General features: G+C 68.4%; 192 protein-coding genes, 2 tRNA genes and 1 pseudogene (2 of these 195 running past the window's edge). 121 read left to right on the top strand and 74 right to left on the bottom strand.

The window, feature by feature from the left end:
* The 7 genes from ACOGI5_RS04170 to tatA all read left to right on the top strand — a co-directional run.
* A protein-coding gene (locus ACOGI5_RS04170; protein ID WP_419863212.1) for a CpaF family protein crosses the window boundary here: on the top strand, positions 1-894 show its 3' portion. It extends 216 nt beyond the left edge of the window; only the last 894 of its 1,110 coding nucleotides appear in the window; its start codon lies beyond the left edge, outside the window; the stop codon is at positions 892-894.
* 94 nt (positions 895-988) lie between these two features.
* A complete protein-coding gene (locus ACOGI5_RS04165; RefSeq protein WP_419863211.1) occupies positions 989-1,627 on the top strand; it encodes a type II secretion system F family protein in 639 nt (212 codons plus the stop codon).
* Positions 1,591-2,310 carry a type II secretion system F family protein gene (locus ACOGI5_RS04160; RefSeq protein ID WP_419863210.1) on the top strand — a complete coding sequence of 240 codons (720 nt, stop codon included), beginning with the start codon at positions 1,591-1,593 and terminating at the stop codon, positions 2,308-2,310. Before ACOGI5_RS04165 ends, ACOGI5_RS04160 begins: the two co-directional genes overlap by 37 nt.
* 30 nt (positions 2,311-2,340) lie before the next feature.
* Positions 2,341-2,556 carry a Flp family type IVb pilin gene (locus ACOGI5_RS04155; protein ID WP_419863209.1) on the top strand — a complete coding sequence of 72 codons (216 nt, stop codon included), beginning with the start codon at positions 2,341-2,343 and terminating at the stop codon, positions 2,554-2,556.
* 80 nt (positions 2,557-2,636) lie between these two features.
* On the top strand, positions 2,637-2,978 hold the full coding sequence (locus tag ACOGI5_RS04150) for a TadE family type IV pilus minor pilin (RefSeq protein WP_419863208.1): 342 nt from the start codon (positions 2,637-2,639) through the stop codon (positions 2,976-2,978).
* A gap of 144 nt (positions 2,979-3,122) precedes the next feature.
* Complete coding sequence (locus ACOGI5_RS04145; RefSeq protein WP_323672114.1) at positions 3,123-3,401, top strand: WhiB family transcriptional regulator; 279 nt, start codon at positions 3,123-3,125, stop codon at positions 3,399-3,401.
* Between the two features lie 72 nt (positions 3,402-3,473).
* The gene (tatA, locus tag ACOGI5_RS04140) at positions 3,474-3,668 is read left to right on the top strand and encodes a twin-arginine translocase TatA/TatE family subunit (protein WP_419865427.1); all 195 of its coding nucleotides are present in this window, start codon (positions 3,474-3,476) and stop codon (positions 3,666-3,668) included.
* 15 nt (positions 3,669-3,683) lie between these two features.
* Here the strand turns inward: tatA and ACOGI5_RS04135 are convergent, their stop codons facing one another.
* The gene (locus tag ACOGI5_RS04135; protein ID WP_419863207.1) at positions 3,684-3,989 is read right to left on the bottom strand and encodes a WhiB family transcriptional regulator; all 306 of its coding nucleotides are present in this window, start codon (positions 3,987-3,989) and stop codon (positions 3,684-3,686) included.
* 106 nt (positions 3,990-4,095) lie between these two features.
* Here ACOGI5_RS04135 and ACOGI5_RS04130 point away from each other — a divergent pair, with 106 nt between their 5' ends.
* The 9 genes from ACOGI5_RS04130 (at position 4,096) to ACOGI5_RS04090 (ending at position 12,864) form a co-directional block, all read left to right on the top strand.
* Complete coding sequence (locus ACOGI5_RS04130; RefSeq protein ID WP_419863206.1) at positions 4,096-4,377, top strand: hypothetical protein; 282 nt, start codon at positions 4,096-4,098, stop codon at positions 4,375-4,377.
* A gap of 123 nt (positions 4,378-4,500) precedes the next feature.
* Positions 4,501-5,544 (top strand): PstS family phosphate ABC transporter substrate-binding protein, encoded by a 1,044-nt coding sequence (locus ACOGI5_RS04125; RefSeq protein ID WP_419863205.1) that lies wholly within the window; start codon positions 4,501-4,503, stop codon positions 5,542-5,544.
* A gap of 50 nt (positions 5,545-5,594) precedes the next feature.
* Positions 5,595-6,521 carry a phosphate ABC transporter permease subunit PstC gene (gene pstC / locus ACOGI5_RS04120; protein WP_419863204.1) on the top strand — a complete coding sequence of 309 codons (927 nt, stop codon included), beginning with the start codon at positions 5,595-5,597 and terminating at the stop codon, positions 6,519-6,521.
* Positions 6,521-7,450 (top strand): phosphate ABC transporter permease PstA, encoded by a 930-nt coding sequence (gene pstA, locus ACOGI5_RS04115; protein WP_419863203.1) that lies wholly within the window; start codon positions 6,521-6,523, stop codon positions 7,448-7,450. Before pstC ends, pstA begins: the two co-directional genes overlap by 1 nt.
* A gap of 25 nt (positions 7,451-7,475) precedes the next feature.
* A complete protein-coding gene (pstB, locus tag ACOGI5_RS04110) occupies positions 7,476-8,357 on the top strand; it encodes a phosphate ABC transporter ATP-binding protein PstB (RefSeq protein ID WP_419863202.1) in 882 nt (293 codons plus the stop codon).
* Positions 8,358-8,376: 19 nt separating this feature from the next.
* Entirely contained in the window at positions 8,377-9,084 is a 708-nt protein-coding gene (gene phoU, locus ACOGI5_RS04105) for a phosphate signaling complex protein PhoU (protein WP_419863201.1), read from the top strand.
* Complete coding sequence (locus tag ACOGI5_RS04100; protein WP_419863200.1) at positions 9,078-10,445, top strand: sensor histidine kinase; 1,368 nt, start codon at positions 9,078-9,080, stop codon at positions 10,443-10,445. The genes phoU and ACOGI5_RS04100 overlap by 7 nt, the downstream gene beginning before the upstream one ends.
* A complete protein-coding gene (locus ACOGI5_RS04095) occupies positions 10,442-11,161 on the top strand; it encodes a response regulator (protein ID WP_419865426.1) in 720 nt (239 codons plus the stop codon). Before ACOGI5_RS04100 ends, ACOGI5_RS04095 begins: the two co-directional genes overlap by 4 nt.
* Positions 11,162-11,259: 98 nt before the next feature.
* Complete coding sequence (locus tag ACOGI5_RS04090; protein WP_419863199.1) at positions 11,260-12,864, top strand: hypothetical protein; 1,605 nt, start codon at positions 11,260-11,262, stop codon at positions 12,862-12,864.
* Between the two features lie 17 nt (positions 12,865-12,881).
* On the opposite strand, the gene ACOGI5_RS04085 is transcribed toward ACOGI5_RS04090, so the two are convergent.
* Positions 12,882-14,009 carry a zinc-dependent metalloprotease gene (locus tag ACOGI5_RS04085; protein ID WP_419863198.1) on the bottom strand — a complete coding sequence of 376 codons (1,128 nt, stop codon included), beginning with the start codon at positions 14,007-14,009 and terminating at the stop codon, positions 12,882-12,884.
* A gap of 64 nt (positions 14,010-14,073) precedes the next feature.
* On the opposite strand from ACOGI5_RS04085, the gene ACOGI5_RS04080 reads away from it, so the two are divergent.
* The 5 genes from ACOGI5_RS04080 to ACOGI5_RS04060 all read left to right on the top strand — a co-directional run bounded on the left by ACOGI5_RS04080 (position 14,074) and on the right by ACOGI5_RS04060 (position 19,025).
* Positions 14,074-15,021, top strand: a complete 948-nt coding sequence (locus tag ACOGI5_RS04080) for an NAD-dependent epimerase/dehydratase family protein (RefSeq protein ID WP_419863197.1) — start codon at positions 14,074-14,076, stop codon at positions 15,019-15,021.
* Positions 15,018-15,491 carry a molybdenum cofactor biosynthesis protein MoaE gene (locus ACOGI5_RS04075; RefSeq protein ID WP_419863196.1) on the top strand — a complete coding sequence of 158 codons (474 nt, stop codon included), beginning with the start codon at positions 15,018-15,020 and terminating at the stop codon, positions 15,489-15,491. Before ACOGI5_RS04080 ends, ACOGI5_RS04075 begins: the two co-directional genes overlap by 4 nt.
* Before the next feature lie 46 nt (positions 15,492-15,537).
* The gene (locus tag ACOGI5_RS04070; protein ID WP_419863195.1) at positions 15,538-16,251 is read left to right on the top strand and encodes a hypothetical protein; all 714 of its coding nucleotides are present in this window, start codon (positions 15,538-15,540) and stop codon (positions 16,249-16,251) included.
* A 34-nt stretch (positions 16,252-16,285) separates the two neighbouring features.
* The gene (locus ACOGI5_RS04065) at positions 16,286-17,245 is read left to right on the top strand and encodes a rod shape-determining protein (protein ID WP_419863194.1); all 960 of its coding nucleotides are present in this window, start codon (positions 16,286-16,288) and stop codon (positions 17,243-17,245) included.
* 124 nt (positions 17,246-17,369) lie between these two features.
* Positions 17,370-19,025 carry a hypothetical protein gene (locus ACOGI5_RS04060; RefSeq protein ID WP_419863193.1) on the top strand — a complete coding sequence of 552 codons (1,656 nt, stop codon included), beginning with the start codon at positions 17,370-17,372 and terminating at the stop codon, positions 19,023-19,025.
* Here the strand turns inward: ACOGI5_RS04060 and ACOGI5_RS04055 are convergent.
* The 3 genes from ACOGI5_RS04055 to ACOGI5_RS04045 all read right to left on the bottom strand — a co-directional run bounded on the left by ACOGI5_RS04055 (position 19,022) and on the right by ACOGI5_RS04045 (position 22,059).
* Positions 19,022-20,650: a hypothetical protein gene (locus ACOGI5_RS04055; protein ID WP_419863192.1), complete on the bottom strand. Its 1,629-nt coding sequence runs from the start codon at positions 20,648-20,650 to the stop codon at positions 19,022-19,024. The genes ACOGI5_RS04060 and ACOGI5_RS04055 overlap by 4 nt on opposite strands.
* A gap of 275 nt (positions 20,651-20,925) precedes the next feature.
* The gene (locus ACOGI5_RS04050) at positions 20,926-21,768 is read right to left on the bottom strand and encodes a hypothetical protein (RefSeq protein ID WP_419863191.1); all 843 of its coding nucleotides are present in this window, start codon (positions 21,766-21,768) and stop codon (positions 20,926-20,928) included.
* Positions 21,769-21,849: 81 nt separating this feature from the next.
* Positions 21,850-22,059, bottom strand: a complete 210-nt coding sequence (locus tag ACOGI5_RS04045; protein ID WP_419863190.1) for a hypothetical protein — start codon at positions 22,057-22,059, stop codon at positions 21,850-21,852.
* A gap of 71 nt (positions 22,060-22,130) precedes the next feature.
* On the opposite strand from ACOGI5_RS04045, the gene ACOGI5_RS04040 reads away from it, so the two are divergent.
* Positions 22,131-23,429: a PDZ domain-containing protein gene (locus tag ACOGI5_RS04040; protein ID WP_419863189.1), complete on the top strand. Its 1,299-nt coding sequence runs from the start codon at positions 22,131-22,133 to the stop codon at positions 23,427-23,429.
* Positions 23,430-23,443: 14 nt separating this feature from the next.
* Here ACOGI5_RS04040 and ACOGI5_RS04035 read toward each other — a convergent pair whose 3' ends face one another.
* Positions 23,444-24,559, bottom strand: a complete 1,116-nt coding sequence (locus tag ACOGI5_RS04035) for a hypothetical protein (protein ID WP_419863188.1) — start codon at positions 24,557-24,559, stop codon at positions 23,444-23,446.
* A gap of 101 nt (positions 24,560-24,660) precedes the next feature.
* Entirely contained in the window at positions 24,661-25,629 is a 969-nt protein-coding gene (locus ACOGI5_RS04030; protein WP_419863187.1) for a hypothetical protein, read from the bottom strand.
* Positions 25,630-25,788: 159 nt separating this feature from the next.
* Between ACOGI5_RS04030 and ACOGI5_RS04025 the strand changes: the two genes are divergently transcribed.
* Entirely contained in the window at positions 25,789-30,483 is a 4,695-nt protein-coding gene (locus ACOGI5_RS04025; RefSeq protein ID WP_419863186.1) for a S8 family serine peptidase, read from the top strand.
* A 5-nt stretch (positions 30,484-30,488) separates the two neighbouring features.
* On the opposite strand, the gene ACOGI5_RS04020 is transcribed toward ACOGI5_RS04025, so the two are convergent.
* Together ACOGI5_RS04020 and ACOGI5_RS04015 are read right to left on the bottom strand one after the other, a co-directional pair.
* The gene (locus ACOGI5_RS04020; RefSeq protein WP_419863185.1) at positions 30,489-31,124 is read right to left on the bottom strand and encodes a TetR/AcrR family transcriptional regulator; all 636 of its coding nucleotides are present in this window, start codon (positions 31,122-31,124) and stop codon (positions 30,489-30,491) included.
* Positions 31,125-31,251: 127 nt separating this feature from the next.
* Complete coding sequence (locus tag ACOGI5_RS04015) at positions 31,252-31,914, bottom strand: TetR/AcrR family transcriptional regulator (protein ID WP_419863184.1); 663 nt, start codon at positions 31,912-31,914, stop codon at positions 31,252-31,254.
* Positions 31,915-32,014: 100 nt separating this feature from the next.
* Between ACOGI5_RS04015 and ACOGI5_RS04010 the strand changes: the two genes are divergently transcribed.
* On the top strand, positions 32,015-35,143 hold the full coding sequence (locus tag ACOGI5_RS04010) for a pre-peptidase C-terminal domain-containing protein (RefSeq protein ID WP_419863183.1): 3,129 nt from the start codon (positions 32,015-32,017) through the stop codon (positions 35,141-35,143).
* A gap of 14 nt (positions 35,144-35,157) precedes the next feature.
* On the opposite strand, the gene ACOGI5_RS04005 is transcribed toward ACOGI5_RS04010, so the two are convergent.
* Entirely contained in the window at positions 35,158-36,459 is a 1,302-nt protein-coding gene (locus tag ACOGI5_RS04005) for a HipA domain-containing protein (protein WP_419863182.1), read from the bottom strand.
* A complete protein-coding gene (locus ACOGI5_RS04000) occupies positions 36,456-36,728 on the bottom strand; it encodes a helix-turn-helix domain-containing protein (RefSeq protein ID WP_419863181.1) in 273 nt (90 codons plus the stop codon). The genes ACOGI5_RS04005 and ACOGI5_RS04000 overlap by 4 nt, the downstream gene beginning before the upstream one ends.
* Before the next feature lie 293 nt (positions 36,729-37,021).
* Here ACOGI5_RS04000 and ACOGI5_RS03995 point away from each other — a divergent pair, with 293 nt between their 5' ends.
* On the top strand, positions 37,022-38,932 hold the full coding sequence (locus ACOGI5_RS03995) for a fibronectin type III domain-containing protein (RefSeq protein ID WP_419863180.1): 1,911 nt from the start codon (positions 37,022-37,024) through the stop codon (positions 38,930-38,932).
* A gap of 54 nt (positions 38,933-38,986) precedes the next feature.
* Here the strand turns inward: ACOGI5_RS03995 and ACOGI5_RS03990 are convergent, their stop codons facing one another.
* A complete protein-coding gene (locus ACOGI5_RS03990; RefSeq protein WP_419863179.1) occupies positions 38,987-39,490 on the bottom strand; it encodes a hypothetical protein in 504 nt (167 codons plus the stop codon).
* Between the two features lie 182 nt (positions 39,491-39,672).
* On the opposite strand from ACOGI5_RS03990, the gene ACOGI5_RS03985 reads away from it, so the two are divergent.
* Positions 39,673-40,836 carry a heparan-alpha-glucosaminide N-acetyltransferase domain-containing protein gene (locus ACOGI5_RS03985; protein WP_419863178.1) on the top strand — a complete coding sequence of 388 codons (1,164 nt, stop codon included), beginning with the start codon at positions 39,673-39,675 and terminating at the stop codon, positions 40,834-40,836.
* Between the two features lie 70 nt (positions 40,837-40,906).
* Here ACOGI5_RS03985 and ACOGI5_RS03980 read toward each other — a convergent pair whose 3' ends face one another.
* The gene (locus ACOGI5_RS03980; protein WP_419863177.1) at positions 40,907-41,767 is read right to left on the bottom strand and encodes a hypothetical protein; all 861 of its coding nucleotides are present in this window, start codon (positions 41,765-41,767) and stop codon (positions 40,907-40,909) included.
* 180 nt (positions 41,768-41,947) lie between these two features.
* Between ACOGI5_RS03980 and ACOGI5_RS03975 the strand changes: the two genes are divergently transcribed.
* The gene (locus ACOGI5_RS03975; RefSeq protein ID WP_419863176.1) at positions 41,948-42,316 is read left to right on the top strand and encodes a hypothetical protein; all 369 of its coding nucleotides are present in this window, start codon (positions 41,948-41,950) and stop codon (positions 42,314-42,316) included.
* A 131-nt stretch (positions 42,317-42,447) separates the two neighbouring features.
* Complete coding sequence (locus ACOGI5_RS03970) at positions 42,448-45,645, top strand: cell wall-binding repeat-containing protein (RefSeq protein ID WP_419863175.1); 3,198 nt, start codon at positions 42,448-42,450, stop codon at positions 45,643-45,645.
* 90 nt (positions 45,646-45,735) lie between these two features.
* Here ACOGI5_RS03970 and ACOGI5_RS03965 read toward each other — a convergent pair whose 3' ends face one another.
* The 5 genes from ACOGI5_RS03965 to ACOGI5_RS03945 all read right to left on the bottom strand — a co-directional run bounded on the left by ACOGI5_RS03965 (position 45,736) and on the right by ACOGI5_RS03945 (position 47,246).
* Positions 45,736-45,984, bottom strand: a complete 249-nt coding sequence (locus tag ACOGI5_RS03965) for a hypothetical protein (RefSeq protein WP_419863174.1) — start codon at positions 45,982-45,984, stop codon at positions 45,736-45,738.
* A gap of 46 nt (positions 45,985-46,030) precedes the next feature.
* Positions 46,031-46,294, bottom strand: coding sequence for a type II toxin-antitoxin system RelE family toxin (locus tag ACOGI5_RS03960; protein ID WP_419863173.1), 264 nt, complete (start codon positions 46,292-46,294; stop codon positions 46,031-46,033).
* Complete coding sequence (locus ACOGI5_RS03955; protein WP_419863172.1) at positions 46,272-46,493, bottom strand: YlcI/YnfO family protein; 222 nt, start codon at positions 46,491-46,493, stop codon at positions 46,272-46,274. The genes ACOGI5_RS03960 and ACOGI5_RS03955 overlap by 23 nt, the downstream gene beginning before the upstream one ends.
* Positions 46,494-46,623: 130 nt before the next feature.
* Complete coding sequence (locus ACOGI5_RS03950) at positions 46,624-47,010, bottom strand: type II toxin-antitoxin system VapC family toxin (protein ID WP_419863171.1); 387 nt, start codon at positions 47,008-47,010, stop codon at positions 46,624-46,626.
* Positions 47,007-47,246, bottom strand: a complete 240-nt coding sequence (locus ACOGI5_RS03945; protein ID WP_419863170.1) for a hypothetical protein — start codon at positions 47,244-47,246, stop codon at positions 47,007-47,009. Before ACOGI5_RS03945 ends, ACOGI5_RS03950 begins: the two co-directional genes overlap by 4 nt.
* Positions 47,247-47,639: 393 nt before the next feature.
* Between ACOGI5_RS03945 and ACOGI5_RS03940 the strand changes: the two genes are divergently transcribed.
* The 3 genes from ACOGI5_RS03940 (at position 47,640) to ACOGI5_RS03930 (ending at position 48,721) form a co-directional block, all read left to right on the top strand.
* The gene (locus ACOGI5_RS03940; protein ID WP_419863169.1) at positions 47,640-47,912 is read left to right on the top strand and encodes a hypothetical protein; all 273 of its coding nucleotides are present in this window, start codon (positions 47,640-47,642) and stop codon (positions 47,910-47,912) included.
* A 328-nt stretch (positions 47,913-48,240) separates the two neighbouring features.
* Positions 48,241-48,531 carry a nucleotidyltransferase family protein gene (locus ACOGI5_RS03935; protein ID WP_419863168.1) on the top strand — a complete coding sequence of 97 codons (291 nt, stop codon included), beginning with the start codon at positions 48,241-48,243 and terminating at the stop codon, positions 48,529-48,531.
* A 40-nt stretch (positions 48,532-48,571) separates the two neighbouring features.
* Positions 48,572-48,721 carry a HepT-like ribonuclease domain-containing protein gene (locus tag ACOGI5_RS03930; protein ID WP_419863167.1) on the top strand — a complete coding sequence of 50 codons (150 nt, stop codon included), beginning with the start codon at positions 48,572-48,574 and terminating at the stop codon, positions 48,719-48,721.
* A 29-nt stretch (positions 48,722-48,750) separates the two neighbouring features.
* On the opposite strand, the gene ACOGI5_RS03925 is transcribed toward ACOGI5_RS03930, so the two are convergent.
* The 5 genes and pseudogenes from ACOGI5_RS03925 to ACOGI5_RS03905 all read right to left on the bottom strand — a co-directional run bounded on the left by ACOGI5_RS03925 (position 48,751) and on the right by ACOGI5_RS03905 (position 52,669).
* On the bottom strand, positions 48,751-49,071 hold the full coding sequence (locus ACOGI5_RS03925) for a hypothetical protein (protein ID WP_419865505.1): 321 nt from the start codon (positions 49,069-49,071) through the stop codon (positions 48,751-48,753).
* Positions 49,072-49,272: 201 nt separating this feature from the next.
* A pseudogene (locus ACOGI5_RS03920) lies at positions 49,273-49,416 on the bottom strand (helix-turn-helix domain-containing protein); the annotation flags it as partial.
* A gap of 975 nt (positions 49,417-50,391) precedes the next feature.
* Positions 50,392-50,862, bottom strand: coding sequence for an alpha-ketoglutarate-dependent dioxygenase AlkB (locus ACOGI5_RS03915; protein WP_419863166.1), 471 nt, complete (start codon positions 50,860-50,862; stop codon positions 50,392-50,394).
* Entirely contained in the window at positions 50,837-51,538 is a 702-nt protein-coding gene (locus ACOGI5_RS03910) for a DUF3226 domain-containing protein (protein WP_419863165.1), read from the bottom strand. The genes ACOGI5_RS03915 and ACOGI5_RS03910 overlap by 26 nt, the downstream gene beginning before the upstream one ends.
* Before the next feature lie 27 nt (positions 51,539-51,565).
* A complete protein-coding gene (locus ACOGI5_RS03905) occupies positions 51,566-52,669 on the bottom strand; it encodes an AAA family ATPase (protein WP_419863164.1) in 1,104 nt (367 codons plus the stop codon).
* 445 nt (positions 52,670-53,114) lie between these two features.
* On the opposite strand from ACOGI5_RS03905, the gene ACOGI5_RS03900 reads away from it, so the two are divergent.
* From ACOGI5_RS03900 to ACOGI5_RS03885, 4 genes are all read left to right on the top strand, one after another.
* Positions 53,115-55,910, top strand: coding sequence for a cell wall-binding repeat-containing protein (locus ACOGI5_RS03900; protein WP_419863163.1), 2,796 nt, complete (start codon positions 53,115-53,117; stop codon positions 55,908-55,910).
* Between the two features lie 278 nt (positions 55,911-56,188).
* The gene (locus ACOGI5_RS03895; RefSeq protein ID WP_419863162.1) at positions 56,189-58,948 is read left to right on the top strand and encodes a cell wall-binding repeat-containing protein; all 2,760 of its coding nucleotides are present in this window, start codon (positions 56,189-56,191) and stop codon (positions 58,946-58,948) included.
* Between the two features lie 317 nt (positions 58,949-59,265).
* Complete coding sequence (locus ACOGI5_RS03890) at positions 59,266-62,031, top strand: cell wall-binding repeat-containing protein (RefSeq protein WP_419863161.1); 2,766 nt, start codon at positions 59,266-59,268, stop codon at positions 62,029-62,031.
* Positions 62,032-62,253: 222 nt separating this feature from the next.
* Positions 62,254-62,451 carry a hypothetical protein gene (locus ACOGI5_RS03885; protein ID WP_419863160.1) on the top strand — a complete coding sequence of 66 codons (198 nt, stop codon included), beginning with the start codon at positions 62,254-62,256 and terminating at the stop codon, positions 62,449-62,451.
* On the opposite strand, the gene ACOGI5_RS03880 is transcribed toward ACOGI5_RS03885, so the two are convergent.
* The gene (locus ACOGI5_RS03880; RefSeq protein ID WP_419863159.1) at positions 62,441-62,620 is read right to left on the bottom strand and encodes a hypothetical protein; all 180 of its coding nucleotides are present in this window, start codon (positions 62,618-62,620) and stop codon (positions 62,441-62,443) included. The genes ACOGI5_RS03885 and ACOGI5_RS03880 overlap by 11 nt on opposite strands.
* Positions 62,621-62,838: 218 nt before the next feature.
* Here ACOGI5_RS03880 and ACOGI5_RS03875 point away from each other — a divergent pair, with 218 nt between their 5' ends.
* Entirely contained in the window at positions 62,839-63,246 is a 408-nt protein-coding gene (locus ACOGI5_RS03875) for a hypothetical protein (RefSeq protein WP_419863158.1), read from the top strand.
* Positions 63,247-63,561: 315 nt separating this feature from the next.
* On the opposite strand, the gene ACOGI5_RS03870 is transcribed toward ACOGI5_RS03875, so the two are convergent.
* Positions 63,562-64,311 (bottom strand): hypothetical protein, encoded by a 750-nt coding sequence (locus ACOGI5_RS03870; RefSeq protein ID WP_419863157.1) that lies wholly within the window; start codon positions 64,309-64,311, stop codon positions 63,562-63,564.
* A gap of 62 nt (positions 64,312-64,373) precedes the next feature.
* The gene (locus ACOGI5_RS03865; RefSeq protein WP_419863156.1) at positions 64,374-65,189 is read right to left on the bottom strand and encodes a hypothetical protein; all 816 of its coding nucleotides are present in this window, start codon (positions 65,187-65,189) and stop codon (positions 64,374-64,376) included.
* 251 nt (positions 65,190-65,440) lie between these two features.
* On the opposite strand from ACOGI5_RS03865, the gene ACOGI5_RS03860 reads away from it, so the two are divergent.
* The 7 genes from ACOGI5_RS03860 to ACOGI5_RS03830 all read left to right on the top strand — a co-directional run bounded on the left by ACOGI5_RS03860 (position 65,441) and on the right by ACOGI5_RS03830 (position 73,671).
* A complete protein-coding gene (locus ACOGI5_RS03860) occupies positions 65,441-65,920 on the top strand; it encodes a hypothetical protein (protein WP_419863155.1) in 480 nt (159 codons plus the stop codon).
* A gap of 144 nt (positions 65,921-66,064) precedes the next feature.
* Positions 66,065-66,544: a hypothetical protein gene (locus tag ACOGI5_RS03855; RefSeq protein WP_419863154.1), complete on the top strand. Its 480-nt coding sequence runs from the start codon at positions 66,065-66,067 to the stop codon at positions 66,542-66,544.
* Positions 66,519-67,844 (top strand): NADH:flavin oxidoreductase, encoded by a 1,326-nt coding sequence (locus ACOGI5_RS03850; protein ID WP_419863153.1) that lies wholly within the window; start codon positions 66,519-66,521, stop codon positions 67,842-67,844. Before ACOGI5_RS03855 ends, ACOGI5_RS03850 begins: the two co-directional genes overlap by 26 nt.
* Positions 67,845-67,881: 37 nt before the next feature.
* Positions 67,882-69,351, top strand: coding sequence for a cytochrome c (locus ACOGI5_RS03845; RefSeq protein WP_419863152.1), 1,470 nt, complete (start codon positions 67,882-67,884; stop codon positions 69,349-69,351).
* Positions 69,348-70,826: a cytochrome P450 gene (locus ACOGI5_RS03840; RefSeq protein ID WP_419863151.1), complete on the top strand. Its 1,479-nt coding sequence runs from the start codon at positions 69,348-69,350 to the stop codon at positions 70,824-70,826. Before ACOGI5_RS03845 ends, ACOGI5_RS03840 begins: the two co-directional genes overlap by 4 nt.
* Before the next feature lie 125 nt (positions 70,827-70,951).
* Positions 70,952-73,345, top strand: a complete 2,394-nt coding sequence (locus ACOGI5_RS03835; protein WP_419863150.1) for a peroxidase family protein — start codon at positions 70,952-70,954, stop codon at positions 73,343-73,345.
* A complete protein-coding gene (locus tag ACOGI5_RS03830; protein WP_419863149.1) occupies positions 73,321-73,671 on the top strand; it encodes a hypothetical protein in 351 nt (116 codons plus the stop codon). The genes ACOGI5_RS03835 and ACOGI5_RS03830 overlap by 25 nt, the downstream gene beginning before the upstream one ends.
* A gap of 686 nt (positions 73,672-74,357) precedes the next feature.
* On the opposite strand, the gene ACOGI5_RS03825 is transcribed toward ACOGI5_RS03830, so the two are convergent.
* Positions 74,358-75,104 (bottom strand): nucleotidyl transferase AbiEii/AbiGii toxin family protein, encoded by a 747-nt coding sequence (locus tag ACOGI5_RS03825; RefSeq protein WP_419863148.1) that lies wholly within the window; start codon positions 75,102-75,104, stop codon positions 74,358-74,360.
* On the bottom strand, positions 75,101-75,631 hold the full coding sequence (locus tag ACOGI5_RS03820; protein WP_419863147.1) for a helix-turn-helix domain-containing protein: 531 nt from the start codon (positions 75,629-75,631) through the stop codon (positions 75,101-75,103). The genes ACOGI5_RS03825 and ACOGI5_RS03820 overlap by 4 nt, the downstream gene beginning before the upstream one ends.
* Positions 75,632-76,264: 633 nt before the next feature.
* Between ACOGI5_RS03820 and ACOGI5_RS03815 the strand changes: the two genes are divergently transcribed.
* The 4 genes from ACOGI5_RS03815 (at position 76,265) to ACOGI5_RS03800 (ending at position 87,415) form a co-directional block, all read left to right on the top strand.
* Positions 76,265-77,992 (top strand): cell wall-binding repeat-containing protein, encoded by a 1,728-nt coding sequence (locus tag ACOGI5_RS03815; RefSeq protein WP_419863146.1) that lies wholly within the window; start codon positions 76,265-76,267, stop codon positions 77,990-77,992.
* 98 nt (positions 77,993-78,090) lie between these two features.
* The gene (locus ACOGI5_RS03810) at positions 78,091-82,203 is read left to right on the top strand and encodes a cell wall-binding repeat-containing protein (protein ID WP_419863145.1); all 4,113 of its coding nucleotides are present in this window, start codon (positions 78,091-78,093) and stop codon (positions 82,201-82,203) included.
* 75 nt (positions 82,204-82,278) lie between these two features.
* Entirely contained in the window at positions 82,279-85,497 is a 3,219-nt protein-coding gene (locus ACOGI5_RS03805) for a cell wall-binding repeat-containing protein (protein WP_419863144.1), read from the top strand.
* Positions 85,498-85,657: 160 nt separating this feature from the next.
* Positions 85,658-87,415 carry a sigma-70 family RNA polymerase sigma factor gene (locus ACOGI5_RS03800; RefSeq protein WP_419863143.1) on the top strand — a complete coding sequence of 586 codons (1,758 nt, stop codon included), beginning with the start codon at positions 85,658-85,660 and terminating at the stop codon, positions 87,413-87,415.
* 21 nt (positions 87,416-87,436) lie between these two features.
* Here ACOGI5_RS03800 and ACOGI5_RS03795 read toward each other — a convergent pair whose 3' ends face one another.
* Entirely contained in the window at positions 87,437-87,703 is a 267-nt protein-coding gene (locus ACOGI5_RS03795; protein WP_419863142.1) for a hypothetical protein, read from the bottom strand.
* An 82-nt stretch (positions 87,704-87,785) separates the two neighbouring features.
* Between ACOGI5_RS03795 and ACOGI5_RS03790 the strand changes: the two genes are divergently transcribed.
* The 3 genes from ACOGI5_RS03790 to pyrE all read left to right on the top strand — a co-directional run bounded on the left by ACOGI5_RS03790 (position 87,786) and on the right by pyrE (position 90,859).
* Entirely contained in the window at positions 87,786-88,235 is a 450-nt protein-coding gene (locus ACOGI5_RS03790; protein WP_419863141.1) for a TlpA family protein disulfide reductase, read from the top strand.
* Positions 88,236-88,313: 78 nt separating this feature from the next.
* A complete protein-coding gene (locus ACOGI5_RS03785) occupies positions 88,314-90,200 on the top strand; it encodes a DUF3179 domain-containing (seleno)protein (RefSeq protein ID WP_419863140.1) in 1,887 nt (628 codons plus the stop codon).
* A gap of 80 nt (positions 90,201-90,280) precedes the next feature.
* Positions 90,281-90,859 carry an orotate phosphoribosyltransferase gene (pyrE, locus tag ACOGI5_RS03780; protein WP_419863139.1) on the top strand — a complete coding sequence of 193 codons (579 nt, stop codon included), beginning with the start codon at positions 90,281-90,283 and terminating at the stop codon, positions 90,857-90,859.
* Positions 90,860-90,920: 61 nt separating this feature from the next.
* Here pyrE and ACOGI5_RS03775 read toward each other — a convergent pair whose 3' ends face one another.
* Positions 90,921-91,319: a TA system VapC family ribonuclease toxin gene (locus ACOGI5_RS03775; protein ID WP_419863138.1), complete on the bottom strand. Its 399-nt coding sequence runs from the start codon at positions 91,317-91,319 to the stop codon at positions 90,921-90,923.
* Positions 91,316-91,537, bottom strand: coding sequence for an antitoxin (locus tag ACOGI5_RS03770; protein ID WP_419863137.1), 222 nt, complete (start codon positions 91,535-91,537; stop codon positions 91,316-91,318). The genes ACOGI5_RS03775 and ACOGI5_RS03770 overlap by 4 nt, the downstream gene beginning before the upstream one ends.
* A 106-nt stretch (positions 91,538-91,643) precedes the next feature.
* Here ACOGI5_RS03770 and ACOGI5_RS03765 point away from each other — a divergent pair, with 106 nt between their 5' ends.
* Complete coding sequence (locus ACOGI5_RS03765; RefSeq protein WP_419863136.1) at positions 91,644-94,496, top strand: cell wall-binding repeat-containing protein; 2,853 nt, start codon at positions 91,644-91,646, stop codon at positions 94,494-94,496.
* A gap of 35 nt (positions 94,497-94,531) precedes the next feature.
* Here the strand turns inward: ACOGI5_RS03765 and ACOGI5_RS03760 are convergent, their stop codons facing one another.
* The 3 genes from ACOGI5_RS03760 to ACOGI5_RS03750 form a co-directional block, all read right to left on the bottom strand.
* The gene (locus tag ACOGI5_RS03760) at positions 94,532-95,320 is read right to left on the bottom strand and encodes an SDR family NAD(P)-dependent oxidoreductase (protein ID WP_419863135.1); all 789 of its coding nucleotides are present in this window, start codon (positions 95,318-95,320) and stop codon (positions 94,532-94,534) included.
* A 92-nt stretch (positions 95,321-95,412) separates the two neighbouring features.
* Positions 95,413-96,195: an SDR family NAD(P)-dependent oxidoreductase gene (locus ACOGI5_RS03755; protein ID WP_419863134.1), complete on the bottom strand. Its 783-nt coding sequence runs from the start codon at positions 96,193-96,195 to the stop codon at positions 95,413-95,415.
* Position 96,196: 1 nt separating this feature from the next.
* Complete coding sequence (locus ACOGI5_RS03750; protein ID WP_419863133.1) at positions 96,197-96,865, bottom strand: nitroreductase family protein; 669 nt, start codon at positions 96,863-96,865, stop codon at positions 96,197-96,199.
* A 718-nt stretch (positions 96,866-97,583) separates the two neighbouring features.
* Between ACOGI5_RS03750 and ACOGI5_RS03745 the strand changes: the two genes are divergently transcribed.
* Positions 97,584-97,895, top strand: coding sequence for a hypothetical protein (locus ACOGI5_RS03745; protein WP_419863132.1), 312 nt, complete (start codon positions 97,584-97,586; stop codon positions 97,893-97,895).
* A gap of 233 nt (positions 97,896-98,128) precedes the next feature.
* Here the strand turns inward: ACOGI5_RS03745 and ACOGI5_RS03740 are convergent, their stop codons facing one another.
* Positions 98,129-99,001, bottom strand: coding sequence for a DNA-formamidopyrimidine glycosylase family protein (locus ACOGI5_RS03740; protein ID WP_419863131.1), 873 nt, complete (start codon positions 98,999-99,001; stop codon positions 98,129-98,131).
* Between the two features lie 6 nt (positions 99,002-99,007).
* Positions 99,008-99,433: a hypothetical protein gene (locus ACOGI5_RS03735; protein WP_419863130.1), complete on the bottom strand. Its 426-nt coding sequence runs from the start codon at positions 99,431-99,433 to the stop codon at positions 99,008-99,010.
* Positions 99,434-99,590: 157 nt separating this feature from the next.
* Here ACOGI5_RS03735 and ACOGI5_RS03730 point away from each other — a divergent pair, with 157 nt between their 5' ends.
* Together ACOGI5_RS03730 and hemB are read left to right on the top strand one after the other, a co-directional pair.
* Positions 99,591-100,049: a VOC family protein gene (locus tag ACOGI5_RS03730; RefSeq protein ID WP_419863129.1), complete on the top strand. Its 459-nt coding sequence runs from the start codon at positions 99,591-99,593 to the stop codon at positions 100,047-100,049.
* A 35-nt stretch (positions 100,050-100,084) separates the two neighbouring features.
* Complete coding sequence (gene hemB, locus ACOGI5_RS03725) at positions 100,085-101,065, top strand: porphobilinogen synthase (RefSeq protein WP_419863128.1); 981 nt, start codon at positions 100,085-100,087, stop codon at positions 101,063-101,065.
* 119 nt (positions 101,066-101,184) lie between these two features.
* On the opposite strand, the gene ACOGI5_RS03720 is transcribed toward hemB, so the two are convergent.
* The 3 genes from ACOGI5_RS03720 to ACOGI5_RS03710 all read right to left on the bottom strand — a co-directional run bounded on the left by ACOGI5_RS03720 (position 101,185) and on the right by ACOGI5_RS03710 (position 102,581).
* Positions 101,185-101,859, bottom strand: coding sequence for an aquaporin (locus tag ACOGI5_RS03720; RefSeq protein WP_419863127.1), 675 nt, complete (start codon positions 101,857-101,859; stop codon positions 101,185-101,187).
* A gap of 90 nt (positions 101,860-101,949) precedes the next feature.
* Positions 101,950-102,351: a PIN domain-containing protein gene (locus ACOGI5_RS03715; protein ID WP_419863126.1), complete on the bottom strand. Its 402-nt coding sequence runs from the start codon at positions 102,349-102,351 to the stop codon at positions 101,950-101,952.
* Positions 102,348-102,581: an AbrB/MazE/SpoVT family DNA-binding domain-containing protein gene (locus ACOGI5_RS03710; RefSeq protein WP_419863125.1), complete on the bottom strand. Its 234-nt coding sequence runs from the start codon at positions 102,579-102,581 to the stop codon at positions 102,348-102,350. Before ACOGI5_RS03710 ends, ACOGI5_RS03715 begins: the two co-directional genes overlap by 4 nt.
* A 126-nt stretch (positions 102,582-102,707) precedes the next feature.
* Here ACOGI5_RS03710 and ACOGI5_RS03705 point away from each other — a divergent pair, with 126 nt between their 5' ends.
* Positions 102,708-103,895 carry an HNH endonuclease gene (locus tag ACOGI5_RS03705; protein WP_419863124.1) on the top strand — a complete coding sequence of 396 codons (1,188 nt, stop codon included), beginning with the start codon at positions 102,708-102,710 and terminating at the stop codon, positions 103,893-103,895.
* 154 nt (positions 103,896-104,049) lie between these two features.
* Here ACOGI5_RS03705 and ACOGI5_RS03700 read toward each other — a convergent pair whose 3' ends face one another.
* The 4 genes from ACOGI5_RS03700 to dnaE all read right to left on the bottom strand — a co-directional run bounded on the left by ACOGI5_RS03700 (position 104,050) and on the right by dnaE (position 111,313).
* A complete protein-coding gene (locus tag ACOGI5_RS03700) occupies positions 104,050-105,225 on the bottom strand; it encodes a zinc-dependent alcohol dehydrogenase (protein ID WP_419863123.1) in 1,176 nt (391 codons plus the stop codon).
* A gap of 13 nt (positions 105,226-105,238) precedes the next feature.
* Complete coding sequence (thrS, locus tag ACOGI5_RS03695; protein ID WP_419863122.1) at positions 105,239-107,338, bottom strand: threonine--tRNA ligase; 2,100 nt, start codon at positions 107,336-107,338, stop codon at positions 105,239-105,241.
* A gap of 107 nt (positions 107,339-107,445) precedes the next feature.
* Positions 107,446-107,625 carry a hypothetical protein gene (locus ACOGI5_RS03690; RefSeq protein WP_419863121.1) on the bottom strand — a complete coding sequence of 60 codons (180 nt, stop codon included), beginning with the start codon at positions 107,623-107,625 and terminating at the stop codon, positions 107,446-107,448.
* 121 nt (positions 107,626-107,746) lie between these two features.
* Positions 107,747-111,313 carry a DNA polymerase III subunit alpha gene (gene dnaE / locus ACOGI5_RS03685; RefSeq protein WP_419863120.1) on the bottom strand — a complete coding sequence of 1,189 codons (3,567 nt, stop codon included), beginning with the start codon at positions 111,311-111,313 and terminating at the stop codon, positions 107,747-107,749.
* Positions 111,314-111,548: 235 nt separating this feature from the next.
* On the opposite strand from dnaE, the gene ACOGI5_RS03680 reads away from it, so the two are divergent.
* Together ACOGI5_RS03680 and ACOGI5_RS03675 are read left to right on the top strand one after the other, a co-directional pair.
* Positions 111,549-112,394, top strand: coding sequence for an HDIG domain-containing metalloprotein (locus ACOGI5_RS03680; RefSeq protein ID WP_419863119.1), 846 nt, complete (start codon positions 111,549-111,551; stop codon positions 112,392-112,394).
* Between the two features lie 67 nt (positions 112,395-112,461).
* Positions 112,462-113,316: a TerC family protein gene (locus tag ACOGI5_RS03675; RefSeq protein WP_419863118.1), complete on the top strand. Its 855-nt coding sequence runs from the start codon at positions 112,462-112,464 to the stop codon at positions 113,314-113,316.
* Here ACOGI5_RS03675 and ACOGI5_RS03670 read toward each other — a convergent pair.
* The 3 genes from ACOGI5_RS03670 to ACOGI5_RS03660 form a co-directional block, all read right to left on the bottom strand.
* A complete protein-coding gene (locus tag ACOGI5_RS03670; RefSeq protein ID WP_419863117.1) occupies positions 113,313-114,779 on the bottom strand; it encodes a flotillin family protein in 1,467 nt (488 codons plus the stop codon). The two genes, ACOGI5_RS03675 and ACOGI5_RS03670, sit on opposite strands and share 4 nt — an antisense overlap.
* Before the next feature lie 73 nt (positions 114,780-114,852).
* Positions 114,853-115,401, bottom strand: a complete 549-nt coding sequence (locus tag ACOGI5_RS03665) for a hypothetical protein (RefSeq protein ID WP_323671606.1) — start codon at positions 115,399-115,401, stop codon at positions 114,853-114,855.
* A 98-nt stretch (positions 115,402-115,499) separates the two neighbouring features.
* Positions 115,500-115,991 (bottom strand): pyridoxamine 5'-phosphate oxidase family protein, encoded by a 492-nt coding sequence (locus ACOGI5_RS03660; RefSeq protein ID WP_419863116.1) that lies wholly within the window; start codon positions 115,989-115,991, stop codon positions 115,500-115,502.
* A 64-nt stretch (positions 115,992-116,055) separates the two neighbouring features.
* Here ACOGI5_RS03660 and ACOGI5_RS03655 point away from each other — a divergent pair, with 64 nt between their 5' ends.
* Positions 116,056-117,477 (top strand): PQQ-dependent sugar dehydrogenase, encoded by a 1,422-nt coding sequence (locus ACOGI5_RS03655; RefSeq protein ID WP_419863115.1) that lies wholly within the window; start codon positions 116,056-116,058, stop codon positions 117,475-117,477.
* Positions 117,478-117,603: 126 nt separating this feature from the next.
* Here ACOGI5_RS03655 and ACOGI5_RS03650 read toward each other — a convergent pair whose 3' ends face one another.
* The 6 genes from ACOGI5_RS03650 to ACOGI5_RS03625 form a co-directional block, all read right to left on the bottom strand.
* A complete protein-coding gene (locus ACOGI5_RS03650; protein ID WP_419863114.1) occupies positions 117,604-119,931 on the bottom strand; it encodes a hypothetical protein in 2,328 nt (775 codons plus the stop codon).
* A 133-nt stretch (positions 119,932-120,064) separates the two neighbouring features.
* Positions 120,065-122,410 (bottom strand): hypothetical protein, encoded by a 2,346-nt coding sequence (locus ACOGI5_RS03645; protein WP_419863113.1) that lies wholly within the window; start codon positions 122,408-122,410, stop codon positions 120,065-120,067.
* Between the two features lie 61 nt (positions 122,411-122,471).
* Positions 122,472-123,233: a succinate dehydrogenase/fumarate reductase iron-sulfur subunit gene (locus ACOGI5_RS03640; protein WP_419865425.1), complete on the bottom strand. Its 762-nt coding sequence runs from the start codon at positions 123,231-123,233 to the stop codon at positions 122,472-122,474.
* A gap of 59 nt (positions 123,234-123,292) precedes the next feature.
* Positions 123,293-125,248, bottom strand: coding sequence for a fumarate reductase/succinate dehydrogenase flavoprotein subunit (locus ACOGI5_RS03635; protein WP_419863112.1), 1,956 nt, complete (start codon positions 125,246-125,248; stop codon positions 123,293-123,295).
* A 1-nt stretch (position 125,249) separates the two neighbouring features.
* Positions 125,250-126,089 (bottom strand): succinate dehydrogenase cytochrome b subunit, encoded by an 840-nt coding sequence (locus ACOGI5_RS03630; protein WP_419863111.1) that lies wholly within the window; start codon positions 126,087-126,089, stop codon positions 125,250-125,252.
* Between the two features lie 165 nt (positions 126,090-126,254).
* The gene (locus ACOGI5_RS03625; protein ID WP_419863110.1) at positions 126,255-127,502 is read right to left on the bottom strand and encodes a hypothetical protein; all 1,248 of its coding nucleotides are present in this window, start codon (positions 127,500-127,502) and stop codon (positions 126,255-126,257) included.
* A gap of 278 nt (positions 127,503-127,780) precedes the next feature.
* Here ACOGI5_RS03625 and ACOGI5_RS03620 point away from each other — a divergent pair, with 278 nt between their 5' ends.
* Positions 127,781-129,244, top strand: coding sequence for a sigma 54-interacting transcriptional regulator (locus ACOGI5_RS03620; protein ID WP_419863109.1), 1,464 nt, complete (start codon positions 127,781-127,783; stop codon positions 129,242-129,244).
* A 99-nt stretch (positions 129,245-129,343) separates the two neighbouring features.
* Positions 129,344-131,377, top strand: coding sequence for a hypothetical protein (locus ACOGI5_RS03615; RefSeq protein WP_419863108.1), 2,034 nt, complete (start codon positions 129,344-129,346; stop codon positions 131,375-131,377).
* A gap of 22 nt (positions 131,378-131,399) precedes the next feature.
* On the opposite strand, the gene ACOGI5_RS03610 is transcribed toward ACOGI5_RS03615, so the two are convergent.
* Positions 131,400-132,110, bottom strand: a complete 711-nt coding sequence (locus ACOGI5_RS03610; RefSeq protein ID WP_419863107.1) for a TetR/AcrR family transcriptional regulator — start codon at positions 132,108-132,110, stop codon at positions 131,400-131,402.
* Positions 132,111-132,263: 153 nt separating this feature from the next.
* On the opposite strand from ACOGI5_RS03610, the gene ACOGI5_RS03605 reads away from it, so the two are divergent.
* From ACOGI5_RS03605 to ACOGI5_RS03590, 4 genes are all read left to right on the top strand, one after another.
* Complete coding sequence (locus tag ACOGI5_RS03605) at positions 132,264-133,388, top strand: LLM class flavin-dependent oxidoreductase (RefSeq protein WP_419863106.1); 1,125 nt, start codon at positions 132,264-132,266, stop codon at positions 133,386-133,388.
* Positions 133,389-133,448: 60 nt separating this feature from the next.
* On the top strand, positions 133,449-133,814 hold the full coding sequence (locus ACOGI5_RS03600; RefSeq protein WP_419863105.1) for an STAS domain-containing protein: 366 nt from the start codon (positions 133,449-133,451) through the stop codon (positions 133,812-133,814).
* Positions 133,815-133,891: 77 nt separating this feature from the next.
* The gene (gene nhaA, locus ACOGI5_RS03595; RefSeq protein ID WP_419863104.1) at positions 133,892-135,265 is read left to right on the top strand and encodes a Na+/H+ antiporter NhaA; all 1,374 of its coding nucleotides are present in this window, start codon (positions 133,892-133,894) and stop codon (positions 135,263-135,265) included.
* Between the two features lie 194 nt (positions 135,266-135,459).
* Positions 135,460-137,577: a sodium-translocating pyrophosphatase gene (locus ACOGI5_RS03590; protein WP_419863103.1), complete on the top strand. Its 2,118-nt coding sequence runs from the start codon at positions 135,460-135,462 to the stop codon at positions 137,575-137,577.
* 51 nt (positions 137,578-137,628) lie between these two features.
* Here the strand turns inward: ACOGI5_RS03590 and ACOGI5_RS03585 are convergent, their stop codons facing one another.
* On the bottom strand, positions 137,629-139,695 hold the full coding sequence (locus tag ACOGI5_RS03585) for an ABC transporter permease (protein WP_419863102.1): 2,067 nt from the start codon (positions 139,693-139,695) through the stop codon (positions 137,629-137,631).
* 58 nt (positions 139,696-139,753) lie between these two features.
* Positions 139,754-140,782 (bottom strand): quaternary amine ABC transporter ATP-binding protein, encoded by a 1,029-nt coding sequence (locus ACOGI5_RS03580; RefSeq protein WP_419863101.1) that lies wholly within the window; start codon positions 140,780-140,782, stop codon positions 139,754-139,756.
* A 71-nt stretch (positions 140,783-140,853) separates the two neighbouring features.
* On the opposite strand from ACOGI5_RS03580, the gene ACOGI5_RS03575 reads away from it, so the two are divergent.
* Complete coding sequence (locus ACOGI5_RS03575) at positions 140,854-141,564, top strand: TetR/AcrR family transcriptional regulator (RefSeq protein WP_419863100.1); 711 nt, start codon at positions 140,854-140,856, stop codon at positions 141,562-141,564.
* On the opposite strand, the gene betA is transcribed toward ACOGI5_RS03575, so the two are convergent.
* Together betA and ACOGI5_RS03565 are read right to left on the bottom strand one after the other, a co-directional pair.
* Positions 141,459-143,198 (bottom strand): choline dehydrogenase, encoded by a 1,740-nt coding sequence (gene betA / locus ACOGI5_RS03570; protein ID WP_419863099.1) that lies wholly within the window; start codon positions 143,196-143,198, stop codon positions 141,459-141,461. The genes ACOGI5_RS03575 and betA overlap by 106 nt on opposite strands.
* Before the next feature lie 114 nt (positions 143,199-143,312).
* Positions 143,313-144,254 (bottom strand): glycine betaine ABC transporter substrate-binding protein, encoded by a 942-nt coding sequence (locus tag ACOGI5_RS03565; RefSeq protein ID WP_419863098.1) that lies wholly within the window; start codon positions 144,252-144,254, stop codon positions 143,313-143,315.
* Between the two features lie 209 nt (positions 144,255-144,463).
* On the opposite strand from ACOGI5_RS03565, the gene betC reads away from it, so the two are divergent.
* From betC to ACOGI5_RS03530, 7 genes are all read left to right on the top strand, one after another.
* Entirely contained in the window at positions 144,464-145,972 is a 1,509-nt protein-coding gene (gene betC, locus ACOGI5_RS03560; protein ID WP_419863097.1) for a choline-sulfatase, read from the top strand.
* A gap of 205 nt (positions 145,973-146,177) precedes the next feature.
* Positions 146,178-147,551 (top strand): ammonium transporter, encoded by a 1,374-nt coding sequence (locus ACOGI5_RS03555; protein ID WP_419863096.1) that lies wholly within the window; start codon positions 146,178-146,180, stop codon positions 147,549-147,551.
* 100 nt (positions 147,552-147,651) lie between these two features.
* Positions 147,652-148,548, top strand: coding sequence for a DUF368 domain-containing protein (locus ACOGI5_RS03550; RefSeq protein WP_419863095.1), 897 nt, complete (start codon positions 147,652-147,654; stop codon positions 148,546-148,548).
* Positions 148,549-148,658: 110 nt separating this feature from the next.
* Positions 148,659-151,460, top strand: a complete 2,802-nt coding sequence (gene topA / locus ACOGI5_RS03545; protein WP_419863094.1) for a type I DNA topoisomerase — start codon at positions 148,659-148,661, stop codon at positions 151,458-151,460.
* A gap of 34 nt (positions 151,461-151,494) precedes the next feature.
* Positions 151,495-152,997, top strand: a complete 1,503-nt coding sequence (locus ACOGI5_RS03540) for an MFS transporter (protein WP_419863093.1) — start codon at positions 151,495-151,497, stop codon at positions 152,995-152,997.
* Positions 152,994-153,740, top strand: coding sequence for a dTMP kinase (tmk, locus tag ACOGI5_RS03535; RefSeq protein ID WP_419863092.1), 747 nt, complete (start codon positions 152,994-152,996; stop codon positions 153,738-153,740). Before ACOGI5_RS03540 ends, tmk begins: the two co-directional genes overlap by 4 nt.
* A 9-nt stretch (positions 153,741-153,749) precedes the next feature.
* The gene (locus tag ACOGI5_RS03530; protein WP_419863091.1) at positions 153,750-155,075 is read left to right on the top strand and encodes a hypothetical protein; all 1,326 of its coding nucleotides are present in this window, start codon (positions 153,750-153,752) and stop codon (positions 155,073-155,075) included.
* Positions 155,076-155,120: 45 nt separating this feature from the next.
* On the opposite strand, the gene ACOGI5_RS03525 is transcribed toward ACOGI5_RS03530, so the two are convergent.
* Positions 155,121-155,192: transfer RNA gene (locus tag ACOGI5_RS03525), tRNA-Thr, on the bottom strand.
* 79 nt (positions 155,193-155,271) lie between these two features.
* On the opposite strand from ACOGI5_RS03525, the gene ACOGI5_RS03520 reads away from it, so the two are divergent.
* The 7 genes from ACOGI5_RS03520 (at position 155,272) to folK (ending at position 159,845) form a co-directional block, all read left to right on the top strand.
* Positions 155,272-155,406, top strand: coding sequence for a hypothetical protein (locus tag ACOGI5_RS03520; RefSeq protein ID WP_419863090.1), 135 nt, complete (start codon positions 155,272-155,274; stop codon positions 155,404-155,406).
* Positions 155,407-155,413: 7 nt separating this feature from the next.
* Positions 155,414-156,556, top strand: coding sequence for a zinc-dependent metalloprotease (locus ACOGI5_RS03515; RefSeq protein ID WP_419863089.1), 1,143 nt, complete (start codon positions 155,414-155,416; stop codon positions 156,554-156,556).
* On the top strand, positions 156,540-157,586 hold the full coding sequence (gene tilS, locus ACOGI5_RS03510; RefSeq protein ID WP_419863088.1) for a tRNA lysidine(34) synthetase TilS: 1,047 nt from the start codon (positions 156,540-156,542) through the stop codon (positions 157,584-157,586). Before ACOGI5_RS03515 ends, tilS begins: the two co-directional genes overlap by 17 nt.
* Positions 157,587-157,643: 57 nt before the next feature.
* Entirely contained in the window at positions 157,644-158,258 is a 615-nt protein-coding gene (gene hpt / locus ACOGI5_RS03505; protein ID WP_419863087.1) for a hypoxanthine phosphoribosyltransferase, read from the top strand.
* A 164-nt stretch (positions 158,259-158,422) separates the two neighbouring features.
* Positions 158,423-158,941 carry a hypothetical protein gene (locus tag ACOGI5_RS03500; RefSeq protein ID WP_419863086.1) on the top strand — a complete coding sequence of 173 codons (519 nt, stop codon included), beginning with the start codon at positions 158,423-158,425 and terminating at the stop codon, positions 158,939-158,941.
* Positions 158,942-158,949: 8 nt separating this feature from the next.
* A complete protein-coding gene (gene folB / locus ACOGI5_RS03495) occupies positions 158,950-159,318 on the top strand; it encodes a dihydroneopterin aldolase (RefSeq protein ID WP_419863085.1) in 369 nt (122 codons plus the stop codon).
* On the top strand, positions 159,315-159,845 hold the full coding sequence (gene folK, locus ACOGI5_RS03490; protein WP_419863084.1) for a 2-amino-4-hydroxy-6-hydroxymethyldihydropteridine diphosphokinase: 531 nt from the start codon (positions 159,315-159,317) through the stop codon (positions 159,843-159,845). The genes folB and folK overlap by 4 nt, the downstream gene beginning before the upstream one ends.
* On the opposite strand, the gene ACOGI5_RS03485 is transcribed toward folK, so the two are convergent.
* Entirely contained in the window at positions 159,836-160,543 is a 708-nt protein-coding gene (locus tag ACOGI5_RS03485; RefSeq protein WP_419863083.1) for a PaaI family thioesterase, read from the bottom strand. The two genes, folK and ACOGI5_RS03485, sit on opposite strands and share 10 nt — an antisense overlap.
* 40 nt (positions 160,544-160,583) lie before the next feature.
* Between ACOGI5_RS03485 and ACOGI5_RS03480 the strand changes: the two genes are divergently transcribed.
* Both ACOGI5_RS03480 and ACOGI5_RS03475 read left to right on the top strand, forming a co-directional pair.
* On the top strand, positions 160,584-161,738 hold the full coding sequence (locus ACOGI5_RS03480) for an acyl-CoA dehydrogenase family protein (protein WP_419863082.1): 1,155 nt from the start codon (positions 160,584-160,586) through the stop codon (positions 161,736-161,738).
* Positions 161,739-161,747: 9 nt separating this feature from the next.
* A complete protein-coding gene (locus ACOGI5_RS03475; protein WP_419863081.1) occupies positions 161,748-163,067 on the top strand; it encodes a 3-hydroxyacyl-CoA dehydrogenase family protein in 1,320 nt (439 codons plus the stop codon).
* 11 nt (positions 163,068-163,078) lie between these two features.
* Here the strand turns inward: ACOGI5_RS03475 and folP are convergent, their stop codons facing one another.
* Together folP and ACOGI5_RS03465 are read right to left on the bottom strand one after the other, a co-directional pair.
* Positions 163,079-163,969 carry a dihydropteroate synthase gene (gene folP, locus ACOGI5_RS03470; protein ID WP_419863080.1) on the bottom strand — a complete coding sequence of 297 codons (891 nt, stop codon included), beginning with the start codon at positions 163,967-163,969 and terminating at the stop codon, positions 163,079-163,081.
* A gap of 2 nt (positions 163,970-163,971) precedes the next feature.
* The gene (locus ACOGI5_RS03465; RefSeq protein WP_419863079.1) at positions 163,972-165,003 is read right to left on the bottom strand and encodes a polyprenyl synthetase family protein; all 1,032 of its coding nucleotides are present in this window, start codon (positions 165,001-165,003) and stop codon (positions 163,972-163,974) included.
* Between the two features lie 177 nt (positions 165,004-165,180).
* Here ACOGI5_RS03465 and ACOGI5_RS03460 point away from each other — a divergent pair, with 177 nt between their 5' ends.
* Both ACOGI5_RS03460 and ACOGI5_RS03455 read left to right on the top strand, forming a co-directional pair.
* Positions 165,181-167,682 carry an ATP-dependent Clp protease ATP-binding subunit gene (locus ACOGI5_RS03460; protein WP_419863078.1) on the top strand — a complete coding sequence of 834 codons (2,502 nt, stop codon included), beginning with the start codon at positions 165,181-165,183 and terminating at the stop codon, positions 167,680-167,682.
* A 68-nt stretch (positions 167,683-167,750) separates the two neighbouring features.
* Entirely contained in the window at positions 167,751-168,563 is an 813-nt protein-coding gene (locus ACOGI5_RS03455; protein ID WP_419863077.1) for a hypothetical protein, read from the top strand.
* A gap of 42 nt (positions 168,564-168,605) precedes the next feature.
* Here ACOGI5_RS03455 and ACOGI5_RS03450 read toward each other — a convergent pair whose 3' ends face one another.
* Complete coding sequence (locus ACOGI5_RS03450) at positions 168,606-177,563, bottom strand: cadherin domain-containing protein (RefSeq protein WP_419863076.1); 8,958 nt, start codon at positions 177,561-177,563, stop codon at positions 168,606-168,608.
* A gap of 378 nt (positions 177,564-177,941) precedes the next feature.
* On the opposite strand from ACOGI5_RS03450, the gene ACOGI5_RS03445 reads away from it, so the two are divergent.
* The 4 genes from ACOGI5_RS03445 (at position 177,942) to ACOGI5_RS03430 (ending at position 180,231) form a co-directional block, all read left to right on the top strand.
* Positions 177,942-178,628 carry an IspD/TarI family cytidylyltransferase gene (locus ACOGI5_RS03445; RefSeq protein WP_419863075.1) on the top strand — a complete coding sequence of 229 codons (687 nt, stop codon included), beginning with the start codon at positions 177,942-177,944 and terminating at the stop codon, positions 178,626-178,628.
* Between the two features lie 11 nt (positions 178,629-178,639).
* The gene (ispF, locus tag ACOGI5_RS03440; protein ID WP_419863074.1) at positions 178,640-179,188 is read left to right on the top strand and encodes a 2-C-methyl-D-erythritol 2,4-cyclodiphosphate synthase; all 549 of its coding nucleotides are present in this window, start codon (positions 178,640-178,642) and stop codon (positions 179,186-179,188) included.
* The gene (rlmB, locus tag ACOGI5_RS03435) at positions 179,185-180,168 is read left to right on the top strand and encodes a 23S rRNA (guanosine(2251)-2'-O)-methyltransferase RlmB (RefSeq protein WP_419863073.1); all 984 of its coding nucleotides are present in this window, start codon (positions 179,185-179,187) and stop codon (positions 180,166-180,168) included. The genes ispF and rlmB overlap by 4 nt, the downstream gene beginning before the upstream one ends.
* Positions 180,159-180,231, top strand: a tRNA-Thr gene (locus ACOGI5_RS03430). Before rlmB ends, ACOGI5_RS03430 begins: the two co-directional genes overlap by 10 nt.
* Before the next feature lie 31 nt (positions 180,232-180,262).
* Here ACOGI5_RS03430 and ACOGI5_RS03425 read toward each other — a convergent pair.
* Positions 180,263-181,357: an alcohol dehydrogenase family protein gene (locus tag ACOGI5_RS03425; RefSeq protein ID WP_419863072.1), complete on the bottom strand. Its 1,095-nt coding sequence runs from the start codon at positions 181,355-181,357 to the stop codon at positions 180,263-180,265.
* Positions 181,354-183,807 (bottom strand): FAD-dependent oxidoreductase, encoded by a 2,454-nt coding sequence (locus tag ACOGI5_RS03420; RefSeq protein ID WP_419863071.1) that lies wholly within the window; start codon positions 183,805-183,807, stop codon positions 181,354-181,356. The genes ACOGI5_RS03425 and ACOGI5_RS03420 overlap by 4 nt, the downstream gene beginning before the upstream one ends.
* A gap of 53 nt (positions 183,808-183,860) precedes the next feature.
* Here ACOGI5_RS03420 and ACOGI5_RS03415 point away from each other — a divergent pair, with 53 nt between their 5' ends.
* From ACOGI5_RS03415 to ACOGI5_RS03400, 4 genes are read left to right on the top strand one after another with little or no spacing between them, the layout of a single operon-like run.
* Complete coding sequence (locus ACOGI5_RS03415; protein ID WP_419863070.1) at positions 183,861-185,000, top strand: pyridoxal phosphate-dependent aminotransferase; 1,140 nt, start codon at positions 183,861-183,863, stop codon at positions 184,998-185,000.
* Positions 184,997-186,073 (top strand): aromatic ring-hydroxylating oxygenase subunit alpha, encoded by a 1,077-nt coding sequence (locus ACOGI5_RS03410; RefSeq protein WP_419863069.1) that lies wholly within the window; start codon positions 184,997-184,999, stop codon positions 186,071-186,073. Before ACOGI5_RS03415 ends, ACOGI5_RS03410 begins: the two co-directional genes overlap by 4 nt.
* A gap of 36 nt (positions 186,074-186,109) precedes the next feature.
* On the top strand, positions 186,110-187,474 hold the full coding sequence (locus ACOGI5_RS03405) for an MmgE/PrpD family protein (RefSeq protein WP_419863068.1): 1,365 nt from the start codon (positions 186,110-186,112) through the stop codon (positions 187,472-187,474).
* On the top strand, positions 187,471-188,376 hold the full coding sequence (locus tag ACOGI5_RS03400; RefSeq protein ID WP_419863067.1) for a PfkB family carbohydrate kinase: 906 nt from the start codon (positions 187,471-187,473) through the stop codon (positions 188,374-188,376). The genes ACOGI5_RS03405 and ACOGI5_RS03400 overlap by 4 nt, the downstream gene beginning before the upstream one ends.
* Positions 188,377-188,455: 79 nt before the next feature.
* On the opposite strand, the gene upp is transcribed toward ACOGI5_RS03400, so the two are convergent.
* Positions 188,456-189,085 carry a uracil phosphoribosyltransferase gene (gene upp, locus ACOGI5_RS03395; RefSeq protein WP_419863066.1) on the bottom strand — a complete coding sequence of 210 codons (630 nt, stop codon included), beginning with the start codon at positions 189,083-189,085 and terminating at the stop codon, positions 188,456-188,458.
* A 137-nt stretch (positions 189,086-189,222) separates the two neighbouring features.
* On the opposite strand from upp, the gene ACOGI5_RS03390 reads away from it, so the two are divergent.
* From ACOGI5_RS03390 to ACOGI5_RS03350, 9 genes are all read left to right on the top strand, one after another.
* Positions 189,223-189,846, top strand: a complete 624-nt coding sequence (locus tag ACOGI5_RS03390; protein WP_419863065.1) for a LytR C-terminal domain-containing protein — start codon at positions 189,223-189,225, stop codon at positions 189,844-189,846.
* Positions 189,847-189,858: 12 nt separating this feature from the next.
* Complete coding sequence (locus ACOGI5_RS03385; RefSeq protein ID WP_419863064.1) at positions 189,859-190,893, top strand: glycerate kinase; 1,035 nt, start codon at positions 189,859-189,861, stop codon at positions 190,891-190,893.
* A 115-nt stretch (positions 190,894-191,008) separates the two neighbouring features.
* Entirely contained in the window at positions 191,009-192,628 is a 1,620-nt protein-coding gene (gene groL / locus ACOGI5_RS03380; protein WP_419863063.1) for a chaperonin GroEL, read from the top strand.
* 129 nt (positions 192,629-192,757) lie between these two features.
* A complete protein-coding gene (gene fdhD / locus ACOGI5_RS03375) occupies positions 192,758-193,606 on the top strand; it encodes a formate dehydrogenase accessory sulfurtransferase FdhD (protein ID WP_419863062.1) in 849 nt (282 codons plus the stop codon).
* A gap of 18 nt (positions 193,607-193,624) precedes the next feature.
* Positions 193,625-194,314, top strand: a complete 690-nt coding sequence (locus ACOGI5_RS03370) for a chlorite dismutase family protein (RefSeq protein WP_419865424.1) — start codon at positions 193,625-193,627, stop codon at positions 194,312-194,314.
* A gap of 195 nt (positions 194,315-194,509) precedes the next feature.
* Entirely contained in the window at positions 194,510-196,354 is a 1,845-nt protein-coding gene (locus ACOGI5_RS03365) for an acyl-CoA dehydrogenase (protein ID WP_419863061.1), read from the top strand.
* Between the two features lie 49 nt (positions 196,355-196,403).
* A complete protein-coding gene (larE, locus tag ACOGI5_RS03360) occupies positions 196,404-197,258 on the top strand; it encodes an ATP-dependent sacrificial sulfur transferase LarE (RefSeq protein WP_419863060.1) in 855 nt (284 codons plus the stop codon).
* Positions 197,255-197,851, top strand: coding sequence for a hypothetical protein (locus tag ACOGI5_RS03355; protein WP_419863059.1), 597 nt, complete (start codon positions 197,255-197,257; stop codon positions 197,849-197,851). The genes larE and ACOGI5_RS03355 overlap by 4 nt, the downstream gene beginning before the upstream one ends.
* Positions 197,848-200,193: a [protein-PII] uridylyltransferase gene (locus ACOGI5_RS03350; protein WP_419863058.1), complete on the top strand. Its 2,346-nt coding sequence runs from the start codon at positions 197,848-197,850 to the stop codon at positions 200,191-200,193. The genes ACOGI5_RS03355 and ACOGI5_RS03350 overlap by 4 nt, the downstream gene beginning before the upstream one ends.
* A 117-nt stretch (positions 200,194-200,310) precedes the next feature.
* On the opposite strand, the gene ACOGI5_RS03345 is transcribed toward ACOGI5_RS03350, so the two are convergent.
* On the bottom strand, positions 200,311-201,174 hold the full coding sequence (locus tag ACOGI5_RS03345; protein WP_419863057.1) for a PAC2 family protein: 864 nt from the start codon (positions 201,172-201,174) through the stop codon (positions 200,311-200,313).
* Here ACOGI5_RS03345 and ACOGI5_RS03340 point away from each other — a divergent pair.
* The 4 genes from ACOGI5_RS03340 to ACOGI5_RS03325 all read left to right on the top strand — a co-directional run bounded on the left by ACOGI5_RS03340 (position 201,119) and on the right by ACOGI5_RS03325 (position 203,450).
* The gene (locus ACOGI5_RS03340; protein WP_419863056.1) at positions 201,119-201,715 is read left to right on the top strand and encodes a GNAT family N-acetyltransferase; all 597 of its coding nucleotides are present in this window, start codon (positions 201,119-201,121) and stop codon (positions 201,713-201,715) included. The two genes, ACOGI5_RS03345 and ACOGI5_RS03340, sit on opposite strands and share 56 nt — an antisense overlap.
* A gap of 54 nt (positions 201,716-201,769) precedes the next feature.
* A complete protein-coding gene (locus tag ACOGI5_RS03335; RefSeq protein WP_419863055.1) occupies positions 201,770-202,273 on the top strand; it encodes a DoxX family protein in 504 nt (167 codons plus the stop codon).
* A 101-nt stretch (positions 202,274-202,374) separates the two neighbouring features.
* Positions 202,375-202,836 carry a GtrA family protein gene (locus tag ACOGI5_RS03330; protein ID WP_419863054.1) on the top strand — a complete coding sequence of 154 codons (462 nt, stop codon included), beginning with the start codon at positions 202,375-202,377 and terminating at the stop codon, positions 202,834-202,836.
* Positions 202,833-203,450 carry a class I SAM-dependent methyltransferase gene (locus ACOGI5_RS03325; RefSeq protein WP_419863053.1) on the top strand — a complete coding sequence of 206 codons (618 nt, stop codon included), beginning with the start codon at positions 202,833-202,835 and terminating at the stop codon, positions 203,448-203,450. The genes ACOGI5_RS03330 and ACOGI5_RS03325 overlap by 4 nt, the downstream gene beginning before the upstream one ends.
* A 79-nt stretch (positions 203,451-203,529) precedes the next feature.
* Here ACOGI5_RS03325 and ACOGI5_RS03320 read toward each other — a convergent pair whose 3' ends face one another.
* From ACOGI5_RS03320 to ACOGI5_RS03310, 3 genes are read right to left on the bottom strand one after another with little or no spacing between them, the layout of a single operon-like run.
* Entirely contained in the window at positions 203,530-204,612 is a 1,083-nt protein-coding gene (locus ACOGI5_RS03320; protein ID WP_419863052.1) for a prenyltransferase, read from the bottom strand.
* The gene (locus ACOGI5_RS03315) at positions 204,602-205,384 is read right to left on the bottom strand and encodes a class I SAM-dependent methyltransferase (protein WP_419863051.1); all 783 of its coding nucleotides are present in this window, start codon (positions 205,382-205,384) and stop codon (positions 204,602-204,604) included. The genes ACOGI5_RS03320 and ACOGI5_RS03315 overlap by 11 nt, the downstream gene beginning before the upstream one ends.
* Positions 205,384-206,706, bottom strand: a complete 1,323-nt coding sequence (locus ACOGI5_RS03310; protein ID WP_419863050.1) for a glycosyltransferase family 4 protein — start codon at positions 206,704-206,706, stop codon at positions 205,384-205,386. Before ACOGI5_RS03310 ends, ACOGI5_RS03315 begins: the two co-directional genes overlap by 1 nt.
* 217 nt (positions 206,707-206,923) lie before the next feature.
* Between ACOGI5_RS03310 and ACOGI5_RS03305 the strand changes: the two genes are divergently transcribed.
* Entirely contained in the window at positions 206,924-207,235 is a 312-nt protein-coding gene (locus ACOGI5_RS03305) for a hypothetical protein (protein WP_419863049.1), read from the top strand.
* Positions 207,236-207,277: 42 nt separating this feature from the next.
* Here the strand turns inward: ACOGI5_RS03305 and ACOGI5_RS03300 are convergent, their stop codons facing one another.
* On the bottom strand, positions 207,278-207,424 hold the full coding sequence (locus tag ACOGI5_RS03300; RefSeq protein ID WP_419863048.1) for a hypothetical protein: 147 nt from the start codon (positions 207,422-207,424) through the stop codon (positions 207,278-207,280).
* Positions 207,425-207,459: 35 nt separating this feature from the next.
* Positions 207,460-207,885, bottom strand: a complete 426-nt coding sequence (locus ACOGI5_RS03295) for a hypothetical protein (protein WP_419863047.1) — start codon at positions 207,883-207,885, stop codon at positions 207,460-207,462.
* Between the two features lie 732 nt (positions 207,886-208,617).
* Here ACOGI5_RS03295 and ACOGI5_RS03290 point away from each other — a divergent pair.
* The 6 genes from ACOGI5_RS03290 (at position 208,618) to ACOGI5_RS03265 (ending at position 216,036) form a co-directional block, all read left to right on the top strand.
* Positions 208,618-208,965 (top strand): hypothetical protein, encoded by a 348-nt coding sequence (locus ACOGI5_RS03290; RefSeq protein WP_419863046.1) that lies wholly within the window; start codon positions 208,618-208,620, stop codon positions 208,963-208,965.
* A 291-nt stretch (positions 208,966-209,256) separates the two neighbouring features.
* Positions 209,257-210,381: a uroporphyrinogen decarboxylase gene (gene hemE / locus ACOGI5_RS03285; protein ID WP_419863045.1), complete on the top strand. Its 1,125-nt coding sequence runs from the start codon at positions 209,257-209,259 to the stop codon at positions 210,379-210,381.
* 9 nt (positions 210,382-210,390) lie between these two features.
* Entirely contained in the window at positions 210,391-212,022 is a 1,632-nt protein-coding gene (gene hemG, locus ACOGI5_RS03280) for a protoporphyrinogen oxidase (RefSeq protein ID WP_419863044.1), read from the top strand.
* Positions 212,023-212,071: 49 nt separating this feature from the next.
* The gene (gene lnt, locus ACOGI5_RS03275; RefSeq protein WP_419863043.1) at positions 212,072-213,532 is read left to right on the top strand and encodes an apolipoprotein N-acyltransferase; all 1,461 of its coding nucleotides are present in this window, start codon (positions 212,072-212,074) and stop codon (positions 213,530-213,532) included.
* A 49-nt stretch (positions 213,533-213,581) separates the two neighbouring features.
* Positions 213,582-215,840 (top strand): HelD family protein, encoded by a 2,259-nt coding sequence (locus ACOGI5_RS03270; protein ID WP_419863042.1) that lies wholly within the window; start codon positions 213,582-213,584, stop codon positions 215,838-215,840.
* On the top strand, positions 215,833-216,036 hold the full coding sequence (locus ACOGI5_RS03265) for a CDGSH iron-sulfur domain-containing protein (protein WP_419863041.1): 204 nt from the start codon (positions 215,833-215,835) through the stop codon (positions 216,034-216,036). The genes ACOGI5_RS03270 and ACOGI5_RS03265 overlap by 8 nt, the downstream gene beginning before the upstream one ends.
* A gap of 332 nt (positions 216,037-216,368) precedes the next feature.
* Here the strand turns inward: ACOGI5_RS03265 and ACOGI5_RS03260 are convergent, their stop codons facing one another.
* The gene (locus ACOGI5_RS03260) at positions 216,369-216,560 is read right to left on the bottom strand and encodes a hypothetical protein (protein ID WP_419863040.1); all 192 of its coding nucleotides are present in this window, start codon (positions 216,558-216,560) and stop codon (positions 216,369-216,371) included.
* A gap of 128 nt (positions 216,561-216,688) precedes the next feature.
* Between ACOGI5_RS03260 and ACOGI5_RS03255 the strand changes: the two genes are divergently transcribed.
* Positions 216,689-216,952 (top strand): hypothetical protein, encoded by a 264-nt coding sequence (locus ACOGI5_RS03255; RefSeq protein ID WP_419863039.1) that lies wholly within the window; start codon positions 216,689-216,691, stop codon positions 216,950-216,952.
* A 116-nt stretch (positions 216,953-217,068) separates the two neighbouring features.
* Here ACOGI5_RS03255 and ACOGI5_RS03250 read toward each other — a convergent pair whose 3' ends face one another.
* Entirely contained in the window at positions 217,069-217,206 is a 138-nt protein-coding gene (locus ACOGI5_RS03250; RefSeq protein WP_419863038.1) for a hypothetical protein, read from the bottom strand.
* Positions 217,207-217,364: 158 nt separating this feature from the next.
* Between ACOGI5_RS03250 and ACOGI5_RS03245 the strand changes: the two genes are divergently transcribed.
* The 5 genes from ACOGI5_RS03245 to ACOGI5_RS03225 all read left to right on the top strand — a co-directional run bounded on the left by ACOGI5_RS03245 (position 217,365) and on the right by ACOGI5_RS03225 (position 219,187).
* Positions 217,365-217,619: a DUF4190 domain-containing protein gene (locus tag ACOGI5_RS03245; protein WP_419863037.1), complete on the top strand. Its 255-nt coding sequence runs from the start codon at positions 217,365-217,367 to the stop codon at positions 217,617-217,619.
* 94 nt (positions 217,620-217,713) lie between these two features.
* On the top strand, positions 217,714-218,259 hold the full coding sequence (locus ACOGI5_RS03240) for a hypothetical protein (RefSeq protein ID WP_419863036.1): 546 nt from the start codon (positions 217,714-217,716) through the stop codon (positions 218,257-218,259).
* 153 nt (positions 218,260-218,412) lie between these two features.
* Positions 218,413-218,607, top strand: coding sequence for a hypothetical protein (locus ACOGI5_RS03235; RefSeq protein ID WP_419863035.1), 195 nt, complete (start codon positions 218,413-218,415; stop codon positions 218,605-218,607).
* An 8-nt stretch (positions 218,608-218,615) separates the two neighbouring features.
* A complete protein-coding gene (locus tag ACOGI5_RS03230) occupies positions 218,616-218,882 on the top strand; it encodes a hypothetical protein (protein WP_419863034.1) in 267 nt (88 codons plus the stop codon).
* A complete protein-coding gene (locus tag ACOGI5_RS03225) occupies positions 218,879-219,187 on the top strand; it encodes a hypothetical protein (protein ID WP_419863033.1) in 309 nt (102 codons plus the stop codon). Before ACOGI5_RS03230 ends, ACOGI5_RS03225 begins: the two co-directional genes overlap by 4 nt.
* 9 nt (positions 219,188-219,196) lie before the next feature.
* Here ACOGI5_RS03225 and ACOGI5_RS03220 read toward each other — a convergent pair whose 3' ends face one another.
* On the bottom strand, positions 219,197-220,201 hold the full coding sequence (locus ACOGI5_RS03220) for an IS1595 family transposase (protein ID WP_419863032.1): 1,005 nt from the start codon (positions 220,199-220,201) through the stop codon (positions 219,197-219,199).
* Positions 220,202-220,773: 572 nt separating this feature from the next.
* Between ACOGI5_RS03220 and ACOGI5_RS03215 the strand changes: the two genes are divergently transcribed.
* From ACOGI5_RS03215 to ACOGI5_RS03200, 4 genes are all read left to right on the top strand, one after another.
* Positions 220,774-225,855: a DEAD/DEAH box helicase gene (locus ACOGI5_RS03215; protein WP_419865423.1), complete on the top strand. Its 5,082-nt coding sequence runs from the start codon at positions 220,774-220,776 to the stop codon at positions 225,853-225,855.
* A gap of 73 nt (positions 225,856-225,928) precedes the next feature.
* Positions 225,929-226,687 carry an ABC transporter ATP-binding protein gene (locus ACOGI5_RS03210; RefSeq protein ID WP_419863031.1) on the top strand — a complete coding sequence of 253 codons (759 nt, stop codon included), beginning with the start codon at positions 225,929-225,931 and terminating at the stop codon, positions 226,685-226,687.
* A gap of 49 nt (positions 226,688-226,736) precedes the next feature.
* Positions 226,737-229,316, top strand: a complete 2,580-nt coding sequence (locus tag ACOGI5_RS03205) for an ABC transporter permease (RefSeq protein WP_419863030.1) — start codon at positions 226,737-226,739, stop codon at positions 229,314-229,316.
* Between the two features lie 20 nt (positions 229,317-229,336).
* Positions 229,337-230,686: the 5' portion of an ABC transporter permease gene (locus ACOGI5_RS03200; RefSeq protein WP_419863029.1), read on the top strand. It continues 1,200 nt past the right edge of the window; the window shows 1,350 of its 2,550 coding nt (coding positions 1-1,350); its start codon is at positions 229,337-229,339; its stop codon lies beyond the right edge, outside the window.

Below are 230,686 nucleotides of genomic sequence, written 5' to 3'. Positions count from 1 at the left end.
CCGCTGGCGGAGATCTGGGCCGATGACGAGGTGACCGAGGTGATGATCAATGGCCCCGGCCCGATCGTCATCGAGCGGCGCGGCATGTTGACCGCAGCAGGCCGGATCAGCACCGCTGAGGTGCACCGCCTGGTCGAGTACTTGCTGGGGCCGACGGGGCGACGTGTCGACCGTCGCCTTCCCATGGTGGACGTGCGGCTCGACGACCGCACCCGCTGCCACATCGCCGTGCCGCCGGTGGCGGTGGACGGCCCCTACATCACGCTGCGCCGCTTCCCCGCCGGTGCCCGCCGCCTCGACGAGCTGGCCGGCCCCGGATTCGCTGCCTGCCTCGACCGTCTCATCGCGCAGCGGGCCAACCTGATCGTCTTCGGCCCCACCAGCACCGGCAAGACGTCGCTGCTGGCCAGCTTGCTGGCCACGGTGGCCGAGCGGGAGCGGCTCGTGGTGGTGGAGGAAGCCGCGGAGCTGCCCCGGCTCGGTGCCGGCACCGTGCGCCTGGAAGGTCAGCCGCCCAACGTCGACGGCGTCGGCGCGGTGACGATGGCGGAGCTGGTGGCTGCGGCGCTGCGGATGCGGCCCGATCGCCTGGTGATCGGCGAGGTGCGCGGCCCCGAAGCGGCAGCGCTGCTGCAGGCGCTCACCACCGGTCATCGGGGCTCGCTGTCCACGCTGCATGCCGACGACCCGGCGCATGCGCTGTGGCGGTTCGAGCAGCTCGCCCGCGCCGGCGGCGCGGTCGGCGATGTGGCCGCACACATCGCGTCGGTGCTCGACGGCTTGGTGCACATGAGCCGCGGCACGGTTGGGCGCAGGACGGTCGGCGCCATCTACGAAGTGCGCCGTGACGGCTCGCTCGCAATAACGGCGACGCCTGCGGCGGCGGTCGCCTGATGTACACGCCGCCGGCTCCACGCGAGGGCTCCACGCTGTCATTCGGCGTGCGGCATTTCGCGCGGCTCGGTGCGGAATTCGGTGCTGCGCCTCCGTGGTGAAGCTGATCGTGCTGCTGGCCTGCGTGGGGGGCGTCACGTCGCCGGCGGCACGCGAGTGGTTTCGTCGGCGTCGAGACCGGCGGCGCAGCGCGATGGCGCTCGCAGCTCGCTCGGCAGGCATCGGCGACTTCTGCGCCGCGGTGTCACGCGGGCTGGGCGGCGGTGACACGATGCTGCAGGCGCTGCGGTCCGCCGCCGCCGGGCCCATGCGCGCACCGGTGGAGCAGATCGCGGCCGAGCACGAGCGCGGGGCAACGCTGAGCCGTGCTGTGCAGCGCTGGGCGGCGCGCGAGCAGACCTCGGAGGCAGCGCTGCTCTCCACGGCAGTCACGCTGGCCTCGGATCGGGTGGGCGCGCAACCGCAGCTGTTTGATCATGTCGCTGCGACGGTCCGGGCCCACGCCGACATGGCCGCCGAGGCTCAGGTTCACGCGGCACAGGCCCGTGCGTCGGTTTGGGTGGTGGCGGCACTGCCGTGGGCGGTCGCGCTGGCGCTGCTCGCCGAGGGCGGCGCTGCTGCCCGGGTGCTCACCGCTACCCCGCTGGGCTGGTTCTGCGTCGGCGGAGCGCTCTTGCTCGAGCTGGCGGGCGTGTCGTGGATGCGCGCCACGGTCGCGAGGGCGCTGCGATGATCGCCGGCCTGGCTGCGGTGCTGCCGCCTGCCGGCCTGGCTGCCGGCCTGGACCCTGCCGGGATGACGGGTTCCCCGGCTGGCGCGCTGGTCGTCAACAGCGTGGTGCTGTCGAATCCGGTGGTCATCGGCGGCCTGGCAGCAGCCGCGGTGTGCTGGGGCGGTTACGTGACCCGGCCTGATCCCGGCCGTCGTCGCGTGCTGCAGCTCGCGGCGCCTGACAGGGCTGCCGGCTGGCTGCGCCGCGTTCACCCCGATCACATGGCCGCCGAGCTCCGGGCGGTCGTCGACGTGATGAACGTGGCCCTGACGTCGGGGCTGTCGATCATCGCCTCGCTGCAGCTCGCACTCGGCCATCTCGACGGGGCGAGCGCCATCAGGCGCCGGCTGGCCGGACAGGCCGCCAGACAGCTCGACGAGACGCTGGAGGAGTTCGGGCAGACCTGCGGCCCGCGCGCCCGCGCCTTCGCTGCTGCGGTCACGGGTTCTATGCGCACCGGCATCCCGCTGGCGCCCGAGATGGAACGCCTCGGTCGGGAGCTGCGCGACGACCGCCGCCGCCGGCTCGAAGGCAAGGTGCGCCGCCTGCCGGTGCTGCTGCTGTTCCCGCTCGTGCTGTGCGTGCTCCCGGCGCTCGGGCTGGTCGCCATCGTGCCGGTCCTCGTCGCGGCCCTCGGCGGCTGACCTACCTCATCAACAACAGAAGGAGTTCCCATGCCCGAACGCTCAACCATCCGCTCTGAACATCAGGTGCGCCGCACCCACCGGCTCGCACCCGACCAGGCCGGGCAGACCACGGCCGAGTACGCGCTGCTCACCGGCGCCATCGCACTGCTCGTCGCGGCGGTCACTGCCTGGGCAACCAGCACCGGCAAGATCGGCCGCCTGCTCGACGCGGTCTTCAACTACCTGACCAAGGCCATCTCCTGAGATCGAGCCCGGCGAGGCGAACAGCGCCGCCGGCTCCGCCACTGGGCACACGCACGACGCCCGAATGCGGACAGGCCACCGTGGAGCTGGCCCTGCTGCTGCCCTTCCTGGTGCTGCTGCTCATGTGCATCGTGCAGACGGCGTTGGTCGCGCGTGACGCGGTGCTGGTGTCGCATGCGGCCCGGGTGGGCGCACGCATCGCCGCAGTGGAGCCGTCGATGGACGCCGTCCGCGAGGCCGTGGTGCAGGCTGCGCCGCTCGATCCGGACCGGCTGGAACTGGAGCGACACGTCACCGCAGAACTGGTGCGCGTCACCGTGCGTTACCGCTCTGCAACCGAGGTTCCGCTGGCCGGTGCGCTGGTCGGCGACGTCCATCTGAGCGAGTCCGCAGCGATGCCCGACGAGCGCCCGCGCCGCTGACCAGCGACGGCCGAAATTGCCGCTTGCGCATGTCACACCCATGGGGTTCAATGGCAAGTCACACACCTGTAATTACAGGTGAGCAATCTCGGCCGCCAATGAGCGCAGCGGACACGGCCGCCGAGCGGAACGCGGGGAGGGCCGATGGCATTCGCAACTGACGTAGCAGTCGAGCTACCAGCAGGGAACTGGTGGGACGAGGCCAACTGCCTCGGGGTCGATCCCGACCTGTTCTTTCCCGAGCGCGGGGCGAGCACCCGTGAGGCCAAGGCGGTGTGCCGCGGCTGCGTCGTCAGCGACGAATGTCTCGAATACGCACTCCAGAACAGCGAGAAGTTCGGCATCTGGGGCGGCATGAGCGAGCGGGAACGCCGCCGCGTGCGCCGCCAGCGAGCCCTCACGAGGCGCGCCGCTGCCGGCTGACGCCGCAGGCCGCCGCCGGCTGACCCGACTCGGCTACCGGTCTGAGCGGGCACTGGTACGCTCGCGAGCGTGATGGCAATCGCGCTCGGACCGCCCGAACTGCTCATCCTGCTCATCATCGTGCTCGTGCTGTTCGGAGGCGCCAAGCTGCCCAAGCTGGCGCGCTCGCTGGGCCAGGCTCAGCGCGAGTTCCGTGAGGGCGTGAACGACGAGGACAAGGCGGCCGGCGACAAGGCATCCGGCGACAGCTCGTCGAGCGACTCCTGATTCACCGCTGCTGAGTCAGGCAGCGCGGGCGGCCTTGCTTGCCCGGCGGCGATCCCGCAGGATCCGGCGGCGCTGCCGCTCCGATGTCCCGCCCCACACGCCGTGGGTGATGTTGTTGGCCAGCGCGTATTCACGGCAGGCGTCGGCCACCGGGCACTCGGCGCACACCTTCTGAGCCACGATCACGCCGGCACCGTCATTGGGAAAGAACACGTTGGGATCGATGTCGGTACACCTGCGGAACGTGACCCACTCCGCGGCCAGGCTCTCGGAGCCCTGGGACATCTGCGGCTCATAGACCGGATTGATCTGCAACATCATGAGAACCAACGCCGCAGGGGTGCCTCCGGTTCCCTGATTCGCCGACTCTCATCGAATTCTCAGGTAGCGCGTCGGTACCCTTGCGCCACCGTAGACAAGGACCGCCGTGACCGACATCGCCACCGAAGCCGAGCAGCTCCCGCCTGAGGTCGGCATCCGCATCATCTACCTGGGCCCCGTCGCACCGCACTGGGAGATCGAGGGCATCTACGGCGAAGAAGCGGCCGTCGACGAGTTCCGCCGCAGGACCAACGCGCGCCTGCAGCTCCTGCCGCCTCACGACCCGCAATTCCGCCGCAACCGCGAGCGGGTCGTGCGTGACGCCGAGCGCGAGAACTACGAGCTGCACTGGGACCTCGGCATGCCCGAAGAGGACGACGCCGAATAGTCCGATGCAGCGCAGCCTCGGTCGAGGCGGCCAGGCGCGTTCACGGATTGTTCACGGCATCCGTTCCCGCCGTTCACCCCGAACCCGCGGCGATGTCACAGGCCGCTCGTAGCGTGCGCGTCCATGCGAATGAACTGGCTCAAGCTGGTGGCGACGCTCTTCGCATTCGCCTTGGTCGCCGCAGCGTGCGGGGGCGAGTCAGCTGAAGCGGGCACCGCCACCGGGTCTGGGGCCGATGACCAACTCAGCGGTTCGATCAGCGTCACCGGCTCGTCCACCGTGGAGCCCATCACGAACCTGCTGGCCGAGGCCTTCGCCGAGGCGCACCCCGGTGTGGCGTTCTCGGTTGCCGGTCCTGGATCGGGCGACGGTCACAAGGCCGCCGCGGCCGGCGAGGTGCCGGTCTGGAACAGCTCACGCCAGATCCAAGACTCCGAGGCCGCCGACATCAACGCCGCCGGCATCGAGTTCATCGAGCTGCGCGTCGCCATCGACGGCATCTCGGTGGTCACCGCGGCCGGCAACGACGCGATCGACTGCCTCAGCTTCGAGGACCTGTACAGCCTGGTCGGCGACGAGGCCACCGGCTTCGGTGATTGGGCTGATGCGAACACCCTGAACGCCGAGCTGGGCGGTACTGGTCCGTTCAGCAGCGGTGCGCTCGAGATCTTCGCTCCGGGCGAGGAGTCGGGCACGTTCGACAGCTTCATCGAGATCGCCCTCGAGCACGTCTGGGAGCACCGTGTCGAGGAGGGTCATGCCGACGAGAACTTCGCCGTGCGGCCCGACTACAACGCCTCCGCCAACGACAACGTGATCATCGACGGGGTCTCCGGCAACCAGACGAGCCTGGGCTGGGTGGGCTTCGCGTTCGCCGACGAGAACCGCGACAAGGTGAAGCTGCTGGAGGTCGACGGCGGCGACGGCTGCGTGGCGCCCACGCCCGAGACCATCGCCTCAGCCGAGTTCCCGATCGCCCGCTTCCTCTACACCTACATCGACGCCGCGTATGCCTCCGACCCGGCCGTGAAGGCGTTCGTCGACTTCATGCTGAGCGATGAGGGCCAGACCTATGTGGTCGACGCCGGGTATGTCAACCTCAGCCCCGCTGATCTGGAACAGTCTCGGAGCAACTGGAACAACCTGACGACAGGCCCGACGTTCTGATGGGCAAGACGTTTTGACGGGCAGGACGTTCTGATGAGCAACACGCTCTGATGACACAAGACCAGCTGACCGCTGCCGACCTGCAGACCTCGCGTATGCGTCGGGTGCGCTCGCACACCGTCCGCTGGCTGTTCATGACCGCAGCGACGGTCACCGTGCTGGTCAGCGCGCTGATCATCTGGACGGTGGCCTCGGGGGCGTGGACGTTCATCAGCCAGGTCGAGCTCACCAGGCTGACCGACATCGGCTGGTTCCCCCGCCGGGGCCTGTTCGACCTCACCACCCTGCTGGTGAACTCGGTGCAGATCTCGGTGATCGCCATGGCGGTGGCGGTGCCGTCGGGCTTCGGAGCGGCGATCTACCTGTCCGAGTACGCGCACCCGAGGGTGCGCAGGGTGATGAAGCCCACGCTCGAGCTGCTGGCCAGCGTGCCCAGCGTCGTGCTCGGCGTATTCGCCATCAGCTTCATCACCCCGTCGATCCTCACCAACTTCTTCAGCGAGATCAACTTCTTCAACAAGCTGGCGGCGGGCATCGCGGTGGGCCTGCTGGTCATCCCCCTCATCGCCTCCATCTCCGAAGACGCCTTGCGGGCGGTCCCGGCGGCGCTGCGAGAGGCCTCGGCCGGCCTCGGCGCCCGCAGGGTCACCACTTCCATCCGAGTCGTGCTGCCGGCGGCGATGTCGGGCCTCATGGCCGCCACCATCGTCGGCTTCAGCCGGGCCATCGGCGAGACCATGGTGGTGACGATTGCGTCGGGCGGCGGTGACACATCGCTGTTCAACCTGTCGCTGTTCGAGTCCGGCGGCACCCTCACCTCCGCCATGGCGGCGCTGGGCCTGGGCACCGACCAGGTGGCCGGCAACAACCTGGCGTTCCAGAGCCTCTACTTCCTCGGCGCCCTGCTGTTCGCCATGACGCTGGTGCTCAACATGGCGGGCGACGTGATCGTTCGCCGGCTGCAGAACAGGTACTGATGTTGCTGACCTCGCCCGCCGCCATCGCCACCAGTCATGCGCTGCATCGCCGCCCCGGGGCCGACGTGGGCGGCGCCGTCTTCAAGTGGCTGCTCATCGGCGCCACCGTGTTCGCGACGGGCTTCCTGGCCGTGCTGCTCGGCGTCATGATCGTGGACGGCTGGGATGTGTTGTCGGGCAATCTCTGGTACTTCCTGACCCACGGTTTCTCGCAGCGCTCGGCTGCCGAGGCGGGCGTCTGGCAGGGCATCATCGGCAGCCTGCAGGTGGCGCTGGTCACGGGTGTGTTCGCCGTGCCGATCGGCGTCGCCACCGCCATCTACCTCGTCGAGTACGCCCAGGACTCCCGCTTCGCCCGCATCGTCGAGCTGAACATCCGCAACCTGGCGGGCGTGCCCTCGATCGTGTACGGCTTGCTCGGGCTGGTGGTGTTCGTCAAGGCGCTGGAGGACTTCTCCAAGGGCGCGACGGTGATCGCAGGCGGCATGACGCTGGCGGCGTTGGTGCTGCCGATCATCGTCATCACCTCGGTGGAGGCGCTCAAGGCCGTGCCCGATTCGCTGCGCGAGGCCGCCTACGGTGTGGGGGCCACCAAGTGGGAGGTGCTCTCACGCCAGGTCCTGCCTGCTGCGGTGTCCACGATCCTCACCGGAACGGTGCTGGCGCTGGCGCGCGCCCTCGGCGAGGCGGCGCCCCTGATCCTGGTGGGTGCCGCCACGGGCTTCATCAGCTTCGGCGACGCCAACATGCTGGAGACCTTCACCGGCCCCTACACCGCGCTGCCCGTGCTGATCTTCAACTTCGCACGCCTGCCCGGCGCCGACTGGGGGGTGAACGCGGCCGCAGCCAGCGTCGTCATCCTGGTGCTGGTGCTGGCCGTGAACGGATTGGCCATCTATCTGCGCAACCGATTCGAGAAGCAATGGTGAGACAGTGACACCCGAAGAGGCGGTGATGACTCAAGAGCCAGACGCATCAGTTGTGTCGGCAGAGGCGACTCCAGGGTCGCCCCAGACGCGCATCGACGTGAGCACTGTCGGCCACCATCGCGACGATGCCCAGACCGTCTTCGAATGCAGCGGCGTCGACGTGTACTACGACGACTTCCGGGCGCTGCGCGACGTCACGCTGGACGTGGCCTCCCACGAGGTGACAGCGCTGATCGGCCCCTCGGGCTGCGGCAAGTCCACGTTCCTGCGCTGCTTCAACCGCATGAACGACCTCATCGAGGGTGCCCGCGTGGAGGGCACCATCCACTACCACGGCGTCGATCTGTACCAGGACGAGGTCGACCCGGTGGAGGTGCGGCGTCGGGTGGGCATGGTGTTCCAGAAGCCGAACCCGTTCCCCAAGTCGATCTACGACAACATCGCGTACGGGCCCCGGCTGACGGGCGTGAAGCGGTCTGAGCTGGACGACGTGGTGGAGGGCTCGCTCACCCGGGCGGCGCTGTGGGACGAGGTGAAGGACCGCCTCAAGATGTCGGCGTACGGCCTGTCGGGCGGCCAGCAGCAGCGGCTGTGCATTGCCCGGGCCATCGCCGTGCAGCCCGACGTGGTGCTGATGGACGAGCCCTGCTCCGCGCTCGACCCCATCGCCACGGGCCGCATCGAGGAGCTCATCGCCGAGCTGAAGACCGAGTACACGATCATCATCGTCACCCACAACATGCAGCAGGCCGCTCGCATCAGCGACATGACGGCGTTCTTCACGGTGCAGCCCAACGAGCTCGGGCACCGCACCGGCGAGCTGGTCGAGTACGCGCCGACCTCGCTGATCTTCACCAACCCCGACGACCCCCGCACGGAGGCCTACATCACCGGACGGGTGGGTTGATTTACGCCACACTGCTGACATGACCGAAGAAGTACGGACCGAGTTCCATCAGCTGATGGACGAGGTTCGTGCGGATCTCGTCCAGATGGGCGGCATGGTGGCCGAGGGGATCTCGGCGGTGACCGCAGCGCTGCTCGCCGGCGACATCGGCGGCGCCGATCAGATCATCGCCGCCGACGACGAGCTCGACCTGCTGAGCCTCGAAGCCGAGGAGAAGTGCGTGCAGCTATTGGCGCTGCAGCAGCCGGTGGCGGTCGACCTGCGCACGATCCTGACCGATCTGCGGATGATCTCCGAGATCGAGCGCAGCGGCGACCTGGTCACCAACATCGCCAAGGCGGTGGCCCGTCTGCACGGGGTGGAGCTGGAGCCCCGGGTGCGGGGGCTGATCGACCGCATGCGCGAGCAGGCGGTGAAGCTGACGGCCAAGGCCATGGACGCCTATGCCGAGCGCGACGCCGGCCTGGCGTCGGTGCTCAACGACATGGACGACGTGCTCGACGACCTGCACAACACCTACATCGTGGCGGTGTTCGAGTCGCACGAGCTCGGCAACATCATCATCCAGCACGCGGTGCAGCTCGCGGTGGTGGGCCGCTTCTACGAGCGGATCGGCGATCACGCGGTGAACGTGGCCGAGCGTGTCGAGTTCCTGGTGACCGGCGAGCTGCCCGAGCATCTGGGCGCGAACCGGGCCCGTGCCCGGAGGGAGCAGGACGATTGTTGATCGCGCTGGTGGCGGTGGCGGCCGCACTGGCAGTTGCGTTGGTTGTGCTGCTGCTGCTGGTGCGGGGGCGCAGTTCGGCCGCGGAGCGGCTGGGGCGTGTGGTGCACCGGTTTGCCGGGGAAGGCGAGGAGCGCCGGCCGGGTGAGGCGCGGCTGGACCACAACAGCCTGGACGACTGGATCACCTACCTGGAGTCGATTGCCACCACGGCGGCCATGACGGCCAACCTGGCCGAGCGGGACCGGGCCCGCTGGCAGTTGGCGATGAACGAGCTGGCGGTGGGCGTGGTGCTGGTGGACGAGGACGGCGCGGTGTGTGCCAGCAATGCGCTGGCCGACGAGATGATGTCGGCTCGTGATGCGATGGCGCTGGTGGGTGCGGGTGTGACGCAGCTGCTGGAGTCGGCGCAGGAGGGGCAGGCTCGTTCCCGCACGGTGAAGCTGACGGGGCCGCCGCCGCGGGTGATCGAGATCAGCGGGCATCCGGTTGCGAGCGACAGCCATGCGCTGGGGGCTGTGGCGGTGATTGCCGATCGCACCGACGGTGTGCGGGTGGATGAAGTGCGGCGAGACTTCGTGGCCAACCTGAGCCATGAACTGCGCACGCCGGTGGGTGCCATTGCGCTGCTGTCGGAGACGCTGGCCGAAGAGGATGACGCTGCGGTGCGCACCCGGCTGGTCGACCGGATCGGGGCCGAGGCCGATCGGGTGAGCCACATCATCGACGACCTGCTGGAGCTGAGCCGGGTGGAGCTCGAGGGCACCATGGCGCAGGAGTCGGTGCCGGTGGTGCCGCTGCTGTGCGAGGTGGCGCACCAGTATTCCGAGCACGCTCGCAAGCATGAAGTGGAGTTGGTGCGGCCGGTTGAGTCGGATGACTCGGCGATCGTGCTGCATGCCGACCGGGGCCAGTTGCTGCGGGCCGTCGGGAACCTGGTCGACAATGCCATCAAGTACAGCGACCCCGGCTCGGAGGTGCGGCTGAGCGTGGCGCCCTCCAGCGGGGATGACCGCGCGCCGTCTGATGCGTTGGCGGGGGCGGACGCGCCGGTTGCCCATATCGGGCTGTCTGAGATGCCCGTGCCCGCGGATCCGCCTTCCGGCCCGTCGAACGGGGCGTGGGTGGACATCGTGGTCGCCGATGAGGGCATCGGCATTCCCGCCGATGAGACCGAGCGGGTCTTCGAGCGGTTCTACCGGGTCGACAAGGCACGGGCCCGTGCCACCGGCGGCACCGGCTTGGGCCTCAGCATCGTGCGCCACGTCGTTGCGAACCACGGCGGCGAGGTGATGCTGCACTCACGCGAGGGCGTCGGCACCACGTTCACGCTCAGGTTCCCTGCATGTCAGGCGAGCCCATGACATCGGTGCTGGTGGTCGACGACGAGCCGTCGTTCACCGAGGCGCTCTCGGTGGGCTTGCGGCGCGAGGGCTTCGAGGTGCGCACGGCGGCAGACGGCCGGGCGGCGCTGGCTGAGATCAGCGCGTCGGAGCCCGATCTGGTGCTGCTCGACGTGATGCTGCCCGGCATGTCCGGCCTCGACGTGTGCCGGGAGATTCGCAAGCAGTCGCGGGTGCCGCTGATCATGGTGACTGCCCGGGCCGAGGAGATCGACGCCGTGGTGGGCTTGGAGGTGGGCGCCGACGACTACGTGGCCAAGCCGTACCGCATGCGTGAGCTGGTGGCCCGCATGCGGGCGGTGCTGCGGCGTGCGTCGGATCAATCGTCGGCGTCGCAGCCTTCGGAACTGCTGCCGCAACCGCAGCTGATCGAGGGCGACGTCGTGCTCGACATCGACCGGCATGAGCTGCGGGTGCGCGGTGAGCTGGTGTCGCTGGCGCTGAAGGAGTTCGAGCTGCTGGCGTACCTGCTGGCGCATGCCGGCCGGGTGGTGACCCGTGACAGCCTCATGCAGGACGTGTGGGGCTACGACTACGTGGGCGAGACCAAGACGATCGATGTCCACGTCAAGCGGCTGCGGGCCAAGATCGAGGACGATCCGTCGAGCCCGACGCGCATTACCACCATTCGTGGACTGGGTTACCGCTACGAGCGGGCGTCGTCGCCTGCTGCTTGACGCGTATGCCGCGGACTGGCCCTGTTTGCTGAACGACGCACAGCCGGCTTGTCACATCGAGGGCGCACAATGGTGCTGATGACTTGGGGCAGCGGCTGATGCAGCCGTTCACGTGGCTTGCCCGCACGCATCTGCTGTCTGCTGCCGGCGATGCGCTGATTGCGATTGCCTTGGCCGGGTCGCTGTTCTTCAACCTGGATCCTGCGGCGGCCCGGCCCAAGGTGGCGCTGTACCTGCTGGTGACGATGGCGCCGTTCGCGGTGGTGGGGCCGCTGATCGGGCCGCTGGTGGATCGTGCCCGTGGCGGGCGGCGGGGGATGATCATCTGGGCGGGCATCGCCCGGGCGGTCCTGGCGCTCCTGATGGTGCGGCACCTCGACTCGCTGCTGCTGTTTCCCGAGGCGTTCGGTGCGCTGGTGGCGGGCAAGACGTACCACGTGGCCAAGAGTGCTGTGGTGCCGGGGCTGGTGCGCGAGGAGCGCGACCTGGTGGAGGCCAATTCGAAGCTGATGCTGCTGAGCGGCCTGGGCGGTGCGCTGGCGGCAGGGCCGGGTGTGCTGTTGAGCTTGGCCTCGTCGCGCTGGGTGCTGGTGCTGGCTGCGGTGGTGTTCGTGCTGATGACGTTCCCGGCGAGGCGGCTGCCTCGCACCGTCGTGCGGCCTCGGAGCGTGCCGATGCCTCCGTCGGCAAGTCAGCCGCTGGCAAGTCCGCCGCCGTCAAGTCCGCCGCCGGGCTCGCCGTCGGCAGGTTCGTCGCTGAGTCAGCCGCTGGCAAGTCCACCGCCGGGCTCGCCGGGGCTGCCAGCTGAGCGCTGGCGACGCCCGTCCGACAACTACACCGGTCCGTGGGTTGATCCGCCCAGGGGCCCTGTCGATGAGCCGGGATTCGGCGGGCCCAGTTTCGATGAGCCCAGTTTCACTGAGCCAAGCCTCGGCGGGCCCAGTTTCGATGAGCCCAGTTTCGATGAGCCCGGCTTCACTGAGCCAAGCCTCGGCGGGCCCAGTCTCGGTGCGCCCAGTCTCGGTGAGCCGGGCCTTGTCTCCCGGCCGCCGTCTCGTCCAGCGACAACCCGGCGGGGGGCGATGCTGCTGGCCGGCTCGGCCATGGGCGTCGTACGGGCCATGACCGGCTTCACGCTGTTCCTGATCGCGTTCTGGCTGCGCACCGATGACGCGGCGCCGTGGTGGTTCGGCTTCATGTTCACTGCCAGCGCTGTCGGTCAGTTGATCGGCGCCGTGGGTGCGCCGTGGCTGAGACGCCGCGTCCGTGAGGAGGTGCTGCTGGCCAGCGCGCTGCTGCTGGCGGCCGTCGTGTCGTTCTATGTGGTGACGGCGCCCGACCGCTTCTCGGTGCTGGTGCTGGCCATGGTGATGGGCCTCTTGTCGGCGCTGGGGAAGCTGTGCTTCGACGCGATCGTGCAGCGCGACGAGGTGCCCGCGGACCGGGGGCGCACGTTTGCCCGTTTCGAGACTCGGTTCCAGCTGCTGTGGGTGGTCGGCGGGCTGGTGCCGGTGGCAGCGCCCAGCGGCATCCTGCCGCTGCGGGCCGGGGTGATGCTGCTGGGCATTGCCGGCCTTGTTGCGGTGGTGCTGTATGCGGGCGGGCTGTGGGCGCTGGCGCGGGGCCGGCGTCCGCCGTCGGAGATCATCGCCACCCGCGTGCGTACTCGAGTCTTTCGTAGCCGCCGGCAGCGCAGGAGCTGACCGAGCCAGATGTCCAGCTAGTCCAGCGGCAGGTCGAGGCGGGCGAGCCAGAGGCCCGGTGCGACGAGCTCGTTCGGCGTCGGCAGCCCGCCGGGCTCGAAGAGGCGGGCCAGCCCCTCGCGGCCGGCTCGTTCGATCACGCCGGCAATGAAGCTGTCGCCCCGCTCGCGTGCCTCGGCGGTCAGCCGAACGCCCAGCAGCCGATCGGCGTAGTCGGCGCCCCTGACTTGGCGGCGGACGGCCTCGCTGAGCGCACCGAATCCGCCGATCAGGCGGGGGCCGGCCTGGGCCACCACGTCGTCGACGTAGGCGGTGACCACGCAGATCAGCGTCTCGAGATGACTTTGGCCCTCGTCCCTGGTCACGCCGAGCAGCAGTTCGGGATTGCCGAAGATGCGCTGGAGCTGTTCGCCGAGCTGCGCCTGGAGCTGCTGGGGGTCGCCGACGTCGTCAGGTGACGGCAGCTCCAGGTCGAGATTCATGGGGTCGCCGCGGCGGAAGCCGTCGATATGTCCCAACAGCAGCGAGTGCAACTCGGCACGAACTTCGGGTACCGACAGCACCGCGTGCGTGGTGTGCTCCCGGATGGCGACCCACAGCATCACGTCATCGACGTCGAGGCTCCATTCATTGGCGAACTCCGCAATGTTGGCGGTCACGATGTGCACATGTTCCCGAGGGATCATGAGGTCCGAGTTGCCGAATGCGCTGGTGGCGAGTTGGCCGGCCATCATGCCGGCGGTCATCGCCACGGTCATGGGGCTCATCATGGCCAGCAGGCCGGCGAAAGGATCCTGTGCGCCGCTGCCTGCCGGGTCGTCACGCAAGCGTTCCGACAGCCGGTCCATGAGCGGGCGGATGGTCTCGAGGGCGCTGGTGGCCCAGCCCGAGCGGGTGACCGGTTCAAGGTGCGGTGCGACCTGCAGGCCGGTGACATGTGCCACATGCAGCTCTGCCACGCGGCTGATCTCGCTGAGGCGGTGCCGCTCTACCGGGTCGACGTTGTGCTCGGGCTTTCCGCCGGTGGCGAGCTGGTTAGCGGCCTGGCGGGCGCCCTCCCAGAGCTGCTCCTCGTTGCCGCCCAGGATCGATGCGATGTCGCCGAGGAACGGGATGCCCTTGAACGGATCGTCATCGTCGGCCACAACGGCATCGTACGGCGAGTCAAAGTGACCGGGGGCAGGGTCATGAGTGAGGCATGGTAGGGAGATGAGCCGGATTGCCGTGTCGGGTGCGGGCGGCGTGATCGGCGCCCGGGTGCTGCAGTGGCTGGCCCGGTCGTTCGACGTGCTCGATCTGACCGTCGACAATCAGGGTGACAGTCAGTACGACCTGGGCGGCGCCGAGGCGCTGGTGCACCTTCGCTTGACCCGGGAGGTGACCTCCGACCGGCTGCGGCGGGTGCTGGCCGCGGCAGATGTCCGACACCTGACCATGGTGTCGAGCGCCAGCGTGTACGGAGCCTGGCCGAACCATCCGACGCCGATCTCAGAGGATCTGCCGGTGCGCCCCAACCTGGAGGCGTCGTGGGCCGTGCATCATGCCGATGCTGAGCGGATGGTGCTGGAGTGGTGCGATCAAGGTGATCGCTCCGCGGCGATCCTGCGGCCGGCGCCCGTGGTGTCGAGCGGCCTGGGCGGCCCGATCGGCGAGGCGATGCTGGCCGCGGCGCCGATCCGCACGGGCAGTGACGATCCGCCGGTGCAGTTCCTGCACCTCGACGATCTGGCCTCGGCGGTGGTGCTGGCCACACAGCGCCGGCTGTCGGGCGTGTTCAACGTGGCTCCCGACGGCTGGCTGTCGCCGGGTGAGCTTCGGGCGCTGCTGGGGGCCCGCCCCAAGATCCGGTTGCCCATGCCCTTGCCCAAGCGGCTCGACCGTTACGTGGCCCGCCGGGTGGGCCATGCGGCGCCCGAAGGGCTGCTCCCCTTCACCCGCTACAGCTGGGTGGTGGCCAATGACCGGCTGCGGGCTGAGGGCTGGGAGCCCCGCTACAGCAGCGCTCAGGCGTTCGTGATCGCCGACGTCGGGATGCCCTGGGATGACCTCAATGCCCGCCAGCGCCAGTACGCCACGCTGCTCGGCGCGGGGGCCGCGGTGGCGGCTGGCGGCTGGGCTGCCGCGGCCTGGCTCCGGCGCTCCTACGCTTTGCGATGATGTCACCCGATGTGATCCCGGCCGACACGTGGGTGGAGCTGACTCACGACGAGCTGCCGATCGCCGCGATCTATGAATGGGCGCTTGATCCGGCGGCGGGCGCGGTCGTGCTGTTCTCCGGCACGGTCCGGGATCATGCCGAGCACCGCACGGGCGTGACCCAGCTGGTGTACGAGGCGTACGAGTCGGAGGTGGCGCCGCGGCTTGCCGGCATCGCTGCGGAGATGCGGCAACGGTGGCCGAGCGTGCGCAAGGCGGCGCTGCTGCACCGGGTGGGCATGCTGGGTTTGACGGAGAGCTCGGTTGTGGTTGCCGCCTCGGCGCCGCACCGCGATGCGGCATTCGAAGCCGCCCGCTTCGGCATCGATACCTTGAAGGCCACGGTGCCGATCTGGAAGCAAGAGCATCATGACGCCGGCACCGACTGGGGCCTGCAGTCGCAGCCGATCGCGCAGGTGCCCCAGTCATGAACCAGGTGCTCCTGAGACAAGTGCTCCTGAGCCAGGTGCTCCGGTCATGAGCCCGTTGCTGTTCCTGGCGATCGCGATCGTGGTGCCGCTGCTGGGGATGGTCGTTTTGGGCGTGGGTGCCCGCATCAAGCACCAGAAGGTGACCGACGACGAGACAGGGCTGTTCCGGCGCAAGCTTGAGTCGATCGCCCCCCCTGACTCAGACGAGCTGCCATCTGGCACGCCCGGCCTCGATTCGGAGGCGTCCTCGGGTGCTGATCCCAATGTTGATGCCGGCGCTGCTGCCGGCGCCGATGCCAGCGCTGATGCCAGTGTGCAGGAACCTCCGCCCTCCGCGCCTGGCTCGAAGCCGCCTGCGCGCGCACCGGCCAGCGTCCGGCTGGTGGAGCGTGACTACTCGGTGCCGCTGCTGCCGCCGCTCAGCGCCGACCTCGAAGAGCTCCCGCTGCAGGCAGGCGATCGGAGAAGCCGCCGGGCGATGCCTCGCCCACCCGAAGCCGAACGACGGCACGACCGTGTGATCTCCGCCAACCAGCGCCCAAGTCAGATGTCCAGCCAGCGCCCCATTCAGATGCCCAACCAGCGGCCCGATCAGCGGCCCATTCAGATGCCCGACCAGCGGTCCAGCCAGCGGCCCATTCAGATGCCCAACCAGCGTCCCGATCAGCGGCCCATTCAGATGCCCGACCAGCGGCCCAGCCAGCGGCCCATTCAGATGCCCGACCAGCATCCCAGCCAGAGGCGTCGTCCTGGCTCGTGACCTGGCGATCGATCTCGGCACCGCGAACACGCTGGTGTACGAGCGGGGGCGCGGCATCGTCTTCAACGAGCCGTCGGTCATCGCGCTCAATGAGCGTTCTGGCGAAGTGCTGTCGGTAGGGCGCGAAGCCTGGCAGATGATCGGGCGCACGCCGAGCTACATCATCGCTGCACGGCCGCTGCGCAACGGCGCCATCACCGACTTCGACATCACCCAGCGCATGATCCGGCTCATCCTGCAGGGCGTGGGCGTCGGCCGTTTCGGCCGCACCCGTGTCGCCGTCTGTGTGCCTTCGCTCATCACGCCAGTCGAGCGTCGGGCGGTGATCGAGGCGGCGCGGCGTGCCGGGTCGTCAGACGTCCGGCTCATCGAGCAGCCGATCGCTGCTGCCATCGGCTCGGGCCTGCCGATCCACGAGCCCACCGGTTCGCTGGTGATCGACATCGGCGGCGGCACCGCCGAGATCGCCATGGTGTCGCTCGGCGGCCTGGTATCGCTGCGTGCCGTCCGGGTGGGGTCGTTCGATTTCGACACTGCGCTGATGAACTACGCCCGCCGGGTGCACGGCATCGCGATCGGCGAGCGCACTGCGGAGGAGCTGAAGATCAGCATCGGCTCGGCATGGCCGGTCGACGACAAGTTCGATGCCGAGGTGAAGGGCCGTGACCTGTCGACGGGTCTGCCCCGCACGTTCCTCATCACCCCCACCGAGGTGCGCTCCGCACTGGCCGACACGGTCGAGCTCATTGTGGAAGCTGTCCTGGAGTGCTTGGGCGAGGCACCGCCCGAGCTGGCACAGGACCTCATCCACACCGGCGCCCTCATGGTCGGCGGCGGCTCGCTGTTGCAGGGCCTCGACCAGCGCATCGCCTCTGAGGCACGTGTGCCTGTGCTGCGCTCGGAGTCGCCGCTCGAGACCGTCGTGCTCGGCGCTGGCCGGGCCCTCGCGAACTTCGAGTCGCTTCACGCCTCACACACGATCCCCGGCCGCTGATCCGCACCGGCGGTGGGGCACGCTGGTTAGGTGTGCTCGTCGGGCTGCTGTGCATGAGATCACTCTCTCGCGGGGGTGTGACACGGCGGCGCCCGCACGAGGCTGAGTCGATGGGCTACGGCACATGCTGAGTGCTGCGCCGGTGCGCGTGGCGGCGTTGCTGGCGGCGGTGTTGCTCGCAGCCGTGCTGCTTGCGGCGGGCTGCTCGGAACCGCCCCCTGAGGACAGCCCAGCAGTGCCGCCGCAGCTTGCGCCTGCCCCGGGCTACGACGCCGGCGTGTTCACGCTGGGCGTGCTGATGGACCTGGGTCAAGCCGAGGCGGACCGTGCGGCGCTCGCCGGTGTGCAGGCCTACTGGGCCGGGGTCAATGCCCGCGGCGGCGTAGCCGGGTTGTACCGGGTCGAGTTGTCGGTGAAGCACCGCGATGCCGCCGCGCTGGGTTACGGCGGCGCGCCGGCCACGACTGACGGTGATGCCAATGCGCTCGGGTATGGCGACGCGTCGGCCACGGCCGACGGTGATGCCGCCGCGCTGGGTTACGGCGGCGCGCCGGCCACGACTGACGGTGATGCCAATGCGCTCGGGTATGGCGACGCGTCGGCCACGGCCGACGGTGATGCCGCCGCCCTGGGTTACGGCGGCGCATCGGCTACGGCCGACGGTGATGCCGCTGTGCTGGGTTACGGCGGCGCGTCGGCTGCGACCGATGGTGGTGCCGGTGCGTCGGGGGACAGCGGAGCGCCAGCAACGTCGAACGCAGATGCGACGGCGCTCAGGGAGTGGGACATCGCCGCGCTGGCCTACGTAAGCAGCGCCATCGACGTGATCGGCGCGGCCGACCCGGCTCACCTGGCCAAGGCAACCACCGACCTGCCGTTGCCCGTGGTGCCGGCGGTAGCCACGCTGGCCGGCGAGGACTTGGACTGGGTGCTCACATCGGCAGCGCCAGTTGAGCTGACCACCGTGGCCCTGCTGGACCGCTTCCGAGCGAGCGGACCAGGCGCAGCCTGGTGCGTCATCGTGGACCGCTCGCCCCTGGGCCGCCAGGTCGCCGCAGCGGCCTACGCCGCAGGCGCCGCCCGTGAGACGGTGCCCGCAATGCTCGACCTGGACGTAGGCGAGATCGAGGTGCTCGACCTGGACGCGTCCGTGTTCGAGGTCGCCGATGCGGTCAGCGACCGCCAGTGCCGGTACGTACTTGTCGAGACGGCCGAGGCCAACGCGATCGACGTACTCGAACGACTGCCACCGAGCCTGACCGTCGCACGGCGCTCCACCCTGGCCGCCGGCCATGAACTGCCTCGACACGTCGAGCTGCTCATCGACCCCGCCCCGCCCTGGCAGACCGGCCGCTCCGCAGTGACGGATGCGTTCGCAGCCGACTGGGCCAGGTTGCACAACGAATGGCCGGCAGCAGACGCCCGAGTCCGGGCCGGATGGCTCTCACAGCTGCGCCTGCACCTGTTGCTGGAGCAGGCGGTCGCTGCCGGCGATGTGAGTCGGGAACGGCTCGTTGCCTTGGCAGGACATGTCGAGCCGGTCGACCCCGACCGCAACACCCTGCCCGGCGTGCCTCGCATCGGCATGGACATCGCCGAGCCGATCGGCGGCGGACCGCTGCGCACGCTCCGTCTCTACGGACGCAGCGAAGTCGCCGCCGACGACCTCGGGCTGCGCCAAGTACTCGCCCTCGACGTGACTCACCTGGCCGAAGAACTGCGAAACCGCCTCGGCCCGGCCTCGGACCTGGACCCGGACCCGGACCCGGGCTCGGACTAGGGCGCCCGGGCTTGACGATCCCGGTTGGGGTCATCGATGTGATCCGCGGCCTCGGCGTGTCCCGCGGCATGTTCCAGGGCGGCCTTTTGAATCGGAACCCAGCCGTCAGGGCCCGCAACCAGTTCGTAACCGTGCTCGTGCAGGTGCTGGTGATGGGTATGGCACAGCAGTGCCAGGTTGTCGAGGTTGGTGGGGCCACCGTTAGCCCAGTGAATGACGTGGTGCGCGTCGCAGCGCGACGGCGGCGCATGGCAACCAGGCCACTGGCAGTGCTTGTCGCGAGCGATCAGCAGCCGCCTGAGCCGTACTGGCACAGTGCGTCGTGCCCAGCCGATGTCGGCGCCTCCGCCTCGTCCGCCCAAGATGATGGGGATGATCTCGGCGTCGCATGCGAGGCGCCGCACAGCCTCTGGCGCCAGCTCGGTGCCGGCATCGGTGATGCCGGCCTCATCGGTGTGGCTGCGCAACGCGTCAAGGCCGATCAGCACGCTGATCTGTGCGGGCGGCAGCCGCCGCATCGAACCTGCCGGCTCGTGCTTGCCGTCAGGCCTCGAAGCGCCGAGCGCTGCTGTGCGCTTCGACTGTGACCGGCCTCTGCCCGTGTGCTTAGTGCCTGATTGGCCGGGCGCGGCGTGCCCGTCGTGACATTCGCGTGCATGCAGACGGTCGACCGCGCCGGCGTCCTGCTCGGTGAGGGTGATCCCGGCGAGCGCGTACGCGAGCGTGTCGGCGTCGCGTTGTGCCGGCGTGCGCCGGTCGGTGCGCTGGTGCTTGTCTTGCTGCCACAGGGCCCGGCGCAGCGGTTCGAGCGCCGCTTCGATGCCGGCACCCGTCTCGGGATCGAACCGTGCCCACAGCTTGAGCATTCCTTCGTGATCGCGGCCCCATCCAGCGCCCCGAGCCGCCCGCTGGCGCAGGAACCGCTCGGTCGACGTCTCGTCGCCGTGCGTGGCTTCGGCTTCACGAATGTGTCGACGGGTCGTGTCGGTGTCGTGTGAGGCGGCAGCGGCCACCAGCTCCGCGCGCACCTCTTCGGGTACGCGAGCGTCGCACAGTGCTGCAGCCTGGTCGGTGTTGATGTCGCCCGCCGCGAGCGCGTCCAGCACGGCTATGTGCTCGCGGGCCTTGTCCGCGACGCGGTGCAGCCGGCGTGCTTCCCGTTCGGACACGCCGGTGGCATCTCGCAACGTCAGATGCGGCGTCGGATCCGGATCCACGCCCGAGCGGCTCAGCTCGTCGAGCGCGCCGAGCACCTCGGCCCGGTAGCCCGCCAACCGGTTGGCGAGGCGCTCGATAGCACCCAGCACATCGACCAGCTCGTTGCGGCACAACAACGCAAGCTCGCCCCGGTCAAGTCGCCGCAACACGAGCATTCCTTGCTGATCCGTTGCGAGATCGTCGGGCTGGTGGGCTGTCGGGGCTGCCTCGACGTTGTGAGTGCTGTCGCCGGCGCTGTCACCAGTGCCCGAACGGCGGGCCGCTGCACCGTCAGCCGCGGCGACCCGGTTCGTGGTGGGTGGGCTGCCGGCGCCGCCGGGATTGCGTGCGCTGCCCGAGCGAGCCGTTGCCGGCCCGCCGTCCGAACCGTCCGCTCTGTCTGCGCTGCCAGAACCGCTCCTCAACATGGGAACAACCGTAGAAGTGGGGTGCGACACGAATAACCAAAAGCAACCCGATCAATAGAAAATGAAGGGAATGATCTGAACAGGAGCCGCAGGTCGAGTTAGCCGCGCGACGCAACGAAGCGGCTGCGTGCGGGTGGTCGTGGAGGCGGGATGTGGGGCCCGTCGGCGAAGTTCGTGGGGGGGGGGGGGGTTCGTGCGGATGGGGGGCTGCGGGTGGTCGTGGGGAGCGATGTGGGGCCCGCCGGCGATAGTCGTGCCGGAGCCGGGCGACGCCCTCAGCGCACGGGCACGCCGAGCAGTTCGCCGGCGACGGCCCGCACCTGGCGGTCACGATCCTCGAGCGCTGCCCGCACAGCGGCGGCGGCCCGGTCGTCGTCGAACTGAAACAGGCCGAGCAGCGCCCGGCGACGGATCTGCGGTCGGTCGTCCATCGCGGCCAGCAACACTTCGAGCGCCATCCCCCGGGCAGCCTCATGTGGGGTGCCCGCAGCCGTGGTGTGGCCCGAATCGGGTTCGGTTGCTGGGTCGGCGGCGGCTTCATGTGGGGTGCCCGCAGCGGTGGCGTGGCCCGGACCGGGTCTGGCTGCTGGGTCGGCGGCAGCCTCGTGCGGCGCATCCGCCTCGGCGTCCAAGCCGGCGGCGATCGCGCCGAGCGCCGCCACAGCGCTCTCCCGGCACAGCGGATCGTCATGACTACGGGCCACCCGGCACAGCTCCCCGACCGGCCCGGCATCCCAGTCACGCTCGCCGAGCGCCGCCGCCGCGACCTCCACCACCGACGCATCCGGATCGCTCAGCAGCTCGACCAGTTCGACGAGCTCGACATCGTGCGGCACCAGCTCCGCCGCCCGGCATCGAACCTCAGCTGCCTCGTCCCCCAAGGCCCGCCTGACCTGATCCGCCTGCAGCGCCCCGCACCGAGCCAACGCTCCGAGCGCCGCGGCCCGCACGCTCGCATCGTCGTCATCCAGCAGCCCCTCCGCCACCGCTGCCTCACCCTGATGACCCGCTACGACCGCTGCCAGCCGTCGGGCGTACGCGTCGCCCGCCGCATCACCCGCGGCATTGCCCTCTGCACCGCCCGCGGCATTGCCCTCCGACGTGCTGCGCTTGGTCATTTGATCAGCGCCTTACGGAGCAGTCGCACACGGCCGGTCATCAGAACGTTGCCTCGCCCCGAGTTCACGGCCGGCGGTCGCTCACCCGATGAGCGCTTCGAGCACCAACGCCCCGACCACTGCGCCTAGCACCACCAGCGCCACCAAAGCAATGGCGCAGATGGCCGTGAACGCTCCCAAGCCGATCACCGCAACCAGCTTGCGCCAGATCGCCGTGGGCTTGTAGGGCCACCGACCCGACTCGGTGCGCTGCGCTTCGATGCGCTGTGGCTCGGTGCGCCCTGGCTCCATGCGCCCAATATGCCCCATCTGCGACCCCAGCGCGCGTGCCCTCGACAGAGTGCATGGCACGCTGTGCGCCTGTGACCGACGCGACCGGCCCTACGCCGGAAGACGATGCTGGCGCACGTCCGGCAGACGAGCCTGACGCACGTCCGGACATCCGCCCGGAAGACGAGCCTGACGACTCTCCGGTCGACCCGTTCGACAACGACGACGCGGACCTCGGCTGGCGCGCCCTCGCAGGATCGCTCGACGACCTCGGATTCGCCCCGCCGCCCGCCGCCCAGACCGACACTCCCGACCCTGCAGATGAGGCCACCGCCGAACACCCGGCCGAACACCCCACCCACACCGCATCAGGCCACCCACGCCCCCGCCAATACACCCGAGGCTCCACCGCCCTCCTGCTCAGCCTGCTCGCCCTCACCCTGCTCATCGGCTTCGGCTTCACCACCACCCTCGTCGACAAGGCAGTCATCGCCCCCGGCGCCACAGCCGACATCGAGGAATTCGTCGACGTGCGCGACCACCCCGCCTACGCCTCCGACGCCTCCATCTCCCTCGTCAGCGTCCGCACCAGCTTCGCCCCGTCGCTGTTCGAAGTGATCGGCGGCTGGCTCGACGGCGCCCTCGAAGTCGTCGACATCGAGGACATCCTCGGCGAGCGCACCGTCGCCGAGAACCGCGACGCCGGCCGCCTCCAGATGGACCAGTCCACCCAGGTGGCCGTGGCCGTCGCACTCGAGCACCTGGGCCACGAGATAATGACCCCCATCGGCGCCCGCATCGAGCGGGTCATGCCCGACGCCCCGGCCCACGACGCCCTCCACGAAGGCGACATCGTGCAAGCGGTCGGCGACACGGCCATCACCACGGCACTGCAGCTCTCCGACACCATCAAGGCCCACGAGCCGGGCGCCGCCACCACGCTCACCGCCCTCGCCCCCGACGGCACCACCCGCACCGTCACCGTCACCCTGGCCGACCGCGACGGCGTCGCCCTGCTCGGCGTCATCGTCACCACGCACGTCGAATTTGCCGAGCCGCCCATCGACGTGCAGCTCCACATCGAGAACATCGGCGGCCCCTCCGCCGGCCTCGCCTTCACGCTGTCGGTCATCGACGCCCTCACGCCCGAACCGCTCACCGGCGATCTCGACGTCGCCGCCACCGGCACCATCCATCACGACGGCACCGTCGGCCCGATCGGCGGCGTGCCCCAGAAGTCGCACGCCGTGATCCGGGCCGGCACCGATCTCTTCCTCGTGCCCGCTTCCCAGGTGGAAGAAGCGATCGCCGTCGCCGAACCGTCAGTCAGCGTGGTCGGCGTCGAAACCCTCGACGACGCCCTCGCCGCCATCGAAGCCCACCGCTCCTGACCGGCAGTCAGACGCTAGGGAGCAGGGGTGTTTCTCCAGCCGCCGCCGAAGGTCAGGTCATCATGCCTGGCGACCCAAACGCGCAACTCCAACTCCGACTCGCTGTGGCTGCTGGGCTGGGCAATCCAATTGCCGCTCTCAGTGGCCTGGCTGACGATGTCGACGCCGAGCACATCGTTGATGTTCTCCCCGACAAACGCCCTGTTCAGCATGGCGCTGACGATCTCGCCGTCGGGGCCAGCCACGAATCCGATCCATTGCCCGCCGAGCACTCCGGTGGCTTCGTAGTAGGCCAGCGCCGCACCAAGTCCCGCGAAGTTGCTGGTGGGATCGCTGAGACGCGCAAACAACCCGTCCAATCCTTCGCTGCGAAAAATCTCCACCGCAGTCGTCACCTGCGACTGGATGAACTCGTCGATGTCCGTGTACCAGCCGGAGCCGAACAGCAGGCCGTCGTGGCGCACTACCCACGACCGCTTGAGCTCGAATCCGGAGGGATCGAAGCCGGCCTCGAGGCGCTCGGGGTTGCGGAACACGTAGGTCACCCACAGCCCCTCGTCGGTGGCCGACAGCATGTCCGCTCCGAAGTCGTATCCGTTGGCGTCGGTGCCCACCCAGCCCTTGAGGTCGTAGCCGCGCCGGCTGGGGTCGTAGTGGCCGATGATCTCGTCGTCTTCGCCGATGATGAACGCGTACCACTGGCCGTCCACGTTGGCGGGGTCGTTGTAGTAGTCGAGCGTGGCCGCCAAGCCCTCGGCCTCGTAGCGACTGATGGCCAGGTCCACGAAGTGCTTCGTGTAGTTGTCCGGCTCAGACCTCGGCGGGGCCTCAGCCTCGGCTTCGATCTCCGCTTCGGCTTCGGGGGCAACCGACGGCTCGGCGACACTCGCGATCGCCTCGTGGATGATCTGCTCGATCTCAGCGCGTGACAGCCCGCTGCCTGCGGCCTGGACGATCTCGGTGACGTCGGCTTGCGACAATCCGCTGCCTGCCGCCTCGGCGATCTGCTCGATCTCAACTTGCGACAGCCCGCCGCCGCCGGACTCCTCGACGATCTCCTCAACCTCGGCTCGCGACAACCCGCCGGTGCAACCGGCCAGCACCAACGCCGCTGCAACAGCAGCCGCCACCCAAGCAGTCCGTAGGCGTGCAATGTGAGTCATCTGGTCGCGTCCTTTCCCGCGCAAGCCCCAACAGGAGCGAATGGGACGGTCTGTTCGATCTCGGCGCGTTACACGCCGCCGGCCCGCCAGCCGCACATGTGGTAGGCGTAGAACTTGTCGTCCCACGTGTCGGCGATCCACACCGTCTCGCCGTCAGACCACAGACCTTGTGGGGCGGAGTGGCTGCTCTGCAGGTAGAACTCATTGCTCGAGTCCCGCGCTCCGCTGGACAGCGTGAAGGCGTACACCCGTCCGATGCCGTTGTCATTGGCGTCGGTGCTGACGTTGGTCGACGTCGTCCAGATCGTGGTGTCGTCAGACCACAGGCCGCCCGCAATGGTGCCGTCGGAGAACAGGTTGTTGATGTCTTTGCTGGACTGACGGGCGCCCGGGACTGAGCCAAGCTGATTCTGGTTGCCGGCGCTGTACGCGTAGATCTTGCTCTTGGCCTGGAAGATGATCTCCTGATCGTCATTGCGGACGGTCGTATTGGGCTGCAGCACCCAGAAGGTGTCGCCGTCCGACCACAAGCCGCGCGGATCGTTGTTGTACTCGTAGAGATCGAAGTCCCGGTACGCGGCGCGGCTGCCGTCGCTCAGTTGATACGCCTTGACATTGGCTGTGTTGTGGTCCCAATCCGTGTTGAACTCATTGGACACGTACATCCAGAAGCCGTCCGACCAGATGCCGCGAGCGCTGTGTGAATCGGCGGAGATGTCGATGTCTTTGCCGGTCAGGCGATCGCCGAACGTGTCCCCAGCCGTGATGTCGTAGGCGAAGATCTTGTCCTCGAGGGGGTCCACCACCCACAGCGTGTCGCCGTCACCCCAAGCGCCCCGGGGCCATTCCACATCGGGCCCGAAGTCGATGTCCTTGCTGTGGTCACGGCTGTACAGCTCGTTCTGGCACGAGGTCTGCGTGGAGCTCTGAGCCAAGGCCGCGGACGGAACTGCCGCTAACAGCAGCGCCAGCACCGCCGCGGACACCAGCAGCCGGCGCCGCTGTGTCGGTCGAGATCTGCCTTCGTTGGTCGACATGCCTCTCCTCGGATCGTGTTCGCCGGTCGATGCCTTCGCCGCCCACGGGCTGCGAGTGATGTACATGGTAACAACTATTATCGTCCGGAAAGGCACGCTGACCAGCACTGATCCGCCGGAGTCGTACGTGTCGGTTCCGATCTCCGGAGGAAGGCGGCTATGCGATCAAGTGCGTCGACGCCGCCGAATCCGCCATCGAGCACTCGCTGGCTGTGGGCATTAGCGGCAGTTGCGGCAGTGCTGGGCGTGCTGGCCGCGACCCGGTCCGCGACCGCGCAGGCACCGGATCCGGCCACGCTGAGGACGGCGGATGTGGGCGACTCCGTCTCGTCCGCCGTCGAGTTGCCTCTCGACGCATCCGTCGCCGGCGTGATCGATTCGGCAACCGACGTCGACGTCTTCGAACTGACGGTGCCCGAACGGCGAGAGGTGCTGATCTACACCACCGGCGATCTGGACACGGCCGGAGTGCTGCTCGACCACAGCGGCCTCGAAATCGACAGTTTCGATGAGGCGTATGTCCTGACCACGCTGAACAACTTCCTGCTGTGGAACACGCTGGACGCGGGCACTTACTACATCTCGGTGTCCGCCACCGACGGCGACACCGGGCCGTACACCTTGCACACCGAGAGCAATGTGAACACCACCGGCTTCGCCGACGCGGCCCCGATCGCCCTCAACAGCTCCGCCAACGCGATGATCGACAGCGGCACCGACGCGACCGACTACTACCGGCTGGACATTGGCACCGCGACCGACGTTCTGATCTACACCACCGCAGACATCCAGAACACTGTGGGAGCGCTGTACGACAGCGGCGAGCAGCTGCTTGCCGCAAGCGACGACGGCCAGCTGCAGCATCGGCGCTCGTTCGTGATCCGCCGCCGGCTGGACGCCGGCACCCATTACGTGACGGTCAGCTACTTCCTCGACCACCAGAGCGGTCCGTACACGCTGCATGTGCATGGGGTGACCGAGCCAGGCTCGTCGCTGTCGGACGCCGCGCCGCTGCCATTGGAAGGAGCGGCCGGAGGCAACATCGATTCGCCCACCGATGTCGACTACTTCCGCATCGACATCGACGAGTCCAAGCGCGTGGAGATCCGGGCTGCCAGCGCCACAGCAGGCATCAACGGCGTCCTGCTCGACAGCGACGGCAACGAGATCGCCGATGGCGTCCAGGCCTTCGCAGTGGGCCCTGATGCCATCAATACGTTTGAGGTGAACCCCACGCTGGTCGCCGGCACCTACTACCTGCGGGTCGACACCAGCGGCGCGAGCGGCCTCGACGGGCCGGCCTCGACGGGGGCGTACGCGGTGTCGGCAGCCGTGGATGTCGAGTTCCAGCGACTGATCGACCGGTGCAGCTCTGACAGCTCGACCGTGCAGGACCTGCTGTACGGCTGCCAGTGGCACCTGTCCAACACCGGTCAGACGGGCGGGACCGCCGGCGAGGACATCAACGTCGAGAAGGCCTGGGAGACCACGTTGGGCGAGGGTGTGGTCATCGCGGTGGTGGACGGCCTCGTGGACCCCAACCATGAGGATCTCGTTGAGAACTTGGATACGGCCAACAGCTACGACTACTTCGTGGCGCAAGGGCAGCGAGCCCGGCCGGACTGGCACGGCACGGCGGTGGCAGGTCTGGTGGCCGGCCGGGACAACGGCATCGGCATCAGGGGCGTAGCGCCCAGGGCGACCATCCGCAGCTTCAACGTGCTGCAGGCCCCGAGCGACATCAACGCGGCCGACGCCGCCTCACGCGATGCCGAGGACATCGCGGTGAGCACCAATAGCTGGGGGTGGCGCAACGGCGGAAGCCCGCTGCGGGCACCCCGCATCTGGGAGCTGGCGGTCGAGTACGGCCTGACGCACGGCGACTCGGGCCGCGGCACGTTCTATGCATGGTCGGCCGGCAACGACGGCGGGAGCGGCCCCGGCTTCGACGACGTGAACTTGCAGGAGTACACCAACTTCTACGGCGTCGCGACGGTCTGCGCGGTCGACCACAACGGCATCAGGAGCGGCTACTCCGAGAAGGGTGCCGCGCTGTGGGTCTGCGCGCCATCGAACGGCGGCTCTCAGCGCGGGGGCCTCACGACCGTGCTGAACAACGGCTACGACACGTTCGGGGGCACCAGCGCATCGGCGCCGATAGCGGCCGGCGTGGCGGCATGGGTTCGGGCTGCCAACCCCGACTTGGGCTGGCGCGATGTCAAGCTGATCCTGGCTGCGTCGGCCCGCAAGAACGATCCCGACCACGGCGGCTGGGAAACCGGCGCGGCCAAGTACGGGACTGCGGGGGAGAACTACGAGTTCAGCCACAGCTACGGCTTCGGCGTCGTCGACGCCGGCGCGGCGGTGGAGCTGGCCAAGGACTGGACGAATGTCGGGCCGCTGCGTTCGCACACGGTGACGGCGACTGGCGTCCCGGTGACGGTGGGGGCTCAAGCTTCGGACACGTTCGCGGAATCCACTGCAACGATGGGACATGAGTTCGCGTTCATCGAGTTCGTCGAGGTGAACATCGTGATGAGTGCGCCTCAAGTGAGGCACTTGGAAATGGAGCTTGTGTCACCGCAGGGAGCGGTCTCGGAACTTCTGGTGTCCTCCGCTGAATTCTCCAAGTCGCACTGGGCAGCACTGTGGCCATCCCAAGGTCCCTTCCGGCTCGGCTCGGCGCGGCATCTCGGCGAGGCCCCCGGCGGGGAGTGGACCCTGCGCTTCCGCGACCGGATCAACGGGGGACGCGCGTCGACGCTTCAATCGTGGACGCTCACCGTGTATGGCCACGGTGACATGCCCAGTCCGCCCGACATCACCTCGGTGGACGGCGTCACCGATCCGGTGACCGTGTCGTGGGACGCACCCGACCATGCCGGCGCGTCGCCGGTCACCGGCTATGACCTGCGCTGGATCCGCAGCGATGCCGCCGACAAGGCCGACGCCAACTGGACGGTCGAGACCGATGTGTGGTCATCGGGGACGCTCGAGCACACCGTCGTGGGATTGACCGCCGGGGTGGACTACGACTTTCAGGTACGGGCGGTGAACGCGGAAGGCGAAGGCGGCTGGTCGTCATCGGTCACCGGCAGCACCGACGGCGCCGTCAACGCGCCGCGGTTCGACCCGGCAGAGACCGGCACGCGCAGCGTCGCGGAGAACACCGCAGCCGGGGTGGCCATCGGTGACCCGATCGCTGCGACCCACGCCGACGGGGACACGCTGACCTATGCCGCGGTCGGTGCAGACGCCGCCAAGTTCACCCTTGACACTGCAACCGGACAGCTCAGCACCAAGACCAGTCTCGACCACGAGACCCACAGTGCCTACACATTCCACCTGACGGCCACCGCACCCGACGGCTACAGCGACACCATCGAGGTGACGGTGAACGTCACCGATGTCGACGAGCCGCCCGATGTCGGCCGGAAGCGGATCCTCGGCACACCCGGGCAGCCGCAGCGGCTCGACAGCGCATACGAGAACGACACCTTCGCGCCCTGGCTGTTCGTGCCCACCGATCCCGAGAACGGCACGCTGCAGTTGTCACTGTCGGGCGACGATGCGGCGCACTTCGTGCTCAACGACACCGACCTCGATCCCGACCTGCTCGCCCGCTACGGGCCCTACGTGCAATTGGAGTTCGCGTGGCCGCCCGACTTCGAGGACCGATTCGACGCCGACGACAACAATGTCTATGACGTGACCGTGGAGGTCACCGACGGAACGCATACGACATCAGAGTCGCTCCAGACCCGGGTGCTCAATGTGGACGAACCACCGACGCTGTGGGGTCCCGCCACGATGAGCTTCGCCGAGAACGGCACGGACGCTGTGGGCGAGCTCACTGCGGACGACCCCGAGGGCGCCCGCTTGGTGTGGTCGCTGCCGCAGCCTGCCGGCCCTGACGACGGACTCTTCGAGTTGACCGAATCGGGAACCTTGAGCTTCAAGCTGCCACCTGACTTCGAGGCCCCCGCCGATGCCGACGGCGACAACACCTACGAGGTACGGGTGCAGGTGTCCGACGGCAAGTTCCCAGTCCAACTCGACATCGACGTGATCGTGACCGACGTGGACGAAACACCCGTCGACGACATCGTCGATGAGGTTGACGCAGACGCTTCGGTGGTGTGGTCGGCGACGCTCACGGTGGGGGTCAACAATTCGACGCAGCCGCCTGCATCGGGCTTCTCGAGCTGGGCGCGCTTCGGTGTCCTGCCAGACCGCAGGTTCCCGCTGGACGGCACCACGGTGCGGATGCTGATGATCGCGCAGTTCGCAGAAGGCCTCTTCGTGATCATGGACCGCCCGACCGAGACGGACTTCACGCTCACGCTCGGCGACGCCGAGTTCGTCGCCAGCGAGAGCCTGGTTCCCTATTCAGCCGGGCGGGGCCGCTACTGGTGGGCGACCGACGGCGACCTCTGGGCGGGCGGCGACGAGGTGGACGTCAGCATCGCTGTCGGCTCGGAAGCGCTGGGCGAACGGACAACGGCACCGCCGATCGCCTACTTCGACCGCGTTCCCCGCGTCCATAACGGCGCGAAGCCGTTCACCCTGAGGCTCGAATTCGATCGGGAACTGCCCATCACCGCGACGACGCTGATGGACCACGCACTCACCATGACCGGCGGCGCCGTGACCGGCGTGTCCAGGGTGTCAGCGGGCTCGACACAGATCTGGTCGATCACCGTGCAGCCCGACGGACCCGACGACATCACCATCGCGCTGCCCGCCGGCACAGCATGCGACCAACCCGGCGCGGTGTGCACAGCCGACGGCGTGAGCCTGCACAACAGCGCCCAGGCAACGGTGCTCGGCCCAGCCAGCAGCCTGCTGAGATAGACGAGCTAGGGCTGCGACGGGCCGATGGACTCGGCGAAGCGCGTCATCAGCTCCTGCCAGTCGTCGGCTGAGGGAAGCCCGATGTCACGAGGCTCAGCGGCGGCCGCCAGACGAGCGCCGAGGCCGAGCGCCTGGCAGGCGAACACGATGGCCGCCGTGCTCAGGGCCTCGTCGATCTCACCCGCCGCTTTGCCTTGCTCGACTACCTCGGCCAGCACTGCGGCCTCGACGTCGAGCGATTGCGCCACGTCTGCGCTCAATGACGAATCCCGCCTCGCCATCACGCACGCCTCGAGCATGAGATTGCGGGCCTCGGCCTCATCGGGTCCGAGCAGCCCGGCGCCGAGTGTCGCCAGCTTGTCGGTGGCCGACAGCTCGGCTTGGCCGGAAACCACTTCGGTTCTCGTCAGCCCTCGGTGCTCCACCGCAGCAAGGAACAGCTCGCGCTTCGTCAGCCATCGCGAGTAGATCGCGCCGGTCGTGAGACCGCTTCGTCGGGCGATGTCCGCGACCCGACCCGCCTCGTACCCCTTCTCGCCGAAGACCTGGGCGGCTGCGTCCAGGATGCGGTCGGTCGAGATGTCCGAAGCGCGCCGAGTACCGGTCGACGCCGGTGCATCCGATGTCGATGGAGCCTGCATGCTGCGCCAACATTAGCCACAGACCGGGCGCGTCATGAGTCAGAAAGCAACGGAATTTCACAGGCAGGCAGCCCTTGTTGCAGTAACCCCTACTATCTCTTGCCCCTTCTTGCCCTGCAACAGACCGTCACGTCCGCGGTGCGAGACCGCGGATCAGCCGCCCGACGAAGTAGCTCCAGTCGTCGGCATCGGGCTCGGATCCGTGGCTCGCCAGCGAGCGTGCCACCAGATGACTTCCCAGGCCGAGCGCCTGGCACAAGAACACGATGGCGGTCGTGCTCAGGTCTTCGTCGATCTCGCCGGCCTTCTTGGCTTCCTCCACGATCTCCGAGATCTCCCGCGCCTCGACATCGAGCGACTCCGAGAGCGCCGGGCGCCAGTCGGGGTCTCGCATCGCCAGCGCGCACGCCTCGATCCACATGTTGCGCGTGCTGTCCCGCCGTGTCGTGAGGAGGCTGTCGCCGAGCATGGCGAGCTTCGAGGTCGCCGGCACGGGAGCGCTCTTGATCAGCAACAGCATCCGCCGTTCGGTGATCTCCCTGAAGGCCGCATCGAACAGCTCCCGCTTGTCGGACCAGCGGGCATAGACGGCGTCGGCGTCGGTGCCGGCTTCCCGGGCGATCTCCGATACCGAGGCAGACAGGAAACCCTTGCCGCCGAATGCGCTGATCGCCGAGTCCATCAGGCGTTGCGCGACTGCCGCTTCGTCCTGAACGTCCTGAACGTCGTTGTGATCGCCTCGGCTGTCAGTGCTCGAATGCTCGGCGTCGCCGTGGTCGGAGAGGGGCACGAGCACATATCGTAGTTATAACGACTATCACACCGCATGAATTGGTCTCTTCGACCGCTCAGCATCCGGCTGATCAAATAACGAGTATTACTATCGACCAATGCACTCGAGGAAGCCGCTGCGTACGCGACGGATCGCACCAGCGGCGCGGGGCGTCATCGCGCTGGTGCTCGGCGCCGGCCTGCTGGTGCCGACGCCGACGGCTCTGGGGGCGTCCCCGGACCTGCAGCTTCGCGACATCCCCGACGCAACGGAGCTGGGCGACATCACCGACGAGGCCAAGACCGTCGTCAACAGCACCATCGACGACGCAGCCGGCGCCGTTGAGCGGTACCGGTTCGAGCTGTCCTCGCCGAAGTCGGTGGAGGTGGTGCTGCGGCGATTGACCGCCAACGCGGACGTGTACCTGGACGACGCCCTCGGCGAGGTACTGGGCTCGGGCGTCGAGCTCGGAAAATCCGACGAGCGGTTCAGCCTGACCCTGGCGGCGGGCACCTATCTGGTGCGGGTGGAGTCCGAGAGTGCCGTGCGGTACCGCCTGAAGCTCAAGCTGTCCGAGCCGGTAGGGGAGCCGGTCGGAGGGGCATCGACGGAATCGACCACCGACGGCCGCTCAGACCCGGGTACCGGCACAGGCACAGGCACCGGCACCGACGCGGGCACCGGCACCGGTACCGGAACCGACGCGGGCACCGGCACCGACCCCGGCACGGGCACGGGCACCGGCACCGACCTTGCCGAGGTGTGGTCTGCGTCGCTGGACGTGGAAGCGGCCGACGGCGCGGCGGGCTACTCGCTCTGGGCACGATTGGGCTCGCTGTCGCCGGATCGCTTCGACGTCGACGGCACGACCTACCAGGTCATGGTGCTCGCGGAGATCGCCGGCGGCCTGTACCTGGGCCTGCGTGCCTCGCTCGACACCGAGTTCGTGCTCGAGATCGACGGCCAGCAGTTCACCGCCTCCGAGAGCCAGGTGCCGAACGGGCTGGTGCTGCGCGGCACGTACTGGTGGCCCACCGACGGCGTGCTGTCATCCTCAGCAGGCAGCACTCTGGACGTGTCGCTCAGCGCGGCAACCGACGCGCTCCCCGAGCGCAGCGAGGCGCCGCCGGGCGCATGGTTCTCGAGGATCCCCAACGCTCACGACGGATCATCCCAGTTCACGCTGCGGCTCAACTTTGACGAAGCAGACCCTCAGGTCACCGACGGGTCGATGGCCGACGCGCTCACGGTCACCGGCGGTTCGCTTGTCACGGCTTCAGAAGTGTCGCCAGCCGGAAAGACCTGGGAGCTCACCGTGGCGCCCGACGGACCCGGCGACGTGACCGTGACGCTCCCCGCGGCAACCGACTGCGCAACAGACCTCGCGGTGTGCACCGCCGACGGCCGCATGCTGCGCAACACGCCCCAAGCCACCGTCCAAAGACCCATCGGCCAATCCGCCGGCACCGGATTCACGACGCTGTCCGGCCACGCGGCCTACACCTGCGCCCTGCGCGCCGACGGCACCATCGCCTGCTGGGGCCCCGCCTCCTCTGGCGAGGCGAACCCGCCCGAAGGCACATTCAAGGCGCTGGCCTCGGGCTCCATCCACGCATGTGCCATCCGCACCGACGGCACCATCGCCTGCTGGGGGGACAACTCCTTCTTCCAGGGCGACGCCCCGGCAGGCACCTACTCCCAGATAGCGGCGAACGGCCGGACCTCGTGCGCCATTGCCACCGACGCCACCCTCACCTGCTGGGGCTACGACGCCTTCGGCCAGGCCAACGCCCCGTCGGGCACCTTCACTGCCGTGACCCTCGGCTGGGAGCATGTCTGCGCCCTGCGGACCGATCGCACGATCGCTTGCTGGGGCTACAACGACGAAGGCGAGACCAATGCGCCTCGGGGCACCTTCACGGCCATCTCGGCCGGCGAAGTGCACACCTGCGCCATCCGCACCGACACCACCATGAAGTGCTGGGGCCACCATTGGGATGGGCGGTCCAGATCTCCGGCCGGAAACTACAAGTCGGTCGCGGCCGGCCACGCGCACACCTGCGCCATCACCACCGACGACACCATCACCTGCTGGGGCAAGAGCACCAGCGGGCGCACCAACGCCCCGGCGGGCACCTACAAGTCGGTCTCGGCCGGCAACGGGCAGACCTGCGCCGTCGCCACCGACGACACGCTGTCGTGCTGGGGAGAGAACAACTACGGCGAGAGCGACCCGCCCGACGGCACCTACACCGAAGTCGCCACCTACACCGAGCACTCCTGCGCCATCTCCACCGACGGTTCAGCGGTGTGCTGGGGATTCGACCGAGATGAGATTGCGAGCGCGCCGGCAGGCGCCCACACCGCCGTGGCCCTGGGCGACTATCACGCCTGCGCGCTGGGTGACGACGGCACGATTGCCTGCTGGGGAGACAACGAGCACTCCCAGACCGGCTCGCCCGCCGGCACCTTCGCCGCCATCGCCGTCGGCGCCTATCACGGCTGCGCCCTGGGGACCGACGGCACCATCACCTGCTGGGGAGACAACGCGCTCTCCCAGACCCGCTCGCCGTCGGGCACCTTCACCGCCATCGTGGCCGGCGACGATCACAGCTGCGCGCTCTCCGACGACGGCACGGTCGCCTGCTGGGGTTACAACTTCTACGGGCAGATCAACGCCCCGTCGGGCACCTACACGGCCATCGTGGCCGGCGACGATCACAGCTGCGCGCTCTCCGACGACGGCACGGTTGCCTGCTGGGGTGATGACCGCTCGGGGCAGAGCAGCGCCCCGTCGGGCACCTTCACAGCCATCGCCGCCGGCGCAGACCTCAGCTGCGCCTTCGCCGACGACGGCACCCTCACGTGCTGGGGCTACAACGGCGCCCGCCAGACCAGGGTGCCCGCCGGCACCTACACCGCGGTCGCGCTCGGCCCGAACCACAGCTGCGCCATCGCCACCGACGGCGCGGTCACCTGCTGGGGCCACAGCCGCTACGGGCGAACCGATGCGCCCGCCGGCACCTACACCTCGGTCGAGGTCGGCCCGCGCCACAGCTGCGCCATTGCCACGGACGGCTCGATCGCCTGCTGGGGCCACCAGTGGGGCACGCAGCCGGACACGTCGACCAGCACCTACAGCGCCCTGGCCCTCGGCGACGTCCACACCTGCGCCATCGCCGCCGACGGCGCCCTCACCTGCTGGCCGCGCTCCCCCGACGGCGTCGACTGGAACACCAGCACCTGACCGCCCGGCAGCATTCAGAGATCTGCCAGGACGGATTCGCTCCTGAGCACCACCGCGTCGAGCAATCGTGCCGGCATGCCGCTCGATCTGACGGCCTCCCCCAAGGCGTCGATCGCGGCTTCGAGATGCGCGGGGGCGTGCCGGGCGATGCGCTGCACCTCGGCGGCAGCCCAGTGGGGGTCCACGCCGAAATCACGTGCGAGCTGCTGCCAGTCGGCGATGCGGGCGCCGTCGCCTGCCTGGTAGCCGTCGCCCAGCGACATGGCGAGGTCGATCTCACTCGCTGCGACGTCGGTGTAGGGCAGCCACGATTCGGTGTCGTACATGGGTGCCAGCCGGCAGACGGCGCCGGGAAGGTGCAGCAGAGCGTGATTCTTGGCATGGGCGTCGTTCGCCACGATCAGCCAGCAGTACACGAGCCGCCTGAACCACGACCGAAGATCGGCACTGCAGTCGCTGCTGTGCATCGCCAGCAGTCGAGCGACATCGCCCGGTCCCGGGCCGCCGTCTCGCTCGAAGCGCTCTCCGAGCGGAAGCCCGAGCGCCTGGCAGAGGTCTTCTTGATGAATGCGCGCAATGGCGCCGCCGGGGGAGCGCAGGGAGCGGTCGAAGCGCTCCACCACCAGCGTCTCGATGCCCCCGATGAGAGCAACGTGGGTGCGCACCGCCTCGATTCCCAGCCGCCGCGCAGTCGAGAGCGCGAGGTGCTCGCCGACCGCCTGGCCGGGGTACCGGGGCAGCGAGGGCTTGAGGATGTGCGTGGTGGGCTCGTCGCCGATCGCTTTGCACCATGGCGCCCTGCCGTGCCGCACTGCAAGCTTCGGCATGGTGCCTGCGAGGCTGAAGCTGGCGAGCGGATCGTCGCGCCACCCGCCCAGCAATGCTCCTTCGCTCATCTCGGCCAGCACCGCGCCGAGATCAGTCTCCGAGACCGGCTCCAAGGCGGATCTGCGGCTCGGCTGCTCACCGAGCTGCCGGCGCGCGCCCGCGATCGTCCCTTCGAACTGGACCGCGCCCGCGCACTCGCCGCCGATGGGCGTGCTGAGCAGGCCGAACGGACTCGCTGAGACCGCCCCGACCCGTCGGCGCCATTCCTCACGTTCGACGGCGCGATCCGGCAGCAGCCCGTCCAGCCACGTCTCGACGAGCGGCCCGACGTGCGGCCGGGCGCGCAACGGCAGCGACAGCGACAGCGGCACCGCATCGGCCCAGGCCAGATAGCCGGCGTCGTAGGACAGGCTGAGTCCGCCGGTCCCCCGCTCGACAACGGCAGCCGTCTCGCCGCCGAGCCGCACGCGCAGCTCCGCAGTCGTCATTCCAACGGTGCCAACGCGTCGTCGAAGCCCAGCCGTGCCGGATCGGCCTCACGCATGACGAGATCACAGCCGAGCGCAGTGCAGATCTTCACGAGGCCGTCGAGCTGGATGGTCAGCTTCCCCGCCTCTGCGTCGCAGACCAGCTTGCGCGACACCCCAGCCGCGTCGGCGAGCGCCTGCTGTGTCAGCCCGAGCTGGTCGCGGCGGCCCGCGATGGCACTCGCCAACGAGCCGGGCGTTCGCACCACGAGCGTCGCCAGGGTGGCCATGCCCACAGGGTAGTGGATTGTCACCGAACGCATACATTCATCTATCTGGTAGTGAACGCATACAATGCAAGAGAAAATGTAATCGAGCGCACACAATATTCTCCGTCAAAAGCGCCCGTGACCTGCATAGTAGGGGCCGATGACGATGCCGCAGCACCGGCTCGGGGCACGTGTTTGCAGGGACAGCATCACTGTGTATAGTTGCACAAACTATGAACTGAGGTGATGGCAGCCGGCGTACGCCGGAGCCGAACCGTCGCCGGTTGTTGCACCTAGCGCAAGGAGCGACAGCCATGGCGCGCAACCGGTACTCGTCAATTCCCCATCGCCGGATGCGAGCAGCCGTTCTGGCAGCGCTGGTGGCGACCGGGGTGCTGATCGCCGCAGTGGCGCCTGCGAACCTGGCCTCAGCGGCGGCGCCTGCGGCTGTCACCGGCCTCAGCGTGGAGCCGGGCGCCGAGATCGGATCGCTGTACGTGAGCTGGGATGCGCACCCAGGCGGCCCGGCTGCCTACCGGGTGTCCTGGGCGCCTGATGGTGACGTGTTCAGGACGTACACCGACACCGAGTGGAACGCGTTCCCCGAAGAGAACGAGCTGACCATCTCCGGCCTCGAGCCCGGCGAGCTCTACATGGTGAGGGTGCGGGCCCGCTTCACCAACAACAACGGCGACTGGAGCTGGGTCGAGACCGGTGCTGCTGCAACCGAGACGACGCGCAAGAGCACGCCCCCCGAAAAGGAGACGTCAGAAGGCGCCGGGGAGGACTGGTCGGTGGAGCCGGAAAAGGAATCCCGCCCGGACGAGGCTGACGAGGAGTCGTCGCGCATCGGTCCCAGGGATCACGAGCCCGAGCGCGAATACCTGCTGGACGAATTCGACAGCATCGATTGCGGCAACTCCGCCTGCACGAGGCACCGGAGCTATCGCGTGTCGCTCACCGCGGGGCGCAGGTACGTGGCGGAGGCCTGGGGCAGCAGCAATGCGCGGGGCGGCAACGCGGAATTGCTGGTCATCACGGCGGTGGAATCCCCCAACAAAGCCAATCTCGGCTCCGACTACTCCGCCGTCGGGATCACGCTGAGAGAACCCAGGGTGGTCTTCACCGCGTCGGAGATTCCGGGCTGGCACCTGGTCAAGGTCCGCATCGACGCAGAGAAGCACCCACAAGGCGAACCGTGGACCTTCAGGGTGGTCGTGTACCCCTATGTCCCCTACGAAGACTGCGCGGCCAGCACCAAGACGACCTGCACAGCGGCTGTGGGCGGCGAGACGCCTGGGGAGCTCGAGATCGCGAGCCTCAGCAGGAGTGACGAGGACTGGTTCGAGGTGGGACTTGTCGGCGGCCAGCTCTACGAGATAGTCCAGCGTGGCGACTCGACCGCCCACAAGGCGTTGGGCAATCCGTGGCTGCAGGGTGTCTTCGACCACCGCGGCCGGCTGCTCGACAGCTACGGCGACGTGCACCCGTACCCGTACTTCGGCTCAACGCAAGGCACCGCCGACGGCGATTCAGGGCCGGGGAACACCGCGCTCACCTACTTCACCCCCCGCTCCAGCGGCACCTACTACATCGGCGCCGGGGCCGGCGGCGGCGCCAACAGCCGCCACGGCCACTACGTCATCGAAGTGCATACCCACGCCACCGACGTGCTCGCCAACGATGACTGCCTTCCCGGCATGACCGCAGGGGCCTTCAGCGTCTATGCCGACATCATCTTCCGGTACTTCTACGGTCAACGCCTCAGCCTGCCGAACACCCAAGCCCACTACGACGCCGCCAATGCTCGCCTTGCCGGCAACGACCTCGCTGCCCACGACCAGAACTGCGAGATCGCAGTCGGGCAGACCGTCACCGGTCGCATCGAGCACAACGGGCTCCTGTCCGGCCGCTTCAGCGGAACCGTCCGGGTTGACGGCGAGCGGGACTGGTTCAGGGCCCACCTGACTGCGGGTACTCGCTACCGGGTCGAGGTCGACACCACCAATCACGGCATGCATCACCCCGACCTCGGACCCATCTACGACGCCGACGGTGTCCAGGTCCGCGGCGGCAACGGCGGGAGCGGCGACGGCCCCTACAGCGAGCGCTACTACTTCACCCCGACCGTTGACGGCGACTACTACATCGAGGTGGCCGGACCGGCCTCGTCAGGCCCGTTCAACACCGGCCGCTACTGGCTCACCCTCACCGAGGCCCCCTGACCTCACGCCCTGCTCTGGGGCGCACGAAGCGCGCCGAGCAGTCTGTGCGCCCGGCTACTCGTGGGGGATGACGGTTGCGGCTTCGAGTCGGGCGAGACGGTCGGTGTGGTCGAGCAGTGTCTCGTTGACGCTGCGGAATCCGGCCTGCATCTCGGCGCGCAAAGCGCCGATCTCGGCTCTGAGCTGAGTGCCTTGGCTGTCGATCTCGGCTCTGAGCTGAGCACCTTGTTCATCGATACGCGCATCGATGCGTGCGCCTTGTTCATCGATACGCGCACCTAGGTGCTCGATGCTGCTGGCGAGCGAGCCGAATTGCCATACAAGCAACCCGATCATGCCTGCCAGCAATGCAGCGATCAGCCCGCCCAGCACACTGATCACGACGTTGGGCGACACCGCCTCGCGCGCGAGGCGTCGGGCGCCCAGCGGCTCACGCTGTTTCACATCGGCCAGCGGCACCGAACGCTGCGGCTCGGGAACTGCCGGCTCGGCTGTTGCGGCGGCGGCTGTCTCGCCCGGTGTGGTCATGGCGGCGGTCGTCTCGACGGGTGCGGACATCGGGCCTCGCTGGGTTTCCCACCATAACCCGCCGAGCCCAGAAACCTGAATCGAATTAATGGAACCCGCAGTCCGGCTGCATGCAGCCGAGCGCCCCGCCAACCCCAACCCCGCACGTCTCACTTGCGGCTTTACGCTTGCCGGCGTGAGCGGACCGACGAGACGCCGGCGAGTGGCTGACTTTGCCTCCACCGACTGACGTGCAAGCGCCCGCCGACCTCGCGCAGCCCTCTCGGCGCGCCCGGTTCGCCTCGGTCGACACGTTCCGGGGCCTGTTGCTCATCGGCATGGTCTTCACGCCCAGCACGGCCGTCGGCGACCACTTCGCCTTCCTGCGCCACGCCGAGTGGGACGGCATCACCATGAACGACTGGATCTTCCCGGCGTTCCTGGTCACCAGCGGCCTGAGCCTGTCGTTCCTGCTGCGGAACCCGTCCAAGAGCGCCACCTACCGCCGCCTGACCCGCCGCCTCATCCTGCTCGTCGTCCTGGGCATCGCCTACAACGCGTACGGCACGTCATGGTTCGACATCTCCGAGCTGCGCTTCACCGGCGTGCTCCAGATGATCGGCATCGCCGGAGCGGTGGGCGCGGCGGTGGTGCTGGCAAGCCGGGCCATGTTCGGCGAGGACAAGATGTGGCTGCTCATCACGGTGGCCAGCGTCGGGCTGCTCGCCTACGGCCTCGGCCTCGAGTTCATCGCCTGCGACCCGGTCGGCCGCTGCAGCCCGTACTTCGAGATCGACCGGGCCGTCCTCACCGACAGCCACGTGTACCGGGCCGGCGGGGCGGGCTGGGACCCCGAAGGACTGGTGCTGTCGATCGCATCGTCGGCCTTCGTGCTCTACGGCTACTCGGCCGGCATGGTCATCCGCCGGATCGGCCAGAGCGACCGCCGCCAGACCGTGCGCCAGATCGGCACCCTGGCGGGCGCCTGCCTGGCGGCCGGGCTCATCGCCTCGGCGTGGATGCTGCCCAACAAGCGCCTGCTCACTCCGTCGTTCGCTCTGCTGGTGTCGGGCTCGGCCCTGGTCGTCGTGTGCGGCATCTACCTGCTGATCGACACCGGCGGCGGGCCCACGCTCGACAGGGTCCGGCGCGGCGTCACCTGGCCGATCATCGCGTTCGGCCGCAACGCCATCATCGTGTACCTGTTCGAGCGGGTGCTGCTGCACGCCGGTCGGTCGATCCACATCGGCGACCGCTCGATCGAGACTCGCCTGATGGAAGACATCCTGCCGGTCGGCGCGCCGGCGGTGCATGAGGCCTATGCCGCCGTGATCGCCTGCGTGATCCTGCTGGTGGTGGGAACACTGCACCGCCGCCGGCTGTACCTGGCGCTTTAGCCCAGCAGCTCACCGCAGCAGCCAGGCGACATCCCGCAGAGGCGACGCCGGCCGCACTGGCGCAGTTCCGCTACTCGAAGCGCACCCAGAAGTGCTGGTGGCGGTGGAAGTCGGTGTCCTGCCCGTCGTAGTCGCCCCGGTAGTAGCCGGGATCGCCGTCGAGCAGCCAGCCGTAGTGGACGACATGCTCGCCCACACGCTGCGCGCCCGACGTTGCGAAGGCGTCGTCGAAGCGGTCGTGGGTGACTGTTTCGATCATGGAGACCTTCGGGTCGGATCCGCAGACGGGCGCGGCCTGGTAGCCGACCCCGAAGTCTGTGTGCCACAGCACCTCGTGCACTGCGCCGTGATCGGGGTGGGCGTAGTCGGAGCACCCGGCATGACCGTCGCCGTTCCAGTAGCTCGCGCCGATCAGCCCGCCGGCCCCCAGCTCGCTGTCGACGCCGAACGCTGCCCGGTTGGCGAGCACGGTCTCGATGGCCCACGTCACCTCACCTGCAGTCAGGTCGCCGTCGCCCAGGTTGAACCACACCACCGACGCCTCCGGTGACGTCCAGACCTCCGCGGTCAAATCGCCAACGCAGCCCCCGTCGTCGTAGCGGCAGATCTCCTGCCCGCGGGCCTCGAACGGCCCCTTCACTCCCTCGTAGCTGAACGACGCCGGCAGGCTGTCGTCGCTGGCGGCCATCCCTTCCATGAAGTCGAAGAACGAGTTCATCCGGGCGGCCTCGCACGTCGGCGTCCACTTCCCGTCAGGCCAGGGATCGGGCCGTGCCTCCCCGGTGCCCTCGTCATGCCCCGGCGAGTCGCAATAGAACGACTGCTCCCCCCTGGTCAGCATGACGAACACCTCGTAAGTGTCCGGCGTGTTCTCGATCAGCGACCAAGCCTGCACCTCGTCGTCAGGATGGGGAACCAGCACATAGGTCACCGCGCCAGGCCCGCTCGCCGAGCAACCAAACCCCGCAACCGCAATCGCAACAGCCACCAGGAACGCCGTGCGCCTTTGTGCCCATCGAAACTCATTGAAAGTATGTGAAATTGATTTCCACAATTCGGGCACGCCTCATACTGTCTCAGCCGGACCGAACCGTGACGACAGGAGTTCGCTGTGTCTGAACAAGATCGTTCTCGCCTCTACGCTTGGCTCCGTGAGCACGCCGACGAGCCGATCGCCGAGTACATGATGTCGTGCCTCCCTCCCGCACCGCTACCGGACCTGGTCACCAAGGATTTCCTGACCTCCGAGCTGTCGCGATTCGCCACCAAGGACGACCTCGCCAAGCTCGACGCCAAGGTTGTCCGACTCGACGCCAAGGTCGTCCAGGTCGATACCAAGGTCGACCTCCTGGCGACTCAGCACAAGTCAGATCGTGACGAAGATCGACGAACGAACCGGGTTCGCCACTACTGGCTTGCCGGCATCGGCGTGTCGACTGTGGTGTCGGTCTGGCTCAGCGCCGCCGGCGTGATCGCCTGACATTGCGCAGGGCTGCGCTGGCGGCGCCGATCGCCGCGATGATCGTCGCTGCCGTTCTGGTCGTTCCGCCGCCCGTCTCGGCCGCGCCCTCCACGACGCCCGGAGCATCGCCGCCGGCAGCGCCCATGCCCATGGCGACACCGACAGCTGCATCCGCCGACCTCGGCAGCCTTGTGCCGACTCGCTACGGCGGTACCGATCGGTACGAGACGTCGTTGTTGGTTGCCGATGCGGTGGCCACGGAGGCGGGCGACTCGCTTTCTTCGGTGGTGCTGGTGTCGGGGGAGCGCTGGACCGATGCGGTGGTGGCAGCGCCGATTGCCGGCTCGTTGGGCACTCCGGTGCTCATGACGCCGCCAGGGGAGCTGCGTGCTGACGCGTTGGAGTTCTTGCAGCGGACCGGGGTGACTGCCGCGGTTGTGGTCGGGCCTGAGGTGGGTGGTGGGGCGCATGGTGCTGGTCGTGGTGTCTCGGCGGCTGTGCTGAGCGCGCTGGCCCGAGCGGGAATCACTGCGGAGCGGGTTGCGGGCACCGACCGGTTCGGGACGAGCGTCGAAGCGGCCCGCAAGGTCACGCCGGGGGTGATGTCGGGCTTGGGGCCCACCGCCATTGTGGCCAGCGCTGAAGTGTTCGCGGACGCGCTGGTGGCCGGGCCGTTCGCTGCCCGCGGCATCCATCCGGTGCTGTTGTCGGGGCCCGATGCGCTTCCCGCGGAGGTGGCGTCGTATCTGGACACGTCGAGTGTTTCCCATGTGGTGGTGATGGGCGGCACCGGAGCCCTCAGCGCCAGGGTCGAGATGGCCATCGAGGCTCTGGATGTCGAGGTGACTCGCCTCGCCGGTGCGACTCGTTACGACACCGCCGTCAAGGCCGCCGAGCTGGTCACCGGCCGCTACGACACCGCCAGAGCGGAAGCCTGCTTTGCGACAAGCACGATCGGCCTCGCGCGGGCCCGGGTGCCCTTCGACTCGTTCAGCGCCGCGCCGCTGCTCGGCCGGCTCTGCGCGCCGCTGGTGCTCGCGGACCCCACCCAGATCCCTACCGACACAGCAGCGTTCCTGGACACGGCCCGCGAAGCGAACGCCACCGTCGACCTGCGGGTGTTCGGCGGCAACGCCGCCGTCTCCCAAGCCGCGATCAACGCGTACCTCGCCGGCAACGACGGCAACAAGTCCGACGACGATGATGACTCAGACGCCTCCCAGGCCGTACCGGTCGGCCTGCCCGCCGGCACCTGCGGCGGCTCCATCAACGACGAACCCAGTGCATTGCTCGATTCCAGCGATGCAGAGGACCCTGCGTGGTCGCCCGATTGCAGCGAGATCGTCTACTCGTACCGGGGCTCGTTGTGGACCATGGACAACGATGGGACGAACCGGCAGCGCCTCACGGCCTACGACGGCTCGTACTCCAACGAGCCTGCCTGGTCACCCGACGGCAACCGCATCGCCTACAGGCGCGGACACCGCAACGGCGACGGCCACTGGATCTCACACATCCACGTCGTCAATGCCGACGGCACCGGTAGCTCCCAGGTAACGACGGGCGATGTGTGGGACGGGCAGCCATCGTGGTTGCCAGACGGGTCCCGCATCGCCTTTGCGAGTCGCAGCGGCGAGGGTCGGGATGAGAACGGCAACTTCGTCACCTCCACGCAGTACATCGTGACCGTGAACGCAGACGGCACCGGCCGCTCGGTCTTGACCACCGGCGGCCGGTGGCACGGCTCACCCGCCTGGTCGCCCGACGGCGACCGCATCGCATACGTCTCCGAAGGAGTCGTGTGGCTGATCGATCCCGATGGCTCGGATGTCGAGCGTGTTATCGGCGGCGCGTTTTCCGAAGGCGGGCTGGCGTGGTCGCCCGACGGGCGCCGCATCGCATTCGTTCGGGGCGACTGGGACGAGGCGTCGATCATCATGGTCGGCCTCGACGGCTACAACGAACAGGTCGTCACCCACTTGGGCGGCTTCAACGCCATTCCCAGGTGGTCACCTGACGGAGACCGCATCGCGTTCACTCACTACCCCAACGGCCGTCTCGGCAGAGATCGATCTGCCTACGTGACCGGAGCCAGCGGCACACCGACCGGCATCGGCGGCGGCTGCCGTCCCCGCGGCGTCTCACACCCCACGACTGCAGGATTCCCCCTGCCCGCGCACGCGACGCCAGCGGTCGGGACTGTGCGTGTGGCGGTGCTGTTCGTTGACTTTCCCGATGCGCAGGCTGCTCACACCACCGAAGAAGAGGCCGCGCTTGGGCTGTCGTGGGCCGAGGACTACTTGGAAGCCGCCAGCTACGGCAAGCTCGACCTCGAGTACGTACCGCTGCATGGCTGGCTGCGTGCCCCCAACAGTTACCGCACGTATCTCTCCGAATCCGTTACGGGCTACGACGCTGTGCGCGGTGGGTTCTTTGCCGATGCTGTCGCGTTGGCTGACGATCGCGTCGATTTCAGCGAGTTCCACAGCGTGGCTGTGGTTCTGCCGAGCAGCCACTTCTTCGGTGGTTCAGCCGGTCGGTTGGTCGAGGTCGACGGTGTGTCGCTGCCAAGTCACCTCAATCTCGATCTTCCCTTGGACGAGCCAAGAAACCCTGCGGACTGGGGTCTCGTCGGAGCCCACGAATTGGCTCACAACCTGGGCTTGCCCGATCTGCGGCCAGGTTTCGGCCCCGGCGGCGCGTATGCGCGGTCAACTGCACCTGACGGCGAACAATGGATCTCCGCGAATTTCGGCCCGATGAACCTGCTGAGCTGGTTTCCCGCGTCTCGCAACGACCGCCGCCTTCAGCACGAACGGTCGCGTTCCGACGGCTCGACGCAGCAGGGCTATGTGGGGCATGTGCACGCCTTGGAGATGCTGGCTTGGAGTCGGTGGCAGCTCGGCTGGATAGGGAACTCCCAAATGCGCTGTGTCGAAGACGGTGACAGCGAGGCAACGGTGACGCTGGCCCCTGTCGCACAGCCCGGCGAGGGCGTCGCCATGGCTGCGATCCAGATCAGCTCGCACGAAGTCGTAGTCGTGGAGAGCCGCCGCAAGCTCGGCTACGACTTGGGCCATAAGACCTCCTCGACCCGTGCTTGGTCAAACGACGGAGTCGGCATCCTCGAAGCGCTCATTGAGGAAGGCGTGCTGGTGTACACGGTCGACACGCTCTTCGGATCGAACCAGATCCCGACGCGTGTCGCCGGCGACAACGGCCGCTTCGAATTCGACGACTTCCCAGTGCTCCAGGCGGGCGAGTCGGTCACGGTTGCCGGCTACACGATCACCGTCACTGCCGACGACGGCGACACCCACACCGTCACCATCGCCAAAGCCAACTGACCTGCACGGCCGCGCCTCGTTCGATGACAGCGGCAACGGGCACGCCTCATACTCTTTCAGCCCGACCGGACGGCTACTCCCAGGGATTGATCAGGCGGAGGTCGAGGCCTTCGAAGTCGGAGACGTTGCGAGTGGCACGCGCAAGCCGTCGTCGAAGAACGGAATGGGCCGGCTCGAGCGGCGGTCGGGGAGTTCGAGCTCGTAACCCCGCGGCATGTTCTCGACGAGCCAACGGCCGGCATGCGGCGCCTGCGGGAGGCACGACATCAGGTGCTCCGCAAGCGGCTCGCCGGTCTGCTCACGCAGCCAACTGTAGAGCTGGGATCGACGTTTGCTCATGACTCATTCACGAGAATCGGAGCTTTGCTGTACCGGTAGGTGATCGTCACCGGCTGTGGCGGTACGCCTCACGCCGGCGGACGACTCGCACGAAGAGCACGATCAGTTCGCCGTCGAGTACCTCGTACAGCACCCGGCAGTCGCCGACTCGAATGCGGCGCAGGCCTCGCAGGCTTCCTTTGAGGCTGCTGCCGGCGTCTGGTTGGTCGGCGAGGCGGTCTATCGCGTCGATGATCCGTCGACGTTGCGGCTTGGCGATGCGGGCGAGTTCGCGCTCGGCGCTGCGCTTAATCCGAATCGAGTAACGCACGCTTGACCTGTTCCCAGTCGAGTACGGGATCGGACGGGTCGCGCAAGCGCTGCAGTGCGATGTCGAGGTCGTCGAAGTCCTCCACGTAGCGCTCCAGCGCTTGGCGGACGACTTCGGCACGGCTGCGCTGGAGCTGAGCGGCAGCCGAGTCCAACGCCGCCAAGAGTTCGTCGGGGACTCGGGCGGTGATCTGGGTCATTCCTGCCTCCCAAGGAGCGGGCTGCTTCAAGGAGCATACAGCCGTTGACTTCACATGACAGTCACATGATGTCACTGGATCCGATCTGAAGTCATCTGGCGACGGCAGTTGACCTCCTCTTGGGCGGGATCTAGGCGCTGACGACGTCGAGGCCGCGTTCAGCTGCCGCTGCTGCGAGCTTGGTGTCGAAGGTCACGACCGCTCGTGCTCGATGGCTGAGTGCAGTGTCCAAGACGACGGCGTCGGGCAGCCGCAGCCCTGTCTCGGCTCGCAGCGCCGCCCAGCGCACGGGCGCGTCGCGGTCGACATCGGGGATCTCGAACGCCGCGCGCAGCCTCAGCACCGCGTCATGCAGCACACCGAGGCGGGCCGGTGCGATAAGGCACTCGGCAAGCGTGACCGGGTGCAGCCACACGTCTTCGTCGGCGATGCCCCGGTTGATGGCGGCCGCCGGGAGGTGGTGATCGTCGCTCTGGTCGCGCAGCGCCACGACCCAGCTCGCGTCGGCGACGATCACGCAGGCCAGTCCTCGGTGCGGTCATACAGTGCAGCCGAGCCAGGCAGCGACCCGGCCAGCTCTGCTCGGGCGTCGGCGCGTGCAGCCGGCGATCGCCCGCCTCGGGCCCAGTCCAGCAGCACGAGCTGCACCAGCTTCGCCCTCGGAGCGCCTGACCAGCGCTGCGCCGCCGCATCGAGCACCTCGGCGATCTCGTCCGTCTCGGTCACCGGGTGACGAGGCCGCGTGGTAGGCACAGCCACAAGTGTAACACCAGGTGTCACACCGCGCCCTGCTCGTCACCGCAGGAGCAGGCAGGTGGGGTTCAGCCTCGCAGCCACTCTGTGACGGCTACGGCTGCTGCGAGCGCTGCCACGGGCCTGAAAACGCAGGCCCGCAGTAAGATGTCTGCCAGAGCTGTCCTGAGCGGGTGACCGCCAGGAGCGAGAAGTGCCCCCCGTCAACGGGGGGCACTTCTGCGCCCCGGCAGCGCAATGCCGAGGGCAGCCTGGCGTCGATCGGGACGCTGGATACGTCCAGCGCCGTGCGGCGGCGTCCATCGGGCCTCAGCGATTTCACCGCGTTGTCATACCACTGCTTGAGGACCGCTGATCCTGAATTTATTGGGACGGAGGCAATAGCTCTCAGGCGTGTCAGCAGGGGTTCAGCGCTGCACCGGCGGACGGTCCGCATGGCGCCGCCATCCGTCCGTCAGCGGCCCTGCCAATCGATGGATCGGCGGCGCGGGCCACGAGCTCGCACACGCCCTGTACGTGCCGCATCCCCCAGGCTGCGACGAGGGCGAAAGCGACTGCGACACTTGGGCCCTGACGTGGGCCGGCTATGTGAATTACCCGCACACGTACCTGCGTGACGACGAGAAGGCACTCCTGCTGGAATCGTCGTTCATCACACAGCCATAGCCGAACACCGCAAATCGCCCCTGAGCGCTCGGCCAACTCGGCGGCTCGCGATTCCGGATACATATGCTGTCGGTGTCTCGCAGTGCTGTTCTGCGAGGAAGACGCAAGCCCCGGAGGGCCAGTCCGAGGCTCCGAGAGGAGCGACTAGGACGGGAGCCGGGGCTTACGCATCTGTCGACGCCCAAAAGCCGAGCGGGCGGCGCGTTGGCAGCGTTCGCCGTCTGAGTCGAGCAGGTCGACGGCGACGACCGGGGCGGGGGCGACCAGTTGGCCGGCTTCGAAGGGCCAGTCGTCGATCTGGCCGAGCGGAAGCGTTACATTCGACACGGTGAACAGGCGCGAGCAAGTTGTTGGCCGGCTCCGAGCCGAGATTCGAGTTGCAGCGGCGCGCAACAGGGCGAGCGCGATTGCGCTCGTGGGTTCTGTTGCCCGGGGCGATGACGACTCAAACAGCGACTACGACTTCTTGGTCGACTTCGACCAGGGCGTCACGCTCTTTGACATCGGCGGCCTCAAGGCCGATCTCGAAGATCTCCTCGGCGCGGAAGTTGACGTTGTGCCGCGGTCATGCCTGCGGGATCGTTACCGCACAATGCTCGCCGACGCGATCCCACTGTGAGTCGCAGCGATACTGAGCGGGTCGCAGACATTCTCGCTGCGTGCCAGTAAGGAAGGCCAAGTCGCTTCGCAACCTGCTCATGCACGAGTACTTCAGGACGGAACCTGAGATCCTGTGGGACACCATGGTCTCCGAGATCCCCGAGCTAGCGCGATTGCTGAGTTCCGGGGCATCGCCTGCCGACTGTTGATGCGACCGTCCCGCCAACGGTGCGGTCGGTCACGCTCTGGCCAGGAGTTCGCGGGCGGCGCGTTGGGAGCGTTCGTCGTCTGCCTCCAACAGGTCGACGGCGACGACCGGGGCGGCAGCGACCTGTTGGTCGGCTTCGAAGGGCCAGTCGTCGTCGCCGACCACTCGCAGTCGCACATTGGGTCTGTCTGAGTCCGCATCGAGAGCGAAGCGATCGGCCAGTTCGGCGACTAGCGATTCCCGCACGTACGCCTCGGACTGATCGCTGACCACGAGATCGACGTGGTGGTGGTTCAGCGCGCTGACCCCACTGGCGACCACGCTGGGGTAGGAGAGCATCTCTGAGTGCACCGCTGGATGCGCATAGAACCAGCGGCTGTGGGCCCGGCTCGACAGACGCTTGGCGAGTGGTTCGAGCCCGACCTGCAGTCGCTTCTTGGCCCGCGATCGGTCGACCGGTGACGCCTGAACGGCGTCTCCGTTAGCGAGAGCCAGGACGTACCAGGCTGAGGACGGACTCCAGGGCCGGCCGACGCCGGGCTGGGAGCGTGCAAATCGTTGGACGTCGGCACGGTCGAGCACCCATGATCGTCCGATCCGTCGGCCGCTCAGCTGTCCTGCGGCAACCAACTGATAGACGCGCCGGGGACTGACCTCCAGTTGCCTTGCAGCGTTTGCTATCCCGATCGGCTCCATATCAAAATACTACTGATAAAAGAAGTAATTTGCAATCCAAGTCACAAGGCAAAAGGAAAAACAGGACGTGCAGTCCGATAAGCGCTCTGTCGTTTGTGGGACGCATCGTGACGCACTACAGTCATGGCACTACTCCCCGCCTTCCCGGTTTTGCCGGGAATGGCGGGGCATATTTTTGGGCGGTCTGAAATTGACACGAGTCGCGGTGTTCATCGACTATGAGAACACTCGATTCGCCGCCCGGGACGTGTTCGGTGACCCGACGCGGGATCCCTACACGTTCGGGCATGTGCTGCCTCTTCGGCTCGGGCTCATGCTCAAACAACTCGGGGAGAGAGTCGATCCCACCCGTGAGCTGACTGCTGTGAGGGTCTATCGAGGTCGGCCTGGGCCTAAGGGCGGCCCACGCGCACAGGCGGGCTCTGCCCGACAGTTCACGGCTTGGGAGTCCCAGCCTCTGGTGACCGTACGCAGTCGCCCGCTGCGGTATCAGCCCACTGAGTGGTCAATGGGGAAACCCATAGGGTGGCGGGCCGAAGAGAAGGGCATCGACGTGATGATGGCGCTAGATATCGCTCTCGGCGCCCGCGATGACCTCTATGACGTCGCCGACGCCTCTGGAACCATGCCCTTGACGGACATCGATTCGCGCAGGTGCGGGACGACACCGACTACACCCTCACCCCTTAGCGGCGTGGCCGGCTCGGACTGGCGCTATGCGAGACCGGGGTTGACTGTCTCGGCACCGTACGACTTGCATTCGCTGACGAAACCGGGCAAGCTGTGCCCACTCTTCCCCGCCGTCCACCACCGCTCAGCGGAGGTGCACTGGCGGGGCTTTATCTTTCTGTGCTGAGATCGCAGCAGCGTGGTGGTCGCCAGCGGCGAGGTGTTCGCTGATGCACCGGTTGAATCGCCCCGGTTTTGGTGGAGGCTCTGGGGGTCCCTGCGCTTCGTGGAGGCGGGTTACTGGATTCATGCTGCCGGTCTGTGTTGGCTCGGGCCGGCGATGGTGCGGAAGGTGATCGAGATGCGTCGATGACGGGCGATCTTCTGCCCATGCACGGTGTCCGTGCGCCGCTTGGCGATGCCATGACGCCACTTCCAGCGTGCATCCCCATACAGCAGCACGAGGCTGCGGGGCTCTAGGCGGTGCACATGCTCGTCGCCGGTCTCGTCACAGCAGAAGTCCATGCTGACTGCCGACCCCAAGCTCACGGTCGCCACAACCGGCCCGATGCGGGCTGACTCGTCGAGCCTGCGGTTCGAGTAGTCGTACTTGTACCCGTAGTGCTGCACCCGCCGAGAGAGATCAGCGAGCCATTCGCCTGCATCGATGCAGGCGATGAGCTCGGCTTCCTCCTCCGGCGACAGGAAGTCCGGCAGATACTCAAGCCCCGCAGAAACGACAGCCGTGTCCTCAGTCAGGCTCGGTGCCGCTCGCACTATCGGCCGTCGAGTACGCGGGCTCGAACAACCTGGTGAACCAGGAGACGAACGGTTGCGATTGAGGATGCTGCGGGTCGAGCAGTCTTCGCATGACGGCTACGTGCAACTGGGGTCCGGGTTCGTCCTGCCATGCGAGCCAGGTATGTACCACTGACTTCGTGAAGTCCTCATCCCGCAGGGGCGCTCCTCGTTGGCGAGCTCCGTCGACACTGTGTCGGGCGTACTCCACAAGTTCGGTCGCATCGTCGGGGGTCAGGTCGAGCAGGAATTCCTCCACAGCGCCTTGCTGACGGTTGTCGGGCATGATCCAAACGCCGAGCCACGATCCGTCTGCACGTTGTCGAACGAAGCCTCCCGCAGGAATTTGCTCAGGCAGATCACCCATGTCCGGCAAGTCGGACGCGCATCGTTGCCGGATTGCTTCCCAGCGCCCGGACGCGTTGCCGTTGGCGTCGACAATTACGCCAAGCCGTTCAAGACTGGTGGACTTGAAACTGCTGGACTTGAATTCGGTGGAAAACGCGCCCCTCTTGAGGATGTTCGTGACGCCGCCAAGGCTGACTATGCGCGGCACTCGAGTTCCGATATCAGCATCGTCCCATGCGACTCCCCGCGCCTTCATGAGCTGCGGGATCAGTCGTCGTTCGGTTGCTCCCTCCACGAGCAGCTTCATTGCCGGTGCTGGCTCTTGAACTGCCACCTAGCGGACCTCGAGGCCGCGCTCTGCCGCCAGCGCAACCTCATGCTCGCTGAATTGAATGCTGCGCTTGCCGTTGCCGGGTTCGAGCCGGTGAATCGTCAGATCCCCCGGCGGATCGGCGTCGGGGTCAGCCACCGAGGCGAGGCTCTCGTAGCAGTCACGGCTGTGGGTCGTTGCGAACACCTGCACATCCAAGGATTTCGAACGCTCTGCGATCATCGTCCACATCTTCTGCATCACCGTGTAGTGCAGGCCCGTGTCGATCTCATCGACCAGGAGCACTCCGCCTCGCGCTCGCGCCAATGCCAGCGCCAAGCCGAGCAATCGCCACATTCCGTCGCCGACACTCCCGATGGGAACGCGGCCCTCGATGCCTTGCATCCGCAGCAGGATCCCGCCTCGAGCGCTGCCGCCGTGCGGCGCACGTCTTGACGGGAGCACTGTAAACCGCTCGACGCGGGGTTCGACAAGCCGCATCGCCTCGACTGCCCGGTGTTCAGCGTCGGTCAGCACCACATCTTCGAAGATGTCACTGACATCACCGGGAACCAAGCCGCCGGTGCCGATGAACTGGACACGTGGGACATCGTCGCCTGCATTCCAACTAGGCCGGGACATCTGCCGAACTGGCAGCATCCCATCAGCCGTCAAGGCTGCCCGGAATCTGCTTTCTCGTTCACTGGATGCCCAGACGAGGCGTGCCGGCGATGCGTCCTCTGCGTCGTCGTCATATTGCAGCGGCAGGCCTCCCATCGTCCCTTGCCCTGTCTGCACAGATAGTTCCGCCACGACTGTCTCAAGCTGCGAACCCGAGCCGGACTGTTGCCCCGACAAGCGAATGCGCTGTGACATGTCGCGGTACGAGAAGAGCTGGGCGATGTCGTACACGCGGCCCTGGTCCTCGTCGGGCAACCATTCGCCACGCATTTCAAGCAACGATCGCAACACCCGATAGTCGCCCGCAGAGTGCAGCAGCCCGATGGACTCGAGCACCGAGGTCTTGCCCGAGTTGTTCGACCCCACCAGCAAGTTCACCCGGCTCAAGCCTTCAAGCCGTATCTGTTCGAGACTCCGGAAGCCGCTGATCTCAATTGATGAGTACACGGCACTGCCCCCGGGCCGAGGCCTGACTAGCGGATCCAACCCTACCGCCCTGCTTCCGTACGGGTCTGCCTCGCTCTCCACAGCCGCGGCCCATGGTTGCCAGCCAAAGTCTGCGAGTGAAGCCTCGCGCGAGCGCTGGAAAATCGCCTCAGGAGGGGCCGAAAACGCGCCGCGGGCAGACCCTCGCGCGCCTAGGCTCGCAACAGGTGCAGTGAAGGATCTTTTGCATTGCGCAGCCGGGAAAGAATCCGTACCCTTACAGGTTGCCGTGTCACAGGGAACGCCCTGCCGCGGTTCTACTTGTCAGGCGGGAGATCGGTGCCACGAGGCCCCGTGCCCGGACACCAATAACCCAATAATTCCAAGCAGGAGGCTCGGAACCTTGACTATTCGAACGAAGCGGCGGGGCAGGCGCTCCCTCGCTGCGATTGCGGCAGCGTTGCTCATGGCATCGGTGCTCGCGGTCGTAGCAGGCGCTCCAGCCCAAGCCGCAAACACAGCCAGCGAGGCGCTGGTCGACACGAACGACGACGGCAAGCCCGACGCTCGTGAGTTCGGCGGGCGCGATCGCTATGACACGGCGAACCGACTCGCTGCCAACTTCGGCAAGGCCGAAGGCTTGGGCAACGTGCCGGTGGCGTTCGTGGCTTCGGGCTACAAGCTGGTGGATGCGATCTCGGTGGCCGGTCTGGCCGGCTTCCTGGACGCACCGGTACTGCTGACGCCCATGGAGAGCCTCAATGGCGGCGTGGCCGACTTCATCGAGGACTACGGCGTTTCGACCGTCTACGTGCTCGGCGGCGCTTCGGCAGTGTCCGACTCGGTGGTGGAAGCCATCGAAGCACTGGCCAACGAGCCCACGGTCAGCCGCATCGCTGAGTCCGACCGGTACGGCACCGCTGCTGCAGTGGCCTCACGGCTTGGCGGCGGTGCTTCGTGGTGCGGCGGCTCGGAAGCCGCGGCGATCCTCGCGAACGGCGGCGACGTGTCGCTGGCGTATGCGATGGCGATCAGCCCCGTGGCCAACCGCCTGCAGCTGCCGCTGCTGCTCACCGCTTCTGATGAGCTGCCTTCGGCTACTGAGGAGTTCATCACCGGTCAGGACATCGAGCATGTCGTGATCATGGGCGGCGAGTCCAGCGTGTCCGACGACGTGTCGGCGGCGCTGACCTCCGCTGGTGTTGACACGGTCACCCGCATTCCGGGTGACACGCCGGCAGAGGCATCGGCTGAGCTGGCGAAGCTGACCACCAACGGCTGCAAGACCGACTTGGGTCTGGTGTCGAGCAACACCGTGGCGCTGGTCGCCGAGAGCGGCCTGCCTGACGGCGTGGCCGCATCGCCGATACTGGCGTCGAGCTACCAGAACGGCAGCTTGGTGCCGATGCTGGTCGTGGACGACATGCTGCCGGCTGCGGTGAGCGATTACCTCGCTGCGACGCCGCAGCAGGTTGGCGGCAACAAGCTGCACCTGAACATCGTCGCCATCGGCGGCACCGGTGCCGTGAGCGCGAGCGTCATGGATGCGGCAGTTATGGCTGCTGCCTCCGCCGACCCGCTGACTGCGTCGATCACCAGCAGCGCGAATGTGGAGGGCAGCACTACAGAGTGGAAGCCGCCGCAAGTGGATGACATGAGCGTCGTGCTGCGTTTCAGCGACAACATCGTCGCTGACGCTGATCCCGCTGCCGACCCGTCAACAGGTGACCTGACCAACCTGATCCGCGACAATCTGGAGATCAACGGTGCGCCGGTTCGGCTTGGCTCAGGTGATGCCATCAGCCGCGTCGACGGAACCGGCGGTGCCTGCAGTCCTGACACTGTCACGGTGACCCTCGCCTCAGCGCTCAAGGCTGGCGATGTGATCTCGCTCGCTGGTGGTGCCAAGTTCGGCAGCGCCATGGACCAACGGACGGTTGCCGGCACCTCGGTCACTGTGCCCGCCAAGGCTCGTGACAGCGGCGCCCCAGTGGTGAGTGTTGTCGCCATCAAGGCCACCGCAACCGGCGTTTCCGATGTTGCCAAGGTGCAGTTCACGGCGACGGATCTCGACACCGCTAACAACAACAACACGGTTGACACCAGTGAGATCGTCATCACCAGCACCACCGACAAGGAGGTGACTGACGGTCTGACCCTTGCCAACAATGGAGACATCACGCTGGTGTCCCCTGCTGAGTTTGCGGTCGGCGACCGGATCACCATCAAGAGCGGTGCTCTGGTGGATACTGCTGGCAACAAGAGCCGTGCGCGCACCTTCACTGTGCTGGCTGCTCAGGCGAGCCCGCGGATCACTGCGGTCACGATGAGCGATATGAAGCACACGGCGCAGGCTCGTGCGATTATTCCGGCGACCGTCACCGGCGCGACAAGCAACACCGATCCGACCGCCGATGGCTTCGACGGCATCACGATCACGGCCAAGAAGGGCGGCGCCGCTGACGGTGCCGCAGGCAACGGCTGGACGATCGCGTTCGACCGGGCAACTGCTTGGAAGGCCGATCCCAAGGCTGAGGTCGACATCGACGTGCGGGTCAACGCCAAGGATCGGCTGGTGTCGGTGCGGTTCAACGCCGGCAACGCCAAGTTCGCCGACCTGAAGTCGGAGCTGGAAGCCAACAGCGCATTCGACGCCATGTTCATGGTGAACCTGCCTGCTGATCCTGACAGTGGTGTCTGCGGTGCGACAGCCAACAACCCGCTGACGATTTCCACCGTTGAACGTGGCGGCTCAGTTCCGACCAGTGGCGGCACGACGGCAGTTGCTGTCGAGGTCAGGTTCAACGCCTACGCCAACTCCATCGCGGCGCTCACTGAACTTGGTGACGACGTCTTTGATGAAGCTGCCAAGCGGCACCGCACCGACGTGGACTCAACCCTGGCCGAGACCGGTCTGGTGTCTGCCATCAGCGGCATCACCGGTACCCGGCTCGCATCATCACTGGTCAACGATGCCGATGGCAACCCCGGCAGTGATACTACTGTTGCCGCCATCACTGGTCCGGCAACAATGGCCCGCTACGAGCTGGAAACCAACAACGGGCTGCTGCTGCCCAGGGTCCGTGACTTGGTGACCACGCTGGCTGGCTCGGTCGATGGCGCGACTCCCGACAATGCACCGGTTGCGACTGGCTACGCAATCGATGACACGTCGACGGAGAACGCCAACGAGTTGGAGAACGCGGGCTCTCAGGTCCGCATCGGCCAGAGCAGCAGTGTCAAGGCACCTGACTTCGAGTAGGTGCTCGCTGCACAGTTGATCTGAACCGTCGGGCGGCCTGCCCGCCCGACCGGTACAGCCCAAACTGAGAGGGACCCCGGGGCTGATGCCCCGGGGTCCTTCGCTTCTCTGCAGAAAGTGCCACCGGCGGGGCGTCAATGGGCGTACCCTTGCAGGGCAGACATCACCCGCGCCTCGCTTTGTCGGGGCGTGTCAGCGTGCGTTCCCCGTGAACGTGACACGCTGTGTTTCAGGTGCTATCACGATGCGTTCGGCGCTGAGCGAGGAGCTACGAGGCTATGACGAACACACCCCGCACCACGCGACGCCCCCGGCGCGCCATTGCTGCGATCACGGCAGTGCTGCTGGGCGCCTCCGTGCTGGCCGTGGCGGTGGGCAATCCGGCTCAGGCCGCGAACACCGCCGGTGAGGCGCTCATCGACACCAACGACGACGGTGTGCCTGACGCACGTGAGTTCGGCGGGCGCGATCGCTACGACACTGCGCTGCGACTGGCCCAGAACTTCGGCAAGTCGAAGGGCTTGGGCGCACTTCCCGAAGCGTTCGTGGCGTCGGGTGACACGCTTGTGGACGCGGTGGCGGTGTCCGGCCTTGCAGGTCACCTGGACGCTCCAGTGTTGCTGACGCCCACTGACAGCCTGCCTGGCGCGGTTGCCGGCTACCTCGAGGACTACGGAGTTCAGAACATCTATGTGCTCGGTGGTACGGCAGCAGTGTCCGACGCGGTAGTTGAATCGCTTGAGTCGCTCGACCACCAGCCGACAGTGGCGCGTATCCGGGGTACCGACCGCTATGCCACTGCCGCCGAGATCGCCTCCAGGCTTAGCGGCGGCACTGCCGGCGGCAACGTGTGGTGCGGCGGCGAGGAAGCTGCGGCGATCCTCGCAAATGGCGGCGATGTCTCACTGGCGTACGCCATGCTTGCCGGGCCGATCGCCGCCCGGCTGCAGCTGCCAGTGCTGCTGACAGCGCTCGACGAACTGCCGGATGCAACTCGAGACATCATCAGCGATCAGGACTACGAGCACATCGTGATCGTGGGCGGCACCAGCAGCGTGTCGGCAGATGTCTCGGCCGATCTGACCTCGGTCGGGGTCAACACCATCACCCGCATCCCCGGCAACACACCCGCTGAGGTCTCGGCAGAGCTGGCTGAGCTGGCCACCAACGGCTGCCGGGGTGACCTTGGCGGGGTGTCGGACACGACGGTCGCCTTGGTCGCAGAGAGTGGCCTGCCTGACGGTGTCACCGCGTCGCCGGTGCTGGCGGGCTCATACCGTTCGGGTCAGTTGGTGCCGATGCTGGTCGTAGGCGGCTCTCTGCCGGGTGCGATCCGCGACTACCTGGCTGCGACACCGCAGGAGGACTCGGCCGGCAACAAGCTGCACATGGACATCGTGGCGATCGGTGGGCAAGCCGTCGTCACACCGGGCACCATGAATGCGGCGATTGATGCCGCTGCCTCGGCGCCCGCGCTGACCGTGAGGATCGTCTCGCCCACCGACTGGGACAACGACGGCGAGATGGACGACGCGCCGCGCGCTGGAGAGGAATCATTCCAGCTTCGCTTCAGCGATGACATCGCAGGCGACGCCGACAACACCGCAGCGGCGACCGTTCAGCTGCGAGCGCGGCTGCTCGATGTACTCCGCATCGCCGGCGTGCCGGCCGTTCTAGAGGATCAGGCCACGTCGCCCTTCGGCGTGGACTTTGGCGGCAGCAGTGTCGACTGTGTTCCCGACGTGGTGACGGTGAATCTTGCCTCTCCGCTGACAGCAGGCCAGTCGATTGTCATCGCCGGCACGTCGCTCGAATTCGGTGCGCAGTCGGACAAACGCCCGCTCGCCCGCAGCTCCGTCTCGGTTGTCAGAAAAGAGCTGAGGTTGCCTACGTTCGAGATCATCTCGATCATCGGCCAGAGCACGTTTACGGTCATCGCGAAGGACAGTTTGAGCACTGACACTGGCCTCGCCAATGGCGAAGAACTGACCGACACCGAAGTCACGGTGACTTCCGGCGCCAATCTGACCGTCAGTAGTGTCGGGGGCGGCGCGGTGGATACCTCCAGCGGCAGGGTTACCGAGCACCCCTTCACCGTGAACATGAGCAGGGCCTTGGTCAGCGGCGACCGGATCAGGATCGCCGCGAAAGCGATCATGGACGACGCCGGCAACTTCAATACCGAGCGGAACAGTCCTACGCCCATCTCGCCGACCGACAACGTGCGTCTGTCGAACGTCCGGGTGAGCAGTCACTACCACGATGTGCAGGCCAAGTACGCGGTACCGTCGGCACTGACCGGCGGCAACGGCGCGGAACTTGGTGCAGAGGACGTGTTCTTCACGGCGAAGCCCAACGGGAGAGCAGGCGGCGCTAACGGCAATGACTGGACGTTTGATTTCCGCAAGGCGAGCACGCACAACCCCAACAGGCCCGTCAGCATTGAGGTCTTGGTGGACGCCAGCGGCAAGCGTGCGTTCATCACGTTCGTCAACGGCAAGCCAAAGTTCGCCGACTTGACGGCGGCATTGAGGGCGCACAACGTTTTCAACAGCCTCTGGGATGTCAGCGTTGACAACGTGCAGAATTCGTGTGTGTCGGCCAACAAGGAGCTCACGGTGGTCGCAGCCACCACGGCATCTGGCGATGAAACTGCGAGTGTCGACAAGGTCCGCGACGGCAACACCAAGATGGCTATCGAAGCAACTTTCAACGGCTACGTGGCGGCGGTGCACAGCAGCGAACTGCTCGCAGACATTTTCGCACCCACGGTTGTACGCGTACCAACGGCGACGCTGGCCGATATCAGCCTGGACGGCCAGACCGATATCCCCGGACCAGTCCGGACCGTTCGCTACGTGGCGTCAACGGAGGACGTGACTAGATTGCCGAAGTCCGGTGACCGCATCGATGTCACGGCGGACTCCATAGCCGACGGCTACGCAGAGAACGACGTGGACACCACCGACATAGACGAGAGTGTGAATCGCGCTCAGACGAACCTCAGCATCGGAAGCGGCGCAGCCGTACCGCGGTAGCCGCCGTGGCGGCCACTGGCCGGCTGAGCATTGCGCTCAGCTAGCCCACCGGCCAAACCAAAGCAAGAGGAGCCCCGGGGTACCGGCCCCGGGGCTTCCCGCGCCCCCATGACTTCCACGACCGAATCAACCGCCGCTGTGGCCGTTGCAACCAGCTGCGAAGCATGGCAGCCTTTGTCCAATCTTCCCCGCCGTCCACCACCGCCTAGCGGAGGTGCACTGGCGGGGCTTTACTTTTTTTGTCGACACTCTCGCTTGCGCCCTAGTTCTGGGTGCTGCCGCAGGGCCGTGACATCTGTGGGGCACACTGTCGAATGGTGAGCACCACACGGCCGCGCAGGCCCATTCGCTGGACGGCCGCGCTGGCTGCAGCCATGACGGTGGCGTCGCTGCTGGCGATACCGGGCGCGGGCAGCCAGGCGACCGGGGACGTCGTCGGGCCTGGGTCGGTCTCGCCGAGCCAGTGGCCGCAGTCGCATCTGGCCGCACCGCATCTCGAAGCCTGGTCGAACGGCGTTCGCATCTACGGCGCCGACCGGCACCAGACCGCATTGGCGGCGGCGCTGACCATGCGCGGCCGCGGCGGCTCACCGTTCGATTCGCCTGATGCCACCTCGGGCGCCGGGCGCAGTCTGGGCGCCGCGCAGGACTGGTGGGGCCTGGGGCTGTGCCCTCGGTCGATCATCGTGGTGGCGTCCGATTCGGCGGCCGACGCGCTGGCTGCCGCTGCGCTGTCGGACTCGACGGGGCGCTCCAGCGAGCCATACCTGCGCCGGGTTGCGGCCAGCGATCCGCTCTTCGACCCCATCGGGGGCTACAGCCGGGTCGACACGTTCGCAGCGCCCATCCTGCTCACCGAATCGGCCCGATCGGGTGCCCGTTCGCTGAACCACGCGACCCGGCTGGCCGCGCACGACCTGCGCCAGGGCGGCTGCAACGCGGCTCGCCAAGCGATCGTGGTGGGCGGCAAGTCGGCGGTGCCCGTCGAGGTGGAGACCGAGCTGGTGTCCATCGGCTACAGCGAGGTGTTCCGGGTGAGCGGCAACACCCGCTATGGCACTGCGGCGGCCGTCGCGACGTCGCTCGGTACGGCACCCATTCCCGACGGCGTGAAGGAATGCGCCGACGACTCCGCTTCCGACGGCGACGCCACCATGACCTTCTACGCCAACTCTGTGGTGGAGTGGCGCCCACGCGCACGCGACTGCGAGCTGCTGGGCCGCACGGTGGTGCTCACCAACGGGGTGGATGCGCTCGCCGCGGGCTGGTGGACCAGCTTCTGGCAGGTGCCGGTGCTGCTGGCTGACGGCACCGATCGTCTTCCCGTTGAGACCGCGGCAGCGCTCAGCCTGCTCGACGCCGAGCACCTGATCGTGCTGGGCGGGACGGGGCAGATCCCCGAGCAGGTGGCGGCTTTGGCGGCCAACCTCTCAGGTGCCGAGATGATGCGCATCGCGGGGCCCGACCGCTACGCCACCAGCGTGGCCATGGCTCAGCATTTCGGCGGGTGGTGGCCGAGCCGGATCGGCAAGGATTTCGCCCGCTCCATGGTGTGCCTGGTGGCCTCGAGCGGGCGCGGCGACAGCGCCCGCGGTTGGCCCGATGCGCTTGCCGCCGGCGCTTGGTGCGGCGCTGCCACGGCGCCGTCTCCGCTGGAGCACCCGCCTGTGGTCGAGCGCATGGCCGGGCCGGTGACCGCGCCCCGGGTCGGCCTGGTTGGCGCAGCGCGGCGCTCGGCGACCGAGCCGTTGGCCGTGGGTACGGCGGGGCCGCGGCGATCCGCAGTGCCGATCCTGCTGGTGCCCGCTGGGGCGAACGAGCTGCCGTCGTCGGTAGCGGAGTTCCTGAAGCGCTCGTTCACGGCGAGGCGGCTGTGTGTCGGCACGGTCAGCGGTCTGGGCGCCCGCGGTGCGGTCGACGCCGATGCTTACGGCCCGGCGCTGCGAGATGGCGACTGCTTCGAACCCGGCTTCGTAGTGGCCTTCGGCGGTCCGTCGGTGATTCACCCCAGCCTGATGGCTGAGGCCTCTGCGGTGGTGAGCGGCGGGCTGATACCGGCCGAGGTGCCCGACGATCCGATCTTGGTGGGCGCCCAGACGAAGGATCACACCAATCCCAGCCGCACGGTCAAGGCGCCCGATGCCCCGCGGGGAGTGGGGGCGTTCGCCACACGGCTGCCGCTGGACGGGCTCGTGCATCACCGGGCCGATGCAGATGGCCCGTACTTCGAGAGCGACGACGAAGACGAAGCCAACCCGACCTCCGGCTCGGAGTCGGGGCGTGTCTGGCTGTGCTTCCCGCGGGCCACCTACGTGGGCGCACGCTGGCTGGTGGCCGAGACGTCGTGGCGGGAGTCGCCGGTGGCGGTTGCCAACCTGCCCGAGCTGGCGTGGTACGGCACCGATGTCGACGGCGTGGCCCGCACCGTGGGCGACGGCGGCCCTGGCTGCCTGGCCTCAGCGCTGCCCTCGGGCGAGCCCTTGGCGGTGCGCGCCGTGGGCCCGCACGGGCGTACGTCGCGGACCACCGTGCTGGTGGCCGATGACTACCGGCGGTTCTGGATGGCGCTGCCGGTCACGGTGCAGGCACGGGGGCGCACCGGGCTGGCGGGTATCGACGATCCCACCGACGGCGGCATCACGAATTGGGTGTTCCGCTCGGAGGAGTCGCTCAACTTCCTGCATCTGCCTCCCGACCGCGAGGAGCTGACGGGGGCGTTCCTGTCGGTTGAGCTCGTGCGCGGCCTCGGCGAGGAGGATCCCGACCGGTTCACCGCACGGTGGTCGCTGGAGGGCGCCCAGGGAACCGTCACGGGCACGGTCGCCGGCGAGGCCCGGCTGAGCAACAACGAGTGGGAGCTGCGCGGCATGAGCGTGCTGAGCGGCGGAACGTGGCTGATCGACGTCTACGGCGCCGACCCGCAGGCCCCGAGCAGCCTGGGCTCGAGCGCGGCGGTCGCCGGACTGGCAGACGGCGGCTACGGCGCCGGCGGTTTCGTGGGCACCATCTCGCTCAACAACTTCGGCCCCGAAGACGACACCGCCACCTGGCAAGCCGACGCCTACATCAACGCCGCCCCCTAACCCGGGCCCCTCCCTGCGTCCGGGCTCCCCACGCCCCCGATCGCGTGGCAAGTTTGGCAATGAGTCAAATGATGTGAAATTCATTTGGATACTGCGTTGGTGTCTTCTACGGTGCCCGGCAGTTCGCTGCTGGCACACCAAGCCCCTACCGACGCCTGCCTGAGGTCGATGCACCCTTAAGCTCTCGTGCCATATAACTGCGTGCCAAGGAGGTGTTTCCGAATGAGCAACAGCTACGACGATGTCAAGGTCATCCACTACACCGACGACGACGTCCGCGAAGGCAATCAGCACATGCTCGATGAGGTCGGATGCACTTGGGAGCAGTTGAAAGCACAGGCGGAGGCCGGTTGCTTCGAGAGCGAGAAGGCGCGCGACGTCTGGCTCGTCATCTCATCCTTTGAACCGTCTACAGCGTGATCTGGAGCGCCGAGCGAAGCAATTCGCCGGCGAAGTAGCAGACCTGCTCAATGGCACCGTCACCGACGGGATACGGCTCGATTGCGGGCTCTCCGTCCAGCACAAGAGCGCCTTCGCATACCACTACGAGCGCGATCCCGGCAACGACTTGAACCTCACCGGGTTTCACGCGGGCTTAGGCGAGTTGCAACCAGCTGCGAAACATGGCAAGCTTTGCTCAATCTTCCCCGCCGTCCACCACCGCCTAGCGGAGGTGCACTGGCGGGGCTTTACTTGTGCGGACATACCGGCCCGTGACAGTGAACCGCTTTGCCAGCCAGCGATCAGGCGGGACTCCGTGTCGAAACGACAGCGGCGGCCATACTCGGCCGCGTGGAGCAGGTTCCGATGAGCAGTGCGGCCGATGGCGGCGGCCGCTACGAGGGGAGGCCTCGGCCGGTGAGCCGTCCGCAGCCGGCGCCCGTGCCCGGCGGCGGAGTTCGGGCGTCGAGTTCGCCGGGCCGCGGCGAGCGGCTCTCCGCTGCGGGTCTGTTGGTGTCGCTCGCCGCGGTGGTGCTGATGGCGCTGGTGTTCATCGGCGATGCGCTCGGCCTGCTGGCGCTTGCGGCGTTCGGGTTGAGCCCATTCGCGGCTGTGGCCGGGGTCGCCATGTGCATAGCGGCCCGGTCAGCGGCACACCGTCAGGCTGCGCGCAGCAGGGCCGTTGCGGGGATCGTGGTCGGCGTGCTCGCACTGCTGGCATGGGTGCTGCTGGTGATCGCAGCGATCAGCGCACTCAACGACTTCTTCACCTGAACCCCCCAGCCGCCGCCTTGGATGCGCTGACGATGACGGTCGCGGAATGGGGAGCGCCGCTGCTAGCGTCATCGTCGATCCGAGGCCCAATGGGCCGAGGGGGGCACACGTAACGGTCGCACCGGTACGAGTGCCAGTCATGATTGAGTGACGGAGGATCCCAGCGGCTGCCCCATATGAAGCGAGGCGGGACTCATGAGTCCCCTTTGCGCAGCCGTATGGCCACCACAACGCACGATCCATGGCTGAGACCTCGCAAGAGATTCTGCGCAAGATTCCCGGCCCCAGGGCCGGGAATCTTCATCTCAGTGCCCCTTAAGAACCACTCCGCTTGGCGTCTCGAGCGTCCTCGCGGTCGCTTTCCTCCTCGGACCAAATCTGGCTGCAGTTCTTGCCACGCCGAAAACGCCCGTTTGGGTGGACGTTGATGTACCCGCCTTGCGTTACTCGCCAAACGGCTGTTGTTGACATCAGCAATGGAGAGCCGGATGAAGGCATGGTGACATCCCAGTGGAACCCGTCTGGTAGCGGCTGCTGACGGACCAATTGAGATTCCAGTGAATGGCGTTGACCGGGTCTCGGCACGCGCCAGCGACGGCGCCGCTTGTCTTGGAGGGCATCACGCTTCCAATGGTCATCTCGAAATCTCCGTCGCTCGGACTGCTCATCAAGGTCGTAGGAATCCTTCGCGACGAAAATGTGGGATGGCAGGACTCGTGGATCGTTCGAGTCGCCACACTCGATGGCATCCAGCCAATCCTCGAAGTGAGTTGCCCAACCTTGGGCGGCCGGTATCCGGAGGCTCATCACAAACGACTTGTACCGGCAGAATTCGTCGAGTGACCTCGTCCGTTTGTCATTCAATTGCCGCCGTGGGTCGATTCTGATTCTTGGGCTTGGCTTGGCATCGTGCAGCACGGCGACCGGCCCTCGATGCATCGAGGCGTATAGTTCGTCAGCGGTGCGTCGCTGGAGAAGGTTGATCCTTCTTCCTCCGTCAGAGGCGAGCTTGACGCACTCGGCGATGCGCACCTGCCAGCCACGCTCGGAGGCGAGCTGTTGCACGACCGGACGCTGGGAACTTGACCTAGGCCCCGTGATGTGCCAGATGAGCGGCGGGTCACCAATCACCGATGCGCGCGCATTGCAACATCGGCCGGTATTCGGAGCTCTCGCAGCTCATCTTCACTCATCAATGCGATGCACTTCGAGATATAGGTACGCAACTCAACGGGGGACTGCCGGGACTCGTGCGAGACGAGCAAGTCCGTCGGCGCCTCGATCTCGTGCTCTGTGAAGAACGCAAGCAGCCGCTCGAGAACCTCGCGCTTCATCCAGCCATTCCACGGACCTCGTAACCGCCGGGGAAGAGCATCAGTACCTAGACCGGTGCGAACCCAAGTGTTGAGGTCATTCGCTTCGATATCGCTCATTCGCTCCGATGAGGACTCGGCAAATCTCGCCCGCCACTCACGCAGGTCAGACTCGTCTAGCGTCGGCATCCACAACTCGTCTGTTGCCATTCCTGCCGACTGTGCGTCGACGGCCAGCCCTCGCGACCTGTCCCAGGCCCAGTTGCGGCCACTGCTGTAGTCAATGATCGCGTGCCAGAGATCTGCCCGAATCCGTTGAGTTCGCTCGGCCGCTTCGGCGGATGCCTCAGGCTCGATCCGCGAACGGAGTGACTCGCGCAACTCGACCATGTAGGGCGTCACGGAGTGGTCAGTTTCGACTAAGTCGTCGATTCGCGTTAACAGGGCGCTGAAGTTCTCGGCACCGTAATCACGCTCGTTGAACGAACGGTCCGTCTGGTTCAGCAACCGGTTCTTGAGCACACAGCCCTGCATGCGGTACCACTCGGGCTTCTGCTGTTGCGCAGCCGTGCGAAACGCCATGAGGACGAGATGTTGCAGCTCCTCGAGTTGCTTAGGGGTTTCGTTCACGATGCTCCCGATCACGGACGATTGACGCGTCAACTTACTTCCCACCGGTAGCGGCACTCCAAGTGATTTGTGGTCCCTCGTCTCTGCTCGGCAATCAACGAGGGAAAGAGTCGATGGGCACTCGCGGGTTGCATTCGGCACTTGTTTCAACCTGTCGACCGAGCCGAAGACGAAGGCAATCCGACCGCTGGCTCGGTGTCGGGGCGTGTCTGGCTGCGCTTCCCGCGGGCCACCTACGTGGGCGCACAGGGTTGCCGGGCATCGACGATCCCACTGACGGCGGGGTCACGAATTGGGTGTTTCGCTCGGAGGAGTCGCTGAACTTCCTGCATCTGCCTCCCGACCGGGAGGAGCTGACGGGGGCGTTCCTGTCGGTTGAGCTCGTGCGCGGTCTCGGCGAGGAGGATCCCGACCGGTTCACCGCACGGTGGTCGCTGGAGTCGGCTCAGGGAACCGTCACGGGCTCGGTCGCCGGCGAGGCCCGGCTGAGCAACAACGAGTGGGAGCTGCGCGGCATGAGCGTGCTGAGCGGCGGAACGTGGCTGATCGACGTCTACGGCGCCGAGCCGCAGGCCCCGAGCGGCCTGGGCTCGAGCGCGGCGGTCGCCGGGCTGGCAGACGGCGGCTACGGCGCAGGCGGTTTCGTGGGCACCATCTCGCTCAACAACTTCGGCCCCGAAGACGACACCGCCACCTGGCAAGCCGACGCCTACATCAATGCCGCCCCCTGACCTCCCGCGCAGCGGCGATTCTGGCAATCAACCAAATGATCTGACGACCTCACTCCACGCTAGAGCGCGAAGCGTCCGAATGCGGCAATGAAGAATGTGGCATCCGCAGACGGTCCCTCTGCATGGAACCATGTGCATATCAAGATGAGTTATCGTACAGATCCACATGTCCGTCACGCCGACAGCATCATGACGGCGCTCACGGGCTTTCGCATTGTCGTGTGGCTCGGGGTGGGCGTGAACGCTGCATTCTGGGCGCCGGCGCTGGTCGCGCCGCAGGTCATCAACGACATCTTCGGGTTCGAGCCGGACTACTACACGGTGTGGCTGCGCAACGTCGGCATGGTGCTGCTGCTGGTCTCCATCACCAATGCCGCGGCCGCCGTCGACCCTCGCAGGTACCAGCTCTTCGCATGGCTGGTCGTGGTCGGGCGATACATCGCAGCGCTGTTCTTCTTGGAGATATGGGCGCTTGACCTGCTCGACTCGTCGGACAAGCCCAGCGCGTTCATGTGGTTCTTCATCACCGACGCGTCGCTCGGCACGATCTCGGGCATTCTGCTGTACATCGGACTCAGGCAACGGAGGCAGGCATCGAATGGACGTCATCTTTCAGCCGCTTGACGTCAGAAATCTCACATTCAAGAACCGCATCTTCCGGTCGAACATCGCCGGCCGGTTCGACAACTACGACGGCTCGGGCAACCAGGCCCGCATCAACTGGGAGCTGAAGTTCGCCCGAGCCGGCGTGGGCGCCATCATCTCGTCGTTCGTGCCGGTGACCATCCAGGGCCGGATCGTGCCGAACTACGCCACCATTCACCGCGATGAGCATGTCGCGTTCTGGCGGGAGCTGGGCAAGCGGGTTCACGAGCACGACTGCCGCTACATCATGCAGCTCAGCCATTCGGGCCGCCAGCGTGACATCCGCGGCGTCGAGCATGCCGTCAGTCTCAGCTCCACAGCCGAACCCGAGTCGCTGCACGGCTTCGAGTGCGAGGCCATGACAGTGGGCCAGATCGGCCAGACGGTCGAGGCGTTCGCCCACGGCGCCCGCCGGGCCGCCGAGGCCGGGCTCGACGGGGTCGAACTGCACGGTGCCAACGGCTACCTGATCACCCAGTTCCTGAGCTCGGCCATCAACGACCGCACAGACGACTACGGCGGCTCGCTGGAGAACCGTGCGCGGTTCTTGCGCGAGATTGTGGCCGCGATACGCGCCGAGGTCGGCCCGGAATTCCACTTGCAAGTCAAGATCAGCACCACCGAGTACAACAACGACGTCTTCCCTTGGGAGTCGAAGGGCAACACCGTCAGCGACTCCGCGCAGGTGTGCAAATGGCTCGAAGACGACGGTGTGGACGCCATCCACGTGTCCGCCGGTGCCATGTTCCCGCATCCGCGCAACCCCGCCGGGGACATGCCGCTCGAAGCCCTCGAGGCCAACTACGGGTCGCTGCTGTCGAGCGGCAAGCACACCCATCGGAACATGTGGATGTTTCGCAGATGGCCGTTCCGCAACATCTTCCGCTGGCGGTGGACCCGCGCCCACCGAGGACGCATCGATGGCATCAATCTGGCCGATGCCGCAGCGATCAAGGCGGCGGTCAGCATTCCGGTGATCTGCACGGGCGGGTTCCAGACGGCCTCGGTCATCAGGGACGCCATCACGGCCGGCAAGTGCGACGCCGTGAGCATCGCTCGGCCCCTCATTGCCAACAACGACCTGGTCGAGTTGTTCGCTGCGGGGCACGACCGGCCGCCGAAGCCCTGCACGTACTGCAACAAGTGCCTGGTGAACACACCCAACAACCCGCTGGGGTGCTACGAGCAGGCCAGGTTCGACTCGCACGACGAGATGATCGCCGAGGTCATGTCGGTATTCGAGCCCCGGCCGTTCGAATCGCAACCGGCCCAGCGGTGACCGTGCAGAGGCGATCGCCGCATTCGGGCGAGTGCTGATGTCGAGGCGCAAGAAGCTGATCGTGCGGGTCGCCATCGCGGCGGTGACCGCGGCAGCGGCTGTCGGACTCACCGCGCTCATCTGGTCTCGCCGCGACATCCCCGAAGTGCATGCCGGTGCAGAAGCGCACTTCAAGTACGGTTCGATCGGGTCGGAGGGCCGCGCCGGCGTTCCCTACTGGATCTGGATGGTGTTGCCCGACGTCTTCGGCGACCTGCTGCCCGACGGGCCCGGAGAGGGCTACGAGCGGTTCGGCTTCGTCTTCGAGGACAACGCGCCGAAAGGAAGGCCCATCGGCACGAGCTACCGGGAAGACCCGGTGCCGTTGGTCGGGCTCAACTGCGCGCTGTGCCACACCGGCGTGGTGCAGGCCGAAGGCGCCACGGGGCAGGCCGAGCGCCGCGTCATCTTGGGCATGCCGGCGCACCAGCTCGACCTGCAGGGCTACCTGAGGTTCCTCTTCGCCGTCGCGGGCGACGACAGGTTCGACGCCGACCGGCTCCTGCCGGCGATCGAGCGCATCAATCCCGACTTCGACTGGCTCGACGCCCAGCTCTACCGGTTCGTGGTGATCCCGCAGACCCGCAGCGGCCTGCTGGAGGAGGACAGCCGGTTTGAATGGATGACGCAGTTCCCGGACTTCGGGCCTGGCCGGGTGGACACGTTCAACCCATACAAGTTCGGCATACATGAGATCGCCGACAACCATCCTCGGGTCGGCACAGCCGACTTCCCGCCTCTGTGGAACCAGGCGCTCAAGGAAGGCATGTGGCTGCACTGGGACGGCAACAACGACTCGGTGGCCGAGCGCAACCGCAGCGCCGCAATCGGCGCCGGGGCGACGGAGGATTCGCTCGACACGGCAAGCCTCGACCGGGTGGCCGAGTGGATCGGCTCGCTGCCTGCGCCCGCATTCCCCGAGGCCCATATCGACCGCAGCCTGGTGCCGGCCGGCGCGGAGGTGTACGAGCAGCACTGTGCCCGGTGCCACTCATTCGACGGTGAGCTGGTGGGCAGCGTGATCGACATCGGCGAGATCGGGACCGACCCGGAGCGTCTCGAGTCGTTCGACGAGGAACTGGCAGCCGAGATGAACACGCTGGGGCGCGGCCGGCACTGGCGGTTCAGCCGCTTCCGGGCGACGAACGGGTACGCCAACCTGCCGCTCGACGGCGTGTGGCTGCGGGCGCCGTTCCTGCACAACGGGTCGGTGCCCACGCTGCGCGACCTGCTGAGGCCTCCCGAGGACCGGCCAATCGTGTTCTACCGGGGGAATCCGGCGTACGACTACGACGATGTCGGCTTCGTCTCGAGTCGGCCGTCCGCAGGCGAGTCGCAGGCGGAGGCGCCGTCGGGATTCCGATTTGACACGACGCTGCGCGGCAACGGCAACGGCGGGCACCTCTACGGCACCGACCTGAGCGACGGTCAGATTGATGCCCTCATCGAATACCTGAAGACCAGATGAGCGCACGGGACCTGACGGGCGCGCATTCCTCCCGGGAGTTCCCGTCGATCCGGCTTGCGGATCTGGCGCGTCTGGCTGTGCGCCTCGCGGCCGGCGCCGCCCGAACGCGGCGTTCGCACGATGCGGGCGCGGCGATGCGAGCGTGGTATCAGGCGTCTGTGCAGCGCACCGGCAGCGAGAACCTCATGCTCAGATTGGGGGTCAAGAGGCTCTTGGTGGTGACGGGACGCGAGATGTCGCATCATGTCTCGGCGCAGACGCCGTGCGCCCACGGCTACGGGGCCGGTCCGACCAAGGTGCGGGCGATGTCGTTTCTGGCGCCGAAAGCGCTCACCGTCGCCGATGGCGAGCGGTGGCAGCGCCTGCGGGAGTTCAACGAGTCGGTGCTCGCGGCTGCGAGCACCACGCCGCACGCAGAGGATCCGGCTGCACTGTCACGAGACGCGGGGGACTCAGCAGCGCAAGAGCAGTTCCTTGTCGGGGCTGTCCGGGATGCGTTCGGCGGGCCAGTGTCGGACATAGCCGACGTTCGCCGGTGCATGCGCGAGACCATGCGCACGGTGGTCTTCGGCCCCAGCGGGATTGAGACGCGGCTGCTCGACGACCTTGAGGTCTTGATGAGGCACGTCCGCAGCCCGGTGCGCCGGGTGCTGCTGGGGTGGTGCCAGCGCGGGCGCCGGCGGCGCTTCTATGCGGCGCTGCGGAAGCGCTGGGGTGCCGGCCCTGCAGCGGGCAGTCCGGGGCTGATCGACAGGGCGATGGTCGCGGCGGCCAGCGAGAAATTCGGGGCCTACGGCGAGGACGACCTGCTGCAGCAGGTCCCGCACTGGATGTTCACATTCACTGGGTCGGGCACCGATCTCCTGGTTCGAACACTGGGCGTGCTGGGCGCGCGGGACGATGCCTACGAACGGGTCCGTGCGGAGATGATCGAGCACGATGTCACGACGGACGCCGCGGCCGTGGCGAAGATGGAGTACCTCACGGCATGCCTGCTGGAGGTCTGCCGCCTCTACCCGCCGGTGACGCGCACGTTTATGTCGGTCGGCCGCGACGACGAAGTCGAAGGCTGCCGTGTGCCTGCGGGTTCGGAGCTGCTGCACTGCTTCACCGAGCACCACCGCGACACGACGGCCGATCCCACCGCAGACGATTTCTGTCCCGAGCGCTGGCTCGGCGCCGGCAGCGCAGCAGGCACGACGGGTGCCGGACACGGTGCTGCGGCAGTTGCCAACGTGTACTCGAGCTTGTTCTTGGGGGGTGCGCGGACGTGTCCAGGCCAAGACCTGATCCTGCTCGTGTGCAAGGCGGCGATCAGCACCCTGATAAATCGCGGCCGCATCCGCGTATCAGGGGCGCAGGCCCGCGATCTAGTGCGCAGTGCGGCGCTGGCGCGGGATCCGATGCCGAGATCATTCCCCGCGGCCGGTCTCCGGTACGAATTCGACGCCGACGCGCAGGACGGCGGCAGCTGAGCCGTGCTTGACGAGCATGGTGTCACGATGGCAGTCGAGGACTGCATCTGCGCTTGCGCTGGGGATGACGCGGGTGTCGGCATGACTGGCTGGAACACCTGTGAGGTCGCGAGAACGGAGGGATCATGAGCGATCAGCACGAAGCAGCCTCAGAGCTGCGGGACGCCGCGGCGGGCTTCATTGAAGCCGGCCGCCATGCCGAGGCGCTCGAGGCGCTGAGCGAAGCCGGGGACGCTGACGACCCCGACGGCACGCTCGCAGCGCTGGCCGGTGCCGCGCACTACCACTTGGGGCAGTACGCCGAAGCGGCGACGCACTTCGAGCGGGCGCTGACAAACGATCCGGGCCGGCGGCCGTGGCAGGAGATGCTGGCGCAGAGCCGCGCGAATGCTGTCGCCGAGGTGAGCGTCTATGTGCCAGACCTCAGCTTTTTCGAGCGCGATGCGCTGCTCGTCGAGCCCGTCGTGCCCAGCGGCGCTATGCCCGCCACGCCCATGGCCGCCTCGAAAATCGGCCTGGCCCGGCACGCACGCATCGTGGTCGGCAACCTCGTGGGCAGCGTCGCGTCGGTGCTCATGGGCACACTGAGCCGGGTCGTGGGCAGGGTGGCCGGGTACCGCGACGACATCTGGACGAACTGGTACCGCAGGCCGTTCGTGATCGGCATCCTGACGCTCGCTTATATGCGAGAGAAGCTCAACCGCAACAACCTCAAGTCGACCTATCCGGCCGCCAACCTGATCGGTTTCCAGCCGCGAGGTCAACAGCCGCCGCCGGGCGTAGTTCATTTCCGCACGGCGGACGGGAGCTGGAACAACCTCGCCGATCCCAAGGAAGGTGCCGCCGGCACGCGCTTCCCCCGCAACGTCGCCAACTCGGTCATCCGGCCCGAGACCGGCGACACGCTCATGACGCCGAACCCCCGCGAGATCAGTCGTGTGCTGCTGGCCCGGAATGGCGAGATGGCCGAGGTGCCGTTTCTCAATCTGCTCGCGGCATCGTGGATCAACTTCCAGAACCACGACTGGGTGCATCACGGCGAACCGCTCGTCAACGAGGTGCACGAGATCCCACTGGCGCCCGACGATCCGGCACGCAAGAAGTACTGGCAGTCCAAGATCTTCATCGGCAAGACCCAGGCCGATCCGACCCGCATGGGCGACAGCGAGCAGACGCCGGCGACGTTCATCAACGAGGTGACCCACTGGTGGGACGGATCGCAGATCTACGGGAGCGATCAGGAGACCGTCGACCGGCTGCGATCCGGCGAGAGCGGCAAGCTGCGGCTGGACGACGAGTGCAAGCTGCCGCTCGACCGGCGGGGGATCGAGCAGACAGGCTTCACCCGGAGCTGGTGGGTGGGTCTGTCCATGCTGCACACGCTGTTCGCGAGGGAGCACAATGCGATCTGCGACATGCTGGCAACGGCGCATCCCGACTGGGACGACACCCGTCTGTTCAACGTGGCGCGGTTGATCAACGCCGCTGTGATGGCGAAGATCCACACCGTCGAGTGGACGCCGGCGATCCTGCCGAATCGCGGCCTCGATGCCGCGCTGAACGCGAACTGGTACGGCCTGCTGACGAACCTGCTGCGCACCGGCAAGGACAAGAAGACGGTGGCGTCGATCAACGTGCGAAATCCCGAGATGGGCGGCGTGGTCGCCAACCCGATCAACAAGCACGGCGAGCCGTACGGCCTCACCGAGGAGTTCGTGGAGGTGTACCGGCTGCACTCGCTGCTGCCCGAGACGATCCAGGTCCGCGGTGCTGCCGACGGCGAGGGCCGTGCCGATGACGGAGCGGTGCGCGAGGTGCCGTTTGTCGAGACCCGGCAGGCGGGGTCCGCGAAGCTGACTGCTACGACATCGATGGCCGACCTTTTCTATTCGTTCGGCGTGCAGCACCCCGGCCAGCTCGTGCTCAACAACTACCCCGATTTCATGCGGGAGCTGAGCGTGCCCGGCAATCCGGTGTTCGACATGGCCGCGGTGGACATCCTGCGGGCACGCGAGCGGGGCGTGCCGCGTTACAACGAGTTCCGACGCCAGCTCGGGCTCAACCCCATCGGGACGTTCAGCGATCTCACCGACGACGCAGAGCAGGTGCGCAAGCTCACCGAGGTGTACGGGGACGGGCCTGACGCCGTGGAGCAGCTTGACCTGATGGTCGGCACGCTGTCCGAGCAGCATCGGCCGACCGGGTTCGGCTTCGGCGAGACGCTGTTCCAGATCTTCATCCTGAACGCAACCAGGCGACTGCAGGCGGACCGGTTCTACACCGACTGCTACAACGAGCAGACCTACACGGCCGAGGGTCTCGCCTGGATCGACGACAGCGACTTCAAGGCGGTGATCCTGCGTCATTACCCGGAGTTGGCATCGACCGGGCTGGGCAACATCAAGAATGCGTTCGAGCCGTGGGACGCAGGCCAGCGGCTCGACCCCGAGCGCCATCCCCTGCGGGAGTACGACCGGACGCTCAAGCCTGACCCTTGGCAGGGCGACGCCTGGAGGTAGCCACCCGGCTGCCGCTGGATGGGCTGGTGCATCGCCGGGCCGATGCAGGTGGGCCGTACTTCGAGAGTGACGACGAAGACGAACCCAACCCGACCGCCGGCTCGGAGTCGGGGCGTGTCTGGCTGTGCTTCCCGCGGGCCACTTACGTGGGGGCACGCTGGCCGGTGGCCGAGATCGCCGTGTGCATCGCGGCCCGGTCAGCTGCACGCCGTCAGGCTGCGCGCAGCAGGGCCGCTGCGGGGATCGTGGTCGGCGTGCTCGCACTGCTGGCATGGGTGCTGCTGGTGATCGCAGCGATCAGCGCACTCAACGACTTCTTCACCTGAACCCCCCAGCCGCCGCCTTGGGGCTCCCCGCGCCTCAACTATTCCGGTCCGGCGACCAGCCATCGGCCCTCATGACGGGAGTACGTGCAGTCCTGCGCCCGACAGTCCCGCGTAGTGAGCCCTGATTCCGCGGGCGATTCCGCGTCAGTTTGATGGTTCGATGGCTCCGAGCGAAGTGAATTTCCGGGAGCTGTCTGACTCGCCGAGGAGTACGGTTGGGTTCGTGGCCAGCACTACCCAGCAGTCATCCCATGTTGAGGCTGGGCTGAACGGAGACGCGCGCGAGGTCGTTGAAGCTTGGCTACGAGCTGACGGGCCAGATCCACTTGCCCTTCAAGCCGACTTGACGGCCGGGATCCTCGACGGCGACACGTCGCCATTGGGCTCCGAAGCCTGGCGATTGGTGTGTGAGGCCATCGAAACCGGCTGGGCTGACGAGAGGCTGCACAAAGCGCTGTTGCAGGCCCTGAGGCACAACGATTGACCTTCGGCGACTTCGCCTGCCGTGGCCGGGTACAAGCGCATGCCCCGGGCGACGAACCATAACTAGACCGTTACGACGTGTAGCGGTCATTACTAGCCGTTTTTTCTCGATAGAGATTGGCGGCACCTGTCTACAGCCTCCATAGCTGCCTCAAACCATAAGTAATCGGCCAATAGCGCATCTGAGCCGCCTCGGGAGCTTGCTAGTGCAGTTCACTCTCGCCACGCGCACGTTGCGCCGAGGCGGCCGTCGGTTCGCTGACGCTCACATCGCGCATCTCGGCAATTCGATCCCGGAGCTGAGGCACCCGGCCACGCAGGTGGCGCAGCGCGTCGGCTCGCCGCTCTTCGTAGGCGGGGTCTGCTGGCAACGTGCCTGGGCGGTCGAGCAGGGTGACGATCTCCTCCAGTGCGCGAGGCGGGTGCGCGTATCCGAACCGCCTGCAGTAGTACCCGAGCCCCGCTTCGAGGCTGCATGCGCCGGATCGATCTATCGCGGCAAGATCCAGGTAGTCGCGCAGCTTGGGCCGGAATCTGATCACGTCGAGCTTCGCGGCGACCAGATCAGCGATGGATGCCACCTGCATGCCTTCGACGGTGATGCTCGGGGCGACCCGGTGCATTTGCGAAGGCTGGACGCCGTCGGAGGGAAGTGCCCGGAAGATGTCAACCTTCACACCGTCGACGAAGCCATGGAACATGTTGTCGGCGACCTCGTCGATCGTCACGCTCGACGCCGATGCACGTAGTCGTTTTGCTTGGGCACTGCCTGAGAACTTGCGCAGCGTCACGACATCGAGATCTTCCGAGACGCGGTGACGCAGATGGATCGCGACGGCTGTGCCGCCCATGAGAGCGCCTCCGATGCGGTTCGCGCAGTCCGCAACATGGGGCCACACGCGTCGCAGGTTCATAGGCAGCACGTCGGCCCATGCGTCGAGCTCGCTCATGCGGTCGCGCGCCGGGCGATTTCACCGTCGAGCAGATCGGCCCTGATGCCGCTCGCAAAACCCCGCAGCGCGCGGCAATCCTGCAGTACTCGCGTCGGCAGTGCCGACAGCGCCCATGCACGCGCGCACGGGTCGCGGCTGCCGATCAGCGTCTCCGCGATGTGCAGACCGTGCTGTGAAACCGTCAAGCTGTCAGCCGAGGCGCCCGACCAGAAGTAGCGCCAGAAGCGCTGCGGAACCCGGTCGTCGGGCTCCGGGGACTGTCGTGTCGGCAGATCGCGGAGAAACGCAAGCGCAGCCATGCAGTTGTCGGACCACGTCAGCGACCAGATCGTCGTCGGCCGCAGCTCATAGCCGTGCTGGATCGTCGTCTTGGCCTTCTCGACCCAGCCACGCTGCTCGAGGACAGCGAGGCAGCGGAGCGTCTGCGAGTAGGAGATTCCGGCAAGCTGCCCGAGCTTTGCGGCAGTGGCACCGAATGGCCTGGCTCTCAGCGCATTGAGAACAGACTTGGCCCCGTCGCTCACTGTCCCAAGCGGACTGTCATCGGCCCGCAAAGTGGCCGGCAACGTGTCGATCTGCCACGGATCTCGCGTTCGGCGACGATGCTGACCGCTGCGCAGGAGCCGCCGCAGTCGTTCTTCAAGTGACAGTTGCTGCAGCGGCCCGAGCAACGCGGCGATCCTGCGTGCAGTGACTGGCGAGACGGCAATGGCCTGCGCAACGCTCGAAGGCGAGGTATCCGCCACGCCGGCGACCGCGACCCAGTCTGCGGGGGCGAGTTTCGTGGAATGGAGCGCCGTACCGGAGGTGACGGTGAACCGTCTGCGGCAGTCACCGCAACGCCAGCGGGACCACTTGGCGCCTGCATCCGCGTGTGTGCTCGAGCAACGCTCGCTCCCGCAGGCAGGACACGTTGGCAACCCCTGCCACCTCGCATCGACCATGAGTTGCTCGGCACGCTCGCGCCCGATGACCACCACCTACCCATGATATCTGCTGATGGGCAGTTTTCTATTTTATGCGAATCGGGTTGCTAGGCGAGATGTGTACGCGGCATGGAAGTCGGGGCGGGGTGGGTCGGCTCTATCCTGCGCGCTGTTTGTGACAGCTTGGCCCTAGGGTCGCTTCGACGTCAGCCCGTGGAGTGTGAGGTCGGCATGGTTCCATCGAGACGCCGGCCGCGCCGTGGAGTTCGGCGGCTGATCATCGCCATGCTCAGCGCTGCGCTGGCCGGCTCGGTGCTGTTCGCCCCCCAGCCTGCGGCAGCGCAGGCCGCAGCTGCGAGCGTGTCGCTGCAGCGGGTCAACGCCACCGGCGTGTACGAGCTGGCCGCCAAGGTCGCCGGCGGCACCTGCGAGTCCGACATCGGCTCGCACAGCGTGGCGCTCGCCTCGGGCGAGAACTGGCCCGACGCCCTCGCCGGCGCAGCGCTCGACCGGCCGCTGCTGCTGACCACCCAGGCATTCCTGCCTGCGGCCACCCGGGCGTACCTCGAGCCGTGCGCGTCGCACGCCTACGCCAAGGTGATCATCCTGGGCGGTGCTGCCGCGGTGTCCGACAGCGTGGCGGAAACCCTGCGGGACATGGGCTACGAGGTCAGCCGCATGGCCGGCGCCGATCGCTACGACACCGCCCGGCTTGCGGCGCGGGCGTTCGCCCCGGCATCGATCAGCACGGTCTATCTCGCCTCGGGCGCCAACTTCGCCGATGCGGTCGCGGTCGCTCCCAGCGTCTCGGGCGACACACCGCTCGTGCTCACACCGCCTGGGGCGCTCGGCGCGGCAGCCCTCCGCTTCCTGACCGCCGAGGGTCGGCACGTGGCCTCGGTCACCGTTCTCGGCGGCCACGCTGCTGTCTCGGCCCAGGTGGAAGCCGAGATCAAGGACCTCGGCATTCCCACCAACCGCATCGCCGGCGCCGACCGCTACGAAACCGCTGCGCTCATCGCCCGGCGCGCCTTCGCCATGCCGGGCTGCCACCCGGTCACCGAGGTGGCCGTGGCCAGCGGCACGGTGCCGTTCGGCGGTCTGGCCGCAGGCGCAGTGCGCAGCGCCTGCCAGCCGCTGCTGCTCGCTCCTGGCCCCGGCAGCCCGGTGCCTGCTGCGCTGGCCGAGTTCGGGCGGGACTGGCTGCTGGCCGTCGGCGACACGGTCAAGGTGACGGTGACCGGCATCGGCCCGGCGTCGGTCATTCCCACGGCCGCACTGGCGGCGGTGGGGTCGGGCCTGGTGGGGGGTTCGGGCTCGGCGGTTGACGGCCCTGCCACCGGCTGGAACGCCGTGGGACCGTCGGTGGTGCAGGTGCGCTGCGTCAGCGCTGCGGGCGCCACACGCAAGCGCGGGTCGGGCTTCATCGTCGGCGACGGCTACCAGATCGTCACCAACCAGCATGTGGTGTTCGACGACAACGGGCGCCAATGCCCCCGTCTGCGGGCCTACCTGGGCGCCACCTTCGAGCAAGGGCCGGAACGGCACGTGCCGCTGGCCATCGTGCGGTCGTCAGAGGCCCGCGATCTGGCCTTGCTGCGGATGGATCGCGGGCGTGATCCGCTGCTGACGCTGCCGATCGCCTTCGAGCCGCTGCAAGCCGGCGAGACGCTCACCGCCATCGGCTACCCGACCATCGGCGGCGAGACGCTGACGCTCACCACCGGCCGCTACTCGGGCCTGACCGAGCTCGACGGGCTCACGTGGATCAAGACCGACACGCCCATCGCCCCGGGCAACAGCGGCGGCCCGGTGCTGAACGAGCGGCGCGAGGTGATCGGTGTGGCGACGCTGCTGCGCCTGTCGCTCACGGGCGGCGGCACCACGCTCGGCAATCTCGGCCTGCTGGTGCCCGCCGAAGACATACGCGCTCTCCTCGCCGGCGAACTCGGCGAGTAGCCCGCCCCGTCGCCGAGCCCGCCGACGAGCGCGCAGTCGACCGCTCCGGCAGGCCGCCGGGTGTGATCACGCTTGCAGTTCGCACTACTTTCACCCCAATGCGGCGTGTACTGACAGGGGCCCTGCTGGCTGCGGCGCTGGTGGGCGGGGTGCTTGCGCTGCCGGCGCCCGCTTCAGCCCAGACCGCCGGCGGCGGTGAGCTGGCCGGCATTGCGACCACTCGCTACGGCGGCGCGGACCGCTATGCCACCTCGCTGCTGGTGGCCGAGGCGTTCGCAGACGACGCCGGCGGATCGCTGAGCCACGTCGTGATGGTGTCGGGCCGCAGCTGGCCCGACGCGGTGGTGGCGGCACCGCTGGCGGGGGCGCTGGATGCGCCCGTGCTGATGACGCCGCCCGGGGCGCTGCGCGACGACGCAGCAGCGTTCATGGCGCGCACGGGCGTCACCGACGTGGTGGTGGTGGGCGCCACCAGCGGCGCCAATGCAGTCAGCGACGCCGTGGTGACTGCGCTGGAAGCCAGGGGCATCACCGTGAAGCGCGTGGGCCGGGCCGACCGCTACGCCACCGGGGTGGTGGTCGCCCGCGAGATCTCGCCCGTGGGCGAGATGCCCGGCTTCGGCACCACGGCGATCATCGCCAACGGCGACGTGTTCGCCGATGCGCTGGTTGCGGGCGCATTCGCCGCGAAAGGGCCGCATCCGGTGCTGCTGACCCCACGAGACCGGCTGCATCCGGGCGTGGCCAGCTACCTGTCCGAGGCCGGAATCGAGCACGTGGTGCTGATGGGCGGCACAGCGGCACTGAGCGAGGCGGTGGACTGGTCGATCTCGAGCGCCGGCATGGCCGTCACCCGCCTGGCCGGCGCCACCCGCTTCGACACCGCCGTGAAGGCAGCGCAGCTCGTGGAGGGCCGCTACGCCCAGGGGTCAGAGCCGTGCTTCACCAGCGAGCGCATCGGTTTGGCCCGGGCGCGAGTGCCGTTCGACTCGTTCAGCGCCGGCCCGCTGCTCGGGCGGCTGTGCGCACCGCTGCTGCTCACCAGCCCCCACGCCATCCCGGCCGACACAGCGGGCTTCCTCGACGCCGCACGCACCGCAACGGCCGCTGCCGGCACCGCCGCAACCGACCTGCGCGTGTTCGGCGGCAACGCCGCCGTGTCGGAAGCGGCCATCGACGCCTACCGCAACCCCGCTCCGCCCGACGAGCCGGCAGGCCTGCCGGCCGGCAGCTGCGGCGGCCCCATCGACGGGCCCCCGGTGCAGCTCGTGGACACCGACGACCCCGAGGAGCCCGCCTGGTCGCCCGACTGCAGCCAGATCGTGTACGGGGCCCGCTCACGGCTGTGGATCGCCGGCGCCGACGGCAGCAACCCGACCGAACTCACCCAGCGCGACGGCGGCTATTCGCATGAGCCTTCCTGGTCGCCCGACGGCTCGCAGGTGGCGTACGCACGTCAGGTCAACCAGCAGACGCACTGGGAGTCGCACATCTGGGTGGTGAACGCCGACGGCACCGGCAAGCGCCAGCTCACCCGCGGCGATGTCTGGGACAACGATCCGCAATGGTCGCCCGACGGCACCCGGCTCCTGTTCAGCCGCATCAGCGCCACTGGGCGCGAAGCCGACGGCAGCCGCATCGACGGCGACCGCTACATCACCCTCATGAACGCCGACGGCACGAACCCGCAGTTCCTGACGGTGGGCGGTGCCTGGGATCACTCGCCGGTCTGGTCGCCCGACGGCCGCCAGTTCGCCTACATCGCCTTCGACGCTGTGTGGATTCGCGACCTCAATCGAGCCAACGCCCGAGCCGTCGCCTCCGACGCTTACTGGGACGGGGGCCTGACGTGGTCGCCCGACGGCACCAAGCTCGCCTTCACTCGCCGTGATGGCGAGGAGTTCAGCATCCGGATCGTGCAGATCGACACGGCCAGCGAGGAAGTGCTGGCCGACACTGCCGGCCAAGAGATCTACCCGCGGTGGTCGCCCGACGGCCAGCGGATCCTCTACTACACCACCGCCGACGACGGCACACGCCAGGCGTGGGCGACGGGCGCCTCCGGCCGGCAGGTGGGCATAGCACCGGGGCAGCTCGTGGTGCGGGCCACGGCACCGGCGGCCGGCGGCTGCGGCGGCGCGGCGGGCGATGCGGCCGCACAGCTCGGCTCGCTGAGCGACGCCTCCGACCCCGCCTGGTCGCCCGACTGCGCCTGGATCGTGTTCACCCACGACCGATCGCTGTGGCTGATGCGCAACGACGGCACCGATCTGCGCCGGCTCACCGCCTACGACGCCCGCACGTCGAGCGCGGCTGCATGGTCGCCCGACGGCACCCGCATCGCGTACGCCCGCACGAACTACGTCGACGACCACTGGGAGTCGCACATCTGGCTGATCAACCCAGACGGCACCGGGCGCACGCAGTTCACCGCGGGCGACGTCTGGGACGACGAGCCTGCGTGGTCGCCTGACAGCGCCCGGCTGGCATTCAGCCGCCAATGGGGCGGCGCACGGGATGCCAACGGTGACCGCGCTGACCAAGACCGCTATATCGCGGTGATGGGCGTGGACGGCTCGGGCCGGCGGGCGCTCTCGGCGGGCGGCTGGTGGGACAGCTCTCCCGCCTGGTCGCCCGACGGAACGGAGGTCGCGTACATCGGGGGCAGCAGCGTGTGGGCGGTGTCGCCGAGCGGCACCGGGTTCCGGCGCGTCGCGGCCGGCGTGCATGACGGCGGCGGGCTGGCGTGGTCGCCCGACGGCAGCCAGATCGCCTTTGCCCGCCCCGCCGAGACCGATGACGGCACCCACCGGTCCGGGGCGCTGGTGGCAGTGGAGGTCGAGGGCATTTCCGAGACCGTGCTGGTCGGCGAGGCCGCAGCGGGCACACGGCCCCGCTGGTCGCCCGACGGCCAGCGTCTGGCCTACGTGGGTGCCGGCGACGGTGACGAGCGAGCCATGTACGTCACCGGCGCGGCGGGCACGCCCGTCGTCTCGGCCGCCGCGCAGTGCCGCCCGCGGGGCGTGTCCCACACCACGGCAGGGTTCCCGCTGCCCGATGCGGTGCCGAGCACAGGCACTGTCCGCATCGGCGTGCTGTTCATGGATTTCTCTGATGCCGAGGCGGAGCACTCCACGCAGCGTGAATCCGAGACGAGTCTGGAATGGGCTGAGGCCTACCTGGAGGCCGCCAGCTACGGCAGGCTCGACGTGGAGTTCGTGGCACTGCACCGCTGGCTGCGCGCCGAGCAGCCATCCGAGGCCTACATCGGCCCCACTGCAGTCGCCGACAGGGAAGGACTGGTCGGAGCGGCCTCGACGCATGCGGTGGAACTGGCCGACCCCGAGTTCGACTTCGCCTCGGTCGAGCTGGTGCTGAACGTGTTCCCGAGCAGCCACTTCGGGGGCGGCAATGCCACCGGCTCGGCTGAGGCCGACGGCGTGACCGTGACGACCACGCGGGTGAACACGTTCCGGGTGGAGGAAGCTCGGGAACCCGTGGAGTGGGGGTACGTGGGCGCCCACGAGATAGCGCACAACCTCGGGCTGCTCGACATGTATGCATACGACAGCGGGCTGCACGCGCTCCCCGAGCTCGATGCCGACGGCGGCAACGTGTGGGTGTACGTCGACATGGGGTTGATGGGCCTGAACGGCTACTTCGTCGCCGACGCCCAAGACCGGCGCCTCAGGCACGAATGGCGCCACACGAACGGCACCAGGAGCACGAGCTACCAGACGTCCTTGCGGCAGCGGGAGATGCTGGCGTGGAGCCGCTGGCAGCTCGACTGGCTGGCAGAGGCCCAGGTGAGCTGCGTGACCGACGACGCGGCCACGGTGCGCCTAGGCGCGCTGGCCAGCCCGGGCAACCACAAGGCCATGGCGGCGATTCCCCTGAATCGCCACGAGGTGATCGTGGTGGAGAGCCGCCGCCAGCTCGGCTACGACGCTCCCCGTGAGTACACAGCGCCCGACGGCACCACCACCGCGTTCCCGACGCTCATCACGCCCGGCGTGGTGGTGTACACGGTCGACTCGTTCATCGGCAGCGGGGAACTCGCGGTCAAGTTCGCCGGCGACAGCGGCAACGGCCAGATCGACGACTTCCCGACCCTCGACGTGGGCGACTCGGTGACGTTGCGCGGCTACACGATCACCGTCACCGCCGGCGACAACGACACCCACTCCATCTCCATCACCCGCGCCAGCTGAGCCGCTGAGCCCGCCGGCTCCGGGGGAGGCTCGGCCTGCGGGCGTCGAGTAATGCCAACAACTATCTTCAACCGGATGCGTCGCTCCCGTGCTGCCGCCGTCTGTGCGGTGGCGGTCGCGGCTGCAGTGCTAGTGCTTCCAGCGGCGCCGGCAGCGGCACAGACCGAGCAGACGGCTGAAGTCGCCAGTGTCGAGTTCACGCGCTACGGCGGTGCCGACCGCTACGCCACGTCGCTGGAGGTGGCCGAGGCGTTCGCCGCGGAGGCGGGGGGCTCGCTGGCATCGGTGGTCATGGTGTCGGGCCGGAGCTGGCCTGACGCAGTGGTGGCCGCGCCCATTGCGGGAGCGCTCGACGCGCCAGTGCTGATGACCCCGCCGGGAGAGCTGCGCGCCGACGCAGCGGCATTCCTGAAGCGCACCGGCGTGACCGACGCGGTGGTGGTGGGCAGCACCGGCGGCGCAGATGCGGTGGGTGCCGCCGTGGAAGCTGCACTGGAAGCTCTGGGCATCTCGGTGGAACGCATCGGCCGGGTCGACCGCTTCGCCACGGGGGTGGTGGCCGCACGGCGGGTCTCGCCGGTGGGGGAACTGCCCGGTCACGGCGCCACGGCGATCATCGCCAACGGAGACGTGTTCGCCGATGCGCTGGTGGCGGGTCCGTTTGCGGCACGCGGAGCGCACCCGGTGCTGCTGACCCAGCGAGACGAGCTGCACGCGGGGGTGGCGGGGTATCTGTCGGCGGCGGGCATCTCCCATGTGGTGCTGATGGGCGGTCCCGCCGCGCTGTCGGAGACAGTGGAGACGTCGATCGCGGCGCTCGGCATCTCGGTGACCCGGCTGGCCGGCGCCACGCGCTACGACACGGCGGTCAAGGCCGCCGAGCTGGTGCAGGGCCGCTACGGCGACGCTGCCGACGAGCCGTGCTTCTCCAGCAGCACGATCGGCCTGGCCCGAGCGCGGGTGCCGTTCGACTCGTTCAGCGCGGCGCCGCTGCTCGGGCGGCTGTGCGCCCCGCTGGTGCTGGCCGACCCTGCCCGGATTCCCGCCGACACCGCCGCGTTCCTCGATACGGCACGCACGGCACACACAGCGGTCGACGTCCGTGTGTTCGGCGGCAACGCAGCCATATCGCAAGCGGCGATCGACACCTACCTCGACCCGCCCGAACCCGAACCCGAAGAAGCCGAGGATTCCGGAGAAGCCGACGAGGCCGCCGAAGACGACGACAGCGCAGCGGCACCCGTCGTGCTGCCGGCGGGCACCTGCGGCGGCGACATCTCCGATGAGCCACGCATCTTCGTGCCGTCCGCCAACGCCGAAGACCCCGCCTGGTCGCCCGACTGCAGCCGGATCGTCTACTCCGAGAACGGCTCGCTGTGGACGATGGGCAACGACGGCACGAACCGGCAGCGGCTGGTGCCCTCCGCCGGCGCCTACCTCTCGTCTGCCGCGTGGTCTCCCGACGGAACCAGGATCGCCTATGTGAGGGGCTACCAGGACGGCAGCCGATGGGTGGCCCACATCTGGACCGTCGGCGCTGACGGCACCGACCCGGTGCAGCTGACCAGCGGCACCGGCCGGGACGCGTCGCCGCGCTGGTCGCCCGACGGCGAGACGATCGTGTTCGATCGGGCGGCGGGCGGCGCGCGGCACATCATGCGCATGTCGCCTGCGGGCGCCGGTCTCGAGGCCGTGACCACCGAGGGCCGGCAGAACTTCAGTGCTGCGTTCTCGCCCGACGGCACGCAGCTCGCCTACGCCGCCGGGAGCATCCTCATGGTTGCCGCTGCCGACGGAACGAATCCCCGCCGCGCCATCGCCCCGGTCGCCTGGCCCGGCGGGCTGTCGTGGTCGCCCGACGGCACGCGGATCGCGTTCATCCGCGCTCGCGACGGCGTCAACATGCTGACCACCGCAGACACCACGGGACTGCACGAGGAGATCGTCTTCAGCTCGACCGACCAGGTGCTGGCGCCCCGCTGGTCGCCCGACGGCCAGCTCATCGCCTTCCACACCATCGAGACCGGCGGCAAGCACCGGCTGTACGTCTCGGGGGCGAGCGGCGAGCCAGTCGAGGGCGGCGCCGAGGCATGCCGGCCGGGCGGAGTGTGGGGCACCACTGCCGGGTTCCCGCTGGACGACTGGGCAGTGCCGTCGACCGGAACACTGCGGGTTGCCGCGCTGTTCCTGGACTTCCCCGACGCCCAGGCCGCCCACACCACCCAGGATGAAGCAGCGCAGGGACTGCCCTACGTGGAGGACTACCTGGAAGCCGTGAGCTACGGCCGGCTCGATGTGGAGTTCGTGGCGCATCCTGCGTGGCTGCGGGCCGGCAACGACTCCACCGCGTTCATGACCGTGAACGTGTTCGGCAACCAGGCGGTGAACACGTCGGCCATCGTCCATGCAATCGAGCTGGCCGAGCCGCACGTCGACCTGGCCGGCGTCGACGCCGTCATGGTGATCCTGCCCAGCAGCCTCTTCGGCGGGGGCGGCTTCGCTCACCCGGGCGTCAGAGCACTGGACGGGTCGTGGCCTTCGACGCTCATCAACAGCGTGCGCCACGCCGAGGAGCGCGAGCCCTACACCTGGGGATCGGTGGCGTCGCACGAGATCACGCACAACCTCGGCCTCGCAGACCTGTACCCGTACGACGGCAGCCGGCACGCCCGGCCCGAAGCGCCGGCGGGCATGACGTGGGTTGCCGCGGAGTGGGGGCGCATGAACATGTGGTCGTGGTACCTGGCCGCCGAGCATGACCCCCGGCTGGCCCACGTGTGGACCTATCCGAACGGCGGCACCGCCACGTCGCACCGGCACCACCTGCGCATCGAGGAGATGCTGGCGTGGAGCCGCTGGCAGCTCGGCTGGCTGGACGAGTCGCAGGTGAGCTGCACCAGCGCCGAGGAAGCCGCCGTGACGCTGTCGCCGGTCGCGCGGCCAGGCGATGCGGTGGCGATGGCGGCCATCCCGCTCAGCACCCACGAGATGATCGTGATCGAGAGCCGGCGCAAGCTCGGGTACGACGCCGGTCGGTACTTCGAGGCCGCCGACACGGGCGCCAGCACCACCTTTCCCCGCCTCATCACCGAGGGCGTGCTCGTGTACACCGTCGACAGCTGGCTCGGCACGGGCGCCCTCCCGCTGAAGGTCGCAGGTGACACCGGCAATGGCCAGGTCGACGACTTCCCGGTGCTGGAAGCCGGCGAGTCGGTGACCGTTCGGGGCTACACGATCACCGTGGTCGCCGACGACGGCGAGGCGCACACTGTGTCCATCACCCGCAACTCCTAGCTGGATCGTTGCCGCCGACTGTGCTGCGACGCCGTGCGATTCGGGCCGCCCGCAACTTCCGGCGTGGGCGAAATGTGACGGCAAGCTTGGTCGGGGGCCGCGGTAGCATCGATGCATGAGAGGCCGTACGGGCCTCTGCCTGCGACCCTGAGAACCTGCCATGGCCCTGCGCCTTGAAGACCGAGATCTGGTGCTCGCGTACCAAGCCGGCGACGACGAAGCGTTCGCCGAGCTGGTGCGGGAGTACCGGCCCCAGCTGCTCGGTCACGCGCGCCGCAAGCTCGGCTGCCCCGAGGCGGCCGAGGATGCTGTGCAGGAGGCCTTGGTTCGGGCGCTGCGCGCCATGCCTCGCTTCAACGGCAACTACCTGGTGGGGCCGTGGCTGCACCGCATCCTGTCGAATGTCTGCAGCGACGAGGGCAACCGCAAGCGGCGCGAGCACGAGAAGACCGAGCGGTTTGCTTCCAACGACCAGGCGCTGAACCCGCCGTCGACCACCGAGGCCGAGCTCGGGCTGGAGTTCGACGACGCCGAGCTGATGGACGCCGTCGACAACCTGTCCGAGCAGTACCGCGAAGCGCTGATGATGCGCTTCGTCGAGGAGCTGAGCTACGAGGAGGTTGCTGCCAGGGCCGGTGTGTCTGAGGACAACGCCCGAGCACGGGTGTCGCGGGCTCGCAACGCGGTGCGGGCTGCGCTGAAGCTGGCAGCCGCCATGCCGGTGGCCCTCATCGGGCTGCTGCGCCGTGGCGAGCGAGCTGCGTCGGCTGTTGCCGGCCACGGGTCCACCGCTGGCTCTGCTGCCGCCCAGACGTCGGCTGCCCAGTCGTCGATGGCTTCTGCTATGCCGCTGCTGACCGAGGCGGCGCCGGTTGCCTCGCGTGCAGCCGCCGCTGTGGCCAACGCGGCCACCACGGGTGTGCCGGTGGTGGCCAAGGCCGCTGTCGGTTTCGGGCTTGCCACCGCGGTCATCACCCCGACGGTGGATTCGCCGGTTCACAAGGCGACCGAGCGGGTGCTGCCCGACTCGGTGGTGGAAGTGCTGACGCCGCTTGCCGTGGAGCTGCCGGCGCCCGACGCGCCGGTGGTGGTGCCTGCTGCCGACGTGTCAGAGGCGGTCGAGACCGCACCGGTTGCTGTCGAGACCGAGTCGGCGCCGGCTGCTGCCGCAGTGGTGGCGCAAGAAGAGGCTGCCGCACCGGCCGACGAACCGCAGGCGACGGCGGTGGTGCAGGCCGAGCGGGAAGAAGCTGCGGTTGCAACAGTCACCGCCGACGACACGTCGTTGACTGAGGATTCCTCGACGGCGGCTGCCGCCGGGGCTGCGTCGGCGGTGTCCGGCACCGAAGGCGGCGGCGAGGTCGTCGATCAGCAGGCCAGCGAGGCTGGCGCCCAAGCGGTCATCGAGACGGAGGTGGCCGACGAGCCCAAGGCCGCTGTTGTGGCCAAGCCGGTGGTGACCGTGGTTGCCACGAGCAGTGTCGAAGGCGCAGATCTCACGTTCATGCCCGCCGGTGCCGACCGTTACGACGTCGCCGGCACGCTGTCGCTGACCGTGACCACCACCACAACGACGACCACCGACGACGGCGAGATCGTCGAGACCGAGACCATGAACAAGTCGGTGGCGGTGGTCGTGCCCAGCACGGCGTCGCTTCAGGCGGCTGATGCTGCGGTCGACGAGCGTCGCTTCAGCGCCCTGCTGGTCTTCGCCCCCGGTGACGACGGCACGTCCGCCGAGATGCGCCTGGCTGCCCGTGGCACCGCCAACGCCGACGGCTCGCTGGCCATGACCGGCTTCTTCACCGCCACAGGCACCGAATCGCTGCCGCTCGCCGAGCGAGGCGATTTGTCAGGCACGCTCACCCTCGACAGCGAAGGCATGCCCGCCTCGCTCGCCATCACCCTCACCCAGTAACGGCTGCGGTCGCGCCCAGGTTCACACCGCCGAGATGCAGCGCCGTTCAACGCGTGAGCTACGGCGGTCGGCTGCGGTCATCGCGCTTTGCGTGCTGTCGGTGGCGTGCAGCGGTGCCACAGCGCCGAGGTCGGCTGCGCCGACATCCGCAGCACTCGCATCGCCATCGTTGACCTCGGCAGTGCCGACCTCGCCAGCGCTCACCTCGTCGGCGCCGACCTCGCTGGCGCCTACGCCCGCATCGTCACCCGAGGCTCCGATCGAACCGACGTCTCCACCCGTCTCCACCACAGAGGCATCTGCGACGGGAACGACCGACGTCCGGCCGGACGGCGCAGCCGAAGCCGGCACTGAGGCTGCGGGGTGCCGGGTGGTCGACCCGTTGAAGCCGGTGTCCGCCACTGACCCCGAGGGCGCTCACGCGTTCACCTTCGTCGGCTTTGACGGGTCAGCGGGTTCGCTGTCGGGTTATGCAGGCTGCGCGCTGCTGGTCAACTTCTTCGCATCGTGGTGCAGTCCGTGCGTTGCGGAGATGCCCGACTTCGAGGAGTTCTGGCGGCGGCACGGGCACCAGGTTGCGGTGCTGGGACTCGCCCGGAACGATTCCGTGGCCGATGCGACCCAGATGATCGCGGCCACGGGAGTCACCTATCCGACCGGCATGGACGAAGCGGGTCTGTATGAGGCGGTCGGCGCGCTCGGCATGCCGACCACGGTGTTCGTATCGCCGGACGGCGCGATTCTCGACACCTACAGCGGCTTGATGACGGCGGATTTGATCTTCGAATTCGCCAATCGGTACTTCGGACCGCTCGGTTAGGCAGGGCAATCGAGGGAGCGGTTCCTCGCTGAGCGGCTGACATATCTGCATGAGTAGCTCTGCATATGCTCTCGCTGTATGAGCGATGCCGAATCGCCGCTCACGCCGCGACGTGCGCCGGCCGGTGGCCGATCGTGGCGCCGGGCGATCGTCACGTTGTTGTCGATTTCTGTCGTCGGCGCTGTCCTGACCGGCGTGCCTGCCGGCACGTCTGACGCGGCGGAGATCAGGGGCAACGTTGAGCGGATCAGCGGGCGGGATCGCTTCGAGACTGCTGCGGCGACTGCGTCACGGTTCCGGGACAACGGCGGGTCGCTGGCCACCGTGGTGCTGGTGTCAGGGCGCTCGTTCGCTGATGCTCTGTCGGCCGCGGGACTTGCTGGACTGCTGCGGGCGACCGTGCTGTTCACCGAGCGCGACACGCTGCCCGACCCCACCCGTCAGCGGCTGGTGGATGGCTGGACGCGCCATGTCGTCATCGTCGGCGGAACGGCTGCTGTCAACGCTGACGTCGAAGCGGAGCTCACCGAACTGGACATTACGGTCGAGCGAATTGCGGGTGCCGACCGGTACGCCACCGCCGCCGCGGTGGCGCGCCGGATCGGCAAGGACGGAATCGGAGGCTGGCTGGGTCGCCGTACGGCGTTGGTGGTGTCCGGCGTCGAATGGGCCGACGCGCTCGCTGTGGGTCCTGCTGCGTGGGCCGGACCCCATCCGATCGTGTTGACAGGCGCGCGGTACCCCGCCGCGGAGGTTGCCGAGCTGCTCGCTGAGCTCGATGTCTCCCACGCGGTCGTGGTCGCGAGGCAGGGCGCGCTGTCTTTCGGGGTTGCACGGGTGCTCCGCGATGCCGGATTGGACGTGAGATGGCTCTCGCGTACTACCGCGGCCGAGACCTCGGGACGCGTTGCGAGAGAACTCGCCCTCACCCATCCCGAGTTTCCTGGCGAGATCGCAGCGACGGTGTCTGGAGCAGATTTCGTCGATGGCCTGGCAGCAGCGCCGCTGCTGGGACTGCTTGGCGCGACGCTGGTGCTCGATGATGCGCTGCCCGGAGGTCGAGGTATCGCCCCCCAGGGGCGGTACTTTGCGACCTGGCTCGAGTCGCAGCTCAGAGTCCAGCATGCACTGATAATCGGCGGATATACCGCCGTTCCCACTTCTACGCTCCGCGAAGCACGGGCGCTGCTCCGCGAGAAGCGCAGTGATGACTTCGTGCCTGAGCGCAGCTTTGGGTTCGTCTTCGTGGAACCGCCGGTCACGACTCAGCCCGGCACGACTCGGCCCCGCACGACGCAGCCTGACGACCCGGTGACCACCCTGCCGGAGCCTGTCTACGTCACTCCGACTCAAGTGGCGGGTGACACACCCAACGTCACCAAGTCGGCGTTTCATGACGGCAGCGGCAAGACAGCGCACGAATACTGGGGTGCGGCGGACTTCCCCAAGGTCTCAGGTCTCGATTTGACCCCGATCCGGCGGGCATGCAGCGGCAAGGACTGCTTCGTCTCCGACGACGTCCCGACGTTCCAGACCGCGAGCACGTACGACCTCTGGGACAGCGCCAATGTGCTCGCGATGACCGTCGGGTCCGAGACGCGGGCCTATCCCGTGAGCGCCGTATCGTCGCACGAGGTGATCAACGACACGTTCGGGGACGTGCCAGTCGCTGTCACCTACTGACCGCCGTGCAATACAGCCGTCGGGTTCCGGCGGACTCTGGGAGACAGAACCTTCAGCTTCGGCGTGTCGGGTTACCTCGAAGGCCCCTTTGATGCGTCGCCGCCGCTGCTCATCTATGACCGCCAGACCGAGACGCTGTGGCGCCACGGCACCGGCCTGGCCATCCTGGGTCAGCTCGCAGGCAAGCAGCTCACGGTGATATCTGTGCGCACCATGACGTGGCGGCAGTTCAAGGCGACCTACGCCACCGGCAACAAGGATCCCCTCGTACTGCTTCCCTGAGCAGGTTGCTTGCGGTACAGAACGGCTCAGGCCAGCCTGTAGCGGCAGGACGCGAACGTGTGAGAAGGGCGGGCACGCCGATGACGATGGACCGGAGCGAGCGGCTGCTGGAGATACTGCGGGCGCAGGGGCTCACCGAGCTTCCCGAGCCGGTGCAGCTCGCTTCGGGCAACTACTCCCGCTATTTCATTGACGGCAAGGTGGCGCTGGGCGCCGGCGACGACCTGCGGCTGGCGGCCGAGGCCATCACTGAGCGGGTGACCGGTGCGGGGGTCGAATTCGACGCCGTCGGCGGGCTGACCTTGGGTGCGGATGCGCTGTGTGCCGCCATCGCCGTGGTGAGCGGGGCCAACTGGTTCATCGTGCGCAAGGAAGCCAAGGGCCGGGGCACCAACCGGCTGGTCGAGGGCACCCGGATCGGCGAAGGTCACCGGGTGCTGCTGATCGACGACGTGGTGACCACCGGCGGTTCGATCCTCAAGGCCTACGACAGCGTGCAAGCGACGGGCGCGCAGGTGGTGGCCGCCGTCACGCTGGCCGACCGGGGCGATGACGCCCGCCGTTCCTTCGACGAGCGCGGCGTGCCCTACTTCCCGATGGCCACCTACCAGGACATGGGCATCCCCGCCATCGGCACCGAGACCGCCAGCACCGCCTAGGGCTGGCCGCCGTCCCGGCGCAGTCAGGCGTTCTTGATGAGCAGGCCGCCTGCTGAGGCGATCAGACGGGGATGAGATGGGTCGTCTCGGGATGTTGTGCGGCGAGTCCGCGATCCAGCGTCACTAACCGGCCGCCGAAGTGCCCAGCCAGTGCAGCAAGGTAGGCGTCCGTGACCTGGCGGTGTCCGATCACACCGGCGAGCATCGTCGCGTCGTATCCGATCTCGTCGGCCCAGAAGACGTGCTGGGGCAGTGTCTGGATTTGCCGCAGCGCACCGAGTGCGTCGCGAGGGCTGACATCCTCCCGGATGAGGAATCTCAGCAAAGCGCCTTGGGTGATCGGGCAGGTGGCCAGCTCATCGGCATGGCCATCGAACCACGTTCTCGCCTGGCGATGATGCACGTGATCTTCCACCGTCAGAGCAATGAGCACGTTGGCATCGGCCAATGCCGCGGTCACTCGTCCTCCAGTGATCGGACGTCTTCCGCAGTGACGACTCGGCCGATCTGGATGGTGGGCAGGCCGCCAGCCGGCGCCGGAGTCATCGACGCGTCGATCGGATCGAGTGCAAGCCGGATCAGCTCGCAGACAACCTGGCTCAGCGACTTGTGCTGCTGGTGCGCCATCTCTCGAGCAACAGCGTGCAGATCCTCCGGCAGATCGATCGTCGTCCGCATCACTGCATCATATCATCACGATGCAGCACAGCCCGTCAAGCCAATTTCGCATCGGACCGGGTGACGCCAGAACTATTGCTAGTTACGAGCATTATCTTTCCCGATGATGCGTCATCTCGGCCTCGCCCTGCTGGCCGCACTGTTCGCATTGAGCGGCGCGCAGGTGTTTGCGGCCACTCCGGCCGCGGCTGCCGAACACGACATCGCGATTCAAGTCGCAGATGACGCACCGGCCGGTGCCGAAGACAACAGCTCGGATGTCTTGATCACGCGCTATGGCGGCGCGGATCGGTATGAGACGTCGTTGCGCATCGCCGAGGCGGTGGCCGAAGAGGCCGACGGCTCGCTGGAGTGGGTGGTGCTGGTATCGGGCGAGCGCTGGACCGATGCGGTGGTGGCCGCGCCGCTCGCCGGGGCACGCAACGCGCCGGTGTTGATGACCCCTCCCCACGAGCTGCGTGATGATGCGCTGGCATTCCTGAAGCGGGTCGGCGTCTCGCGTGCGATCGTCGTGGGACCGGACGCGGGCGGTGGCGTGCATGGCCCGGGTCGAGGAGTTGCTGAGTCGGTGCGCGCCGATCTCGTCGCGGCAGGCATCTTCCCCGAGCGGCTCGCAGGCGTGGACCGCTATCACACGAGTCGCGTCGTAGCTGCCACTTATGGGCCGAGGACCATGGGGGAATTGGGCTCTACTGCCATCGTGGCGAGCGGTGAAGTGTTCGCCGACGCGCTGGTGGCGGGGCCATTCGCGGCCCGTGGGCATCATCCGGTGTTGCTGACTCCCCCCGACGAGCTGTACCCCGAGGTGGCCCGCTACCTGCAGTCGGTGAGCATCGAGCACGTCGTGTTGATGGGTGGCACAGCGGCGCTGTCGGGCGAAGTCGAGCAGTCGATCAAGGATCTGGGCATCAATGTGACCCGGATCGCGGGTGCCACCCGCTACGACACCGCGGTGAAGGCCGCCGAGCTCGTCGAGGGTCGCTACAGCGACACCGCTGGCCGGACGTGCTTCGCTACGAGCACCATCGGCGTGGCTCGAGCCCGGGTGCCGTTCGACTCGTTCAGCGCAGCACCGCTGCTGGCGCGGCTGTGCGCACCGCTGGTGCTCGCCGATCCCCAGCAGATTCCCCCCGACACCGCCGCCTACCTCGACGCTGCCCGCGAGGCGCAACACACGGTGGACCTGCGGGTGTTCGGCGGCAATGCCGCCGTCTCCCAAGCCGCCATCGATGCCTACACCACCGGCACCGAACCCGGCATGGACATGGACGAGGCCAGCGAGGACGCCGAGCACGCCGACACTGGGGATATCGAGATCACGCCGGTGGGGCGCGGAGTATCGATCACCTCGGAAGATCAGATCATCGTCGAGCTGCAACCCGGCGACGTTGAAACGGCCAATCCATTCGATCTGAGCAACCGCACCCTGGTCTTTGCCCCGAACGCCAACGGAGAGTATTCGCGTCAGGTTCTGCCGCTGAACTGGGAACCCGACTTCCGCGGCAAGCGGTACGACCGGCCCGCCGAGATCGAACTGCAGCACATCCCATTCGAATTCTCGGGTCAGTCGTGGCGATCCTTCCACCTGACTCGACGCGGCCTCATCACCTTCGGCGAGGCCTTTCCAGAGCGCGACCCTGTGCGATTCGGCACGATGCCGAGCTATGCAGACTTCATCGTCAGGAGCGCAACGCCAACGATCAGCGCGCTCTACAAGCCGACGCTGTGGGGAAGCGTCTACGTCGCCGAATCGTCTGACCGGGTGATCATCACCTGGCTTGCCTGGGACCCACGGCTTGCACCGTACGGGCAACAGCCTGAGCGAACTTTCGATGTTCAGATCGTTCTGCACTCGGATGGACGCATTGCGTTCAACTACGGGCCTGATCCGGCGAATCCTGACGCAGCGTTCCGAGACGGCGTGGTGGGACTGTTTCAGGTCGACCAGTCGACCGGTGCGCCACGAGTCGAACCCGGCCGGACGGCTGACTTGTCGGATCCCGACACGCACTTCTCGCCGGTGCAGACTGAGGCGTTTCGCTATCACGCGATCAAGGGCACGGGCGAGGGCGTCGCCAAGATCTCGTGCAGGATCATCGAGGTGCTCGGCGACGAATTCGACTTCTTCGCTCTCAACAGCCAATCCCGTGTGGATCAGCAGGAGGCGGGAACCCCGTCCAACATCTTCAGAGGCAACATCCAAGCCGAGATCCAGGGAACCGGGCTCATGGGGCACCGGCCGATAACTCCCTGCGAGAGCAGGCTGAAGACCGCCTGGCTGTTTCCCATCTGGATGAAGGCAAAGACGGTCGTCAATGAGGGCTACATGCGATACGGGTATGGCGGTCCCTATGACATGGGTCTGACGCTGTTCGCTCACGAACTCGCCCACGTCTGGACCGCATTCGCCTCCTACGAGACCAACGGCCAGCAGATGCCATTGCACGATGAGTACTGCGACTGTCACTGGTTGTTCGAGTTGCATGCGCCGGCAGCGTTTCCTTGGCGCGGCAGCGAGGACGGTTCGATCATGGGGGGTGCCTTCTGGCGCGAACACCCCGATGGATCGTTCAGCTACACCGACGGCTGGAAGACCAAGGCCGGCGGATTCTCCTGGCTCGACCTGTATCTCATGGGCCTGGCTGCTCCCGACGAAGTGCCGGACATGTTCATCCTCCGCGATCTGCAGCAGATCGCCAATCGCAGCGGCCCCTACACAGGTACCAAGGAAGTCATCACCGTGGAGCAGGTCATCGCTGCAATAGGGGCGCGCAACCCACCCGCGGAACGAGCGCGAGGCACCTTCAACATGGGCTTCGTCTATCTCCTGTGGCCGGGGGAGAAACTCGACCCGGAGCTGCTACGCGAACACGCCGACTACCGCGACCGCGTATTGGACCACTGGCACCACATCACCGGCGGGCGGGGACGGCTCACCTCAACCCTGCCGCCGGCCTGAGGCTGTCGCTGGCGCCCCGTGGCGTTCTGTCGCGCTCAGGCGTTCTTGATGAGGAGGCCGCCGTCTACGGGGAGCACCGCGCCGGTCATGTACTGGCTGGCGGGCAGGCAGAAGTTGAGCGTGCCGTGGGCCACTTCCTCGGGTTCGGCGTAGCGGCCGAGGGCGGTGCGGCGCTTGGCGAAGATCGTCTTGTGCTCCTCGGAGATCTCCGCCGTCATGGCGGTGCGGATCGGGCCGGGGCAGATGCAGTTGACCGTGATGGCCTCGCGGCCCAGCTCCACCGCCAGTGACTTGGTGAGCCCGATCACGCCGTGCTTGGCGGCCGTGTAGGGCGAGCCGAACTTGGTGGCGCCCCAGCCTTCGGTGGACGCGATGTTCACGATGCGGGCCGCATCGGATTGGCGCAGGTACGGCAGCGCCGCCCGCACGGTGTAGGTGTGCGCCGTCAGCAGCACCTCGAGCGAGATAGCCCAGTTGTCCTCGTAGCCCTCGTCGTCGATCGGCGAGAAGCGCGAGATGCCGGCGTTGTTGATGAGATGGTCGATGCCGCCGAACCGCTCGGCCACCTCGTCGGTGACCTGGTTGACACGGTCACGGTTGGCCACGTCCATCGTCCAGCCCGCCGCAGAGCCGCCGGCGTCGTTGATCTCAGCCACCACGGCGTCCACCTCGGCCTGGCCCAGATCGGTCACCGCAACGTGCGCCCCCTCGTCGGCGAACAGGTGCGCCGTGGCCCGGCCCTGGCCCATGCCCGCACCGGTGATCAGCGCCACCCGGCCCTCGATCGACCGGTTCAATGTCGACAGTCGCTTCGTCGTCCCCACAGCAATCCTCCGTTGTTCCCTGCGCACAGCCTGCGGCCGCGCTCAACGTAGCTGCCGACGGGGGCCTAGGCCCGCGGAGCTTGCCGCTGTGCTCAGCCGGTTTGCCAGGCGGTGCCGCCGTCGATCTTGAGCACTGAGCCGGTGGTGTAGCTCGACGCTTCCGAGGCGAAGTAGAGCGCCGCGCCCACCACCTCGTCGGCCTCGCCGCCACGGCCGAGCGCGATCTCGTTCTCGGCCCGCTCGTTGAACGCGTCCATGTCCCACGCCTTGGAGATATCGGTGAGGAACGGCCCCGGCATGATGCAGTTCACCCGCACCCGCGGCGCGTACTCACGGGCGAACGACTGCGTGATGGCGTGGATGCCCGCCTTGGCTGCCCCATAGGCGGTCTCGTTGGGCGAGGGCGCCACGGCCGCCACAGAGCTCACGTTGATGATCGAGCCGCCGCCGGCCTCGTACATGCGCTTGCCGAACACCGCCGAGGCCCGGAACGGCCCCTTCAGGTTCACGTCGATGACCTTGTCGAACAGCGCCTCGGACACCTCGTACAGCGACGGGTACAGCGGCGACAGGCCGGCGTTGTTCACCAGCACCTCGCAGTGGCCGAACTCGTCATAGACCCGCTCGCACAGGGCGTCGTTCTGGTCCCAGTAGCCCACGTGGCACTCCACCGCCAGCGCCAGCTGACCGGTCTCGGACTCGACCTCTTTGGCCAGCGCCTCGCAGTTGTCGAGCTTGCGCGAGGCGATCACCACATCGGCGCCGGCCCGTGCGAACGCCAGCACCATCTCGCGGCCCAGCCCACGCGACCCGCCGGTGACCACCGCCACCCGGCCCGACAGGTCGAACAGCGCTGCGTTCGACTCGCCAGCCATCTCAGCGGCTCCAGGTGTTCCAGCTCATCACCGAGTCGAGATCGGTGCGGGTTGCCAGCTTGAAGTCGGTGCCCACGGTGTAGGCCACCGGGCTCAGCGCGTACTGCCGCACATTGTCGTAAGGGATGCCGAGGATGTCGGCGGCTTCGCGCTCGTAGCCGAGGTGCAGCGTGGTCCAGCAGGTGCCGAGGCCTCGCTCGCGGGCAGCCAGCATGAAGCTCCACGCTGCGGGGATGATCGAGCCGGCCTGGCCCACCATCATGCGGGCGTCGTCGGTGCGGCCGGTGATGCAGGGCAGGAACAGCACCGGGCTGCGATGCATGTTCTCCGACAGGAATTCCGCCGACGAGGTCACCCGTGCCTGCTGCGCCTCTCGCTGGGCGCCGAGGCCGGAGCCGACCCGGCCCGCGTACATGGGGCTGTTGCGGTAGGCGTCGAAGCCTTGCTTGTACAGCGCCGAGATGGCCTCGATCTTGTCGCGCTCGGTGACGAACACGAAGTGCCAGCCCTGCATGTTCGAGCCCGTCGGCGACTGCACGGCGATCTCGACGCACTCCCGCAGCACCGATTCGGGCACCGGCCGGTCGAAGTCGAGCCGCTTGCGCACTGCCCGGGTGGTCTGCAGCACCTCGTCGGCCGACAGGCCCAGTTTCAGTCCAGATTCAGTCATGGCGCAGGAGCGTAACCCGCGACCGCTGCGGAGGCGGCAGGACCCTCTGCTCCCGCGATCCAGCCGGTCGCAACGTCGCAGAGTCTCCTGCAGCCTCCGCAGCTCTGGCATCGATAGCTCTGACATCGATGCCGACAGGCTCAGCCTCTAGCGGAGGAATTTGCTGGTGGTGTTGTCGGCCAGGATGCGGCCGCTGGTCTGGCATGCACCAACTGAGACGGTCCAGCGGGTGAACAGGCGTGGAGGAGGAGTGAAGGCGCGGGTCACCGGGCGATTTGGCTGCGTCAGATGGCCGCAATACCTGTAGGTGTTGACGGCCCTGCAGAATCCGTCTGCCGAAAAAACCGATGTGGTTCACATGGCACAAGAAGCTACGGTGAACATGTGGCAGCTACCGAGACCGCAAATCCCGAAACGGACCAGTGGCTTGCAAGTCAGCGATTGCTGACACTTCCGATCAGATCATCCAAGCAGTCGCCGCCGCGCCGCTGACACTGCCTAGGACAATGACCGGCGCTGAACTCGCTTCCGTCATAGCGGCATTTGCGACTGCTCTCGGGCTCGGAGGCGGCGCGTTGCGTTTCGCTTGGAGCGTCTATAGCAAGATGGGAGAACGGATCGACCGTCAAACCGACGTCATCGACGGCCTGAGGGATCGACTCGGCGACCTGACTGAGCGGACGGCAAAGGTTGAGACACACTTTGAGAGAGACCGGACATGAATGACACATCTGCCAAGTTGGCGGTGCATACTCGGATCACGTCGCAATCCGGGAATGAGGTACGCAGGGACTATTCGCTCGATTTGCACGACCCGCAACTTGACCGCTTCATGCTCACCGACGATGAGCGGCACCGGGTGGAGCAGTTGCTGTCGCAAGCGCTCGCGGTGTGGGATGTCGGTACTTCTGACGAAGACGCGTTCGCTGAGCCGCTGAAGACGTTGCTCGACGTAACCGTCGAGATTATCGGTGACGCTCTAGGGCGTGAGGTGGAGAGCGAACGTTCCCGCGAGACAGTGTCATTGTGACCGACGATGCTGGGGCTGCTGGCCCTACGGCTGAATCTTGGTATGAACAACTGTTGCCGGTATATCGTCACGATCCTCGAGTGCTCTTGATGGCTCTCTACAAGACGTTCTCAGAGGTTGAGCTCGGAGAACGGTTCTTGCGGAACGTCAAGGAGATGCAAGAGTACGCCGACGTGCACCTGCCCAAGCCAACATGACTCGCTGCTGAGCGCTGCCGAGTTGGCGTCGCCCAGCTAGCGGAGGAATTTGCTGGTGGTGTTGTCGGCCAGGATGCGGCCGCTGGTCTGGCAGGCGGCGCAGTAGTTGACCGAATAGTCGCGGTACTCGACGGCCCGCACCATGTCGCCGCAGACCGGGCACGGCTGTCCGGTGCGGGCGTGCACCGCCGAGGGTCGCTCGGCCGACCGGCTCATCTGGGGGAGTTCCCGCTCGGCGGCCAGCGACTCGTCCACCACCGCGCCGATGGCGGCCACCACAGCTTCGACGCCGGGGGCGTCCATCCGGGCGGTGGGGGCGAACGGCGACAGCTTGGCCCGGTGACAGATCTCGTTGGCTAGTCGCCGCCCGAGCCCCGAGACTGTTCGCTGGTCGCGCAGGAAGTTGTGCAGGCGGGCCGGATGCGCCGCCATGAGCTCGGCCATGGCTGCAGCGTCGACGTCGGTGGCTTCGGGCCCCAGCCCCGCCAGCGGCTCGGCTGCGGTCGGGTCGCCCGCCTGCACCCACACGCCGGCCCGCTTCTGCGTGCCCGGCTCGGTGAGCATCAGCCCCAGCCCGCTGTCGAACTCGAATCGGGCCAGCCCGTCACGGGGCCGGCGAGGGCGCTTGGCGTCGGGTTCCAGCACCCGCAGCCGACCGCCTTGCATGAGGTGCACAACGAACGTCAGCCCGCTGGCGTCTGGGCCGCTCGACGGGGGAGCGAACCGCAGCAGCAAGAACTTGGCCCGCTGGCCGACGCTGCGGAGCGGCCAGCCGACAGCGTCATTCGGCTGCGGGCTGGCGGTCTTGAGCGCCGTGAACGACAGCGGCTCGAACCGCTTCAGCACCTCGCCTGCCGCCAGCGTCTCCAGCCGTTCGGCGTGCGCCCGGATCTCGGGGATCTCCGGCACAGATGCTCAGCCTCCGTCGTCGGCGAGCGCCTGGCCCAGAGCGGTGTTCACCAGCGCCAGCGCCTCCGCAGCAGCGATCAGCACCCGCACGTCGCCGCTGACCGTGATGAGCCCCCCCTGCAAGGCCGCCAGCGCGCCCAGCTCACCGCGCCGCACGGCCTCCGCCGTCTCCCGGGATTGGCTCATCACCACCACGCCGCCGTCATCGCTGATGCCCACGCCTTTGCTGTCGCTGGCTGCCGTCCCAGCAGTATCGGGCGGTGCTGGCTCCAGGTGCGCCCGGCCGCTGTCGATCACCAGCCGGTAGGCCACCACCGGCCCGCCGTTGCCGTCGCCGATGCGCTGCTCCACAGTGGCCTGCACATCGGGCAGCTCCAAGTCCGCAAGCGCCTCGGACATCTCCGCGCACCAGTCTTCGGACCCGATCTCCACGCCTGCGAACCTATGCCACGCCCCTACCCGGTGTCACTGCCGATTCGGTCTTCTGGCGACATCGGGCATCAGCCGTTGACTGCGGATTGATCAAGGCAGCCCAAGCGGCCGTGTATAACGTGCGCACCGAGTTTCACCATGGGCAAAGGACGGTGTCGTGCTCACGAACGGGATGGATCATGTGGCGGTTATCACCCGCGACTCAGACCAGTTGCAGCGCTTCTACATCGACATATTCGGGGCAACCATTGAGTTCGACGGCGAGGAATACCCGGGCGGACCGCGCATGACGGTCATCAACGTCGGCCCCAGCACCGAATTGAACGTGTTCGAGATCGACGGCAACGACGAGGCATCACGGCAGACGCCGATGTTCGGCCGAGGCCGGCTGGACCACATCGGGTTGCGGGCGGCGTCCCTGGATGAATTCCGCGAGATTCGCAGCAGGCTGATGTCAGCTGGCGCGGCGGACGACGTCGTGACCGATTTCGGCAGGAAGCTGAGCCTCTTCTTCCGCGACACCGACCGGATGGAGTGCGAAGTGCTGGTCCCCAATCCCGAGCCGGGGAAGGTGAGCATCGGATCGCGGTCCCATCTGTTTCCGGCCGAGGACTGATCGCCGCCCCATCAACCCCCCAATAGCATGACGGGGTGACCTTTCCGGCTCGCCGCCTTCGTCGGCTGCGTCGCACGCCGGCGCTGCGCCGCCTTGTCGCGGAGACGACCGTCACCCCCAGCGACCTCATCGCCCCGCTGTTCGTGCGTGAGGACACCACCGAGCCGCAGCCCATCGTGTCGCTGCCCGGCATCGTGCAGCACACCCAGGAGTCGCTGCGCAAGGAAGTCAACGAGCTGGCGAGCTTGGGCATCAGCGGCGTCATCCTGTTCGGGCTGCCTGCCCGCAAGGACCCGGTGGGCTCAGAGGCCTGGAATCCCGACGGCGTGGTGCAGGTGGCGCTGCGCAACCTGCGTGACGACCACGGCTCCGAGATGGCGATCATCGCCGACCTCTGCGTCGACGAGTACACCGACCACGGCCACTGCGGCGTGGTGACCGACGACGGCGAGGTCGACAACGACGCCACGCTCGAGCTGTACCAGCGGGTGGCGCTGGCCCAGGCCGAGGCCGGTGCCGACATGGTGGGCCCGTCGGGAATGATGGACGGCCAGGTCGGGGCGATCCGCCAGGCGCTCGACCGCAACGGATACGACCACCTGCCGATCATGGCCTACTCGGCGAAGTACGCCTCAGCCGAGTACGGGCCATTCCGCGACGCCGTGGATGTGACGATCGCCGGCGGGGGCAACCGCAAGGGCTACCAGCAGGATCCCGCCAACGCCCGCGAGGCCATGGCCGAGATCGAGCTGGACATCGCCGAGGGCGCCGACATCATCATGGTGAAGCCGGCGCTGGCCTATCTCGACGTGATCGCTGCGGCAAGGGCCCGCTTCGACCTGCCGCTGGCCGCCTACCACGTGTCGGGCGAGTACGCGATGCTCAAGGCGGCGGCTGCGAACGGCTGGATCGACGGGGCCGCCACGGCAGTCGAGCACCTCACGGCCATCAAGCGCGCCGGTGCCGACCTGACCCTCACCTACCTCGCCCGCGAGTTCGCCGAAACCCTGCAATAGCCCCGGCCCTCAGCGCCTCGCCCAGCAACCCCCCAACTCGCGGCGTTCAGCCCCTGCATCGAGTCCAGCGGGCTGCTCGGCCTGCGGAAAGCGGCCTTCGAACCGAGGCCGCAACCGGCTCAGCGCTGCGGGTGCGTGACTCGTGCCACGCCGATCGCGCAGAGCGCACCGATGAACTGCGCCACGATGAACAGCGGTGCGCTGGCGGGCGCGATGCCGGCGAACGTGTCGGAAAACATGCGACCGACGGTCACCGCCGGGTTGGCGAAGCTGGTGGACGAGGTGAAGAAGTAGGCCCCGCCGATGTAGGCGGCCACGGCGAACGGCACGAACTGGGCCTTGCCCGAGCGCACCACGCCGATGATCACGATCACCAGCCCGAACGTGGCGATGATCTCCGACAGGAACGCGGCCCCGCTGATCCGGTCGTTGGTCGACCAGAACACGGCATCCAGCTCGAAGATCACGTTGGCGGCGATCACGCCCAGGATCGCGCCGGCGGTCTGCACCACCACATACAGCCCGGCCATCCGGTTGTCGAGGTCGCCGGCGAGGCGAGCCCACAGCGTCACCGCCGGGTTGAAGTGCGCCCCCGAGGTGGCGCCGAACAGCAGGATGAGGCACAGCAGCGCCCCCGCCGTGGCCATCGAGTTCTCCAGCAGCTGCAGCCCCACGTCGTTCGGGCTAAGCCGCTCGGCCATGATCCCCGAGCCCACCACGCTGAGCAGCAGGAACCCCGTCCCCACGAACTCCGAAGTCAGCCGGCTGGCCGTTGTCTCACGCAGAGCCGCCACCGCGACAGCCTGCCAGCTCCGGGCGAACGATCCCTGTCCCCGCGGTGAACACTGCGCCCACCCCGAGACTGGGATTCTCGATTCGGCGGTTCAGCGGTGATCTGGCAGCGCAGCGCCGTCCAGCGCAGCGAGCTGCCGGTCGAAGGTGAACAACGGCTGCGCGTCGTTGCGCCGCGCTGCGGCCAGGATCATCAAGTCGGAGAAATCCGCATTGCTGCTGCGGTATGCATTCGCAACTTCGGCGACGTCGTCAGCGGCTTCGATGGCGAGGCCGCTCGCGGTCAGCAGTGCCGACAGGGCTTCGGCGACGCGCGGGCGTTCGAAGCGGTAGGTGGTTTCGAGAACCCAGACCGTTTCCATGAGTACTTCCCGGCAGACAAAGGCTGGTCGATCGCGGGACGCTGATCCCAGGAGGCTGCGCGCCCGTGCCGCTTGCTCGGGGTCGTCATTGACGAGATGCCGGACCAGCACGTTGGTGTCGATGGCAATCATGCCGACGCGGCGCGCTCGGCGATCGCCGCGTCCATCTCCTCCAATGTCACCGGTGGGCCGTCGTACTGGAGCATGCCGAACAGCTCACTGACCGGCCGCACGGCGACGATCCGGACTGCATCGCCATCGATGAGGTAACGCACCTTGTCGCCGGGCTGAAGTGACAAGCGCTCGCGGACCCGGCGAGGCAACGTCGTCTGGCCTTTCGAGGTAATGGTCGATTCGAGCATGCTGTGACCTATCTCACTTATCCTTGCAATAGTCAGTATTGCCTTACCCATTCTATGACTCCAATGCGTCGAGTCGAGACTGAGTGACTGCTGAGGTTGTCACACCCCCTCCGTACGTTTGTTCACATGAGAAGCGACGGCGAATCCGACCCTCTGGGCGAGGCTGCGTCAGTCGGTGTGCGTGTAGCGGCGGTGGATGTCGCGGGTCTGTGTGATGAGTCGTTGCGTGCCCGCTTGGTTGAGATTGGGCGGGCTCGGTCCGGCTTGGAGGCCATGTACGCCGACACGCTGGGCGAGATTGCGCGCCGTGACAGCGCGGCCGTCGCCGAGCAGGTTGCCAAGGAGAAGCTGTCGATGTCGGGGCGCGCGGCTCGTGCTGATGTGAAGACCGCGGTGGCGCTGAGTGAGCTCGATGTGACACGCAGCGACCTTGCGGCCGGGCGAATCCCCTCGGCGCACGCCCGATTGATTGCTCGTGCCGCTGGGGAAGCCCCGATCGACGAAGGATTCCTTGTCGCGCGGGCGCGTCGTGAGGGCTACGACCAGTTTCGCCGGACCGTGGCACGTCATGTGGCCGATTGCAGCGGCGATGACGGCGAGAGTCTGCTGGAGCGTCAGCGGCGATCACGCGCCGGGCGGGTGTTCACCCGGCGCGACGACGGCATGGTGGTGGTCAACCTCGAACTCGATCCGCTGACTGGCGCGAGGGTGAACTCGGTGATCGCCGCTACCGAGCGCAGCATGTTCCGGGACGAAGATCCAGGCGCGCGTCCCACCCCCACGCAGCGCACCGCCGATGCGATCACCAAGCTCCTCTTGGAGCCTGGTCGTCGGCGCCCTGCGGGCACGACTCTGTTGGTCGTCGCCGACTACGACATGGTCAACCACCGGCTCCGCGATGCACGCCTGGCTGACGGCACTCCGGTTCCGATCGGCGAGATCGCCAAGGCCGCAGTCGACATGAAGGTGCTGCCGGTGATCTTCGATGACGCGAACGCGGATCTGTGCATGGGGCGGACCCGGCGCACTGCCACCGAGCTCCAACGAGCGGCGCTGGCGCTGCGCGACCAAGGCTGCATCGGTTGTGGCGTCGCGCCCGAGCGCTGCTTCGCCCACCACATCACCGAATGGCAGCACGGTGGCCCCACCGACTACGCCAACCTTGTGACGGTCTGCAACGACTGTCACAAGGTCAAGATTCACGAACAGGGATTCACCGTCGAAGGCGCTGGCAGGGGCCGATTCGGGTTACGAGCCCCGGACAAGCGCTCCAACGGTTCCAGCAGCACAGCGTGCCGAGCGCCGCCGGGCTGATCCGCCGGGGGCTGACCCCGAGCGTGGGCTGAGACGGCAACCGGATGCGCGGGGACTGTCTGGTTCGCGGAGTCTCGACGGCCGAGGTGCTGGCTATGGCGTTGACTCTGGTGCTGATTCTGGAGTCGGCCCCTGGCAGTGGCTGGGCTGGTCGCTACGACTCGCGGAGGTCGAAGGCGATCTTGGTGGAGCCTCGGGAGCCGGCGTTGGCGGCGTGCTCGAGGGCGTTGCGGTAGTCGTCGAGCGGGTACAGCGCGGACACCAAGCGACCCAAATCGCAATCGCGCACCAGCTTGATGGCGGCTTCGAAGGTGTGACCCCCGTCGAGCCTCGGCTCGGTGCCATAGCAATAGGCGCCCACCAGCTCGGTCTCGCGGTGCCACAGCGCGGAGAGGTTCAGCTCCACGTTGGCGGGCATGCCCAGCACCACCACGCGGCCGCGGGGCCGGGTGAGGGCGATGGCGTCGGTCAGCGACTGCGACGAGGCCACCGCGTCGATGGTCACATGCGTGCCCGAGCCCAGCGTCTCGCCGATCACCCGGGTGCCTGCGGCCCGGCGCACCGCACGGCCCAGCTCGTCGGGCGACACCGCCAGGTCGGCGCCGAGCTCACGGGCCAGGCGGCGCTGATGGCTGTAGCGGGCACCCACCACGATCGCCGCGACGCCGGTGAGCTGGCGCAGTGCAGCCACCGCCACCAGACCCATCGTGCCGGCGCCGATCACCGCCGCCGTGCCGCCCTCGGTCACGCCCGATCGCAGCGCCGCATGCACGCCGGCCGCGGTCGGCTCGATCATCACGGCCGCCTCGTCGGACAGCTCTTCGGGGTCGAGCGACCCCAGCGAATGCAGCTGCGACTCATGGGCAGCGAACGTCTCCGACCAGCCTCCGCCGGTCGAGGCGCACGACCCGGTCTGCAGACCGGCCTCGATCTCGCCGCCGATCAGGTGGCCGTAGTCGTCGCCGTCGGCAGGGGCGGCGTCGGGCCACGGCGGGGCGAAGCCGTGCGCCTCGTGGCCCAGCACCGGCTCGAGCACCACCCGGCTGCCGTCGTCGGTGTGGCCCACCACTTCGTGGCCGGGTACGAACGGGAACGACACCAGCGGTTCGAAGTAGCGCGACACCTTCCCGTCGACCGTTGCCAGGTCGGAGCCGCAGATGCCCGACAACGCCGTGTGCACGTGCTGCCACCCGCCGCCGGGCAGCGCCGGCGGATCCATCTCGGTCAATCGCAGCGGGCCGACGCCCGCACCCGAGCCCGGCTTCAGCTTCCCCGCAGCCATCGCCGCGGCAAAGCGCAGCTCCTTGCGCTCGAAGACCAGCGCCTTCACGTCGGCCCGAACCTCAGTCGCCCGCCGAGTCGGCTGCAGCGCCGGCATCGGCGGCTGTGCTGCCTGCGCCGCCCACATCGACGGTTGTGCTGCCTGCGCCGCCCACGTCGACGGCTTTGCGCTCTACCTCGTCGGCCAGCCGTGCCAGGAACTCTCCCAGCGGCACGTCACGCTGCACCGGCTGGCCGCGGGGGTTCACGCCCACCGTGCCCGCCGCCACGTCGTCGTCTCCCACCACCAGCACGTAGGGCACCTTGGTCAGCTTGGCCCGCCTGATCCGAGCGCCCAGCGGGTCATCGGCCGGCATCATCTCGGCCCGGTACCCCGCCTCGGCGAGCTGAGCCACCACCGACTCGGCAAACGAGTCATGATCGGCCCGCACGCCCAGCACCACCGCCTGCACCGGCGCCAGCCACGGCGGGAACGCACCCGCGTAGTGCTCCACCAACACCCCGAAGAACCGCTCGATCGAGCCGAACAGCGCCCGGTGGATCATGATCGGCCGGTGCACCTCGCCGTCGGCGCCGGTGTAGCGCAGGTTGAATCGCTCGGGCAGGTTGAAGTCGACCTGAATGGTGGACAGCTGCCACGAGCGCCCGATCGCATCGGTCACGTCAATGTCGATCTTCGGCCCGTAGAACGCCGCCTCTCCCGCGGCTTCCATGTAGTCATGGCCGCGCCGGTCCAAGGCAGCCCGCAGCGCAGCCGTCGCCTGTTCCCAGCCCTCATCGTCGCCCACGTACTTCTCGGGATCCTGGGTGGACAGCTTGAACTCGAAGTCCTCGAAACCGAACGCGTTCAGCACCGAGAGCACGAAGTCCAGCAGGCGCTCGATCTCATCGGGCAGCTGCTCGGGCGCCACGTACAGGTGGCTGTCGTCTTGGGTGAACCCCCGGATCCGCATCAGCCCATGCAAAGTGCCCGAGCGCTCGTAGCGGTACACGGTGCCCAGCTCGAACAGCCGCAGCGGCAGCTCCCGGTACGAGCGCTGCCGCTGATTGAAGATCAGGCAGTGCATGGGGCAGTTCATGGGCTTGGGGTAATAGACGCCGTTGTCCATCTCCATCGGCGGGTACATGCCCTCGGCGTAGAAATCCAGGTGCCCTGAGGTCTCGAACAGCCGGGCGTTGGCCAGGTGCGGCGTGTACACGAACTCGTAGCCGCCGGTCTCATGGCGGTCGCGGCTGTAGTCCTCCATGATCTTGCGCACCACCGCGCCCTTGGGGTGCCACACGGCCAGCCCGCCGCCGAGCTCGGCAGGGAAGCTGAGCAAGTCCAAGTCAGTCACCAGCCGCCGGTGGTCGCGCTTGGCGGCCTCCTCCAGCCGCTCCAGGTGGGCAGCCAGCTCGGCCTTCGAGCCCCACGCGGTGCCGTAGATGCGTTGCAGCATCTGGCGGCTCTCGTCGCCCCGCCAATACGCACCCGCCACCCGCATCAGCTTGAAGTGACCCAGCCGCCCGGTGTCGGGCACGTGCGGGCCGCGGCACAGGTCCACGAACTCGTCGGTGTTGCGGTAGGTGGTGATCACCCCGCCTTCAGGGCCCGACGCAGGGTCGTCGGCCTCGCCGTCGAGAATCTCGATCTTGTAGGGATGCGCGGCGAACAGCTCATCGGCAGCGGCCCGGCTCACCTCGGCGCGGATGAACGGCTGGCGTGCGGCCACGATGGCCCGCATCTCGGCCTCGATCGCCTCGAGATCCTCATCGGAGAAGGTGCGCGCCCGCCCGCCGTCGTCGAGACCCAGATCGAAGTCGTAGTAGAAGCCGTCGGTGATCGGCGGCCCGATCGAGAAGGTGGCGCCCGGGTACAGCCGCAGCACCGCCTGGGCCAGCACGTGGGCGGTCGAGTGGCGCAGCACCTCGAGCCCCTCGTCTGACGACGGGAACACCAGCGACACCGATGCGCCGTCGGGCAAGGGCCGGTTCAGGTCGAGCTGCTCGCCGTCGGCAACGGCGATCAGGGCGTCCTTGGCCGCCCGCCGTCCCAGCGACGCAGCAAGGTCGGCACCGGTGGCACCGCCGGCGAGTTCGCGGCTCTGCCCGTCGGGCAGCACCACGGTGACGGCAGCGCCTGCTCCGCCGATGTCGCTTGGGTCGGCCCCGTTGCCGCTCATAGCGACAGTTTCCTCGCCTCAGCCCTGTGAATGCGAGTTATTTGCGACGTGGCAGCAGCCGGACTGCGTCGAGCGCACGTCATGGGGCGGGTGAGGGACCGCAGCGACTAGCCCCCGGTGCCGCCGGAGAACACGACGTTGATCAGGATGATCAGGAAGAGCAGCCCGCCGAGCACCCAGAGCTTGTCTGCGAACTCGAAGCTCTTGAACTTCGCGAACGGGACCATCATCTTGTGCGGGTCCTCGAGCGCCTTGCCATCGACTTTGCGGGTATCGGCGTCGCTCATGCGTTCTCCTGAAGAAGCTGTTCAGCGGCCGATGCCGCGGTACCGGAGGTCGGCTGCGCTCGCAGCCACCGGGAAAGACTAGTGGTCTGGCCCCGTCATGGCAGAGCGGCCCGGGAGCCGGCTAGGTGCGCACGGCGTCAGCGCCGAGCAGCTCCCGCATCGGGCCGGCGAGCGTGCGCGCATCCACCCAGCGCGACTCCGGCAACTGCACCACCGAGTCGCCCACACGTATGTGCACCGGCGCATCGCCGGGGTACTCCGACAGCATCTGCTCGAACTCGGTGAGCCAGTGGTCGTCGATGTCGACCCGCTCCACGTCGAGCGACACCGGCACGGGCCCCTTGCGCAGCTCCAGCGCCTCCACCTCGCTCGCCAGGAACGCCGTCTCGCCCTCGCCGCGGCGGTCGGGCCGACCCCGCACCAGCACCACGGCATCTTCGGCCAGCGTTGCGCCCGCAGCAGCGAAGCCCTTGGGGAACAGGGTCACCTCGATCGAGCCCGACAGGTCTTCGAGCATGAACCGGGCCATCGGATCGCCGCCGCGTGTGTAGCGGCGCTGCAGGCTCTGCACCACGCCGCCCAGCGTCACCCACTGCTGGCCGCCGTCGTGGCTGGGCTGCAGGTCTCCCAGACCGCTCACCTGGCAGGTCACCGACCGCCGAAGCTGCGCCTCGCCGCCGCGCAGCGGATGGTCGGACACGTACAGCCCGAGCAGCTCCTTCTCCCACGCCAGCGTGTCGCGCTCGGAGGCCTCGATGTCGGGCACCTCGATGCGCTCGTCGAAGCCCGGCCCGCCGCCGCCGGCTTCACTGTCGCCATCGGCCTGCGGGCTGCCGCCGCCGAACAGCGACTGCACCCCCGCGGCTGCCTCTTCACGCCGTCGCAGCGCCGACTCGACGATCTGCTCGAACACCCGCAGCAGCCCGGCCCGGCTGTGCCCGCACGTCTCGAAGGCGCCCGCCTTGATGAGCGACTCGGTGAACCGCCGGTTGAGCACCTCACGCGGCACACGCATGCAGTAGTCCTCGAAGTCGGCGAACGGCCCGTTGGCCGCACGCTCGTCGAGGATCGGCTCGGCCACCTTCTCGCCCACGTTGCGCACCGCCGACAGCCCGAACGGGATGGTGCGCCCGTCGGCGGCGAAGTCGAGCTCGGAGCGGTTGATGTCGGGCACCAGCACGTCGATCCCCGACTGGCGGCAGTCGGCCAGGTACACGCCCGCCTTGTCGATGTTGCGCTTCGAGCCGGTCAGCACGGCCGCCAGGAACTCGGTGCGGTGGTTGGCCTTCAGATATGCCGTCTGGTAGGCGATCAGCCCGTAGGCGAAGGCGTGGCTCTTGTTGAACGCATAGTCGGCGAACGGCTCGATGATGTCGAAGAGCTGCTTGCCCAGATCCTCCGTGTAGCCCTTCGCCACGCTGCCTTCCACGAACTTGGTGCGGTGCTCGGCGATCTGCTCGCGGTTCTTCTTGCCGCACGCCTTGCGCAGGTCGTCGGCCTCGGCCATGGAGTAACCGGCGATCTCCTGGGCCACCCGCATCATCGACTCCTGGTAGATCATCAGCCCGTAGGTCTCGTCGAGCAGCTCGGCGAGGTCGGGGTGCGGCGGCGTGGCAGGCTGGCGGCCGTTCTTGCGGTGCGCATAGCTGTTGTGCATGTCGGCAGCCATCGGGCCGGGCCGGTACAGCGCCACCAGCGCGCAGATGTCCTCGAAGCGGGTGGGGCGCATCGACTGCAGCAGCGACCGCACCGGCGTCGACTCCAGCTGGAACACGCCCATCGTGTCGCCGGCGCACAGCAGCTCGAACGTGGCGGCGTCGTCGAGCGGCATTGCGTCGATGTCGAGCCGGGTGCCGCTGCTGCGCTCGACGAGTCGCACGGCATCGTCGATGATCGACAGCGTCCGCAGCCCCAGGAAGTCCATCTTCAGCAGGCCCAGGTCTTCCACGCCGCCCATGTCGAACTGGGTGACGATCGGGGCCGCTTCGGGATCGGTGCCCGACTCGGGCTTGCGCTGGATCGGCAGGTATTCGGTGAGCGGCTCGGGGCTGATCACCACCGCAGCGGCATGCACCGAGTCCTGCCGGATGAGGCCCTCGAGGCCGCGGGCCACGTCCACCACCTCGCGCACCTCGTCGTCGGTGGAGTACATGGTGCGCAGCTCGGCCGCGGCGGCGTACCCGTCGGCGTGCTTGTCGTCGGGTTCGAGGCAGGCGCCCAGCGGGGTGTCGCGGCCCATGATCAGCGGCGGCATGGCCTTGGAGATGCGGTCGCCCAGCGAGTACGGCTTGCCCAGCACCCGGGCGGCGTCACGCACGGCCGCCCGCGCCTTGATGGTGGAGAAGGTGATGATCTGCGCGACGTGGTCGTGGCCGTACTTCTGGGCCGTGTAGTGGATCATCTCGTCGCGGTAGCGGTCGTCGAAGTCGATGTCGATGTCGGGCATCGAGATGCGGGCCGGGTTGAGGAAGCGCTCGAACAGCAGGCCGTAGCGGATGGGATCGAGATCGGTGATGCCCAGGCAGTAGGCCACCACGCAGCCGGCCGCCGAGCCCCGCCCGGGCCCTACCCGGATGTTGCTCTCGCGGGCGTGGCGGATGAGGTCCCAGGTGATCAGGAAGTAGCTGCTGAAGCCCATGTCGGAGATGACCCGCAGCTCATAGGCGATGCGGGCGGCGGTGCTCTCGGACACGTTCGAGCCCCAGCGCCGCTTCGCACCCTCGAACGCCAGGTGCGACAGGTAGGCGTCGGCGTCGGCGTGGGGAGCGGGCACCTCGAAGTGCGGCAGCAGCACCTGACCGAACTCGATGTTCGTCTCGGCACGGTCGGCGACGGCCAGCGTGTTGTCGCATGCCTCGGGGAACTCGCTGAACACCGCTCGCATCTCCGCGGCGCTCTTGAGATAGTGCTGGTCGCCGTGGAACTTGAAGCGGTCGGCATCGCTGCGCAGCGAGCCGGTCTGCACGCACAGCAGCGCGTCGTGGGCCACCGCATCGTGCTGGTGGGTGTAGTGCAGGTCGTTGGTGGCCAGCAGCGGCGCATTGAGGTCGTGCGCGATCTGCAGGAGCTGCGGGTTGCAGTCGTGCTGGGCGCTGATGCCGTGGTCCTGCAGCTCCACATACAGCGAGTCGCGGCCGAAGATGTCCTGCAGGCGTCCGGCCCGGCGGCGGGCTTCGTCGTAGTCGCCGTTCAGCAGGGCCTGCTGCACCACGCTGCCGAGGCACCCGGTGGTGGCGGTGAGGCCCTCGGCGTGGTCGGCGAACATCTCCCAGTCCATCCGGGGCTTGTAGTAGTAGCCCTCGAGGAAGGCCCGGCTGGCCAGCTTGAGCAGGTTGCGGTATCCGGCGTCGCTGTGAGCCAGCAGCGTCAGGTGGTAGTAGAGCTTCCCGCCGCCCTCGCCGTCGTCGCCGGTGTCGTCGACCTTGGCGTTCTTGGCCCGGTTCCGGCTGGGGCGCTCGTGGCGGCTCTCGAGCGCCATGTAGGCCTCGGTGCCGATGACCGGCTTGATGCCGTGTGCCTTGCAGGCCCGGTAGAAGTCGAGGACGCCGTACATGTTGCCGTGGTCGGTGATGCCCAGCGCCGGCTGGCCGTCTGCTGCTGCCGCCGCGACCACCTCATCGACGCGTGCCGCGCCGTCGAGCAGGGAGTACTCGGTGTGGGTGTGCAGGTGCACGAACGACGCTGCCACGCTGCTCTGCTCCTCGCGGGTGTGTCGGCGGTTGGTGTGCTGACGGGCTGGTGTGTCGGCGGTCCGGCACGCTCGGGGCTGACTCGGTGCGAACCGCCCCTCGACGCGTCCGTCTGTCGAACATAGACCGGGCACTTGGCCGCGATGCGAATGGCCGCGACGGGTGCGCCACGAAGTCGCGAAACCCCCGAAAAACATGGTTGGAGCGCCGCTCGCCGGGCTGCATCATGGAGGGATGGCCACCCCGCACCGCGCGCCCGAGCGCGACGACGCCGACGAGCTGGAGCTCGACCACGGTGCGGTGCTGCCCTGCGACGAGCTGAACAGCGTGCTGGTGGTCGACGACCCGCGCCAGGGCCTGTGGGAGCTGGTCGACAGCGGCTGGGCCGATGAGCACCTGCCCGAGCTGCCCGCGCTGGCGCTCGAGCAGGATCCGATCCACCGCCACAAGGACGTCCTCGCCCACACGATCGCCGTGGTGGCCCAGAGCCCGCCCCGCCTGCGGGTGCGCCTCGGGGCGCTGTTCCACGACATCGGCAAGCCGTTGACGCGCCAGATCGACTCGGGCGGCGTGACGTTCCGCAATCACGAGGCCGTCGGCGCCAAGCTCACCCGCAAGCGGATGCCGCAGATGGGCTACGGCCAGGATCTGACCGAAGAGGTGGCCCGCCTCGTGCACCTGTCGGGCCGCTTCAAGGGATACGACACCGGCTGGACCGATGCAGCAGTGCGGCGCTATGCCCGCGACGCCGGGCCGCTGCTGGGCGACCTGAACGACATGGTGCGCAGCGACTGCACGTCCCGCAATGTCAAGCGGATCGAAGCCCTGCACGACGCGCTCGACCGCTTCGAGGTGCGCATCGCCCGGCTGGCACGCGAGCAGGCCCAGAAAGAACTGCGCCCCGAGCTGAACGGCGACGAGGTGATGACCCACCTGGGCCTAGAGCCCGGCCCCGACGTCGGCCGGGCCATGAAGTTCCTGCTGGAGCTGCGCCGCACCGAGGGCGAGCTCGGCGCCGCCGAGGTCCGACACCGCCTCGACACCTGGTGGGCCACCCAGGACGGCTCCGTCTCGCAGTAGCAGCGACGCCGTCGCGACGGCTCAGTAGCTGCGGGCGCGTCGCGCCGCCGCTCTAGCGTGTGCGCTCGTGGAATGGGTCTCGAATCCTGAGGTTTGGATCTCTCTGGTCACGCTGACCGTGCTCGAGATCGTGCTCGGCATCGACAACGTGATCTTCATCTCGATATTGGCGAGCCGTCTTGAGGGCTCGCCATCTGACACCGCGGGCGGCGCCAAGCGCTCACCCGCTGATCGCGCGCGCGTTGTAGGCCTCTCGCTGGCCATGGCCATGAGGGTGCTCCTGCTGCTCGGCATCTCGTGGATCGTGCGGCTGACGGCGCCGCTGTTCTCGGTGTTCGGCCACGAGCTATCCGGGCGCGACCTGATCCTGCTGGGCGGCGGGCTGTTCCTGCTGGGCAAGTCGACGTTCGAGATCCATCACAAGCTCGAAGGCGACGATCACCATGGCGATGAGGGCAAGGCCTCGACATCATTCGCCAAGGTGATCATCCAGATCCTCGTGCTGGACCTGGTGTTCAGCCTCGACTCGGTCATCACTGCGGTGGGCATGGCCGACCGGGTGGGCGTGATGATCGCTGCGGTCGTCATCGCCGTGGGCGTGATGCTGTGGTCGTCGGGCCCGGTGATGCGATTCGTCGGCAAGCACCCGACGGTGAAGATGCTGGCGCTGGCCTTCTTGTTGCTCATCGGCATGTCGCTGGTCGCCGAAGGCGCCGATTTCCACATCCCGAAGGGCTACATCTACTTCGCTATGGGCTTCGCCGTGCTGGTGGAAGCGCTCAACCTGCGGATGAAGCGGAACCGCCAGTCCCGCACTCCACCCGTCGAGTTCCACGAGCGCCGCATGCCGGATTTCGCCGCTGCCGATGCTGACAGCGACGGCGGCGACACGCCTGCCGATGAACCAGACACCGCGCCCTAGGCGCCAGCGCCGCTCTCGCCCTCGTCTTCGCCGACCACGTCGACTTCGCTGATTCGTGCGTCCGCCGAGCGGTCTCCAAGCTGTTCGGCCAGCTCACGCAGGCGGTCCAGTGCTTTGTCATCGTCGAGTTCGCCGAGGAATTGCGGCAGCTTGATGCCTGCCTGACTCGCGACCTCATGCAGCGGCGGCAGTGCGCCCACGAGACCCGAGACGAAATTCGCAGTAGTGCCAGCTTGCCCATCGCCATTCGAGCCTGAATCCCAGACCGTGATCTTGTCGATCTTCAGGTTCGAGATCGCCTTCACCTGCTCGGCCACGAGGTTCGGCAGCTGCTCGGCGATCAGCAGCAGAGCGGCCTCCTGCGCCGCGCCGCCGCTGGCTGCCACCAGCGCACCCAGGCCCTCGGCCCTCCGGCTGAGCAGTGCCAGCAAGCCCAACGCCTCGGCCTCCATGAGCAGTCGCTGACCGTCGGCCTCGCCGGCCTTCACGAGCCTGGTGCGGTCAGCCTCGGCTTCGGCCAGGGTTCTCACCCGCTCGCGCTCTACCTGGGCCGGCACCACGACGTCCGCTTCTTGCGCGGCCTTGTCACGCTCGGCCCGGACCCGTTCGGCCTCCGTCTCAGCGGCGAACGATTCCTGCTCGGCCTGGGCCTGGCTGACGCGTTCGGCGGCGTTGGCGGCGCGCTCGGCTTCGGCTTCCTGCTGTCGTCGCTCGCTGGCAGAGCGCGCAATCACGACGTGCGATTCGTTCTCGCCCTCGGTTGCGGTCGCGTTGGCCTGCGCCACGCGGATGCGCTGCTCGCGCTGTGCCTCAGCCGCGCCGATGTCACCGTCGCGCTCCTGCTCGGCCACCTTGATCTTCGCTTCGTTGATCGCACGGGCTGCGGCTTCGCGGCCCAGGGCGTCGATGTAGCCGGACTCATCGGTGATGTCCTGGATGTTGACGTTGATGAGGCGCAGGCCAACTTTGCGCAGCTCGAGTTCGAGCGATTCGGTGATGTTGGTGATGAGCTGCTCGCGGTCGGCGTTGATCTGTTCGATCGGCATGGTGGCGATCACCACACGCATCTGGCCGAAGATGATGTCGCGCGCCAAGTTCTCGATCTCCACGAGAGAGAGCCCGAGCAGACGTTCGGCGGCGTTCTGCATGACGCCTGGCTCGGTGGAGATGCCGACCGTGAACGTCGCTGGCGTGTTGACTCGAATGTTCTGCTGCGACAGCGCCCCTTGGAGCTTGATCTCGATCGGGATGGGCGTCAGGTCCAAGTAGGCGTAGCCCTGAACGATGGGCCAAATCAGATTGCCGCCGCCATGCAGGCACCGCGCAGACTGACCCTCTCCGCCGATGCGTCCATAGACGACCAGCACCCGGTCCGACGGGCAGCGCTTGTACCGGGACGAAATCCACAGCAGGGCAATCAGGAAGATGGCGAACAGGCCACCTGCGAGTGCGATGACGGCCATGACTACCTCTCAGTCGTTTGCCGTGACGACCGCGTGAGCGATCCTGCAATTGCAGTTGTTGCAGTCGCGCAGGCTAACGAGGCGCTACCAGCACGGTCGCCGGATCGATGACGTCGATCACTTCGACCCGGGTTTGTGCCGCGAGATCGTCGTCTGCTTCGGTGTAGGCGTCGATCACCCGCATGCGTCCTTGAACAAGTACCTCGACCTTGCCCGGCCCTGCACGGTTCGCCAAGATCGTCAGATAGACGGTGCCGTGCTTGCCGACCGCGGATTGGTAGTCGACCGAGCCGCTCTCGCCGAGCTTCGAGAATGAGCGCCACAAGAAGCCGACGCCCAGAAAGACGGCGAACGCGACGGCGAGCGCAACCACCACCGCCACCACCGTCGAACTGCCGCCTTGTTTCATCAGCACGCCGGTCCAACCGAATGCGAATGCAAAGGCGACCAGCGAGCGGATGGACAGGAACCCGCCAGTCGAATCATCCTCGGCGACGTCGAAGTCGGTGCCTACCCCGAACGCGAGCAGCACCAGCTGCCCGAGGAGAAGGAAACTCGCGATGAAGCCGATCGCATAGAAGATCTGCAGATCGCCTGTGAGCGCCTGCCACCAATCGCCCATGTCAGCCTCCTGGGGTGAACTCTAGGCAGTAACGCCGGGCGAGAGTTCTGCAGGCCCGACGGGACGCGGCGCTGGCTCCGGCTGAGCGAATGCGAGCCTTAGCTGATCCTGCGTTCGGTCAGGCCGCCGGCTGGCGTCCACGTCTCCACGACGAGATGCTGGTCGTCGACGCGCACCAGCACGGCCCGGGCGATCCTGGCCGTGAACAGTGCCATCGGGGTCGCGTCGTCGATCTCGTGATGATGCCCACGCAGGAATGTGTCGAGCTGGGCGTCGTCGGCGGGCACCGCCGTGCCCTCGATGCGGGCATCGCCTGCTTTCAGTTCCCCGCTCTCGGGCGCTGAGTGCAGCCCGAACCGGGGATCGCGCCGCAAGTCGGCGGCCTTGGTCGAGTTGCGGTCCATTCCCAGCCAGAGGTGGCCGTCGCGTATGGGGGCTTCCATGCCGGACATCCGTGGTGAGCCGTCTCGACGCAGCGTGGCCATCACCGCATGCAGGTGGCTCCCGAATCGCTGCTGCACCCTGCGGGCCAGCTCGGGGCACGCGGCAGCGAAGCCGCCCCAGCTCACATCGCCGCCCTGCGCGCCCATCTGGCCACCTCCGCTGTTCGTCCTGCGTGATTCTGCACCAGCGGTGTGGGTACGGTCGGCCACCGTGAGGCCGGCACGAGCGACAGCAGCGCTGATTGCGGTCGCGCTCCTGGCTGGTGCGTGCGCTACGACCTCTGGCGATGGTGCCGGGCGGACGTTCGTGGAAACGGTGGACCCCGCGTTTGCCCCGGCGACGCCTGCGGTGACCGCACCCCCAGCGCTGCAGACCATCCCGCCGGCCGGCACGAAGGGCGGAGCCTCGGCGACGACGAGTCCGGCCGTCCCCGCCGATTCCGCTGAGGCGACCGGCACCGCCGGTGCCTCAGACACCGCGGTCACCGAGTCGGCGTCGTCGACACCGCCGACGACCGCCCCGCCCGTCGCCGCCCCGTTGCTCACCGAGACCAGGTTCGCGCTCGCGCCCGTCGCGGACGTGCCGGTGCCGATTGCGCTCGCAGCCCGGCCCGGGACGGGCCAGCGGTATGTGGCCACGCTGACCGGTCAGGTGTGGCTGCTGGATCCCGCCGACGGCCGAGTCGCCGAGGGTGCGGCCGACGCCGGGGCCGCTCCGCAGCTCGTTGCCGACATCGGTTCGAGAGTCAGCCAAGGTTGCGAGAACGGGTTGCTCGGCATCACCTTCTCGCCCGACGGCGACCAGCTCTACCTCAGCTACACCGACACGGCCCGCAACAGCCGCATCGCCGTGATGCCGATGGACGGCGAGACGCCCCAGACCGACCGGCGCCGGGTGCTGATGGCGCTCGATCAGCCGGCGTGCAACCACAACGGCGGCGACCTCACCTTCGGGCCCGACGGCAACCTGTGGATCGGATTCGGCGACGGCGGCGGCGCGGACGACGTCTTCGGCCAGGGCCAGGACCACTCCACGCTGCTGGCCACCATCGCTCGCATCGACCCGAACCCCGCCTCGGGGCAGGGCTACGGAATTCCCGCGGGCAACCCGTTCCCCTCCGGCGATGCACCCGAAGTGTGGGCGTACGGCGCCCGCAACCCGTGGCGGTTCTCGTTCGACCGGCTCACCGGCGACCTCTGGATCGCCGATGTGGGCCAGAACCGCATCGAGGAGATTCACGTGCTGCCCGCCGCCGATGGCTGGTCGCCGGGCGCCAACCTGGGCTGGCCGCTGTTCGAGGGCAACGAGCGGTTCTCGCGCGGCGAGGCGCCCCCTGATCTGGTGTTCCCCGTTTACACCTACACCCACGACGACGGCTGTTCAGTGACAGGCGGCTACGTCTACCGCGGCAGTGCCATTCCGGCGCTGCAAGGCACCTATGTGTTCGGCGACTACTGCACCGGAGATCTGTGGGGCCTCGTCCGCGGCGCCGACGGCACCGCCGAACGCATCGACCTCGGCGTGTCAGTGCCACGCAACACGCTCGTGTCCTTCGGCGAAGACGCCGCTGGCGAGCTCTACGCGCTCAGCGCCGCCGGCACGGTGTACCGCCTAGCGCCGTCAATTCCGTAGCGGCGTCGCCGGACAAGCACAAGCGGGTAGCTGCGGCGGCGGAAGAGGGCTCTGCGAGGTTGGAACCTGCTGGATTCCCGGAGCAGAGAGATCTTCCGCCGCCGCAGCGGGCCCACGTGGCGGGAACTAGTCGGCGTCGGGGTCGGGCTGCCAGTCGCCCCAGGTGACATCGGTGATCAGGCGATGCATCCACCGGGGCTGACCGGTCTCGATGCCCCACACGCTCACCCCGCGCCCACGATCCCGGATCCAGCCGATGAGCGACTCGGCGGTGCCGGACCCGTAGATGAGATGGCTGTCGTCCGGCGACCAGATGGCCACCCTGGTCAGCGCCGCGGGCAGCGTGTGCACGAGCTGGACATCGTCGTCCGGCGAGCCCGGCGCGTGCAGGTACAGCGCTTCCCGATCCGGCACGCCGTCATCGTCGTCATCGTGCTGCGCGACATACGCGACCCGGTCGTCATCGGACCACGACAGCGAGTTGCCAGGTTCCGCCAGCGTGGTGACCTCGCCCGAGCCATCAGCTCGCTCTGCGCGGGCCACCAGACCTGTGATGTTGCCGTCGTCATCGCGCACTATCTCGCTGTACGAGATGTACGTGCCGTCCTCCGACCAGAAGACCCAGCCGTACACAGACGGCGATACCTCGCCGATGAATCGCTTCGAGCTCCCGTCGCGATGGGCCACCCACGACAGCTCCGGCAGCAGGAAGTCGGTGACCGGCTGGTCGGTCTCCTCCCCGTATTCGAGGTAGGTGCTGTCGGGCGACCAGCCCAGGAAATCCACGTCGGCAGCGATGCTGACGGGTTCCGCGTCGCCATTGCCATCGACGGAGCCAACACGCAACTCGGTCGAGCAGTCCTGCGGATCGACCGCTTCATATGCGAAGTGCGTTCCGTCAGGCGACCACGGGGAGATGATGAGGATGCCCCACTCGGGGTACTCGACCATGTCGATGCGGCGTGCATCACTGCCGTCGGCCGCCACCACCCACAGATCCCAGATGTCGCGGGTCTCACCCTCGCCGCAGTCCGCAGGCGTGGCATAGAGGAGGTGCCTGCCGTCGGGCGCCCAGCGCACCACGATGGCATCGGAAGCCACGGTGACGGGCGGGGAGCTGCCGTCGGTCGGCTCGATGCGCAGCTCGTCGATCGTTTCGGACGTATCGGGGCCGACGCTGCCGGTGACATACGCCAGGTAGGCGCCGTCACGCGACCAGATGAAGTCACTGATGTCGCCGTAGTACCAGGTGCGTGCATCGGTCTGGCCCAAGCTGCGCTTCGGCGTGCCGTCGGCGTCGTGCAGCAATGCCTCGAAGGAATCGAGACGGTCGTTGTCGTCGGTGTCAGCGTTGTTCCAGATGATGAGGTGGCTGCCGTCGGGCGACCACCACGGCCAGGTGCCCTGCTCCGCGAGCAGCTCGGCGTCGCCGTCGGGGGTCGCGGCCATCACGCGGCTTTCGTCGTCGGCCCATGCCAGCCGCTCACCGCCGCTGTAGTCCCATTCCCAGCCGCTGTGGTCGACGGTGCGCAGCATGCGATCGCTGCCATCCGCCCGCACCGTGAACAGCGTGGAGCCGACGCCGGGGATGCCCGACGCCTGGGTGAGCGCCAGGAACGGCGGTGGGCCGCTCGCTTCGGCGCCAGCGGGCCGGATGCGCTCACCCCTGCTGATGGCTTCGAACGTCGCGCGTGCGGCGCTGGTGAGCGGTGCAGCGGCAGCGGCAGGAGACGGGGTATCGGTCGCGAGCGCAACTCGCTCCACCGAAATGTCAGACTCGATGGCGTCGAGCACGTCCCCGGTCGCCGCCTCAGCGGCGATGCCCGCCTCGTCCGGGTGTCCGGCGAGCACGATCCGCGCCGGCCGGTAGTCGGCGATGAGCGAGCTCACTGCGTCGGACCAACCGTTTTCGACGGTGTCCGACGAGAAATAGAGCACCGCAGCGTCGTCCAGCGTCGCAGCGAACTCGAAGGCGGTGTTGACGTCAGCTTCGTTCCAGCCGTCGGCCACCACGAACGTCACGGTGTCGGGGCCCACACGATGAGGCTTGTCCAGCACGATGCGAGCGGCTGCGGCCGCTGTCTCGACTCTCGTCGCCCCGTTGAAGTGCTGCACGATCGTCCACCGGAAGGCCGAACGCACTGCTGCGGTCAGCTCGTCCATCACCGCCTGCGGCACTGCTGCGGGGCCGCCCACGATCATCACGTGGTCAGGGGCATAGGCGGCAATGAGCGCTGAGAGCTCTTCGGGCACGCCGTCGGCGCTCAGGCATGCGGCGGCCGCGTTGCGAGAGTGCCGGGCCAGCGCCAGCGCCATCGCCGTGTCGGCCGAGCTCTCGCAGTTGGCCAGGGCTAGCGTCAGGTTGGGTCCGCCGCGCACGAAGTTCGACGGCCCTTCCTGCGCTGCTGCGGGCGTTGCCACCACGACGGAACCCAGCAGGACCGCGAGCGCCATGGCTGCAGCAGCCCGCATCCGCCAGCGCGTCCGCCGACCCGGCATCGCGTGACGACTCGCATGTGTATGAGGCATCTTCATCGGGGCGAAATGCTATCGCTGGGCCGCTCGGGCACTCAGTCACCGCCGGCGCTCAGCGAGGCTGCCACTCGCCCCAGGTGATGTCGGTGACCACACGGTGCGTCCAGCGCGGCTCGCTCGTGGCCACGACCCATGCATCCGAACCACGCCGACGATTGATGAACCAGTCCAGGAGGAGCTCGGTGGGTCCCGACACGTACCCCATGTAGCGGCCGTCGGGCGACCAGCGCCCGCCCAAGGTGATGTCGGGCAGCTCGTACACGAGCGTTGCGTCTGCATCCGGCGCACCGGCAGTGTGGACTCGCAGCGCACGCCGATCGATGCTGCCGTCGCCGTCCTCGTCGTGGTGCGAGACATAGGCGAGGCGCTGATCGATCGGCGACCAGGCCACGATGTTGCCCTGCTCGGCGATGACCGTCGCTCCGCCGAGGCCGTCGGCCCGCTGCACGACCGGCCGGCTCCCGGTGACCTGGCCATCGGGGCCACGCAGCGTCTCCGTGTACGCCAGGTGATCGCCGTCGGCCGACCACAGCACCGATCCGAACACGCTGGGCCTGGCCTCGCCCAGCTCGCGGCGGTCGCTGCCGTCGAGCCGCACCGCCCACGCGTGCTCACGCAGCGGGACGCCCTTGCCCGGGGTGCCCACGGTGATCCCGTAGCCCAAGTGCGTGCCGTTGGGCGACCAGCCGAGCAGCCGGCCCTCGGCAACCGGCTCGAGCGCGGTGGCCTCGCCGCCGACCGTCTCCACCTTCACGTGCTGCGAGCAGTCGGCGGGGTCGCGCGATTCGTAGGCGAGATGGGCGCCGTCGGGCGACCACAGGTACAGCAGGCGCCACTGGATGCGATCGATGAAGCCCAGGTCGCGGGCGTCGCTGCCGTCGGTGCGTGCGATCCACAGGTTCTGGCTCTCGTTCCGGCCGTTGCCGTCGCAGTCGCTCGGGGTGCCGTAAGCGAAGTGGCTGCCGTCGGGCGACCAGCCCAGGAACGTGACGTCCTCTCCGAGCGTGACGGCCGGTGCGCTCGCGTCGAAGGCCTCAATATGGGTGGTCGAGGTCTGCTCGCCTGAGTCAGGGTCGTCGGTCAGCTCGACGTATGCGAAGCGCTTCCCGTCGGGCGACCAGTTGGCGAGCGGCAGGTCCGAGTACAGGAACGTGCGGTAGTCGACAACGCCCAAGCGGCGGGTCTGACCGCTGCCGGCACTCCACACATGGGCCTCGATGCGGTTGCGCGGACCCCGCTGGCCCGGCCCGGCAAACCTGAAGGTGACCACATGGCTGCCGTCGGGCGACCACGCCGGGTACCCGCCGGCTTCGACGAGCACCCGGTCGTCGCCGCCGGGAGCGGCGCTTCTCAGCCGCCCGTCCAGGTTGGACCAGCTCAGCTCGCCGTCGCCCGGGTTCCAGGCCCAGCCACGGTGTTCGTGCGAGTGCAGCTCGCGCCCTGATCCGTCGGCCCGGACCGACCAGAGCCGCGCGCCCTTGCCTTCGCCCAGCGGACCCCGTGCCGAACTGGCCGCGAGGACAGGCGGCGGCGATTCGTCGTCGTCGGCGTCACGCTGGCGGGTGCCGTCGACGATGGCAGCGAAGATCTGGCGCGCCATCTGATCGGTGGGCGACGCCTCGGGAATCCAGAACCGGGGCTCGCCCGCTTCGGCGATGCGTTCGATCTCCAGGGTCAGCTCGTGTGCGTCGAGCGTTGCAGCGATCGCAGCCTCGACGGCCGAATCCATCTCGTCCGGCCGGCCCACGACGGCGATTCGCGCAGGCCGGTAGTCGGCGATCAGCGCAGCCGTCGCGGCCGGCAGGCCGTCCGCAATCGTGCGCGGCGAGAAGTAGGCGATGGCGGCGTCGGCGATCTGCTCGGCGACATCGGCCGCCGTGCGGACGTCGCCGCCGTCCCAGCCGTTGGCCACCACCAGCGTCACCGAGTCGGGCCCGACGACGTTGGGAGCCTCGAGCGCCGTGCGTGCTGCCAACGCCGCTGTCTCGACCCGGGTGGCGCCGTCGAGGCGCTTGATGGCGGTCCAGCGGTAGGCGGCGCGGGCGGCCGCCACCAGCTCCTCCATCGCCGCAGGCGGCAGTGCCGTCTCGCCGCCCACCACCAGTATCCGGTCAGGTGCGAAGTCGGCGATCAGAGCGGCAGTCTCCGGTGACAGGCCACCGGGATCGACGCACACCTTCGCGGCGTTGCGCGCATGGGCCGCCAACGCCTCCGCGACCGCGTTGTCGGCCGGCCCGGGGCAGCTGGCCACCACCAGCGTCAGGTTCGGGCCATGGCGCACCAGGTTCGGTGCCCGCTGTGCGGCGGCCGGTGCCGCGGACACAGCCAGCGTCAGCGCCGCAATGAGCGCCACCGCCGCCTTGACGGTTATCGAGTGCGACAGGTCACGGCGCGTCACCGGCGAATGCTCTCCACAGACGCGGCACGCTAGCCACGCCTGCGGGCCGTGCCTGACCGGCTCAGCTCTGGCCGGTCAGCTTGCGATTCTTGATCTTGGCCTTGACGTAGTCGCGATTCATGAACGCGATGAAATCGAGGCTGATCTCCTTCGGGCAGGCCTCGGTGCACTCCCCGTGATTGGTGCACGAGCCGAAGAACTGCTCCATCGTGTCCACCATGGCCTCAGTGCGCTCCCAGCGCTGAGGCTGGCCCTGTGGGATCAGGTTCAGATGCGCCAGCTTCGCCGAGGTGAACAGCTGCGCCGCCGAATTGGGGCAGGCCGCCACGCACGCACCGCAGCCGATGCAGGCCGCTGCGTCCATGGAGGTGTCCGCGGCCTCCTTGGGCACCGGCGTCAGGTTGGCGTCGCTCGCCGCACCGGTGTTGACCGAGATGTAGCCGCCCGCCTCGATGATGCGATCGAACGAGCTGCGGTCGACCACGAGGTCGCGCACCACCGGGAACGCCTTCGCCCGGAACGGCTCCACCGTGATGACGTCGCCGTCGGAGAACTTGCGCATGTGCAGCTGGCAGGTAGTGGTGGCCAGCTCGTGCCCGTGCGCCCGGCCGTTGATCATCAGGCTGCACATGCCGCAGATGCCCTCACGGCAGTCGTGGTCGAACTCGATCGGGATGTCGCCGTCGTCGATCAGCCGCTCGTTGATGGTGTCGAGCAGCTCCAGGAACGACATGTCCTCGCTGATGTCGGGGGCGTCGAAGGTGTGGAACCGTCCCGGCGCATCGGGTCCGTCCTGGCGCCAGATGCGCAGCGTGAGGCTCAAGGTGCCGCCGTGCGCCTGCCCGGCCTGCCCGGACTGCCCGTTCACGCCGTTCGACCCGCTCACTTGTAGCTCCGCTGTGTCAGTGCCACTTCTTCGAACTCCAGCTCCTCGACGTGACGGGTTTGCACGGTGTCGGTGTCGTGCCATTCCCAGGCCGCGACGTGAGCGAAGTTCTCGTCGTCGCGCTGTGCCTCGCCCTCTGGGGTCTGGTGCTCGGCCCGGAAGTGCCCGCCGCAGCTCTCCTCGCGCACGAGGGCGTCGCGGGCCATCATCTTGGCGAGCTCGAAGAAGTCGGCCACCCGGCCGGCCTTCTCCAGGCTCGAGTTCAGGTTGGCCCCCGAGCCCGGCACCCGCAGGTCGGCCCAGAACTCGGCCTCGAGCGCCGGGATCTCCGACAGGGCCTTCTCCAGGCCCTCGGCGGTGCGCTCCATGCCGATGTAGTCCCAGACGATCTTGCCCAGCTCGCGGTGGAACCAGTCCACCGAGCGGGTGCCGCCGATGGACAGGAACCGCTGCGTGGCGTCGGTGACCTCGGCGACGGCCTGGGTGAACACCGGGTCGTCGGTCGGCACCACCGATTCGCCGAGCCGTGCCGCCAGGTCGTCGCCGATCGTGTAGGGCAGCACGAAGTAGCCGTCGGCCAGGCCCTGCATCAGCGCCGAGGCGCCCAGCCGGTTGGCGCCGTGGTCGGAGAAGTTGGCCTCGCCGATGGAGTAGCAGCCCGGCACCGTGGTCATCAGGTGGTAGTCGACCCAGAGCCCGCCCATCGTGTAGTGGATGGCCGGGTAGATGCGCATGGGCGCCGCGTAGGGGTTCTCGCCCGTGATGCGCTCGTACATGTCGAAGAGGTTCCCGTACTTCGCCGCCACCGCCGGCTGGCCGTCACGATCGATCACCTCGGAGAAGTCGAGGTACACGCCGTTGCGCAGCGGGCCCACGCCCTTGCCCTGGTCCACGACGGTCTTGGCGTTGCGGCTGGCCACGTCGCGCGGCACCAGGTTCCCGAAGGCCGGGTACTTGCGCTCGAGGTAGTAGTCGCGCTCGGCTTCGGGGATCTGCTCGGCCGGCCGGGCGTCGTCCATCTGCGCGGGCACCCAGATGCGGCCGTCGTTGCGCAGCGACTCCGACATCAGCGTCAGCTTCGACTGGAACTCGTCGCTGGCCGGGATGCAGGTGGGATGGATCTGCGTATAGCAGGCGTTGGCGAAATACGCCCCCCGCCGGTGCGCCCGCCACGCTGCGGTGACATTGCAGGCCATGGCGTTGGTGGACAGGTAATAGACGTTGCCGTAGCCGCCGGTGGCCAGCACCACGGCGTGACCGGTGTGCGCGGCGATCTCGCCCGAGATGAGGTCGCGGGTGACGATGCCGCAGGCCCGCCCGTCCTTGGTGACCAGGTCCAGCATCTCGGTGCGGGTGTAGAGCTCGACGCCTCCCGCTGCGACCTGCTTGGCGAGCGCCTGGTAGGCGCCCAGCAAGAGCTGCTGGCCGGTCTGGCCGCGGGCGTAGAAGGTCCGGCTGACCTGCGCGCCGCCGAAGGAGCGGTTGTCGAGCAGGCCGCCGTACTCGCGGGCGAACGGCACGCCTTGGGCGGCGCACTGGTCGATGATGTTCAGCGACACCTCGGCCAGGCGGTGCACGTTGGCCTCGCGGCTGCGGTAGTCACCGCCCTTGACCGTGTCATAGAAGAGCCGGTGCACCGAGTCGCCGTCGTTGGTGTAGTTCTTCGCCGCGTTGATGCCGCCCTGGGCTGCGATCGAGTGCGCCCGGCGGGGCGAGTCGTGGAACGTGAACACCTTCACCCGGTAGCCCAGCTCCGACAGCGACGCCGCCGCCGAGGCGCCGGCCAGGCCCGTGCCCACCACGATGATCTCGAAGCGGCGCTTGTTGTTCGGGTTGACCAGCTTCATGGAGAACTTGCGGCCCGTCCATTTGTCGGCCATCGGCCCGTCGGGCACCCGGGCGTCGAGCACGCCGTTGGTGCGCCCGTTCGATGCGGAGTCGTTCATCGCCATGTCAGTGCGCCTCCGCCTGTTCCTCAAGACACTCCAGCCCGGTGGTGTCGTTGATGGGGCACTCCCGGTTGTCCTCGTCGACCAGGCCGGCCTGCACCAGCACCGGGAACGAGAGGTTGCCCACCAGCACCACGCCGGCCAGCGCGGTGGCCAGGTTGCGGCGCAGGCCGTTGTAGCGCGGGTTGTTGACGCCGAGGCTCTGGAACATGCTCCAGGTGCCGTGGAAGATGTGGACGGCCAGCGCCACGTTGGCCACCACGTACAGGATCGCCACCGGGATGCTCGACAGCGATTCCACCACGTTGTGGTACGGATCGCCCCGCACGTAGGCGTCGCCCAGCCACCAGCCCCACGTCAGGTCGGCCAGGTGGAACAGCACGTACAGGCCCACGATCGGGCCGGTCCAGCGCATCGTGCGCGAGGCGTAGTTGGCGGCGATGTAGTCGCGCTTGGATGCGTATTTCTTGGCGCCGCCCACGAAGCCCGCCCGTTCGGAGGCCAGCCGGCTGCGCTCTTTCAGCGTGTACGCCGAGTGCAGGTGCACCACGAACATGGCCAGCAGCCCCACCCGCATGATCCACAGCAGCAGCGTGCGGGGCAGCAGCCCGCCGCCGAGGTCGCGCAGCGTCTCGGCGTACTCGTACATCCGCGAGGGGCCCTCGTAGAGGTGCAGGTTGCCGATCATGTGAACGATCACGAAGCCCAGCAGTCCGATGCCGGTCCACGCCATGACCCACTTGCGGCCGATCGCTGACTGGTAGATGTTCAGCGGGAACGGCAGCGGGCGCTTGGTCTTGAACACCGGTGCAGACCCGGCGGCCTGCGTGGCAGTCGGCGCCATGTGTTCCTCCCGTGCGTGGCGTGGTGCGGCGACAGGCGCGGTCTGCCACTGGGGCCGTCCGCGCCAGGGCCGTACGGTACTTGCAGATTCCTTGCGAGCGCCGAGGCTTCGCTTCGCTACGCCGGCGCTCACCCGAAGAGGTCCGGGTTGCGCGGGATCAGATCCTCAGCGCCGGTCTGGAGGCAGCACCGGGCGGGTGGGGTCGGCGCGGTGCATGGCTTGGCGCACGGTGCGGCGCGCCCATGGCGACAACCCGGATCCACGCCGGTGTCCGTCGGCAACCGGCACTGGCTGCCAAGCGGCGACGCTGGGGTGGTGGGCGGCGTGATCAGCCGCGGCCGCGGCAGCTTGCGCGGCCAGTGCGCGCAGGCCGCGCTCGGCGCCGGTGAACACGCTGGCATCCAGCATGACCTGCTGGCACAGCAGCCGGCCGTCGGTGTTCGCTGATTCGTAGAAGCCGGGATGGCTCAGCTCGTGCTCGATGACGCGCAGGGCGTCGAGTCCGTCACGGTGCGGCTCGCCGTTCACTGCCAGCCCGCCGCGGCGCACTGACACGGTCCGGATGCCCGTCGGGAGCCTGACTGCGTGACTTGAGCGTCCGTCGATGGCGACGTCGATGTCGATGCAGTACAGCGCCTGGTCGCCCAGCCCGGCGGGCCACCACAGCGACGGCCGCTCCAGCGCGACCAGCCACTCCAGCTCGTTGCGGCCTCGCGCCAGCACCGGCTCGGACAGGGTCATGCCGTCGTCGAGCGACGCGACTTGACGGGTGGCGTCTCGGGACCAACCGGCGTCGGGGTGATCAGCGGGCAGCACCGTCGTGGTGATCTCGCTGCGATGCGTGCCGGCGCTGTCGACAGTGGCGGCGATGCGCAGCACGGCCCGATCGGGGCTGGCCTCGATGACCAGCGCGCGGACGCGTTGGATGCGCGCGGGCCCGGTCCGCTCAATCTGCGCCTGCGCGTCCTCGCTCTGGGGCACCCGGACGGCCCCGTGCGAGGCCTCGACCGCCGCCAGGTGCTCGGGGCCGGCGCGCAGCAGATGGCTCACCTCGAAGGCGTGTTCTGCGTGGCGCCCGCGCAGGTCACCCAGGTAGGTGCCGTCGAGCCACAGGTGGCCCAGTTCGCACAGCCCGCTCGCAACGAACCACCAGCGCGCATCCCCGACTGCGTTGCCGTCGGGGCTGCCGAGCCCAGCCGCCAGCTCCGCCGGAAGCTCGAATCGCCGCCGGTAGAGCACGGCGCTCTCGTCAGCGAGGCCAGCGTCCAGCCACCACCGGCCGGGAGTCGACGTCGTCTGCCAGCCCGATTCGTCCAGCTCACGATCCGCCACCGTCCGCCACTCGCCGTGCCCGGCGGCCCGCACCAGCCAGCCACCCGCAAGCGCCTGAGCGTCTCCGCTTCCGGCTGTCAAGGTGAAAATCATTGAAAGCTACTGAGAATAATGGACAAGTGTGGTGCGGATGTCACGCAAGACCCCCGCCCAGCGAGCCGAGCGGGGGTCTTCGAGGAGCGGAGCTGTGTGGGCTTCGTTCCATGGGGGCAGCCAGGTGGCCGGGAGGACCTGTAAATCCCATCCCGAGGGGTTCGAGTCCCCTTGCCTCCACCGGTCACGCTACGCGCAGTGAACAGGCGGGTGCAACCAACCTGCGCCAACGCCGTCTGAAGCCACCAGCCACTAGGTTGCCCGCCATGACGCAACCCACCACGCTCGGCGAACTGCGCAAGATCGGCTGGGTCTCCCGGCCGGTCAAAGAGGAGATGCGTGCGAATGCCGCCAAGGCCATCGCCGCGTCCGAGCCGCTGTTCGAGGGTGTGCTGGGCTACGAGAACACGGTGCTGCCCCAGCTCGAGAATGCCATGCTGGCTGGCCACGACGTGGTGTTCCTGGGAGAGCGGGGACAGGCCAAGACCCGCATGATCCGCTCGCTGGTGAACCTGCTGGACGAGTGGATGCCCTACATCGAGGGCTCGGAGATCTTCGACGACCCGTACCACCCGGTGTCCCGCCACGCCCTCGATCTCATCGCCGAGCACGGCGACGACACCCCCATCGCGTGGGCGCACCGGGACGTCCGCTACGGCGAGAAGCTGGCCACGCCCGACACGTCGATCGCTGACCTCATCGGCGAGGTGGATCCCATCAAGGTGGCCGAGGGCCGGTACCTGTCCGACGAGCTGACGCTGCACTACGGGCTGGTGCCGCGCACCAACCGCGGCATCTTCGCCATCAACGAGCTGCCCGACCTGGCCGAGCGCATCCAGGTGGGCCTGCTGAACGTGCTCGAGGAGCGCGACGTCCAGATTCGCGGCTACAAGATCCGCCTGCCGCTCGACGTGCTGCTGGTGGCCACGGCCAACCCAGAGGACTACACCAACCGGGGCCGCATCATCACCCCGCTGAAGGACCGCTTCGGCGCGCAGATCCGCACCCACTACCCGCTCGACGTCGACACCGAGATGGACATCGCGTCGGCGGAGGCCCGCCCGCTCGACCTCCAGGGGATCGATGTGGGGACGGGCGAAGGCGTGCCAGGGGGTGTCATCGTGACGCTGCCCGACTTCATGGCCGAGATCGTGGCCACCTTCAGTCATGTGGCCCGTGCCAGCAGCCAGGTCAACCAGCGCTCGGGCGTGTCGGTGCGCATGACCGTCACCAACACCGAGACGCTCGCGGCCAACGCCACCCGCCGGGCGCTGCAACGCGGCGAGCGGCACGTGGTGCCCAGGGTCAGCGACCTCGAGTCGCTCATGAGCTCCACCGCCGGCAAGATCGAGATCGAGTCGATGGAAGAGGGCCGCGACGGCAAGATCGTGGAGACCATGCTCAAGGCGGCCGTGCTCGAGGTGTTCAAGAACCGCTTCTCGCCCGACGAGCTGAGCGACGTGGTGGCCAGCTTCGGCGAGGGCAAGGTGGTGCACACCGGCGACGACCTCGGCTCGGAGGCCTACATGGAGCTGCTTGCCGGCAACCAGGCGCTGGCGGTTGCCGCCGAGTCGCTGGTGGCGGCCTCAGCCGACCGGCAGTCGGACGAGGGGGCAGCGCCCGCGGTGCTGGCATCTGCCATCGAGCTGGTGCTCGAGGGCCTGCACCTGTCGAAGCGGCTCAACAAGGAGCATGTGGGTGCCCGAGCCACCTACCGCTCACGCGGCTAGGCCCGGCTGCACCCACTGCCGTGACAGAGTGATGTTCATGCGGGGCCACGTTCGAATCCCGAGGCACTCGCAGCAGGCGCGCCGGACGGAGCCAACACAGTGATCCGCTGGCGTCGGGCTCGCCGCGAGGGCGCCCGGTTCCGCTACTCCGCGTGGGACGGCACCCAGACCGGCTTTGACTTCGACGCGGAGAGCCTCTTCGCGGAGATGACCGACGACCTGCTGTATCACGGCGATCTCAATGCCGCCCTGCGCCGGCTCATGCAGCAGGGCTTCACCGACGCCGAGGGCAACCGGCTCGAAGGCCTGCGCGAGATGATCGAGCGGCTGCGCGACCGGCGCAAGGAGATGCTCGAGCAGTTCGACCTCGGCGGCGTGTACGACGACATCGCCCGGGAGCTCGACGAGATCACCGATACCGAACGCGAGGCGCTGGAGGAGTTCGCGCAGGACGCGGCCGACAGCGGCGACGAACGCCGCGAAGAGATCGCCCAGTCCAGCGCCGCCGAGCGCAACCTGCAGCTCGACATGCTGCCCCCCGACCTGGCCGGGAAGATGCGCGGCCTGCAGAGCTACGACTTCGAGTCGCCCGAGGCCCGTGAGCAGTTCAACGAGCTGGTGGAGCGGCTGCGCCAGGAAGTCGCCCAGAGCTACTTCGACCAGATGACCGGGGCGATGGGCAACATGAGCCCCGAGGACCTGGCCCGCACCAAGGACATGATGGCCGAGCTCAACCAGATGCTCGAGCAGCGTGCCCGCGGCGAGGAGCCCGACTTCGAGGGATTCATGGAGCGCTACGGCGACTTCTTCCCCGAGAACCCCCAGAGCCTGGACGAGCTGCTCGAGATCATGGCCAAGCGCATGGCGGCCATGGCTTCGATGATGAACTCGATGACGCCCGCGCAGCGCCAGCAGCTCGCCGACTTGGCGGCGCAGCTCATGGACGACATGGACCTGCAGTGGCAGGCCCAGCAGCTCGCGCAGAATCTGCAGCAGGCGTTCCCCGACATGGGCTGGGACCGCAACTACCAGTTCGGCGGCGACGATCCGCTGTCGATTTCCCAGGCGGCCGACGTGCTGAGCCAGCTCGGCGACCTCGACGCGCTGGCCGAGATGCTGCAGGGCGCCGTCAGCCCGTCGGCCCTGGCCGAGGTGGATCCCGAGCGGGTCCGCGAGCTGCTCGGCGACCAGTCGGCCGAGGCCCTCGAACGGCTCAGCGAGATGGCGCGCATGCTCGAGGAATCAGGCCTCGCGCAGCACACCGAGGGGCGCCTGGAGCTGACGCCGCGGGCGCTGCGCCGCATCGGCCAGAACGCACTCGGCGACCTGTTCAACCGGCTGATGGACGACAAAGTCGGCAGCCACCAGGTACGCAAGACGGGCGTCGGCAACGAGTTCGCGTATGAGACCAAGCCGTACGAGTTCGGCGACACGTTCAACCTGAACATCGAGCGCACGGTGCGCAATGCGGTGACCCGGCAGGGGACCGGCACGCCGGTCAGCCTGACGCCGGACGACTTCGAGATCGAGCGCTCTGAGCTGCTGTCGCGTGCCTCCACGGTGCTGATGCTGGACCTGTCGCTGTCGATGCCGATGCGCGACAACTTCCTGCCCGCCAAGAAGGTCACGATGGCGCTGCACTCGCTGATCTCCACGCAGTTCCCGCGCGACTACCTGGGCATCGTGGGCTTCGCCGAGTCAGCCAACGAGCTGACCGCCGCGCAGCTGCCGGAGGTGTCGTGGGACTTCGCCTACGGCACCAACATGCAGCACGGCTTCATGATCGCCCGGCGCCTGCTGGCCCGCCAGACCGGTTCGAAGCAGATCATCATGATCACCGACGGCGAGCCCACCGCTCACTTGGCCCGTGACGGGCGGCCGTACTTCGCCTACCCGCCGGTGCGCGAGACCATCGAGGCCACGCTGCTGGAAGTGGCCCGCGCCACCCGCGAGGACATCCGCATCAACGTGTTCATGCTCGACCCCAACAGCTACCTGCGGGCGTTCGTGGAGAAGATGACCGAGATGAACGGCGGGCGGGCGTTCTTCACCAGCCCCCACAATCTGGGCGACTACGTGCTCGTCGACTTCCTGGAGCACCGCCGCAAGCTCATCACCGGCGGCCGCCTGTAGCTGCCGGCAGCTGTCGAAGCTGTCAGCCGTCGGCGGGGTGCAGGCCGTCGAGGACCATGTCGGCGAACTGGCGGGCGAGATCTTCGAGTCGCAGCTCGCCGCCGGGGCGGTACCAGCTGGCAAGCGAGTTGAGGCCGGAGATCATGATCCGGGCGAGCACCCTGGCATTGGTGTCGGCTCGCAGTGAACCGTCGGCTTGGCCCTCGGCAAGCAGGCCGACCCAGAGGTTGGTGAACTCGCGCAGCGGCACTGCCAGGCTCTCGCGGGTCTGCGGGGGCGATTCGTTGAAACAGCGGATGTTGGCGACCGTGAAGTTGCTCTCGGCAACGATGCAGTTGACGTAGGCCACGATGGCCTCGGCCAGGCGGTCGGAACCGCGTGCGCCGGGCCCCAGCGCTTCCAGCGCTGCGTCGATCGCAGAGCGGGCGTGGTCGATGCCGACGCTCAGCACTTCTTCGACGATCGCGTCCTTGGAGTCGAAGTGGTAGTAGAGGCTGCCGGCCTGCATCTCGGCAGCACCGGCGATGTCGGTCAGCGTGGTGGCGGCGTAGCCGCGGCACGAGAGCAGGCGCGCGGCAGCATCCAAGATGCGCATTCGGCTGCGCTCGCCCTTGCGGATCCTGCGGCCGTTGCCGTTCCCGTCGCCGCCGTTCTCGTCGGCGCCAGCGGCAACAGTGCTGTCTGCGGTATCCGGCTCGGCCGAGCTGCCAGAGGCTGTCTCGGTGCTGTCCATGCCTCGGAGAAACCTAGTCCTGAACGGGCGTTTATGCAGTGGTCGACGGCCCGCGGGTAGGTGCGGCGGCTCCTGGGCCTCTCCGGAGAACACTCACCTACACTCCGCGGAGAAGCCCGGATCGTGCCGGGGAACGAGGCAGCGGGAGCCAGGGTGAAGTTCAGCTTGTTCATGTACTGCACGATCGGCCGGCGCCACGAGCTGGAAGCCGGTCTCGCGGGGCTCAATAACGACTACTACCAACGGATGCTCGGCGAGATCGCCGACATCGCCCGCTTCGCCGACGACAACGGCTGGTACGGCTTCGGCCACCCCGAGCATCACCTGCAGATCGAGGGCTTCGAGATCTCCAACGACCTCAACCTGATGGCGAGCTGGATCGCCCAGCACACCAGCCGGCTGCGGCCGATCGCCTGCGGCTACGTGTCCACCACCCACAACCCGATGCGTGTCGCCGAGCAGGTGGCCACGCTCGACCACATGACCGGCGGGCGGCTCTGCTTCGGCGTGGTGCGCGGCTACCAGCACCGATGGGTGGACCAGTTCAAGATCCGCCCCGACCTCGCTGCGGTGGGCAAGTGGAATCGCGGCACCGACGAGGACGCCTACAACCGCCGCTTCTTCGAAGAATTCGTCGACGTGGTGCTCACCGCCTTGAAGAACGACACGTTCTCCTACGAGGGCGAGTTCTGGCGCTTCCCCAACGACAACCTCAACCCCCACACCCACACCGTCTATTCCGACTACGGCGCCGGGGTGGACGCCGACATGACGATCCACGAGGTGGGCATCGCCCCGCGCCCGCTGCAGGCGCCGCACCCGCCCCTGTACGGCGGGTTCACCATGTCGATGGACTCGGCGGTCTTCTGGGCGCGCTACGGCGGCACGCCGATCGTGCTCAGCGACAAGATGGACTTCTGCGAGGCGCTGTGGAAGGCGTACCGTGACGAGGCCGCGCTGCACGGCGTCGAAAAACCTCGCGGGCACGAGTGCGGCTGGGGCGGCGTTGCCGTGTGCGCGCCCACCGATGAGGAGGCGTGGGCGCAGTTTGCCGACATGGAGTGGTTCTGGAACCAGTGGGCCATCCAGTTCGGCCAGGGCATGCCGCTGCAGCTCGTCGGCAGCCCCGACACCATCAGCCGCCAGATCGAAGAGGCGCAGACGGTGCTCGGCGTCGAGGAAGCGTTCTTCCTGGTGCCCCAGGGCATCCACTCGGCGGACCAGATCAACGCGTCGCTCGAGCTCATCAGCGACAAGGTGATGCCCCGCTTTGCGTGAGCCTTCGGCTGGTCCCATGCACCCGTCGACACCTCGACGACGAACAGCGGCGTCGCTCTGATGCTGGGCATCGCTGAGCGCACGGTGACGGCCGACGACGGCACCGCCGTCGTGGTGGTGACGCCGCGTGGCGAGCTCGACCTGGCTGCCATCGCGTCGCTGGACAGTGCGCTGCGCTCAGCGCTTGCAACGGCCGGCACCCAGCCGCGGCTCGTGATCGACCTGTCCGATGTGGATGTCCTGCAGCCAGTCACGCTCGGCGTATTGCTCGACGCGCATCGACGCTGCCGGGCCGCGAGCGGCAGTCTGGCGCTCGTGGTGAGCACGCCCGGCGTGGCCGCAACGCTGACCGAGACCGGGGTCGAATCGCTCTTCGAAGTGGCCAGCGGGCTGCCGGCGGCCCTGCGGCGCGTGTCGAATCGCTGAACATCGGCGGACACGCGTGCGTGGAGCGCGGTCCGCGGCAGGACCGCCATATAACGGCCCGTATCCTGTGCGGCCGTATGGCCGGGCCGGAGTACCTGTTCCAGCGGGAGACGTTCGCAGGCGGCGACCGCTGGCTGGCCCGGTTCGTGGCGCGACCGATCCTCAGCTTCGTCCATCGTGAGGTCGCCAGCAGCGTGCTGCTGCTCGTGGCCGCCACCACGGCGCTGATCTGGGCGAACTCGCCCTGGAGCCAGAGCTACTTCGACTTCTGGCATACCCACATCGACCTGACCGTCGGCGGGTACCACGTGCATGGCGACCACGGGCTGACCTTGGAGGCGCTCGTCAACGACGGCCTCATGGCGCTGTTCTTCTTCGTGGTGGGCCTCGAGATCAAGCGCGAGCTGGTGACCGGGTACCTCTCGAGTCTCCGTGCTGCGACGCTGCCGGCGATTGCCGCCATCGGCGGGATGGTCGTGCCGGCGCTGTTCTACGTGGTGTTCAACCCGTCAGGCGAAGCGGCCTCGGGCTGGGGCATCCCGATGGCCACCGACATCGCCTTCGCGGTGGGCGTCGTCGCGCTGCTCGGCACGCGGGTGCCCCCGATCCTCAAGCTGTTCCTGCTGACACTGGCCATCGTGGACGACATCGGGGCCATCGCCGTCATCGCGATCTTCTACACCGGCGATCTGGACTTCCGCTGGCTGGCAGTCGCCGTCGGGCTGACGCTCGTGGTGCGGATGCTGGCGCTGATGAAGGTGTGGGCGCTCGAGGTCTACTGGGTGGTCGGGCTGGTGATCTGGTACGCCACGCTGGAATCGGGCGTGCACGCCACGATCGCCGGCGTGGTGCTCGGCCTGCTGACGCCTGCCAAGCCCCTGCTCGACCGCGTGCAGGCCCAGGACATGGTGGATCATCTCCCCGATGATCCGAGTGTGGAGCAGGTTCACCAGGCGTCGTTCCTCGTGCAGGAATCGGTGCCGGTGACCGAGCGGCTGGAGTCGCTGCTGCACCCGTTCACGGCGTTCCTCATCGTGCCGATCTTCGCCCTGGCCAATGCCGGCATTCCGCTGTCGAGCGAGACGCTGACCGATGCCGCCGGATCGCCCGTGACGTGGGGCGTCATCCTGGGTCTGGTGGTGGGCAAGCCGCTGGGCATCGCGGCGTTCACCTGGGTGGCGACCCGCTTCGGCTTCGACCTGCCCGAGGGGATGAACTGGCCGCAATTCGTGGGCATGGGGTTCGCTGCAGGCATCGGCTTCACCGTGTCGATCTTCATCACCGGCCTGGCGTTCGACAACGACGGCATCAGCGATCTCGCGAAGATCGGCATCCTGGTCGCCTCGGGTGCTGCGGGGGGCGCCGCGCTGGCGCTGCTGTGGTTCTCCGGCAAGCGCGGTGCGCACACCGAAGTCATGCCCGAAGAACACCACGCTCACGACGAGTCCTGAGCGGCCGCGGGGTCCGCGGCTCCGCACTGTGCCTGCCGCTATAGCTCGTTTCGCTCGCGGGCCGCTTGAGCCCAGGGCTCAGCCTCTCAGCATCGTCGCCCGCGGTCCGGCATACTCCCCCGAGCCATCCCGGCGTGACCTGATCCTGATCTCACCTGATCTGACCTGATTTCAATGTGCCCTTGGAGGCTCATGTGACTGCTGTTCCGTATCTGGCCCTGATCGCTTCCGTGCTGGCGCTGCTGCTCGCGTACTACTTCGCCAAGGTGGTGCTGCGGGCCGACCAGGGCACCGACCTGATGCGCGACATCGGCGCAGCCATCCGCGAGGGCGCCATGGCGTTCCTGCGCCGGGAGTACCGGTGGGTGTCGGTGTTCGTGGCGGCGATGTTCGTGCTGCTGCTGATCGTGCCCATCGACGGGCGCCCCGCAGCCAGCTTCGCCTACCTGATGGGCGCGGTGCTGTCGTCGGTGGCGGGCTTCGTCGGCATGCGCATTGCCACTGCGGCGAACACCCGTACCGCCAACGCAGCTCGCCAGGGCGCTGCGAAGGCGCTGCCGCTGGCGTTCAAGGGCGGAGCCGTCATGGGCTTCAGCGTGGCCGGCTTGGCACTGCTGGGCATCTCGTTCAACTACCTGCTGTGGGTGAAGTGGCTGGGCGTCGACCAGGCCTTCCAGGTGGTGGCAGCGTTCGGGCTGGGTGCCAGCTCGATCGCGCTGTTCGCCCGCATCGGCGGCGGCATCTACACCAAGGCAGCCGACGTGGGCGGCGACTTGGTGGGCAAGGTGGAGGCCGGCATCCCAGAGGATGATCCCCGCAACCCGGCCACCATTGCCGACGCGGTGGGCGACAACGTGGGCGATGTGGCCGGCATGGGAGCCGACCTGTTCGAGTCCTACGCCGGGTCGATCGTGGCGCCGGTGGTGCTGGCCTCGCTGCTGGTGCCGGTCTTCCTCGAAGGCGACAGTCTGGCCGGCAGCTTCGGCGATGCCGAAGGGCTGCTCATGTACCCGATCCTGATCGGGGCGCTCGGCATGATCGCCTCGATCGTGGGAGCGCTGTTCGTGCGCGGCCGCGAGGGCCGCAGCCTGTCCGGGCAGCTGCACACCGGTCAGTATGTGGCCATGGCGCTCACGGTGGTGTTCGCCATCGTCGGCACGCTGGTGCTGTTCAGCGGCAGCCCGACGTTCGCCACCGAGGATCGCAGCTACGAGCTCAGCGCACCGATCTTCCTGGCGTTCACCATCATCGTGGGACTGCTCGGCGGCTGGGCCATCGGCTTCACATCCGAGTACTTCACGTCCGAGCACTTCAGGCCGGTGAAGGGCATCGCGCAGCAGTCCGAGACGGGGCCGGCCACGGTCACCATCGAGGGCATCGCGCAGGGCAAGCTCTCCACGCTGCCGGCCGTCGCGCTGGTGGTGGCGATGATCGGCCTGTCGTACCTGTTCGGCGGGATGGCCTTCGGCGACGCCGGCGACAAGATCGGGTTGTATGGCGTGGCGCTGGCGGCCATCGGCATGCTGGCGGTGACCGGCGTGATCGTGGCGGTGGATGCCTACGGGCCCATCGCCGACAACGCCGGCGGCATCGCCGAGATGGCCGAGCTGCCGCCCGAGGTGCGCGGCGTCACCGACAGCCTCGACTCGCTGGGCAACACCACCGCCGCGGTGGCCAAGGGCTTCGCGGTCGGCTCGGCGGCGGTCACGGCGCTGGCGCTGTTCAAGTCGTTCAGCCTGACTGCCGGGGATCTGGTGCTTGACGTCAACGACACGGCAGTCACGATCGGTCTGTTCCTGGGCGCCATGACGCCGTTCATCTTTGCGGCGCTCACCATGTCGTCAGTGGGCCGGGCGGCACAGGCGATGATCGTGGAGGTCCGGCGGCAGTTCGCCGAGATCCCCGGCCTGCGCGAGGGCGAACCGGGCGTGAAGCCTGACAGCCGGCGCTGCGTCGACATCTCCACCCAGGCAGCCCTGCGCGAGATGCTGCTGCCGGGCGGCCTGGCCGTCGTGCTGCCGCTGGTCATCGGCTTCATCGACGTGAACGCGCTCGGCGGTTTCCTGGCCGGCGCGGTGGTGACCGGGTTCCTGATTGCCATCTACATGGCCAACTCAGGCGGCGCCTGGGACAACGCCAAGAAGTACATCGAGGCGGGTGCGCACGGCGGCAAGGGCACTGATGCCCACGCCGCGGCTGTGGTGGGCGACACCATCGGCGACCCGTTCAAGGACACCTCGGGCCCGGCGATGAACATCCTCATCAAGGTGATGACCATCGTCAGCCTGGTCTTCGTCCCCGCCTTCCTCTAGACCGTCCAGTCGCAACGATCGCTGGGCGCGCCGCCCCGCTCGGCTCGGCGCTCAGGCGGCGGGGGGCGGGCGGAGGCGGTCGGCGACGCCGCGGGTGAGTCGATCGAGGATGCCCGCCAGCAGGACGATCGCGATGCCGGCTTCGAAGCCGCGCCCTACGGCATCGCTGCGGCGCAGGGCGTTCACCGTTTCGAGCCCGAGCCCGCCGCCGCCGACCAGACCGGCGATCACCACCATCGCCAGCACCAGCATGATCACTTGGTTGACGGCCACCATCAGCTCGGGCGCAGCAAGGGGCAGCTCGACACGCCGCAGGCGCTGCCAGCGGGTTGCGCCGAAGCTCGTTGCGGCTTCGTGGACCTCAGCGGGAACCCGGCGCAGCCCCAGATCGGTGTAGTGCACCGCGGCCGGCAGCGCGTACACCACCGAGGCGATGATGCCCGGGATGCGACCGACGTGGAACAGGGTGATCACCGGCACCAGCAGCACGAAGCTGGGAATGGTCTGCAAGAAATCGAGCACCGGGTCCATCAGTCGCTGGAAGCGATCGCTGTGGGAGGCCTGGATTCCCAGCGGCACCGCGATCGCCAGCGTGACGGCCACGGCCACCAGCGTCTGGGCCAGCGTGTCCATCGACAGCTCCCACATGCCCAGCCACCCGATCAGGAACAACGCGACGCCGATGCCGAGCCCCAGCGTGACGCCGCGCGCCAGCAGTCCCCCCAGCACGCCGAGCCCGATCATGGCCGGCCACGGGATGCCCGATGACAGCAGCTCCCGCAGCCATCGAGGAAGTGCTGAGCTACTGGCCGTTGCAGACGGCCACGGGATGCCCGATGACAGCAGCTCCCGCAGCGGCGTCACCATATAGACGGTGATGAAGTCGCTGAGCGGTCCGGTGCCGATGCCCGAGCTGCCGATGTCGTAGAGGTTGTCGCGAGCCCAGGCCGTGATGTCGTTGACATACGGCGCGTAGTGCCACTGCAGCCATCCGGGGAATTGGTTGTGGCCCACGATGCCGCCGACCAGCGCCACCACGCCCGTGGCCGCTGCGACCCAGCGGATCAGCCCCGTATCTGCTGCGCGCAGCGCACCGTCACCGTGAGCGTTCGATCCCTGCCCGCGGCCCCGCTCGCCCAGCGTGGCGACGCCTCGCGTGAAGCGGTCCAGGATGATCGCCATGATGACGATGGCGATGCCGGCCTCGGAGGCCTCGCCGACATCGATGTCGCGCATGGCTCGCAGCACATCCTGGCCGAGGCCCCCCGAGCCGATGAATGCGGCGATCACCACCATGCTCATGGCGAGCATCGTGGTCTGGTTGGTGCCGGCCAGGATCGCCGGGCGAGCGGCGGGGATCCGCACCAGACGCAGCGTCTGGCGGTCGGTGGCGCCGAACATCTCCGAGGCCTCCACCATGGCGCCGGGCACGTTGCGCAAGCCGACGTCGGTGAGCCTCACCACCGGGGGCAGGGCGAAGATGACCGTCGCGATCAGCGCCGGCACGCGCCCGATGCCGAACAGCAGCACGAACGGGATGAGATAGACGAAGCCCGGCATGGTCTGCATGGCGTCGAGCGTCGGGCGCAGCACGCCGGCGAACCGGTCGTTGCGCCATGCTGCGATGCCGAGCGGGATGCCCGCCAGCAGCGACAGGAATACCGCCACGCCCATCAGCGCGAGCGTGGCGAAGCCCTGCTGCCACAGGTCGGTCATGCCGATCAGCAGGACGCCGGCGGCGCCGAGCACCCCGGCCAGCCGGCCGCGCACGCGCCACAGCCCGAGACCGCAGAAGACGGGGTACACGTACCACGGGAACCACCGCAGGATCGACTCGAGCTGGCGGATGCCCGCATCGGCGAGATCGGTGAGCGGGTTCAGCAGCACCGTGTAGAGCCAGTGGGACGTCTGGTTGTTGATGAGCCAGCGCCGTGTGCGATCGATCGGGTCGGCCAAGCCGAGGTTCCACGATTCCGGAAAGGCGCCGACAGAAGCGGCGAAGCCGACAATCACGAGCGCGACCGCGGCCGCCGCCAGCCCCACGGCAACCGGCGACCGCCGCCGGGCGGCGGGTGCGCCCGAACCTGCAGGCGACCCAGCCTCGAGGGTCTGGCTCATCGCAGATTGCTCTCGAGAGCTGTGCCTGATGGCGGTACTGGAGCTCCGAAGGTGTGGCTCATCGCAAGTTCTGCTCCAGTACCGCTGCCACGTCGTCCTGGTGGAGCAGGCCGAGGGGATCGCCGCTGGCGTTGCAGACCACGACCGGACGGTGCTCTGACAGCAGGAACGGCAGGGCCGACTCCAGCGTGGCGGTCTCGGTCGTGCGGGGCCAGCTGTCTTCGACAGCGACCTCGCCGACCGGCTGCATCAGCGAGCACGCGGGGAGCACCTTCGCGATCGGCGCATCCTGGGTGAACGCTCGCACGTAATCGTTCGCGGGCTCGGTCAGGATCTCGAGCGGCGTGCCGACCTGGGTGAAGGCGCCGTCGCGCATGATGGCGATCCGGTCCGCCAGCCGCAGTGCTTCCGCGAAGTCGTGGGTGATGAACACGATGGTGCGCTGCAGCTCGATCTGCAGCGCCACCAGCTCGTCTTGCATGTCGCGCCGGATGAGCGGGTCGAGAGCCGAGAACGGCTCGTCGAAGAACAGCACCTCGGGCTCCACGGCGAGGGCACGTGCCAGCCCGACTCGCTGCTGCATGCCGCCGCTGAGCTGCTGGGGGTAGTGGTCGCCCCAGCCCTCGAGTCCCACCGTGGTGAGCACCTCGCGCGCCCGGTCATGGCGGTCGTCACGCGCCACGCCCTGCACTTCGAGCCCGTAGGCCACATTGTCGACGACGCGCCGGTGGGGGAACAGGCCGAAGTGCTGGAAGACCATCGCCATCTTGCTGCGGCGGAGCTCGCGCAGCTCTGTCTCGCCGGCGTCGGCCAGCACGGTGCCGCACACCTCCATCTCGCCGAAGGTCGGCTCGATCAGGCGGGAGATGCAGCGCACCAGCGTGGACTTGCCCGAACCCGACAGGCCCATGACCACGAACGTCTCGCCCGCCTGCACCTCGAAGGTGACATCTTGCACCGCCACCAGGCAGCCCGTCTCGGCCTGCACCTGCTCCCGGTCGGCACCTCCTGAAGCGAGCTCACGGGCCGCGTCGACGCGCTTGCCGAAGATCTTCCACAGACCCTTGACCGAGACGATCGGCTCCATGGCTGCCCCCATTTGCCGCCGCGTTACCGTCTACTTGGACGGGTTTGGCAGGTCGATACGCTGTGCTGACTGTGGCACGAACGCAACCCCGCGATGAGACACCCCCCGGCACGCCGGCGCCGGGATCCAAGACGGAGGCATCCGGATCGCGATCGGGGCCGGTGCAGGAACGAGCGGTGCAGACCCGTGAGCGCATCCTGCAGGCCGCCATCGAAGTCATCCAGACCGACGGCGCCGCCAACCTCACGCTCGACCGGGTGGCGCTGGCCGCCGGTGTCAGCAAGGGCGGGTTCCTGTACCACTTCGGCTCGAAGGATGCGCTCATGGCCGGCCTGCTGGATGAGACGCTGGCCGTGCTCGACGACGAGCTGGATCTTCGCGAGGCCATGTTCCGCGACCACGATCCCGCCGCACGCGGCACCTTCGCGCTCGCCTACCTGGACTACGTCCGCGAGCCCTACAAGGCGGCCGACGACACCTCGGCGTCGATCTTGGCGGCTGCTGCGCTCGACGATGAGCTGCTCGCGAATACCCGTGCGACGTTCGAGCGCTGGCAGGAGCGCCTGGTGCACCACGACGGGCTGGCGGAGACGTCGGGACTGCTGGCGCGCATCGTCGGCGACGGCCTCTGGCTCATTGATCTCTTCGGCCTCGCGCCGCCGACCAAGGCCGAGCGTCACGAGGTACTCGACCTCGTCTCGGCGATGATCGCAGATGACGAAGGCGGCGGGCTCGGCGGCAGCGGCGGCCCCGGTGACGAGGACTCGCAGGACGGCCCGTAAACCGGAACATCCAGCGGCGCGAGCGGCTCGTTGCCGAGCAGCAGGTCGGCAGCCTTCTCGGCGATCATCATGACCGGCGCGTAGATGTTGCCGTTGGTGACGGTGGGCATCACCGAGGCGTCCACGACGCTGAGACCCGACGTCCCCAGCACGTCCATGGTCGACGGGTCGGTCACGGCGCCTGCGTCGGTGCCGAGGCGCGCCGTGCCCGCCGGATGCAGCGCCGTCTCGGCGTCGCGTGCCACCCAGTCCATGATCTCGTCGTCGGACTGGGTGCCGGGGCCGGGCGACAGCTCGCCGTCGTTGTAGGCGGCGAAGGCGGGCTGGTTCATGATGTGCCGCGTAACACGCACGGTCTCGACCCACTCCCGCCGGTCCTGCGCCGTGGACAGGTAGTTGAACCGGATCGCCGGCTTCACCGCAGGGTCGCGGGAGCGGATGCGCACCCAGCCGCGGGCGTCGGAGTACATCGGCCCCACGTGCACCTGGTAGCCGTGCTTGCTGACCGGGGCCGAGCCGTCGTAGCGCACGGCCAGCGGCAGGAAGTGGAACATCAGGTTGGGATAGGTCTCATCGGTGTTGCTGCGCACGAAGCCGCCGGCCTCGAAGTGGTTGGTGGCTCCCGGCCCGCGCCGCGCCAGCCATTGCAGGCCGATCCACGGGTGGCGCCAGCGCCGCAGGTGGGGCTGCATCGACACCGGCAGCTTCGAGGCGTACTGGATATAGACCTCGATGTGGTCCTGGAGGTTCTCGCCGACGCCTTCGAGCGGCGAGACGACATCGATGCCGTGCTGGTCGAGCAGCGCGGGGGAGCCCACGCCGGAAAGCTGCAGTAGTTGCGCCGAGCCGAACGCCCCCGCGCACAGGATCACGTGGCCGCCCCGAGCGACCCGCGTGCGGCCCCGCCGGCCCTTCTGCCGGTACTCGACACCAGTCGCCCGGTTGCCGTCGAAGAGCACCCGGCTGATCAGCGCGCCCGTGCGGAGGTCCAGGTTCCGGCGCTCGAGCACCGGATGCAAGTAGGCCTGCGAGGCAGACAGGCGCCGGCCGCGGTGAATGTTGCGGTCGAAGGCTGCGAAGCCTTCCTGGCGGAAGCCGTTCACGTCGGCGGTCAGCTCGTAGCCGGCTTGCTGCACGGCGTCGAAGAAGGCCTCGAACAGCGGGCTGGTGGCCGGGCCCCGCTCGAGCACCAGCGGGCCGTCGCCGCCGCGCCAGTCGTCGGGGCCCGCCAGGCAGGTCTCCATCCGCTTGAAGTACGGCAGGCAGTGCCGGTAGTCCCACGCCGCCATGCCGGGCCGGCTGGCCCACTTGTCGTAGTCGGCCGGGTTGCCCCGCTGGAAGATCATCCCGTTGATGGAGCTGGAGCCGCCCAGCACCTTGCCGCGGGCGTGGTACACCCGCCGCCCGCCCATGTGCGGCTCCGGCTCGGTCTCGTACTGCCAGTCGTAGAAGCGGTTGCCGATCGGCATGGCCAGCGCGGCCGGCATATGGATGAGCACATCCCACCGGTAGTCGCGGCGGCCGGCTTCGAGCACCAGCACCTTGGTGGCGGGATCGGCGCTGAGCCGGTTGGCGAGCGCGCAGCCGGCCGATCCGCCGCCGACGATGATGAAGTCGTACACGGGTTCGGTCACCGGATCACCTGCGAGGCAGCGCTTGGAGACGTGCGAGAGGAGCCCCGCCGGCGCCGGCCTCAGCAGGCCGACGCCGACGGGTCAGCGCCCTAGGAGGATGTGAGCGCTGGCGGGCTACTGGAGCCAGGCGCTCCAGGTTGCCTCGTTGTCTGCGATCCACTGGGCGGCGGCATCGTCAATCGACATGCCCTCGCCCTCCACGGCGGCCAGCATGGAGATCTGGTCCGCGCTGTCGTAGTTCATGGCTCGCAGGAAGGCGTCCGCTGCGGGGGCGTTCTCGGCGAGGCTCGCATCGATGATCTTGAACAGGACGTCGGCGGGATAGTCGCAGTCGACACCGCCGGCGTCTGCGGTGGCGTAGCAGTCATCGCTGTAGTCCGGCAGCAGCACGTTGGTGAGGTCGTAGCTGTTGAACGCCGAGTGGGGCGTCCACAGGTACACCAGGATCGGGTCCTCCCGGCTGTAGGCCGCGTCGACCGCTGCCAGGATCGCAGCCTCGGACCCGGCGTACACCACCTGCATCGGCAGGCCCAGGTTGTTGATGATGTCCTCGTCGTACTGGACGAAGCTCGGATCACCGCCCAGGAACTGCCCCAGGTCGCCGGTCTCGGCTGTGGCGTACAGGCCGGCCAGCGCCGGGTCGGCGAAGCCCTCCCATGTGGCCAGCTCCGGATGGCGCTCGATCATGTAGGTCGGCGTGAACCAGCCGATCTTGCCGACCGGGCCGAGCAGGCCGGCGTTGTCCACGTTGGCGTCGGCGTTGTCGATGAAGTCGATCACGTTCTGCGCGTGGCCCGACGGCCACACCTCGAGCGACGCACTGATCTCGCCCGTGTTGATGGCTGCCCACTGGGCGTTCTCATCGATGTCGACGATCTCGACGTCGTAGCCGAGCTCGCTCTCGAGCAGCTGCGCGGCGACGGCCACATTCAAGGCCGAGCCGTTCCACGGATTCGCCGCCAGGGTGATCGTGGTCTGCGACCCGAGGCCGCCATCGTCGCCGCCGTCATCGTCGCCGCCCGTGCAGGCAGCGGCAACCAGAGCGAGCGCTGCCACGATCGCTAGGAGCAGCTTCGGTCTGCTCAGCCTTGGGTGTCGGCGAGCTCGCTCGCCGGATGTGCGTTCTTCGGACATGGGCACCCCCCGGTTTGTGTCCCCCGCCAAAACAGGCCATTTAGACGGTTTTGGAAACCATAGCACGCCCGCGATGCCCCGATACCGCGCACTGGCGCGCGTTGGAGGCCGGCAGGCGTACTGTGCGATTGATGACGGCGCCCAACATCGTGCTGGTGATGGCGGACCAGCTTGCGCCGCATTTCACCGGCGCCTACGGCCACCCGCTGGTGCAGACGCCGTCGCTGGATTCGCTCGCCGAGCGGGGCGTCCGGTTCGATGCGGCCTACTGCCCGTCGCCGCTGTGCGCACCGTCGCGCTACTCGATGATGACGGGCCGAGCGGCGTCGCGGATCGGCGCCTGGGACAACGCGGCGGAGTGGAGCGCTGCGGCGCCCACCATGGCGCACTGGCTGAACCTGGCGGGCTACCGGACCGTGCTCGCGGGCAAGATGCACTTCGTCGGCCCCGACCAGCTGCACGGCTTCAGCCGGCGCCTCACCACCGACATCTACCCCGCCAACTTCGCATGGACGCCCGACTGGGATGCGGCCGGCGAGCGGATCGACAAGTGGTATCACAACATGGACAGCCTCTCGGGGGCCGGCCAGGCACTCGCCACCTACCAGATCGACTACGACGACGAGGTCGGGTTCGCTGCCCGCCGGTGCGTGTACGACCTGGCTCGCGAACCCGACGACCGGCCGTTCTTCCTGGCGGTGGCGTTCATCCACCCCCACGACCCCTATGTGGCACGGCCCGAGTGGTGGAACCTCTACGACCACGATCAGATCGACCTGCCGGGCCCGGTGCCTGGCGAGCTCGATCCGCACACCGTGCGCATCCGGGCCGGCATCGAGGCCGACACCGTGGGCTGGACCGAGGAGCAGTGCCGCACCGCCCGCCACGCCTACTACGCCAACACGAGCTATTTCGACTGGTGGCTGGGCGAGCTGCTGGGCGCTCTGGACGAGACCGGACACTCCGATGACACGGTGGTGATCGCCACCAGCGACCACGGCGACATGCTGGGCGACCGGGGCACCTGGTTCAAGATGTCGTTCTTCGAGCGTTCGGCCCGCGTCCCGCTGGTGATGGCCGGGCCCGACATCGCTCCGGGCAGGGTGCCCAACGTGTGCTCCCTGCTGGATCTGGCGCCCACGCTGATGGAGCTGGCGCTCGGCGACATGGAGGGCGGTCCGGCTGTCGAGACGGGTGCACCGCTCGACGGCCGCAGCCTGTGGCCGGCCGCTACCGGAGGCCGCGATCCGGTCGACGAGACCATCGGCGAGTACATGGGCGAGCTGACCTCACATCCGATGTTCATGATCCGCCGCGGCCGCTACAAGTACATCCACTGCGACACCGACCCGCCGCTGCTCTATGACCTCTCTGCCGACCCGGCCGAGCACCGGAACCTGGCAGGGTCGCCCGAGCTGGCGGAACTGTCGGCTGCCTTCGCCGCTGAGGTTGCGCAGCGCTGGGACGCTGCAGCCATCCGCGAGCAGGTGGTGGCCTCCCAGCGAGCGCGGCGAGTGGTGCACGCCGCCGCTGGCGAGGGCTGGGACTACCTGCCGCCCAGAGACCCGGCCAACGAGTACATCCGGGATCACATGGACTGGGCCGAAGCGGGCCCCAGGCTCCGCTACCCCGCCGACTGAGGCGCAAGCGCCCCAGCTCGCCCGAGCCCGAGCCGCCCGTGAGCGGAGCGAACAGGAGCGGGAAACCCGGTCGAAACATCTCCGCAACAGCGCCGACCCGCGCTGTGCATCCAGCGGTCACAGCGAGGTGACCCTCGCGCAACACGCCATTCCTAGGTTCCCCACATCAGCCAGCAATCGCCAGCCGAGTCCTAGGAGATTGGCCATGAAACGCAAGCTGTTCGTCATCATCGCGGGCGCCCTGGGCGGCCTGTTCCTGTTCGCCGGACCAGCCGGCGCGCAGGACGATTCGCTGTCCGCCGAGATGGTGCAGGCGGTCATGGACAACCTGTGGGTGTTCATCGCCGGCGTGCTCGTCTTCCTGATGCAGGCCGGCTTCGCCATGCTCGAGTCGGGCCTGACCCGCTCGAAGAACGTGGCCAACATCATGGCCAAGAACCTCGCCGACGCATCGATCGGCATCCTGGCGTTCTTCCTGGTGGGCTACGGGCTGGCCTACGGGGGCGACGGCAACAGCGCATTCGGCTGGGGCTCGTTCGCCCTGTCGGGCGTCGACCTCTTCGACATCTCCGAGGGCCTGTCGGGTTCCACTGACTTCTTCTTCCAGGCCGTATTCGCCGCCACGGCGGTCACCATCGCCTCGGGCGCCATGGCGGAGCGCACCAAGTTCAGCACCTATCTGATCTTCAGCCTCGTGACCACGGCCATCATCTACCCGATCGTGGTCCACTGGACCTGGGGCGGCGGCCTCATCGCCAACATCTCGATCGGCGACGCCGTCTACAGCGACTTCGCCGGCTCCACCATCGTTCACAGCGTGGGCGGCTGGATCGCCCTCGTCGGTGCCCGGATGCTCGGCCCACGCATCGGCAAGTACGCAGCCGACGGGACCTCACGCAACATCCCGGGCCACAACGTGACGCTCGCCATCCTCGGCGTGTTCATCCTGTGGTTCGGCTGGTTCGGCTTCAACCCGGGCTCGGAGCTCGCAGCCGACGAGTTCGTGATGTTCGTGGCGCTGAACACGGTGCTGGCCGCATGCGCCGGCACGATCGGTGCAACGGCGCTGAACTGGCTGCGCACCGGTCGGCCAGACGTGCCGATGGCAGGCAACGGGGCGCTGGCAGGCCTGGTCGGCATCACCGCCGGCTGCGGCACCATGACGCCCTGGGGAGCCATCATCACCGGGTTCATCGCCGGGCTCATCGTGGTGGTCGTGGTCGGGTTCGTGGACCGCAAGCTGAAGATCGACGATCCGGTCGGCGCCTTCGCCGTCCACGGCGCGGCCGGCATGTGGGGCACGCTCGCCATCGGCCTGTTCGCCCGCTATGACGATGCGTTCCTGGGCCGCGAGAACGCCGGCCTGTTCTACGGCGGCGGCATCGAGCAATTGATCGTGCAGTTCCTGATGGTGGTGATCGTGGCCGTGTGGGTCATCGTGACCTCAATGATCCTGTTCGGGGTGCTGAAGGCCACCATCGGGCTGCGAGTGTCGGCGGAGGAGGAAATGGTGGGCCTCGACGTTTCCGAACACGGGGGCCCAGGCATGGCGCTGGACGACGTGGTTTCGAGCGGCTGACACTCGGCCATGGGCTGAGTCGCCTCGCGGCACCTTCTCTGCTGTCAGCGGAAGTCCCCGGGTTATCGCCCGGGGACTCTCCGCGTCTAGGTTCGGATCGATGTCCTGGCGGGTGCTCACGAACCTGGCGCGGGGGCTGGCTATGGGAGCTGCGGACGTCGTGCCGGGCGTTTCTGGTGGCACGGTGGCGCTGCTGCTGGGGATCTATGACCGGCTGGTCGGGCAGATCGCTCACTTGAGCGCTGCTGCCGCCCAAGTGCTGCGGGGTCGGCTGCGTAGCGCGCTTGCGATGGCGCTGCGTGCCGAGTGGGCCTTTCTCGTCGCTCTGGTCGCTGGAATCGGCATTGCGATCATTGCGCTTGTCGAGGCGGTGCGGTGGTTAATCGATGAGCAGCCGGTGGGCCTGTCGGCGGCCTTTTTTGGCCTGGTCGCTATGACGGTGGTGACCACGAGGTCACAGGTGAGCCGGTGGCGGCCGGGCCTTGCGGTCATCGTCGTGGTGGTGGCGGTGGTGGTGTTTGTGGTGCTGGGGGTGCGGGCTGGGAGTGTTGGCGATCCTGCTGCTGTGGTGGTTGTCGGCGCGGGGGCGCTTGCTATCTGCGCCATGATCCTGCCTGGTATCTCCGGGGCGTTTGTGCTGCTGCTCATGGGGTTGTACGACCCGATCACCGAGGCGGTGTCGGACCGTGATGTCGGCACGGTGGTGCTGTTCGGGATGGGCGCGGTGCTGGGTCTCGGGCTGTTCTCGCGGCTGCTGCAGCGTTTGCTGGAGCGGTGGCGGGATGCAGTGATTGCCGTGCTGATGGGGCTGATGGCGGGGTCGCTGCGGGTGCTGTGGCCGTGGCCGGTGGGCGATGCCGACGCCGAGGGCTTCGGCAATGCTGCGCTCGGCGCGCCGCCTGCATCCGACCTGGCGGTGGCGATCGTGGCAGCTGTTGTCGCGGCCGCGGTTGCGGCTGGACTGCATCGGTTGGGCAGCCGGCAGGCATCCGCGTAACCGCGCTCCGCTGCTGTTAACTGAAACAGTTGCGCTACCGTCCGGCGCTGTCCGCGCCGGCGCTGTACCGATCAGCGTCGCTGAGCGGGCGCTGCTCACCCCGGATCTCCATGGCCACTTCTCTCGTCATCGTCGAGTCGCCCGCGAAGGCGCGCACGATCTCGCGCCTGCTGGGCGACGAGTACGTGGTGGAGTCGTCGGTGGGCCACATCCGCGACCTGCCGCGCAATGCCTCCGAGGTGCCCGCCGCCTACAAGTCGGAGTCGTGGGCGACGCTGGGCGTGAACCCCGACGACGGCTTCAAACCGCTGTACGTGGTGACGGCCCGCGACCAGGTGCGGCGCCTGAAGTCGCTGCTGCGCACCGCCGATCAGCTCTACCTCGCAACCGATGAGGACCGCGAGGGCGAGGCCATCGCCTGGCACCTGCTCGAGGTGCTGAACCCGCAGATACCGGTGCGTCGCATGGTCTTCCACGAGATCACCGCCGCGGCGATCCGCGATGCCATCGACAACCCCCGCGATCTCGACCGGCGGCTAGTGGATGCACAGGAAGCAAGACGGATCTTCGACCGGCTCTACGGCTATGAGGTCTCGCCGGTGCTGTGGCGCAAGGTCGCGCCCCGGCTCTCCGCAGGGCGGGTCCAGAGCGTGGCCAACCGGCTCATCGTCGAGCGCGAGCGGGAACGGATGGCGTTCCGGGCAGCGGAGTACTGGAGCATCACCGCCACGCTCGAAGCCCAGCCCGGTGCAGCAGCGGGCGCGGCGTCGGGCCGACCCGCCGGCGAACAGTTCGACGCATCGCTGGTGTCGTTGAACGAGCGCCGCATCGCCACCGGTCGTGACTTCGATCAGCAAGGCGAGCTGCGCGCAGACACTGTTTCCGTTCTTGACGCCGGCGCTGCGGCGTCGCTCGCCGATGCCTTGGCCGGAGCGCAGTTCGCCGTGACCTCGCGCGAATCCAAGCCCTACCGTCGACGGCCGCCGGCGCCGTTCATCACCTCGACGCTGCAGCAGGCAGCCGGTGCCCGGCTGGGCTTCTCCGCCTCGCGCACGATGGCCGCCGCCCAGCGGCTGTACGAGAACGGCCGCATCACCTACATGCGCACCGACAGCACCACGCTGTCAGGGCAGGCGCTCGGCGCGGCCCGCCGGATCGTCGCCGGCCGCTACGGGGAAGACAACCTGCCGCCGGAGCCCCGCATCTACACCCGCAAGGTCAAGAATGCCCAAGAGGCGCACGAGGCGATCCGCCCGGCCGGCGAGAGCTGGCCCGCGCCGGGCAGCGTCAGCGATCTCGGCGGCGACGCCGCCCGCCTGTACGACCTCGTGTGGCAGCGCACCGTGGCCAGCCAGATGATCGACGCAACCGGCGAGACGGTCACGATCCGGCTGGCCTGCACGGCAGCATGCGACCTGCCGGCGTCGCTGTCGCAAGGCTCGCCGGCAGCCGGCCGCCACGATGTCGAGCTGTCCGCCGCTGGCACCGTGGTGCGCAGCCCCGGATTCCGGCTCGTCTACGCACCGCCGCCGGCCGGTGCCGACGAGGAGCCAGAGCGCATCCTGCCCGACCTGGACGCGGGCGATGCAGCTACCGCACTGTCGCTGGAACCGGCCGAGCACAGCACGAGCCCGCCCGCCCGGTTCACCGAGGCGTCGCTGGTGCGGCGGCTCGAGGAGCTGGGCGTCGGCCGGCCCAGCACCTACGCCAGCATCATCGAGACCATCCAGGCGCGCGGGTACGTGTGGAAGAAGGGCTCGTCGCTGGTGCCGGCGTTCACCGCGTTCGCCACCGTGGGCCTGATGGAGCGGCACTTCGATCACCTGGTCGACTATGCGCTCACGGCTCGCATGGAAGAGGACCTCGACGAGATCGCGAGCGGCGAGCGCGACGCCCAGCCGTGGCTGACTGCGTTCTATTTCGGCGATGACGGCGCTGCCACGCCGGAGGCGGCCGGCGGTCTGCGCTACCTCGTCTCCGATGACCGGCTGGCAGACATCGACCCAGCCGAGATCAACAGCATCCCTATCGGCACCGATGACGACGGCGAGCCGGTGGTTGCCCGGGTCGGGCGCTTCGGACCGTACTTGCGGCGCGGCGACGCCACCCGGCCGCTGCCCGACGACCTCGCGCCCGACGAGCTCACCATCGAACGCGCACTCGAGCTGCTCGCCGCACCCACCGAACGGGTGCTGGGCACCGACCCGGCAAGCGGCCTCGACATCATCGTGCGGCCCGGGCGCTTCGGGCCGTACGTGTCGGTGGGAAGGCCCGACGAGACCGACGACCGGCCCCGCACTGCCTCGCTGCTGTCCGGTCAGACGCCCGAGACCGTGACGCTGGAAGACGCGCTGCAGCTGCTGACGCTGCCGCGCACCGTCGGCGTCGATCCGGCGGATGGTGCCGAGATCACAGTGCAGAACGGCCGCTTCGGCCCCTATCTCACCAAGGCGCCTGTGGGCGATGCGAAGGCAGAGAACCGCAGCCTCGACTCGGAGGAGCAGCTCTTCACGCTCACGCTGGACGAGGCGTTGGCGCTGCTCGCCCAGCCGCGCCGCCGCCGGGGCCAGCAGGCGGCGAATGCGGGCCGCGAGATCGGCCAGGACCCCGACAGCGGCAAGCCGATGGTGCTGAAGGACGGCCGCTTCGGACCGTACGTGACCGACGGCGAGTACAACGCCTCGCTGCGCCAGGGCGACGATGCCGAGACGCTGACCGTGGAGCGTGCAGCCGAGCTGCTGGCGATGCGGCGTGCCAAGGGCCCGGCCAAGAAGCGTGCGGCCCGGCGCAAGCAGCCCGCCAAGAAGAAGTCGGCCAAGAAGAAGGCAGGAGCGCGCAAGGGTGCCGCCAAGAAGGCTCCTGCGCGCAAGCGGGCTGCGAAGAAATCACCCGCCAAGAAGAAACCGGGGTAGCAGGGAGCGCCCGGCTTCTAGTCTGCTGAGTGCCATGGATTCGGACCGCTCGATGCAGTCGTTCGGGGACTCGGAGGCGCCTGACGCCGACGCCGAAGTCGTTGACGACGCCGGTGCCGAGAACGTTGACGACGCCGGGGCGCCGCAGCCGGGACTGTTCGCAGCGCCGGGCTTCCTGCGCCTGTGGGCAGCGCAAGTGGTGAGCTCGTTCGGCGACTGGATCGGGCTGCTGGCCACCATCGAGGTGGCGCGTCGCATCGGCGGCGATCAGCCAGGCTCCGCCATCGCACTGGTGGTGACCGCGCGGGTGCTGCCGGGCTTCTTCCTGGCATCAGCCGGCGGCATCATCGTGGACCGCTTCAACCGCAAACGGCTGCTGGTGATCTGCGACATCGTGCGGGCCAGCGTGCTGCTGACCATCCCGTTCATCGACCGGGTGTGGCTGCTGGTGCTGGCCTCGCTGGCCCTGGAGCTGGCCACCTCGCTGTGGAGCCCGGCCAAGGAGGCGATCGTCCCCAACATCGTGCCGGCCCAGCACCTCACCGCAGCCAACTCGCTGGGTCTCGTCGCTGCGTACGGCACGTTCCCGCTGGGCGCCGGCGCCTTTGCCCTCATGGCCAAGCTGGGCGAGCTGATCGGCTGGACCGACATCGGCCAGGTGGAGATGTCGCTGGTCCTCGACTCGGCCACCTTCCTCATTGCCGCCGCGATCATCGCGACGCTGCCGCTGTCCCCGCACATCACCGCAGCGCATCGCAAACGCGACACCGGCCGCCGCATCGACTGGCGCCAGGGCTTCCGCGAGCTGCGCGAAGGCTGGGACTTCATCGCCCTCAACCCGCAGGTGCGTGCCGTGCTGGTGGGCCTGGGCACCGGCATGATCGGCGGCGGCATGCTGGTGCCGCTGGGCGCAGTGTTCAACGACGAGGTATTGGGTGCCGGCAGCGCCGGCTTCAGCTCGATCCTGGTGGCGATGGGCCTGGGCGTCGGCGGTGGGGTGGCGCTCGTGACGCTGCTGCAGAGCGCCGCGAACTACCTCGGCCGTCAATCTGCGCTTGCCGCGGAGGGGCGCGCCCGCCTCTTTGTGTTCTCTGTTTTCTTGGCGGGTGTTTCGTTGCTGTTTGCCGCCTCGGTGTCCATCACGCTGCTGGTGCTGGGCGGGGTGCTGCTGCTGGGGCTGGCGGCCGGTTCGGTGTACGTCACCGGGCTGACGCTGCTGCACGAGAACGTGGAGGAGGTGCTGCGCGGGCGGGTCTTTGCGGCCATGTACACGCTGGTGCGCTTCTGCCTGCTGATCTCCATGGCGGCCGGGGGCTTCCTGTCCGATGGCTTCCAGTGGCTCTTCGAGGTCGCGTTCGACAACGAGATCAGGATCGGCGACTCGGTGCTCGCGCTGCCCGGCGTGCGGGGCGCGCTGTGGCTGGGCGCACTGCTGATCCTGATGGCAGGCGTGCTGGCCGCCCTGTCGCTGCGCAGCCGGCGGGGCGAGGGTCGCAGGGCACCGCAGGCTGTCGGCGATGCCGGGGACGGCTCATGACCGCCCGCGGCCGCTACATCGCGCTGGAAGGCTTTGACGGCAGCGGCAAGTCCACGCAGGCCGAGATGCTGGCGTCGAACCTCGATGCCGTCCTCACCCGCGAGCCGGGCGGAACGCCGCTCGGCGAGGCGCTGCGGGAGGTGCTGCTGCATGCCGAGCCCAGCGAAGCACCCTCGGCGCGCACCGAGGCGCTGCTGTTCTGCGCCGACCGGGCGCAGCACATCGCCACGGTCGTCGTGCCGGCACTGGAGGCGGGCCGCGACGTGGTCACCGACCGGTCCTACGGCTCCACGCTGGCCTATCAGGGCTACGGGCGGGGACTGCCGCTGGACGAGCTCCGGGCATTGATCGACTACGCCTGCCGCAGGCCCGCCGGCGCCTCCGGCGACCTGCCAGACGTGATCCTGCCCGACGTGGTGGTGCTGCTCGACGTGCCGCTCGCGGATTCGGACCGTCGTGTGCACCGACTGGATCGGGTCGGCGGCGAGCAGATGTCGCTGCTCGAATCTGCGCCAGAGGCCGAACAAGGCGCCGATCAGCCCAGCGATCAGCCGTCCGATGGGGGTCCGGACCGGCTCGAGGGCGAGGAACTGGAGTTCGCGCTGCGTGTGTGGCGCAGCTATCGCGAGCTGTGCGAAGCGGAACCTGACCGCTGGGTTCGTGTGGATGCCGCCGGCAGTATCGACGAGGTGGCGGCGCGCGTGATCGAGGCTGTCTCGACGCATCCCGCGATGGCGAGCTAGGCCGTCGCCATGGCCGCGACATCTGGCGACGACGGCGACGGCAGCGCAGCCGGCAGCGCCGAACCGGCAGAACTGTCGTTGTTCGACCTCGGCGATGCACCGGCGCCGCCGCGGGCCGATGAAGCACCAGGATCGCCGCCCCCGGCCGACGGCGCGCCGGTGCAGTCTGACCAGCCGGAGCCCGCGCTTGGATCGACGCCGGCAGCAACCGAGAAGCCGCTGCCGGCCGAGGCCCCGCCACCCTCGCCGCTGCCGGCTGACGCTCCGTCAGCGCTTGACCAGCAGCCTGTCGATGAGGCGCCGGTCGGCAACCTGCTGGACGGCATTGTCGGCCAGCCGGCAGCCGTCGACCGCCTGCAGGCTGCGCTCGCCTCGCCGTTGCCGGCTTACCTGTTCGTCGGCCCCGCCGGCGCTGGCCTGCGCGGCGCAGCGTGCCGGTTCGCCGGGGAACTGCTGGCGGGCCGCAGTGCGACTCCCGAACGCGAGCGCCGCCTCGCACTCGCCGAGCAGCATCCCGATCTGCTCGTGTTCGACCGCGTCGGTGCGGCCATGACGGCCGAGCAGGCCCGCGAAGCAGTGCGCGCCGCCGCGGCTGCGCCCGTCGCCGGCGACCAGAAAGTCATCGTGCTCTGCGACGTCGACCGTGCCGCGCTGAGCGCGCCGATCCTGCTCAAGTCCGTCGAGGAACCGCCGCGGTCGTCCGTCTTCGTGCTGCTCGCGGAGGAAGTCAACCGGTCGATGGAGACGCTCGCCTCCCGCTGCGCACGCGTCGACTTCGAGGCGCTGGGCGACACCGATCTGCAAGCGCTGCTGGTCGCCGAAGGCATCGAGCACGGCCGGGCCAGCTTCGCTGCAGCTGCGGCCGGCGGCTCGATCGATCGGGCCCGCCTGCTCGCTTCCGACGACGACGCTGCGGTGCGCATCGAGACGTGGCGCCGCCTGCGGAGCTCGCTGAACGGCACGGCGTCCGCGGCGATGGCGGCAGTGGATGCAGCGCTGGAGGCGACCGAGCAGGCAGCGGCGCCGCTCGAAGCCCGCCACGAGGCCGAGCGAGCAGCAGCCGACGAGCAGGCCGAGCTGTACGGGACCAACGTCGGCCGCAGCTCACTCGACGAACGACACCGCCGCGAACTGCGCCGGGTGCGCACCGACGAGCTCACGATGGGGCTGGAGGTGCTGGCCTCGCAGATCCGGGAGGAAGCCAGCGACGGCCGCCTGCGGGCCGAGGCGGCCGCCGGGCAGCTGGACGCCATCGGCGACGCCGCCGAGGCGCTGCGCTTCAACGCCAACCAGCGTCTGGCCCTGAGCTGCCTGTTCATCCGCCTCGGCCACTGACACCGCTCAAGCCTCGGCCTCGAGCGGGCTGGGGGGCGGCCGGCGAGCCCGAGGTGGGGATTGAACCCACGACCTGCTCTTTACGAGAGAGCCGCTCTGCCACTGAGCTACTCGGGCAATCGGCGGATCACGGTACCAGCGAGGGCTCGCGGCTCACGAGGGGGTTCTCGCAGACCTGACCACTAATATCTGCGCCATGGAGCTTCTCGGTGCGCAGGTCTGGCACTACTGGTTGGCGGTCCCGCTCACCGTGGTGACGGTGGCGACCGTCGCCAAGCTGGTCGCGGGCTACGTCCAGAAGGTGGTTGCGCCGCGGTACCCCAAGCGCTGAAGGCGAGATGAGCGATCCCGCCGACGAGCACGTCGACTGGGATCTGGCGCGCCGCATCGCAGTACGGGTCGCGGGCACCGAGCCGCTGTACCAGTCCTATCTCGCTGAGCCGCTGCGACAGGACTTCGCCCGATTCGTGCCGGTTGCGGCCGAGCTGGTGGCCATCGAGACCGGGCTGGAAGCGCCCGGCGAGGCGCACGCAGAGGTCATCGACAGGACCGGCTGGATCGACGCCAACATCGCAGCATTCCGGCGCCTGCTGCAGCCGCTGCTGGGCGCGCCGGCCGGTGCCGATGGCACCGCCGAGGCTGAGTCGGCGACGTCTGCGCGGGTGACGCGCACACTGGGCGCGGCCGAGCTGGGCTCGGTGCTGGGCTGGATGGCACGCAGGGTGCTCGGCCAGTACGACCTGCTCTGGGCCTCAGACGACGAAGCTGCAACAACCGGCGGCCCAGACGGCACGGGCGCCGCCCCAGCGGGCACGGCGGGAGACACCGTCTACTTCGTCGGCCCGAACATCCTGGTCACCGAGAAGCGCTACGCATTCGTGCCGGCGCAATTCCGCCTGTGGCTGGCGCTCCACGAGCTGACGCACCGCTCGCAGTTCACCGGCGTGCCGTGGCTGCGGCCGCACTTTCTGCAGCTGGTGAACGGATTGGTCGACGAGGCCCAGCCCGATCCCGAGCGCATGCGCGAGGGCCTTCGCAACCTGATGGCCCTGCGCCGCAACCACTCAGGTCAAGACAGTCCAGACCTGCTGGGCGAGGGAGGGCTGGCGGCAGTGTTCGCCACCGACCATCAGCGCGATCTGATCGCCCAGGTGGGCGGCATGATGAGCCTGGTGGAAGGGCACGGCGACGTCACGATGGCGCGGGCCGCCCGCGGGCACATTCCCGATGCCGACCGGTTTGCCGTGGTGATGCACCATCGGCGCCGCAATGTGCGCGGCATGGCGCGGCTGATCCAGCGCCTGCTGGGCATCGAAGCCAAGCTGGCGCAGTACCAGGCCGGTGAAGACTTCATTGCCCAGATCGAGGCCGAGCGCGGCCCCCGGGCGGTCGACAGGATCTGGGAACGCGTCGAGCACCTGCCGTCCATGGCGGAGATCCGCGACCCTCAAGCCTGGCTGGAGCGTGTCCCAGCGGCCTGATCGAGCCGCCGCACCTCGCTCGCAGCGAGTGACGGCCGCCGGCTCCCCTGCCGCGCCGTCCAGCGCCGCGGGCGATGCATCAGGGGGCTCAGACGAACTCGCATGCCTGGTGGACCGCTGCACGTTCGCCGACGTCACCAGCCCCGCGCTGGTGTGCGCAGTGTCGGGCGGCGCCGATTCGGCTGCGCTGCTGGTGCTCGCCTGCATGTTTGCCCAGCACAGCGGCAGCAGCGTCACCGCCGTCCATGTCGATCACGGACTGCGGGACGCCGGACCGGCAGAAGCGGCGCGTGTCGAGGCGCTGTGCGACCGGCTCGGGGCGGGGTTCAGCGTGACGCACGTGGACGTCGAGCCGGGGGCGAATCTGCAGGCGCGGGCTCGGGAGGCCCGCCACGCCGCGCTCGGTCCCGACGCACTGCTCGGCCATACCGCCGACGACCAGGCAGAGACAGTGCTGCTGCAGCTGTTGCGCGGCGGCGCGCTCGATGCACTCGCGGCCATGAGAGCCGACCGGCGGCCGCTGCTGGGGCTGCGGCGCAGCGAGACCGAGCGGGTCTGCGAGCTCGTCGACTACGAGCCGGTGCGGGATCCATCCAATGCCGACCCTCGCTTCTGGCGCAGCCGTGTCCGTCACGAGGTGATCCCGCTGCTCTGCGACATCGCCGGGCGCGACGTGGTGCCGCTGCTGGCCCGTGGATCCGGGCTGGCGGCTGCCGATGCTGATCTGCTCGATGCGCTGGCAGCCGACATCGATCCCGCCAGTGCCTCCGAGCTGCGGGACGCGCCCGTGGCCCTGGCTCGGCGAGCCGTCCGGGCATGGCTGCGCACCGATCATCCGCCCGACGCCGGCGCAGTCGAGCGTGTGCTCGAGGTGGCCAGGCACACCCACCGCGCCACCGAGATCGGCGGCGGGCGGCGTGTCAGCCGCTCGGCCGATCGCCTGGAGGCTGAGCCGCCAGGCGAAGCCGTGGCCCGAGCGGCCCGTGAGCCCGCATCCAATGAGAATCGGGAACAAGAGCGGGAAGCGTGAGCCTGAGCCCATGACGTTTCCGCCACCCGAAACGCATAACCGCTAGGTTCGGCGCACGTGGCAGGGGTATCGGCGTCAGGCGCTTCGGCTTCGGAGGAATCGGCCAGCGACCTCGACTCGATGCTGGCCGGCGATCCCAACGTCGGCGATGTCCTCGTCTCCGGCCCCGAGATCGCCGAGCGGGTCGCCGAGCTGGGCGCGCAGATCACCGCCGACTACGCGGGCCGCCAGCCGCTGCTGGTGGCGGTGCTCAAGGGGGCGGTGATGTTCGCCTCCGACCTCAGCCGCGCGATCGACCTGCCGGTCGAGATGGACTTCATGGCCGTGTCGTCGTACGGAAGCAGCACCCGCTCCAGCGGCGTCGTGCGCATTCTCAAGGACCTCGACATCGACATCGCCGGGCGTGACGTGATCCTGGTGGAAGACATCGTCGAGAGCGGTCTCACGCTGTCCTACCTGCGTCGCAGCCTGCTGGCCCGCGGCCCTGCCAGCCTGGCGGTCTGCTCGCTGCTGACCCGCGAGCACAACGGCAGCCTGAACGGCCTCGTCGACTACATCGGGTTCCGCTTGCCGCCCGTCTGGGTGATCGGCTACGGGCTCGACTTGGCGCAGAAATATCGCAATCTGGCGGAGATTCGGGCGTACGACTCCTCGGCCGGCGACGGCAGCTAGCGCTTGCTCGACAGCGCCGTGCACCGCCGGATCGGCACCGGTACATTCGGCGGCAGACGCGCACGGAGGCATGGCGAGCGTGTGTGACGCTCTGGGACACTGCGAGCGTCGCTGACGCTCCGGGACACTGCGAGCGTCGCTGACGCTCCGAGGGACGGCGAGCAATGAGAGGGAAGTGGGCGGAGGGCATTCAGCCCCGCAACTTCAACTGGGTCGTCGCCGACCGCCTGGCGGTGTGCGAGCGTCCCGGCGGATATGGCGCCAGCCACCGGCGCGTCCGCCGTCAGGAGGAGATCATCTGGCTGCGTCGACACGAGTTCGACATCGTCGTGTCGCTGATCTCTGCGCCGCACAACCTGCACAACTACGACGAGCTGGACATGCCCTACCTGCACCGGCCGTGGCCCGCCTTCGACGACTTGGGCGAGTACCTGCAGTCGGTCCATGACGACCTGGAGCGGCTGGCCGGCGAGCGCAAGCGCGTCATCCTGCACAAGGAGCGCGTCGGCGAGGACGTGTGCGGTTTCGTGGCGTCGTATCTGCTGCTGTCGGGCAAGGTGCCCACCGGTCCTCAGGCCACGGCCATCACCGAGCGGATCTTCGGTCAGCGAGTCGGCCCTGAGGGGCGGCGAGTGGTCGATGTGGCGCTGAGCCTCCTGCCCGGCCACGGCATCACGAGCTGAGCCCCGCCATGACAGCGCCCGACCGCATTGAGCTGCGCGATCTGCGGGTGACGTGCGTGATCGGGGCGCTGGCGTACGAGCGCACCGCGCCGCAGCCGCTCAGCATCGACGTCGATCTCCACGCCGACCTGAGCCAGGCGGGCGCCACCGACGACTTGAGCCTCACCGTCGACTACGGCGCAGTATGCGACCGCATCGTGGCGCTCTGCAGCGACGCGCAGCCGCAGCTGCTTGAACGGCTGGCCGAGCTGATCGCCACCGAGCTGTGCGGCATCGACGCCGTGACCGCCGCCACGGTCGCTGTCACCAAGCTCCGCCCGCCCGTTGCGGCCGACCTCGGCACCAGCGGCGTGCGCATCACTCGCCGCTCGGCGTGAGCGCAATCGGCGCGTCGTCTCGCACACGGGCGTTCGTGGGGCTGGGCGCGAACATCGGCAATCCCGCCGCACAATTGGCAACTGCCCTCGACTCGCTGGATGCCGCCGGCGTGCTGGTCGCCGTCTCGGGCGTGTACCGCAGCGCGCCGATCGGCCCCGAGCAGCCAGAGTTCCTGAACCTCGTGGCCGAGTTGGCCGTGTCCGATGGTCCGTACGAGCTGCTGGCCCGCTGCCAGGCCCTCGAAGCCGCGGCGCAGCGGGTGCGCAGTGAGCGCTGGGGACCGCGCACGCTGGACGTGGACGTGCTGCTGTTCGGCGACGCGGAGATGCGCGACCCCGAGCTGCAGATCCCGCACCCTCGCCTGCGCGAGCGCCGATTCGTGCTCGACCCGCTGGCCGAGCTGGCACCCGAACTGGTCACCCTCGGCGAGCTGGCCGCGGTCGCCGACCAGGACTGCGAGCGCATCGGCAGCGCTGAACTGCTGAGCCGCCTGGCCGCCGTCTCGATGGCGGCAGATCAGGACTGAGTCTCGGGGATCGGCGGCGCGTCCTTGCGCAGGATGAACAGCCCCTCGGCCTTGACGCAGAGTCCTTCGGGGCCGTGCACCTCGGCATGCTGGACGATCTTGCGGCCCGATGTGGATTCGACCCACGCTCGCAGCAGCAGCGGCTCGCCGATCGGTGTCGCTGCGTGATAGTGGACGGTGAGCCGGCCGGTATAGGCCTGGCGGCCCCGCATGCGGTTCAGCGCACCCATCAGCTCGTCGATGATGAGCGCCACCACGCCGCCGTGTGTGCGCTCGGGCGGCCCGGCGAACATGGCGTCCACCACGGCCTCGCCGGTGACGGCCTCGTCGGACTCCTTGAAGTACCGCACGTCCACCGAGGCCGGATGCAGCGTGCCGCCGCCAATCGAGAACGGGTCGAACTCGATCTCGTCGCCGGACTCGAGCGGCAGCGGGAAGTACTGCCCCTCATAGATCTCGCGGAGATAGGGCCGCGAGAGCATGTCGTCGAGCTTCACCCGCAGCGTGCCCTGCTCGAGCCGATCGGCAGTGGCTTCCACCGTTGCTGTGATCTCGTCGAGCACCTCGTCGTCGACCCGCCGATTCGCCAGTGCCCGGTTCAGCCGTCGCATCGCGGCAGCGGCACGTTCGACCGCGCTCCAGTCGTGCCCAGGCCCGATGGCGGTGCCCGGTCTGCTCGACGAGTCCTGCTGAGTCACGGCCCGTGACGCTAGCTGCGCAGCCACATACGCTCCCCGTATGCGGCGCACCATCTTTGACGAAGAGCACGAGATGTTCCGCGAGACGGCCAAAGCCTTCGTGGAGCGCGAGATCGTCCCCAACCACGAGAAGTGGGAAGCCGACGGCAAGATCGACAAGGCCATGTTCCGTAAGGCGGGAGACGTGGGCTTGCTGGCGACCGCCGTCGACGAGCGATACGGCGGCGGCGGGGTTGCCGACTTCCGCTACAACGCCATCGTCAACGAGGAAGTCCACGCGTCGGGCGCGGCCAGCTCGGGGCAGTGCATGACGCTGCACAACGACATCTGCCTGCCGTACTTCATCAACCTCTGCACTGACGAGCAGGCCGAGCGCTGGATGCCGGGCCTCGCCAGCGGCGAGCTGATGAGCGCCATCGCCATGACCGAGCCGGCGACCGGTTCCGACCTGGCCTCGATCACCACCACGGCGGTGCGCTCGGGCGACGGCTACGTGGTGAACGGCGCCAAGACATTCATCACCAACGGCATCAACTCCGACCTGGTGATCGTGGCCGCCAAGACCGACCCGACCGAGAAGCACCGGGGAATGTCGCTGATCGTGCTCGAGGAGGGCATGGAGGGCTTCGAGCGGGGCCGCAACCTGGACAAGCTGGGATTGAAGTCGCAGGACACGGCCGAGCTGTTCTTCGACGACGTGTTCGTGCCCGAAGAGAACCTGCTCGGCGGCGAGGGCAACGGGTTCCTGCACCTCGTGCGGAACCTGCCTCAGGAACGCCTGTCGATCGCTGTGGGCGGCGTGGCGCACGCGCAGGCTGCCTTTGACTGGACGGTCGACTACGTCGGCGAGCGCACGGCCTTCGGGCAGACCATCGCCTCATTCCAGAACACCCGCTTCGAACTGGCCGAGATGAAGACCGAGCTGGACATCGCCTGGGTGTTCGTGGACCGCCAGATCGAGGCGCTCAACGCCGGCGAGCTGACCGCGACCGATGCTGCCGAGGCCAAGTGGTGGGTGACCGAGATGCAGCTGCGGCTGATCACCCGCTGCCTGCAGCTGTTCGGCGGCTACGGCTACATGAGCGAATTCCCGATCTCCAAGGCCTACGCGGACGCCCGGATCCAGACCATTTACGGCGGCACCACCGAGATCATGAAAGAGATCATCGGCCGCGAAGTCGCCGGCACCCGGTAGGCAGGGGCGATGAGCGAAATCAATACGGCCGAGCCTGCGAGGCGCATCGACTCAGTAGCAGTCATCGGCGCAGGCACCATGGGTGCCGGCATCGCCGCGGCATCCGCAGCTGCGGGGTGCCGGGTGCTCGTGCTCGACGCTGATCCCGCCGCGGCGCAGCGTGCGCTGGACGGCGTCGACGCGGACGCCCAGGGACTCGTCAGCATCGGCACGGTCGATGACCGGCTCGACGACATCGCCGGCTACGACTGGGTGTGCGAGGCAGTCATCGAAGACCTCGCCACCAAGCGCGAGCTGTTCGAGCGACTCGAAGCGGCGCGCAGCGACGGCTCGGTCATCTCGTCGAACACCTCGGGCATTCCGCTGCGCCAGATCTCCGAGGGCATGAGCGAGCGGTTCCGCCGCGACGTGGCGATCACCCACTTCTTCAACCCGGTGCGGGTGATGAAGCTGTTCGAGCTGGTGCCCGGCGAAGACACCGAGCCGGAGGTGATCGACGCGTTCGCACGTTTCGGCGCCGAGCGGCTCGGCAAAGGCGTCGTCCACGCCAAGGACACGGTCAACTTCATCGGCAACCGCATCGGCTGCTTCTTCATGCTGAGGGGCTTGCACGTGGCCAAGCCCTTCCTGGCAGACGGCATGACCCAGGAGACCATCGACGCCGTGCTGGGCGCGCCGATCGGACTGCCCCCGACCGGCTTGTACGGGCTCATCGATCTCATCGGCCTCGATGTGATGGAGCTGGTGGGCGCCAACCTGGCCCAGAACCTGCCGCCGGGCGACCGCGGGCTCGACTTCACTGCCTTTCCCGAGGCGGAACAAGCGATGGCCGACCGCGGCCAGCTCGGGCGAAAGACCGGCGGCGGATTCAGCCGGCGAACCAAGCTGGATGACGGATCGCGCAAGGCCGAGACCTTCGATCTCGTCACCGGAGAATGGCGCGTTGCGGTGCCACCCGATCTCGAAGGCGTGCCCGCTGACCTCGGCGCAGTGCTGTTTGCCGACTCGGTCCAGGGCGAGCTCGCCCGGCACGTCTTCGGCGGCACGCTGACCTACGCGGCCGATCTGGTGCCCGAGATCGCCGACGACATCGCCAACGTCGACAACGCCATCCGCTGGGGCTTCAACTGGGTGCACGGCCCCTTCGAGATGCTCGACCATCTCGGTCCCGATCTGGTGATCGAGTTCCTGCGCAGCGTCGATGAGCCGCTGCCGGCCATGCTGGCCACGCTCGAGGCGTCGGATCAGTCGACGTTCTACGGCGAAGCCGCCGACGGCACCCGCACCCAGCTCATGCCCGACGGCACAGTCGCACCAGTCGACCGCTGATCCGCCAGCGCCTAGCGGGCGGGGCGGACGATGGCGTCGGTCATCCGGATCGCCTGAGCCATCTGGGCGGTGTCGTGCACACGCACGATGTCGATCCCTGCGCAGATGGCGGCAGTGATCGTGGCGGCGGTGCCGAACAGGCGGTCGTCGATCTCGGCGTTGGTGACCGCACCGATGGTGGACTTGCGTGACGTGCCGATGAGCATGGGCAGCTCGAGCGCCCAGAGCTCGGGCAGGCGGCGCATCATCTCGAGGTTCTGCGAGACACCGAATCCGAAGCCGAACCCGGGATCGACCACGATGCGATCGCTGCTCACGCCGGCCTCGGCGCAGATCTGGAGGCTGGCCTTGAGCCCAGCGGTCACGTCGGCGATCAGGTCGGTGTGCGGCCGGCCGCGCTGGTTGTGCATGAGCACGGCCGCGGCACCGCGCTCGGCCACGAGCGGTGCCATTCGGGGATCGAGTCGAAAGCCGGTGATGTCGTTCACGACCGTGGCGCCGGCATCGAAGGCGGGACCGGCAACCTCGGCCCAGGTCGTGTCCACCGAGATCGGCACATCAGCACCGGTGCGGTCCAGCTCGGCGCGAACGGCCTCGATCACCCGGACCGCACGCTTGCGTTCCACCTCGACGGGCGTGGGTTCTGCGCCCGGACGGCTGGAGGCGCCGCCGATGTCGATGATGTCGACCCCGCCGTCAGTGAGTTCGTGTGTCAGCGCCAGCGCCTCGTCGAGTCGATCGGCCACGCCGTCGCCGGAGAACGAGTCGTCGGTGGCGTTGATGATGCCCATCACGAACGTGCGGGATCCCCACTGCCAGCACGGTCCACGGCCGGGATCCCACCAGCCATGCCGGTAGCGGCGCCGGATCGGCCAGCCCGGCGGCATCTGCGCCCCGGCCACGCTCAATCAGCGCCCGCGGCTGCGCCAGCCCCAGCGGACACGGGCAGCGCGCTGAGCAGGTTCGACGCTGCGGCACGGAGCCCGACCACCCCCGGTGTGGTCTGCAGTGGCGTCAGCGCATCGAGGGCTGCAGTCACGTAGCGCTGCGCGGTCTGCACCGAGCTGGCGATCTCGCGGCCGTCCACCACGATCGCCCGGGCCCGATCCCGCCGGTCGTCGTCGAGCGGCTCGCCGAGCAGCTCGCTCAGGCGCTCACCGTCCGGTTGCCCGTCCGCCAGCATCCGGATCACCGGCAGCGTGTACACGCCCTCGCGCAAGTCGTTGCCCGAGGGCTTGCCGAGCTCCTCGTCGGAGGCAACCAGGTCGAGCACGTCATCGACGATCTGGAATGCCATGCCGTAGGCGAGCCCGAAGCTGGTGAGGCGGTCCAGGGTCTCGCCGTCGACGCCGGCCACCAGCCCGCCGATACGGCACGACGTCGCGTACAGCTCGGCGGTCTTGCCCTGGATGGCCAGGAAATACTGGTCCTCGGTGCGGCTCCGGTCATAGATCAGCTGGAGCTCGCGCACCTGGCCCTCGCACAGCCGACCGATCGTGGCGGCCAGCAGCGCGGCCACTTCGGTGCCCAGCGACGCCGCCAGCTCCGACGCTTTGGCCAGCAGGAAGTCGCCGGCCAGGATCGCCTTCAGGTTGCCCCAGCGGTGATTCACCGCCTCGATGCCGCGGCGGGTCTCTGCGTCGTCCATGACGTCGTCGTGGTACAGCGATCCCAGGTGCACCAGTTCCACCGCAACGCCGCCGCACACCATCTCTTCGGTGACCGCATCGGCCGCAGCGCCGTCGGGATCGATCGCGAGCGCTGACGCGATGACGAACGCGGGCCGCAGCCGCTTGCCGCCCGCAGGGATCAGGTGCGAGGTCACCTCGGTGAGGAACTCGTCGCCGGTGACCGCCGCAGCGCGCAAGGCGGCCTCCACACGGGCCAAGTCAGCCTCGGCAGCGGGCCGGGTCTGCAACGGGGAAAGGGGCGCCACGGCGCCACCGTAAACGACAGCGGCGCTGTTGCCGCACTCGTGGCGCGCGGCCCTCGGCGGGCGCGAGCAGCCCCAGAATCATGAGGGAGCGATGCGGCAGGGCATCGTTACACTGCGCTCAGGAGACCTTCGGCGCTCTGTGCAGGACGGGGTGCAAGGCTCAGACCAGGAGGCCCAGTGTTCGAACGCTTCACCGATCGGGCTCGCCGAGTGGTGGTGTTGGCGCAAGAGGAAGCGCGCCTGCTGAATCACAACTACATCGGCACCGAGCACATCCTGCTGGGGCTGATCCACGAGGGCGAGGGCGTGGCCGCCCAGGCGCTCGAGTCGCTGGGCATCTCGCTCGAGGCCGTGCGCAGCCAGGTGGAAGAGATCATCGGGCAGGGCAGCTCGTCGCCCAGCGGGCACATTCCCTTCACGCCGCGCGCAAAGAAGGTGCTCGAGCTGTCGCTGCGCGAGGCACTGCAGCTCGGCCACAACTACATCGGCACCGAACACGTGCTGCTGGGCTTGATCCGTGAGGGCGAGGGCGTCGCCGCGCAGGTGCTGGTCAAGCTCGGCGCCGACCTGTCGAAAGTCCGCCAAGAGGTCATCCAGCAGCTCTCGGGTTACAGCGGCTCGAGCGGCGGCCGCGAGACCGTCGGCGCCTCATCCGGCCAAGGCAGCGAGCAGGGCGGCCAGAGCGGCTCGCTGGTCCTCGACCAGTTCGGGCGCAACCTGACCGCCGATGCCCGGGCCAAGAAGCTCGACCCGGTCATCGGCCGGCTGCGCGAGACCGAACGCGTCATGCAGGTGCTGTCGCGCCGCACCAAGAACAACCCGGTGCTCGTCGGCGAGCCCGGTGTGGGCAAGACCGCCATCGTGGAGGGCCTCGCCCAGAAGATCGTCAACAACGACGTCCCCGAGCTGCTGCGCGACAAGCAGCTCTACACGCTCGACCTCGGTGCGCTGGTGGCCGGCTCCCGCTACCGGGGCGACTTCGAGGAGCGCCTGAAGAAGGTCCTCAAGGAGATCCGCACCCGCGGCGACATCATCCTGTTCATCGACGAGCTGCACACCCTCGTCGGCGCCGGCGCTGCCGAAGGCGCCATCGACGCCGCGTCGATCCTCAAGCCCATGCTGGCGCGCGGCGAGCTGCAGACCATCGGCGCCACCACGCTCGAGGAGTACCGCAAGTACCTCGAGAAGGACGCCGCGCTCGAGCGCCGCTTCCAGCCGATCACCGTCGATGAGCCCACGCTCAGCCACACCATCGAGATCCTCAAGGGGCTGCGCGACCGCTACGAGCAGCACCACCGGGTCACCATCACCGACCAGGCGCTCGTGGCCGCGGCCAACCTGGCCGATCGCTACATCGCCGACCGTCACCTGCCCGACAAAGCCATCGACCTCATCGACGAAGCCGGGTCACGCCTGCGCATCAAGCGCATGTCGACCCCGCCCGACTTCAAGGAGATCGAGACCAAGCTGGCCGATGTCACCGAGCGCAAGAAGCAGGCGGTCGAGTCGCAAGACTTCGAGACCGCCGGGGCGCTGCGCGACGAGGAGAAGGAACTGCTCGAGCAGCGCACCGAGGTGATGGCCCAGGCTCGCTCCGAAGGCCACGACCTGTTCGACGAGGTCGACGAAGAGGGCATCGCCGAGGTGCTGTCCATCTGGACCGGCATCCCGGTGTACAAGCTCACCGAGGAGGAGACCCAGAAGCTCCTCAAGATGGAAGACGAGCTGCACAAGCGGGTCATCGGCCAGCACGACTCCATCAAGGCCGTCAGCCAGGCCATCCGCCGCACCCGCGCCGGCCTGAAAGACCCCAAGCGGCCAGGCGGATCGTTCATCTTCCTGGGCCCGTCAGGTGTCGGCAAGACCGAGCTGGCCAAGACGCTGGCCGAGTTCCTGTTCGGCGACGAGGGCGCGCTGATCAGCCTCGACATGTCCGAGTACATGGACAAGTTCACGGTGAGCCGGCTCGTGGGCGCCCCGCCCGGGTACGTCGGCTACGACGAGGGCGGCCAGCTCACCGAAGCAGTGCGCCGCAAGCCGTTCTCGGTGGTGCTGTTCGACGAGATCGAGAAGGCCCACCCGGACGTGTTCAACACGCTGCTGCAGATCCTGGAAGAGGGCCGGCTGACCGATGCGCAGGGGCGCTCGGTCGACTTCCGCAACGCCGTGCTCATCATGACGTCGAACCTGGGCACCGCAGACCTGCGCAAGGCGCGTGTCGGCTTCGCGACCGCCGATGAAGACGCCAGCTACGACCGGATGAAGGAGAAGGTCAACGATGCGCTCAAGGCGCACTTCCGGCCGGAGTTCCTGAACCGCATCGACGACACCATCGTCTTCCATGAGCTGAGCATCGAAGAAGTGGTGCAGATCGTCGACCTGATGATCAAGCGCACCTCTGACCAGCTTCGGGCGCAGGGCCTCGGGCTGGAGCTCACCGATGCCGCCAAGGAATGGCTGGCCCGCACCGGCTACGACCCGCAGCTCGGCGCCCGGCCGCTGCGCCGTGCGCTGCAGCATCACGTGGAGGACTCCCTCAGCGAGCGGATCCTCTACAAGGAGTTCCACGCCGGCGAGATCATCGTGGTCGACGTCGAAGACGACGAGATCGTGTTCCGTGCCATCGAGGGCTTCGACCCCGGGCCGATCGAGCTCGAAGAGGCCGCAGCCGCCGAGTAAGCGTGTTCCGGCGAACACCTGCGTGCGGTTCGCCGGGGTCTAGGGCTTGCCAGAACCCGCGTCGTCGCATGCTCGGCGCCGCGCTCGTGCTTCTCGGCGTGCTGGTGCTGGCGGCGGGCTGCCGGGCTGACATCGTCGTCGACATCGACATCGCGCATGACGGCGCCGGCAAGGTCACCGTCGAGGTCACCTTCGATGAAGAGGTGATGCGGTGGGTGCCCGATCTGGGCGAGATCATCGTGACCGACGATCTGGTCGGCTGGGACATCCGGCAGTTCGGCGAGCAGACGCCCGCGGGCGAGCGCCTCCGGGTGGCGGCATCCAAGCGTTTCTCGTCGCCCGCCGAGCTGGCAGCGGTGCTCGCTGAGATCGACCGGCCGGCGGACGGCTCAGCGGGTTTGTTCCGATCAGCGACGTTTGCGGGTTCGCGTGACGGGGCACACGTGATCTACGACCTGACGGTGACCGTCGGCTTGGACCGTCCGGCGGCCGGGCTGGTGAATCCGGCCACCGCTGATGCCTTGGAAGGCGAGCTGTTCGGGCTGCCGATCCCCGAGATCGAGGCGCGGGCGGGGGCGCCGCTCGACGAGCTGGTGACGCTGGTGGTGCGTGCGACCGTGCCTCAAGGGGCTGGGAGCTTGCCTGCCGAGGGCGTGATGACGCTGAACGAGGGGGGAGTTCGGGAGCTGCGCGTCTCCGGCGAGCTGTTGGACACTGAGCTTGCTGCGGCTGAGGCGGAGGCCGAGCGGTTGGCCGAGCGGGCTTCCCGGGGGGTTCGGATCGCGGTGATCTGGTGGATTGTTCTTGGCTTCATCGTTGTTGTTGTGACTGTTGTTGCGCTGCGTGGTCGGCGCCGTCGGCGGGGGCTCACCTTCCGCTAGCTGCCGGGAACACAGCGCGGTGGTGGGAGTGCGGGCTGCCGGTCAGGGGCCTCGGAGAATTCGATGGGCGGCGCGGGCGGCGGTGTCGGTGCGGGTGTCGCCGGTGATTCGCTGAATGACTGTTGTGTCGGCTGCGACCTGGGAGATCGCAGTTCGCACATCATCGGAGACCGCGGCTCTGCCGCCGAGAATGATCACGCGGGCGGGCCGGTAGTCGCGTATGAGCGCTGCGGTGGCGTCGGGCAGGGTGTCGCGTGCGGTGTATGCGACGGCGGCGTTGTCGGTCGCGGCGGCGAAGGCGGCTGCCACGCCTGCGTCGGGAGGAGACCAGCCGTTGGCGATCACCAGGGTGATGTCCCGGGGTGCGCCCAAGGCGCTGCCGAGCACTCGCCGCGCGGCCTGAGCGGCGGTGTCGATGCGGTCGGTGCCGACGAGTCGCGTCACTGTTGCATCAGGCGCCAGGACGGCGATCCGTTGAGCTACGGCGTCGCTGATCGCGGCGGTGCCTCCCACGATGAACACCCGCGCGATCTCGTAGTCGCGCAGCAGTGCCGCAGTGGGCTCGGGCAGCGCGTCGCGTTGGGTGTACGCGACCGCCGCACGGCCGCTGCGCGCCGCGAGTGCTGCTGCCGCGCCGATGTCCGGCGGCGACCAGCCATTCGCGATCACCAGCGTCACTGATCCCGCGTCCGGTGGCAGGCCGAGGACGCGGCGCGCCGCCGCCGCAGCGGTGTCGGCGCGGTCCTGCCCGGTGATGCGCACCAAGCCCGAGTCCCCCGACGCGGCACGAATCTGGGAGCGCACGCCGGTGGATACCGCAGCGGTGCCGCCCACGATGAGCACTTGGGCGGGCTGTGCCTCGCGCAGCAGCTCAGCGGTCTCGGGGGACAGCTCGTCTCCGGCCGTGTAGAGCACCACTGCGCCGAGGGTCCTCGCAGCAAGCACCGACGCGGTGCCCACATCGGCCGGACTCCAACCGTTTGCCACCACGAACGTGGCGACGCCGATGTCGAGATCTCCTCCGCCGCCACCGCCGCCTCCCGAGCCGCCGCCTCCCGAGCCGCCGCCGAAGCCGCCACCGAAAGTGCCCCGCTGTGTGCTGAGCGCGGTGATGGCGATGGTGACCTCGACGGTGTCGTCGGTGCTGTCGGAAGGGTCATAGCTGCCGTCGAAGCCGTCGTTGACCTCCACGACCACGGTGTAGGTGTTCTGCACATCGGGATCGAGGACGCCCTTGGTGCGCAGCTGGCCAGTAGCCGGGTCGATGTCGAAGAGCTCCGCGTCGACGCCGGACAGGGCGTAGCTCAACACATCGTCGTTCTCGGCGTCCTCGGCTCGCACCGGCGGGCCGACAGCGCGTCCCGGCGCGGTGCCCCCGCCGACCGAGCGGGTGACCGAGGTGTCGGCGAACTCTGGCGCGGTGTTGGACGACGGTCGTTCAACGGCGCCGGCGATACGTGCGGTGAGCGCGGCAGAAGCCTCCTTGTTGCTGCCGCGGCGGTCGCTGTAGGAGGCGGTGACCCGCAGGAAGTGACCGATGTCGTCGTCGGTGGCGGTGTAGCTGGCCGAGGTCGCATTGGGAATGTCGTCCCCGCCTGAGCGGCTGCGCGACCTCGACCATTGCCAGATGATGCCGCTGGTGCTGCCGTCGTCATCGGTGAGCGTCGCGGTGAACCGGGTGCCGACCCAGCCTCGCAGCGGAGTGACGCGCACCGTTCCCTGCTCTTCGACGTCGGTGACGGTGACGGTGATGTCCAGCGTGTCCGACAGCCCCTCGGGATCAGTGGCCTCGACCGTCACCCGGTGGGAGGTGCCGTCCTCGAAGCTGGGCGGCGATACGAACCAGAGCTGGCCCTGCCCCGAGATCCAGAACGCGTCATTGCTGACCGTCCAGTCGAGCGTGTCGCGCTCGGGGTCGGCGCCGCGGAAGGTCGCGACCGCAGACCTCGTGTTCTCGGCGACGACGGGACTGGTGTCGCCGGTGAGCACCGGGGCCTCGTTGACGTCGGTCACCGTGATGGTCACGGTGATGGTGTCGTCGACGGCGTTGTCGGGGTCGTCGTTGGGGTCGGCGCCGTCGCTGACCGACACGACCACCCGGTAGCTCCGCTTGGTCTCGAAGTCGAGCTGCACGCCCGATGCCAGTCGCAGCTGCCCGGTACTGGCGTCGATGTCGAATGAGGCCGCGTCGGCGCCGCCGACGCTGTAGGACAAGGTGTCGTTGTTGAAGTCGTCGGCTGCGACCGGGTCGCCGATCGGGTCGCCGCTGCCGGCGTCCTCGGCGATGCTGCGGCGTCCGTCCTCTGTCGCACCGAACGCGGGCGCGGCGTTGATCGGCGGCGGCTGGCCGACCCGGGTCGACACCTTCTCGGCGGTATTCGTTTCGGTGCCGTGGCCGTCGGTGTAGGTGGCGGTGGCTCGCAGGAAGTTGCCGGCGTCGGCTTCCAGCGTGGGCGTGTACTGCGGCCCTGTCGCGCCGCCGATGATGACCCAACCGCTGCGGCCGTTGGGCGAGCGCGTCCACTGCCAGGTCAGGTTGCTGATCGAGCCGTCGGGGTCGTTCAGCATGGCAGTCACCCGCACCCGGGCCGAGATGGTGGCCGTGAGGGTGGTCAGGGTGATCTCGCCGGGCTCCTCAGCGTTGACGACGGTCACCGTGACGTCCACGGTGTCGTCGACGGCCGTCGACGCGTTGCCTTGGCCGTCCTTGCCGTCGTGGACCTCGACGGTGAACGTGTAGCTGGACTTCGACTCGAAGTCCAGCGGCTCTTTGGTGCGGATCTGGCCCGTCGATTGCACGATGGTGAAGGCAGCCGCGTCGGCGTCCGTGTCATCGAGCGAGTAGGTCAGGCGGTCGCGCTCGGGATCGATCGCGGTCACCGGCGCGCCGACGTTCGCGCCTCGGGCGTTCTCCGTCACGGTGCGCTGGCCGGACTCAGTTGACGGGAAGCTGGGCCGCCGGTTGTCGCTGAACACGGGCTGTGCAGTCACCGACTCAGCCCGCTTGTCGTCGCCGCGGTTGTCGTCGTAGGAGGCGGTGGCGCGCAGGAAGAAGTTCGCGTCGTGCTGGCGCACGCTGTAGCTCGGCGAGGCGGCGCCGGTGATGTTGACCCAATTGGTGCGACCGTTCACCGACCGCGCCCACTGCCACCCCAGGCTGCTGATCGAGCCGTCGCCGTCCGACAGCGACGCCGTCACCGTGTCGCCCACGGCCGGATCGGTGTTGGACAGCGTCACCACGCCGTCCTCTTCCACGTCGAGGATGTTGATGGCGAAGGTGGCCGATACGTCGGCGACGAAATCAGTCTCGACGTTGCCGTCGGCGTCACGGCCGTCAGCCACATGCACCGGCACCAGAATCGGCCCGACCGTCGTCTCGAAGTCCAGCGCCGCTATGGCGCGCAGCTGCCCCGAGGACGCATGCACCTCGAACCTGGCGGCGTCGGCCTCGTTTGCCAGAGCGAATGTCAGTGAGTCGCCGTCGCGGTCGGTGGCCGACGTCGGGCTGCAGATGTTGCGGCCCCCCGGCCCCTCGGGCACGTCACACGTGCCCGCAGTCACCCGCGGGGGAGCGTTGACGATCGGGTCCGCGGTCACGGCCGCGGTCGGCTCGCTCTCCGCGGTCTTGCCCGACCCCCGCCGGTCGGTGTAGGTCGCCACCGCCCGGATCTCATAGCCGGTGTCGTCCTCATCGGGTCCGTACCCCGTCGTCAGCGACAACGGACCGCCCGTGACGATGGTCTCCCAGCCCTGCATCGGCAGACGCCGCTCGATTCTCCACGAGAGAACGCCCGCGGCCAGCACGATCCCTCCGTCGGGATCCGACAGCGTGAACAGGATGGCATCGAGATCAGCCACCGACGGGTTCAGGTTGCTCACCTCGATGGCGCCCGGCTCCTCTACGTCGGCCACCGTCACCGTCACTTCCCGGCGGGCGTCCCGACGGGGCGATGTCATCAGCTCCACATCGGTCGCGACCACCGTGAACTGGTACACGTTGTCGCCGCCGTCGTCATCGGGATCCTCCCAGTCGGGCGTGCTGTTGAAGGTGACGGTGCCGCCGCTGTCGATGGAGAAGTCACCACTGTCGGTGCCGGTGAGCGACCACGTCACACCGCCCTCCTCGTCACGAGCGCTGTAGGACGCCACGACCACGGTGTCGTTCTCGTCATAGGTGATCGCCGTCGGGGGCGTCCCGGTGAACTCCGGGCGCTCGTTGACATCGATCACCGTCACCTGATAGTTCCACGAGCCTGTCTTGGCGTCGGGATCAGCGGCGTCGTTCGCCTCCACCGTGAACTTGTACACGTTGTCGGAATTCTGATCAGCCGGCCCGTCGGTGGGCTGCTCGTAGTTCGGCGGGTTCTTGAAGGTGACCACGCCTTCGCCTGCCGCGTTCTTGGTGATGTCGAAATCGTTTGCGTCCTCACCCGACAGCGTCCAGTCGATGACCTCGCCTTCCTCGTCGCGGGCCTCGAACGTCGCCACCACAACATCAGGTTCCATGCCCGGTTCGTACGAGTCGTATTCCGTCTCCTGGAACGAGTTTTGATCCGCGGGGCCGGTCACCTCGGGCGTCTCGTCCACATCGGTCACCGTCACCGTCACGTCATAGTCCGGACCCATTCGGCCGGCGCTTACGCCGATTTGGAGGTCGTAGACCCTGTCGCCGCCGTCATCGACGGGGTTCTCATAGTCGGGCTCATTTCCGGACGTGAAACTCAGCACGCAGCGCTCATTGACCAGATCCTCGGCGATCGAGAATGAGCCAGCGTCGACGCCTAGGAGCGAGCAGTCGACATCGTCGTCCTCCTCGTCATAGACCGACAGAGACGCGACGATGCGATCGTCGGCGTGGACTGGTCGGGGGGCGTCGTAGGCGATCTCGGCGAAGCTGAAATCGAGGTTGTCGTCGAGAATGACGGGGCCTTCGTTGACGCTGGTGACGGTCACCGTCACGTCGAAGGTTCCCATCAGGGGGCTGTGTCCGGAGTCGTCGGCGTTGGTATCGGTGGCCACCACGGTGACGTTGTAGACGTTGTTGCCTCCGGCATCGTCGGGCCGCTCGTAGTCCGGTCTCGGCGTCAGCTCACCCGTCACGTCATGGGTCTCCGGCGCAATGTTGAACAACAGCGACCCAGCGGCCGTGACGGAGAAGTGCTCCGCGTCTGGGCCGGTCAGCGTCCACTCCACGCTGTCGTCAGGGTCGTCGTCGAACGCGGTGTACGTCGCGACCACGTAATCCACAGGCTCGAGGTCCGACGGGTCGAGATCGAATCTGAACTCGTCGAATGACGGCCCGACGGCCCCGCTGACGACCGGGCGCTCATTGACGTCGTTGACCGTGACGACGACGCTCACGGTGTCTTCGAGCATCCCGCTGTGATTGTCGGTGACCTTGACGGTCACCTGATATTCGTTGTTGGTATCCGCATCAGCCGGATCCTCGTAGTTGGGCGTCACCTTGAACTTGAGCTCGCCGTCGCCGTCGGCGTTCTTGGTGATGGTGAAGTCTTCGGCGTCGTTGCCCTCCAGCGTCCAGGTCAGCACCGTCGACGCGTCCATGTCCGTTGCGGTGTAGGTCGCCACCACCGCCGTGCCGTTCTCGTCGAAGGACGGCTCCGTGTGGGTGGATCCCGTGCTGGTGATCTCGGGCGGCTCGTTGATATTGGTGACGGTGACCAACAGGGGCGTCATCGCCGTCGTGGCGCTCAATCCGCCCGAGTCGGTGACCTTGACTGTCACCTTGTAGACGTTGTCGCCGTCGGCGTCGCGGCGAGTTTCGAAGTCGGGCGACTCCTTGAACGTCAGCGCCCCGCTCGTCTGGTGGATCTCGAACAGCGCTCCGTCATCGGCGCTCTCCACCGACCACTCCTCGGTGTCCGACGCGTCCACGTCGGATGCCGCAAACGTGACGATCACCGTGGCAGCCGGCGTGTTCTCCGGCACCGACGCGGTGCGTGGAGGGTTGGTGATCGTCGGCCGTTCGTTGACGTCGGTCAGGCTGATGGTCACCGCGATGGTGTCGTCGGTCGCGGTGTCGCCGGCGCCGGCGATGTCCTTGGAGTCGCGCACGTTGACGGTCACGCTGTAGGTCTTCTTGGAGCTCTCGAAGTTGTAGGTGATCCCCGACTTCGTCCTGATCTGGCCCGTCGTCGCATCGATCGTGAACGAGGATCCGTCGCCGGTGCTCGCCAGCGAATAGGTCAACGGATCTCCCTCGTTGTCCGTCGTGCTCACCGGAGCCCCCACAGCGGTCGACGGCGCGCTGTTCTCCGGCACCTCCCGGGACGCGGTCTCGGCCGAGAACTCCGGATTGGTGTTGCTGGCGCTGACGGTGCCGGTAGCACTGCTGGTGGCCGTCTTGCCCGAGCCGTGACCGTCGGTGTAGCGAGCCGTGGCGCGCAGGATCTTGCCCACGTCAGCCGCCTGCGGCGTATAGGTGGCCATGGTCGCGCCCGAGATGTTCGAGAACGAATCGGTCCCCGGCTCCGCCCGGGCCCACTGCCACGAGACACTGGTCTCGCTGCCGTCGATGTCGCTCAACGACGCCGTCAGCTCCACGCCACCCGCCGGCGTGCCCGTGACCGTGACCGTGCCGGCCTCGTCCACGTTGGTGACGCTCACGGTCACCAGCAGCCAGTCATCCACAGCCGAGTCCGAGTTGCCGCTGGCGTTGCGTCCGTCGCGCACGTTGACGGTGAGCGAGTAGCTGGACTTCGACTCGTAGTTCGGCGAGTTGACGAACTTCAGCTCTCCGTCGCCGTCGGCGTTGCGCGTGATGGTGAAGTCGCCTGCGTCGGTGCCGCTGAGCGACCACGTCAAAGTGCTGTCAGCGGGGTCGGGGTCTGCGGCGGTGTAGGTCGCCACCACCGTTGACGTCGGGGTGTTCTCTGCGACGCTGGGTGCGGTGTGCGACGACCCCCGGGTGGTGATCGCCGGCGCCTCGTTCACGTCGGTCACCGTCACGGTCACCGACAGCGAGTCGTCCACAGCGGAGTCCGAGCCGCCGCTGGCGTTGCGTCCGTCGCGCACGTTGACGGTGACGTTGTAGTCGTTCATCGCGTCGCCGTCGGCGGCCGACTCGTAGTTGGGCGACACCTTGAACTTCAGCTCGCCGTCGCCGTCGGCGTTGCGGGTGATGGTGAAGTCGCCTGCGTCGGTGCCGGTGAGCGACCACGTCAGGGTGCTGTCGGCGGCGTCGGGGTCGGCGGCCGTGTAGGTCGCCACCACCGTTGACGTCGGGGTGTTCTCCGCGACGCTGGGCGAGGTGTGCGACGACCCCGTCGAGGTGATCTCCGGCGCCTCGTTCACGTCGCTGAGCGTGATGGTCACGGCGATGGAGGCATCCTCGATCGTGTCCGCGTTGCCGTCGGCGTCCTTGGAGTCGCGCACGCCCACCGCCACGCTGTACTCGATCGTGCCCTCGAAGTCGTAGGTGACTCCTGACTTGGTTTTGATCTGGCCCGTCGAGGTCTCGAAATCGAATGACGACGCGTCGTCGCCGCCCAGCGAGTAGGTCAGGGTGTCGGCGGTGTCAGTGTCCATGGCCTCCACCGCAGCGCCCACGTTGGTGCCCGCCGCGCTGTTCTCGGGCACGGAGCGGGTCGTCGACGATCCCTCATCGAAGGTCGGCGCGGCGTTGGCGGGCGTCGCGGCCGCGATCGTGCCGGTGGCGGGGTACGCCGCGCTGGTCAGTTCCTCGGCGAAGCCCTCGTCGTCGGTGAAGGTGACCTTCACCTTGATCTTGTTGCCCGCGTCGGCGTCGACCAACGTGTAGCTCGAGGAGTCGCTGCCGATCTCGGTCTCGTTCGACATGGAGTCGACCCGCAGCCACTGGTAGCTGTAGCTCACGTCAACCAGCCCGTCGGCGTCGGTGATGCCGCTGGTGGCCGCGGTCAGCGTCTCGCCCACCGTCGCGGTCCCCGAGATCGTCGGCGCGCCCGATGCAGCGTTGTTGGTGCGAACCTCACCCTTCAATTCGAAGAGGAGCGACAACGTCTGAAGATTCCAGACGATGGAGCTGTTGGCTTGGTGGAGGCGATAGCCGTTGGCGATGGACCAGCCCGACTGGCCGGTCTCGGCGTCACCCTCGTCCAGTCTGACTTGAAACTCGTTGTTGGCTCCGGTCGTGCTGTTCGCTATGACGAGGTAGTAGCTCGTGCTCGGCTCGAGCACGGCGTTGTCCGGCGCGGTGAAGGTGTTGGCAGCGTTCTGGGTGAGCGTCGCCGGATCAGTCAGCGTGTAGAGCACGTCTCCTGGGCTGCTGCCATTCGAGGCGTTGATGGTCACCGTGGCGTCCGCGGTTCCTTCGACAGTGGCTAGCCGGAGCACGACTTCGGTGAGCGTGTACCCGTCTGCGCTTCCGGTCGTGAACGCATTCGCTGCCCTGTTCTCTGAGCCAGACACACCCCCTATTGCGGCGCCGCCACCTCCTGTCAGGTGCCGGTTGGAGACCAGGCTGACCACGTTTCTGGGGAAGGTGGAGCGCTCGGTCGGTTCCGCCTGCTCGTCGGGTCCCTCTGAACTGCCCGCATCCGGTTCTGCGGATGTCTGCTCCGGCACAGCGACTTCGGCGTAGCCGGACCGCCGGCCCTGATTGTTGGAGCGGATGCGATATCGGTACGTCGAACCCGCCTCGACGGTGGTGTCGGCGTAGGTGAGCACCGTGCCCTCGACGGTGTCGAACAGCGTCATCCGGCTGGCGGGGTCGGTCATGGTGCGCCGGTACACGGCATAGGTAACCGGGTCGCAGATCGACGCCTCCCAGGCCAGTTCGACGCTGGTGCCGTCGTCGCCGAGGTCCGCGGTCAGATTGGTGGGGGCCTCAGCGCACGACGCGTCGGCACCCGCGCTGTCCGCCTGCCACGCCAGCACGCCTGCGGCGGTGGCGGCCAGCAGAGCGGCAATCGCCGCCAGCCGGTGCGACGGCGTGAGCAACCGCCCCCGAACTCCCGCGGGCACCGCGCCACGCCTGCCGACGAACCGTCCCCACGACACGACGCCCCCTTGTCGGCCGGACGTCAGCAGACGTCTCAAAGCCGAGTTTCCAGCCAGCGTAGATGGTTGATAGTTGTAACTATGACTATCTAGCTGTCATCTGTGGTGCTTCAGCGTCAGGGCGCAGTCATGCCAGCCTCTTGGGCACCCTCATGAATCCGGGCTGCGGAGGGGCCGGCGCACCCGTGCTTCAAACAGCCGCGGTGCTGCCAGCGTGTGTGCCCGGGCTGTGGAGGGGCCGGTGTACCCGTGCTTCAAACAGATGAAGCGCTTCGTGCGCTGGCGCGGGGTCACAGGGGCGCTTCATAACTGCGCGCGGGCACACCGGCCCCTCCGCAGCCCTCGTCTCGTCGTGTCATCCCCGGGCAGACTGGGCTGGTGGGACGGGCCTGGGCTCTTGTTTTGGCTGCTGGCGCGGGGACTCGGTTTGGGGCGGGGGCTGACGGCGCTACGAAGGTGACGGTGTCCGTAGCTGGGCGTTCGATGGTCGCTTGGAGCGTCGAGGCAGCGTCTGCCGCGTGTGATGGGGTGACGCTGGTGGTGGCGCCGTCCATGGTCGATCGGTTCGGCTCAGGGGTGGATGCCGTCGTGGCGGGTGGGGGGACTCGGTCTGGGTCTGTTCGGGCTGGGTTGGGGACCGTTCCGGATGACGTCGATGTGGTGGTGTGTCATGACGCTGCTCGGCCGGGGGCTTCTGCCGGGTTGTTTGCGGGCGTGATTGCTGCTGTTCGGGGTGGGGCCGATGCTGCGGTGCCGGTGCTGCCGGTGAGCGACACGCTGAAGCGTGTGCCGGAATGGGGCAACTCGGGTGGTGTCGTCGCTGGGACCGTGGATCGTTCGGGACTCTTTGCTGTCCAGACGCCGCAGGCGTTTCGGCGGGAGGTGCTGGTGGCAGCGCATGTCGGGGAGCCTGAGGCCACTGACGATGCGGCGCTGGTAGAGGCTGCGGGTGGCAACGTGATGGCCGTGCCGGGCGAGGCGGCGGCGCACAAGGTCACGACTGCCGCGGACCTGGTCGTCGTGGACGCCTTGCTGGGTGGCGGCGCTGCGAGCGGCGGGCTCTAGCGTCAACTGGCGTGAGTGCTGCTGACAGCGGGGCTGGGCCTGCGATGCGGGTGGGGCATGGGTATGACGCCCATCCGTTTGCTGATGGTGCTGATGGCGGGGGGCGGACGCTGGTGCTGGGCGGGGTCCGGTTTCCCGGTGAACAGACGCTGGAAGGCCACAGCGATGCTGATGTCGTTGCGCATGCGGTGATCGATGCGATGTTGAGCGCTGCCGGGCTCGGGGACATCGGCACGCACTTTCCTGACAGCGATGAGCGCTGGCGTGGTGCTGACAGCATCGAGATGCTGCTGCAGGTCTCGGCGCTGCTTGCTGAGGGCGGCTGGCAGTTGGCCAATGCCGATTGCACGGTGATCTGCGATCGGCCGATGATCGCTCCTCATCGCGATGAGATGCAGGAGCGGCTGAGCGGTGCGGCGGGCGGACCGGTCACGGTGTGCGGCAAGCGCACCGAGGGTCTCGGCGGCAGCGACGGCATCGTGGCCCACGCCTTGGCGCTGGTGACACGCCGATCCGGCGGCGAGCAGCTATCGGCGCGAATGGCCAGCGAAGAGCGATGAGTGCGGGTCGGGGCAAGCAGCGTGGCACCCCCCCGGGGCGCAGCAGGCGGGGTGCTGCGCCGCCGCGCGTCACGCGGGGCACCCGGAATTCGGGCCGTGGGGGCGGATCGTCGCAGCGGCGCGCTGGCTCAGCAAACCAATCCGGACCCGGTCGTCGATCTGACCGCAATGCACAGACCGCCGACCGGCGTGACGAGGCGCGGCCGCGGGGGCTCGGTGGCGATCACGTCGAAGGCCGGCAGGCCGTGCGCGAGCTGCTGCGCGCCGGCAAACGCAAGGTGCACGAGGTGCTGATCTCGGAGGACGCGCACTCGGCCGCCACGCTGGCCGAGATCGTCGACCTCGCCGGCGACCGGCGGGTGCCGGTGCGCGAGGTCACCCGCCGCAAGCTGGACGAGGCAGCACTCACGGCTGCGCCGCAGGGCGTGATCGCCAAGGCCGCTGCCGTTCAACCCGTGCCGCTGGAAGAGCTGGCGCGACCTGTGGGCAACTCGCTGCCGCTCGTCGTGGCCACTGACGGCGTCACCGACCCGGGCAATCTCGGCGCCATCCTGCGCACGGCTGAGGTCGCCGGTGCCACCGGCGTGGTGCTCACCAGCCACCGCTCGGCGAACCTCACACCGGCCGCGGTGAAGGCTGCTGCGGGTGCCATCGAATACCTGCCCATCGCCTTGGTCGGCGGTCTGCCCGCTGCGCTCGCCAAGCTCCGCGATGCCGGCCTGTGGGCCATCGGCCTCGACGGTCACGCACCGGACGGGCTCGAGTCACTCCGGGTCGGCGACGAGCCGCTGGTATTGGTGCTCGGTGCTGAAGGCAGGGGACTGTCGGAGCTGGTGGAGCGCCGATGTGACCAGGTGGTGTCGATCCCTGTGCTCGGGCGCATCGAGTCGCTCAACGTGGCAGCGGCCGCAGCCGTGGCCCTGTTCGACATCGCCCGCACCCGCAGGCGCGGCCATACGCTGGGACCGGCGCCCGAGTAGCTCAACGGCCAGAGCACCGCTCTTGTAAAGCGGGGGTTGTGGGTTCGATTCCCACCTCGGGCTCGCCAGCGGGGAAATTCACCGCAGCGAACGCTCAGAGGGTGATCACGAGATTGCCGAAGTGCTCCTTGCGCACGAACGCCTCCTGAGCCTCGCGAATGCGCTCGAGGGGGAACGTGCCGCCGAGCACCGGGCGGATCTCGCCACGCTCGATGTAGCCGACCAGATCCGCAAAGAGCCCCGGTCCGTAGATCGTGGCGCCGTACAGCTCCAAGTCGTTGAGGTACAGCGTGCGCAGATCCAGCTCCACCATCGGACCGGCAATGGCCCCCGATGTCACGTAGCGGCCGCGGCCTGCCAGCCCATCGAGCCATGGGGCGACTGCGCTGCCGCCGACGACGTCAGCGACCGCGTCGAACGGCCCGCCGTTGGCTTCGATCGCCGCAGCGACGTCGTGTTCGGGACCCTGCCGCGGCACCACCACATCGGCCCCGAGTTCCAGCACCTGCGCCATCTTGGAAGCGCCGGCGACGGCCACCACCCGGGCGCCTCGCCGTCTAGCGAGTTGCACCAGCGCCGAGCCCACGCCGCCGCTTGCGCCGGGCACCGCAATGCGCTCGCCGCGGGCGAGACCGATGCGCTGGAGCATGTGCTCGGCCGTCGACGAGGCGCAGGCGAAGGTCGCCAGCTCGGCATCCGACAGCCCAGTCTCGACCGGGTAGACGTTGACGGCCGGCACCACGACGTACTCCGCGAAGCCGCCGTCCGCCTCGCTGCCGAGATAGCGCGCCTTGCTCCGGTTGGTGGGATCAGCAGGGTCCTTCAGCCACGGCTCCACGATGATTCGCCGGTCCACGAGGCCTGCATCGGCCGCGTCCCCGGCGGCAATCACCCGGCCGGCGACGTCGGCGCCCTGGATGCGGGGAAACTCCACGCCCCGGCCGCCCCAGGTGGAATCTGCCGCATCGGCGTCCGCGTATCCCTCGCCCGAAGTCGCCTCCGTCACCGACTTGCTGTACCAGGCCACACGCGTGTTGATGTCGGTGTTGTTGATGCCGCACGCCGCCACCTTGATGAGCACCTCGTCGGGGCCGGGCACCGGCACCGGCACGTCGTCGCGCACCTCGATCATCTCGGGACCGCCATGGCCCACCAGCAGCGCCGCACGCATCGTCGCCGGAGTGCTCATTGGCGCAGCCTTGCCGACGACGGGTCGTAGATGGGCTCGCTGAGCACCCGCGCTGGGCGGTGCTCGCCGAGGACACGCACCGTCAACGCAGTGCCCGGCTCGGCGTCGGCCGGGTTCAGGTAGGCGAACGCCAGACCCTGGCCCACCCAGAAGCCGTACGCGCCGGTGGTCACCAGCCCGACCGGGCGGCCATCCCGGTAGACCGCATCACTGCCGCCGACCTCGGCCACGTCGGTGTCGACGGCCAGGTACGCCAGCTTCCAGCGCCACGGCCGCTCACCGCTGCCGGCGGCCGCACGGCGCGCCAGCAGCGCGTCGCGCCCGACGAAGCCGCCCTTGTCGGGCTTCACGAAACGCCCGATGCCGGCCTCGTCGGGGGTGACGTCATGGGTGAGGTCGCGGCTGATCATGTACCGCTTCTCCATCCGCAGGCCCTCGGTGGCGTGGTTCCCGACGTTCGCCATGCCGTGCGGCTCGCCGGCCTCGCTCAAGGCCCCATACAGGTCAGCGATGCGTTCGAGCGGCACGTGCAGCTCCCAGCCCAGCTCGCCCGTGAACCCCACACGCAGCGCCCGCACGCCCGGGATGCCGGCCACCGTGATCTCTTGGCACGACAGCCAGCGGAAAGCGTCGTTGCTCAAGTCGGCATCGGTGCAGGCGCCCAGCACGTCGCGTGACCGCGGACCCGCCAGCGTCAGCACGCCGAAGTCGCTTGAGCAGGTGATCAGCCGCGCGTCGGCGCCCGCCGGCCAGTGCGTCTCAAAGAACTCCCGCTCCTTCAGCTCGAACACTGCGGCCGACACCAGGTAGAAGTGCTCGGGGCCGAGCCGGGAGACGGTCAGCTCGCCCTCGATCCGTCCGGTCGGCGTCAGCGTGTACGTCAGCGAGATGCGGCCGTGTGCCGGCAGCCGGTTCGTGGTCAGCCGGTCCAGCACCGCTGCAGCATCCGGCCCGACGAGGTCGAACTTGGCGAACGCCGTCGAGTCGATGACCCCGACCCGCTCGCGCACCGCGGCGGCCTCGGCCGCGGCCACCTCGAACCAGTCGGTGCGGCGGAACGAGACCACGTCGCGCTGGGGCAGCCCTGCCGCCGGGGGAAACCACTTGGGCCGCTCCCAGCCGTACACCTGGGTGAAGACTGCGCCCGCGTCCGACAGCGGCACCAGCGCCGGCGAGTTGCGGTAGGGCCGAGCCTCGGGCCGTTCGAGGCCGGGCAGCGGCGTCTGGTGGCGGAACTCGTAGTCCTCGGTGCCCTTGGTGCGCCCGTAGGTGGCTACGTCGCCCGGCGCGATGTATCCGAAACGCCGGGCGTCGTAGGCCCGCAGGCTCAGGTCGGTCTCGCCGTGCACCATCCAGCGGGCCAGCTCCCGGCCCAACCCGGGACCGTCGGCCAGTCCCACCTGCACACCGGCGAACTGCCAGAAGTTCGGCACGCCTGAGGGGCCGATGAGCGGATCGCCGTCGGGGGTGTGCGCGATCGCCCCGCGGATGACGCGGCGGATGCCGTGGTCGGCCAGGATCGGCACCCGCTCGAACGCTCGCTCCAGCCACAGCCCGACCCGGTCGTAGTCGGCATCGAACAGCGGGTTCTCCAAGTCCCAGCCGGGCCCGTCCGCCCAGACCGACTCGGCGTTGCGCTGCTCGTAGATGCCGATGAGCCCGGCGTCCTGTTCCTGGCGGATGTAGCCCGAGACGTAGTCGTCGCGCACCACCGGCAATTCGGTGTCGAGTTCGGCGAACTCAGGCACCGGCGTGGTCACGAAGTACGAGTGCAGCGCGTTGGCCATCGGCACCGCCAGCCCGACCATCTGCGCCACCTGGTGCGCGTAGCAGCCGGCGGCGTTCACGACGTGCTCGGCGTGCACCGTGCCGGCTTCGGTGACGACATCGAAGGTGCCGTCGGCTCGCCGGACGATCTCGATGACGCGGTTGCGGCGGCTCAGCTGCGCGCCCCGCTGCCGGGCCACGGCCACCAGCGCATTGGTGGCGCCGGTGGGATCGACATGACCGTCGTTGGGCGTCCACACCGCGCCCTGCACCTCGGAGGTGTCGAAGAAGGGGTGCCGTTCGGTGATGAACTCGGGGCCCACCCAGTCCATCTCGTTGCCGACGTAGTCGGCGAGGCCGAGCTGCGCCCGCAGCCAGTCCACTTCTTCGTCGTGGTACGCGATCCGGAAGCTGCCGCTGCGGTGCCAGGTCGTTTCCACGCCGGACTCTGCTGGGAGGCTGTCGTACAGCTCGCAGGCGTAGCGCCGCATGGCCGCCAGCGTGTACCCGGAGACCGAATGGGTGACCTGACCGGCGGCGTGCCAGGTGGAGCCCGACGTCAGCTCGCCCTTCTCGATGAGCAGCGTGTCGCCCCAGCCCTCGTGGGCCAGGTGATACAGCAGGCTGGCGCCGCAGATGCCGCCCCCGACAACCGCGACTCGCGTCGAATCGGGCAGGCTCATGCACCCTCACCTTGGTCACGATGCGGTCCCGGCGTGCGGCAGAATACCGCCCAGTGGCGGCTGACCATACACAGGTGCCCGGAGCGGTTCACGCGGCGTTGAAGCATCCGGAGTACTACGTGCCGGGCCTCGCCGCCGACGAGGTGGCACAGCGCTACGGGCTGCGCCTCGAAGACATCACCAAGCTCGGCTCGGCCGAGAATCCCTACGGTCCGTCCCCGGCCGCGCAGGCTGCAGTGGCGGACGCGATCGGGCGGATGCAGATCTACCCGTCGTGGACCGCCGAGCCGCTGCGCGAGCGGCTGGCCGAGACCTACGGCTACGAGCCAGGCAACTACCTCTGCGGCGCCGGCGAGACCGAGATCATCTCGGTGCTCATCCGCGCCTACGCAGGGCAAGGCGAGCCCATCCTGATGCCGGCGCCCTGCTTCCCGATGTACCACCTGTTCGCAGAAGCGGAAGGACGGGTTGCCGACCTGCGATACGAGGCGACCGACGCCCAGACGATGGCGCTGGACATCGACGCCTACGTCGCGGCGATCCGTCCCGAGCACAAGATCGTGTTCGTCACCAACCCTCACTCGCCGTCGGGTACGTGGACAGCGGAAAGCGACCTGCGGCGCGTCATCGAGGCCGCCTCGCACTGCCTCGTCGTGCTCGACGAGGCCTACGTGCACTACTCGGGCGACCCCGGCGGCATCGGGCTGGTGGCCGAGTACCCGAACCTCATCGTGCTGCGCACGTTCTCGAAGGTGTACGGGCTGGCTGGGCTCCGGCTGGGGTTCGGCGTGGCCCAATCCGGGATCATCGACGCGCTGCTGGCCGCGAAGCCCACCTGGAACGTCGGTCAGCTGCAGATCGCCGGGGGCGTAGCGGCTCTGGGCGACCACGAGTTCGTGCAGCGCACCATCGAGGTGATCTGCGACGCACGCGCCTACGCGCAGGACCTGTTCGACACCAAGCTCGACCGGTTCCGCTGCGTGGAGGGCTCCCGGTCGAACTTCTTCCTCATCGAGCTGCTGGACCCGGAGCTGAGCTCCACCGGCGTGTGGCAATCGCTGCTCGAACGGGGGGTGATCACCAAGGACGGCGCCGTGTCTTTCCGCGGCCTCGGCCAGAGATTCCTGCGCGCCGATGTCGGCTTCCGCGAGCGCATGAACAAGCTCGTGGCCGCACTGGGGGACCTTCCGTGAGCCGGGCGCTCGCAGCCCGCCACTACACCGACCCAGCGATCTTCGATGCCGAGCTGGACGCGGTGTTCGCCCGATCCTGGGTGATGGTCGGCCACGAATCCCAAGTGGCGACCCATGGGCAGGTGCTCACCGCCTCGGTCGGCGACGAGTCGGTGTTCGTGGTCAACAATGGCGGCCGGCTCGGCGCGTTCTACAACGTGTGCCAGCACCGGGGTCACGAGCTGTTCGGGCCTCCGCAGCCCGGCGGCGAGACGCTCACCGTGCCGGGTCTCATCACGTGCCCCTACCACGCATGGGTGTACGCGCTCGACGGCACGCTGGCCAGTGCCCGCAGCCGGGACGTCGGTGAGATCTGCCTGCCGTCGGTGCGCCTCGAGCGCCTGGGCGGGTTCATTTTCGTGAACCTCGACGAAGGCGCGCCCACCTTGGCGCAGGTGGCACCCGGGGTGGAATCCGAGCTGCTGGCGAACGCTCCCGCTGCGCCCGAGCGGGTGCTGAGCTGGCGCAACACCCATGTCATGGCGGCGAACTGGAAGGTCGTGGTCGAGAACTACAACGAGTGCTACCACTGCCCGAACGTGCACCGCTCGTTCACGACCGGCGTGGTGGACCCGGCCAGCTATCGCATCAGCTGCGAGGGCAAGGTGATCCGCCACTTCGCACGGGGCGCCCCAGCCGAGCGCTCGGGCTACACGCGCCTCGATGAGGGCGCCGACTATGTCGCCTACTTCGTCTGGCCCGCCTCGGCGATCCAGGTGTATCCCGGCCAGGTGGTCAACACCTTCCGCTGGGTGCCGCTCGGCGTCGACCGGACGCTGCTGGTGCGAGAGTTCTGGCTGGACACGGCGGAGCCCTCCGAGGTGCAGCGCGAGGTCATCGACCTGGACTGGCAGACGACGGCCACTGAGGACTTCGGCTTGGTGGAATCCGTGCAACGAGGGCTCCGCAGCCGTGGGTACAGCCCCGGGCCGCTCGTCTGCGAGCCCTCCGGCGTCGGCACCGTGCACAGCGAGGACTCGGTGGCCCACCTCGGATCGCTGGCCCAGACGGCGCTGGAGCCCGGACGCGGCTGAGCCTCTCGGCTCGCTGTTTCTGGTTCGATGGGGCTGATGGCGGCCGACGACGCGACCAATCCCACTGCCGAGTTGGCTGAATTCCTGGTGGCGTTGGGGGGCTCGGTACCGGCGCGTCTGACCGACATCGCGCAGGACTGCGTTGCCGACACGCTCGGCTGCATGATCTATGGCGCGGCGCTGCCGTGGGCGCGCACGGCCGCGGACTACGCCCGCGGGACCGGCGGCTCGGGCAGCTCGCCGATCATCGGCGGGGGTCGCACCACGGCCGCTATGGCCGCCTTCGCCAACGGCGCGGCCGCGCACGCGTTCGAGCTCGACGACGTCCACGAGGAATCGATCTCCCATCCCGGCGCGGTGGTGGTGCCCGCTGTGCTGGCGCTAGCCGAAGAACTGGGTGCCGGTGGTGCCGATGCGCTGGAAGCCGTCGTCGTCGGCTACGAGGCCATGGGCCGTGCCGGGATCGCAGTCGGGCCCGCCGTGCACATGCTGCGGGGCTTCCATCCCACTTCGATGTGCGGTGTCTTCGGGTCGGCCGCGGCCGCGGCCCGCCTGCTGGGTCTGGACGCCGGCAGGCTGCGCCACGCGCTGGGGATCGCCGCCACGCTGGCGTCGGGGACGATGGAGTTCGCATCCTCCGGCGGCCAGACCAAGCGCCTCCACGCGGGTCGCGCCGCCGAGGGCGGCGTGATGGCGGCACGGCTGGCCGCAGGCGGCTTCGAAGGGCCGGCCGACGGGCTGGCCGGCACTTACGGCTTCTGCCGGGTATTCGGCGACGAGCCCCGGGTCGAGCTGCTGACCGACGATCTCGGGAGCCGCTGGATGCTGGACGAGATCACGGTCAAGCCGTGGGCGGCATGCAGCGACATCCACCCGCTGATCCAGGCCACCGTGGAACTGCGCGCGGCCCACGGGCTGCGGCCCGACATGATCGAGCGCATCGAGGCGACCGCACCCACCAAGGCGGCCGTTCACAACAGCGGGGACGGCACCACGTCGGTGCTGGCTGCGCAGTACTCCGGTCCGTGGAACATCGCGGCGGCACTCGCAGCGGATCCCGCGGATCCCGCCACCTACAGCGCGGATCGGATCGCCGATGCCGAGCTCGTCGAGCTGCAGTCGAAGGTCGTGGCCGTCACTGCCGATGCGCGCTGGGATGCCACCTACGCACACACGATGGGCGGCTCGGTGCGCATCACGCTGCGAGACGGCAGCGTGCTGGAGCGCTCGGTGTGCGGCCAGAAGGGATCCATGCATGACCCCCTGAGTGCCGCCGAGCTCGAAGCCAAGTTCGCCATGCTCACCGGTTCGGACGCGGCAGCGTTGTGGGACTGGGTGCGTGACTTGCCGGCGGCCCCGACCGTGGCGTTGCCTTCCGTGGCCTGCGAGGCCACGCCATGAGCGCGCCGAAGATCGTCGTCGTCGGCAGCCTGAACGCCGACGTGACGCTGTGGGTGCCGCGCCGGCCGTCGCCCGACGAGACCCTGCACGCCGAGCGGATCGCGTGGTTCCGTGGTGGCAAGGGCGCCAACCAGGCGGTTGCGGCAGCCCGCTTGGGCGCCGAGGTGGTGATGGTCGGCCGGGTCGGCGACGACGAGCAGGGCCGGTGGCTGCGCTCGGGTCTCGAGGCGGAGGGGATCGGCTGCCGGCATGTCGCCAGCGTCGATATTCCGACCGGCTTGGCTGTCATCACGGTCGATCCCGATGACGTGTCGATCGTGGTGGCGGCAGGCGCCAACGCATCGCTGGATGCCGGTGGCGTGCAGGCCGCCGCCGCCCAAATCGCCGCGGCCGATGCGCTGCTGCTGCAGGGCGAGGTGAGCGCGCAGGCCGCCCGGACCGCCGCCGAGATCGCCCGCGAACACGGTGTGACCGTGATGGTGAACCCGGCCCCGTACAACGACGTTGCCCCCGCAGTGCTGCCGCTGGCCGACGTCGTCATCGTGAATCGCACCGAGGCCGGGCAGTTGCGTCACCCTGACGCCGCCGGCACTCTTCCCGAGCTGCGTCCCGAAGCGGTGCTCGTGGAGACGCGGGGCGCGGCGGGCTGCGTCGTTCACCCGCCGCGCACGGCCGACACGGCGGCCAATGCCGATGTGGAAGTCACCGTGGCCGCACCAAGGGTCGCCGTGGTCGACGCCACGGGTGCCGGCGACGCGTTCGCAGGGGCGTTCGCAGTCGGCATGGCATCGGGTGCCTCGGTGACCGAGGCAGCGCGCCTGGCTGTGCGAGCCGGTGCTTGGGCGGTGACCGTCGCGGGTGCGCAGCCGAGCCTGCCGACGATGGCGCAGCTCAGAGGCTGAGCCGATAGGCGAAGCCGTGGCCCGAGCGGCCCGTGAGCGAAGCGAACAAGAGCGGGAGGCAAGGGCGGGAGGCAACCGTTCAGGCCGAGCCGTAGAGGCGATCGCCGGCATCGCCCAGGCCGGGAACGATGAAGGCCCGTTCGTCGAGGTGACTGTCGACGGCGGCGGTCACGATCCGGACATCGGCGGCGCTGCGCTGCAGAGCAGCGATCCCCTCGGGTGCAGCGAGCGTGCACACCATCGTCACCGGGCCGACACCCGACTCCGCGAGCAACCGGATCACCGCCGCTGCCGAGCCGCCCGTCGCCAGCATCGGGTCGAGCACCAGCACCGGTCGCTCCTCCAGCACGCCCGGCAGCGACTCGAGGTAGCACTCGTGACCGACACCGTCGGAAGTCTCGATCCTGCGCATCCCCACGAAGCCCACCGGCGCAGCAGGCAGCAGCCGCAGCGCCGCATCGAGCATTCCCAGCCCGGCGCGCAGGACGGGCACGATCGCCGGCATCGGCTCGAGGCGCGAGCCGTCAGCGGGTCCGAGCGGCGTCTCCACCGGCTCGCTTGCCGATGACGCATCGGTGAGCGCCTCTGACACCAGCAGGAACGTCAGCGCGTCGAGCCGCTGGCGGAACTCCTCGACGGCGGTGTCCTTGTCGCGCAGCCGGGTAAGCAGGGCTGCGGCTACCGGGTGGTCCACGATGCTGACGTTCATTGGGCTGACGTTCGTTGGGCTGGCACTCATGGGCTGGCTCTCACGGTCGGTGCTCGATCGAACAGTTGGGGTCCGTCCGCAAACTAGGTGCTGAGGGGTACACCCGGCAGCGCATCTTTGGTTCTACGCTCACAGCGATGAACAGCCAAGCTGGCGAATCCAACAGCGGCGCCGCAGTGCGCGGGTTGCTGCTGGTGCTGGTTGCCGTCGTCGTGGGCGTGCTGCTGCTCCGCTCGGTCGACGACCCAGAAGACACCACCGTGACCGACACAGCCCCGCCTGCCGCACCCGGCGACACGCTCCCGACGGCCACAGAGGCGCCCACGCCCACGAGCGCCGCCGCCGATGCCGGCGACGCCGGCTCGGGCACGGTCGCCACCGTGGCCACCACGGTCACGGCCGCACCCGCCACCGACACCACCTCGGCGGGCGCCGAGCCGTTCCAGCCGAGACCAGCGGCCGAAGTATCAGTGCAGGTTGCCAACTCCACGACTGTCCGAGGCGCCGCGGGGCGGCTCACCGACCGGTTCAAGACCCTGAGCTACATCACCAAGACACCGACCAACTACGTGGGGACGCCGATCGACCGGACGCGCATCTACTACCAGCCGGGCTCGCTGCTCGAAGCGCGGGCGATTGCGGGGGTGCTGGAGCTCGACGCCGACAACGACGTGTTCCCGATGCTGGCAGACACATCAGCCGTTCAAGGCTTCGAGACGCCCGACGTGCTGGTGGCGCTGGGGACCGATCTGGCCGAGTAGCGGGCCGTCATCATGCGGGTCGTCGCGTGCCCGGACAAGTTCCGCGGCACAGCGTCCGCTGCGGAAGTGGCCGCAGCGATCGCGGACGGCGTGCGCAGGCACCTCGGCTCGCACGCCGAGGTCGTCTGCCTGCCCGTGGCGGATGGCGGCGAGGGCACGCTCGATGCGCTGGGCGGACCGAATCGCACTTCCTTGGTGATCGGGCCGTTGCGGGACCGGACCGAAGCCGGGTGGCGGCTCGATGGCGACGTTGCGATCGTGGAGATGGCCAGAGCCAGCGGACTGCTGCTGGCAGGCGGCGCCGAGGGCAACGACCCGCTCGCCGCGACCACCGCTGGCACTGGCGAGCTGATAGCCGAAGCGGTCGCCAGCGGCGCGCGCCGGGTCATCGTGGGCGTGGGCGGCTCGGCGACCACCGACGGCGGGCTCGGCGCGCTCGACGCGATGTCGCCGCTGGCCCGCCTCGCTGGTGTCTCGGTGGTGGTGGCCTGCGATGTCCGCACTCGCTTCTGCGATGCTGCGCGTATCTTCGGCCCGCAGAAGGGGGCGTCGCCGCCGCAGATCGAGTTGCTCACCCGTCGTCTCGAGCGGCTCGTGGACCTGTACCGCGAGCGCTACGGCGTGGACATCAGCGAGATGCGAAGCGCAGGTGCCGCGGGCGGCTTGGCTGGCGGTCTCGCAGCCGGTCTCCGAGCCGAGTTGGCACCGGGATTCGACGTCGTCGCGACCGAGATCGGCCTGCCCGACGCGATCGACGGCGCCGATCTGGTCATCACCGGCGAGGGACGGCTCGATGCGAGCTCGTTCGACGGGAAGGTCGTGGGCGGTGTGCTGGAGATCGCCGCCGAATCCGGTGTGCCCGTAGGTGTCGTGGTGGGCGCGCGCGACGTCGATGCCGGTCTTGCCGACTGGCGCCCGCCGGCCGGGGACGTCCCGGCCACGAGCCTGGTGGTGCTGTCCGAGCGCTACGGGGCCGAGCGGTCGATGGGCGACACGCTGTCAGCGATCCGCGATGCCGCCGCGGAGGCCGCCGCGAGTCTCCTCTGACAGGTTGGCGGTTAGCACTCTCATCTCTAGAGTGCTAACGGCTGCTGCGAACGCAGCGGCATCGTGACGCCCAGTCACCCCTCCCGAGAATCATCCGAGACAGGAGCCAGCCGATATGGCCAAGATGATCACGTTCGACGACGAGGCCCGCCGCGCACTCGAGTCGGGCATGAACCAGCTCGCCGACGCAGTGCGCGTCACGTTGGGGCCCAAGGGTCGCAACGTCGTGCTCGACAAGAAGTGGGGCGCGCCCACCATCACCAACGACGGCGTGTCCATCGCGAAGGACATCGAGCTGGAGGACCCGGTGGAGCGCATCGGCGCCGAGCTGGTCAAGGAAGTCGCCAAGAAGACCGACGACGTCGCCGGCGACGGCACCACCACGGCCACCGTGCTGGCGTGGACCATGGTGCGCGACGGCCTGCGCAACGTGGCTGCGGGCGCCAACCCGATGGCCGTCAAGCGGGGCATCGAGGCCGGCGTCGACGCCGCCGTGGGCGCCATCGAGGACATGTCGATCAGCGTCACCGACTCCAAGACCCATGTCGCGCAGGTGGCCGCCATCTCTGCCGCCGACGGCGACATCGGCCAGCTGATCAGTGATGCGTTCGACAAGGTCGGCAAGGACGGCGTGATCACCGTCGAGGAATCGCAGACGTTCGGCCTCGAGATGGACCTGGTCGAGGGCATGCGCTTCGACAAGGGCTACATCTCGCCCTACTTCGTCACCGATCCCGACTCGCAGGAAGCGGTGCTCGACGACGCGTACCTGCTGTTCATGCAGGGCAAGATCTCCGCGGTCCGTGACGTGCTGCCGGTGCTCGAGAAGGTCACCCAGGCGGGCAAGCCGCTCGTGATCATCGCCGAGGACGTCGAGGGCGAGGCCCTCGCCACGCTCGTGGTCAACAAGATCCGCGGCACCATCCGCTCGGCGGCTGTGAAGGCACCCGGCTTCGGCGACCGCCGCAAGGCGATGCTGGCCGACATGGCCATCCTCACCGGCGGCCAGGTCATCAGCGAGGACGTCGGCCTCAAGCTGGAGAACACCACGCTCGACCTGCTGGGCACCGCCCGGCGCGTGGTGGTCACCAAGGACGAGACGACCATCATCGAGGGCTCCGGCGACGAGGCCGAGGTGCGCGGCCGGATCGAGCAGATCAAGAACGAGATCGACAACACCGACTCCGACTACGACCGCGAGAAGCTGCAGGAGCGGCTGGCGAAGCTGTCCGGCGGCGTGGCGGTGCTGCGTGTCGGCGCGGCCACCGAGGTCGAGCTGAAAGAGAAGAAGCACCGCATCGAGGACGCAGTCAGCACCACCAAGGCGGCCATCGAGGCCGGCGTGGTGGCCGGCGGAGGCGTCACGCTGGTGCGTGCCGAGCAGGCAGTGAGCGCCGTTGCAGACGGTCTCGACGGCGACGAGTCCACCGGCGCCAGGCTCGTGGAGCGCGCGCTGGCCGGACCGCTGAAGCAGATTGCCGAGAACGCCGGCCTCGAAGGCGGCGTAGTGGTCAGCAAGGTGCGCGACCTCGACGGCGCGATGGGTCTCAACGCCGCCACCGGCGAGTACGAGGACCTGGTCGGCGCCGGTGTGATCGATGCTGCCAAGGTGACGCTGTCGGCGCTGCAGAACGCGGCGTCGATCGCTGCGCTGTTCCTCACCACCGAGGCCGTGATCTGCGACGAGCCCGATGCGGGCGGCGGCGCTCCCGGCATGCCCGACATGGACTTCTAGCGGGAGCCTTCCCAACCCCAAGAACAGCCCAACCCAATCGAATCGGCCCGGGTGCTTCACCCGGGCCGATTCGCGTCTGACACCCGATGTCTGCCTGAGCGGTGCGGGGGGTGCCAGTACCCTGACCGGATGCGGCGGGGGCGCACGATGCGGGTGCTGGTGGACCGCCTGCGGCACCGCGAGTGGCGGCGGACGCCCGATGAGGTGGTGGTCGAAGAGCCGCTCGAGATCCGCCTCGACGGGCACATGGTGGCCACCACCATGCGCACACCGGGGAATGATTACGAGCTCGCGGTGGGCTTCTGCGCGGGCGACGGGCTGCTCGGCGGCGCGGCGGTGACAGGGGTCCGCTACTGCGGCGAGGGCCCGGCGGCCGAGTTCGAGTACAACGTCGTCACCGTGGAGACCGGCGGCAAGGCGCCGGTGCCGATGCCGCGCCTCGGCAACGTCAGCGCCGCCTGCGGCATCTGCGGCAGCACCACCATCACCGACATGGCCGCCCGCCTGGGACCGCTGGACGGCACCCGCCAATTCAGCGTCGATGCGGTGCACGCGGCCCTGGCTGCAGTGCCCGCTGCACAGGAGATGTTCGGCCGCACCGGCGGGCTGCATGCCGCCGCGACCTTCGACGCCGAGGGTCGTATCGATGTGCTGCGCGAGGACATCGGGCGCCACAACGCGGTCGACAAGGTGATCGGAAGGCGTCTCCTGGACGGGCGTGACGACGCTGCAGTGATGGCGCTGTTCGTGAGCGGTCGGGCCAGTTTCGAGATGGTGCAGAAGGCCTGGGCAGCGGGAATCGGCACGCTCATCGCCGTCAGCGCTCCCAGCTCGCTGGCCATCGAGTCGGCGCGGGCTGCGGCGATCACGCTCGCCGGCTTTGCACGCGGTGACGAGCTGAACGTGTACAGCGGCAGCCTGGCGGGGGTTCCCGAGCGCCTCGGCGAGACGCCAGCGGGCGCGACGGCGAATTCATAGGCTGCGCGGGTGTCACAGATGCCGGAGGTGACCACGTCGGTCGGCTGGGGTGTGCTGCACCTGTTCTGCAAGCTGGCTCCCGCCGCCGACCGCGCCGGTGTGCTCGCTGCGGTGACTGACACCGTCGACGACGACCACCAGGTGCTGACCGTGGCCGTGCTGGGACACAAGGCCGATGTCGGCTTCATGGCGCTCGGCCCCGACCTGTGGCGGTTGCGCCGCCTGCAGACGCTGCTGCAGCAGGCGGGTCTCGACGTTGCCGACAGCTACGTCTCGATGACCGAGGTGAGCGAGTACGCGCCCGACCTGCCGCCGGAGATGAAGACGCCCCGGCTGTACCCGCAGCTGCCGCCTGAGGGCAAGCGGGCGTTCTGCTTCTATCCCATGTCGAAGCGGCGTGGTGCGGTGGCCCCCGGCAGCGGCAACTGGTTCACGCTGCCCTACGACGAGCGGCGTGAGCTGATGTACGAGCACGGCACGTCTGGCCGCAAGTTCCGGGGCCGGATCCTGCAGGTCGTTACTGGATCTACTGGCGTTGACGACTTCGAGTGGGGGGTCACGCTGTTCGGCGAGCATCTTGATGACCTCAAGGAGGTCGTGTACACGATGCGCTTCGATGAGGCGAGTGCCATCTATGGCGAGTTCGGCACCTTCTACACGGGACTCCTTGCCGACACCCCCACGGTTCTCGATCGCATCGGGCTGTAGTCCAGAGGATGCGCCCGCTGTGGAGGCGGCGGCGAATTCTGCGACCGCGATCCGGCAGGTCGCAACGTCGCAGAATTCGCCGCCGCCTCCACAGCTCTGGCATCTGTGCCTACCGGCGCAAGTCCATAGTCTGTTTGCAGGTTGGTCCTGCACTGCGATGTTCCGGCACCGGCTAAGGCGTTTTGCGAGGTTGTGATGTCTGAGTACTCGGCTCCTGTTGACGACATGATGTTCGTGCTTGAGCACATCGCCGATCTGGACGGGCTGGCCGCTCATGAGCAGTTCGCGCACGCCGATCTGGAGACTGCCGGGGCGCTGCTGGACGAGGCGGGTCGCTTCATGTCGTCGGAGGTGGCGCCGCTCAACGTGCCCGGCGACCAGCAGGGGCTGGGTTTCGACGAAGGCGTCATCACCCACCCTGACGGCTTCGGCGAGGCCTACCAGAAGTTCGTCGGCGCCGGCTGGAACGGCATGGCCTTCGACCCCGACTTCGGCGGCGGCGGCATGCCGTGGTGCGTGGGCTTGGCCGTCCAGGAGATGCTGACGTCGGCCAGCATGGCGTTCAGCCTGTGCCCGTTGCTGACGCAGGGTGCGATCGACGCGCTGCTGCATCACGCCGACGAGACCCTGCAGCAGACCTACCTGCCCAAGATGATCAGCGGCGAGTGGTCCGGCACCATGAATCTCACCGAGCCCCACGCGGGCTCCGACGTGGGCGCCCTGACCAGCCGGGCCGAGCCCCGGCCCGACGGCTCCTACCTCATCACAGGCACCAAGATCTTCATCACCTACGGCGAGCACGAGCTGGCCGACAACATCATCCACCTCGTGCTGGCACGCACACCCGACAGCCCGCCCGGCACCCGCGGCATCAGCCTGTTCCTGGTGCCGAAGTTCCTGGTCAACCCCGACGGGTCGCTGGGCGAGCGCAACGACCTGCGAGCGGTGTCCACCGAGCACAAGATCGGCATCCACGCCAGCCCCACCTGCGTCATGTCCTACGGCGACAACGGCGGTGCGGTGGGCTACATGGTCGGTCCCGAGCACGGCGGCATGCGGGCCATGTTCACGATGATGAACAACGCTCGCCTGTCGGTGGGCCTGCAGGGTCTGTCGCTGACTGAGCGGGCCTACCAGCAGGCACGCGACTACGCCGTCGAGCGCAAGCAGGGACGGGCGATCGGCACCGAGCTGCCGCCCGGGCAGTCCTCGCCCATCGTCGACCATGCCGACGTGCGCCGGATGCTGATGACCATGCGGGCCAACGCCGAAGCGATGCGCTGCGTCATGTACCTGAACGCTGCTGCCATCGATCAGTCGCTGTCGGCCGCAGATCCCGACGACCGGGCGCAGGCCGACGAGCTGGTGGCCATCCTGACGCCGATCAGCAAGGGCTGGGGCACCGACCTGGGCGTCGAGATGACCTCGCTGGGTGTGCAGGTGCACGGTGGCATGGGCTACGTGGAAGAGACCGGTGCTGCCCAGCACTGGCGCGACAGCCGCATCGCGCCCATCTACGAGGGCACGAACGGCATCCAGGCCGCCGACCTGGCGTTCCGCAAGCTGCCGCTGGACGGCGGCAAGGCCATGGCGCGGCTCATCGGCCAGATCGGCGAGACCGCCGCAGAGCTGGCGGCCAGTGACGAAGCGGACCTCAAGGCGATTGCCGCCCCGCTGAGCGCGGGGGCGGAGGCCTTCGGCAACGCGGCGATGTGGCTGGGCACCCAGCTGGCGTCGGCGCCGAACGACGTGGCTGCTGGCTCGACGCCGTTCATGCGTCTGGCCGGTGTGGTGGTGGGCGGCTGGCTGCTGGCTCGCAGCGCCCAGGCGGCCACGCACCTGCTGGCCGAGCAGGGCCTCAGCGTTGCCGATGCCCGCGACGCCGGCGGCAGCGGACCGGCGGGGCCGCAGTTCCTGGCGGACAAGATCGCCACGGCGCACTTCTACGCCACCCAGATCCTGTCGAGCGCTGCCGGATTGGTGCCCGCCGTCACCGGCGGCGCCGATCAGTTCTACGCCATCCCGGCCGACCGGCTCTGAGGGCGCAGGCCTGCCGTCGAATGCACCGGGCGAGGGCGGGAGCGACGACATGACCAGCGTTGAGCCCGCCCACGCGTCGATCGGCCGGCTGCGGGGATTCTTCGAGCAGTCCGGACCGGTGGTAGTGGCGTTCAGCGGCGGCGTCGACTCCTCGCTGGTGGCGTGGGCGGCCAGCGACGTGCTCGGCGACGATGCGCTCTGCGTGACTGCCGTCTCGCCGAGCCTCGCGACCGACGAGGCAGCCGACTGCGCGGCCCTGGCGGCCGAGTGGGGACTCGCGTGGCAGACCGTCGAGACCGACGAGATGACGCGCGCCGCGTACCGCGTCAACGACGCCAACCGGTGCTTCCACTGCAAGTCGGCGCTCATGGACCAGCTCGAGCCCTTGGCGGCGGCGCGTCGCGCGACGGTGGTCCTCGGCGTGAATCTCGACGACCTCGGCGACCACCGGCCGGGCCAGCACGCCGCCCGCGACCGGGGTGCCCGCTTCCCGCTGGTGGAGGCGGGCTTCAGCAAGGCCGACGTCCGCGCCGTCAGCGCCGACCTGGGCCTGCGCACGTGGGACAAGCCGGCGGCTGCCTGCCTGGCCTCGCGGGTGCCCTATGGCACGCAGGTGTCGGTGCCGCTGCTGGCCCGGCTCGATCGGGCCGAGGCGGCACTGCGCCGGCTCGGCTTCGGCCAATTGCGGGTGCGCGACTACGGCGACACGGCGCGCATCGAGCTGCCGCTCGACGATCTAGCCGAAGCAGTCCGGCAGCGCGAATCCGTCGTGGCGGCGATCCGCGGCATCGGCTACCGCTACGTCACGCTCGATCTGGAAGGCTTCCGCTCGGGCAATCTCAACAGCGCCCTTGCAGACGGCAACTGCGTTGTTGCCGCCTCCGAAGCAGCGGGCGACGGATGACCGGGACCGAGACGGGTGCGGGTGCCCCTGCGGCAGCGCCCGACACCTCGGTGCCGCGATCGGCTGAGCCTGCGAGGCGCATCGGCACGGTGGGCGAAGCAGCCACGCGGCTTGCCGACCTCGCCATCGCCGCATTGCCCGACTGGGTGGAGCGCTGCGTGGTTGAGGCCTGCGAGCGGGGTGCCGTAGCTGCTGCGGATCTCAGCGCTGCAGCGCGTGATGCAGGGCTGCAGTGCGCGGCAGAGATCGGCCCGCCGCTGCGGGATCTGCTCGCAACCGATGTCGACGAGCAGCAGAGCACCCCCTTGAGCGTGCTGCGCTGCGCCGTGCGATTCCCTACCCAGGTGTTGGCCGACGGCGGCGTGCCGGCTCCTGGCCGCGACGACTTCGACGCTGCTCGCTTCCCGGATGATCCCTACGGGCTGACCCCGGCCTCGTTCGCCGACATCCATCCCGACCTCGGTCCGATCGGCATCGCCTGGGGCGCAGCGAAAGCGTTCGAAGTGCTGCAGCGTCGACGTACGGCCGAGCCCGCGAGGCGCGTTGACACGGCCGAGTCCGCGAGGCGCATCGACACAGAGGGGCAGCGATGACGTTGTTCGGCGAGCGGCGGGCTGCCCTGATCCGCACAGCTGCGGCCGCTGAGCTGCCTGCCGCCCTGTCGGAGCTGACCGACGCGTGGCTGGCCGAGCGCTTCGACACCGAAGCTGCCGAGTGCGGGCTGGCCGGTGCTCCGGAGGGCAGTGCGAATGGGGCTGGCACGGGCGTATCGCTCGTGGCCGTCGGCGGCTACGGCCGCAGCGAGCTGTGCCCCGGCAGCGATATCGACCTGCTCCTGCTGCACGACGGCCGGGAGTCGTTGCTGGAGGGCGGCGGAGCACTCGGGGACGGCTCGCATGGCGGCAACCTGGCCGATCGCCTGTGGTACCCGATCTGGGACGAGAAGCTGAAGCTGGGCCACGCCGTGCGCTCGCTGACCGGAACGCTGGATCTGGCGGCGTCCGACATCGACACGGCAACGGCGCTGGTCGATGCCCGCCACCTCGCCGGCGACGAAGCCCTCACCGCACGGCTCATCGAGGGAGTGGAGGCCGACTGGCGCGACAACGCATCGGGGCGGCTCGACGAGCTGCAGCGGGCCGTGAGCCGCCGGCACAACCAGAGCGGCGAGGTGGCCTTCCTGCTGGAACCGGACCTGAAGACGGGCCGCGGCGGGCTGCGTGACGCACACGCGATCAGGTGGGCGCGGCTGGCGGGTGCCGAGCTTCCCGATGCAGACACCGAGCGCCTGGCCGAGGCCTACCAGACGCTGCTGCGGGCGAGGGTGGAGCTGCATCGCACCACCGGACTGCGCAGCGACGTGCTGTCGGCTGACGATCAGGATGCCGTGGCGCAGCGTCTAGGCGCCATCGACGCCGACGCGTTCATGGCCGAGATCGCACAGGCCGGGCGCATCATCGCCTTCCTGTCAGACCAGCTGTGGTCGAGCGTCGCCCGCCAGCAGGCGGAGTTCGCCGCCCCCGAGGTCGACATTGCCGGGCTGTCGGTGCGCGACGGCGAGCTGGTGATCGACGGCGATCCTGCAGCCGATGTCGTCCTCGTGCTGCATGCGGCGGTGCAATCGGCCCGCGCTGGCATCCCGATCAGCCGAGCCAGCCTCGACAAGCTGGCCGAGCGGCAGGCGCCCTTCCCGGATCCGTGGCCGCACGGTGCCCGGGCGCTGTTCGTCGAGCTGCTGAGCTGCGGGCACAAGGCCATCGGTGTCATCGAGACGCTCGACTATTTCGACGTGTGGACCCGGGTGCTGCCCGAGTGGGCACCGAACCGCAATCGCCCCCAGCGCTCCCGCTACCACCGCTTCACGGTGGACCGTCACCTGCTCGAAGCCGTCTCTGAGGCGGCCCGGTTCACTCACCGGGTGGCCCGCCCCGACCTGCTGGTGATGGGTGCGCTGCTGCACGACATCGGCAAGGGCTACCCCGGCGACCACACGCAGGCCGGCATGCGGCTGGCAGGCCCCATCGCCCGGCGCTGCGGCTGGAGCTCAGAAGACGCCGACACCCTGGTGCGCCTCGTGCAGCATCACCTGCTGCTGACCGACGTCGCCACCCGCCGCGACCTCGATGACCCGCTCACGGTCGCCACGGTCGCCCGGGCGGCCCAGACGCCGGAGTTCCTGGAGCTGCTGGCCGTGATGACCGAGGCGGACTGCCTGGCCACCGGGCCGATGGCCTGGGGGGAGTGGACGTCAAACCTGGTGACCGCCCTGGTCGAGATGACCACCGAGCACATGAGCGGTGCCGATCAGGCACCGCCGGGCCACCGTCGCCTGCTGACCCAAAAGGTGGTGGAGCTGATGGCGGCCGGCGAGGTGGCGCTGCGGGCCGAAGACGATGTGCTGACCGTGGTGGCTCCCGACGAGCGAGGCCTGTTCAGCCGGGCAGCCGGCGTGCTGGCCCTGCGAGGGCTCGACGTGCTGCAGGCCGACGCCTACTCGAGCCCGGCGGGAATGGCGGTGTCGTCGTTCCGGATCGTCCCGCCCGACACGCCGGTGGACTGGGACCGGGTCACCTTCGACGTGCGCCGATCGCTGCGCGGACACCTGGCGCTGGAGGCGCGCATCGCCGAGCGTGCTCGGGTGTACCGGCGGCGGCGGGCGCTGTCGGCGACGCGGGCCGCCACGAGCGTCACCTTCGATGCCGAGTCGGCCACCGGGGCCACGATCGTGGAGGTGCGCACCGAAGACCACATCGGTGTGCTCTACAAGGTGACCCGGGTGCTGGCCGAGATGGGGCTCGACATCCGCTCGGCCAAGATCCAGACGCTCGCGAACGAGGTGGTCGACTCGTTCTACGTGGTCGGCCCGGACGGTCCGGTCATCGACGAGGCACACCAACGCGAGGTAGAGCTGGCCCTGCGCCACGCCCTCGCCTAACGCAATTCTCTTGCCGATTGCCGCGGTGCCCGGTTACAGTCCGAAGTGACGCAGCGCCCCCGTGCTCGTTGGCAGAGATTTCCATCTCGTGGGTTCGCGGGGGTGCTGTGTTGCTGATCAGTCTGGTTCTTGCTGTCGCAAGAACTGCTCCAGCTCGTCGATGAGGCCGTCGGGGTTCTCGACCATCTCGCTGAAGTCCTCCACGGCTTCGGCGGCGGATTCCTCGAGGATCTGCTGCGCGTACTGGGCCAGCGTGTCGTCGCCGGCGACCAGCTCGTCGATCTGGCGGCCGTAGTTGGCAGCGGCGCTGTGCAGCTCCGACTCGCCGAGCGTGACGCCCAGGAACTGCCCCACCCGCTCGGCGAGCGCCAGGGCGGCCTTCGGCGAGGGGTAGTTGTGCACGTAGGTGGGCACAGTGGCCCAGAACGACACGCTGTCGAAACCCGCCCGGTGGCAGGCGTCGTTCAGCACGCCGATGATCCCGGTGGGACCCTCGTAGGTGGACTGGCGCAGGCCCATGTTCAGGTTGAGGGCGGCGTTGTTGGATGCACCCACCACGTTGACCGGCGCGTTGTGGTGGGTGTCGGTGAGCAGCGCACCCAGCGTGACCACCGTGGAGACACCCAGCGAATCGGCCATCTCGATGATCACGTCGCAGAAGGTGCGCCAGCGCAGGCGGGGCTCCACGCCGAGCACGGTCACCACCGGCCGGCCGTCGTCGACCTCGCCGATGCGCACATCGGGCGTGGGCCAGTCGATCTTCCGCTCGCCGTCGGTCACCTGCACGCTGGGACGCACCGAGGCGAAGTCGTAGAAGTACTCGGGATCGATCTGGGCCACCGGGTGGCAGCGGAAACGGCGGCGCAGGTACTTGGCGGACTCGGTGGCCGCATCGCCGGCGTCGTTCCAGCCCGAGAACGCTGCAATGAGGATGGTGTCCTTGCCGGGTTCGGGTCGCTCCAACCACTCAAGATGGCCCACGTCGGCGAGGCTAGCGGCAGCCTGTTGCGGCCTGGCCCTGAACGATTCGGCAATGAGGCGCGCCCGCAGTCGTACGATGCGCAGCGTGGCTGAAGCTGACTCGGCAAACCCTGAGGCGCGGATCGAGGTGTGCGAGCAGGTCGGCGATGAGCTGGTCGGCGCGTTCGCGCGGCTGCACCCGCAGCTGTCGAGTTCGCCGCCGCCTGACGCCGCGGCGCTGGAGCGCATCGTCGGTCATCCCGCCAACACGGTGCTGATCGCCCGCGATGGGGCAGACGAGATCGTGGGTGCGATGATTCTGGTGCTCTTCCCGCTGGCCAGCGGGCTGCGGGCGTGGATCGAGGACGTGGTGGTGGACGAGGCCGCACGCGGGCGAGGCATCGGCGCTGCGCTCAACCGGCGTGCCATCGAGATCGCCCGACAGGCGGGCGCCCGCACGGTCGACCTGACCTCCCGACCCGACCGCGAGGCCGCCAACCGCCTGTACGCCCGGCTCGGCTTCAACCAGCGCAACACCAACGTCTACCGACTCGACCTGTAAGTACGGTCTGTACGCCAGCGTCTCGCCGCATCATCTTGAGGAGGCCCCAGAGCCATGGACCCTGACAGCATCAACTTGGGCCTGTTCGTCCTGCGAGTCATCGTGGGCGTCACCCTGGCGCTCCACGGCATCGCCAAGTTCCGGGGCGGCATCCGCGGCGTCGGCAACTGGTTCGCTGCCGAAGGCCTGCGCCCGGGATTGCTGCACGCCTACCTCGCTGCCCTCACCGAGATCGGCGCTGGCATCGGCCTGGCGCTCGGGCTGCTGACGCCGCTGAGCGCGATGGCGTTCATCGGCGTGATGACCACCGCAGGGTGGGTCGGCCACCGCAAGAACGGCTTCTTCATCATCCGTGAGGGCTGGGAGTACGTGTTCGTGCTTGCCGTGGCCGCGGCGGCCGTGGCGGCCACCGGTCCCGGCGATTGGTCGGTTGACAACGCGCTCGGCCTCGACTGGAGCGGGCCGGTCTGGTTCGTGGTCGCCATCGCCGGCGGGCTGGTCTCGACGCTGTTGCTGCTGGCCGCGTTCTACCGGCCGAACGCGCCGGCGGAGCAGTGACCACTTCGCTCCGCCTGCGGGCCGCTCGGGCCGCGGCTTGGCCTTCCGGTTCAGCTTCTTGGCGCCCCGCGCCCTGAGATTCCCGCAGTGAGGCACCGGCGGTGAGGTGGGGGCTCTTCGGACGGCTGGTCGGCTACAGCGCAGTGTCGGCCGGCACGGTGGTGGTGACCCAGTCGGTGCTCGTGGTGGCCTATGCGGTGCTGGACTGGCCTGCGGTCGTGGCCAACGTGGTGGCGGTGTGCGTGGCCGCCGGGCCTGCCTACTACGCCAACCGGCGGTGGGTGTGGGCCCGCACCGACCGGCACTCGCTCGCCGGCGAGATCCTGCCGTTCTGGGCCTACAGCCTCGCCGGGCTCGGCATCTCCACGGTGCTCGTCGGGCTGGCCGAGATGTGGTGGCAGTCGACCGTGGCCGTCTCGGCAGCGAACCTCATCGGCTTCGGGGTCCTGTGGGCGGGCAAGTTCATCCTGCTGGATCGAGTGCTGTTCGCCCGGCCCGAGGACCATGCCGGTGACCATCCCGACGCCCGTCCCGCAGCGGGCCCGACCTCCCGGCACCGATGAACCCCGAGCTGGCGGCGCTGGCCCAGCAGGTGAAGGGCTTCATGCCCCACGACGAGGGCCTGGCGCTGTACCGGGCGGCTGCCGAGGCGGCCCCGCTGGGACCGCTGGTGGAGATCGGCTCGTACTGCGGCAAATCGGCGGTGTACCTCGGTGCTGCCGCAGCAGCCGCCCGCGGCGTGCTGTTCACCATCGATCATCACCGCGGCTCAGAGGAGATGCAGGCGGGCTGGGAGCATCACGACCCAGGGCTGGTGGACGCCCAAACCGGTCGTATGGATTCGCTGCCGATCCTGCGCCAGACGCTCATCGACGCCGGCCTCGAAGAGACCGTCGTGGCCATCGTGGGCGACTCGGTCACGGTCGCGGCGCACTGGTCGAGCGCGGCGTTGGTGTTCATCGACGGCGGCCATGGGCCCGCGCCAGCGCACGCCGACTATGAGGCCTGGTCGCCGAAGGTGATGCCGGGCGGCCTGCTGGCCATCCACGACGTATTCCCGGATCCTGCCGACGGCGGACGGCCGCCGTACGAGATCTGGCTGCGAGCCCTCGACGACGGCTTCGCCGAGCACTCGGCCGTCGGCAGCCTGCGCGTCCTGCGCCGACCTCTGAGTTGACCGGCGCCTCGCTCAGCGCGCCCTCGATCATCTGCGGCGGTCGCGGACCGGCTGCGCAGCATCCGCAGACTGGCGGGGGCTAGCTGCCTGGCTTCACTATGAGCGCGTCGGCAGCCTCGCTGCGCCGGTCGAGCGCGTCGGCGGCCAGCAGCACGGCCGCAGCGGTGTAGCTGGTGCGCTCGGCATCCGGAAAGGTCTTGCTCTGGGGCACGACCCAGCCGGTGTAGTAGCTGCCGTCGGCGTTTCGCATCGCAGACGTGGCCTCGAAGAGCCGGCGAGCCGTGACGATGTCGCCGGTGCGCAGGTAGGCGAGCGCGCACTCGCAGGTCTCTGCTGCGGTCACCCAGGCCTGGTCGGCCACGCAGCGCACGCCCTGAGGCAACAGGAACTTCGGCGCGCCCGCAGCGAGATGAGCGCGGGCCTGAGCGCATTCGAGCGCGCCGCACAGCACCGGGTAGTACCAGTCCATTGCCCAGCGGTCCTTGGGCTCGAACGAGTCCGGCCGGTGACGGATCAATCGCTCGATCTCGGTTGCGGCCCGCTTCCAGTCCGGACGCTCGCGCCCCAGCAGGCGTGCAAGGGCGACGCCGCAGCGCAGCGAGTGCGCGATCGACGACGATCCGGTGAGCAGGGCATACGGCCACGGTGTGCCGTTGGCGTGCACCGCCCACGGGATGTGGCCGCTGGACTTGCGCAGGCCGACCACGAAGTCGAGCGCCCGCTCGACCGTCGGCCACATGGATTCTGCGAAGCCGCGGTCACCGGCGGCCTGCCAGTGATGCCACACACCCACGGCGACGTAGGCACAGCAGTTCGTGTCGACCTTGGCGTCCTTGATGCCGTGGGCGGTGTAGTAGTTGTGCCAGCTTCCCGCAGGGTGCTGGTTGGCGGTGAGCCAGTGGTAGGCGGCCTCGGCGGCGAGGTGCCGGCCTGCCGACGCCAGCGCCATGGCGGCTTCGGTGTGATTCCACGGATCGGCGTGCCCGCCGTCGAACCACAGGATGAGACCGTCGGGCTGCTGGCACGCCTCGATGGCATCGGCCGTGGCAGCGACTTGCTCGGGCGTGAGCAGCGGCGCAGTGCCGACCGCGAGCTGTGTGGGGCGGTCACGCCCACTGTCGGGACTCGCAGCCAGATCTGAGCGCGTGAACTCAGGCTGCATGTGCGGCTCCCACTGGTTGAGCGAACGGCTGAGCCTTCTGGTGCGACTGGGCCTTGTACGCATACAGCACGAGCGACTTGGGCAGCAACAGATTCAGAAACCGATCCAGCGTGCGCGTGAGCGGCGGCGCTGCGGTCATGTCCCACACCAGCAGCCGGTGATACGCCTTCACCAGCGGATGCTCATCGTTGCGAGGCCCCACCAGGCACCGCAGCCACCAGTACGGCGTGTGCAGGCCGTGCGCACCGTGGCTGTCGGAGACGTACAGGCCTGCCGCCGCCAGCTTCGCCCGCAGTTCCTCCGATCGGTAGATCCGGACGTGGCCGTCGGGCACCGCGGGTGCGTGGTAGTCGGCCGACAGCGCCCAGCAGACCCGTTCGGCGGTGCGCGCCGGCACGGTCACTGCGATCGTGCCGCCGGGTCGCAGCACCCGTGCCAGCTCGGTGATGGCCTGCTCGTCATCGTGGATGTGCTCGAGCACTTCCGCAGCGATGATCCGGTCGAAGCTGGCGTCGGGGTAGGGCAACGCGGTGGCATCGGCCACGACTGCATGACCGAGCTGCTGACCGGCCGGCGCGTCGATCTCGCCGGCATCATCCATGGCCGCGAACATGTCGGTGACGGCGCGCAGCTCCTCGGGATCGCGGTCCGACGCGACGGTGACGCAGCCGCGCCGGGCGCTCTCGAAGGCGTGACGGCCCGCGCCGCAGCCCAGGTCCAGCACCCGGTCGCCGCGCACGGCGCCGAGACGCTCGTAGTCGACAGTGAGCATCAGCGCTGGGCAAGCACCCTGAAGTCGCGCCGGCGTGGTGGCGTCGCTGGCGCTTCGGCCAGCAGCGCCCGGTACTGCTCGACCGTCTTGCGGGCCGTCGCAGCCCATGAGTAGTTGGCCTGTACCCGCGCCCGGCCGGCAGCGCCGACGGTCGCTCTCAGATCCGGCTGGGCGAGGGCCCAGCCGATGCGCGCCGCCAGCGCCTCCGAATCGCCCGGGGGCACCTGCAGGCACGTTTCGCCGTCGGCGCCGGTGACTTCGGGCAGCGCACCGCCGGTGGTCGCCACCAGCGGCACCCCGCACGACATCGCCTCGATGGCAGGCAGCGAGAAACCCTCGTACAAGGAAGGCACCACGGCCAGCTCTGCTTCGTTGTAGAGCTCGACGATTCGCTCGTCGGGCACGCCGGAAACGAACTCCACGCTGCCGGCCAGGCCGAGCTGATCGATGAGCCGGCTGGCCGCCGAGTCGTCCTTGGGCCGCCCGATCACCACGAGGTGCAGCGCTGGGTTCTCCGTGCGCAGCTTCGCCAGGGCTTCGAGCAGGTACGCCAGGCCCTTCATGGCGACATCCGCGCTGGCGGTGGTCATCAGCCGGCCCGGCACCGGTGTCACGTTCTCGAGGGGCCGGAACTGCTGCGGATCGACGCCGACCGTGACTATGTGCAGGCGGCTCGGGTCAACGCGTAGGTCAGCGACAATGTCGTCGAAGCTGTTGGCAGACACGGTGACGACCCGGTCGAGGCGCCGAGCGACCCGGTTCTGCATCTTGGTGAAGGCGTAGAAGCGCCGCATGGCGAGCCGCTTGCCGCGTGTGGGCGCGTGGGCGATCTCGAGCCGCCGGTCCACGGTGATCGGATGGTGGATGGTGCCGAGCGTGGGCATGCCGGCCCGGCGCAGCCAGTCGATGCCGTAGCCGAGGCACTGGTTGTCATGCACCAGGTCGAAATCGTCCAGCCGGCTGCGCAGCGCCCCGAATGCTCGCAGGCTGAACGTCAGCGGCTCGGCGAACGAGGCCGTGCAGGTGATGAGCCACTCCAGCACGTCAATGGGCGAGCGGAACTCGGCCAGCTTGGGCACCCGGAACGGGTCTGGCATGCGGTACAGGTCCAGGCTGGGCAGCTCGGTCAGCTTGATGCCGTCGTCGAGGTGGGGGTAGGGCGGCCCGCTGAACACCTCGACGCTGTGGCCGAGCACCGACAGCTCACGGGCGAGGTGACGAACGTAGATGCCCTGGCCGCCGACCCAGGGATGACCCCGGTACGTCAGCAGCGCGATGCGCAGCGGACGCTCAGCTTCGACCAGCCCAGTGTCGGGTGCCATCGGAGCCTCCGTCCGCAAGCGAGAACCCAGCGAGCGAGCATCCAGCAACGCACGTGCGAGCCGGGCCGCTTCGCCGGGGTCGCGTGAGGCTACCGGGCACCCGTCCCCGCCCCGGTACCGTTCGCAGCGCATGTCTGACACTCCTGGGGCTGCCGCTGCGCCGGTACCTGCGGTCTCGCAGGGCCGACGGAATTCATCGAGGTGACGCAGGTGCGGAATGCCCTATCGACGGCGGCATGGCGTCTGCGCATCGCATGGCCCAAGGTGTGAGCTTTGGGCGGATGAAGTTGAGTACATCGACTCCGAAGTTGAGCGCTGGGCAGACGAGAACGACATAGACGACGAGTGGGTGCGCAATGTCCTTCAAGATCGGCGCGAGCGGGCCGCTGTCGCGCGTTTCGCGAGCTTCGGAGCCGAAGAAACACAGGCGACAGTCGACGGCAACAACATGAACGCCGCCGAACTGCAGTTGACTGCCGACGGTTTGCGCCGGGCCGCTGCTCAAGGGCGTTTGGGGTGCGGACTGTGAGGTCGTTGCCGATCGAGTGAATCAGCCGGACCTTGGCGTCAGCTAGTCGGCCTCGCGACGCTCGCGGTGCGTCAGTTCTTCCTCCGCCTCCGCTAAGAGCGCCTCGGCTCTTGGACGGTCCGCGAACTCATCGTGCAGTTCGGAGAGTGGTCGCAACTCGAGATTGCGTCGCCGCTTGAACCGGCCCATCGCCCTGACGCTAGCCACCATGTCAGGCACGGCTCCTACGCCACCGATTGGATGTTCGCGGGGTGGCCTGCAGCAAGACGATCCGCCGGGCGAGCTCCGGAAGCCTCGCCAGATTCAGAGCGCTCCATCAAGGTGCATCCGATTGCCCGTGCTGAGTGAGGCCAGCCATCCAGAGAGAACAGATCCAACGTCTCCTGGTTCAAGAGATACACAAACTCGGAACTCATGCCCTCGCACGATTCCTTCGCTGTCGGCGCCAGCACCCCGCAGTCCACGCTCAAGTGAGCGATGCACCCCATCACGAACGTCTTGTACTCCTCGTTGAGTTCGCGTTCGACTTCATGAATGCCTGTTGTCACCGCGATGGCATCGACGCCAAGGTCTTCGATGCAGGAGCCCCTTGCGGCTTCAGCTCTCGGGCTGAGTTGCTCCAAGAGACGCCCAAGGCGCGCATAGGCCACAGCGAGATCGTCTGCCGTCGCGCTGTCCGACGCGAGGGCAGCCTGCTCCGTAGCCGCAGCATGTCTGACTGAGCTCAGATAGCTCTCGAGCCAGTCGAGCGCCGAATCACAGCCCTTGGGTGCGACTACCGAGGGTGGCCAAAGCAGTTCTGCTTCTAGTTCCGCGTCGTCTACGGCGTATCGGGACCTTGTGTTGCCGCATGGCCAAGGAGCGGGCACCTCGGCTTCGTCGGTTCGCACCTGCAGGGCTGGAGCGCTGAGGTTGCACAATCGCCAACCGTCATCCTCAACCGTGATCTCGTAACAGACGTAGAGCATCGGCGCCAGCAGCAGCAATTCTGTGTGCCCCGCGCGTGCCTCGCATTCCGCCCTCGCTTGCTCGACCGGGCTTGATTCGCCGCAGGCGGCGGCGAGAGAAACCAGCAGAATCAACGAGATACAGGGTGGAACGCAGGCAGAAACCGGCAGCGGCAGGCGTCGCGCCGACTCGTCGTGGGACGCGGCAAGCGGTCGCGAGTCGAGAACTCGTTGCCGCCGAAACCAACACATCGCTTCGACGCTAACGACCGTGTTGGGCGCAGGCCTCGACCTCAACGTTCCAAGTCGCGGTGTCGCGGCTGTGGAAGTGACCCGTTCGTCGGACGTCGGGCAGCGCGGGCTGGGCATGCGAGTACCCTGCGAAACGACGGTTGATCGCAGGGTCCCGGCAGTACACCGCGAGGAGTCCGCAGGGTGAGCGATACGCAACTCAGTGCTTTGCTGGAAGTCATGCCGGACATCGCTGCGGCCGTCAACGACTTCAAGTCAGAGTCAGTCCAGCGCGACGCGTTCCGCGTGCTCGTCGATGTCGCCGGATTCGATGTCTCCTGCATCGATTGGGATGAGACAGGCATGTCGACAGCGCTGCTTGAAGGACTCCTCGGTGAAGCCGGTTTCCAGGAGATCGTGGACAAGCTGGAGGCCTTTGAAACTGCTTCGCCTTTGTCTGACCAGGCAGATCGGCCGGATGCTTACACACCTGAAGAACTGCGCGAGATGGCGCGACGGGCCGGCCGTGGCGAGCCAGTCAGCCTCGCATAGCGCAGCGGTGTGACTTGGCGAATCGCCGATCCACAGGGCTGCTTCAATGAGTGGGCCAGTGGCAAGAGCGACCAGGAGCGTGAGCGGCTGCTTGGCGGACTCTCCGATCTCGCGGATCGGCCCTTTGACGAACTGCCGGGATTCCGACTCACGGCCCGGTCACCGATGAATCGATGGACAATCATCAGTTCAACTCTGGTCGTCATTCGGGTCTACGAGCCCGCCGGGGTCTTCGACTTGGTGGATCTTCGAGACTTGTGAGTTCGGCCGCCCCGGTACCGTTCGCAGCGCATGTCTGAGACTTCTGGGGCTGGCGCGGCGCCGGCTGCTGCGCTGCCGGCGGATCATCCGATCCACCGGCTCGGCGACAGCCTGTACATGCGGGCCGCCCGATGTCGGCGGACCGAGCAGGTGCCGGTGTGGTTCCAGCGGCAGGCCGGGCGCTCGCTGCCGGAATACCGGGCGCTGCGCGGATCGGGCAGCATCCTCGACGCCATCGCCGATCCGGCCACCGCCGCCGAGATCACCTTGCAGCCGGTGCGCCGCTACGGGGTCGATGCGGCCGTGCTGTTCTCCGACATCGTGGTGCCGGCCGCCGCCGTCGGATTCGGGGTCGACGTGGTGCCCGGCGTGGGCCCGGTGGCTGGCAATCCGCTGCGCAGCCGCAACGATCTGGACCGCCTGCCGGAGCTGGACGCCGAGGTGCACACCCCGTACGTGCTCGACACCGTGCGGCTGCTGGCGGCCGAGCTCGACGTGCCGCTCGTCGGGTTCGCAGGGGCGCCGTTCACGGTGGCGAGCTACCTGGTGGAAGGCGCGCCCTCCCGCCAGCACCTGCGGACCAAGTCGCTCATGTACGCCGACACGGCGCTGTGGCATGACCTCATGGAACGGCTGGCGTCCATTGCTGTGGCGTCGATGCGATCCCAGGTGCTCGCGGGCGCCAGCGCCGTGCAGCTGTTCGACTCGTGGGCGGGCACGCTGTCACCGGCCGATTACGCCGAGTTTGTGGCGCCGCACAGCAAGCGGGTCTTCGACGAGCTGGCCGACCTGGGCGTGCCCCGGGCGCACTTCGGCGTCGGCACAGGCGAGCTGCTCGACCAGATGGCCGAGGTGGGCGCAGACGTCGTGGGCGTGGACTGGCGGGTACCGCTCGAGGCGGCTCGCGGGCGGGTCGGGCCCGGCGTGGCGCTGCAGGGCAACCTCGACCCGGCCCTGTGCGTGGCGGGATGGGACGCCGTGCGCCCCGCCGCCGACCGCATACTGGCCGCAGGCACGCAGGAGCCCGGCTACATCTTCAACTTGGGCCACGGCGTGCTGCCCGAGACCGACCCCGCCGTGCTCGAACGGTTGACCGACTACGTGCACGCGTACCGACGGCCGCTGCCCAAACAGCCCGACATCCAGCCCGACTGAGTGGGGCCGATGACACCGCAGCGGGTCGTGGTGGTCGGCGGCGGCATCGCTGGGCTGACTGCTGCGTACCGGTTGCTGAATCCGCCTGACGGCGCCCAAGTTCCCCGAGTGGTGCTGGTGGACAGCGCCGAGCGCTTAGGCGGCAAGATCCTGACGACCCCATTCGAGGGCCGACCGGTCGACGAGGGCGCCGATGCGTTCCTGCTGCGGGTGCCGTGGGCGACCGAGCTCTGTGACGAACTGGGCATCTCGGCCGAGCGCATCTCGCCGGACGTCGGCGGTGCTTCGGTGGCGCATCCGGGCAAGCACGGCCCGCAGCTCACCGCCCTGCCCGATGGACTGATCGGTGGGGTGCCCACGCGTCTCGGACCGCTCCTGCGTTCGGGGCTGCTCGACTCTGCGGGCAAGCTGCGCGCCGCAGCCGACTACGTACTGCCACGCCGGTTGACGGCGCGCCGATTGGACCGCGAGGCATCCGACCGGCAGGGCGCGGCTGAAGCTGCCGTGTACGTCTTGCCGCGCTGGCTCGCAGCGCGCCGGGGAGATCCTGAAGGGATTGACGCGCCGAGCAAGGGCGCGAGTGGCGACGTGCGCGTCCTACCCGGGCCTCCCAGCGTGGGCGACATCGTGCGGGTCCGCCTGGGAGCGGCGGTGGCGTCGCAGGTGGTCGGCCCGCTGCTTGGCAGCATCAGCGCGGGCGACATCGACCGGTTGGACGCTGCAACATCGGCACCCATCCTCGGCCAGGCACTCGAGCGCAGCAGCTCCCTCATGCGCGGCCTGCGCCGGATGCAACCGGCCCCCGCCGCAGGCGCTCCAGCGCCCATCTTCGGCAGCTTCGACGTCGGGATGGGCCGGCTTGTTCAAGCGCTGACGGAGCGGTTGGACGGATGCATCCTGCGGCTGGGCACGCCGGTGGAAGCAATCCGGCGTCCCGGCACGCGGTTCGCTGTGCATACCGGGTCCGAAGTGCTCGACGCAGACGCAGTTATCATCGCTGCGCCCGCCCATGCGGCCGCCGGGATGCTGCCCGGCGCGCCGACCGCCGCTGCGCGGCTCGCACTCATCGGCTACGCCTCGGTAGCCGTCGTGACCCTCAGCGTGCGTCCTGATGCAATCGAAGCGCCGGCCGAGGCCGGCTTCCTGGTCACCCGGGACACCGGCTGGCTGACGACCGCCTGCAGCTACGGGTCGGCGAAGTGGCCGAACTGGGCCGCGTCCGCGGGCGCGAATGCCGACGATGCCGGCGACGGCGACGGAGGCACGCCCAACATGATCCTGCGAGTGTCGGTGGGTCGGGACGACGACGACCGCCACACGCGCCTTGACGATGCCGAGCTGCGTGACACCGTGCTCACAGAGCTGTCGAGCCTGCCGCCGTTGCGGGGCCTGAGCGACCCCGGCGCGATCGCGGCGTGGCGGGTTTCGCGCTGGCCGCAGTCGCTGCCGCAGTACCGGCCCGGCCACGGCCACCTCGTCGATCGCATCGAGGAGGCGCTGGCTCGGGAGATGCCCGGCGTGTTCGTGACTGGCGCCGCCTACCGCGGCCTCGGCATCCCCGCATGCATCCGCCAAGGCAACGAGGCAGCAGCGGCGGTCATGCAGCACCTCGGCTCGGACCGGGCAGGCAGCTCGCCGTGAGTCGGAGCAGGCATCGGCTGCTGCGCGACGGTCGAACGGTCGCCTTGCCGTGAGCCGCAGCCGGCTGCTGCGCGACGGCCTCGCTGTCGCACTGGGTGCGCTCACCATGCTGTCGCTGCCGCCGTGGGCGCTGTGGCCGCTCGGCCCGGTCGGCCTGGGCCTGTGGCTGCGCTTCTGCAACCGCAGCGCCGAGCGCTGGCGTGACCGTCTCGAGGTCGCCGCGGCGTTCTGGCTGGGCGCCTACCTGCTCGGCCTGTTCTGGATGACCGAGCTGACCGTGCCGGGATGGATTGCGGCGGTGCCGGTGGAGACGCTCATCATGGCGCTGCCGCTGTCGCTGCTGCCCGCTGGCGGCCGATGGCGTGCTCTGGGCGTGCCCGCCGCGCTGGTCCTGGGCGAGGCGGTGCGCTGGCAGGTGCCCTTCGGCGGCGTGCCGATGTCGAACCTGGCGCTGGGCCAGGTCAGCGGGCCGTGGCTGGGCGCCGCGGTGCTTGCGGGCCCGCTGGGGGTGGTCGCGCTCGTCGGCGTGGGCGCCGTCATCGTCGAGCGGATCTGCGCACGCGAGTGGTGCGCAGTCTCGTGGCCGGCGGTGGTGGCGGTCGGCGTGCCCATCGCGGCGCTGGCGTGGCCCGCCACCACGGTGGACGCCAACGTCACGGCGGCTGTCGTGCAGGCCGGCGGCGAACTGGGCACTCATGTCGACACACCCCAGCGCAGCGTGCGGCTGCGCCACCTCGACACCACCAACGCCTGGCCCCGCAGCGCCGATCTCATGGTGTGGAGCGAGAGCAGCACATCGAGCGACGGTCCGCTGGAGGCCTCCGACAACCTTGCCGAGCTGGAGGCGCTGGCCGCGTGGCGCGAGACGGTCCTGATCGCCAACTTCTACGAGCGTGCAGTCGACGCCGAACGATTCCGCAACGCCACAGTTGCCATCGACCCCGACACGGGCCTGTCGGATCGCTACGACAAGGCCCACCTGGTGCCCTTCGGGGAATACGTGCCGCTGCGCAGCGTGGTGGAACCGTTCGCCGACCTGTCGCTGATCTCGCGCGAGGCCATCGCCGGCGACGGCCCTGGCCTGCTGTCCACCTCGCTGGGCGACATCGCAGTCGTCACCTCCTACGAGGTGTACTTCAGCGACCTCGTGCGCGACGGGGTTCGGGCCGGAGGCCGCATCGTTGCGAACCCCACGCTGGCCTCGTCGTACAGCACGTCGGTGGTGCCGTCCCAGTCGCTCGCCAGCGCCCGGCTGCGGGCGGTCGAGACGGGGCGCTGGGTGCTGCAGGCGTCCACCACCGGCTACAGCGCCATCGTGTCGCCCGGCGGCAGCGTCACGCACCGCAGCGAGCTGCGCGAAGCCGTAGTTCTCGCCGGCGAGGTCGAGCTTCGCTCAGGCAAAACTCCGGCGCTGGTGCTGGGTTCGTGGCCCCTTGCCCTGTTCGCCGCCGTGGTGCTCGCCTGGTGCGTTTCGCCTGTCCGCAGACGCAGAAACCGTGCGGCCCGGTGACGAGCGGCCAGTAGCCTTGATCAGCCTCAAAAGCGGTGACGAGCCCAGCGTGAGCCATCCGGAAATTCAGGCAGAACAAGCTCATATCGACCGTGCGTACGCGTTGCTGGAGTCTTCCCGGCAGCGGGCGACGCGCCTGCGTGACATGGTCGAAGTGGGTCGAGGCGGCACCCGGCAGGCTCGTTTCGAGCGCGACGTCATCGAAGATGCCGTGGCAGGGCGCCTGAGCCAGCTCGAGCTCGGCTCGTCGTCGCTGGTGTTCGGCCGCATCGACCGCGAATCGACGACAGGCCCCCACAAGACGAGCGCCGATGCGCAGGTGCTCGACGCCACCGGTCCCAGCGAGACCTTCTACATCGGCAGGCTTGCGGTTGCGGACGAGCGGCAGGAGCCCGTGGTGGTGGACTGGCGCGCGCCGATCGCTGAGCCGTTCTTCCGTGCCACCGGCGGCAACCCGCTGGGACTTCTGCGTCGGCGGCATTTCGTGTGCCGCGGCCGTGTCCTTGCTGACCTCGAAGACGAGATCTTCGACCTCGATGCGCTCGACGCCAGCGCCAACGGCGGCAACGGCCCCCGGCTGAACGCCCACGGGGCGCTGTACGCCGCGCTCGAGCAGCGCCGCGACGGCCAGCTGCGCCAGGTGGTGGCCACGATCCAGGCCGAGCAGGACGAGATCATCCGCAGCCCGCGCAAGGGCATCTTGGTGTGCCAGGGCGGTCCCGGCACCGGCAAGACCATCGTGGCGCTGCACCGCGCCGCCTACCTGCTGTACACGTACCGGTTCCCGCTGGCCGGGCAGGGCGTTCTGGTCGTGGGCCCCAACCGGCTGTTCCTGCGCTACGTGGAGCGGGTGCTGCCGAGCCTGGGCGAGGCGGGCGTGCACCTGTTCGTGCTGGCAGACCTGTTCAACGAGATCTTCCCCGAAGTGCGGGTGCGCCTGGCCGACATGCCCGACGTGGCGCGCATCAAGGGCGATGTCCGCATGTCGCAGGTGGTGACCAACGCCGTGCGGGATCGGCAGCGCCCGCTGCGCGGCGACCTGCGACTCGAGTTCGGATTGGGCTACGTCACGCTCGCCGCAGGGACGTCCCGGGCCATCGTGGCCGAGGCTCGCCGCCGCTTCCGCCATCACAACGCGGGCCGGGCGTACGTGGAGCAGGCGGTCTATGCGGCCATGTCGGACTCGCACCGACGCCGCCCCGATCCGTCCAAGCTGCGCGAACGGTTTTCGCGTCATCCCGATGTGATGGAGGCGTTCGAGCGCATGTGGCCGCTGTTGACCCCCGCACAGCTCTTGCGCGACCTCTACGGCTCGCGCGCGCTGCTGCGGTCGGCCGCCGGCGGGGTGCTGGCCGATGCCGAGACCGAGCAGCTGTACCGCCCCCGGGGCGACAGCGAAGCCGACTACGAGTGGAGCGATGCCGACGTGCCCGTGCTCGACGAGGCCTACGCCGTGCTGGGGCCCCGGTCGCGCTCGCGCAAACGCCGCAGCGACACCGAGATGCGCACCTACGGCCACATCGTGGTGGACGAATGCCAGGACCAGCCGCCGATGGCGCTGCGCATGATCGCCCGGCGGTCGCTCAACGGTTCGATGACGCTGGTCGGCGACATTGCGCAGGCCACCTCTGCACATGCGCCGTCGAGCTGGCACGAGATTCTGGCTCACCTGCCGTCGGGGCCTGTGGCGCCGCAGCAGTCCGAGCTCACGCTGAGCTACCGGATCCCGCAGCCCAGCCTCGAGCTCGCCAACCAGGTGCTCGCTGCTGCCGCGCCGGGCCTGGCGCCGCCCGCTGCGGTGCGCATCGACGGCTCGCCGCCCCGCTTCGTCACGGCACCTGATGGCGTCGCGCAGGCGGTGCTGGACACGGTCGTCTTTGAGGCAGCTGAGCTGGACGGCGGGAGCATGCTGGTGGTGTCGCCCGCCGAGTTCATGGACGACCTCGCCGAGCTGCTTGCCGCCGCCGGCGTGGACTTCGGCCGCGCCACTGCGGCGAGCCGCAACGCCACCGGAGCGCTGCACCCGCATGTGACCTTGGCGCCGGTGCGGCTGTGCAAGGGGCTGGAGACCGACGGCGTGGTGGTGGTGGAACCGGCTGCGATGGTGGACGAGGAGCCCCAGGGCCTGCGGGCGCTGTATGTGGCGCTGACCCGCGCCACCAAGCGCGTCGCGGTGGTGTCGTCGCGGCCGCTGCCCGAACCGCTTCGCTCGGCGGCTGCCTCATACAGCGCTGGGGCGTGCAACACTGGCCGCATTGCCGCAAACGCCGCTGCGGCAGAGGCGAGCTCAGGAGATTCGCATGGCTGACGTCACCGTGACAGTGCTGGACAACGGACCGCTGCTGGTCCGCGGTCCCTGCCAGGTAGCGGACCACGAGGGGAACACGCTGTCCGACGGCGATGCGGTTGTGGCGCTGTGCCGGTGCGGTGAGTCGAACACCAAGCCGATGTGCGATGGCAGCCATAACCAGGGGTTCGACGGGACACTGAACCCGCCTAGCTAGGGGGATTACTTCGCTGAGTGACCACGCGGCCAAGTGTCGCACGGGTTTGCCCGGCGAGCCATCCACAGACCTGTGAAGCTGAGCGCCCGAAGCGCTGCCGGACAGGAGCAACGAGATGGAGCCAACACCCGCAGAACCGCCTGATGGCAAAACAACCCGACGCACGGCAAGCGACGCCACATCGAAAGTAGCGCTTGCTGTCGCAATCGTGGCGCTCGTTCTGTCAGTGGGGCACTGCGTTGATGACTCCCGCCACTGTGACCCTGACGCGTTGAACGGCTACGGCCATTGCTTCAGAGGAGACGGACGAAGCCGATAAATCGCCGGATCGCTCAGGCTTCGTCCATGATCCGCATGAGACAGTCAAGCGCCGCTTTCGCGGTGGCTGCGACCAACGCACCGAACAGCACCATGCTCTGAACCTCGTACTGACCGCCTTCGACGTTCAGCAGCGCCCAGCCGCACGCCATGCACGCGAAGCCGAACACGACGAACCCGACAATGTTCGCGACGCTGCGACTCATGGCAGTTGTCCATCCCTAGGAGCCGGTCTGGTGGCAGGCTAGCCGTGCAGAAACCTGCACAGTCCGTGGGCCAGATGTCGGGCACCACCAGAGGCAGCCCCTCGACGCGCCGTTAGCCTGCCCCGTCTATGGTCACACCCGAAGCCGTTTTGGACGCGCAACTGAGAACTGCCCACAACGTCCTGCGCATGCTGTTCACGGACTTCGTAGATGTCTCAGACCCGTGGGTGCGTGAAGAGCTAGAGATTGTGCTTGGCGGCGACGCTCTTGACATCTTCGACGATCTCAAGCATGAGTCGCTGACGGATGCCCAGCGCACGTTGCTGGCGTCCAGCATCGAGGAACTGGTAACGATCCGCAGCCTGCTGCCCGTTGAGACCGGGAGCGCGTGAAGTCGCAGCTTGCATGGACCGTGTGCTTGCCATAGTCGGGAACCCTACACAAAGCGTGCTACAGAACGCAAAGTCGGTATAGCCAAGTACCGCAACGCGGTACCTAGCCGCTGCGTCTAACTGTCTTCGCGTTCCTGTTCGTACCGCCACTCGCCGGGTTTCTTCGGCGGGGTGTTCATCAGCGCTTTGGCGACGTTCTCCGGGGTGTCGGGGATCGGCTCGGGCATCCGCTTGGCGGGCCGTCGTTTCGCCATGCGCTCACCGTAGCGGTTAGGTTCGCGACTGCGATCACCACCAAGACCCGAAACGGTCTGCCAACCACCCAGCAGGAGAACCGGCACATGGTTCCCTCCTTGTGGCTGGCGTGGTGGTGATCGCACACAACCGTGTCTCCTGCTTGGAGGGAACCACCATGAACACACCCGCCCCAAAAAACTCAGGACTGGGCATCGCTGCGATGGTCACCGCATTGTGCGGTGTGAGCTTGCTCGGTGTCATCTTCGGCCACGTCAGCCTCAGCCAGATCAAGAAAGGCGACGGCCAACTGACCGGGCGCGGCATGGCACTCACCGGCGTCATCGTCGGCTATGTCGGCATGGTGATGTGGACGGTCTGGCTGGTGACGGTCATGGTCGCTATCGACTCAGCCGTGAACAGCATCCAATAGCCGGGTGCGCTGCCTTGTCGCGGTCGCAGTGGCGTTGCTCGCTGCAGGGTGCATCACCATCGAAACACCGGTGATCGCTGAGCCTGAGCCGCCCGTGACATCACCACAGACCACGCACACGACTAGACCCGCGCCCGCGACCACGACGGCATCGGCTGCGCCTGCAACCGTGCCGCCGCCGACCACGGCCTCGGTGCGGGATTGCCTCGCTGAGTTCTTGGACACCCACAGCGACTACGGGTGGGAAATCTGCTTGTACGCACAGCGCTACCCGTGGCGCACCGTCACCGCCACCGAAGCCGAGCAGATCGTCACAGACGTGTGGACGCTCGGCGCGGGGCCTGCGCCACGGCTCGATTTCGGTGCAGACGAATGCACCGGATGGGCTGGCGGCTGCTCAATCGTCACCGCAGACGGGGAGCGCATCATCGGACTGCCAGCCGACGAACTCGGCGGCTACGCGCTGCGGTTGCTGTTGCACGAACTCGCTCACCACATCGTCGGTCTCGATCACAGCCACGACATGACACAGCGCTGCTGGACCTTGGTTCTGCACGTCATGTACGAGATACCCGAAGCGGTCGCTGCTGAAGCGGAACCGATGCGACTGCACTGCCACGACCACCTGCTCAGCGGGTAGATCGTCAAACACCGGGACGCGACCTGCCCGCAGCGCAGCCGTGATCGCGCTGACGCCTAGCTGATGGCGCGGTCGAGCGCCTAGTCGTCGCCTGCGAAACTGGCAACGAAGGCGGTAACTTGCCGTGACTTCGATGCAGGGAGGAAGCTCGTCATGCCCAACGACCCATCGCAGCGCGATACCTCGGAACCGATGGCTCTCGATGAGATACGACGGCATCTGAATACGAATCTGCACGATGTCGCTCGGCTGCCGCGCAACGTCGCAGCCGAGAAGGTCGCTCAAAAAGCGACAGCGTTCGCAACAACAGTGCTGGCGCTGGCCGCGACCAGAGACTTCACCGGCTAGGCAGCGTGATGCAATGGCCCTCGCTGCTGGCCGCCACTGACCAAAGCGCCAATCTCATCGAGCAGCTTGACGTTCTCGGCGGCTTCCTCGCCCTCGGGAGCGTCGCTTGGATGGGGATGCGCTACCTGTGGCGCCACGCCGACAAGCTCGGCGACCGAATCGACAAGGTGGACGACAAGATCGACACTGTGCAAGAAACGCTCAGCACCCTGCGTGAGAAGACAGCAGGGTTCGAAGCCAAAGCTGAAATCATCTACCAGCAGGCGCAACAATGACTGACAAGCCCGCCCGCATCAACGTCCAAATCCGGTACACACAGCCGTCTGGCGCGATCAGCGAGCAGCATTTCGCCCTTGATCTGGCTGACCCTGAACTCAGCCGTTTCGCGTATCTGACCGATGACGAACGCGACCGCTGCGAGAAGCTGATCGCAGAAGTGCTCAGGCTTTGGGGCGAAACCACCGCAGACGACAGGTTGGATTCCGAACCGCTCCGAACACTGCTCGACTCAGCGGTCGAAATCATCCACAACGGGTTCATCCGAGATCAGAGCAACGCAGAAGAACACGTCGACGCGTAGCGCCGTTGGCTACCACGGCTCCGGGCGATCCGGCTCGGCCACGGTGCCGGGTGCTGCGTCTGCGACAAGCTCAGCGAATGGCAGCAGCTTGCCAACCATGCCCGCCGCGGTCTGGCGCATCTGTTCGGCGGTGTCGGCGCTGCGGGAGTTGTGGCGTCCTGCGAACTCAGCCACGTAGCGGGGCAGGTGCTTGGGTGAGACGTGGTGGAAGGTGCCGTGCAGCCCGCGCTTGAGCAGCGACCAGAACGACTCGATCCCGTTCGTGTGCGCCATACCCCGCACGTACTCGCCGGTGCTGTGCCGCACCGCGTAGTGGTCACGGGGCAGCCGTCGATAGGCAGCGTGCTCGTCAGTGAACACCGTCGTGTCTGCGTGGGTGTGGCGGGTCACGAACGGCACCAGCGTCGCCCTGCGACTGTCCGGCACTACCGCAGCGGAGACCTTGCCGGTCGCTCGATCCAGCACCCCGACGACTACGGCTTTGTCCTTGCCGCCCGTGCCCGAGATGCGACGCTTGCGATCCTTGGCGTGCATGTTCTTCGCCAACCCGCCGATGTAGGTCTCATCGACTTCGACGGGGCCGGTGAACCGGTCCGTGTTGGTGTTGTCGGCCCACGTCTCCCGAATCCTGTGGGCAAGGTGCCATGCGGTGCGCTGGGTCACGCCGAGATCGCGGTGCAGCTTCATCGAGCTAGTGCCCTTGATGCCCGTATTCAGCAGATACACCGCAATCGCCCACGTCTGATAGCCGAGCTTGCTGTCCTGCATCACCGTCCCCACCCGCACGCTGAAGAACTTGCGGCAGGCTCGGCACCGGTACGGCATCGTCTTGTGCGCGGTGCCGACCTGCACGTTCGCAGAGCCGCAGCCCTCACGCGGGCAGCGGGGGCCGTCCGGCCAGCGCACCGAAGCGAACCACGCCTCCGCGGTCTTGTTGTCGGGGAACATCGCGAACAACTGCGGCAGCGTGATGCCGTCACGATCCGACCGGCCGGGCGCTTTCCGTGTTGCCATAGCTTCACCGTAGATGGGGGGTGTGACACGAAACGGGGGCCACGGTCGCTCTGTTGGCATCGTGAACAACGCCATCTGTTCCGTCATTTCTGACTCACTTTCACACTGCGTAGAGGTTGCCCCGGAAGGGACGAAGGGAATGAGTAACACACGTCCTGTGGATGGCTGCCGGGCAAATGCCACAGGGACGCACGAAACCCCAGCAACTATCACGCTGCTGGGGTTTCGGAAGCCTCACCGCCTCTACTCGGCAAGGCTCAGAACGCGCGACGAACACCCCAAGGTGTGCCACGCTTCCGATGCTCAGCGGGAAAGTGAGACCGCCGAGCACGCGGCTATTGGTCACTCACCGGTGTAATCCCCCTAGCTAGGGCAGCGCTTTTTCGCGCGCCCGCTGCGGAGGCGGCAGGCGACTCTGCTCCCGCGATCCGGCAGGTCGCAACGTCGCAGAGTCTCCTGCCGCCTCCGCAGCTGTGGCATCTGTGCCTTTCCAGGCGGTGGGTGTGACACCGGGGCAGTAGTAATGGGCCCGGATGGTTGGCTCGACTGCTGACAGTGACGCCGCGGGTCGGATGCACACGGCGCTGGGGGCGTTTACTGCGCCTACTGCTGAGTGGTTCGCGTCGACGTTTGCGGCGCCTACTGAGTGTCAGGTTTCTGGGTGGCAGAGCATCTCGGAGGGGCGGCATTGTCTGATTGCTGCCCCTACTGGGTCGGGCAAGACGCTGGCGGCGTTCTTGTGGGCCATCGATCGGGTGATGAGCGAGCCCGAGCCGGATCGTGCGGAGCGCACGCGGGTGTTGTACCTGTCGCCGCTGCGGGCGCTGGCGGTGGATGTCGACAAGAACTTGCGGGCGCCGCTGGCCGGTATCAGCCTCGCCGCGGAGCGGCTGGGCGTCGACGTGCACATGCCGACCGTGGGGGTGCGCACGGGCGATACGAGCGCGGCTGAGCGGCGGCGGCTGGTCACCCGGCCGCCGGACATTGCCATCACCACGCCCGAGTCGCTGTACCTGATGCTGACATCGCAGGCGCGCGAGACGCTGCGGTGGGTGCGGTGGGTGATCGTCGACGAGATCCACTCGGTGGCGGCCACCAAACGTGGGACCCACCTGGCGCTGTCGCTGGAGCGGCTGTGCGAGCTGACGGCTGAACCGCCGCAGCGCATCGGGCTGTCGGCCACGCAGCGCCCGCTGTCGGAGGTGGCCCGGTTCCTCGGCGGTGACGATCCCGACGAGCCGGCGTCGCGTCATGTCGAGATCACCGATGCGGGCATGACCAAGCAGCTCGACGTGGAGGTCATCGTCGGGGTGTCCGACATGGGTGACCTGGCGGCCGCCAGCGCCGGGGCTGCGCCGAATGGCGCCGTGCGCGTCGATCACGACGATGACTTCACACCGCCGCCCGCCGTGGCTCCATCAAACACAGCGCCGCCGCAGACCCACTCCAACAGCATCTGGCCGGCCATCCATCCGCGGTTGCTGGCGCTGATCTATGCGCACCGGTCCACCATCATCTTTACGAATGCCCGCCGACTCGCCGAGCGGCTGGCCACCCGGCTGAACGAGCTGCATCTGGAGGGGCTGAACCGGGCGGCCGAAGCCGAGGGCACCTCCCCGCCCGAAGGCGCCGAGCTGGTGCGGGCGCATCACGGTTCGCTCAGCCGCGAGCAGCGCCTAGGCATCGAGGACGATCTGAAGGCGGGCCGGGTGCGCGCCATCGTGGCCACGTCGTCATTGGAGCTGGGCATCGACATGGGCGCGGTCGACTTGGTGGTGCAGGTGGCGTCGCCCCCGTCGGTGGCGGCAGGGATGCAGCGCATCGGTCGGGCCGGTCACCAGGTCGGCGAGCCCAGCGTGGGCAAGATCTTCCCCCGCCACCGGGGCGACCTGGTCGAGGCGGCGGTGGTGGCGCAGCGCATGGGATCCGGCGAGATCGAGGCCATCCGCTTCCCGCGCCAGCCGCTCGACGTGCTGGCCCAGCAGGTGGTGGCCATGGTGGCGGTCGACGACTGGTCGGTCGATGACATCCTGCGCGTCGTGCGGCGGGCCGCGCCGTACGAGCAGCTCAGCGAGGAGGTGTTCGCCTCGGTGCTCGACCTGCTGGCCGGCCGCTACCCGTCCGAGGAGTTCCGCGAGCTGCGACCGCGCATCGTGTGGGATCGCACCACCGGGATGCTGCGGGCTCGCCAGGGGGCCGGACGGCTGGCGGTCACCAACGCCGGCACCATTCCCGACCGGGGCCTCTATGCGGTGTTCACCACCGACGGGTCGCGTGTGGGCGAGCTCGACGAGGAGATGGTGTACGAGGCCCGGGTGGGCGAGACGTTCCTGCTGGGAGCGTCCACCTGGCGCATCGCCGAGATCACGTTCGACCGGGTGGTCGTCACGCCGGCGCCAGGGGAGCCGGGCAAGATGCCGTTCTGGCACGGCGACGGGCCCGGCCGGCCGCTGGAGCTGGGCAGGGCCGTGGGGGCGTTCATCCGCACGGTCGGCGACGAACTGCCTGCGGATCTCGAATCCCACCTGATGCAGCTCGATGCAGAAGCGGAGCGCGCCGCTGTCATGGCTCGGCGCGGCGATGTGGATCCGGCAAGCCAGCCGTCGTCGGAGAACGGCGGCGACACTGCGCCGCTGCGTCGAGCGTCCAAGGCGGCCCAGCCGACCGCTCGGCTGCTTGAACAGCTGCAGCGCGAGAATTGTCTGGATCGCTCGGCCGCGGTCAACGTGCTGCGTTACCTGGACGCGCAGCGCATTGCCACTGGCGTGATTCCCGACGATCGCACGATCGTGGTGGAGCGCTTCCGTGATGAGATCGGCGACTGGCGCATCTGCATCCTCACCCCGTTCGGCGCGCGGGTGCATGCGCCGTGGGGCATCGCGTTGCAGTCCAAGCTGGCCGAGCAGAGCGCGAACAGCGGGGGCGCGCTCGCAGACGGCATGGGCGGAGTCGAACTGCTGTGGAGCGACGACGGGATCGTGCTGCGGTTGCCCGATGTCTGGTCGCCCGATGATCATGACGGCGCGGTCCCCAACGGGTCTGCGTGGGACTCGCCACGCGCGAGCGGAGCGCCTGTGCTGGATGCGACGGACTTGGCGCTCGATCCCGACGAGGTGCGTGAGGCCATCGTGGGTCAGCTGCCCTCGACGGCCCTGTTCGCCTCCCGCTTCCGGGAAGTCGCAGGCCGGGCGCTGCTGCTGCCCCGGCGGCGGCCCGGCGAGCGGGTGCCGCTGTGGCAGCAGCGCCAGCGATCCGCCGGACTGCTGGAGGTTGCGGCGAAGTACCCGAGCTTCCCGATGCTGCTCGAGACGTCGCGGGAATGCCTGCAAGAGGTGTTCGACGTGCCAGCGCTGGCGGAGGTGCTGTCCGACATCAGGTCGCGCAAGATCCGCATGGTCACCGTGGACACCGACGGCGCCTCGCCGATGGCGCAGAGCCTGCTGTTCGACTGGATCGCGGTGTTCATGTACGGCGGCGACGCGCCGCTGGCCGAACGCCGGGCCGCCGCGCTGGCGCTCGACCGCGACCTGCTCTCGGATCTTCTCGGCGCCGAGGAACTGCGGGAGCTGCTCGACGCCGAAGTCCTGGCAGAGCTCGAATTGGAGCTGCAGCGCCTGGCCGACGGGCGCCGAGCTCGCAGTACCGACGAGCTCGCCGACGTGCTGGCCCGAGTCGGCGACCTCACGGCCGAGGAGCTGTCGTACCGCTGCGAGCCGAGTGCCCCGGCGCCCCCGCAGCACGAAGGCGATGCGCCCGGGTCGGCCGAGGTTGACGAGGCTGCCGCGATCCAGTCCGAAACCGCTCCAGGTGAGCGCTGGCTGGGCGATCTGCTGGCCGAACGCCGGGCCGTCGAGCTCCGCATCGCAGGCGAAGTCCGGTATGTGGCTGTGGAGGATGCAGCGCGGTACCGGGACGCGTTGGGCTGTGCCCTGCCCGTCGGGCTGCCGGCAGCGTTCATGAACGACGTGCTGGTCGAGGGCGCCGATCCCTTGGATGAGCTGGTGGCCCGTTTCGCGGCAACGCACATACCGTTCGAGGCAGAGGCTGCGGCGCTGCGCTGGGGCATTCCAGCAATCCGCGTCACGGCGGCACTCAGCCGGCTGGAGACCGCCAAACGGGTCACCCGCGGCGCGTTCCGGCCCGACGGCACGGGCACCGAGTGGTGCGACACATCGGTGCTGCGAACCGTGCGGCGTCGTTCCTTGGCACGGCTCCGCCACGAGGTGGAGCCGGTGCCGCCCGAGGCGTACGCCCGCTTCCTGGCGGGTTGGCACAGCATCGACCGGCCAAGGCGCGGCGGCGATGCGCTGGCAGACGCCATCACGCAGCTCGCGGGCGCGCCCGTGGCCGCATCGATTCTGGAAACCGATGTGCTGCCCGCACGGGTCGCCCGCTACAGCGGCGCCGACCTGGACGGGTTGCTGGCCAGCGGCGAGCTGGTGTGGATCGGTGCGGGATCGCTCGGTCCCAATGACGGCCGGGTCCGGCTCTACTGGCGCGACGAAGTCGCCACTCTGGCACCGACGCCGGATGACACTCCCGACGACCCAGTGTCGGCGGCAGTGCTCGCCCACCTCGGCGAACGCGGAGCCGCCTTCTGGCCCGACCTGCTCAGCGCAGCGCACGCCGCCACTGCCGACAGTGACGGGCGCGCCACCGGCAGCGACACCCCGGCCGGTAGCTCGGTACCCGCTGGTGAAACCCTCGGCAGTGCAACCGGTGGGCGAGCGCCGTCACGGCCCGCAAACCTGGAGAATCTGTCGGAGCGGGTGCTGGCCGTGTTGTGGGACTTGGTGTGGGCAGGTCTGGTTACCAATGACACGCTGGCGCCGCTGCGATCCCTTGGACCCCGCCGCAGCGGCCGAAACAGATCAACCGGCCGATCTCCCCGCGGTGGCCGGGCCGCAGGCTCGGGGCGGCAGGGCGCTCGTCGGGGCCGATCGGGGGTGCTCACCCGCTCGGGCCCAGCCCGCCGCCGTCCGGGCCGGCTGCGCTCGGGCGGGCCGCCGAGTGCGGCGGGGCGTTGGTCGCTGACCTCGCTGCTGCGTGAGCCGGCGCCGTCGCCCACCGAGCGGGCCCACGGCGCAGCGCAGGCGCTGCTGGAACGTCATGGCATCGTCACCCGCCCGGGTGTGCTGGGCGAGGGCCATCCGGGGGGCTTCGCAGCGGCCTACGGCATCCTGCGCGCACTCGAGGAGCGCGGCAGCGTGCGCCGCGGCCACTTCACCGAAGGCCTGGGCGCGTCGCAGTTCGCCACCGCCGCTGCGGTCGAGCGCCTGCGTGACTACCGGGAGGGCAGCGGCGACATGATGCTCTTGGCAGCAGCCGACCCGGCCCAGCCCTACGGTGCGGCACTCGCCTGGCCGCCCAGCGACGGCAGGCCCAGCCGCACTGCCGGCGGCCATGTGGTGCTGGCCGACGGCGTCCCGCTGGTGATGCTGGATCGCGGCGGGCGCACCCTGCACACTTTCGAGCACGCCGCCGCCGACCTGCGCTGGATCGACGCACTGCGGGACGGCCTGGCAGCGGGCCGCCTCGCAAGAGTCGAGCTGGGCCGCATCGACGGCGCCGACGCCGCCGAGCACCCGATCCACGACCTGCTCGTCGAGAACGGCTTCACCCCCGGATACCGAGGCCCCACGCTGCGAACCTGAAGAAAACCTGAACGTGGGCGGGGGATCGGCGTGCGTAGAGTTGCCCGCTGGCTGGCGAACTTCTGGAGGCCCAGTGTCCGACTCGGCGACTATCTCAGCTCCGCCCAACCACGCAGCCGCACAAGCCGTGGCGGCCACCAAGATCTACGGCTCGGGAGAGACCGCTGTGCGGGCACTCGACGCCATCGACGTGTCGTTCCGCAGCGGCCAGTTCACCGCCATCATGGGCCCCTCGGGATCGGGGAAGTCCACGCTCATGCACTGCATGGCGGGACTGGACCGGGTGACCGAGGGGCAGGTGCTCATCGGCGAGACCGACCTGTCCACGCTGTCCGAACGCGACCTCACGCTGCTGCGCCGCGACAACGTGGGGTTCGTCTTTCAGGCGTTCAACCTGGTGCCGACGCTGACCGCCATCGAGAACATCATGCTGCCGATGGACCTCGCCGGCAGCAAGGGCGACACCGGCTGGGTCGACGAGGTGGTCGACGCCACCGGCTTGGCTGACCGTCTCAAGCACCGGCCCAGCGAGCTGTCGGGCGGCCAGCAGCAGCGTGTGGCCGTCGCTCGGGCGCTGGCCGGAAAACCGCAGGTGATCTTCGCCGACGAGCCCACCGGCAACGTCGATCTCAACACCGGCGCCGAGATTTTGGGCTTTATGCGCAGCGCCGTCGACCGGATGGGACAGACCGTCGTGATGGTCACCCACGACGCGGTCGCAGCGTCCTACGCCGACCGGGTGGTGTTCCTGGTGGACGGCAAGATCGTCGACGAGCTCGACGACCCCACGCCCGAGCGCATCCGCGCGCACATGAACCAGCTCGGCGCCTGAGCCGGCTCGCTGCCCACGCCGACCGGCACTCAACCGACTGGGAACCCGCATGCTGCGACTCGGGCTCAAATCGCTGCTGGCGCACAAGATCCGGTTCGCGCTCACGGCCCTCACCATCGTCATCGGCGTGGCATTCGTGGTGGCGGCATTCGTCACTGCCGACTCGCTGCGCTCGGGCTTCGACCAGCTCGCCGAGGACATCAACACCGGCACCGACTACACGGTGCGCGGCGAGCTGCCCTTCGGTGACATCACCGAAGCCGTGGCACCCGCCGTGCCCGCCGGACTCGTCGACGACATCGCCGCGGTGGACGGCGTGGAGATCGCCAAGGGCGGCCTGTTCGTGGACGGCGTGATCCCGGTGGACGGCAACGGCGAAGCGGTCACCACGTTCGGGCCGCCAGTGGCGGGCGGGAACTGGCTCGAGGATGAGTCGCTGTCGCAGTTCTTCCTGATCGACGGCCGCTGGCCTGTCGGCGGGGAGGAGTTCGCCATCGACGTCACCACCTACGGCGACGACAGCTACGACTTCGAGCTGGGCGGCACGTACCAGGTGGTCACACCCACCGGTCCACGCGAGTTCACCCTGACGGGCACGGTCCAGTTCGGCTTCCCCGAGAATGCCGGCATCGGCGCTGTCTTCTCGCTGTTCGACACGCCGACAGCCCAAGAGGTGCTCGGCTATCCCGGCGAGTTCAACCAGATCAACGCCCGGGCCGACGCAGGAGCGAACATCGACGAGGTGCGCAGCCGCATCGAGGCCGTGCTGCCCGACGGCGTCGAAGTCCTCACTGCGGAGGACTCCGTCGAGGAATTCAGCGACGCCACCGAGACGTTCATCGGGCCGTTCCAGACGATCCTGCTGGTGTTCGCGTTCATCGTGCTGTTCGTCAGCATGTTCATCATCTCCAACACGTTCAACATCGTGCTGGGCCAGCGCGTGCGAGAGCTCTCGCTGCTGCGGGCCGTCGGCGCCACGCCCCAGCAGGTGCGCCGGTCGGTGCTGACCGAGTCGGCGATCATCGGCGTGGTCGCCTCGGTGGCCGGGCTGGGCCTCGGCATGCTGGGCGCGGTCGGGCTGAGGGCTCTGTTCAGCACGCTCGGCGCATCGCTGCCCGAAGGCTCGCTGCCGCTGACCCTGCGCACCGTGCTGTGGGCCCTCGTGGTGGGCGTGGGCTTCACCGTCGTGGCGTCGCTGGTGCCGGCCATCAAGGCCTCGCGCATCTCGCCCGTGGCGGGACTGGCGGAGGGCTCCACCAGCGACGAGCGCGCCAGCCTCGGCTGGAAGCGGCTGGCAAGCGGCGGCCTGCTGCTGGCGGTCGGTCTGGTGCTGACCGGCATGGGCCTGTTCTACGACTTCGACGGTGCGACACCGCAGCTCACGACGCTCGGCGCCGGTGCCGCGATCACCTTCGTAGCGGTGTCGGTGCTGAGTCCGCTGGTGGCCCGGTCGGTGGTGTCGCTGCTGGCGCGGCCGCTGGTGTGGATCATGCCGATCTCGGGGCGGCTGGCTCGTGCGAACGCCGCCCGCAACCCACGACGCACGTCTGCGACCGCGGTCGCGCTCACCATCGGCTTGGCGCTGGTGACGATGGTGTCGATCGTGGGTCAGTCCCTCAAGGTGTCCTTCGGCGAGCGCCTGTCCACTGCCTTCACTGCCGACTTCATCGTGACGGCTGACACGCAGGCCGGATTGCCGAAGACGCTCAGCTCCGACATCCGTGCCGCTGGCATCGGCACACCTGTGGGATTCGATTTCGACATCGTGCAGATCGAAGCGGATGCGTTGCAGGTGCCGACCGTGATCGAGACCACCCTGACGGCGGCACGCATCGAAGACCTCCACGAGGTGATCAACATCGACGTGACCGAGGGCGACCTCGACGGCTTCGATCCCCAGACGGGCCTGATGATCCACAGCGACGTCGCCGAGAACGACGGTCTGTGGCTCGGTGATCAGGTCGATCTGACCTTCGTCAGCGGCGACCGCGTCACGACCACGGTCGCCGCCATCTTCGATGGCAGCGGGTTCTGGAGCAACTGGTTCATCGACAGCGCGCTCTACGAGCAGGTATCGGCGGCCCAGTTCGACGATGTCGTGATGGTGCAGTCGGCCATCGACGACCCGGAGGCTGCCCGCGCCTCCATCGACGAGGTGCTGGACGGCTACCCGCAGGCAGTGCTGGAAGACCGCCAGGAGTTCCAGGAGAGCATCGAGTCCAACCTCAACACCGTGCTCGTGCTGGTGAACGTGTTCCTTGGCTTCGCCCTGCTGATCGCGCTGGTCGGCATCGTGAACACGCTCACGCTGTCGGTGTTCGAGCGCATCCGAGAGATCGGGCTGCTGCGTGCGGTCGGCATGACCCGCCGGCAGATGCGGCGCATGATCCGCTGGGAGGCCGCCGCTGTCTCGCTGTACGGCGCCGTGGTCGGCGTGGTGCTGGGCGCGGCGTTCGGTGTCGCCACTGCCACCGCGATTCCCGCCGACATCATCGACGGCGTGTCAGTACCGATCGGCCAGATCGTGTTCTTCCTCGTGATCTCGGTGGTGTTCGGGCTGATCGCCGCGCTGTTCCCCGCGTTCCGGGCCAGCCGGATGAACGTGCTCGACGCGATCGCCGACGAGTAGCCAGATCTCGGGGTGACGCGGTGCTGAAGCTCGCCCTCCGGAACCTTCTCGACAAGAAGATCCGCTTCGCGCTCACGACGCTGTCGGTGGTGATCGGCGTGACGTTCGTGGTGGGGACGTTCGCGCTCACCGACAGCCTGCGCTCGACGTTCGGCGATCTGGCGGAGGACATCGCCGGCGAGACCGACTTGACGGTGCGCGCCCGCCAGGAGATCGGCAACGAGACGGACCGGCCGACGATTCCGGATTCGCTGCTGGCCGATGTCGCCGCGATCGAAGGTGTGGCCGAGGTCGCCGGCACGGTGCAGGCACGCAACGTCGTCATCGTCGACGGCGAGGGCAACGCCATCAGGCCGCAGGGCCCTCCCACGCTGGGGCTCAACTACTCCTCACGGGTGTTCTTCGTCATCGAAGGCCGTGCGCCCGGTGGTCACGAGTTCGTCGTCGACGCGACCACCGCGCTCAACAACAACCTGCAGGTCGGCGAGACCTACACCGTCAACGGCCCGGTCCGCGCAGGACAATTCGAACTGGTCGGCATCTTCAACTTCGGCTCGCCCGACACCAACACCAGCCTCGGGCAGACCATGTCGGTGTTCGACAACGACACTGCGCAGGAGTTCCTGGGCTTCGGCGACCAGCTCATGGAGATTCGGGTGCTGGTCGACGGCAGGGCCGAGGTCGAGGAGGTGCGGTCAGGCATCGGTGCAGCGATCGGCGACGACTACGAGGTGATCACTCAAGAGATCGCCGCCGAGGAGCAGACGGAGCAGTTCCAGAACGTCCTGAACGTCTTCACCGCGATCCTGCTGGTGTTCGCCTTCATCGCCGTGTTCGTGTCGGCGTTCATCATCAACAACACGTTCCAGATTGTCGTGACTCAACGCGTGCGCGAGATCGGGCTGTGGCGGGCCGTCGGCGTCACGCCGAAGCAGGTGTCGCGCTCGATCGTCGTCGAGTCGGCCGTCGTGGGATTGCTCAGCACCGCGATCGGCATCGGCGTCGGCATGGCGGTGAGCATGCTCATGCGGGCGATCATCCGGGCGAGCGGCTTCGGCCTGCCGTCAGGTCCCCTCGTGCTGAGCCTGCGCACCGTGATCCTGGCAATCGTGATCGGGATGGGCGTCACGATGGTGTCGTCGATCGTGCCGGCAATGCGGGCACGCCGCATCACGCCCGTCGCCGCCCTGGCTCATGACTATCGCATCGAGCGCAGCGGGGGGCGCCGCCGGGTGGCCGTGGGCGGAACGGTCACCGCCGTCGGCGTGGTGTGTTTGGCGCTGGGCATGGCCGGGGTCGGCAGCACGACCGCCGTGCTGGCGCTGACGGGCATCGGCGCGCTGGTCACCTTCGTGGGCATCAATGTCGCC

The organism is Candidatus Poriferisodalis sp., assembly GCF_965208925.1.
Lineage (GTDB): Bacteria > Actinomycetota > Acidimicrobiia > Acidimicrobiales > Poriferisodalaceae > Poriferisodalis.
This window is presented reverse-complemented; position numbering and strand designations above follow the sequence as displayed.

What these genes read in the sequence shown, in the direction of transcription:
- ACOGI5_RS04075 (WP_419863196.1), top strand. Translation starts at nt 15,018, where the DNA reads ATGATGTCACCCGATGTGATCCCGGCCGACACGTGGGTGGAGCTGACT.
- ACOGI5_RS03390 (WP_419863065.1), top strand. Translation starts at nt 189,223, where the DNA reads ATGAACAGCCAAGCTGGCGAATCCAACAGCGGCGCCGCAGTGCGCGGG.
- ACOGI5_RS03900 (WP_419863163.1), top strand. Translation starts at nt 53,115, where the DNA reads ATGGCATCGGTGCTCGCGGTCGTAGCAGGCGCTCCAGCCCAAGCCGCA.
- ACOGI5_RS03965 (WP_419863174.1), bottom strand. Translation starts at nt 45,984, where the DNA reads ATGAGCAAACGTCGATCCCAGCTCTACAGTTGGCTGCGTGAGCAGACC.
- ACOGI5_RS03970 (WP_419863175.1), top strand. Translation starts at nt 42,448, where the DNA reads ATGGCGACACCGACAGCTGCATCCGCCGACCTCGGCAGCCTTGTGCCG.
- ACOGI5_RS03630 (WP_419863111.1), bottom strand. Translation starts at nt 126,089, where the DNA reads ATGGCGCCGACTGCCACGCAGGCCGCCGGGTCTGCACCGGTGTTCAAG.
- ACOGI5_RS04045 (WP_419863190.1), bottom strand. Translation starts at nt 22,059, where the DNA reads ATGGAGCCAGGGCGCACCGAGCCACAGCGCATCGAAGCGCAGCGCACC.
- ACOGI5_RS03670 (WP_419863117.1), bottom strand. Translation starts at nt 114,779, where the DNA reads ATGGCCGTCATCGCACTCGCAGGTGGCCTGTTCGCCATCTTCCTGATT.
- ACOGI5_RS04155 (WP_419863209.1), top strand. Translation starts at nt 2,341, where the DNA reads ATGCCCGAACGCTCAACCATCCGCTCTGAACATCAGGTGCGCCGCACC.
- ACOGI5_RS03955 (WP_419863172.1), bottom strand. Translation starts at nt 46,493, where the DNA reads ATGACCCAGATCACCGCCCGAGTCCCCGACGAACTCTTGGCGGCGTTG.
- ACOGI5_RS03400 (WP_419863067.1), top strand. Translation starts at nt 187,471, where the DNA reads ATGAGCGCGCCGAAGATCGTCGTCGTCGGCAGCCTGAACGCCGACGTG.
- ACOGI5_RS03365 (WP_419863061.1), top strand. Translation starts at nt 194,510, where the DNA reads ATGTCTGAGTACTCGGCTCCTGTTGACGACATGATGTTCGTGCTTGAG.
- ACOGI5_RS03320 (WP_419863052.1), bottom strand. Translation starts at nt 204,612, where the DNA reads ATGCAGCCTGAGTTCACGCGCTCAGATCTGGCTGCGAGTCCCGACAGT.
- ACOGI5_RS03405 (WP_419863068.1), top strand. Translation starts at nt 186,110, where the DNA reads ATGGCGGCCGACGACGCGACCAATCCCACTGCCGAGTTGGCTGAATTC.
- ACOGI5_RS03220 (WP_419863032.1), bottom strand. Translation starts at nt 220,201, where the DNA reads ATGGCAACACGGAAAGCGCCCGGCCGGTCGGATCGTGACGGCATCACG.
- thrS (WP_419863122.1), bottom strand. Translation starts at nt 107,338, where the DNA reads ATGAGCGGCAACGGGGCCGACCCAAGCGACATCGGCGGAGCAGGCGCT.
- ACOGI5_RS03500 (WP_419863086.1), top strand. Translation starts at nt 158,423, where the DNA reads ATGAGAGGGAAGTGGGCGGAGGGCATTCAGCCCCGCAACTTCAACTGG.
- ACOGI5_RS03245 (WP_419863037.1), top strand. Translation starts at nt 217,365, where the DNA reads ATGAACACACCCGCCCCAAAAAACTCAGGACTGGGCATCGCTGCGATG.
- ACOGI5_RS03755 (WP_419863134.1), bottom strand. Translation starts at nt 96,195, where the DNA reads ATGGCTGGCGAGTCGAACGCAGCGCTGTTCGACCTGTCGGGCCGGGTG.
- ACOGI5_RS03480 (WP_419863082.1), top strand. Translation starts at nt 160,584, where the DNA reads ATGCGGCGCACCATCTTTGACGAAGAGCACGAGATGTTCCGCGAGACG.
- ACOGI5_RS03750 (WP_419863133.1), bottom strand. Translation starts at nt 96,865, where the DNA reads ATGACTGAATCTGGACTGAAACTGGGCCTGTCGGCCGACGAGGTGCTG.
- ACOGI5_RS03580 (WP_419863101.1), bottom strand. Translation starts at nt 140,782, where the DNA reads ATGGAGCCGATCGTCTCGGTCAAGGGTCTGTGGAAGATCTTCGGCAAG.
- ACOGI5_RS03340 (WP_419863056.1), top strand. Translation starts at nt 201,119, where the DNA reads ATGAGGATGGTGTCCTTGCCGGGTTCGGGTCGCTCCAACCACTCAAGA.
- ACOGI5_RS03250 (WP_419863038.1), bottom strand. Translation starts at nt 217,206, where the DNA reads ATGGCGAAACGACGGCCCGCCAAGCGGATGCCCGAGCCGATCCCCGAC.
- ACOGI5_RS03840 (WP_419863151.1), top strand. Translation starts at nt 69,348, where the DNA reads ATGAGCGCACGGGACCTGACGGGCGCGCATTCCTCCCGGGAGTTCCCG.
- ACOGI5_RS03225 (WP_419863033.1), top strand. Translation starts at nt 218,879, where the DNA reads ATGACTGACAAGCCCGCCCGCATCAACGTCCAAATCCGGTACACACAG.
- ACOGI5_RS03660 (WP_419863116.1), bottom strand. Translation starts at nt 115,991, where the DNA reads ATGGGCGCGCAGGGCGGCGATGTGAGCTGGGGCGGCTTCGCTGCCGCG.
- upp (WP_419863066.1), bottom strand. Translation starts at nt 189,085, where the DNA reads ATGAACGTCAGCATCGTGGACCACCCGGTAGCCGCAGCCCTGCTTACC.
- pstA (WP_419863203.1), top strand. Translation starts at nt 6,521, where the DNA reads ATGTTGCTGACCTCGCCCGCCGCCATCGCCACCAGTCATGCGCTGCAT.
- nhaA (WP_419863104.1), top strand. Translation starts at nt 133,892, where the DNA reads ATGGCCGGGCCGGAGTACCTGTTCCAGCGGGAGACGTTCGCAGGCGGC.
- ACOGI5_RS04025 (WP_419863186.1), top strand. Translation starts at nt 25,789, where the DNA reads ATGCGATCAAGTGCGTCGACGCCGCCGAATCCGCCATCGAGCACTCGC.
- ACOGI5_RS03215 (WP_419865423.1), top strand. Translation starts at nt 220,774, where the DNA reads ATGCACACGGCGCTGGGGGCGTTTACTGCGCCTACTGCTGAGTGGTTC.
- ACOGI5_RS03230 (WP_419863034.1), top strand. Translation starts at nt 218,616, where the DNA reads ATGCAATGGCCCTCGCTGCTGGCCGCCACTGACCAAAGCGCCAATCTC.
- ACOGI5_RS03665 (WP_323671606.1), bottom strand. Translation starts at nt 115,401, where the DNA reads ATGGGCGATTGGTGGCAGGCGCTCACAGGCGATCTGCAGATCTTCTAT.
- ACOGI5_RS04135 (WP_419863207.1), bottom strand. Translation starts at nt 3,989, where the DNA reads ATGATGTTGCAGATCAATCCGGTCTATGAGCCGCAGATGTCCCAGGGC.
- ACOGI5_RS03455 (WP_419863077.1), top strand. Translation starts at nt 167,751, where the DNA reads ATGCTCGGCGCCGCGCTCGTGCTTCTCGGCGTGCTGGTGCTGGCGGCG.
- ACOGI5_RS03425 (WP_419863072.1), bottom strand. Translation starts at nt 181,357, where the DNA reads ATGAGCACTCCGGCGACGATGCGTGCGGCGCTGCTGGTGGGCCATGGC.
- ACOGI5_RS03350 (WP_419863058.1), top strand. Translation starts at nt 197,848, where the DNA reads ATGACGTTGTTCGGCGAGCGGCGGGCTGCCCTGATCCGCACAGCTGCG.
- ACOGI5_RS04010 (WP_419863183.1), top strand. Translation starts at nt 32,015, where the DNA reads ATGCACTCGAGGAAGCCGCTGCGTACGCGACGGATCGCACCAGCGGCG.
- ACOGI5_RS03715 (WP_419863126.1), bottom strand. Translation starts at nt 102,351, where the DNA reads ATGATTGCCATCGACACCAACGTGCTGGTCCGGCATCTCGTCAATGAC.
- betC (WP_419863097.1), top strand. Translation starts at nt 144,464, where the DNA reads ATGACGGCGCCCAACATCGTGCTGGTGATGGCGGACCAGCTTGCGCCG.
- ACOGI5_RS03745 (WP_419863132.1), top strand. Translation starts at nt 97,584, where the DNA reads ATGAATGACACATCTGCCAAGTTGGCGGTGCATACTCGGATCACGTCG.
- ACOGI5_RS04145 (WP_323672114.1), top strand. Translation starts at nt 3,123, where the DNA reads ATGGCATTCGCAACTGACGTAGCAGTCGAGCTACCAGCAGGGAACTGG.
- ACOGI5_RS03370 (WP_419865424.1), top strand. Translation starts at nt 193,625, where the DNA reads ATGCCGGAGGTGACCACGTCGGTCGGCTGGGGTGTGCTGCACCTGTTC.
- ACOGI5_RS03260 (WP_419863040.1), bottom strand. Translation starts at nt 216,560, where the DNA reads ATGAGTCGCAGCGTCGCGAACATTGTCGGGTTCGTCGTGTTCGGCTTC.
- ACOGI5_RS03650 (WP_419863114.1), bottom strand. Translation starts at nt 119,931, where the DNA reads ATGGCGCTCGCGGTCCTGCTGGGTTCCGTCGTGGTGGCAACGCCCGCA.
- tmk (WP_419863092.1), top strand. Translation starts at nt 152,994, where the DNA reads ATGACCGCCCGCGGCCGCTACATCGCGCTGGAAGGCTTTGACGGCAGC.
- hemG (WP_419863044.1), top strand. Translation starts at nt 210,391, where the DNA reads ATGACACCGCAGCGGGTCGTGGTGGTCGGCGGCGGCATCGCTGGGCTG.
- ACOGI5_RS03910 (WP_419863165.1), bottom strand. Translation starts at nt 51,538, where the DNA reads ATGAAGCTGCTCGTGGAGGGAGCAACCGAACGACGACTGATCCCGCAG.
- ACOGI5_RS03690 (WP_419863121.1), bottom strand. Translation starts at nt 107,625, where the DNA reads ATGAGCGACGCCGATACCCGCAAAGTCGATGGCAAGGCGCTCGAGGAC.
- ACOGI5_RS03845 (WP_419863152.1), top strand. Translation starts at nt 67,882, where the DNA reads ATGTCGAGGCGCAAGAAGCTGATCGTGCGGGTCGCCATCGCGGCGGTG.
- ACOGI5_RS03620 (WP_419863109.1), top strand. Translation starts at nt 127,781, where the DNA reads ATGACGCAACCCACCACGCTCGGCGAACTGCGCAAGATCGGCTGGGTC.
- folB (WP_419863085.1), top strand. Translation starts at nt 158,950, where the DNA reads ATGACAGCGCCCGACCGCATTGAGCTGCGCGATCTGCGGGTGACGTGC.
- ACOGI5_RS03825 (WP_419863148.1), bottom strand. Translation starts at nt 75,104, where the DNA reads ATGAGCGAGCTCGACGCATGGGCCGACGTGCTGCCTATGAACCTGCGA.
- ACOGI5_RS03835 (WP_419863150.1), top strand. Translation starts at nt 70,952, where the DNA reads ATGAGCGATCAGCACGAAGCAGCCTCAGAGCTGCGGGACGCCGCGGCG.
- ACOGI5_RS03325 (WP_419863053.1), top strand. Translation starts at nt 202,833, where the DNA reads ATGAACCCCGAGCTGGCGGCGCTGGCCCAGCAGGTGAAGGGCTTCATG.
- ACOGI5_RS03855 (WP_419863154.1), top strand. Translation starts at nt 66,065, where the DNA reads ATGAGTTATCGTACAGATCCACATGTCCGTCACGCCGACAGCATCATG.
- ACOGI5_RS03235 (WP_419863035.1), top strand. Translation starts at nt 218,413, where the DNA reads ATGCCCAACGACCCATCGCAGCGCGATACCTCGGAACCGATGGCTCTC.
- tatA (WP_419865427.1), top strand. Translation starts at nt 3,474, where the DNA reads ATGGCAATCGCGCTCGGACCGCCCGAACTGCTCATCCTGCTCATCATC.
- ACOGI5_RS03770 (WP_419863137.1), bottom strand. Translation starts at nt 91,537, where the DNA reads ATGCGGACGACGATCGATCTGCCGGAGGATCTGCACGCTGTTGCTCGA.
- ACOGI5_RS04080 (WP_419863197.1), top strand. Translation starts at nt 14,074, where the DNA reads ATGAGCCGGATTGCCGTGTCGGGTGCGGGCGGCGTGATCGGCGCCCGG.
- ACOGI5_RS03205 (WP_419863030.1), top strand. Translation starts at nt 226,737, where the DNA reads ATGCTGCGACTCGGGCTCAAATCGCTGCTGGCGCACAAGATCCGGTTC.
- ACOGI5_RS03300 (WP_419863048.1), bottom strand. Translation starts at nt 207,424, where the DNA reads ATGGGCCGGTTCAAGCGGCGACGCAATCTCGAGTTGCGACCACTCTCC.
- ACOGI5_RS03585 (WP_419863102.1), bottom strand. Translation starts at nt 139,695, where the DNA reads ATGAGCCAGACCCTCGAGGCTGGGTCGCCTGCAGGTTCGGGCGCACCC.
- ACOGI5_RS03610 (WP_419863107.1), bottom strand. Translation starts at nt 132,110, where the DNA reads ATGGACAGCACCGAGACAGCCTCTGGCAGCTCGGCCGAGCCGGATACC.
- hemE (WP_419863045.1), top strand. Translation starts at nt 209,257, where the DNA reads ATGTCTGAGACTTCTGGGGCTGGCGCGGCGCCGGCTGCTGCGCTGCCG.
- ACOGI5_RS03530 (WP_419863091.1), top strand. Translation starts at nt 153,750, where the DNA reads ATGGCCGCGACATCTGGCGACGACGGCGACGGCAGCGCAGCCGGCAGC.
- ACOGI5_RS03705 (WP_419863124.1), top strand. Translation starts at nt 102,708, where the DNA reads ATGAGAAGCGACGGCGAATCCGACCCTCTGGGCGAGGCTGCGTCAGTC.
- pyrE (WP_419863139.1), top strand. Translation starts at nt 90,281, where the DNA reads ATGACGATGGACCGGAGCGAGCGGCTGCTGGAGATACTGCGGGCGCAG.
- ACOGI5_RS04070 (WP_419863195.1), top strand. Translation starts at nt 15,538, where the DNA reads ATGAGCCCGTTGCTGTTCCTGGCGATCGCGATCGTGGTGCCGCTGCTG.
- ACOGI5_RS04125 (WP_419863205.1), top strand. Translation starts at nt 4,501, where the DNA reads ATGCGAATGAACTGGCTCAAGCTGGTGGCGACGCTCTTCGCATTCGCC.
- ACOGI5_RS04060 (WP_419863193.1), top strand. Translation starts at nt 17,370, where the DNA reads ATGCTGAGTGCTGCGCCGGTGCGCGTGGCGGCGTTGCTGGCGGCGGTG.
- ACOGI5_RS03335 (WP_419863055.1), top strand. Translation starts at nt 201,770, where the DNA reads ATGGACCCTGACAGCATCAACTTGGGCCTGTTCGTCCTGCGAGTCATC.
- ACOGI5_RS03555 (WP_419863096.1), top strand. Translation starts at nt 146,178, where the DNA reads ATGAAACGCAAGCTGTTCGTCATCATCGCGGGCGCCCTGGGCGGCCTG.
- ACOGI5_RS03420 (WP_419863071.1), bottom strand. Translation starts at nt 183,807, where the DNA reads ATGAGCCTGCCCGATTCGACGCGAGTCGCGGTTGTCGGGGGCGGCATC.
- ACOGI5_RS03305 (WP_419863049.1), top strand. Translation starts at nt 206,924, where the DNA reads ATGCCCTATCGACGGCGGCATGGCGTCTGCGCATCGCATGGCCCAAGG.
- ACOGI5_RS03810 (WP_419863145.1), top strand. Translation starts at nt 78,091, where the DNA reads ATGCGGCGTGTACTGACAGGGGCCCTGCTGGCTGCGGCGCTGGTGGGC.
- ACOGI5_RS03265 (WP_419863041.1), top strand. Translation starts at nt 215,833, where the DNA reads ATGGCTGACGTCACCGTGACAGTGCTGGACAACGGACCGCTGCTGGTC.
- ACOGI5_RS03315 (WP_419863051.1), bottom strand. Translation starts at nt 205,384, where the DNA reads ATGCTCACTGTCGACTACGAGCGTCTCGGCGCCGTGCGCGGCGACCGG.
- ACOGI5_RS03885 (WP_419863160.1), top strand. Translation starts at nt 62,254, where the DNA reads ATGAGCAACAGCTACGACGATGTCAAGGTCATCCACTACACCGACGAC.
- ACOGI5_RS03995 (WP_419863180.1), top strand. Translation starts at nt 37,022, where the DNA reads ATGGCGCGCAACCGGTACTCGTCAATTCCCCATCGCCGGATGCGAGCA.
- ACOGI5_RS04000 (WP_419863181.1), bottom strand. Translation starts at nt 36,728, where the DNA reads ATGGCCACCCTGGCGACGCTCGTGGTGCGAACGCCCGGCTCGTTGGCG.
- ACOGI5_RS03875 (WP_419863158.1), top strand. Translation starts at nt 62,839, where the DNA reads ATGAGCAGTGCGGCCGATGGCGGCGGCCGCTACGAGGGGAGGCCTCGG.
- pstB (WP_419863202.1), top strand. Translation starts at nt 7,476, where the DNA reads ATGACTCAAGAGCCAGACGCATCAGTTGTGTCGGCAGAGGCGACTCCA.
- ACOGI5_RS03710 (WP_419863125.1), bottom strand. Translation starts at nt 102,581, where the DNA reads ATGCTCGAATCGACCATTACCTCGAAAGGCCAGACGACGTTGCCTCGC.
- fdhD (WP_419863062.1), top strand. Translation starts at nt 192,758, where the DNA reads ATGCGGCGGGGGCGCACGATGCGGGTGCTGGTGGACCGCCTGCGGCAC.
- ACOGI5_RS04090 (WP_419863199.1), top strand. Translation starts at nt 11,260, where the DNA reads ATGCAGCCGTTCACGTGGCTTGCCCGCACGCATCTGCTGTCTGCTGCC.
- ACOGI5_RS03805 (WP_419863144.1), top strand. Translation starts at nt 82,279, where the DNA reads ATGCGTCGCTCCCGTGCTGCCGCCGTCTGTGCGGTGGCGGTCGCGGCT.
- groL (WP_419863063.1), top strand. Translation starts at nt 191,009, where the DNA reads ATGGCCAAGATGATCACGTTCGACGACGAGGCCCGCCGCGCACTCGAG.
- ACOGI5_RS03800 (WP_419863143.1), top strand. Translation starts at nt 85,658, where the DNA reads ATGGCCCTGCGCCTTGAAGACCGAGATCTGGTGCTCGCGTACCAAGCC.
- topA (WP_419863094.1), top strand. Translation starts at nt 148,659, where the DNA reads ATGGCCACTTCTCTCGTCATCGTCGAGTCGCCCGCGAAGGCGCGCACG.
- ACOGI5_RS03765 (WP_419863136.1), top strand. Translation starts at nt 91,644, where the DNA reads ATGCGTCATCTCGGCCTCGCCCTGCTGGCCGCACTGTTCGCATTGAGC.
- ACOGI5_RS03895 (WP_419863162.1), top strand. Translation starts at nt 56,189, where the DNA reads ATGACGAACACACCCCGCACCACGCGACGCCCCCGGCGCGCCATTGCT.
- ACOGI5_RS03600 (WP_419863105.1), top strand. Translation starts at nt 133,449, where the DNA reads ATGCTGGGCATCGCTGAGCGCACGGTGACGGCCGACGACGGCACCGCC.
- rlmB (WP_419863073.1), top strand. Translation starts at nt 179,185, where the DNA reads ATGAGTGCGGGTCGGGGCAAGCAGCGTGGCACCCCCCCGGGGCGCAGC.
- ACOGI5_RS03550 (WP_419863095.1), top strand. Translation starts at nt 147,652, where the DNA reads ATGTCCTGGCGGGTGCTCACGAACCTGGCGCGGGGGCTGGCTATGGGA.
- ACOGI5_RS04095 (WP_419865426.1), top strand. Translation starts at nt 10,442, where the DNA reads ATGACATCGGTGCTGGTGGTCGACGACGAGCCGTCGTTCACCGAGGCG.
- ACOGI5_RS03680 (WP_419863119.1), top strand. Translation starts at nt 111,549, where the DNA reads ATGGCCACCCCGCACCGCGCGCCCGAGCGCGACGACGCCGACGAGCTG.
- ACOGI5_RS03990 (WP_419863179.1), bottom strand. Translation starts at nt 39,490, where the DNA reads ATGTCCGCACCCGTCGAGACGACCGCCGCCATGACCACACCGGGCGAG.
- ACOGI5_RS03355 (WP_419863059.1), top strand. Translation starts at nt 197,255, where the DNA reads ATGACCGGGACCGAGACGGGTGCGGGTGCCCCTGCGGCAGCGCCCGAC.
- ACOGI5_RS04020 (WP_419863185.1), bottom strand. Translation starts at nt 31,124, where the DNA reads ATGCAGGCTCCATCGACATCGGATGCACCGGCGTCGACCGGTACTCGG.
- ACOGI5_RS03475 (WP_419863081.1), top strand. Translation starts at nt 161,748, where the DNA reads ATGAGCGAAATCAATACGGCCGAGCCTGCGAGGCGCATCGACTCAGTA.
- larE (WP_419863060.1), top strand. Translation starts at nt 196,404, where the DNA reads ATGACCAGCGTTGAGCCCGCCCACGCGTCGATCGGCCGGCTGCGGGGA.
- ACOGI5_RS03540 (WP_419863093.1), top strand. Translation starts at nt 151,495, where the DNA reads ATGGATTCGGACCGCTCGATGCAGTCGTTCGGGGACTCGGAGGCGCCT.
- ACOGI5_RS03310 (WP_419863050.1), bottom strand. Translation starts at nt 206,706, where the DNA reads ATGGCACCCGACACTGGGCTGGTCGAAGCTGAGCGTCCGCTGCGCATC.
- ACOGI5_RS03815 (WP_419863146.1), top strand. Translation starts at nt 76,265, where the DNA reads ATGGTTCCATCGAGACGCCGGCCGCGCCGTGGAGTTCGGCGGCTGATC.
- ACOGI5_RS04030 (WP_419863187.1), bottom strand. Translation starts at nt 25,629, where the DNA reads ATGTCGACCAACGAAGGCAGATCTCGACCGACACAGCGGCGCCGGCTG.
- pstC (WP_419863204.1), top strand. Translation starts at nt 5,595, where the DNA reads ATGACACAAGACCAGCTGACCGCTGCCGACCTGCAGACCTCGCGTATG.
- ACOGI5_RS04055 (WP_419863192.1), bottom strand. Translation starts at nt 20,650, where the DNA reads ATGTTGAGGAGCGGTTCTGGCAGCGCAGACAGAGCGGACGGTTCGGAC.
- ACOGI5_RS03635 (WP_419863112.1), bottom strand. Translation starts at nt 125,248, where the DNA reads ATGGCGATGAACGACTCCGCATCGAACGGGCGCACCAACGGCGTGCTC.
- ACOGI5_RS04050 (WP_419863191.1), bottom strand. Translation starts at nt 21,768, where the DNA reads ATGACCAAGCGCAGCACGTCGGAGGGCAATGCCGCGGGCGGTGCAGAG.
- ACOGI5_RS03515 (WP_419863089.1), top strand. Translation starts at nt 155,414, where the DNA reads ATGAGCGATCCCGCCGACGAGCACGTCGACTGGGATCTGGCGCGCCGC.
- ACOGI5_RS03385 (WP_419863064.1), top strand. Translation starts at nt 189,859, where the DNA reads ATGCGGGTCGTCGCGTGCCCGGACAAGTTCCGCGGCACAGCGTCCGCT.
- ACOGI5_RS04005 (WP_419863182.1), bottom strand. Translation starts at nt 36,459, where the DNA reads ATGACGACTGCGGAGCTGCGCGTGCGGCTCGGCGGCGAGACGGCTGCC.
- ACOGI5_RS03520 (WP_419863090.1), top strand. Translation starts at nt 155,272, where the DNA reads ATGGAGCTTCTCGGTGCGCAGGTCTGGCACTACTGGTTGGCGGTCCCG.
- ACOGI5_RS03255 (WP_419863039.1), top strand. Translation starts at nt 216,689, where the DNA reads ATGGTCACACCCGAAGCCGTTTTGGACGCGCAACTGAGAACTGCCCAC.
- phoU (WP_419863201.1), top strand. Translation starts at nt 8,377, where the DNA reads ATGACCGAAGAAGTACGGACCGAGTTCCATCAGCTGATGGACGAGGTT.
- ACOGI5_RS03850 (WP_419863153.1), top strand. Translation starts at nt 66,519, where the DNA reads ATGGACGTCATCTTTCAGCCGCTTGACGTCAGAAATCTCACATTCAAG.